The 230,686-nt window shown below is 46.2% G+C and carries 146 protein-coding genes, 1 other RNA gene and 1 pseudogene (2 of these 148 running past the window's edge); 70 read left to right on the top strand and 78 right to left on the bottom strand.

From position 1 onward, the window contains the following. Window positions 1–4,349 carry the start of a T9SS type B sorting domain-containing protein gene (locus tag CPIN_RS18630; protein ID WP_012791391.1) on the bottom strand. Its footprint begins 7,867 nt before the window's first position, so 4,349 of the gene's 12,216 nt are visible here — the first part of the coding sequence; the start codon lies at window positions 4,347–4,349; its stop codon lies off the left edge, out of view. 438 nt (window positions 4,350–4,787) lie between these two features. On the opposite strand from CPIN_RS18630, the gene rpmI reads away from it, so the two are divergent. The 3 genes from rpmI to CPIN_RS18615 all read left to right on the top strand — a co-directional run bounded on the left by rpmI (window position 4,788) and on the right by CPIN_RS18615 (window position 7,706). Beyond that, complete coding sequence (gene rpmI / locus CPIN_RS18625; protein WP_012791390.1) at window positions 4,788–4,985, top strand: 50S ribosomal protein L35; 198 nt, start codon at window positions 4,788–4,790, stop codon at window positions 4,983–4,985. A 55-nt stretch (window positions 4,986–5,040) separates the two neighbouring features. Continuing rightward, on the top strand, window positions 5,041–5,385 hold the full coding sequence (gene rplT / locus CPIN_RS18620; protein ID WP_012791389.1) for a 50S ribosomal protein L20: 345 nt from the start codon (window positions 5,041–5,043) through the stop codon (window positions 5,383–5,385). 401 nt (window positions 5,386–5,786) lie between these two features. Next, window positions 5,787–7,706: a carbohydrate-binding protein gene (locus CPIN_RS18615; protein WP_012791388.1), complete on the top strand. Its 1,920-nt coding sequence runs from the start codon at window positions 5,787–5,789 to the stop codon at window positions 7,704–7,706. A gap of 337 nt (window positions 7,707–8,043) precedes the next feature. Here CPIN_RS18615 and serA read toward each other — a convergent pair whose 3' ends face one another. After that, window positions 8,044–9,282 carry a phosphoglycerate dehydrogenase gene (serA, locus tag CPIN_RS18610; RefSeq protein ID WP_012791387.1) on the bottom strand — a complete coding sequence of 413 codons (1,239 nt, stop codon included), beginning with the start codon at window positions 9,280–9,282 and terminating at the stop codon, window positions 8,044–8,046. A gap of 303 nt (window positions 9,283–9,585) precedes the next feature. Between serA and CPIN_RS18605 the strand changes: the two genes are divergently transcribed. After that, window positions 9,586–10,773 (top strand): serine hydrolase domain-containing protein, encoded by a 1,188-nt coding sequence (locus CPIN_RS18605; RefSeq protein WP_012791386.1) that lies wholly within the window; start codon window positions 9,586–9,588, stop codon window positions 10,771–10,773. On the opposite strand, the gene CPIN_RS18600 is transcribed toward CPIN_RS18605, so the two are convergent. After that, on the bottom strand, window positions 10,774–11,754 hold the full coding sequence (locus CPIN_RS18600) for a cation diffusion facilitator family transporter (RefSeq protein ID WP_012791385.1): 981 nt from the start codon (window positions 11,752–11,754) through the stop codon (window positions 10,774–10,776). A 155-nt stretch (window positions 11,755–11,909) separates the two neighbouring features. Here CPIN_RS18600 and CPIN_RS18595 point away from each other — a divergent pair, with 155 nt between their 5' ends. The 4 genes from CPIN_RS18595 to CPIN_RS36780 are packed head-to-tail and all read left to right on the top strand — an operon-like array spanning window position 11,910 to window position 18,981. Further along, window positions 11,910–15,317: a SusC/RagA family TonB-linked outer membrane protein gene (locus tag CPIN_RS18595; RefSeq protein WP_012791384.1), complete on the top strand. Its 3,408-nt coding sequence runs from the start codon at window positions 11,910–11,912 to the stop codon at window positions 15,315–15,317. A 15-nt stretch (window positions 15,318–15,332) separates the two neighbouring features. Further along, window positions 15,333–16,790, top strand: a complete 1,458-nt coding sequence (locus CPIN_RS18590; RefSeq protein WP_245552010.1) for a RagB/SusD family nutrient uptake outer membrane protein — start codon at window positions 15,333–15,335, stop codon at window positions 16,788–16,790. Window positions 16,791–16,811: 21 nt separating this feature from the next. Then, window positions 16,812–17,660, top strand: coding sequence for a zinc-binding metallopeptidase (locus tag CPIN_RS18585; protein ID WP_012791382.1), 849 nt, complete (start codon window positions 16,812–16,814; stop codon window positions 17,658–17,660). 10 nt (window positions 17,661–17,670) lie between these two features. After that, complete coding sequence (locus tag CPIN_RS36780) at window positions 17,671–18,981, top strand: DUF4302 domain-containing protein (RefSeq protein WP_012791381.1); 1,311 nt, start codon at window positions 17,671–17,673, stop codon at window positions 18,979–18,981. Between the two features lie 80 nt (window positions 18,982–19,061). Here CPIN_RS36780 and CPIN_RS18575 read toward each other — a convergent pair whose 3' ends face one another. The 5 genes from CPIN_RS18575 to CPIN_RS18555 all read right to left on the bottom strand — a co-directional run bounded on the left by CPIN_RS18575 (window position 19,062) and on the right by CPIN_RS18555 (window position 26,284). Further along, window positions 19,062–22,094, bottom strand: a complete 3,033-nt coding sequence (locus CPIN_RS18575; protein WP_012791380.1) for an ATP-binding response regulator — start codon at window positions 22,092–22,094, stop codon at window positions 19,062–19,064. 7 nt (window positions 22,095–22,101) lie between these two features. Further along, window positions 22,102–22,506 (bottom strand): response regulator, encoded by a 405-nt coding sequence (locus CPIN_RS18570; RefSeq protein ID WP_012791379.1) that lies wholly within the window; start codon window positions 22,504–22,506, stop codon window positions 22,102–22,104. Window positions 22,507–22,697: 191 nt separating this feature from the next. Beyond that, window positions 22,698–23,417: a translation initiation factor IF-3 gene (gene infC / locus CPIN_RS18565; RefSeq protein WP_012791378.1), complete on the bottom strand. Its 720-nt coding sequence runs from the start codon at window positions 23,415–23,417 to the stop codon at window positions 22,698–22,700. Window positions 23,418–23,624: 207 nt separating this feature from the next. Beyond that, window positions 23,625–25,565, bottom strand: a complete 1,941-nt coding sequence (gene thrS / locus CPIN_RS18560; RefSeq protein WP_012791377.1) for a threonine--tRNA ligase — start codon at window positions 25,563–25,565, stop codon at window positions 23,625–23,627. Between the two features lie 155 nt (window positions 25,566–25,720). Continuing rightward, window positions 25,721–26,284: a DUF3347 domain-containing protein gene (locus tag CPIN_RS18555; RefSeq protein ID WP_012791376.1), complete on the bottom strand. Its 564-nt coding sequence runs from the start codon at window positions 26,282–26,284 to the stop codon at window positions 25,721–25,723. Window positions 26,285–26,398: 114 nt separating this feature from the next. On the opposite strand from CPIN_RS18555, the gene CPIN_RS18550 reads away from it, so the two are divergent. From CPIN_RS18550 to CPIN_RS18535, 4 genes are all read left to right on the top strand, one after another. Next, window positions 26,399–28,402 carry an ABC-F family ATP-binding cassette domain-containing protein gene (locus CPIN_RS18550; RefSeq protein ID WP_012791375.1) on the top strand — a complete coding sequence of 668 codons (2,004 nt, stop codon included), beginning with the start codon at window positions 26,399–26,401 and terminating at the stop codon, window positions 28,400–28,402. 214 nt (window positions 28,403–28,616) lie between these two features. Beyond that, a complete protein-coding gene (locus tag CPIN_RS18545) occupies window positions 28,617–29,303 on the top strand; it encodes a response regulator transcription factor (protein WP_044221892.1) in 687 nt (228 codons plus the stop codon). Continuing rightward, a complete protein-coding gene (locus CPIN_RS18540; protein WP_012791373.1) occupies window positions 29,300–30,703 on the top strand; it encodes a HAMP domain-containing sensor histidine kinase in 1,404 nt (467 codons plus the stop codon). Before CPIN_RS18545 ends, CPIN_RS18540 begins: the two co-directional genes overlap by 4 nt. Before the next feature lie 97 nt (window positions 30,704–30,800). After that, window positions 30,801–31,466, top strand: coding sequence for an efflux RND transporter periplasmic adaptor subunit (locus CPIN_RS18535; RefSeq protein WP_012791372.1), 666 nt, complete (start codon window positions 30,801–30,803; stop codon window positions 31,464–31,466). A 241-nt stretch (window positions 31,467–31,707) separates the two neighbouring features. Here CPIN_RS18535 and trhO read toward each other — a convergent pair whose 3' ends face one another. From trhO to CPIN_RS18510, 6 genes are all read right to left on the bottom strand, one after another. Next, complete coding sequence (trhO, locus tag CPIN_RS18530; protein WP_012791371.1) at window positions 31,708–32,748, bottom strand: oxygen-dependent tRNA uridine(34) hydroxylase TrhO; 1,041 nt, start codon at window positions 32,746–32,748, stop codon at window positions 31,708–31,710. A 194-nt stretch (window positions 32,749–32,942) separates the two neighbouring features. Beyond that, window positions 32,943–33,149 (bottom strand): hypothetical protein, encoded by a 207-nt coding sequence (locus CPIN_RS38660; RefSeq protein ID WP_012791370.1) that lies wholly within the window; start codon window positions 33,147–33,149, stop codon window positions 32,943–32,945. A gap of 407 nt (window positions 33,150–33,556) precedes the next feature. Next, window positions 33,557–36,106: a DUF5686 family protein gene (locus tag CPIN_RS18525; RefSeq protein WP_012791369.1), complete on the bottom strand. Its 2,550-nt coding sequence runs from the start codon at window positions 36,104–36,106 to the stop codon at window positions 33,557–33,559. Between the two features lie 125 nt (window positions 36,107–36,231). Further along, window positions 36,232–36,597 (bottom strand): hypothetical protein, encoded by a 366-nt coding sequence (locus CPIN_RS18520; RefSeq protein WP_012791368.1) that lies wholly within the window; start codon window positions 36,595–36,597, stop codon window positions 36,232–36,234. Window positions 36,598–36,798: 201 nt separating this feature from the next. Further along, on the bottom strand, window positions 36,799–37,980 hold the full coding sequence (locus CPIN_RS18515; RefSeq protein ID WP_012791367.1) for a trans-sulfuration enzyme family protein: 1,182 nt from the start codon (window positions 37,978–37,980) through the stop codon (window positions 36,799–36,801). Window positions 37,981–38,014: 34 nt separating this feature from the next. Beyond that, window positions 38,015–38,434, bottom strand: coding sequence for an OsmC family protein (locus tag CPIN_RS18510; protein WP_012791366.1), 420 nt, complete (start codon window positions 38,432–38,434; stop codon window positions 38,015–38,017). 125 nt (window positions 38,435–38,559) lie between these two features. Here CPIN_RS18510 and metX point away from each other — a divergent pair, with 125 nt between their 5' ends. The 6 genes from metX to CPIN_RS18480 all read left to right on the top strand — a co-directional run bounded on the left by metX (window position 38,560) and on the right by CPIN_RS18480 (window position 49,131). Beyond that, window positions 38,560–39,576 (top strand): homoserine O-acetyltransferase MetX, encoded by a 1,017-nt coding sequence (gene metX, locus CPIN_RS18505; RefSeq protein WP_044219117.1) that lies wholly within the window; start codon window positions 38,560–38,562, stop codon window positions 39,574–39,576. Between the two features lie 568 nt (window positions 39,577–40,144). Further along, complete coding sequence (locus CPIN_RS18500; RefSeq protein WP_148230592.1) at window positions 40,145–40,516, top strand: hypothetical protein; 372 nt, start codon at window positions 40,145–40,147, stop codon at window positions 40,514–40,516. A 141-nt stretch (window positions 40,517–40,657) separates the two neighbouring features. Next, the gene (locus tag CPIN_RS18495) at window positions 40,658–41,959 is read left to right on the top strand and encodes a TolC family protein (protein WP_012791363.1); all 1,302 of its coding nucleotides are present in this window, start codon (window positions 40,658–40,660) and stop codon (window positions 41,957–41,959) included. A 15-nt stretch (window positions 41,960–41,974) separates the two neighbouring features. Beyond that, complete coding sequence (locus CPIN_RS18490; protein ID WP_012791362.1) at window positions 41,975–43,054, top strand: efflux RND transporter periplasmic adaptor subunit; 1,080 nt, start codon at window positions 41,975–41,977, stop codon at window positions 43,052–43,054. Window positions 43,055–43,068: 14 nt separating this feature from the next. Further along, entirely contained in the window at window positions 43,069–46,191 is a 3,123-nt protein-coding gene (locus tag CPIN_RS18485; protein ID WP_012791361.1) for an efflux RND transporter permease subunit, read from the top strand. Between the two features lie 183 nt (window positions 46,192–46,374). After that, complete coding sequence (locus tag CPIN_RS18480; RefSeq protein WP_012791360.1) at window positions 46,375–49,131, top strand: TonB-dependent receptor; 2,757 nt, start codon at window positions 46,375–46,377, stop codon at window positions 49,129–49,131. Between the two features lie 71 nt (window positions 49,132–49,202). On the opposite strand, the gene CPIN_RS18475 is transcribed toward CPIN_RS18480, so the two are convergent. Beyond that, window positions 49,203–50,510 (bottom strand): glucosidase family protein, encoded by a 1,308-nt coding sequence (locus tag CPIN_RS18475; protein ID WP_044219109.1) that lies wholly within the window; start codon window positions 50,508–50,510, stop codon window positions 49,203–49,205. 105 nt (window positions 50,511–50,615) lie between these two features. Between CPIN_RS18475 and CPIN_RS18470 the strand changes: the two genes are divergently transcribed. After that, entirely contained in the window at window positions 50,616–51,629 is a 1,014-nt protein-coding gene (locus CPIN_RS18470) for a phosphotransferase enzyme family protein (RefSeq protein ID WP_012791358.1), read from the top strand. A 76-nt stretch (window positions 51,630–51,705) separates the two neighbouring features. Here CPIN_RS18470 and ychF read toward each other — a convergent pair whose 3' ends face one another. Beyond that, entirely contained in the window at window positions 51,706–52,809 is a 1,104-nt protein-coding gene (gene ychF / locus CPIN_RS18465) for a redox-regulated ATPase YchF (RefSeq protein WP_012791357.1), read from the bottom strand. Between the two features lie 143 nt (window positions 52,810–52,952). Between ychF and CPIN_RS18460 the strand changes: the two genes are divergently transcribed. The 3 genes from CPIN_RS18460 (at window position 52,953) to CPIN_RS18450 (ending at window position 56,854) form a co-directional block, all read left to right on the top strand. Next, the gene (locus tag CPIN_RS18460) at window positions 52,953–54,191 is read left to right on the top strand and encodes a spore maturation protein (protein WP_044221889.1); all 1,239 of its coding nucleotides are present in this window, start codon (window positions 52,953–52,955) and stop codon (window positions 54,189–54,191) included. Window positions 54,192–54,265: 74 nt separating this feature from the next. Beyond that, window positions 54,266–55,516, top strand: a complete 1,251-nt coding sequence (locus tag CPIN_RS18455) for a YeiH family protein (protein ID WP_012791355.1) — start codon at window positions 54,266–54,268, stop codon at window positions 55,514–55,516. A gap of 75 nt (window positions 55,517–55,591) precedes the next feature. Further along, on the top strand, window positions 55,592–56,854 hold the full coding sequence (locus CPIN_RS18450; protein WP_044219106.1) for a glycosyltransferase family 39 protein: 1,263 nt from the start codon (window positions 55,592–55,594) through the stop codon (window positions 56,852–56,854). 3 nt (window positions 56,855–56,857) lie between these two features. Here CPIN_RS18450 and CPIN_RS18445 read toward each other — a convergent pair whose 3' ends face one another. After that, complete coding sequence (locus CPIN_RS18445; protein ID WP_012791353.1) at window positions 56,858–57,151, bottom strand: thiamine-binding protein; 294 nt, start codon at window positions 57,149–57,151, stop codon at window positions 56,858–56,860. Between the two features lie 14 nt (window positions 57,152–57,165). Further along, complete coding sequence (locus CPIN_RS18440) at window positions 57,166–58,701, bottom strand: bifunctional GNAT family N-acetyltransferase/carbon-nitrogen hydrolase family protein (RefSeq protein ID WP_012791352.1); 1,536 nt, start codon at window positions 58,699–58,701, stop codon at window positions 57,166–57,168. 221 nt (window positions 58,702–58,922) lie between these two features. Here CPIN_RS18440 and CPIN_RS18435 point away from each other — a divergent pair, with 221 nt between their 5' ends. Both CPIN_RS18435 and CPIN_RS18430 read left to right on the top strand, forming a co-directional pair. Beyond that, window positions 58,923–60,038 carry a glycosyltransferase gene (locus CPIN_RS18435; protein ID WP_245552009.1) on the top strand — a complete coding sequence of 372 codons (1,116 nt, stop codon included), beginning with the start codon at window positions 58,923–58,925 and terminating at the stop codon, window positions 60,036–60,038. A 4-nt stretch (window positions 60,039–60,042) separates the two neighbouring features. Further along, window positions 60,043–60,672, top strand: a complete 630-nt coding sequence (locus CPIN_RS18430; RefSeq protein WP_012791350.1) for an acyltransferase — start codon at window positions 60,043–60,045, stop codon at window positions 60,670–60,672. Window positions 60,673–60,810: 138 nt separating this feature from the next. Here CPIN_RS18430 and CPIN_RS18425 read toward each other — a convergent pair whose 3' ends face one another. Next, window positions 60,811–66,126, bottom strand: coding sequence for a PKD domain-containing protein (locus CPIN_RS18425; protein ID WP_012791349.1), 5,316 nt, complete (start codon window positions 66,124–66,126; stop codon window positions 60,811–60,813). A 509-nt stretch (window positions 66,127–66,635) separates the two neighbouring features. On the opposite strand from CPIN_RS18425, the gene CPIN_RS18420 reads away from it, so the two are divergent. After that, a complete protein-coding gene (locus CPIN_RS18420) occupies window positions 66,636–67,973 on the top strand; it encodes a lipopolysaccharide biosynthesis protein (protein WP_012791348.1) in 1,338 nt (445 codons plus the stop codon). Between the two features lie 93 nt (window positions 67,974–68,066). Here the strand turns inward: CPIN_RS18420 and CPIN_RS18415 are convergent, their stop codons facing one another. Genes CPIN_RS18415 through CPIN_RS18385 form a run of 7 tightly spaced genes read right to left on the bottom strand, consistent with a single transcriptional unit; the run spans window position 68,067 to window position 75,603 of the window. Continuing rightward, window positions 68,067–68,801, bottom strand: coding sequence for a class I SAM-dependent methyltransferase (locus CPIN_RS18415; protein WP_012791347.1), 735 nt, complete (start codon window positions 68,799–68,801; stop codon window positions 68,067–68,069). An 18-nt stretch (window positions 68,802–68,819) separates the two neighbouring features. Then, window positions 68,820–69,950, bottom strand: a complete 1,131-nt coding sequence (locus CPIN_RS18410; protein ID WP_012791346.1) for a glycosyltransferase family 4 protein — start codon at window positions 69,948–69,950, stop codon at window positions 68,820–68,822. A 4-nt stretch (window positions 69,951–69,954) separates the two neighbouring features. Continuing rightward, window positions 69,955–71,856, bottom strand: coding sequence for an asparagine synthase (glutamine-hydrolyzing) (gene asnB, locus CPIN_RS18405; RefSeq protein WP_012791345.1), 1,902 nt, complete (start codon window positions 71,854–71,856; stop codon window positions 69,955–69,957). Then, a complete protein-coding gene (locus CPIN_RS18400) occupies window positions 71,844–72,767 on the bottom strand; it encodes a glycosyltransferase family 2 protein (protein ID WP_012791344.1) in 924 nt (307 codons plus the stop codon). The genes asnB and CPIN_RS18400 overlap by 13 nt, the downstream gene beginning before the upstream one ends. Beyond that, on the bottom strand, window positions 72,751–73,962 hold the full coding sequence (locus tag CPIN_RS18395) for a glycosyltransferase family 2 protein (RefSeq protein ID WP_012791343.1): 1,212 nt from the start codon (window positions 73,960–73,962) through the stop codon (window positions 72,751–72,753). The genes CPIN_RS18400 and CPIN_RS18395 overlap by 17 nt, the downstream gene beginning before the upstream one ends. After that, complete coding sequence (locus CPIN_RS18390) at window positions 73,962–75,119, bottom strand: sugar transferase (RefSeq protein WP_012791342.1); 1,158 nt, start codon at window positions 75,117–75,119, stop codon at window positions 73,962–73,964. Before CPIN_RS18390 ends, CPIN_RS18395 begins: the two co-directional genes overlap by 1 nt. 52 nt (window positions 75,120–75,171) lie before the next feature. Continuing rightward, window positions 75,172–75,603, bottom strand: coding sequence for a response regulator (locus tag CPIN_RS18385; RefSeq protein ID WP_012791341.1), 432 nt, complete (start codon window positions 75,601–75,603; stop codon window positions 75,172–75,174). Window positions 75,604–76,043: 440 nt separating this feature from the next. On the opposite strand from CPIN_RS18385, the gene CPIN_RS18380 reads away from it, so the two are divergent. From CPIN_RS18380 to CPIN_RS18330, 11 genes are all read left to right on the top strand, one after another. After that, complete coding sequence (locus CPIN_RS18380; RefSeq protein WP_012791340.1) at window positions 76,044–77,234, top strand: glycosyltransferase family 2 protein; 1,191 nt, start codon at window positions 76,044–76,046, stop codon at window positions 77,232–77,234. A gap of 371 nt (window positions 77,235–77,605) precedes the next feature. Beyond that, window positions 77,606–84,610 carry a fibronectin type III domain-containing protein gene (locus CPIN_RS18375; RefSeq protein WP_012791339.1) on the top strand — a complete coding sequence of 2,335 codons (7,005 nt, stop codon included), beginning with the start codon at window positions 77,606–77,608 and terminating at the stop codon, window positions 84,608–84,610. An 81-nt stretch (window positions 84,611–84,691) separates the two neighbouring features. Then, window positions 84,692–86,881, top strand: coding sequence for an exopolysaccharide transport family protein (locus tag CPIN_RS18370; protein ID WP_012791338.1), 2,190 nt, complete (start codon window positions 84,692–84,694; stop codon window positions 86,879–86,881). An 18-nt stretch (window positions 86,882–86,899) separates the two neighbouring features. Beyond that, window positions 86,900–87,982, top strand: a complete 1,083-nt coding sequence (locus tag CPIN_RS18365) for an acyltransferase family protein (RefSeq protein WP_012791337.1) — start codon at window positions 86,900–86,902, stop codon at window positions 87,980–87,982. A 134-nt stretch (window positions 87,983–88,116) separates the two neighbouring features. Further along, the gene (locus tag CPIN_RS18360; protein ID WP_012791335.1) at window positions 88,117–89,559 is read left to right on the top strand and encodes an O-antigen ligase family protein; all 1,443 of its coding nucleotides are present in this window, start codon (window positions 88,117–88,119) and stop codon (window positions 89,557–89,559) included. Window positions 89,560–89,565: 6 nt separating this feature from the next. Next, window positions 89,566–90,294: a TolC family protein gene (locus tag CPIN_RS18355; protein WP_012791334.1), complete on the top strand. Its 729-nt coding sequence runs from the start codon at window positions 89,566–89,568 to the stop codon at window positions 90,292–90,294. A gap of 15 nt (window positions 90,295–90,309) precedes the next feature. Then, window positions 90,310–91,989 (top strand): DUF8728 domain-containing protein, encoded by a 1,680-nt coding sequence (locus CPIN_RS18350; RefSeq protein ID WP_012791333.1) that lies wholly within the window; start codon window positions 90,310–90,312, stop codon window positions 91,987–91,989. After that, window positions 91,989–93,149 carry an acyltransferase family protein gene (locus CPIN_RS18345; protein WP_012791332.1) on the top strand — a complete coding sequence of 387 codons (1,161 nt, stop codon included), beginning with the start codon at window positions 91,989–91,991 and terminating at the stop codon, window positions 93,147–93,149. Before CPIN_RS18350 ends, CPIN_RS18345 begins: the two co-directional genes overlap by 1 nt. A 3-nt stretch (window positions 93,150–93,152) precedes the next feature. Further along, on the top strand, window positions 93,153–93,935 hold the full coding sequence (locus CPIN_RS18340; protein WP_148230591.1) for an alpha/beta hydrolase family protein: 783 nt from the start codon (window positions 93,153–93,155) through the stop codon (window positions 93,933–93,935). Continuing rightward, window positions 93,932–94,513, top strand: coding sequence for a gluconate 2-dehydrogenase subunit 3 family protein (locus CPIN_RS18335; RefSeq protein ID WP_012791330.1), 582 nt, complete (start codon window positions 93,932–93,934; stop codon window positions 94,511–94,513). Before CPIN_RS18340 ends, CPIN_RS18335 begins: the two co-directional genes overlap by 4 nt. 47 nt (window positions 94,514–94,560) lie before the next feature. Continuing rightward, the gene (locus CPIN_RS18330) at window positions 94,561–96,261 is read left to right on the top strand and encodes a GMC oxidoreductase (protein ID WP_012791329.1); all 1,701 of its coding nucleotides are present in this window, start codon (window positions 94,561–94,563) and stop codon (window positions 96,259–96,261) included. Window positions 96,262–96,342: 81 nt separating this feature from the next. On the opposite strand, the gene CPIN_RS18325 is transcribed toward CPIN_RS18330, so the two are convergent. The 4 genes from CPIN_RS18325 to CPIN_RS18310 form a co-directional block, all read right to left on the bottom strand. Then, the gene (locus CPIN_RS18325; protein ID WP_012791328.1) at window positions 96,343–96,918 is read right to left on the bottom strand and encodes a hypothetical protein; all 576 of its coding nucleotides are present in this window, start codon (window positions 96,916–96,918) and stop codon (window positions 96,343–96,345) included. A 6-nt stretch (window positions 96,919–96,924) separates the two neighbouring features. Next, complete coding sequence (locus tag CPIN_RS18320; protein WP_012791327.1) at window positions 96,925–97,413, bottom strand: lipocalin family protein; 489 nt, start codon at window positions 97,411–97,413, stop codon at window positions 96,925–96,927. A gap of 280 nt (window positions 97,414–97,693) precedes the next feature. Beyond that, window positions 97,694–98,947, bottom strand: coding sequence for a methionine adenosyltransferase (metK, locus tag CPIN_RS18315; protein ID WP_012791326.1), 1,254 nt, complete (start codon window positions 98,945–98,947; stop codon window positions 97,694–97,696). Between the two features lie 182 nt (window positions 98,948–99,129). Next, entirely contained in the window at window positions 99,130–99,948 is an 819-nt protein-coding gene (locus CPIN_RS18310; protein ID WP_012791325.1) for a glycogen/starch synthase, read from the bottom strand. Between the two features lie 109 nt (window positions 99,949–100,057). Here CPIN_RS18310 and panC point away from each other — a divergent pair, with 109 nt between their 5' ends. The 9 genes from panC to amaB all read left to right on the top strand — a co-directional run bounded on the left by panC (window position 100,058) and on the right by amaB (window position 111,285). Continuing rightward, on the top strand, window positions 100,058–100,915 hold the full coding sequence (panC, locus tag CPIN_RS18305) for a pantoate--beta-alanine ligase (protein WP_012791324.1): 858 nt from the start codon (window positions 100,058–100,060) through the stop codon (window positions 100,913–100,915). 136 nt (window positions 100,916–101,051) lie between these two features. Continuing rightward, complete coding sequence (gene panD, locus CPIN_RS18300; RefSeq protein WP_012791323.1) at window positions 101,052–101,396, top strand: aspartate 1-decarboxylase; 345 nt, start codon at window positions 101,052–101,054, stop codon at window positions 101,394–101,396. A gap of 28 nt (window positions 101,397–101,424) precedes the next feature. Beyond that, window positions 101,425–102,450 (top strand): lysylphosphatidylglycerol synthase transmembrane domain-containing protein, encoded by a 1,026-nt coding sequence (locus CPIN_RS18295; protein ID WP_012791322.1) that lies wholly within the window; start codon window positions 101,425–101,427, stop codon window positions 102,448–102,450. 91 nt (window positions 102,451–102,541) lie between these two features. After that, window positions 102,542–103,780, top strand: coding sequence for an IS4 family transposase (locus CPIN_RS18290; RefSeq protein ID WP_012791321.1), 1,239 nt, complete (start codon window positions 102,542–102,544; stop codon window positions 103,778–103,780). An 844-nt stretch (window positions 103,781–104,624) separates the two neighbouring features. Continuing rightward, entirely contained in the window at window positions 104,625–106,781 is a 2,157-nt protein-coding gene (gene ppk1, locus CPIN_RS18285) for a polyphosphate kinase 1 (protein WP_012791320.1), read from the top strand. Between the two features lie 211 nt (window positions 106,782–106,992). Beyond that, complete coding sequence (locus tag CPIN_RS18280) at window positions 106,993–107,874, top strand: Ppx/GppA phosphatase family protein (protein ID WP_012791319.1); 882 nt, start codon at window positions 106,993–106,995, stop codon at window positions 107,872–107,874. Between the two features lie 56 nt (window positions 107,875–107,930). Next, on the top strand, window positions 107,931–108,746 hold the full coding sequence (panB, locus tag CPIN_RS18275; protein WP_012791318.1) for a 3-methyl-2-oxobutanoate hydroxymethyltransferase: 816 nt from the start codon (window positions 107,931–107,933) through the stop codon (window positions 108,744–108,746). Window positions 108,747–108,755: 9 nt separating this feature from the next. Further along, complete coding sequence (locus tag CPIN_RS18270; protein ID WP_012791317.1) at window positions 108,756–109,640, top strand: DUF1338 domain-containing protein; 885 nt, start codon at window positions 108,756–108,758, stop codon at window positions 109,638–109,640. Window positions 109,641–109,755: 115 nt separating this feature from the next. Further along, complete coding sequence (gene amaB / locus CPIN_RS18265) at window positions 109,756–111,285, top strand: L-piperidine-6-carboxylate dehydrogenase (protein ID WP_012791316.1); 1,530 nt, start codon at window positions 109,756–109,758, stop codon at window positions 111,283–111,285. A gap of 550 nt (window positions 111,286–111,835) precedes the next feature. Here the strand turns inward: amaB and CPIN_RS39000 are convergent. Beyond that, window positions 111,836–111,979, bottom strand: a complete 144-nt coding sequence (locus CPIN_RS39000) for a hypothetical protein (RefSeq protein WP_012791314.1) — start codon at window positions 111,977–111,979, stop codon at window positions 111,836–111,838. 64 nt (window positions 111,980–112,043) lie between these two features. On the opposite strand from CPIN_RS39000, the gene CPIN_RS18260 reads away from it, so the two are divergent. After that, complete coding sequence (locus CPIN_RS18260; RefSeq protein ID WP_012791313.1) at window positions 112,044–113,744, top strand: S8 family serine peptidase; 1,701 nt, start codon at window positions 112,044–112,046, stop codon at window positions 113,742–113,744. A gap of 111 nt (window positions 113,745–113,855) precedes the next feature. Here CPIN_RS18260 and CPIN_RS18255 read toward each other — a convergent pair whose 3' ends face one another. The 5 genes from CPIN_RS18255 to CPIN_RS18240 form a co-directional block, all read right to left on the bottom strand. Continuing rightward, window positions 113,856–114,269, bottom strand: coding sequence for a DUF4870 domain-containing protein (locus CPIN_RS18255; protein ID WP_012791312.1), 414 nt, complete (start codon window positions 114,267–114,269; stop codon window positions 113,856–113,858). Between the two features lie 73 nt (window positions 114,270–114,342). After that, window positions 114,343–114,734, bottom strand: an RNA gene (gene rnpB, locus CPIN_RS37380) — RNase P RNA component class A. A gap of 33 nt (window positions 114,735–114,767) precedes the next feature. Further along, window positions 114,768–115,811 (bottom strand): Smr/MutS family protein, encoded by a 1,044-nt coding sequence (locus CPIN_RS18250; RefSeq protein WP_012791311.1) that lies wholly within the window; start codon window positions 115,809–115,811, stop codon window positions 114,768–114,770. A gap of 334 nt (window positions 115,812–116,145) precedes the next feature. Then, window positions 116,146–116,583, bottom strand: a complete 438-nt coding sequence (locus tag CPIN_RS18245; RefSeq protein WP_012791310.1) for a DoxX family protein — start codon at window positions 116,581–116,583, stop codon at window positions 116,146–116,148. A gap of 106 nt (window positions 116,584–116,689) precedes the next feature. Further along, window positions 116,690–118,339, bottom strand: a complete 1,650-nt coding sequence (locus CPIN_RS18240) for an amino acid permease (RefSeq protein WP_012791309.1) — start codon at window positions 118,337–118,339, stop codon at window positions 116,690–116,692. A gap of 184 nt (window positions 118,340–118,523) precedes the next feature. Between CPIN_RS18240 and CPIN_RS18235 the strand changes: the two genes are divergently transcribed. After that, window positions 118,524–118,901 carry a four helix bundle protein gene (locus CPIN_RS18235; RefSeq protein ID WP_012791308.1) on the top strand — a complete coding sequence of 126 codons (378 nt, stop codon included), beginning with the start codon at window positions 118,524–118,526 and terminating at the stop codon, window positions 118,899–118,901. Window positions 118,902–118,936: 35 nt separating this feature from the next. On the opposite strand, the gene CPIN_RS18230 is transcribed toward CPIN_RS18235, so the two are convergent. Genes CPIN_RS18230 through bioD form a run of 5 tightly spaced genes read right to left on the bottom strand, consistent with a single transcriptional unit; the run spans window position 118,937 to window position 124,362 of the window. Continuing rightward, window positions 118,937–119,908, bottom strand: coding sequence for a polyprenyl synthetase family protein (locus CPIN_RS18230; protein ID WP_012791307.1), 972 nt, complete (start codon window positions 119,906–119,908; stop codon window positions 118,937–118,939). 36 nt (window positions 119,909–119,944) lie between these two features. Then, complete coding sequence (gene rnr / locus CPIN_RS18225) at window positions 119,945–122,062, bottom strand: ribonuclease R (RefSeq protein WP_012791306.1); 2,118 nt, start codon at window positions 122,060–122,062, stop codon at window positions 119,945–119,947. A gap of 11 nt (window positions 122,063–122,073) precedes the next feature. Then, on the bottom strand, window positions 122,074–123,141 hold the full coding sequence (gene lpxK, locus CPIN_RS18220) for a tetraacyldisaccharide 4'-kinase (protein ID WP_012791305.1): 1,068 nt from the start codon (window positions 123,139–123,141) through the stop codon (window positions 122,074–122,076). A 1-nt stretch (window position 123,142) separates the two neighbouring features. Continuing rightward, the gene (locus CPIN_RS18215; protein ID WP_012791304.1) at window positions 123,143–123,724 is read right to left on the bottom strand and encodes a 5-formyltetrahydrofolate cyclo-ligase; all 582 of its coding nucleotides are present in this window, start codon (window positions 123,722–123,724) and stop codon (window positions 123,143–123,145) included. Between the two features lie 5 nt (window positions 123,725–123,729). Beyond that, entirely contained in the window at window positions 123,730–124,362 is a 633-nt protein-coding gene (gene bioD, locus CPIN_RS18210) for a dethiobiotin synthase (protein ID WP_012791303.1), read from the bottom strand. 470 nt (window positions 124,363–124,832) lie between these two features. On the opposite strand from bioD, the gene CPIN_RS18205 reads away from it, so the two are divergent. The 8 genes from CPIN_RS18205 to CPIN_RS18170 all read left to right on the top strand — a co-directional run bounded on the left by CPIN_RS18205 (window position 124,833) and on the right by CPIN_RS18170 (window position 132,959). After that, window positions 124,833–126,191: a pyridoxal-phosphate dependent enzyme gene (locus CPIN_RS18205; protein WP_044221871.1), complete on the top strand. Its 1,359-nt coding sequence runs from the start codon at window positions 124,833–124,835 to the stop codon at window positions 126,189–126,191. Window positions 126,192–126,199: 8 nt separating this feature from the next. Beyond that, window positions 126,200–127,006: a helical backbone metal receptor gene (locus tag CPIN_RS18200; RefSeq protein ID WP_044221869.1), complete on the top strand. Its 807-nt coding sequence runs from the start codon at window positions 126,200–126,202 to the stop codon at window positions 127,004–127,006. Between the two features lie 130 nt (window positions 127,007–127,136). After that, a complete protein-coding gene (gene fbaA / locus CPIN_RS18195) occupies window positions 127,137–128,204 on the top strand; it encodes a class II fructose-bisphosphate aldolase (protein ID WP_012791300.1) in 1,068 nt (355 codons plus the stop codon). Between the two features lie 209 nt (window positions 128,205–128,413). After that, a complete protein-coding gene (gene accD / locus CPIN_RS18190) occupies window positions 128,414–129,262 on the top strand; it encodes an acetyl-CoA carboxylase, carboxyltransferase subunit beta (protein WP_012791299.1) in 849 nt (282 codons plus the stop codon). 305 nt (window positions 129,263–129,567) lie between these two features. Next, on the top strand, window positions 129,568–130,005 hold the full coding sequence (gene smpB / locus CPIN_RS18185; RefSeq protein WP_012791298.1) for an SsrA-binding protein SmpB: 438 nt from the start codon (window positions 129,568–129,570) through the stop codon (window positions 130,003–130,005). An 18-nt stretch (window positions 130,006–130,023) separates the two neighbouring features. Then, window positions 130,024–131,160, top strand: coding sequence for a tetratricopeptide repeat protein (locus tag CPIN_RS18180; protein WP_012791297.1), 1,137 nt, complete (start codon window positions 130,024–130,026; stop codon window positions 131,158–131,160). A 113-nt stretch (window positions 131,161–131,273) separates the two neighbouring features. Continuing rightward, a complete protein-coding gene (locus CPIN_RS18175) occupies window positions 131,274–132,353 on the top strand; it encodes a hypothetical protein (RefSeq protein ID WP_148230590.1) in 1,080 nt (359 codons plus the stop codon). 114 nt (window positions 132,354–132,467) lie between these two features. Further along, on the top strand, window positions 132,468–132,959 hold the full coding sequence (locus CPIN_RS18170; protein WP_012791295.1) for a hypothetical protein: 492 nt from the start codon (window positions 132,468–132,470) through the stop codon (window positions 132,957–132,959). 112 nt (window positions 132,960–133,071) lie between these two features. Here CPIN_RS18170 and CPIN_RS18165 read toward each other — a convergent pair whose 3' ends face one another. After that, window positions 133,072–133,710 (bottom strand): START domain-containing protein, encoded by a 639-nt coding sequence (locus CPIN_RS18165; RefSeq protein WP_012791294.1) that lies wholly within the window; start codon window positions 133,708–133,710, stop codon window positions 133,072–133,074. Between the two features lie 184 nt (window positions 133,711–133,894). Here CPIN_RS18165 and CPIN_RS18160 point away from each other — a divergent pair, with 184 nt between their 5' ends. Next, complete coding sequence (locus tag CPIN_RS18160) at window positions 133,895–136,306, top strand: ABC transporter permease (protein ID WP_012791293.1); 2,412 nt, start codon at window positions 133,895–133,897, stop codon at window positions 136,304–136,306. A 43-nt stretch (window positions 136,307–136,349) separates the two neighbouring features. Here CPIN_RS18160 and CPIN_RS18155 read toward each other — a convergent pair whose 3' ends face one another. The 10 genes from CPIN_RS18155 to CPIN_RS18110 all read right to left on the bottom strand — a co-directional run bounded on the left by CPIN_RS18155 (window position 136,350) and on the right by CPIN_RS18110 (window position 147,778). After that, window positions 136,350–137,372: an LLM class flavin-dependent oxidoreductase gene (locus CPIN_RS18155; protein ID WP_012791292.1), complete on the bottom strand. Its 1,023-nt coding sequence runs from the start codon at window positions 137,370–137,372 to the stop codon at window positions 136,350–136,352. 36 nt (window positions 137,373–137,408) lie between these two features. After that, entirely contained in the window at window positions 137,409–137,951 is a 543-nt protein-coding gene (locus tag CPIN_RS18150) for a YceI family protein (protein WP_012791291.1), read from the bottom strand. Window positions 137,952–138,153: 202 nt separating this feature from the next. Next, window positions 138,154–138,609 carry a ribonuclease HI gene (gene rnhA, locus CPIN_RS18145; RefSeq protein WP_012791290.1) on the bottom strand — a complete coding sequence of 152 codons (456 nt, stop codon included), beginning with the start codon at window positions 138,607–138,609 and terminating at the stop codon, window positions 138,154–138,156. Window positions 138,610–138,642: 33 nt separating this feature from the next. Further along, window positions 138,643–140,280: an acyl-CoA carboxylase subunit beta gene (locus tag CPIN_RS18140; protein WP_012791289.1), complete on the bottom strand. Its 1,638-nt coding sequence runs from the start codon at window positions 140,278–140,280 to the stop codon at window positions 138,643–138,645. Between the two features lie 294 nt (window positions 140,281–140,574). Continuing rightward, window positions 140,575–141,273, bottom strand: coding sequence for a C40 family peptidase (locus tag CPIN_RS36770; RefSeq protein WP_012791288.1), 699 nt, complete (start codon window positions 141,271–141,273; stop codon window positions 140,575–140,577). Window positions 141,274–141,287: 14 nt separating this feature from the next. Further along, the gene (locus CPIN_RS18130) at window positions 141,288–142,430 is read right to left on the bottom strand and encodes a CapA family protein (RefSeq protein ID WP_012791287.1); all 1,143 of its coding nucleotides are present in this window, start codon (window positions 142,428–142,430) and stop codon (window positions 141,288–141,290) included. Window positions 142,431–142,655: 225 nt separating this feature from the next. Further along, window positions 142,656–144,497, bottom strand: coding sequence for a glycoside hydrolase family 76 protein (locus CPIN_RS36765; RefSeq protein WP_012791286.1), 1,842 nt, complete (start codon window positions 144,495–144,497; stop codon window positions 142,656–142,658). A 482-nt stretch (window positions 144,498–144,979) separates the two neighbouring features. Further along, window positions 144,980–145,915 (bottom strand): bifunctional helix-turn-helix transcriptional regulator/GNAT family N-acetyltransferase, encoded by a 936-nt coding sequence (locus CPIN_RS18120; RefSeq protein ID WP_012791284.1) that lies wholly within the window; start codon window positions 145,913–145,915, stop codon window positions 144,980–144,982. A 119-nt stretch (window positions 145,916–146,034) separates the two neighbouring features. After that, window positions 146,035–146,478: a c-type cytochrome gene (locus CPIN_RS18115; RefSeq protein WP_012791283.1), complete on the bottom strand. Its 444-nt coding sequence runs from the start codon at window positions 146,476–146,478 to the stop codon at window positions 146,035–146,037. A 1-nt stretch (window position 146,479) separates the two neighbouring features. Then, a complete protein-coding gene (locus CPIN_RS18110; protein ID WP_063715327.1) occupies window positions 146,480–147,778 on the bottom strand; it encodes a PQQ-dependent sugar dehydrogenase in 1,299 nt (432 codons plus the stop codon). 178 nt (window positions 147,779–147,956) lie between these two features. Here CPIN_RS18110 and CPIN_RS18105 point away from each other — a divergent pair, with 178 nt between their 5' ends. Both CPIN_RS18105 and CPIN_RS18100 read left to right on the top strand, forming a co-directional pair. Beyond that, on the top strand, window positions 147,957–148,559 hold the full coding sequence (locus CPIN_RS18105; protein WP_012791281.1) for a Crp/Fnr family transcriptional regulator: 603 nt from the start codon (window positions 147,957–147,959) through the stop codon (window positions 148,557–148,559). Between the two features lie 83 nt (window positions 148,560–148,642). Then, on the top strand, window positions 148,643–149,776 hold the full coding sequence (locus CPIN_RS18100) for an oxidoreductase (RefSeq protein WP_012791280.1): 1,134 nt from the start codon (window positions 148,643–148,645) through the stop codon (window positions 149,774–149,776). Window positions 149,777–149,981: 205 nt separating this feature from the next. On the opposite strand, the gene CPIN_RS18095 is transcribed toward CPIN_RS18100, so the two are convergent. Together CPIN_RS18095 and CPIN_RS18090 are read right to left on the bottom strand one after the other, a co-directional pair. Further along, window positions 149,982–151,829 carry a RagB/SusD family nutrient uptake outer membrane protein gene (locus tag CPIN_RS18095; protein WP_012791279.1) on the bottom strand — a complete coding sequence of 616 codons (1,848 nt, stop codon included), beginning with the start codon at window positions 151,827–151,829 and terminating at the stop codon, window positions 149,982–149,984. Between the two features lie 12 nt (window positions 151,830–151,841). Beyond that, a complete protein-coding gene (locus tag CPIN_RS18090) occupies window positions 151,842–155,102 on the bottom strand; it encodes a SusC/RagA family TonB-linked outer membrane protein (protein ID WP_012791278.1) in 3,261 nt (1,086 codons plus the stop codon). Window positions 155,103–155,525: 423 nt separating this feature from the next. Here CPIN_RS18090 and CPIN_RS36760 point away from each other — a divergent pair, with 423 nt between their 5' ends. Beyond that, window positions 155,526–156,092, top strand: a complete 567-nt coding sequence (locus CPIN_RS36760) for a hypothetical protein (protein ID WP_012791277.1) — start codon at window positions 155,526–155,528, stop codon at window positions 156,090–156,092. Window positions 156,093–156,259: 167 nt separating this feature from the next. Here CPIN_RS36760 and CPIN_RS18080 read toward each other — a convergent pair whose 3' ends face one another. The 10 genes from CPIN_RS18080 to CPIN_RS18030 all read right to left on the bottom strand — a co-directional run bounded on the left by CPIN_RS18080 (window position 156,260) and on the right by CPIN_RS18030 (window position 172,523). Continuing rightward, entirely contained in the window at window positions 156,260–156,688 is a 429-nt protein-coding gene (locus CPIN_RS18080; RefSeq protein WP_186774300.1) for a carbohydrate-binding protein, read from the bottom strand. Between the two features lie 275 nt (window positions 156,689–156,963). Continuing rightward, complete coding sequence (locus CPIN_RS36755; protein ID WP_012791275.1) at window positions 156,964–160,875, bottom strand: CheR family methyltransferase; 3,912 nt, start codon at window positions 160,873–160,875, stop codon at window positions 156,964–156,966. An 85-nt stretch (window positions 160,876–160,960) separates the two neighbouring features. Then, window positions 160,961–161,557, bottom strand: coding sequence for a chemotaxis protein CheB (locus tag CPIN_RS18070; RefSeq protein ID WP_012791274.1), 597 nt, complete (start codon window positions 161,555–161,557; stop codon window positions 160,961–160,963). A gap of 156 nt (window positions 161,558–161,713) precedes the next feature. Next, the gene (locus tag CPIN_RS18065; protein ID WP_012791272.1) at window positions 161,714–162,316 is read right to left on the bottom strand and encodes an LURP-one-related family protein; all 603 of its coding nucleotides are present in this window, start codon (window positions 162,314–162,316) and stop codon (window positions 161,714–161,716) included. A gap of 390 nt (window positions 162,317–162,706) precedes the next feature. Then, a complete protein-coding gene (locus CPIN_RS18055; protein ID WP_012791270.1) occupies window positions 162,707–164,431 on the bottom strand; it encodes a CocE/NonD family hydrolase in 1,725 nt (574 codons plus the stop codon). A 75-nt stretch (window positions 164,432–164,506) separates the two neighbouring features. After that, entirely contained in the window at window positions 164,507–166,039 is a 1,533-nt protein-coding gene (locus tag CPIN_RS18050; RefSeq protein WP_012791269.1) for a RagB/SusD family nutrient uptake outer membrane protein, read from the bottom strand. Window positions 166,040–166,064: 25 nt separating this feature from the next. Next, a complete protein-coding gene (locus tag CPIN_RS18045) occupies window positions 166,065–169,583 on the bottom strand; it encodes a SusC/RagA family TonB-linked outer membrane protein (RefSeq protein WP_012791268.1) in 3,519 nt (1,172 codons plus the stop codon). A 17-nt stretch (window positions 169,584–169,600) separates the two neighbouring features. Continuing rightward, window positions 169,601–170,566 carry a FecR family protein gene (locus CPIN_RS18040; protein ID WP_012791267.1) on the bottom strand — a complete coding sequence of 322 codons (966 nt, stop codon included), beginning with the start codon at window positions 170,564–170,566 and terminating at the stop codon, window positions 169,601–169,603. Window positions 170,567–170,581: 15 nt separating this feature from the next. Beyond that, window positions 170,582–171,187: an RNA polymerase sigma factor gene (locus CPIN_RS18035; protein WP_012791266.1), complete on the bottom strand. Its 606-nt coding sequence runs from the start codon at window positions 171,185–171,187 to the stop codon at window positions 170,582–170,584. A gap of 136 nt (window positions 171,188–171,323) precedes the next feature. Beyond that, window positions 171,324–172,523: a GTP-binding protein gene (locus CPIN_RS18030; protein WP_012791265.1), complete on the bottom strand. Its 1,200-nt coding sequence runs from the start codon at window positions 172,521–172,523 to the stop codon at window positions 171,324–171,326. A gap of 224 nt (window positions 172,524–172,747) precedes the next feature. Between CPIN_RS18030 and CPIN_RS18025 the strand changes: the two genes are divergently transcribed. Continuing rightward, on the top strand, window positions 172,748–174,202 hold the full coding sequence (locus CPIN_RS18025; RefSeq protein ID WP_012791264.1) for a S8 family peptidase: 1,455 nt from the start codon (window positions 172,748–172,750) through the stop codon (window positions 174,200–174,202). Here CPIN_RS18025 and CPIN_RS18020 read toward each other — a convergent pair whose 3' ends face one another. From CPIN_RS18020 to CPIN_RS39645, 6 genes and pseudogenes are all read right to left on the bottom strand, one after another. Then, on the bottom strand, window positions 174,203–174,910 hold the full coding sequence (locus tag CPIN_RS18020; protein WP_012791263.1) for a LytR/AlgR family response regulator transcription factor: 708 nt from the start codon (window positions 174,908–174,910) through the stop codon (window positions 174,203–174,205). Continuing rightward, window positions 174,882–175,970, bottom strand: coding sequence for a sensor histidine kinase (locus CPIN_RS18015; RefSeq protein ID WP_012791262.1), 1,089 nt, complete (start codon window positions 175,968–175,970; stop codon window positions 174,882–174,884). The genes CPIN_RS18020 and CPIN_RS18015 overlap by 29 nt, the downstream gene beginning before the upstream one ends. Before the next feature lie 21 nt (window positions 175,971–175,991). Then, window positions 175,992–177,209 carry an acyltransferase family protein gene (locus tag CPIN_RS18010; RefSeq protein ID WP_012791261.1) on the bottom strand — a complete coding sequence of 406 codons (1,218 nt, stop codon included), beginning with the start codon at window positions 177,207–177,209 and terminating at the stop codon, window positions 175,992–175,994. Between the two features lie 88 nt (window positions 177,210–177,297). Continuing rightward, window positions 177,298–178,713: a PD40 domain-containing protein gene (locus CPIN_RS18005; protein WP_012791260.1), complete on the bottom strand. Its 1,416-nt coding sequence runs from the start codon at window positions 178,711–178,713 to the stop codon at window positions 177,298–177,300. Between the two features lie 11 nt (window positions 178,714–178,724). Then, window positions 178,725–179,651 (bottom strand): PorP/SprF family type IX secretion system membrane protein, encoded by a 927-nt coding sequence (locus tag CPIN_RS18000; RefSeq protein WP_012791259.1) that lies wholly within the window; start codon window positions 179,649–179,651, stop codon window positions 178,725–178,727. 5 nt (window positions 179,652–179,656) lie between these two features. Continuing rightward, window positions 179,657–211,265 (bottom strand): annotated as a pseudogene (locus CPIN_RS39645) (Ig-like domain-containing protein); the annotation flags it as partial. Here CPIN_RS39645 and CPIN_RS39640 point away from each other — a divergent pair. Beyond that, entirely contained in the window at window positions 211,264–211,656 is a 393-nt protein-coding gene (locus CPIN_RS39640) for a hypothetical protein (RefSeq protein WP_369126331.1), read from the top strand. The pseudogene CPIN_RS39645 and the gene CPIN_RS39640 sit on opposite strands and share 2 nt — an antisense overlap. Before the next feature lie 596 nt (window positions 211,657–212,252). On the opposite strand, the gene CPIN_RS17985 is transcribed toward CPIN_RS39640, so the two are convergent. Then, entirely contained in the window at window positions 212,253–212,906 is a 654-nt protein-coding gene (locus CPIN_RS17985) for a hypothetical protein (protein WP_012791256.1), read from the bottom strand. Between the two features lie 122 nt (window positions 212,907–213,028). Between CPIN_RS17985 and CPIN_RS17980 the strand changes: the two genes are divergently transcribed. After that, on the top strand, window positions 213,029–214,378 hold the full coding sequence (locus CPIN_RS17980; RefSeq protein ID WP_012791255.1) for a sigma-54-dependent transcriptional regulator: 1,350 nt from the start codon (window positions 213,029–213,031) through the stop codon (window positions 214,376–214,378). A 242-nt stretch (window positions 214,379–214,620) separates the two neighbouring features. On the opposite strand, the gene CPIN_RS17975 is transcribed toward CPIN_RS17980, so the two are convergent. Next, window positions 214,621–215,070 carry an organic hydroperoxide resistance protein gene (locus CPIN_RS17975; protein WP_012791254.1) on the bottom strand — a complete coding sequence of 150 codons (450 nt, stop codon included), beginning with the start codon at window positions 215,068–215,070 and terminating at the stop codon, window positions 214,621–214,623. 37 nt (window positions 215,071–215,107) lie between these two features. Continuing rightward, entirely contained in the window at window positions 215,108–215,896 is a 789-nt protein-coding gene (locus CPIN_RS17970) for a DUF1223 domain-containing protein (protein ID WP_012791253.1), read from the bottom strand. A gap of 318 nt (window positions 215,897–216,214) precedes the next feature. On the opposite strand from CPIN_RS17970, the gene CPIN_RS17965 reads away from it, so the two are divergent. The 8 genes from CPIN_RS17965 (at window position 216,215) to CPIN_RS17930 (ending at window position 224,782) form a co-directional block, all read left to right on the top strand. Beyond that, the gene (locus tag CPIN_RS17965; RefSeq protein ID WP_012791252.1) at window positions 216,215–216,574 is read left to right on the top strand and encodes a DUF7674 family protein; all 360 of its coding nucleotides are present in this window, start codon (window positions 216,215–216,217) and stop codon (window positions 216,572–216,574) included. A gap of 123 nt (window positions 216,575–216,697) precedes the next feature. After that, window positions 216,698–216,778, top strand: coding sequence for a K(+)-transporting ATPase subunit F (kdpF, locus tag CPIN_RS39635; protein WP_044219073.1), 81 nt, complete (start codon window positions 216,698–216,700; stop codon window positions 216,776–216,778). A 19-nt stretch (window positions 216,779–216,797) separates the two neighbouring features. Continuing rightward, entirely contained in the window at window positions 216,798–218,510 is a 1,713-nt protein-coding gene (kdpA, locus tag CPIN_RS17955; protein WP_012791251.1) for a potassium-transporting ATPase subunit KdpA, read from the top strand. 84 nt (window positions 218,511–218,594) lie between these two features. Next, window positions 218,595–220,652 carry a potassium-transporting ATPase subunit KdpB gene (gene kdpB, locus CPIN_RS17950; RefSeq protein WP_012791250.1) on the top strand — a complete coding sequence of 686 codons (2,058 nt, stop codon included), beginning with the start codon at window positions 218,595–218,597 and terminating at the stop codon, window positions 220,650–220,652. A gap of 21 nt (window positions 220,653–220,673) precedes the next feature. Continuing rightward, complete coding sequence (locus CPIN_RS17945; protein WP_012791249.1) at window positions 220,674–221,237, top strand: K(+)-transporting ATPase subunit C; 564 nt, start codon at window positions 220,674–220,676, stop codon at window positions 221,235–221,237. A gap of 11 nt (window positions 221,238–221,248) precedes the next feature. Next, window positions 221,249–221,842 carry a GNAT family N-acetyltransferase gene (locus CPIN_RS17940; protein WP_012791248.1) on the top strand — a complete coding sequence of 198 codons (594 nt, stop codon included), beginning with the start codon at window positions 221,249–221,251 and terminating at the stop codon, window positions 221,840–221,842. 113 nt (window positions 221,843–221,955) lie between these two features. Continuing rightward, on the top strand, window positions 221,956–223,080 hold the full coding sequence (locus CPIN_RS17935) for a sensor protein KdpD (protein WP_012791247.1): 1,125 nt from the start codon (window positions 221,956–221,958) through the stop codon (window positions 223,078–223,080). A 1-nt stretch (window position 223,081) separates the two neighbouring features. Then, entirely contained in the window at window positions 223,082–224,782 is a 1,701-nt protein-coding gene (locus CPIN_RS17930; RefSeq protein ID WP_012791246.1) for a HAMP domain-containing sensor histidine kinase, read from the top strand. A 150-nt stretch (window positions 224,783–224,932) separates the two neighbouring features. On the opposite strand, the gene CPIN_RS17925 is transcribed toward CPIN_RS17930, so the two are convergent. The 5 genes from CPIN_RS17925 to CPIN_RS17900 form a co-directional block, all read right to left on the bottom strand. Beyond that, window positions 224,933–227,302: an ABC transporter permease gene (locus CPIN_RS17925; RefSeq protein ID WP_012791245.1), complete on the bottom strand. Its 2,370-nt coding sequence runs from the start codon at window positions 227,300–227,302 to the stop codon at window positions 224,933–224,935. Between the two features lie 209 nt (window positions 227,303–227,511). Beyond that, entirely contained in the window at window positions 227,512–227,940 is a 429-nt protein-coding gene (locus CPIN_RS17920; RefSeq protein ID WP_012791244.1) for a thioesterase family protein, read from the bottom strand. Between the two features lie 126 nt (window positions 227,941–228,066). Next, a complete protein-coding gene (locus CPIN_RS17915) occupies window positions 228,067–229,434 on the bottom strand; it encodes a porin (protein ID WP_012791243.1) in 1,368 nt (455 codons plus the stop codon). A 588-nt stretch (window positions 229,435–230,022) separates the two neighbouring features. Next, on the bottom strand, window positions 230,023–230,295 hold the full coding sequence (locus CPIN_RS17910; protein WP_012791242.1) for a DUF5952 family protein: 273 nt from the start codon (window positions 230,293–230,295) through the stop codon (window positions 230,023–230,025). Between the two features lie 378 nt (window positions 230,296–230,673). Then, window positions 230,674–230,686: the 3' end of a UpxY family transcription antiterminator gene (locus tag CPIN_RS17900; protein ID WP_012791241.1), read on the bottom strand. The gene runs 512 nt beyond the window's last position; 13 of the gene's 525 nt are visible here — the last part of the coding sequence; its start codon lies off the right edge, out of view; its stop codon occupies window positions 230,674–230,676.

Raw genomic sequence — 230,686 nt, 5'->3', positions numbered from 1 at the left:
GTCCAGCGCAGGGTCACCGTTGTACCTACAGGAACAGTGATCGTAGCGGTTGGGTTACTTACGCTTGCAGCAGGGAATGTGAAGCCGGTTGGAGTAGCAGAAACTACGCTCCATGCTCCGGTACCTGTTGTTGGCGTATTAGCGGACAGTGTGAAAGAAGTATTGTTACATTTTGCCTGATCAGGACCGGCAGCAGCTGTTGTTGGCAGCGGTCTGTTGGTCAGGACGACGTCGTCAGTAGATGTACAAAGACCGTTTGTGATGGTCCAGCGCAATGTTACCGTAGTACCCACAGGGATAGTAATAGCAGCGTTGCGGTTGCTCATCTGAGCGGCCGTTAAAGTGAAACCTGCAGGAGCAGAAGAAACTACGCTCCATGCACCGGTACCGGTTGTTGGTGCGTTACCAGCCAGGGTGAAGGCTGAAACGTTACACTGTTCCTGATCCGGACCTGCGTTCGATGTAGTCGGAGGCGCGAAGTTGGTCAGTGTTACAGACGAAGACGCAGTACAACTACCATTTGTTACCGTCCATGTAGCTGTTACAACTACACCGGCAGGAACGTTGATGGTAGTAGCCGGATTGGTTGCGCTGCCAGTGATGGTAGCACCAGTACCGGTTACCGGCGTCAGTGTCCAGGTACCTGTACCCACAGTTGGTGTTGTAGCACCCATTGTGAATGAAGGCGTGTTACATTTAGACTGATTTGAACCAGCGTTAGCAGTTGGCTGCGCATAGTTGGTCAGTGTAACAAATGAAGAAACAGTACAGCTACCATTTGTTACTGTCCATGTAGCTCTTACAACTACACCGGCAGGAACGTTGATGGTAGTAGACGGAGTAGTAGCGCTACCAGTGATAGTAGCACCAGTACCGGTTACCGCTGTCAGTGTCCATGTACCTGAACCCACTGTAGGCGTATTACCTGTTACGGTAAAGCCCGGGGTGTTACATTTAGACTGATCGCTACCCGCGTTAGAAGTTGGCAGTACGTCGTTTCTGAGAACCACGGTGCTGCTGCTTGTACATGTACCATTGGTAATGGTCCATATTGCATTTACTGTTACACCGGCAGGAACGTTGATGGTAGTGGTCGGACTGGACACGCTGCCAGTGATGGTAGCGCCTGTACCAGTTACCGGCACCAGTGTCCATGCACCTGTACCTAATGTTGGTGTATTAGCCGCCATGGTGAAACCAGGCGTATTACATTTTGTCTGGTTAGGACCTGCGTTAGAAGCTGTTGGCTGCTGGTAAACAGTTACCGTACCGCTTGCACAGGTAGTATTACCACAACCACCGACAGTGCTTTCAGCACGTACATAATAAGTAGTGGTAGCAGTGATGTTATTTACGGTGATCGTTGCACCGGTACCGATAGCAGTACCTGTTCCGCAACCACCTGCGTACCATCTCCAGACTGCATTCGGCGTACCATTTGGCTGAGTACCCAGGTTACCGCCTACAACAGTCAGTGTAGTGGAACCGGTTACACAGATACCTGGAGTACCTACAGTTACGGAAGTCGGAGCCGTTGGTGGCGTTGCTACACCTACCGTGAAAGTGATCGTAGAGTCACAACCCGCAGAAGCGCTGTTTTTATAGCTCATGTTGAAGCTATAGTTACCAGCAGGCGTGTTTGCAGGGATGTTGAAAGTCATCGGCCATGCTCTGATAGTATCATTGGTGATAGCCGTGAAGCCTGGCATCGCTGGCGTACCGGTAGTCAGTGTATACACATTCGGATTACCTTTTGTGGAAATTGTATCCAGGGAGAAGGTAGTCGCAGTATTACAAACTACGGGTACTGGTTGCAGTCTGATAACTGGTTTGGTTGTTTTATGCAATACAACCAGATCCGCGTTCGGCGTACAATTGGCTGCATTGGTAATCGTCCATTCCAGTACGATATCCTGCTCATTTACCAGAGAAGTTACTGTAGTATTATATTGATGTATGTTCGCAATGGTCGCGTTACCGCTTACCAGTCTCCAGGTACCTGTCTCCGCATACAATCCTGTCAGCGTAGGGTCAGGTCGGCTGGCCCGCATAGTGAATACATTATTATTACCACAGAGTGTAGTATCCGGACCTGCATCGCTGTAAGACGGATCATACAGGAGAGACAGGGTTACGGTGTCGCTGCTTGCGCAGGAATTGTTCGCTGAGCTTTTTACAGTCCATCTGAATCTTACGCTGGTACCACCTTTTTTCAGGGTTACCCTTGTGTTACGAAGCGTAGGCAGCAGGATGTTTGCATAGTCTTTCAGGTTTACACCTACTGTATCAGGAGGTGCAGCCGGACCCCAGATGGAGTCGATTGTCCATACACCGCTTTCACCAGCATTCAGCAATGCTGCCATGGTGAAGTTACCGGAAGAGTTGGTGCTCGCACAAGCGTATTGTGACGGACCCGCTTCGGCAACAGGTATTGGCGTTACATTAACAACGAATGGTGCGGATTGTACCCGACACACATCACCAGGTGTATTTACGATAACGGTGAATACGCCTTCAGCTGCATTGTTTATCTGCACCTGAGACAGCGTCGTCAGACCATCGTATGCTGGTAAAGGAGTAAGTGTACCACCTGCATTCGGACCCTGATACCATTTAATAATGTTAGTACCATTATTAATGGCGTCATTGATCTTAATATCAACAGAAGATCCTTCACAAATATTCTGTGAAGTAGAAAGTACTTCTACAATTGGTGATTCTACAGAACTGATAAACGCGGTGTTTGAGTCCACACACGTATGTCCGTCCGCATAATCCACATAACCGTACACCATAATAGTGGTGTCGCCGAGTACCTGGATAGTTCGGGTATCGCCCACATATCCAGGAAGGTCTCTCCACGTAAATCGGTCGAAACCACCCGATGCCTGTAACTCAACAAATGCGCCTGCGCAGACCTTGCTCTTCGTCAGGTACAGCTGAGGCATTGGTAGTATCGTCAGTCGGACGAACTCCGAGGGAGCCGCACACGTGACCGAGTTACTCCCGACTTCATAAATACGTACACGGAAACGATAAGAAGTGGGAACGTTCCTGGTACCTTTCAGCTCGCCAGGTCCGATTACCAGTTCTTTCGAAGTATTGGTACCAAATGGAACATTCACATAAGTGAGACCTTCGTCATCACTCATTTCCCATTGGTAAGCCGGATTTGTAAAGTAAGTAGTAGGAGTATAATTGGATGTAAGGGTAATCGGAGCGCCTTCGCAGACTACTTCCGCAAGGTTATCTGTCTTACCTTTAATAGATGCGGTGATGCTTGGGCTACAATATGCGAATTCGATATCGTCAATCGCGATATCGTTACCACAACCACCATCCATGTCGTTCATGATAATTACCTTAACGGAGTCGATATTCGACGGTACCGTAAATGAGCCACCATATTTCTGCCAGCTCGATTTAGCGTTACTGAGGTCCATAGACACGTTATAAGTAGGGAAGTTTGCCAGAATCTGGCTTGGGTTGGCGGCATTCACCACCTGGAAGGTCACACCAGCATATTGATATTTGCTGACGCAACCACTTTCAAAAACGCCGATAGGGTTGATGTTAATCAACCATGCACTAAAGTTGTATACAGAACCGCGACAGAGACCTGTTACTGTTTTCTGATACATTCTTTTCGGGAGATAAGCGGAGTTCGCAACAAGCATCGCACCACGATTGTTACCGGTGTGGTCAGTGTTGTTTACCCAGTCTCCCTTTAACTGGGTCGTGTTGGAGATTGAATAATAGTTATCTGCAAGTTCTCCCGTACCCTGATAGTCGTAGGTTACTACGCCATCAATCGGATATTTTCTGCGGGTGACACCGTTGGCCATGGTACCGAAGTCTTCAAAGAAGCCTGGTTTATCGTTGGCCTCGTTTGATCCACAGATATTAATAGTACAGTCATGCGCTATAATCGTACGGCTGGTGGTATATGTTCTTACCGTTCCATTATTGTACGTATAGGGAATGGAAATGTTCACAGTATAAGTACCTGGCTGCATAAACTGCAAGGTCAGCGACATTGTTTTTTGTAGCTTAGTTGCTTTTGTCGTTGCAGTGGTATTAGCTGTGTACAGAATTTCATAGTCCGCATCGGTCCCCGATGGTCCCGATATCGTCCATGATGCTTTCTCAGAAGTTGGCCGATAGCCATTGCTGTTGAGGTTGTTGGGTATCGAGGCGTTAATACTCAGGTACTTCGCCTGACCGGCAGTGCTACTTGCGGTCGAGATACAAACTTCATTCGGCACATTAATATACGGTGTAGGGTTGTTCTGGGCCATCGCCACGGCACAACACATCATAGTATATAATAGGATTAGAATCTTTTTCATCAGTAGGTGTTTTGTGAAAAAAGTATCAGGTGAGCGACGACTAGACATCGCACCAACTGACGGATTTACAATAGCTTACCGATCGTTCATGACTCCAATCCCTTTCCGGAATGGTTTTTTGAGAAGTGTAAAGTGTTTCCATAGGCTTGATCATTTTTTTACTTGATATGGCTAAGAAATGAGACTATTTTAAAATTAAAATTATAACTAATATAGGAAATATAAAAAATGTGTATATATTCTAAAGCGATAAATGGAAGCAGAATTAGAAATAAGAGGGCGGGGGGAATTTGATTTTCAGTACCTTAGTTGGACGAAAAAAAGTTTGCAGTTGTGGCTAAAAGTTATCCACACTCGCAATACGTTAATAAATATTTTATAACACGTGCTTGTTGTATAAAATATTTACCTACCTTTGCAGACCAAATTTGATGTAAGATGCCCAAAGTAAAGACTCATTCCCGGGCGAAGAAGACCTTCAAGGTTACCGGGAGCGGACAGATTAAGAGGTATAATGCCTTCAAAAGTCACTTGCTGACTAAGAAGTCTAACAAGAGAAAACGCCACCTGAGAGGTAGCACCCTTGTAGATTCGGCTAACCTGAACCTGGTAAAAAGAATGCTTGCTCTCAGATAATGAGAAGTGGTGTTGTTGAGTAATTAATTATTAAACCTGATCAAAAAAGCACTATATGCCTCGTTCAGTAAATGCTGTTGCTTCCAGGGCCCGCAGGAAGAAAATATTAAAGCAGGCCAAAGGCTTCTACGGTAAACGTAAAAATGTCTATACCGTAGCGAAAAACGTATTGGAGAAAGGTCTTACGTATAGCTACGTAGGTCGCAAACTCAAGAAAAGAAATTACCGTCAGCTGTGGATCGCTCGTATCAACGCTGCAGTTCGCGCTGAAGGAATCACTTATTCTGAGTTTATCCATAAATTGTCAGTTAAGAATATCGGCCTGAACAGGAAGGTATTAGCTGATCTGGCAATGAATGAACCAGAAACTTTCAAAAATCTGGTTGCTTCCGTTAAGTAATCTCGCGAAGCTTCGAAAGCATAAAATACCTGATGGCCGGTGTTGTATTCAACACCGGCCGTTTGTTTTTGGACAAATTGTAAGCGCCCGCCTGTCGTAGAGCTACGCTACCTGTAAAGCTCCAGAACCATAAAATACCCAATGGCCGGTGTTGTATTCAACACCTCCCCGCTGCCGCAGAGATACACTAATAGTTTGTATATTGTATAACAGCCGGCTGTTCGCCGGTCTGAAGCCCTTTTGACTATACTCATCTTCCGCTAATGCTCCGCTCCTGACGCAGCATCAACGAAAGATGAGTATAGTCAAAAGGGCTTTTTATTGGTATTCCACATTTTTACCTATCTTGGATCCGATAGGTAACCTATACCACCCTCTTAATAACTGTTAAATTGTCCCTCATGACAATCCACGTCCTCCGTTACAAACGTGTAATGCAAACGTTTGCATTATTCCTTTTGCTGCTGACTGCAGCATTCCATTCACAGGCGCAAACGCCCCGTTTTAAAGTCATTGCATTCTACAATGGCACATGGGACGCCGCACACATTAGCTTTGTACAGGAAGCCAACCGCTGGTTTCCCACCATCGCCGCGCAGTACAATTTCTCCTATGAAGCGACCAACAATTGGAACAACCTGAACGCGAATTTCCTCTCGCAGTACCAGGTAGTCCTCTTCCTGGATGACCTGCCTTCCGGCGCCGCACAACGTGCCGCCTTCCAGCAGTACATGCAGAACGGTGGCGCATGGATGGGCTTTCACGTCTGCGCTTTCACCACCAGCGCCTCCGGCTGGAGCTGGTACCACAACACCTTCCTGGGCAGTGGTAATTTCCGCAACAACACCTGGGGCCCTACCTCCGCTACCCTTAAAGTAGAAGACCGTACGCACGCCAGTACCCTGCGCCTGCCTGCCACCTTCACCTCCGCTGTCAGCGAATGGTATAGCTGGACCAACGACCTGCGCAACAACAGCAACATCAGGATCCTCGCATCCGTAGATCCTGTGAGCTTCCCGCTGGGTACCGATCCGAACCAGTCCTGGACAAGCGGTTATTACCCGATCATGTGGACCAACAACAACTTCAAAATGCTGTACGCCAACTTCGGTCACAACGACATGAACTACAGCAACAACACCCCGAAGTCATCCACTTTCGCCAGTGAAATCCAGAACAGATTTATCATCGACGGATTACTCTGGCTCGGTGGTGTTACACCTGGTGGCCCCGCTCCTGCCCTGCCAATCCCAGGCACCGTACAGGCAGAAAGTTTCACCGGCATGAGCGGTATCCAGACCGAAGCCACTACAGATGCCGGCGGCGGATTAAATGTTGGTTATACCGATGCGGGCGACTGGCTGGATTACAAAGTCAATGTACAGACTGCAGGTACCTACAATGTTCAGTTCAGAGTAGCCAGCGAAACAGCCGGCGGTACAATAGAACTGAGAAAAGATGGCGCCATATTGTCTACCGCTGCTGTGCCTGTTACCGGCGCATGGCAGACATGGACCACTGTCAGCACAACCGCTACATTAGCAGCCGGCGAACAAACCCTGCGTCTCCACATCGCCGCAGGTGGTTTCAATCTCAACTGGGTACAGTTCTCTACAACCAGCAACCCGGGCAACAACATTCCGGTTGGCCAGATCATCACACTCAGAGGTAGCAACAACCTTTATGTCAGCGGAGAAAATGGTACAAAAGCCATGACCTGCGAAAGAACGGCTCCACAAACCTGGGAGCAGTTCTCCGTATGGAATGCCGGTCCGGGCAAAGTAAACCTGCGCAGCATGGGCAAATATGTTTCTTCTGAAAACGGCCTGCAGGCAATCACCTGTAACCGCACCACCGCAGCTTCCTACGAGGCTTTCGACTGGATCTCCAATGCCGACGGTACCGTCTCCCTGAGAGGTAATAACGGTTTGTATGTTTCTTCGGAAAACGGTGCTGCCGCAATGACCTGTACACGGCCTACGATTGATGGTTGGGAGAAATTCAATTTCACGATCGTCGGACCAGCAACTGCCGCCGTTACACTCGCAGCTTCCAGACCGGAAGACACACAGAAAGATGCACAACTGAACGTCTATCCGAATCCATTCGGCAGTCAGCTGAATTATACCGTACCTGCAGCTTATGCTTCTCACGTAGCAACGATCTTTGATCTTAACGGTCGCCAGGTATTACGGTCTGTTGTAAAAGGTAAACAATCTGCCTGTTTCCTGAATACTTCCAACCTGCCACGTGGCTTCTATATTCTGGATATTTCCAGTGGTACCTATCACAAACGTTTTAAAATTCAGAAGGCAGAATAAGACTTGAAAAATTAGGAATTAAGAATTGTTTAGCCTTACATTGATTATTGTCAATTATCGTATATTCAAAACAGTTAGTAATACCCAGATAACAACTCTTCCTTTATGCACTTGATCTTCGCTATTATAAAAAGCGACTTTTCAGAGATTTATTCTTGTTTTCTTACATTAGCGTATATCCTACACAGTTATAAGTAATAAAACAATAATATCTGCTTAAAGCACTTGATCGAGGCTAATTCTTAATTGTTAATTCCTAATTCCTAATTGCAAAAAAGTGAGATAAAAAAAGGCGATCGCTGCACAGCGATCGCCTTTTTTTTATCTCACTTTTTGCCTAGTAAAGTAGTCTTGTTTTAATAGTATGATTCACATCTTTCAGCAATGCAAATGCTTCTTTGGATAACTTACTATCCACGTCCAGCACCACATAACCAATAGCGTCATTCGTTTTCAGATACTGCCCCAGGATGTTGATCTTATTCTGAGATAATACAGTGTTAATCTCTGACAATACACCCGGCACGTTCTCGTGAATATGCAGGATACGGTGTGTATGATCTACAGCCGGTACACTGATCGCCGGAATGGTATGAGAACCAAAGCTCGCCCCTTTCTCCAGGTAGTTCAGCATTTTCGCGCTTACATCCAGACCAATATTATGCTGTGCCTCTTCTGTACTTCCACCGATATGTGGTGTCAGAATCACATTAGATAATTTTTGCAAAGGAGTGGAAAATGCCGCACCATTTTTTTCAGGTTCAACCGGGAACACGTCAATCGCCGCACCTGACAGCTGACCGCTTACCAGCGCCTCTTTCAGGTCATCCAGTTCCACCACTTCGCCACGGGCATAGTTGATGAAAATAGCGCCCTTCTTCGTATGTTTCAGGGTTTCTTTATTGATCATGTTTGCGGTGGTCTTGGTAGACGGAACGTGCAGGGAGATAATATCCGCCTGCGCAAACAGCGCTTCCAGTGAACGTAACTGTACCGCATTACCCAGTGGCAATTTGGTTTCCACATCGTAGTAGAATACGTTCATACCCAGCGCCTCGGCCAGTACGCTAACCTGACTACCGATATTACCATAACCCACGATACCCAGTGATTTACCACGCAGTTCGTAACTGCCTTTTGCTTCCTTCATCCAGATACCGTCATGCGCTGCCGCATTCTTATCCGGAATACGGCGAATCAGCATAATGGACAAACCAATCACCAGTTCCGCTACAGAACGTGTATTGGAATAAGGAGCGTTAAATACAGCCACACCCAGCTCACGGGCACTCTTCAGATCTACCTGATTCGTACCGATACAGAAACAGCCCACCGCCTGTAACTTGGTAGCAGCTTCCAGCACTTTCCTGGTAACCTGCGTCTTCGAACGGATACCCAGCAGATGAACGTCTTTCACTTCACGGATCAGATCTTCCTCGCCTAATGCGCCCGACAATCTTTTTACGTTGGCATACCCCGCCGATGAAAACTCCGCTGCCGCGGCATCGCTGATATTTTCCAACAATAAAATATTGATCTTCTCCTTCGGATAACTTGTCAACTTTTGCTGATCCATTGATTATATTTTATGCGTTACCAATTGCAATAAACAATTGGCTTAATAATTGTAATATGCCAAAACGAAGGCACAAACCTAAAAGATGTTAAGCAATTATCAAACAGTCTGCCCTCCGAATTTGATTTCGTCAAAATTTAAATCGAATTTGGCCCTTTTTTAGGCGTTTTTGTCCTTTAAATCTTAAAATACCTTTAAAATCGTGTTTTGGCGACTGTTTTTTTTGCGTAACAAATCATCCGGGGCTAATTTTGGCGCCTTTACAATTAAGTAAGCAGAAACAGAACCGACTCTAACTAGCAGATGAAAGCAGCTTATATCGTATTAACTATTTCCGGCATGGCCTTGTATGCAATTACAGCCTGTCAGAGCAATGCAGCAAATAATAAAGAAGGCAAAAATAAAGCAGATACTCCGAGGACTGAAGTGTTAAGCGAAACTGCCATGGCAGTACTTAATGCACCCTCCACCAAAGCACAGCAGGTAGAATTAAACAGTTTCTACAGAGACATGGTTCGCGGCGGCTTTAACGGGTCTATGATCGTCGCTAAAAAGGGCGTCATCATTTTCGAACAATATCATGGCCTGGAAAATTACCGGAACAGGAACTCAGCGATCAATGATAGCTCCTCCTTTCAGCTGGCCTCCGTTTCCAAGACTTTTACCGCCATGGGCATCCTTTCCCTGATGGAAAAAGGAAAACTCGGCCTCCAGGACTCCGTACAGAAATATTATCCTCAGTTTCCATATAAGGGTATTACCCTGCAGATGCTGCTCTCTCATCGTAGCGGCCTGCCAAATTACCTTTACTTCTGCGACAGCATCTGGCCGGATAAGGATAAATTCCTGACCAACGAAGATGTCATCCAGCTGATGATAAAACACCGCCCGCGTATCCAGCATACCCCGGGAACACATTTCCAGTATTGTAATACGAACTACATGCTGCTTGGTGCTATTATCGAAAAAGTAAGCGGACAGAAGTACACCGAGTTCATGCAGCAGACCTTCTTCAATCCCCTGGGCATGACCAATACCTTTGTATATGACCCGTCCAGCGCCGTACGCGCTCACCAGACGGCCAGTCATAAATATAACGGTCAACTGGAGCCAGACACTTACTTTGACGGCGTATTTGGCGATAAAGGTATCTACAGCACGGCCAGAGACATGCTCAAATGGGACCAGGCCCTGTACAACGGTCAGCTGTTCTCCGCAGAGACTATCAAGGCAGCTTACACCCCTTACAGTCACGAAAAACCAGGCATACGTAACTATGGCCTCGGCTGGAGACTCATGGTTTACCCTGACAGCAGCGAGATCGTTTACCACAATGGCTGGTGGCACGGCAATAACACCGTGTTCAACCGTATCATAAAAGATACATCCACTATTATCATTCTTGGAAATAAATATAACCGGAATATCTACCGTGCAGTAAAACCGGTAAGTGCCATCTTAGGACATGGCACAGAGGAAGGGGAGGAATAATTACTCCCCATGCTTTCTGTTGGGCAGGACGTTCTCTCTCTTCCATTCAATAAGCCCCGAAAAGGCTTCCTGCCGCACCGGACAGTTTTGCATCTGACAATAATGACAGCAGGACGGAATACAAGGGTCCGTATGTATAAAAAATTCTACTTCTCCGGAGGAAAAAGCATCATTGACCAGCCGCTCAATCGCCTTTAACTCCTCGTGCGCGTCACTCAGTTCCAGGTAATAGGGTAAAGTCAGATGACAGTCAATGTGATAATTATTACCATATTGCTGCACCCGCATATTATGCACATCAATCCAGCGCTCCCCACGATGTGCAGACAACACCTGTATCACCTTATCCACTACACGCATATCCGTTTCGTCCATCAGACCGGATATTGAAGTCCGCAGCAACTGATACCCCTGACGTAAAATCAATACACCCATCAGCGCAGACGCCGCCGGATCTATCCATTTCCAGCCGGTAAAATGTATAATCAGCAAAGCCGCGATCAATCCCAGACTACTATAAACATCCGTCATAATATGCTGACCATTGCCAGTAATAGTCATAGAGTTCAGTTTCTTCCCCTCCCGTGCCAGGAAAAGACCCAGTAACAGATTGGCCAGCGTCGTACCTGCTATCAGCCAGACACCCTTATCCAGTTTATTCAGTTCCGTAGGAATAAAGAAGTATTGCCCTGCCTTGAAAAGAATAAGACAACCGGCAATAAAGATCATCGCACCTTCAAAACCAATAGAAAAAAACTCCACCTTCCCATGCCCGTAAGGATGATTTTCATCTTTCGGTTTCCTGGTAAGATAAATACTGTAACAGGCAAAAGCCCCGGCCACAACATTGATAATGGACTCCAGCGCATCAGACAGGATGGCAACAGAATGGGTCAGGAACCAGGCAGCAAACTTGGTCCCCGTTAAAACAAAACTGACGATCAGTGAAATTAATATAACGCGTAAGTCTCTTCTCTGCAAAACGTGACGGATTGATTCACAAAGAAAAGGAAAATATTGCGTAAGTTAGTAGAGGGGTTCGTAACAGAACGCTGTATGTAGAAACCTTGCAATTATCCTGATATCATATAAATGTTTTCCTTTTAACCCTTCGAAGGGTAACCAAAATCTGTAGTATGTACATTCCAAACCCGAAAGCAAAGTGGCTATGCCTGCTTCTGTGCAGTGCATTCAGCCAGGTGCATGTAAATGCTGCCCCTGTCATTGCAAAAAGCGTTTCGCCCGGCGCCTATGGATTATTTCAACAGCCTGTTACTGAAACAGTTACCGGTATTGTAAGAATCTATGGAAAAAACGGTCGCCCCGAAGCCATCCCCGGTATTAACGTAATAGAAAAAGGTACTGTCAACGGGACTGTCACAGATGCCGCAGGCGCCTATACGTTAAAGGTAAAAAAGGGTGCTACGCTCACCTTCTCCATGATCGGGTATAAATCCCGCGAAATGAAAGCGTCGTCTGCAGAACCACTCAACGTCATCCTGGATGAAGATGTGAGCGCACTGAAAGAAGTCGTTGTAACCGGTTACCAGACGATCGACCGTAAACTTTTCACCGGTGCTGCCGCCAATGTAAAAGCATCCGACATCAAACGTGACGGTATCACCGATGTCAGCCGTATGCTGGAAGGCCAGGTAGCCGGTGTCAGCGTACAGAACGTATCCGGTACCTTCGGTGCGGCGCCTAAAATACGTGTACGCGGCGCCACCTCCATCACCGGCGATAATAAACCACTCTGGGTAGTGGACGGTGTCGTACTGGAAGACGTCATCAACGTATCCAACGAACAGCTCTCCACCGGTAACCCTTCTACCCTGCTCGGTTCCTCTGTAGCGGGCCTGAACCCGGACGATATCGAAAGCTTTCAGATCCTGAAAGATGCTGCCGCCACCGCCCTCTATGGTGCGCGTGCGATGAACGGCGTGGTAGTCGTAACGACGAAAAAAGGTAAGGTCGGTCAACCCGTAATTTCCTATACCGGCAACTTCTCCACCTACCTGAAACCTACTTACGATCAGTTCGACATCATGAAGTCGGATGATCAGATGGCTTTCTATAACGAACTGTCCCTGAAAGGATGGTTAAACCATTCTGATGCTACACGTGCCGAAAATGGCGGCGTCTACACCAAAATGTATAATCTGATCGATAAATACAACGCCACCAACGGCTCCTTCGGTCTGTATAACAGCCCTGAAAGCAAACGCCAGTTCCTTGAGCGTTACGCCAAAGCGAATACCGACTGGTTTGATGTATTGTTCCGCAACTCCTTTATGCAGGAACACTCGCTCAGCGTATCCTCCGGTACCGATAAATCTCAACTCTACGTCTCCACCAGCTTCCTGCAGGACCAGGGCTGGACAATGGCCGATAAAGTAAAACGCTTCACCGGTAACGTAAGAGCCAACTACAATATCAACGATAAAGTCTCCTTCGGTTTTATCACCCAGGGTGTCGTACGTGACCAGCGGGTACCTGGTACGCTGAACAGGAACAGTAATGCGGTAAGCGGACAATTCGACCGCGACTTTGACATCAATCCCTATAGTTACGCACTCAATACCAGCCGCGCCTTGACTGCCTACGATGAAAAAGGTAACCTGGAATACTTCACCCGCAACTTCGCTCCTTTCAATATCGTCAATGAAATGAGCAACAACTACATCGACCTGACCCAGCTCGATATCAAGTTGCAGGGCGACTTCTCCTATAAGATCCTGAAGAACCTGAAGTATACCTTCCTCGGTAACCTCCGCTATGTGAAATCCAGCCAGGATCACAAGATCAAGGAGAACTCCAATATGCCGCAGGCATACCGTGCAGCAGGCGATGCCACCATCCGCTCCCGTAACCGCTTCCTCTACCGCAACCCGGATGATCCGGAAGCAGAACCGGTAGTAGTGCTGCCCTACGGTGGTATCTATACAACGGAAGATGACTACCTGGTCAGCTACTATTTCCGTAACATGATCGAATGGAATAAAAACTGGAATGATAAACATATGGTGAACTTCCTCGGATCGCAGGAATTGCGCTATGCGAACCGTCAGAACAGGCAGTTTGACGGATATGGCTATCAGTTCGACAAAGGTGGCGTGCCCTTCATCGATCCGAATATCATCAAGCAGAACGTAGAAAACAACTTCAACTACTACAGCATCTCACAGAACTATGACCGCTACCTGGCCTACCTAGCCAATGCGGCTTACTCCTACAAAGGAAAGTATAACTTCAACGCCAGCATCCGCTACGATGGTTCCAACCTCCTCGGTGAATCCCGTACCGCACGCTGGTTACCTACCTGGAACGTCAGCGGTTCCTGGAACGTAGATACGGAAGACTTTATGCGCAGACAGGAAACCGTCAACCGACTGACACTCCGTGCCACTTACGGCCTGACGGGCAGTATGGGTAATGCCCGTAATTCCAGTGTCGTATTGCAGAACCGTAGCGCCAAACGCCCTTATCTTTCCGAAATAGAATCTGTTATTTATATCCAGAGCCTCGAAAACTCTGAATTAACCTGGGAGAAACAATACGAGACCAACGTTGGTATCGATGCGGGCCTGTTCCAGGACAGACTGACCTTCACCATCGACGGTTACCTGCGTAAAGGATTTGATCTGATCGGTCCGATCCGTACCTCCGGTATCGGTGGAGAAAGCGTAAAAATTGCCAACTACGGCGATATGAAATCTCATGGTGTGGAAGCTACTGCTGCCTACAAGATTGTCGATAACAAGACATGGGGGCTCCGGACGCAACTGACCGTTGGTTACAACAAAGGAAAAATTACCAAACTGGAAAATCTGCCGATTATATGGGATCTGGTAGTTGCAGATGGTGGCGCGACTGTTGGTCACCCGGTACGCGGACTGTACTCCATTCCGTTTGAAGGGCTGAACCCGAAAGATGGTACGCCTTTATTCACCAACCAGGACGGACAAAAAAGTGGTAACGTATACCTGCAAAGCGATAAGGTAAACAACCTGGTATACAATGGTCCGGTAGATCCTACCCTGACCGGCGGCTGGTTCAATACCCTCCGTTACAGCAACTTCTCCCTGTCAGCCCTGGTAACCTACAGCACGGGTAATAAGATCCGTCTGAACCCAGGTTTCAAACAGCAGTACACCGATCTGGATGCCAGTTCCAATGACTTCCTGAACCGCTGGACACTGCCGGGAGATGAAACCCGTACCGACGTACCTTCCGTACTGGATAAACTGGGCAACTCACTGCTGGACGGCGCATATCCGTACAACAACTACAACTACTCCACTGCTCGCGTAGCCAATGGCGATTTTGTAAGACTGAAACAGGTATCCGTCGCTTACAATCTTCCGCCAAAAATGATCCGCAGGGCAGGATTTAATAACCTGTCTGTCAGCCTGGTAGCCAATAACGTATGGCTGATCTATGCGGACGACCGTCTCAACGGACAGGATCCTGAATTCTTCAATTCCGGAGGTGTTGCACTGCCGATCCCAAGACAGTTCACCCTTTCCCTGAAAGCAGGTTTATAACCTAAAACCCATGTAATGATGAAAAAGATAACTTACTATATAATTGCTGCAACACTGATCACGGCCGCCGGTTGTAAGAAATACCTGGAGCAGTCGCCCGACCAGCGTACACAGCTTAATTCGGTGGAGAAAGTAGCCGAGTTGTTAGCTACTGCTTATCCGCAGGCAGACTATGCCACCTTCACCGAAGCGGCGTCTGATAATGCAGCCGACAAAGGCACCGGTGGTTTCCTTACAGAACAGATCAATACCAATCCTTACTTCTTCCGGGATGTGACAGAACGGGAACAAGGCTCTCCTACCAACTACTGGAATGCCTGTTACCAGTCTATCGCAGCCTGTAATCAGGCGCTGGAAGCGATTGCTAAAGCAGACAATCCGGAAGATTATAACGCACAGAAAGGCGAAGCATTGGTGGCCCGTGCATACAACCACTTTATGCTGGTGACCCTGTTCTCCAAAGTATACAATGCCACAACAGCAGCACAGGATCCCGGTATTCCTTATGTGACCACACCTGAGAAAATTGTCAATGCGAAATATGAAAGGAAGACCGTCGCCTTTGTATATGAGCAGATCGAAAAAGACCTGTTAACGGGTTTACCGCTGCTGGACAATACTGCTTATAAGGTACCAAAATACCATTTCAACAAAGCCGCAGCCAATGCCTTCGCTGCCCGTTTCTACCTGTTCAAAAAGGATTATCAGAAAGTGATCACCTATTCGAACAATGTATTCCCCGGCGGAAACTTCAAAACCAATCTGCGTCCCTGGGTAACGGTATACAGTCAGCTGACCGGTACAGAAATGGAGGCCATCTATACCAAAGCATCTGAAACAGCCAACCTCCTGCTGGTAGAAGCGCCTTCCAACTGGGCCCGTTCTGTAGCCAGCTATCGCTATGGTTTGAGAACAGACCTGGTATATGGATTATATGGTGACCCGAATGTAACGACAGGCAGCTGGGTACAGCCGCTTTACTACCGGGGCAGTACCGAAAACTGGCTAATTCTGAAATTCCGTGAACATTTCGTACGCTCCAGCGCCAATGCTGATATCGGGGTACCATATACCATTTTCCCACTCTTCACAGCGGAAGAAGCATTGTTTAACCGGGCAGAGGCCAATATTCACCTGGGCAACAACACGGCTGCCAAAAAGGACCTGGATGATTACGCCAGCATGCGTATAGAAAACTATAACAGTGACTTCAGGATCACAGACACGAAGTTGAGGACCTTCTACAAAACCTCCGATATAAAAACAGCGCTGATTAATGCATTACTCGACTTCAAACGGGCAGAGTTCATGCAGGAAGGTACCCGCTGGTTTGACATCTTACGCTATGACCTACCTGTTACACATACCAGTGTAACCGGGGAATCAGCTACTCTGACCGCCAATGATCCACGTCGTCTCTTCCAGTTACCACAGGAAGTTGTACTGGCCGGCATTCAACAGAACCCCCGTTAACACGGTAAAACTAATTTGACTATGAAACAAATGCAGATAAAATTGCTCATGGTATTTATCTTCCTCGGTAGCATCATGGCTTGTTCAAAGGATGATAAAATAGATAGTGTGAACATCCCCGGCCTCGGAGGTGAAACCTGGGTAAAAGGACCGCTGGATTTCTGGCTGGATTCCGTATTCACAAAGCCCTTTAATATCGAAGTCAAATACCGCTTCGAACGCTATGAACTGACCCTGGATAAAACACTGGTACCAGTCATGGAAAGTAAAGTGCAACCGGTTATGAGCACTATCCAGAAAACCTGGATCGCGCCTTATATCGCAGAAGCCGGCGAGACTTTCTTCAAAACCTATTGTCAGAAACAGTTTGTCCTGGTAGGTAGTCCGCAGTTCAACTCTAACAATACCATCACACTCGGTACAGCAGAAGGCGGTCGTAAGATCGTATTATTCTGGCTGAATGATTTTTTACTGACTGACAAGCCTTTTGTAAAGGAAATGCTGCATACCATTCACCACGAATTTGCGCATATTCTGCATCAGACCATTATGTACCCTGTAGAATACAAACGCATCTCTACCGGCTATACCGGTAGCTGGAATGACTATACACTGGAAGAAGCGCTGGATAGAGGATTTATTACACAGTATGCCCGCAGCGCACCGGATGAAGACTTTGTAGAAATGATCTCCACCATGCTGGTAGAAGGTAAAGATGGTTATGAAGCCATTATTGCCGAAGCCCCGGATGATGCACAGGCGAAGTTCCGTCAGAAGGAAGAAATCGTTGTGCGCTACTTTATGGAGAATTACAACATCGACTTCTACCGTCTCCAGACCCGCGTACAGGATGCAATTGATAACTTGTAAAACAGGAAACATGCTTTATAACAGACTATATATTATACTGCTGGCATTCCTCTTTGCCGCATGTTCGAAGGATAAAACCGAATCGCTTTTCGGAGAGAAACCGGAAGAACGTTTGGAGGAAGCCATGAAAGAATACAAGGCCACATTAACAGGAAGTGCCTACGGATGGAAAACAGGTGTCTATCCTGCCGCCGGTGGCGGATACGCCTTCTATTTTAAGTTCGGCGCCAATGACCGGGTCACCATGTACAGTGACGTTACACCGGATGCAGCCAGTCAGGGACTGGAAAGTACGTACCGCCTGAAAGCAGTTCAGCGTCCATCCCTACTATTTGATACCTATTCCTACCTGCACCTGCTCTCCGATCCTGATCCGAATGTCTACGGCGGAGCAACCGGACAGGGTTATGCGATCGATTTTGAGTACAGTATAGATGCCGTTTCTGCGGATACCATCAAACTGACGGGTATCGCCAACAACACCAGAATGGTGATGGTAAAAGCGACACAGGCGGAAGCAGAAGCGTATGCAGCAGGTGACTTCGTTTCGCTGATTGACAACATGCAAAGCTACATGGCGCAAAATCCGTGGTTGTATCTCGAATTCAGCGATGGGCGCAAATTACAGGTAAGTGTGAACTCCTTTGCCAAAAACTTTACCCTGATCTACATCGATGATGCCGGGCAGGTACAGCTGTTATCCACCGGATACTATTATACATTAAACGGACTCTATCTGAAGAACCCGATCACGTACAACGGCAATACATTCCATGAACTCTTCTGGGATCCGGTGAAAGAAGTCTTCTATGTTACTGTAAATGGTCAACGGGTAGAAGTAAAAGTCTCTCCCAGCTCTGTCGTGCCGGCACACAGGTTACTGGGCATTGACTTTGCTTCCCTGATCGTTCCGCCACAGGCATTACCGGGATGGTCGGCCGACTTCACGACGATCTATACCACTGCGGCGAATGCTATTCGTACAGGCCCTTACCGCCTGACTCTGTATTATACAGAGTTTGCCTTTGACGTGACACAGGGTATCATGAACGTGGATGTCTACGTCATTCAGAACAACAACTTGTACCTGGCACAGTATCCGTTCACCTATACGAAGACAAATGCCGGGGTATTCAAATTCACCGGACAAACCTTCAGGGGCAATGCCGGCCTGATTGCCACGGAGATGAAACCTTTGCTGGACTATATCCGGAATGACCGCTTTACCATGGATTTCCTGGTAGACAGTCAGGAAGGTAAACTGGCCCAGTTAAAAAGTGTAGAGCATCCTACCTTCTTTTTCTCGGGATATCCGCAATAACGATCACCATAACTTGTTGCAAAAATAAAAGAGGAACTGACTGCTCAGTTCCTCTTTTATTTTGATGTTTTGCCGGTATATTAAGCAGGTAGTATCACTGTAAATGTAGCGCCTTCATTCAGCTTTCCATTCGCCCTGATGATCCCATGATGATTCTCTACGATCTTCTTACAGAGTGCCAGCCCGATACCCGTACCGGCATATACCTTCCGTTCATTCAATCGCTGGAAGATGGCAAATATCCTTTCGGCAAACTGCTGTTCAAAACCGATTCCGTTATCAGAAAACTCCAGTTTTACATAAGAAATATCCTCCTGTAAGCCCGGATAAAACGGTATTTCCGGCGCCGGTAGTGGTGATGCGAAAATACTTATAAGTGGCTGATTTTCACAGAATTTGAGCGAGTTACCTATTAAGTTGGTAAAGAGCTGCTGAAGCTGTAAAGGAATACCTTTGACCACCGGCAGCGTATTGCTTTTTATAGTCGCCTGTTTCTGCTCTATCAGCAGGTCAAAATCGCCTTTTACCTGTTGTAATATCGTGTTCAGATCGATCGGAACAAACTTCTCTTCCGTGTTGGAGAGACGGGAATAATCCAGCACGTCTTTGATCAGTTGCGTCATCCTTTCTGCGGATGACTGGATCTTATCAAAGTAATTATTAACGGGATTCCCTTTCTGCAGACTTTTCTGCAACAACTCAGAGAAGGTTCTGATCTTACGTAGTGGTTCCTGCAAATCATGACTGGCGATATAGGCAAACTGCTCCAGTTCCGAGTTTTTTCGTAATAGCTCAGAAGTACGTGCTTCTACCTTCTTTTCCAGTTCCTCTGCACTATGTTGTAAGATGTCCAGCGCATGTCGGTGCAGCCGGGATACCCTGATCTGTGCACGTACCCTTGCCTGTAATTCTTTGGCGGAAAATGGTTTTGTCAGGTAATCATCCGCACCAATATCATAGCCTTCAATAGTCGCTTCCTCACCTGCCCTGGCAGACACCAGGATCACTGGTAATGACTCCGTTGCAGGGTTATGTTTTACATGATGCAACAGTTCGATACCATCCATTTCCGGCATCATCACATCACTGATGATCAGTTCAGGCTGATGTGTTGCTATCTTTTCCAGCGCCAGTTTTCCGTTGGCGGCTGTTTCGATGTAATATTGTTTTTCAAGCAGGCGTTGCAGATAGTCGCGCATATCAGCATTATCATCCACGATCAGGACACGCGCTCTTTCTTCTCCTTCTTCAATCCTATCGATATCGATGCCATTGCTATCCTGCTGGCGGTTGAAATACATGGCCTCATTGACATAAGCGGCACTAAGTCCGGGTGTCTGGTTAGTACCTGCACCTGCATTTTCTACCACCTGCTCTTCCGGCAAATGCGCTCTTCCCAGCGGTATCTTTACGGCAAACGTACTGCCTTTCCCTTCCTCGCTCTCCACACTGATATCGCCGTTGTGCAGTTGTACCAGCTCCCGCACGAGTGAAAGACCGATACCAGTTCCTTCAAAGGAGCGGCCTTTACTTTGTTTTACCCGATGGAAACGCTCAAACATGTTAGGCAGTTCCGACACCGGAATACCTACGCCAGTATCACGTACAAGCAATATGGCGTGTTGATCGCTTTCCTCCAGGATCACACTGATGCTCCCCTGTAAGGTATATTTAAAGGCGTTGGATAAGAGATTCAGGATAACCTTCTCCCACATATCGCGGTCAACATAAGCAGCCATAGAGAGGTCCTTACACGTCACATTGAATTCCAATCCTGCATGTTCCACTGCTGCTCTGAACGTACTGGCGATATCCGTCGTCACGTCGCTGAGGTTTACCGGAAAATACTGTGCCCTGACTTTATCCGCTTCAATACGGCTGAAATCGAGCAGCGTATTTACCAGTCGCAGCAAGCGCATAGCATTACGGTGAGTAGCGGTGACATTGGCTTCCTGCTGCTTAGTCAGTACACCATCCTGTTGAGACAACAATTCCTCCAGTGGCCCCAGCATCAGCGTCAATGGTGTGCGGAACTCGTGACTGATATTACTGAAAAAGGCGGTTTTTGCCCGGTCTATTTCCAGCAGCGCTTCCGCCCTTTTTCGGGCTTCTTCTACTGTATGCACATTTACAATACTACCCGCGATCTGATCGGCGACCAGCTGAAAAAAACTGGTGTATTTTTCATCCAGTTGCCGGTGCGGATTAATACCTACGATGAGCAATGCAAAAGGACAATCCTGTCCGTTTTGCATCACAGGAATCACGAGTGCCTGGTCCGGACTGATCGTCCAGCAACCAGAAGGCAGTTGTCCATATTTCGCCTGAAGCTCCTCGATCCTGGCCGCACGGTTATGCGTTATCACGTAGGGAAACTGCCAGTCGTCAGCAATCGTACTCTCCAGGATAAGCTCTTGCGGCAGGATATCTGTGGACAACAGTTCATCTGTTTTCGCCGTCATGTTCAGGGTGCCGGTCTGTATACTGAGTTCGTAAAAACAGGCAAAAGGGAAATCTGCCGGGTTTTCTTTTAATATTTCTACAGCGCGGTTATATACATCTGCATCATCTTTTGCTTCCGCCAGGTATCTACCCAGATCTTTCAACGTACGTAATTGTCTTTCACCAAGGATACGTTGTGTATCGTCAGTATTGGCGCAGATAATACCGCTGGTGCCGCCTTCATCTCCAGGCACCGGACTATATGAAAACGTGTAGTAGGTTTCTTCAGGATACCCATTCCGCTCCATCAGTAGCAGCAATGATTCATCATATGTGCCAACATTCTGCTGCATACACACTTCTGCCCTGGGACCTACCTGGTCCCATATTTCCGTCCATACCTCACTGGCAGGACTTCCCAGCACGGCAGGGTGTTTTCCGCCGAGAATACTTCTATATGCATCGTTATACAGGTTAATCAGGTCGCCGCCCCACCATACAAACATGGGTTGCCGTGAAGTAAGCATAATACGCACACAGGTCTTCAAACTTTGAGGCCACGCTTCAACAGGTCCTAATGGCGTTTTAGACCAATCCCTGGAGCGAATCAATTCCCCCATTTCACCGCCGCCGGTGAGGAATTCAGGGGTTACGGTCTTGGTTAGTTCCATAAAGTATCTAAATCGTCTGAATTCTACCTCTCAAAACTTGCTCCAATCTTTTAACAAGTTCGGAGATGCTGGGGGGTTTCACGATATAATCATTGGCCCCTAACGATTTTGTTTCGGTGATATCTTTCTGCTCTGAGGAAGTGGAGTATATAATGACGGGAGTCTTTTTCAGACGTGGCAGTTTCCGTATCTCGGTCAGGCATTCCCTCCCGTTCATCCGCACCATGTTCAGGTCCAGGAAAATAAAATCAGGAATAAAGTCGCTGTCAATATTAAGTTTGTTCAGCGCTTCGATTCCGTCATTTGCGGTGATGCAAGTAATATCCGGGTCTATCGTATCAAGTGCCAGGGCAAAAATTTCCTGGTCATCGTCGTCGTCGTCAATTAAAAAACAAATGATCTTTTCCTGCATATTGTGTCAAAACTTACCCAATATAATAAATTTGGGTATCCGGTTGTTTAGAATTTAAACATAAGTATTTCTTATCTGAGACTACATGGAGGAAGATAGTAAGGAGGACTGCAAACAAAAAAACCCGGAACACAGGTCCCGGGTTCATTCGATATAATTGCACCAAGTAAATAAAGCGGATTAAGTTCCTATTACTCAGGTTTGCCTTCAGATGGAGTCGGTGCTGGACGCGGCTCTCTCGGCTGCTGCGGGCGATCTTCCCTCGGACGATCATCCTTTGGACGATCCTCTTTCGGACGATCTTCTTTACCGCCGTCAGATTTCTTCTTAGCACTCTTAGGTGCGAAGATCGCGATCATGCGTTTACCTTCCATTGTCGGCATACCTTCCAGGGCGCCTACTTCAGCCAGCCTTTCAGCGAACTTCAGCAGAATCAGCTCACCACGTTCTTTAAACATGATCGCACGACCCTTGAACTGTACATATGTTTTTACTTTGTTACCATCCTTCAGGAATTTCTCAGCATGTTTCGCCTTGAAATCGAAGTCATGGTCATCTGTATTTGGCGTGAAACGAATTTCCTTCACCTCGCTCTTATGAGCTTTCGCCTTCATCTCCTTTTCCTTCTTCTTCTTCTCGTAGAGGAATTTGTTATAGTCGATGATGCGGCATACCGGAGGTACGGCATTAGGGGAAATCTCAACCAGATCCAGCCCCTGCTCTTCTGCCATGCGCAGGGCTTCCTCTGTACGATATACCCCAACCTCAATGTTTTCACCTACCAATCGCACTTCAGGCACGCGAATCATTCTGTTCGTGCGGTGCTCTTGCTGTTGTTCTCTGCGAAAGTTAGGATTTCTACCCCTGTTGGGATTGTTACTGTTAAAACTTGGTCTGGGTCCTTGTGGCATTAAAAAAAATAAAGTTACTAATTAATAATTGTCAGTATGTGGTCCATAGTCCACGAACAGCGTCTTAGAGATTGGTCGCCCGGCGGGTGATCTGAATCCGCAGACAGTCATCTGTAATCTATGGACTATAAAGCAATTAACGTACCCGAAAATACAAAAGTTCAATTAGTTAAAAATATATTTTATGATCTTTTGTATAGAATTGAATTATTCGAACGGTTTTCTGCTAACTACTTCCTCTTTTACGAGTGCAATGAATTGATCAATGTCCATCGCGCCGAGGTCGCCTTTTGCTTGTCTGCGTACCGCGACTTTGCTTTCAGCAGCTTCCTTCTCACCGATCACGAGCATGTAAGGTATCTTTGCAAGTTCAGTTTCCCTGATCTTTTTACCTATCTTCTCGCTACGGTCATCAATTTCTGCGCGAATTTCAACATTTTTCAGCAATTCTGCTACTTTTTCTGCATATTCCTGGTTCTTGTCACTGATCGGCAGGATCTTTACCTGGGTTGGTGTCAGCCACAGCGGGAATTTACCACCACAGTGTTCGATCAGTACCGCAATGAAACGCTCCAGTGAACCGAATGGTGCACGGTGGATCATCACCGGGCGATGTTTCTGGTTATCAGCACCTACATACTCCAGTTCAAAACGCTCCGGCAGGTTATAATCCACCTGGATGGTACCCAGCTGCCATTTACGGCCGAGGGCGTCTTTCACCATGAAGTCCAGTTTTGGTCCGTAAAACGCGGCCTCACCGTATTCTACGACTGTTTTCAAACCTTTCTCCGCTGCTGATTCAATAATTGCCTGTTCAGCGAGGTTCCAGTTTTCATCGCTACCGATGTATTTAGCCCTGTCTTCCTGATCACGCAGGGAAATCTGAGCAGTATAATCGGTGAAATTCAGACTTTGGAACACATACAGTACCAGGTCGATTACTTTACAGAACTCTTCTTTTACCTGGTCAGGACGACAGAAAAGGTGCGCATCATCCTGAGTAAATCCACGTACACGGGTCAGGCCATGGAGTTCACCATGCTGCTCGTAACGGTATACGGTACCGAATTCTGCAAAACGAACCGGCAGGTCTTTATAGCTCTTCGGACTGGATTTATAAATCTCACAGTGGTGCGGACAGTTCATCGGCTTCAGCATGAACTCCTCGCCTTCTTCCGGCGTATGGATCGGCTGGAAGCTGTCTTTACCATATTTCTCGTAGTGACCGGAAGTGATGTACAGATTCTTGTTACCGATATGCGGCGTTACCACCGGCATATAACCACTTTCGATCTGTGCTTTCTGCAGGAAGCTCTGTAAGCGTTCACGCAGCATAGCGCCTTTTGGCAACCATAAAGGCAGACCAAGACCTACTTTTTCAGAGAAAGTGAACAGTTCCAGTTCCTTACCCAGTTTACGGTGGTCACGTTTTTTTGCCTCTTCCACCAGGTGCAGGTATTCATCCAGCTCCTTCTGTGTAGGGAAAGTGATACCGTAAATACGGGTCAGCATCTTATTTTTCTCATTACCACGCCAGTAAGCGCCGGCAATGTTAGTCAGCTTGATAGCTTTGATGAAACCGGTGTTCGGGATGTGTGGTCCGCGACACAGGTCCGTAAAGTTACCTTGTGTATAGAAAGTGATGGAACCATCCTTCAGATCCCTGATCAGTTCCAGTTTATACTCGTCGTTCTTTTCGGTGAAGTATTTTTCTGCGTCGGCTTTGCTGACTTCACGGCGCTCGTAGACGCTGTTGTTCTTTGCCAGTTCAGCCATCTTGTCGCCGATCTTCTGCAGATCCTCTTCAGAAATACTGCGCCCTCCCAGGTCAATATCGTAATAGAACCCGTTTTCAATAGCAGGTCCGATACCCAGTTTCACCCCGGGATACAACGCTTCCAGTGCTTCTGCCATCAGGTGAGCAGAAGAGTGCCACATGGTAGATTTACCGTCCGTATCGTTCCATGTCAATAGCTGAAGCGTGCCATCCGTGGTAATGGGGCGGGACGCATCCGTCACCTCGCCATTAAATTTAGCGGCCAAAACTTTTCTTGCCAATCCTTCGCTGATGGACTTGGCAACATCCATGGCAGTTACTCCTGCTTCATACTGACGAACTGCGCCATCCGGTAATGTAATGTTGATCATACGATTTGAGCTGTTATTCTACAGCTGATTGCTGTTTGCTTTTATGTTGATTTTAAATAGCCTATAAAATCGGCTTGCGAAGTTAAGAAAAATGACGGCATTTTTGTATATCAAATGTAATGGCCCTCACTGCATTCTTACCTCATGTGTAAAGTTTAATAACTTAAACTGTCCGTAACCTCCACACAACCCAACATTCCGTTACCGAAAAAGGGATTCTGTAATTTACTGCTTTTACTCATCCAATACGCACCCCGGTCGTTAAATGCCATCGGACAATACTGCCTGTACACCGTACTTCCTTTCAACCCCGTCGCCTGGATAATATCATACAACATGTCTGACACCATGCCGAAACCGGCCCTTTTCTCTTCAATATCCTGCTCTCCCAGTACGCCCGTCAGTTCAGCGCTGATACTGCCGGTTGCACTCCGGATCGCGGCCAGTTTTACAGCATCCATCTGTAATGCCTGTAAGGGTAAACTGTCAACATGTTGTTTCAGCTGCGCCGCCCATTTATTAACATAAGTCGCATTGCCCTGAGAAAAACCGTCGGTCAGGTCATAATATGCGTCCATCGTTACCTGCAGAGAATCATAGAATTGCGCAGCATACGGCGCCTTCAGGTGCTCCTGTGGGGCGGTTCCCGCAGGCTCTTTTTTAACAGATTCGTTACAGGCTAAGAACGCGATGATAACCAGAAATATAGCTGACCTCATGTTTTATTTCACTTTTGCCGCCAAAGATAATCGAATCAGTCGATAGAAGTGCCTCACCCCCTAGGGACTCTCCCTGAAAAGCACTAACTTTGCACCTCTCAATTAAATTTTCACATGCTGATAGCACTACAGGATATCACTTTTGAGTTTGGCGCAAGGGCCATTGTTGAAGATGCTTCATGGCACATTGTACCGGGAGACCGCGTAGGTCTGATCGGATTGAACGGAACCGGAAAATCTACCCTTCTGCGTGTCATCAATGGTGAATACACCGTTTCAAAAGGTAGCGTAAACAAGATCAAAAACCTTTCACTCGGATTCTTTAACCAGGATCTCCTCAGTTTTGAATCGGATGAATCTATCCTGAATGTGGGCATGACAGCTTTTGAGGCCGCCCTCAAACTGGAAAAAGATATTGAGCGTATCACCCTCGAACTGGAAACCAATGAGGCGGAGGCCCTGCTCATGGAATATGCCGACAAACTCCATGAGTTTGAAGCCCTCGACGGTTATAATATGCGGCACAAAACCGCCCAGGTACTCGAAGGTCTCGGGTTTTCCACCGCTGACCTCGAACGTCCCTACAGCCAGTTCTCCGGAGGTTGGCGTATGCGTGTACTCCTGGCTAAACTAATCCTTCAGCAGCCGGATGTACTCATGCTCGATGAACCGACGAACCACCTTGACCTCCCTTCTATCGAATGGCTGGAGAAATACCTCCTGGGGTATAATGGCGCCGTAATCATCGTATCGCACGACCGTTTCTTCCTGGACAGAATGGTGAATAAAATCGTAGAACTTTATCAGCAGCAGTTACACCACTATGCCGGTAACTACGAAGACTATGAACAGGAAAAAGACCTGCGCCGCGAAATGCAGCAACGCGCTTATGAAAACCAGCAGGATTATATCCGTCAGCAGGAACGTTTCATCGAGCGCTTTAAAGCAAAAGCATCCAAAGCAGCACAGGCACAGAGTATTGCCAAACGCCTCGACAGACTCGAAAGAGTAGAACAGGTTGACAACGGTCCTTCCAAGATCCGTATCAACTTTACCCCTGATAAAATGCCTGGTAAGATCATTACCACACTCAATAACGTTACAAAACGCTTTGGTAATCTGACGATTCTCCAAAATGCCAGCGCAGAGATCAACCGCGGTGATAAAATCGCCCTGATCGGTGCAAACGGTAAAGGTAAATCTACCCTGCTGCGTGTAATAGCCGGCGTTGAACCAATGGAAGGTGAACGTATCGGTGGGCACAACGTCGTACAAAGCTTCTACGCACAGCACCAGCTGGAAAGCCTGGACCTGAACAGCGAAATCCTCGACGAACTGAAAAACTTCGGTAGCGGTCGTACGGAAGTAGAACTCCGCGCCCTCCTGGGTTGCTTCCTCTTCACCGGCGATGATGTATATAAAAGGATCAAAATCCTGTCCGGAGGTGAAAAAGCACGTGTGGCCCTGGCCAAAACGATCATCAGCCAGGCGAACTTCCTCCTGCTCGATGAACCGACGAACCACCTGGATATGAACTCCGTACAGATGCTGATTGACGCACTGGCACAATACGATGGAACCTATGTGCTCGTATCGCACGACCGTTACTTCGTAAGCCAGACCGCCAACAAAATCTGGGAAATCGTTGACGGTGAGATCAAAGAATTCAAAGGCACTTACGCTGAATGGGAAGAATTCAAAAAACGTCAGGCAGATGCTGCAAAACTGGCTGCCGGCGATAAAAATGCCAGCGAGTCAAAAAAAAAAGAAGTAAAGACAGAGCGACCAGCGAATAACAATAATAATAACAACAATTCCGGTAATAAGAACAACGCCAAGGTCGAAACGCCGCAGAAAAATGTCCCTTTTGACAAGGAAAAACAAAAGGAACTGCAGAAGTACAAACGCCAGTTCCAGCAACTGGAAGAGCAACTGGCCAAACTGAATGAGAAAAAAGCGACCATCGAAACTGCCATGAACAACCCTGACGTATATGCCGACAGGAAAAAGTTTCAGCAACTGGAAGCCGAATACAATCAGTTGGGTAAAGAACTGAAACAGGCAACGGAAGAGTATGAAAAAGTGTTCGAAATACTGATGGAACTGGAAAACAATTAGGAACTAACAATTAGGAATTAGGAATTATATTATTATAGTTTCACCCGATACCTTAGGATGATCTTTGAATTTGAGCCAAATTGAAAATTTGGTTGATGATATGAAGCAATTCCTAATTCCTAATTCTTTAAAAGGGACAGCTTTTACGATAGCCCCTACAACCGATACTGAAAGCAAACTCGTATCTTCAGGCCGGAGAAATATATATAATATTATGCAGCGCATACTCGTAGTTGAAGACGAAATCAAAGTGGCTAATACCGTAAAAAAGGGATTGGAAGAGAATGGCTTTGAAGTAGACGTCGCCTATGACGGCCGCATGGGTAAAAGCCTGGCTGCCAGCAATAACTACGACCTGGTCATCCTGGACCTCAACCTCCCCCATGCTAACGGATACGAAGTATGCGAAGTGATCCGCCGTAAAAATAATGCGATCCCCATCATCATGCTTACCGCCCTGGGTGGTATGGATGATAAGATGCAGGCATTCGAACTGGGCGCTGACGATTACCTGGTAAAACCTTTCGACTTCAGAGAACTCATGGCCCGTATTAGGGTGTTCCTCAAACGCGCCGGTTCCGAAGTACAGGAAAACAACCAGTATAAGATCGTTATCGGCGACCTGGAAATTGACCGTGAGAAGAAAGAAGTAACGCGTGGTGGCAAAAAGATCGCCCTCACCGCCAAAGAATATCAGCTGCTGGAATTCCTGGCACTCCATAAAGGAAAGGTGATCTCCAAACTGGTCATTGCCGAAAAAGTATGGGACATCGACTTCGATACCGGTACCAACGTCATCGAAGTATATATGAACTTCCTCCGGAAGAAGATCGACAAAGATTTTGATAATAAGCTCCTGCATACAAAAACAGGAATGGGATATTACCTGGCCGAAGAGTGAAGATTAAATACAAAATAGCGCTCTCCTATTCTGTTTCAGCATTCGTACTGCTGAACACCTTTGCTATTCTGGCCTATTATTTCTCTGCGCAATCCCGCAAAGCGGAATACCTGGAACGTCTGGAATACCGTGCCCGCTCCATCGCCAACGTCATCATCGAAGATGACCGCGTCAAGGTAGACCTCCTGCGTAAACTGGATAAAACCACTTTTCAGGACCTTTACAAGGAAACCATCCTCGTATACAATCCATCCTACGATCTTGTCTATTCTAATGTAAAGGATACGGCTATCCGTACCCCCCGCCGCCTGCTGGATTACATTAAAAAGAACGGAGAATATAGTCATGAACGTGATAACGGCGAACTGGTAGGTGTTTACTACACCGAAGGCTCCGTATCCCTCATTGTACTGGTCACCTCCTTTGATAAATACGGGTTTCAGAACCTGCAGAACCTCCGCCAGATCCTCATTATCGAGATCATCGTCGCCATCATACTGCTGGTCATTATCGGTTATTTCTTTGCCGGGCGGATGGTACAGCCGATTGACAAACTCGTGGAACAGGTACAGACCATCAACGCTAACAACCTGCAAGGCATGACGGTAGATGCCAAAGGCAAAGACGAAATCGCACAGCTGGGCGCCAACTTTAACACCATGCTGATTCGGCTCAGTAATGCCTTTGACCTGCAAAAGAGCTTCGTGAGTAATGCCTCCCACGAACTGAGAACGCCGCTTGCCTCCATTATCAGCCAGCTACAGGTGGCCCTATCCAAAGAAAGAGAGAAAGAAATATATGTCGACGTACTCAATTCCGTACTGGAAGATGCCCAGCACCTCTCCGACCTGAGTAATGGTCTGCTCCAGCTGGCACAGTCCGGACTGGATGAAAGGCAGTTTGTCTTTTCTGAAGTAAGGATCGACGAACTGATGCTGGATATGGGGAACCTGATCAAACTCAAACATGCCCCGGCTACTCCCGGCGCTGAGCCACAGAAGTCTCCCCGCATAGACATCAGCTTCCTTAAAGTACCCGAACAGGATACGGAACTGACCTGCGAAGGCAATGAAAGTTTGCTGAAAGTATTGTTCCTGAACCTGCTGGACAATGCCCTTAAATTCTCCAAAGACAATACCGTCTCCGTTACCATCGACTTCAATGACAGCGCCATACAGGTGCAGGTCATAGATAATGGTATCGGTATCCCGACCGGCGAACTGGCCAAAGTCTTCGAACCTTTCTATCGTGGGTCTAATTCCCACCAGGTACGCGGTCATGGCCTGGGTCTTTCTATCTGCAAAAGAATCGCGCTCCTGCACAAAGGGCAGCTTGCTGCCAGCTCTATACTGGGTGAAGGCACCACATTTACAGTGGAACTGCCGCATAAACACCAGTAAATCCCCACCCACCTCTACATTTTAAGCTCATTTTAATTGTCTTTAAAGCCTCCTTTAAGTGAGATTGCGGAGCTTTGCTGTAATTCTGAAATACGTCATGAAACGCAACACGCTACTCGTCATCTTATTCGCTGCAGGTATTAGCCTGTCAGCCTGTAAGCATCCCGAGCTGGAAGAAGGAGTGACCAACAAGACGTTTGTATTGAGCGATACCATGCTCAAAACAATCAGAATTGATACCGCCAGTCTTAAACCTGTCGAAAAGGAATTACAGTTACCGGGCAAAGTCGTACTGAACAATAGCAATATGCGGAAAACGGATGTACTGATAGATGTGGCCCAGGCAGATCTGAGAAATGTGAAAGAAGGTTATGAAGCAGAGATCATCTCCGAAAACCTGCCAGAGAAAGTCTTCTATGGAAAAGTGGAAACTGTATATCTCCCGAAAGATGCGGCTGCCGGACGCCTGAACATTGTACTGAACGATCCGGAAGCCATACTCAAACCGGATATGAAAGCAGCTGTGATCGTGCATTGTGATGAAGGAGATGATATGATTGCCATTCCCGAGACAGCAGTCATTGCCGACCACAGTAAGAATTTTGTACTGGTTTTCAAAGACAAATACAATATCCAGGTCAGAGAGGTGGAAACGTATACGACAGCAGGAGATATTATATATATACTCCGTGGCCTGGAAGCTGGTGAAAACGTGATATCCGCCCATCAACGGCAGATTTTCGACGCACTAAGCGATAATTAAAGTTGATCATCAAGGTTTTAGTTCGCATATAGGTTGATAGAATGGACATGCAAACAGGACTCTACAGGTGTTTACATTTGTTAGATAAGACTGTTCTACATGCTCAATTACTCCGCCCCGCCGCAGAAGATACAACGCGGGGCGGTTTTTTTTTAAGGCGTTTGATTTATATTAAATAGAAAGAGGCGGCCCGGGATTTCCTGGGCCGCCTCCATTTTTATAGACGCTCACTAATGTTGCATCAATCGTTTTCGCGTTCCAGTCTTGGACGCAGGCGTTGTTTCGATTTGTTGAAGATCATCTGTCCCTTGTCAACTCCTCTCCTCAGTTCATCGCGCTCCTCTTCCGGCATATGCAGCACACTCTTACAATCAGTGCTACAGGTACCTTCATAAGCCGCTGCACATTCCTCACATTGTATAAATAACAGGTGACAGGCATCATTTGCACAGTTGGTATGCGTATCTGAAGGTTTACCACACTGGTGACACTTACTGATCACTTCATCGGTTATACGTTCTCCCAGGCGATCGTCAAACACGAAGTTCTTTCCTTTGAACTTCAGCGGTAATCCCTGTTCTTTGGCCTTATTGGTATATTCAATAATACCTCCTTCCAGGTGAAACACATTCTTGAAACCGTTATGCAGCATATAGGCAGACGCCTTCTCACAGCGGATACCACCTGTACAGTACATCACGATATTCTTGTCTTTCTGGTCTTTCAGCATGTCAACAGCCATCGGCAGCTGCTCACGGAAAGTATCAGAAGGTACTTCTATCGCATTCTGAAAATGCCCTACTTCATATTCGTAGTGATTACGCATATCCACCACAATGGTATCAGGATCCTCCGTCAGCTCGTTAAAGCCTTTAGCGTCCAGGTATTTACCCCTGTTCGTGATATCGAAAGTCGGATCCTCAATACCATCGGCTACGATCTTTTCACGCACCTTAATTTTGAGTACCCAGAAAGACTTCCCGTCATCATCAACAGCGATGTTCAGGCGGATACCATTCAGGAAAGAATAAGAATAAAGCACATCTCTGAAAGCGTCAACATTGTATTCGGGAACGCTGATCTGTGCATTGATACCCTCATGGGCGACGTAGATACGACCGAATACGCCTAAAGTAAAAAGACGTTCGTACAATTCATTACGGAAGGCGGTGGGATCTTCGATCTTTGCGTACTGATAAAAGGAGATAGTAGTGCGGCGAAATGTTTCAGCCGCCAGCCGAACCTTCAGTTCAGCCGCAGAAACTCTGTTGTGTAATGCCATTTTTGTCGTTGAGAAATTTTAAGAACACTTGCCTTGTGAGCAAAATTTCATTTTTTGCCTCACCGGTATTGATCTTCAGACGCTCACTTCCAATAATATGTCTGAAAGTCTGTTTGATTTTTTCCGGTTCAGCCCCGCAAAGATAGCAAAACTTGCACTATGAATAAATGACTGCCGTCAGTCTGATAGCTGACTCAGCCCTGCCATACCTCCGTCTCCCTGGACCAGTCGTACAGGATAGCCGTCATGTAATAAGCCGCTGCACTGATAATCAGTACATAACCGGCAAAACCAATGGTCATAAATTCAGGAGAAGCCGTCCACTCGTTCAATTCCGCTACATACGCCACTGTGGCCATTAAAATTCCTAATATGAAAGCGATTAGCGCAATTCTCTTCATAAGGGGATAGTTTCGTTAAAGATTCACATGAAAGTGTTAGACGATATACTGGTAAACTGGCTCAAAATGTGTTTACTCACTATAATAACAGATCGCATAGTGAAATTGTTCAGGTAGGTTTAACATATCCTAACCTTTGTAACTATTTGATTATTATCGTATATAAATAAACTCTAAGACTTGGCATCCTTTTTGAAATTAAGGTATCGGACAAGCAAATTCGAGTTTAACCCAAAAATGTTAATTATGAGTACAGTTTTTCTCTACATTTTTTACCTGATAGTCGGTTTATGGATATACCGTCTTCTGGCTTACTTCTACGATCGTGATCCCAAAGAAAGCTACAAGGCAAGAAAACAAAGAGTTTAAGGCAAGCAGGGAAAGTCAATAAAAGGGCTTTCCCTTTTTTATTGCACGGTTTCATCCTGTTGTGGTCTTACAAAACTTCCGAATAGTCCCCCGAAGCCGACTCTTACACCTATTCTGGTATCATCCTTACTCTGGTAGCCGGCTATCACATCAACGCGCAGCACCTTCAGAATATTTTCCAGTCCGGCAAAAACTTCCACATAATTATTATCGCGGTTGATATAGAACGCATTAGATCCTGCTACCAGGTTCCATTTCAGGCGGTTAAACAGCGGAATCTTGTTCGTCAGCAGGCCGTTGAAATGATGTTCCACATTCGCAGTACCAAAAAGCGAAGCCGTATTACTGTAACGGTAATAAGGCGCCAGCTGGAAACTATTTAGATATTTGATATTATAAAACATCTGATTTCCATTAAAATGCTGGAAGTCAGGAATGTCTACACTTTTACTATTGAGGAATCCGCCCGCCCCAAAACGATACTGAAATTCCCCGAAAAGGCGGAGGTTGATATTATCCCGGATCTCAAAATTCCATTTGTCAAAATTTGCATCACTGCCCGCAATGTCCGGAATACCTTTACTATAGGCTACCCTAAAGATGGGGTATTTCGAACCGATGGCCACTTTCCTGTCCGGCAACTCTATAAAACGTTGTCCCGGCTGGAAGGAAAATGCCAGGTTCAATACCAGCGCCTGATTCCTCTCAAAAGGGATCCCTGCCAGTTCATAAGGATGATTGGGCAGGAAGTGTTTACCGGTGTCTTTCCTGAAACTATAGTCCGTCGTATTCTGCACCGGGATCCTGTCCTCATAAGAGATACCGGCCGAGATGGTGGCACTGCTCTGGAATCTTCTCCGGAACCGCAATTCACCAAACCAGTTCTCATACAGCTTCATATAGTTGTCCTTAAATAATAAGGTATAGAAGATATTAGCGATCGGTGACACCGGATTATCCCTGTTAAACTGGGACACCTGTTTACCTCCCCCTACCGTCCACGTATTGTAGCCAAAACGGCCACCCAGTTTTGCTTCCTTTCGCCATGACACGAACGTGTAAGCATTCAGATGGGTATTGCTGAATCCATACCTGATCCGGGGAATAATACGGAGCTGCTGGTTACGCGGCAAGTCCAGATCCAGTTCCGGTTCCACATTCAGGGAGATTCCCTCCACAGTATTATACTCCACCTGCGTCAATAAAGACTTCATACTGAAGTCATGAGAGTAGATCCCCGTATCCCGGCGGAAGTAAAATTTATGTTCCGCACCGCCCATACTGTACAGGAGCTGTGACACTTTAATGGGGGGTTGGTGTGCCTTCAGGGTATCCAGTCGCCATTGTGACCGGCTGCTGTCTCTCCTGGCACGTGCCGTACTGTCTTTTTTGCGGAAATCTGTCACTTCTTCAGGTTCCAGGGGCACCGGACGAATACTATCCCAATAAGCCAGTTGTTTGCTATCGAAGGCCGTATCATAGCGCATGATGGTACGATCGAAGTATTTTTTCGTAAAATTCGGCTGCAGGTTGTAATTGGAGTAGACGTTCACAAAACTACCTGCCACATTAAAACCAAACTGTTTGATGGTCAGATTGATGACCTGGTCTTTGGTACGCCATACTTCATTATTCACGGGTACATGGATCTGTGTGATGTGCAGGGTATCCATGATTTCCAGCTGGTATTCCTGTGTCACCATCAGGTCTACACTATGTATGCGCCAGTCATTATCCGTGATAAAGATGTAACCTGAAAACAGGGGCTCGTATTTTCGTCGGGGAATGACTTTAATCTTGTTAACAGTCTTCCCGTCATCCTGGAATACACCTTCCAGTCTGTATTTATAATACAATAATGCGTTTTCAGAGATCGGCGAGATATACCCTCTTTTACTGAATTGCGATACCATTGCCGTTACATTGTTTTCATAAAAATCAATGAAGGCGGGAAAGCTGAATCCAAATCCACCACCACTCTGACGGGCCGATAAAACTTCCACTTTAACGTCGTCCGGTCTTTTTACCGCCACCTTGGTAACAGATTCTGAAAGGAACAGTACCCCTTTCCTGGTAGAGTCCAGGCCCATGTCTTCCACGTCCTCCGCCCCTATCTTCTTGCCAAAGAAGCTGCCGGGCATATCTCTCATTTTGAAGACGCCTTTAATATAGTCGTTACAGGTATATTCCTTTACCTGGTCCAGGTAGTAGCCACGTTTTTTGATTGCCTGGCGGATAATAGCGTAAGCAGGATCTTCTCCACCTGATTTTACAATTACCTCTTTGATCTGCAAACTCAATGGCGACAGGGTAAAATTCAGTGTCTGCTCCGCGTCGGTGACTGTTATTTGTTGCTCTCCTTTTTTATACCCCATATACTGACACACCAGTATATAATTACCAGCCGGCACATCCAGGTGATACTGACCAGCCGCATTGGTAGTCGTACCGTTGGTAGTACCTTTTATAAATACAGATGCAAATGGCAAGGTTTCATTCTTGTCATTTGTTACCTTGCCCCTTATCATACCCGCCTGGGTATAATAAAAGCTGGTCAGCAGAATAAGGCTTAGTAAAAATTTGGGCATAATTGACAATTATGATATTTCCTACTATCCGCAAAGCAGGTCCTATCAAATAAATATAACGTTTAAGGGTAAGATGCGGGTATGTTGCGGTGCTTTTATGTGAAATTTAACAGGCACCCCGGCGGCTATGAGACAATAGGCGCAGGTTTCTTTTTGTAGCGCAGATAACTGCCCGTCAGTCCGCCGAAACCAGCGGTAAGTCCGCCGATAAACGCACTGATCACACCTATCAGTATAGGGTTTCTGGCCTTTACGATCAGTTCACTCATCCGGTTGGCGAGGATATGGTCATTCTGGATATCTTTAAAAAACGCCAGCGCCAGCCATAAAAGGAAGACGGCGATAAATCCGTTCAGGAATGATCTTAATGGCGGCAAAGGGATCAGTACCGCAACAAGAAATGCAGCTACAGCTACTGTCCACCAGGTGAAAAAGTAACCACCCAGGTAACTGAGCGCAATAATCAATATAAAACGAGGAACGGATTTCATATGTGTAAGATACGAAATATGCGACAAAGTGACCTCCGTATATCTACGCAATATTTCCGTAATAAAGTAAATGGGATCCGGGGGCGATTACCTTTACTGGCCTGCATATGGCGCTATTCAAGGAACAGAACGGGGGCTAACGGTGAGCGGTATATTATCTGAAAAAACCGGAAGCCTGTTCAGGGCCCCCGGTGGCTATAACTATTTACTTTGTTCAAGTGCCTGCAGGATATCCTCCAGGATGTCCTGTGCGTTTTCCAGTCCGACAGAAATACGGATCATACCCGGTGTAATACCCACCTGTGCACGCTCCGCATCGGTCAGTTTCGCATGTGTCGTGCTGGCCGGATGGGAAGCAATACTTCTGCTGTCGCCCAGATTGGCGGTCAGCGTCAGCATCTTCAATGCATCGAGGAAACGGGTACCGCTTTGCAGACCGCCTTTCAGTTCGAAACATACGATACCGCCACCTGCGCTCATTTGTTTTTTAGCGATCGCGTGCTGTGGATGACTTTCCAGCATCGGGTATTTCACCCAGCTGATATGCGGATTGTTTTCCAATGCTTTAGCCAGTATCAGTGCGCTTTCAGAATGACGCGCCATACGGATGTGCAGGGTTTCCAGGCTTTTGCTGAGTACCCATGCGTTGAACGGCGACATGGCTGGTCCGGTGCTGCGGCAGAAGGTATGTACTTCTTTGATAAGGTCTTTACGACCTACCACAACGCCTCCCAGTACGCGGCCCTGTCCGTCCATCCATTTGGTAGCGGAGTGGGTCACGATATGGGCGCCCGTTTCAATAGGACGTTGCAGTACCGGTGTTGCGAAACAGTTGTCCACGTTCAGGATGACGTTGTGCTTGTTGGCAATAGCTGCCAGCACACTCAGGTCAACGATTTCCAGCCCCGGGTTAGAAGGCGTTTCCACGAAGATCATCTTTGTATTCGGCTTGATCAGCGCTTCAACGGTCTCCGGTTTGTTGATATCAAAATAGCTATGTTCGATACCCCATTTAGGGAGAAACTTCGTGATAATGGTATGTGTGGAACCAAAAATAGAACTGGCTGACACCAGGTGATCGCCGGCGTTCATCAGGGCCATAAAGCTGGCAAATACCGCACTCATACCAGAGGCAGTAGCGAATCCGGCTTCTGCACCTTCCAGGGCGCATACTTTCTGTACGAATTCATCTACGTTCGGATTGCTGAAACGGGTATAGATATTATTATCCGTTTCATCTGCGAAGGTAGCACGCATCTCTTCCGCGCTGTCATAAGTAAAGCTGGAAGTAAGGAACAAAGGCGTGGAGTGTTCCATCTGCCACGTCTTTTCTGTCTGGATCCTTACTGCATTGGTCTCCGGCCGGTATTGGTCTTTCTCCATCGGTATATACTGAATATAATGGTATGTAAATAAATTAACCGTTCACCCTTGTTTCCCAGGTGAGGTCTCCACCTGCCCTGCGCAGGGTTTCCGCTACAGAACAGTATTTCGTCATGGACAGTTCCACTGCGCGGGCAGCTTTATCAGGATCGATGTCTCCGCTGAGATGAAATATTATGTGCACCTTTTCCCAGATAGAAGGCTCTTTGCCTTTTTCTCTTTCCCCGTCAATCTCGATACGGAAATCAGTAAGTTCCTGGCGTTGCTTCTTCAGGATCATGGCAACGTCAATAGCGGAACAACCTCCGAGGCCCATCAGGAGCATCTGCATAGGTCTTACGCCATTATTTTTGCCTCCATTTTCCACGGAAGAATCCATCTGCACTATGTGTCCGCCTTCATCAACCGCTTCCATATTGAACGCATCATCTAATCTCTTGAGTGATATCTTCATTGTATCTGAATTATATCTCCAAAGATAACTAGTAAGCAGGCAAATCCCAAATGCCCCTTTGTACCAAAGTCATTATGCATTAAGCATTTTTTAACTTAGCTTTGCCCCCAAATTTTTCAGGGGCATTGACAGCAAAGAACTTCTATAGCAACCAGGCGTTTACCTTGGAATCCGGTGCAGTATTGCCGGAGCTCCACATTGCTTATCATACTTATGGTACCCTCAACAGTACGGGAGATAACGTAGTTTGGATCTGTCACGCCCTGACAGCCAACTCTGACGTGATGGACTGGTGGAAGGGCCTGATTGCAGAAGGGCATGCCATTGATCCGGAGCGCGATTTTATCGTGTGCGCCAATATTCTTGGCTCCTGTTATGGCACTTCCGGACCGCTGTCCAATAACCCTGTCAGCAGCCAGCCTTACTTCCACTCCTTCCCCCAGATCACTATCCGGGATATGGTCGGTGCGCACATCAAACTGCGTGAGCACCTGGGTATCCGGCAGATAAGACTGCTCGTAGGTGGCTCTATGGGGGGGTATCAGACCCTGGAATGGGCTTTACTGGAGCCCACCGTTATCCAACGTCTCTGTCTGCTTTGCACCGGCGCTTCGGAAAGCGCCTGGAGCATCGCCATCCATACCGCACAACGTCTCGCCATACAGGCGGACCAGACCTGGCAGGATGATTCCTATGCCGCTGGGGCACAGGGGCTTAAAGCGGCCCGCGCCATCGGTATGCTGACCTACCGTAACTACCAGACCTTTGTAAGGGCACAGACCGATCCTGACAATGAAAAAACCGACCATTTCCGGGCTTCTTCCTATATCGAATACCAGGGCGATAAACTGGTAAAGCGTTTTAATGCACAGTCCTACTGGCTGCTCAGTAAAGCGATGGACAGCCACAATATTTCCCGTGGCCGCAATACCGACCTTGCCGGTGCGCTGACGCTTATCTCCCAGCCTGCCCTCATCATCGGTATCACCAGCGATATATTATGTCCGCCGGAAGAACAGCTATTCCTCTCACAACACATCCCACAAGCCACCTATCACGAAATAGACTCTACCTATGGTCATGACGGTTTTCTGATCGAATTCGAAAAGATCAATAAACTGATGATCACCTGGAGCGAGTAGAATTAGGAATTACGAATTAGGAATTAGGAATTGAGACGGTCACTATTTAGAGGCCGCATATTTATCTATTGGCTAATGATGCAATTTTACTTGTTTGCCTTGTGTTCCTAATTCCTAATTCCTAATTCCTAATTCCTAATTCCTAATTCCTAATTCCTAATTCCTAATTCCTTTGATCAGTTTGCCATACCTAAAACGATCTTTTCTGAAAATGGCCTTCCAAAATCCTTAGCAGACTTACATTCAGGCATCATCTCTTCGATTAAACCGTCTTAATCCCTTTACTACGCCGTTAGTAGTCCGTTCATGAACGAAGCGCTAACGGCGTAATAAGGGCATAATGACCTTGTAATACGGAACACCAAGCGAATCTCCACAAACCTCTCTCATCGGACGAAAACTTAATACAAAAACCTTCTAAAAGCCCACCCGGCGCATATCAGATGCATCCCTGACACTTATATTGTATAGCCTTCTGAAGCGTTAAAATCCCATTAAAATGGGCTTAAAGTTCCTTAAGACAATAACTATTATACATAGGCCAATCTATATTTGTATTGTTAATACTATGACAAGGTTTTTTGCATACATATTACTCTTCATTCACGTCAACACGACGATGTTCGTTCCGGTAACGGACGAAAAAGACGTATATGATGCCTGCGGCCGTCAGATCAATGATATTAACACCTTCCTCGGACTGATCGACCAGATCATCCTCGGAAATACAGAAATTACCACACAAGACGAAGATGATGACCTTGCACACTATTTCACCGGCAGTTCCGGCGTAACCTGTTACGTCTCCAATATCCAGGAAATAGTTTTGACAAGAGATGAGCCTACCACGGCAGATCTTGCAGTCGCTTACCCCCCGTCAGAAGTGCAGAAGGTCAGCTCTATCGCCTACGATATCCTCACTCCGCCTCCCGAGGCCTGATCTACATACCATTCTACAGATCTCTCATTATGCGAGCACGTTAGACAACTGTAACCGGTTGACTGACAGAACCTTTTTTGTGCCTGTATTGTTGATCTTTTCACGTACCCTCTTTTGTAAAATATTATTTAAACGAATCAAATGTCTAGTAAGGACGCGCGCATAGCCATGTTCTGCCGGATACTTCTCTGCTGTGTCCTGTTATTGACCATAAAATCGTCAGTACAGGCCCAGGATACCCTGCACATTACCCTCCAGGACGCAGAAAAACAGTTTCTTGAAAAGAACCTGCAACTGCTGGCGGAGAAATACAATGTATCCATCGCACAGGCGGAAATTATCCAGGCGAAACTTTATAACAATCCTAATCTTACCCTCAGCGGTAACCTTTACAATCCGGATAGAAAGAAATTCTTCGATGTCAGTAACCAGTACGGCCAGTACGAAGTGGGCATCCAGCAGCTGATATCGCTCGCCGGTAAAAGAAATAAACAGGTGCAGCTGGCACGTACCGACGCCAGCATGGCGGAAAACGCCTTTTTCGATCTGCTGCGCACCCTGCGTTTCACGCTCCGCAGTAATTTCTACCAGGCCTACTATCTGCAAAACTCCATGAAAGCCTATGAAGAACAGATCTCTTCCCTGGCAAAAATGGACGCTACTTATAAAGACCTGCAACAGAAAGGACTCGTGACGCTGAAAGACGCCGTAAGACTACGCTCTTTATTATACAGTCTGCGGGCCGACCGTACCAGTATGCAGAACCAGCTCAATGACCTGCAATCGGAAATACAACTGCTGCTGCAAAACAACCACGCATGGTTTGTATTAGATATGCCGGAAGATGCCATAACAGGTATTCCGGAGATCAGGCAGACCAGCCTGCAGAGCCTTGTAGATAGCGCTTATGCCAACAGGCAGGACCTGCAACTCGCACAGAACAACCTTCGTTATAACCAGCAGAACTATAACCTGCAAAAAGCCATGGCAGTACCCGATCTCACACTGGGCGCCAACTTTGATAAACGCGGTAGCTTCGTGGACAATGCAACCTTCCTGAATGTCGGTATCGACCTTCCTTTCTTCAACCGTAACCAGGTCAATATCAAGGCTGCCAGATACAGCATGGACCAGACCAAACTACTGGTACAACAACAGACACAGGCTGTAGAAAATGAAGTGCAGACGGCATATGCGAAAGCCATCAATACAGATAAAATGCTGGAAACAGTCGATCCGGAATTCCGTGGTCAGTTTGAGCAATTACTGCAGGCCATCACAGATAATTTCCTAAAAAAGAATATCAGTCTGCTTGAACTGACTGACTTTTACGATTCCTATAAGGAAAATATGCTCCAGCTCAACCAGCTGCAGAATGCCCGGATGCAGGCAATAGAAACGCTCAACTTCGCAGTGGGCAAAACCTTGTTCAATAACAAATAATAATTGAAACCAGTCATGAAATCTTTCGCAATATATCTTCTGCCACTCGCCTTTGCAGGTATGCTGTCTGCCTGCGGCGCTCATCACACAGAGAGCAAAAAAGACGAACCGGCCGTATCTGATAGTCTGATTAAAAACGTGGAAACAGCCGCGGCAAAAATGGAAGAACCTTCAGAGTCTATTAAACTGAACGGTAAAATCCAACCGGATGAAAGCAAACAGTCAAAAGTGTTTGCACTCGTCAGTGGTAAAATAAAAAGTGTACAGGTAGAACTGGGCGACTATGTAAAACAGGGTCAGGTACTGGCCGTATTACAGAGTGCAGAAGTAGCCGGTATCACCAACGATGTATCGATCGCAGAATCCAGTCTGGAGATGGCGAAAAAGAACGTCGAAACACAAAAGTCCCTCTTTGAAGGAAACCTCGCTACACAACAGGATTATCTCTCTGCACAGATAGAATACAAAAAAGCACAGTCAGAACTGAACAGGGCCCATCAGGTAGCCAGCATCAGCGGTGGCAACAGCGCGGCTTATACGCTGAAAGCACCGATCAGCGGTTATGTGATCGAGAAAAACATCACCGGCAACTCTGAAGTACGTCAGGATAACAGCAACAGTCTCTTCACTGTTGCAGATCTGTCTACCGTATGGATCATTGCAAATGTATATGAGTCTGATATTGCTAATATCCGTTTAGGCGATGAAGTGAGAGTAAAAACGCTGGCAAATCCGGAGAAAGAATACCTGGGTAAAATAGATAAAGTATACAACGTACTGGACCCGGCCAATCGTACCATGCAGGTACGTATCAGTATGCCGAATGCGAACGGCGAACTGAAACCGGAGATGTTTGCGACTGTTAAAGTAAGCGCCAAACCTACCGGCGCTGTGCTCAGCATTCCTGCAAAGGCCATCGTGATGGACAACAGCAAACAGTATGTAGTAGTAAGGAAAACAAACAAGCTGGAGATAAAGCAAATCAGCCTGTTGCGTAGAATTGAAGATCGTGCATTCATTTCCGGTCTGGAAGAAGGCGACCAGGTGGTTACCTCCGCACAGGTCTTTATCTACGATGCTCTTAACATTAAATAATCAGGCAGAATCTTATGCAGAAGCTAATAAAGTCAGTCATTGCCTTTTCTCTGAAGAATCGGCTCTTCATAGGTTTTGCCACACTCCTGCTCATTATATGGGGTGTGATCGCATTTAGAAATATTCCTATTGAAGCATTCCCGGATGTAACAAATACACAGATCACTATTATCACCCAATGGCCCGGCAGAAGCGCCGAAGAGGTGGAAAAATTTGTAACGGCGCCTATCGAGATAGCCATGAACCCGGTACAGAAAAAGACCTCTGTACGTTCAACCACGGTGTTCGGACTATCTGTTGTGAAAGTGATCTTTGATGATAATGTCGATGATGCATTCGCGCGTCAGCAGGTAAATAACCTCTTACGTGATATCGAACTGCCGGATGGCGCAGACCCTGACGTACAGCCGCCTACCGGTCCGACGGGTGAAATCTTCAGGTATACGCTGGACAGCAAAACAAAGACGGTAAAAGAACTGAAAACATTGCAGGACTGGGTTATCGAACGCCGCCTGTTAAATGTACCTGGTGTCGGTGACGTCGTGAGTTTTGGCGGTGAAGTGAAGACCTATGAGATCACCGTAAATCCGCAGAAACTGGCGTCTTATGATATCACGCCACTTGATGTGTACAACGCTATTTCAAAGAGTAATATCAATGTGGGCGGCGATGTGATCGTCGACAATTCACAGGCATATGTGGTACGTGGTATCGGCTTGCTGAACAACGCAGAAGAAATCGGTAATATCATTGTTGATAATATCAATAACACGCCGATCCTGGTAAAAGATATCGCACAGGTAGAGGTATCTGCCCTTCCGCGACTCGGACAGGTAGGCCGTGACAAACAGAACGACGTTGTAGAAGGGATCATCGTAATGCGTAAGGGAGAAAACCCGAGCGAGGTGATCAAACGTGTAGAAGACCGCATTAATTATCTGAATGAAAAGGTATTGCCTGCAGATGTGAAAATCAACACGTTCTACAACCGTAACAACCTGATCGAATTCGCTACACATACCGTACTGCATAACATGCTGGAAGGTATCATCTTCGTAACGGTGATCGTCTTCATCTTTATGGCGGATTGGCGTACTACCGTAATCGTAGCGATCGTAATACCATTGGCACTCTTATTTGCATTCATCTGTCTGACGCTGAAAGGCATGTCAGCCAACCTGCTGTCGATGGGGGCGATAGATTTCGGTATCATCATTGATGGCGCCGTCGTGATGGTCGAGGGGATCTTTGTACTGCTCGATCATAAGCAACATCAGATGGGCATGGAACGGTTTAACAAACTGTCCAAACTGGGCCTGATCAAACAGACAGGCGGAGAACTCGGTAAAGCGATCTTCTTCTCCAAACTGATCATCATTGCCGGTTTACTGCCGATCTTCTCTTTTGAAAAAGTAGAAGGTAAAATGTTCTCTCCGCTGGCCTGGACATTAGGTTTTGCGTTACTGGGCGCACTGCTGCTGACACTGACGCTGATACCGCTGCTGAGTAGCCTCCTGCTGAAGAAGAACGTACGTGAGAAACACAACGTATTCGTGGAAGCCATCACCAATGGCGTCATGAAAATGTTCTCCCGCACTTACCGTCACAAACGTATGACGCTGCTTGTCTCAACGGCACTTGTAGTAGTTGGGTTATTCAGCTTTAAATTTCTGGGATCTGAGTTCCTTCCGGAACTGGATGAAGGAGCGATTTATATCCGTGCGACTTGTCCGCTGAGTGTATCGCTGGACGAATCAAAAACACTGGCGAATAAAATGCGCCGTATCATCCTGGCTTTCCCGGAAGTGAAACAGGTGATGTCGCAAACCGGCCGTCCAAACGACGGAACAGATGCTACCGGATTCTATAACATTGAATTCCACGTAGATATTTATCCGAAGAGTGAATGGAAGAGCGGGTTGACAAAAGAGGAACTGATTGATAAGATGCAGGAACAGCTGGCCGTCTACCCTGGGGTAAACCTGAACTTCTCACAGCCGATCATGGATAACGTGGAAGAAGCCGTATCCGGGGTAAAAGGATCGCTTTGCGTGAAGATCTATGGCGACAGCCTGACCTACACAGAAGCCCGCGCAAACGAGGTCTATGACATCATGAAGGACATTCCGGGTGTCACTGACCTGGGCGTGATCAAAAATATCGGGCAGCCTGAGATGAGAATTGACCTTGATGAAAATAAAATGGCCCTTTATGGCGTTACTACTGCAGACGCGAATGCGATCATAGAAATGGCGATCGGGGGTAAGGCCATTACACAGATATATGAAGGAGAGCGTAAATTCCAGTTACGGCTACGCTATGAAGAGAAATACCGCAACACAGCAGAAGTAATCAGTAATCTGATGGTTCCTACCCTTCGCGGTGCACGGGTGCCGATTAAGAACATCGCCACTATCCGTACACTGACCGGTCCGAGTATTATTTTCCGCGACGACAACAGGCGTTATACTGCCGTTAAGTTCTCCATCCGTGGCCGTGACATGGGTAGCGTGATAGCAGAGGCACAAGATAAGGTAGATAAAACGGTAAAGCTGGATAAAGGCTATGAGATGCAATGGGCGGGCGACTTTGAAAATCAGCAACGTGCCACCAAACGGCTGACGCAGGTAGTACCTATCAGTCTGATGATTATCTTCCTGATCCTGTTTGTGATGTTCGGTAATGTGAAGGACGCCGGTCTGGTATTGATCAACGTACCATTTGCCATTATCGGGGGCATTGCCGCCCTGCTTATATCGGGGACTAACTTCAGCATATCGGCAGGTATCGGTTTTATCGCATTGTTCGGTATCTGTATACAGAATGGGGTGATCCTGATATCGGTATTTAAGAATAATATGCAGTCGGTCAAACGACATGAATTTAATAAACATACACTGGAAATAGCCATAAGAGACGGGGTACGTACGAGAATACGTCCGGTGGTAATGACGGCATTGATGGCTGCAATAGGACTCTTACCAGCAGCACTGTCCAAGGGAATTGGTTCTGAGACTTCCAAACCATTGGCCATCGTAGTAATTGGCGGCTTGATCACTGCCACTATACTCACGCTGCTGGTATTCCCACTGTTCTTCTACCTGGGTTACAGGAAAATGGGACAGAAACTGGATTAGTCAATTATATTTATCCTGCACAAAAGGGTTCGCCAATGGCGGACCCTTTTTTATTTAGAACTTAATCCCTTCCCGGTTGTTATCTATAAAGCCGGCTGTGCCGACTATTCAACTATTTTCCTTACATTCATTAAAACAACAAAACAGAACCGTAATCCCAAGATCATCCTAAATCGCCACTGTATGAAGAACTACTTACAACTCGCCTGTTTGTGCGCCCTTTTGTTGCTGATGAACTTATCTTCTGTCGTCTATGGACAACAACAGCAGACCATTACAGGTACGGTAACAGACAAAACAACAGGTAATCCCTTACCAGGCGTCACGGTCAGTGTAAAAGGCTCTCTGGCCGGTACTATTACTGACGGAAGCGGTAATTTCCGGTACAACACCAGCAAGTCGTTTCCGCTGACGCTTATTTTCTCCTCCGTTGGTTATACGAATAATTCAGTGGTGGTTAACAGTGCCGGTAATATTACGGTACAACTCACATCAACAGAGATCCTGGGAGAAGAGATCGTTGTAGCAGCCAGCCGCGTTTCTCAAAGTATACTGGAATCGCCGGTATCTATTGAGAAGCTGAACGCCACGGCTATACGCGAGTCCCCTACCCCTAGTTTCTATGACGCCTTACCGTCCCTGAAAGGGGTAGAATCCAGCGTACAGAGTCTCACTTTCCGTACCATTACCACCAGGGGTTTCAATACCAATGGTAACACCCGCTTTAATCAGCTGATGGATGGTATGGACAACCAGGCCCCCGGTCTCAACTTCTCTGTAGGTAACATCGTAGGTATTTCCGAACTGGACGTAGCCAGCGTAGAATTACTGCCCGGCGCTTCCTCTGCCCTCTATGGTGCAGGCGGTATGAACGGTACCCTGCTGATGACCAGCAAAAGTCCTTTCGAATACCAGGGACTGAGCCTGAAACTCCAGGGCGGTATCAACCATGTCGGTAAAAAACAGCAGAACTACATAGGATTCATTCCTGATGTCACGGCCCGTTATGCAAAGGCTTTCGGAAAGTTTGCCTTTAAACTGAACTTTGGTTATATGCAGGCTGACGACTGGCAGGCTATTGACTCTACCAATTTCAGCAGACTGAACCTGACCACAAAACCAGGCTTCTCGCACGCACAGGATCCTAATTACGACGGTGTCAACATTTATGGTGACGAGATCACCAATACCTTTGGTGCAACCGGCGGATTACTCAACGGACAGGCCGTTTCCCGTACCGGTTACAAGGAAAGAGACCTGGTGGATTATGGTACGCACAGTTTAAAAACAGGCGCTGCCTTCCATTACAAAGTCACTGACAATACAGAGGTGATCCTGCAAGGTAACTGGGGAACCGGTACAACGGTTTACACAGGTTCTGACCGTTACTCCCTGCGCAAATTCAACCTGGGACAATACAAACTGGAAGTACGCGGCAAACGCTTCTTCGTTCGTGGTTATACCACTCAGGAACGCTCAGGAGAAGCCTATAACGCAACAGCGCTGGGTACCATCCTGAATGAAGCGTACAATCCAAGCGTTACAAGAGATGCCAATGGTAATATCAACGGTGGATGGTTTGCGGAATATGCAACCGTTTATAACCAGGCAAGAGCCGGTGTTCTTCCAGGTAATCCGGGTGCAAAGACCAATGAAGAAGCGCACTCCCTTGCAAGACGATTTGCTGACAGAAACCGTTTAGCCCCTGGTTCCGCTGCCTTTAATCAGGCAAAAGAAACCATCACCAGCAATTATATTGGTTTCGGGGCCGGCAGAAACGGTGCGAAATTCAACGATAAAACAAACCTCTATCACTACGAAGGATTCTATGACTTCAGCGATCATATCAAAGTACTGGAAGTACAGGCAGGAGCGTCTTTACGCCGCTATTCCCTGAACTCCGACGGTACTATCTTTGACGATGCAGACGGCCGTATCAAGATTGATGAATATGGGGCCTATCTGCAGGTCGGCAAAAAACTGGTGAACGACAGGATCAAACTTACCGGATCTATCCGTTATGACAAGAATGAGAATTTTGACGGCCGCTTTACGCCACGTTTATCAGGTGTATTCACCGTAGCGCCACGTCATAATATCCGTCTGTCCTTCCAGACAGCCTACCGCAATCCTACCAATCAGGATCAGTACATCGATCTGCCTATCCGTGCCAATACACGTCTGATAGGTGGTTTACCAGAACTGCTGAATAAGTATGACCTGTATAACAACAAAGGTTATACGCAAGCCAGCGTACAGCGTTATGCAGCAACCGGCGATCCAAGTCAGTTACAGCAATATACTTTCAATAAATTCAGACCAGAGAGCGTAAGCGCTTATGAAATCGGTTATAAGGGGCTTATCAAAAACCGCTTATTGATCGACGCTTATTATTACTACAGCGCTTATAAAAACTTCCTCTCTTACGTAGCGCTGATACAGCCTACACAGCCACTGACACAGGATCCGGCACTGAACAGCGCGAGAATTTTCGCTACTTATGTAAACAATCCTGAAACAGTGAAAGCACAGGGCGGCGCTATCGGACTGGACTACCTGATCAACAGCTGGACCTTATCCGGTAACTTCTCTTATAATGATCTCACCAACAATGAAAGCGATCTTGATAACAACTTTAATACGCCGAAGTATCGCTTCAACATAGGTGTGGCCAATAAGAACATTTACAAAAACTTAGGCTTTAATGTTATGTACCGCTGGCAGGATGCCTTCACCTGGAGCTCCAGCTTCGTGAGAGGTGATGTATCTGCCTATGGCACCATTGATGCACAGGTTAACTACAGAATTCCGAAGATCAAAGGAACAATCAAAGTGGGTGGTTCCAACGTGACCAATCACTACTTCCAGACTTCCTTCGGTAACCCGAAAGCTGGTGGTATCTACTATGTAGCAATCCTGTTTGATGATCTGCTGAGATAATACGGTCAATCAGAAAATAAAGCAAGGGCTCCGCCGTAGGCGAGCCCTTGCTTATGATAGCAGACTATCTATTACTTTGTCGTCTTTGCGGCCCATTCGCGCAGGGTTACAATCACATCAAACAACACACCGGCTTCTCCTCTGAAATCACCGGATCCTTTTGGTTCGCCTGTACGCACATCATACCATTCGTAGAAACCTTTCTTCGCCAATACTCTTTCTATAATCGGATCCAACTCCGCTACCGCTTCTTTCACTAAACCATGTTCTGCCAGGGTTTGTATCATTCTGCCGCCAAACCAGGTCCAGTCACCGCCATTCTGATATACATAAGGATGCATGTTCGGATATAATTCAGCAGGATAAGGCGGATATACTGTAATACCGATAGTGGCATGTTTTTCTTTTGCGGCTGCCGCTACCATTTGTTTATTAATGGTGATGATCTCTTTAGGTGTATTAAATCCGGCCATAATTGCACAGGCAGATCCGCCGGTATAAAGGATCTCTTTTTCGTTGAATGACACAGGGAAAGGACTGCCATCCAGATACAGATGCGGAATATATTTCTGCGCGTCTGTCATCCACAGGTGCTTTCTTACATTCGTTTTAATAGTAGCCGCTGTAGCAGCCCAATTTCTGGAAGTTTTATACGTTGCAGGTTTGATAAACAGGAAATCCCGGATAGCAATAACATACATGGCGTTATCGTAAATATCTACAGACCATTTTGTTTTATCATTGATCGCAACACCCCAGCCGGTCTCCGGTTGTACATCTCCCCAGTCCACCGTCGTAGCCCCTTTTACAAGACCATATTGCTCCGCCCATCTGTCTTTCAGGATATATTCTAAAGCGGCTTCCAGTCTGTTGAACACACGCTTACCCCCTATCTCTTCTTCCAGTATACTACGATCACCCGTTACATCGATATATTTCCTGATGGCCTGTATAAGGGAAGATTCCTGGTCTGTTTCAACCGTATTCTTATGAGCAGCCCATTCAGGAGCCAATGGAGAATAACGGTATGCATAACCGACACCCGCTTTTTTACTATCTATGACACCATCCACGATATTACCGTCTTCTCCCTGCATCTTCAGGAACAACAACAGCATAGACCGGACTTCTTCTTTTGTACGGACTTTCAGCGATCCTTTAATAAAGGTATTGAAGTCGCGGATCCACACCTCTCCATAAGAGGTGCCGGCATTGAAACTTGTCAGGAGTGCCAATGCACGTCGCTGCACGGTATCAAGACGATGATCCTGCAAAATCCCAAGCGCAAGGGCCTTTTTATCCGTTTTCTGTGCAGATGCAGGCATATAAAAAGCCAGCATAGATAAGGTCATGATCAGGTAAGCTGAACGTAAATGCATATCGTGGTTTGTTCTATTTACGAGATAAATGTACGAACATGTATTCAAATGTACAAACATAATAGTTTACCCAGTAGGGAGCCGGATTTCAATTATATTTGTCACATGCAACCCATATTCCCCACTACTTATTCGACCCTTAGCCCAGACGCCCTTGCCACTTATGTCAGCCAGCATTACGCATTGGAAAACGTTCAATGTCAGTTCATTGTCCGTGGCGTTGGCGACACTTATCTGATTACGACAGATAAAGACCGATTTATTCTGCGCATTTACCGGGCATCCCACCGGACACTGGGCCATATTCAGTCAGAAGTGACACTGCTGAATACTTTAAGAGACGCAGGTATTTCTGTTTCCTATGCCATAGCAGACAAAAATGGGAAACAGATACAGGCGCTGTCTGCTGCAGAAGGTACCCGACATGCGGTATTATTCTCTTATGCAGAAGGCCGTTCACATGTACTGCTTTCTGACAACCAGCTACGTAATCTGGGCCTGGAAATGGCCCGTTTCCACAACGTTTCGGCGACTATCCGCCTGGAAGATCCCCGCTGGACATTCGACCTGGATACCACTTTATTCCAGCCGCTTGTGGCAGCCAAGCCTTATTTCAGGGAAGATCCGGTGACATATGAATGGATGGTGGCGGCGGCAGAGAGAGTCAAGCTGGCGCTGGATGGTATCCATACGGACAGGATCATCACCGGCTATTGTCATTTTGATTTTCTGCCGAAGAACTTCCATTTTGACAAGAATGATAAGATTACCCTGTTTGACTTTGACTTCTTTGGCCGCGGATGGCTGATCTATGATATCATGACTTTCCGCCAGCAGTTATTACTGGATAAGCTGATGAACAGGTTGACGGATGAAGAGATGGAAGCGGCATTTACGACGTTCCTGAATGCGTACCGTTCGGAGAGACCGTTGAATGAAGAGGAACTGGCGGCTATTCCCTGGTTGGGACTTGGATTCTGGTTCTATTACATGAATTTTCATTTCACGCATGATCAGTTTTATCCGGTGACCTTGCTGTATGCGTTGCAAGGCAGAATGGGGATGTTGAAGAAACTCCTGGAGGAAGAGTGGAGAAAAGCGATAGCAGTAATGTCCTGAAATAGGCGACGTCCCAGGGAGGCCCGGGACGTCTGTGATTTGTTGTACCCTTCGTGGGAAAACCCAGAAGTATCTTTTAAACGTTGAAACGGAAGTGCATTACATCACCATCGCTCACAACGTATTCTTTACCTTCTATACGTAAACGGCCGTTATCGCGGCAGGCTGATTCTGAACCATATTTTACATAGTCCGAATAAGCGATCACCTCAGCTTTGATAAAACCTTTTTCGAAATCAGTGTGGATCACACTTGCAGCCTGTGGCGCTTTCCAACCTGTGTGGATGGTCCATGCTCTCACTTCCTGTACACCAGCGGTGAAATAAGTGATCAGGTTCAGCAGGCTATAAGCAGAACGGATCAGGCGGTTAAGACCTGGTTCTGTCAGATTATATTCGGAGAGGAACAGTTCTTTATCAGCTGCGTCTTCCATTTCGGAGATCTGGGCTTCGATACTGTTGTTCATCACTACAACCGTTGCGTTTTCTGCTTTTACAGATTCCTGCAGCTGTACAGAGAATTTGTTACCGGTCAGCATAGATGCTTCATCCACATTGGCCACATACAGTACTGGTTTTTCTGTCAGCAGGAACAGATCCGCGATGGCTACGCGCTCTTCTTTGCTCAGACCCAGTTCGCGAACATTTTTACCCTGTTCCAGATGCGCCTGACATCTCTTCAGGATTTCGAATTCTACTTTTGCTTTCGGATCACCACCTGTTTTAGCCATTTTCTCGGTACGCGCGATTTTCTTTTCAACGCTCTCCAGGTCTTTCAGCTGCAATTCAGTATCGATGATCTCTTTATCGCCGACAGGATTGATGGCACCTTCTTCTCTCAGGATGTTTTCATCCTCGAAACAACGGATCACATGCACGATGGCGTCTACCTCACGGATATTAGCGAGGAACTTGTTACCAAGACCTTCGCCCTTGCTCGCACCTTTTACAAGGCCTGCGATATCTACGAATTCAATAGTAGTAGGAACTACGCGTTCCGGTTTTACAAGTTCTTCCAGCTTTGCCAGACGCTCGTCCGGTACGTCTACAAGTCCTACGTTAGGTTCAATTGTGCAAAAACGATAATTGCTCGCCTGCGCTTTTGCGCTGTTGCTCACCGCATTAAATAATGTCGACTTTCCCACATTTGGTAATCCAACAATTCCTACTTGTAACGCCATTTTAGAAAAAATTTGCGCGAAGATAATGCTTTTTTAGCTATCAACCCACTGTCTCTCAGAGTGAGTCTGACGACATAACACAGATTTCTCCTTTTAATATTAAATTTTTGCCATTAGATTTGATGTTCAATCATTTCACATATATGGCATTAAACTATGTTTGGCTTGGCTTCTTCCTGATTTCTTTTGTTGTGGCTGTTTGCCGCCTCATATTCCTCCAGGACACAGCCGTATTCTCCACCGTGATGAATGGCATGTTTGAAAGTGCCAAAACAGGGGCGGAAATCTCCCTGGGGCTGGCAGGTATTATGACCTTCTGGCTTGGAATCATGAAAGTAGGAGAACAAGGTGGAATGATCGCTATCCTGGCCCGCTGGGTAGACCCTTTCTTTTCGAAACTATTCCCGGGTATACCGAAAAAGCACCCGGCAATGGGATCCGTGCTTATGAATTTCAGTGCCAATGCACTGGGCTTGGACAATGCAGCCACCCCCGTAGGCTTAAAAGCCATGAAACAATTACAGGAACTGAACCCTGAACCGGAAGTGGCCACCAATGCCCAGATCATGTTCCTCGTACTGAATACGGCCGGTATCACCCTGATCCCGACCTCCGTGATCGCTTTACGTATTGCCGCCGGTAGTTCGAATGCCGCAGATATCTTCATCCCGACCCTGATCGGTACCCTGATCTCTTTTATCTCGGGTATGCTGGCAGTAGCCCTGTACCAGCGGATTAATCTGCTGAAAGCGCCCATCCTGCTCACCTTTGCTGTATTTGGTGTCTTGCTGGCGGGCCTGTATTATGCCGTACAGGTATTACCTCCTGATAAAATTGCTGCTTATACAGCATTCGTAGGCGGATTTGTGATATTCGCCGTTGTGGTAGCCTTCCTCGGACTGGCAGCCGTGAAAAAGATTAATGTTTATGACGTATTTATAGAAGGCGCGAAAGAAGGGTTCCAGGTATCCATTACTATCATCCCTTACCTGGTGACTATGCTGGTAGCCATCAGCGCCTTCAGAAACACCGGTTGTATGGATTATGTACTGGACGGACTGAAGGCATTATTTGCCGGTCTTGGAGTCAATACGGCCTTTGTAGACGCATTGCCGGTAGGGCTGATGAAACCACTGAGCGGCGGCGCAGCCCGTGCACTCATGGTAGATATTCTGAAAACCCATGGTCCGGATTCATTCGTAGGCAGACTGGCCAGTATTATCCAGGGTTCTACAGAAACGACTTTCTATGTACTGGCGGTTTACTTTGGCTCTGTAAATATCAAGAAGACGAAATATGCGCTGACCTGCGGACTTATTGCCGACGTGGTAGGTATTGTGGCAGCTATTATTCTCGCTTATATATTCTTTCCCGTTGCTTAAATTCTTTTTATTATCTTGGCCGGCACCACCAACAAATCTGCTTCCACCGAGGGGAAAAACTTAACTTTTTTGTCATGCCTAAGAAAACGCTGCACGAAGATTGGATTGCTGTAATTATTGCATTTCTGACTATTGGCCTGGTGCTATTCGGCCTCAAACCCGTCCTTCCGAAAATTGCGGTATGGAACGACGCTTCATTTATTACCGCACAGTTTGCGGGTGTTGAAATCTGGAAACAAACCGGTATTTTATTCCTGTGGGTATTGGGCAGTTTACTGCTGGCCAAATCTTTCACCGGCAAGGTAGAGGTAACAAAACTCTTCCTATCTCTCCTGTTCATCATCTTTGTGACATTGCTGGCACAGTTTATCGCCAGTTATAAAACACTGAAGGATTTCGGGATAGAAGTGGTATTATTCAGCCTTATCCTCGGATTGCTGATCAGCAACCTGGTGGGAGTACCTGCGATACTGAAACCCGCTATTCAGACAGAATTATATATAAAAATCGGACTGGTGTTGCTGGGCGCCAATGTCTTGTTTGACGATATTATTAAAGCCGGCGGACTAGGTATCCTGCAGTCCGTAGCAGTTGTATTTACCGTCTGGTACTTCAGTTTCTGGGTCTGCCGGAAGCTTAAACTGGATGATGAATTCAGAATGATGATATCCAGCGCAGTATCTATCTGCGGAGTATCAGCGGCCATCGCCACCGCAGGTGCGATTGAAGGAGACAATAAGAAACTCTCACACGTCATTTCCCTGGTACTGATCGTAGCTATCCCGATGATGCTGTTCATGCCGTATATCGCCACCTGGGCACATATGCCGCCGGCAGTAGCAGGCGCCTGGCTCGGAGGCACGATCGATACTTCCGGCGCAGTAGTGGCCGCGGGTACGATGCTGGGAGAAGAAGCCCTGAAATATGCGACGCTGGTGAAGTTCTCACAGAACGTATTACTCGGACTCGCCGCTTTCTTTATTTCCCTTTACTGGTCGTACAGCCGTAAAGAAGCTGGTTATGAAAAGCCTACCCTGCGTACCATCTGGGAGCGTTTCCCGAAGTTTGTACTCGGATTTATAGGCGCATCCCTCCTGTTTTCCTTCCTTCTCCCGGCGGAATCTGTAGCTGCTGCGAAAGGTCCTTTAAAAGAATTGCAAACATATTGGTTCGCAATAGCGTTTACCTGTATAGGACTGGAGACTAAATTCACCGATATCTTTAAGATGGAGAATGGTCGTCCCGCAATGGCCTTTATCATTGCCCAGGCCTTTAACATCATATTTACACTGGTGATAGCCTACCTGGTATTCGGAAGATCATAAGACAAAGACCGTTCGCAGATACCGGCAGATATAACGCCAGTCACTGTGAACGGTCTTTTTCTTTATCTGTTTACCATGCGACACCCCAGATCACAGGAACGTATATTGATCATCAGCGGCATAGCCGGATATATACTATTGTTTGTCATCACGCTGTTGCATCAACAGCCGCCACTCTTTGATGAACCCTTATTCATTCCCAACGTCTATCTCCTTGAGCAATATGGCTTGAGCAAAACCTTCCTCCTGCATATCGATAACCAGGCTCCTGGTCCCTTATACCAGTTTGTACATTATGCTTTAAAACCAATCACCCACTTGCAGCCACCGGGCATACGGCTGGTGAATACCTTCATGCTATTGCTGATCATGCTACTGCTGGCAGCCATTATCCGTAAAATGCAGCGCAGATTGAAACGCAATACCTGGCTGCCGGCCTTACATATCATGACCATCCCGATGGTATGGCAGGTAGCGGGCATGGCCCTGACGGAAATACCGCCTATGTTATTTGCTACACTCTCCATCTGGTTGCTGCAACTTGCGCTGGAACGTACCACTAAACGCTGGTGGCGGGGATGGTCATTAAGTATACTGGCAGGATTAAGTCTGGGACTGGCCATACTGGGCCGTTCACCTTTTGTGGTCATTGTACCTGCTGCCTTATTGCTTTTATTGCAAACGGCCGGAGAATCGCGGAAATGGGTAATCGTGTGTATTTATATGGGAGTGGCACTCGCCTGTTGTATGCCGGTATTTATTATCTGGGGAGGATTGATGCCGCCGAAACAGGCGATCATCAGTGCAGGCGGATTAATGCCCTGGCACGGAATACTGGCATTTGCCTATGGGGCGCTGATCGCGTTGATCATTGCACCAGCCTGGTTTCTCTATAACCGGTACACCTTACTGGTATTGATACTACTCTATGTCTTGTTACTACCGGCTAATTATTACTGGCTGCATTATGAATATGCCCCTTTAAATGAAGCCCTGAAGAAGATCTTCCCGGCAGCCCTTATGCGGATCTATCCCTATCTGATATCGCCATTACTGGCCACCATTGCACTCTATTTTCTATACTGCGCTTTCTGGCGGGGAATGGAGCGCCGCACGGAACCATTTTTTCTGTTCATCCTGTTTGCCACACTGCTTATGTTGGCTACCAGCTTTAAAGTAACACATCTTTTCAGTTCGCGTTATGTGGCACAGGCAGCGCCATTATTTATGATCCTGCTCGCTCCCTATATCCGTATCAGTTATGGGCAGTGCATACGTTTTGCTGCCGGAATGATCATTGGATTGTTGTCACTGGAAACTTATTTCCAGTTCAGATAAAAATCAGTCGTATTTACCTGTTTTATCTTCTATGCTGACATCAGCATCTTTTTTGATCTGCATTTTCACATATACCAGCAGCTGAGAAGCGCCTGCTTTAAAGCAGACTTCCTGCGCTTTTCTGACCACTTCCATACATTCATCGTAAGTGCCTTCTATGACTGTTTCAAAAGGACAAACCCTGTATTTCAGACCGGATGCCTGTATCACTGCTATTGCTTCATCCACTACCGCGTATACCTGGTCGCTAGGAACAGAAGGAAGGATCTGCAAGGCTAAATTGATCTTGTGTGCCATAATTTTTATACTGTTTAACGTTTCTTCCACTTAACTTCATAAAGATCCCTTCTCATGTCCTTCTTCGTCTGTACGCTGCCAAAAGCACTCAATTCTTTCAACAGTACCAGGTCAACATCGGCGATGACCACCATTTCTGTATTGGCAGTAGCATCTGCTTTAACGCCGGTTACCGGAAAGGCAAAGTCAGAAGGCGTCAGCACGGCACTCTGTGCATACTGCAGGTCCATGTTATTGACCTTGGGTAAATTGCCCACACAACCGGCCATTGCTACATAGCACTCATTTTCAATCGCCCTGGCCTGTGCGCAGAAGCGCACCCGATTGAAGGCATGTTGGGTATCTGTCAGGAAAGGTACAAACAATATTTGCATTCCCTGCTCTGCCAGTATACGTGAAGGCTCGGGAAATTCCACATCATAACAGATCTGAATACCGATTTTGCCACAATCTGTATCAAAGATCTTCAGCTGATCTCCGCCTTTAATCCCCCAGGCATATACTTCACTTGGCGTCGGATGCATTTTGATATAGTAGTCGTGTGTACCGTCCCGGCGGCAGAGATAACAGATATTATACAGCGAATCTCCGATGATGATCGGCATACTGCCGGAAATGATATTCACGTTGTAGGACACTGCGTGTTTGATAAACTGGTCCCGTAGTTGCTCCGTATACTGGGCTACTCCCCTGATTGCAGCTGCACCATCCATCTGATTGAATTCCGCCATTAAAGGGGCATTGAACAGTTCGGGGAATACGACGAAATCAGATCCGTAATCGCTGACGGCGTCGATAAAATATTCCACCTGCTGCAGGAAGCCATCCAGTCCGCCATAATCCCGCATCTGCCATTGCACGAGTCCGATACGCACGGTAGATTTGTTGTATCTGATCGTATCCTGATCCTTCTCGTAATAGATATTATACCATTGCAGCAGCGTGGCAAAGCCCATGGAAGACTCGTCATGCGGCAGGTAGTTCTTAAGGATCTTTTTTACCTGGAAATCGTTGGAGAACTGAAAGGTGAGTGTAGGATCATAGATCTCTTTGTCACGTACCTTTTCGATATAGTCCCTGGGCGACATTTCTTCTGCATACCTGAGGTAGTTAGGAATACGTCCACCTGCCACGATACCACGCAGATTAAGGCGTTCACAGAGGGTCTTGCGGGCATCATATAAGCGGCGGGCCAGTCTCCTGCCACGATAATCAGGATGCACAAACACTTCTATGCCATATAGTACGTCACCTTTACGATCGTGTGTACTGAACGTGTAATATCCAGTGATCTGTTCGTAGGTATGTTCGTCGCCAAATTTTCCATAATCAACGATAATAGAAAGCGCACAGCCAACCACTTTATCATTCACGGTAACGGCAATCTGTCCTTCCGGGAACAGCTCTACCAGTCTGCGGATAGTAGGCTCCCGCCAGTAGCTGCCTTCCATATCTGCATAAGCCGATACCATGGATTCTTTCAGGTCGAGATAGTCTTCGGGAGTCAGTTGCCTGATGTCAATTGTTTCGGGAATGTGTTTTGAAGTCATAACATTAAAGTTCTCTTTATCTTTTACTGCTGCTTTTCTATAATGTAAAAAAAGTAGCTATATTTGACTTGTTTTTAGCCATTCTCCCATGTAGACCTCGATAAGCAATTATATCACCATAATTCTTAACTGCAGTGTCACTTATCAGGAATCGGGATATAGTTATCATTGGATTACAACAGTGGTATACCCCAATAGGAAGTAATTGTAAGAATATAGCTTTGCAATTTGCGCGCCATAACCGCGTGTTATATGTAAACACTCCACTCGACAGAAATACCATCCTGCAACAGAAGGATGATCCCAACGTCGCTTATCACCTTAAGACTATACAGAAAAAAGAGCCTTCGATCGTACCTGTACGGGAAAATCTATGGAGCTATTATCCTTCTGCAGTCCTTGAATCGATCAACTGGTTACCGGCGCCTGCCTCGCCTGTCTTCTCCTGGTTAAACAAACGGAACAACAGGAAGTTTGCAGCGAGCATTAAAGAAGCGATGGATGAACTGGGGTTCAAAGATGTTATCCTCTTCAATGATAACGATATTTTCCGTGGTTTTTACATGAAAGAGCTGCTGAAACCTGCTACTTACATCTACTACAGCAGGGACTACCTGCTGGGCGTGGATTACTGGAAGAAGCACGGCGAAAAGATCGAACCTTTGCATATTGCCAAGGCGGATGTAGCGGTAGCGAACTCTAATTACCTCGCAGATATTCTTAAAAAATATAATCCGAACAGTTATTACGTCGGACAGGGCTGCGACCTAAGTCTGTTTGACGTCACGCAGGGATATGCCATTCCCGAAGATGTGAAGGGCATTAAAGGCCCTGTTATTGGCTATGTAGGCGCCCTGAATGCCCACAGGTTAGACCCGGGTATTATTGAACATATTGCACGGGAAAAGAAGGACTGGTCGATTGTACTGGTAGGTCCGGAAGACGAGACTTTCCAGAAATCTGTGTTGCACGAGCTCCCCAACGTACACTTCCTTGGCAGAAAAGAACTGAAAGAACTACCGGCCTATATTAAGGCATTTGATATATGTATCAATCCACAGCAGGTGAATGTACTGACTGTCGGCAATTATCCGTTAAAAATAGACGAATACCTGGCTTTAGGAAAGCCGGTTGTGGCCACAGCCACCAGAACGATGGAATTCTTCGATTCTCACACTTATCTTGCCCGGAATGCAAATGAGTATGTTACGCTGATCAGTAAGGCCCTGGCAGAAGACAATATGACGCTGCAGGAACAACGGATCGCCTTTGCCAGATCCCATAGCTGGGAAAACTCCGTAACTGCTATTTATGAGGCAATATTAAATACCGCTTGACCAGATGAGCACACTTACAAGTCTGAAAACAAGGATTAAAAGCAATCCTAACCTCAAACAGTTTGCGCACCGTATGATTATGCCTAAAAACCAGGCAAAACCCCGGTTGTGGATCCGCTGGATAGTGAACCCTTTTATACATAAAAGAGGGAAAGGCGCTATTGTACGCCGTTATACCCGGTTGGACGTCTTTCCTTTTAATCCGTTCTCCCTGGGAGCCGGATCCATTATTGAAGACTTTGCCACTGTCAATAACGGGATGGGCGCTGTGACCATTGGTGATCGTGTGCAGGTAGGTATGGGTAATGTGATCATCGGACCGGTAACCATCGCCGACAATGTCATTATCGCGCAGAATGTGGTCATGTCGGGACTGAACCATGGCTACCAGGATATCAGTATGCCTATCGGATTACAACCCTGCTCTACCAGTGAGATCTATATAGGTGAAGATAGCTGGATCGGCGCCAATGCCGTTATTACGGCTGGTGTCAGGATAGGTGAACATGCCGTGGTAGCTGCCGGAAGCGTAGTCACCAAAGACGTACCTGCTTACAGCGTAGTGGGCGGTAATCCGGCCAAAGTACTTAAACAATACAATCCCGAAACGAAATTATGGGAAAGGGTACGCTAAGCGGAAGCAGCGTATAAACTCCCGGGTAGCTGTTTCTCCGTCAGCTCCCAAAAAACAAAGAGGCTGGACTTATTAAAAGTCCAGCCTCTGTTTTTTAGCGCTTATTGCGCACTATAATTGGCTGAGGTGAGGACCCGTTTATTCGCTCTTTACAAACTTGGTGCTCCACTTGTAATTGTTGTTTTTGTATATCACCTGCAGTATGTAAGTACCGATCGGCAGCGTAGACACATCAAGGGTTTGCTGTATGTTCTCTCCGGCTGGCAGGTTGTAGCTCTTCATCGCTTTACCGGCTATGTTGAAGATCGTAATCGTACCCTGACTGGAGTTCTTCATACGCTGTTTGAAGGTAAGCGCGGTAACAACCGGATTCGGATATGTCGTGATTTCAGGAACAAAAGCATCTCCACCTGGTTCGAGTACAGTCACTTCGAAGGTAGCACGGCTGCTCTGTTTCTTATCATCTGTCACCGTCAGTTCGAATACATAGCTACCCGGGAAGTTCATACCGGAGATATCCGTTGCTTTAGCAGATGGTGCTGCGATTGTTGCCTGCAGCGGACCATACACCTGTTTCCATGCGTAGCTGCTGATATTAGTGCCATTCGCATAAGACCTGCTGCCATCCGCCTTCATACTTGCATTTGGCAATCTGAGGGTCAGGTCACCTTGCGTCAGCACAACAGGTGGCTTACCATCGCTGTTTTCAGCTGCCAGCACCGTGATGGTGAGTCTGTCACTGGCTTTGGCATTCTTATTATCGGTTACCTGCAGTTCGATCACATATGTACCTGGCGTCAGACCAGATACTACGTTGATAATACCTGTTGCATTCGAGAAGTGTACATCTTTACCGGAGATCTTCAGCCACTGGTAGTTGGTTACAATACCATCAGGATCAGAAGAGGCTGCACCATTCAGGATCACACTATTTACCGGCAGTCTTACCGTGATATCGTTTCCTGCTCTTGCTACCGGCGGAGCATTTACCGCAGGTGGCGCTGCCTTTACTACCAGTTTCATGGTATCGATATCTGTTGCGCCGGAGTTGTCTGTTACCTGCAGGGCCAACAGATAAGTACCTTCAATCAGTAACTGTGCATTAGTGATAGCTGCATCTTTCACTTTGATGGTACCACCATTCGGACCACTTATTTTATACCATTCGTATTTCGCAATCTTACCATCAGGATCCATTGACAGGGAGCCATCCAGCAGTGCGGAGTTTTCAGGCAGTGTGATGGTTACATCCGGACCTGCATTTGCTATAGGTTTCTTATTGGCTGCCGGAGCCGCTTTCACAGTGATGGTCACATTTGCAGTAGCAGATGCACCGTCATTATCAGTTACTGTCAGCGCATATACATAAGTACCTGCTGTAAGACCTGTGATTGTAGTTTTCACAGCAGCAGGTGTTGTAATAGCACCGCCGTTCGGACCGCTTACTTTCTTCCAGGCATATTTGGCAATCGAGCCATCTGCATCGCTGGAAGCCTTACCATCCAGGGTGACAGTGCTGGTTGGCAATGTGATAGTTACTGCACTGCCTGCATTCGCAACAGGCGCTTTATTTGGCGCAGGGTTGACTGTCACGGTTACGTTTGACGTAGCAACAGCACCGCTGTTATCAGTTACAGTCAATGAGAAGACATAAGTGCCCGCTGTCAATCCGGTAATCGCTGTTTTCACAGTAGCCGGCGTCGCAATCGTACCTGTCGCAGGGCCGCTTACTTTCTTCCATTCGTATTTAGCAATGGAGCCATCTGCATCACTGGAAGCTTTACCATCCAGGGTCACCGTATTGGTTGGCAGGGTGATCGTCTGTGCGCTACCTGCATTGGCTACAGGCGCTTTATTTGGCGCAGGATTTACTTTCACCGTCACATTCGCTGTGCTGGTTGCCTGCCTGTTGTCAGTTACTGTCAGTGAGAATACATAAGTACCAGCTGTCAGTCCGGTAATAGCTGTCTTCACAGTAGCAGGCGTCGCAATTGTACCACTTGCAGGACCACTTACTTTCTTCCATTCATATTTGCTGATAGATCCATCTGCATCACTGGAAGCTTTACCGTCCAGGGTGACCACATTGGTCGGCAGGGTGATCGTCTGTGCGCTGCCTGCATTTGCTACAGGCGCTTTATTAGCAGCTGGATTTACAGTAATGGTGATATTCGCAGCAGCAACAGCACCATCGTCATCTGCCACACTCAGCGAGAATACATAAGTACCTGCGATCATACCGGAGATGGTCGTCTTCGCAGCTGACGCATTACTGAACGTCACATCATTCGGACCGCTCATGCGCTGCCACAGGTATTTGGTGATCTTACCATCAGGGTCGTAAGAAGCCTGACCATCTACTGTTACACTGTTGGTTGGCAGGGTAATAGTCTGCGCATTGCCCGGAACCGCTACAGGTAATTTATTAGTGGCAGGATTTACAGTTACTGTTACTGTCGCAGTATTGGAAGTCTGTTTGTCATCCGTTACGGTCAGCGAGAATACATAGGTACCTGCGGTCAGACCAGTAATAGTCGTCTTAACAGCTGCCGGTGTAGTGATCGTTCCGGTCGCAGGACCGCTTACTTTCTTCCATTCATATTTACTGATCTTACCATCAGTATCACTGGAAGCACTGCCATCCAGCGTTGCATTGTTTGTTGGCAAGGTAATGTTCACTGCCTTACCGGCATTCGCAACCGGCGCTTTGTTAGCGGCAGGATTCACCGTTACACTTACAGTTGATGTATTGGCAGACTGTTTATCATCTGTTACTGTCAGCGAGAAGACATATGCACCTGCTGTCAGACCCGTAATAGTGGTCTTCACAGCCGCCGGCGTAGTGATTGTACCAGCAGCAGGGCCGCTTACTTTCTTCCATTCATATTTATTGATCTTACCATCGCCATCAGCAGAACCAGCACCATCCAGTGTCACTGTATTGGTTGGCAGTGTGATGATAACCGCGCTGCCCGGATTAGATACCGGAGGCTTGTTCGCTGCAGCTGCATTAACTTTCACTGTTACGCTGTCAATATCAGTTGCCGACTTATCATCAGTCACCGTCAGGGTGAAGATGTAAGTACCCGCTGTCAGACCGGTCACACTGGTGCTTGCAGTCGCATTGTTGGTGATAGTACCACCAGCAGGACCGCTTTGTTTTGTCCAGAGATATTTGCTGATTTTACCGTCGGTATCGGTAGAACCGGTACCATCCAGCGTGACAGTATTGGTAGGTAATGTAATCGTAAGGTCTTTGCCTGCGTTGGCTGTAGGTTTAACATTACCGGTAGAAGGAGCTTTTGGTAACTGATATTCATAGGCGCCCACATCATACCCGCTATTCACCGGACGTTTCAGATCGTCCATATCAGTGATCAGTCCGAGGTCTGCCACACTCTTACCCGCATCTACAGCTGTAGATGCGGTAGTCAGGTGAAAATCAGCGCCATTGACATTGGTCACCACTTTACCTGCATTGGCAGTAGTAGAGAACATATTGTTACCGTAGTCAAACTTGATATTCTGTGCACCTCTGATATAAAGACCATCCGTTGGATAACTACCACCTGCAGCCTTTTCGATCACAAGGTTGTTGTATACTTTGTGACCGATGGTGGTCAGGTAAGCGTATATTTTAATACCGGTATTGCCGGTGTTGTAGATCGTGTTATTGTAGATATAACCGGTTACAGGCTCCAGTATCAGTTTATCTGATACGTTGATACCTTCCCCGTTTTCAACGTTGGAGATAACGTTATTGTATACATAGGAGATACCGGAACCAAACAATGCGATACCCGGCAGATAACCGTTGTCAACCACGTTGTTGTACAGTTTCACACGGGAACCGCCACCCATCAGCATACCATAGCTCTGTGCGTCCAGTTTGGTGGTACCATAGTTGCGTACGATATTGTGGTGGATCTTATTTTCACCCAGGTCACACATAGAGATCTGGATGCCATCCTGGCCCATGTACTGCAGATCGTTGTCATACACTTCCAGGTCCTGAATATGGTGAGATTTGATACCCTGACAAAGCAGGTAATCCATCACATAATGCGTGTTACCGATATAGAAACCTTCGTAATCGGAATAACGGCCTTTGATATGGTGGATCTTTACATTCTTCATGACATATTTGCCTTCCCAGAACTGTGGATTAGTACATTCCTGTGTGGTTTTCGCGACCATGAAGGAGCCTACGTCATGCACGTAGAAGTTATGTATATCGATGTCAGAACTACCCGAACCAAGATAAATACCCTGCATTTTTATACCGAGCAGGTTGCGGCCATTGATATCAAAACCATACTCTACCCCAGGCGTACCGGAACCCGTAATGTGCAGGAACTTGCCGCCCATGATATTGAAAGACACATCCGTTTTCAGCGTTCTGATACCTGTTCTTACCACACCGCCGCAGTTGGTGATCACAATCGGTTTAGCAGCCGTACCTACCAGACTACCGAGCTGAATAAACTCGTAATCACCCGCAGGAATACAGAGTGTATCACCAGGCGTCAGACCAAATGCGGTCATCGCATCCGGGTAGTACATACCATTACCGATGTTGGGTTTGGCATTGACTCTCTTATTGCCCGGGTTCGGTTTGGAAGGCGTTGATACCTTTCCGCCTTTCTCGTATTGGAGCATCCATTCGTAGACGTTCAGGCCATCTTCTTTATAAGAAGGATCATAGGCCTTGGACCAGGCGTCGTGACCGGAAGCGTTGAAAATGGTGAGTTTAGGCTGAGGCGTAGGACTGGGTTTGTAGGAATCCATCATAGAGGTCCAGTCCTTTGAGTACTGGGAAGGAACAACCGGGTCATTCTCGTTATGCAGGAACCATACCGGCACATCGTTCTTCGCCATTACTTTTGGTGCATTGGTGATCTGCAGCGGATTCATATTACCAGCAACAGCTACAACGGCAGCAGGGATCTGTGCATAGGAATCATTAGCGCTCGCGAAATCTTCCGTAGCGCCGCCACCCATACTCAATCCCGTTACATATATACGTTTACTATCAATTCTGAATTTACCCTTCAGATAATTCACAAGACTCAGCACGTCCATCGGGCTGGGAATGTTCCTAAACTGAGGGGAAGCAACGATAAATGAAAACGATTTACCACCTACTTTGAAAGAGGCGGGAAACAGTCCTTTATCAATAAGTTTAGGTACGCCATTTCTGAGTACCGCGGGCAGGTTGCTTGTACCGTTACCCAGTTCTCCTATCCCATGAATAAAGATCAGTAAAGGAAAAGAATCCTTACTGGCAGCATAGGATGGTGGAACATATTCATAATAACCGCCGGAGTTTGTAACCTTTGTTCCGGCTAAGGATACCGCAGTTTGTTGTGCGGCGACTGTTAGAGTTGTGAACAGCGTAACTGCAAGGCAGGCAGCTAACTTTCTGAACATAGCAATAGTGTACAAATGTTTCATCAGTCAGGTTTTTCAAATTATATGGTGTGCTTGCAGGGGCCTATCCCCCGTACCTAAAAAAATGACAAAGCAATCAGTTGAAAGAGGCTAAGGCACGCTGGATGTAATCGTGTACGTTGTCCCGAAAAAAAGGTAGTCTTCAAAGTCGTAGCTTTCTACACAAGTCAGTTTATAAGGGCGTCTGTCTGATTATTTCTTTACTGGTGAGTTCCAATCATCTGATAATCTTCTACTTCTTTAGTATTTTTCAAGATCCGACGGCAAAGTACAATATTTTTATTTGTCAAATAAAATATTTTTAATATGTAATTAAAGTTAATTATAAAGCATTAAAAAAACTAATATATAATGTCATAAAAAATATTATATTGATGGGACTGTCGGAAATTAAATTTTGCCAAACTTTTGCATTATGGTAATATTGTATCCAAGGAACATACTCCCCAAATAACCTTATCCTGTTAAAAAGACCGCAGAAAATTTCAATTCACTGGTTTTATATCATATACATGGGATTTAAATTATTATCGGTAATTAACAACAGGCATTTTCACTCCTTATTAGGTAACCTCGTCTCTGCTTTTCTTAACGTATTATCCTTTGCGATTCTCGTTCGTTTACTGTCTCTTTCTGCTTTTGGGGAATGGGTTTTATTCATCGGGACATATACTGTGCTGGACCAGATCCGTACCGCTTTATTACAATCCGGCATTATTAAATTCTATACCGGCTCGGATGAGAAGACTGGTAAGGAAGTGGCCGGAAGTGCCTGGTACCTTGTGCTTATACTGACCGGCATTTATCTGCTCCTCAATCTGATCGTAGGTGTCGCGTTATACGGACAATTTGATGAAACATGGCGCTTTTTTATACGCTGGCTGGGTGTCATGATGGTCGTATCAGTACCCTTTAACGTTGCCAGCTGGTTCCTCCAGGCAGAACATCGCTTTGATAAGATATTACAGGTCCGTTTCTGGCAGAACGGCGGCTTCCTGGTATTAATACTCGCCTTCCACTTCTTCAGTACGGTTACGCTGCCGCATGTACTTTTCGCCTATATGGCCGGACTAGCGGCTACCAGCTGTTTTACCCTGATAAAAGGCTGGACGAAAGTCCGCCAGGTAGTACACAGCACTAAAAAACAAGTACTCGTACTCGTGAAATACGGATGGCTGATCGTTGGTAGTATGATCTCATCGGGTTTCCTTAACTATTCTGATAACTTCCTCATCCGTACGATGATCAGTCCTGCTGCCGTAGCCATCTACAGCATCCCGCAGAAGTTCATGGAAGTGATAGAAATTATCCTCCGCAGCTTTGTCGCCACTGCACAGCCTACATTGTCAGGCGCGGCCAACAGAAACGACTGGGCGGGTGTATCAAGGGCATTCTCCCGCTATACCGGTGTGGTAAGTATCGTGATCATTCCTTTTATTATTGGTCTGATCATTTTTACCAAACCGCTGATTATTATCCTGGCAGATAAAGCTTATCTTCCTGCCACGGATGTAGTAAGAATATTCCTGCTTTGCGCCATCCTCTACCCTATTGACCGCTTTATAGGCGTAGCACTGGATATGATCAACCGTCCGCTGACCAACTTCTATAAAAACTTCCTGAAACTGGTGCTTAACGTCATCGGTGATATCGTCTTCATCCTGTTGTTCCATGATGTACGTTGGGTGGCGTTTGGTTCGCTGTTGAATATGATCATCTGCGTGATCGTCGGTTACTATATGCTGAAGAAATATGTACCGTTCACGCTGAACGATATTGTGAAACTCGGATGGGCAGAATGCCAGATCCTGCTGGAAAAGGTGACCGGAAAACTGAAGCTGGTCAAGTAGCAGACCGCCCTGCAAATAAAACAGATCTTATAAAATAAAGAAGCCCCCGGAATAATCCGGGGGCTTCGCTCCTTTAAAACAATCCTGTTTATACTAAACTCTTTTCAGCACTTTTGAGCGGATAATACTTCTGCAGATATCTGTGAATGCACGGGTGGCTTCTGCCAGTTCTTTACCCAGCGAACGCTGTGGGAAATAATGCAGCACCATTTCACGGGTCCATGGCTCTTCAAAGTATTTAAGGATATCCTTATCATCCGGATTCACGATGAAGTCAAAACTACCTTCCCATTCCACGCGCATCGTATGCAGATTCGGATGCGTTCTTTCCATGATTTTGTAACCGATAGACGCCTTCGGCAGATATTCCAGGAACAGGTCGCCAAAGTCGAAACTGGTCGGGAAAGAGATCCTTTCCTTGTCTACCATTACCACCTTATTATCTACTTCCAGCAGCACCCATTTATGCGATTTCTTTGGATAGAGGTGTTCACCCAGCAGAGAAGGGGTTTCCATATACCCTCTCTTTGCTACGCGGAATTGTTCCTTGAGAAATGAATGCGGATTTTCTACGTGTTCCAGTACATGATTACAGATCACATAATCAAACTCTTTGTCCTTGAATGGCAGGTTTTCACCATCAGCATTCATGAACTGCTGGTTCTTCAGCACTTTTATATCTCCACTACGATGTGTATTGTCATCTACATACTTGTCTACCACAACATTCGACCTTGGGTGCGGATTGTGGCCGCCTCCAACCTCAAGTACCCTGTCCGTCTTTTTAATGTCCAGGTCAAAACGGGATTGGGGATTTCTGATTTTCATGCGTAAAGTTTAAGAATATTACAATGGCGCCAGCACCTGCTGGTACACCGTTTCAATTTTATGGGTCATATCCCGTACATCAAAGTTTGCTTTCACACACTTGCCGGCATTCTCCTGCAATTGTGTACGCAGTGTCCTGTCCTGTATCAGTCGTTCCAGGGCAGTAGCCAGGGCAGCTTCATTTTTAGGCGGTACCAGCAGTCCGGTTACCTCATGTTCTACCGCTTCCCGCGTGCCATCTACATCAGAAGCAACAACTGCCTTAGACATGGCCATCGCTTCCAGTACACCGATAGGGAAACCTTCCCAGAGTGACGGCAGGCAGTAGATATCTACCGCTTTCAGCACAGCAGGCACATCCTGACGGAAATTGTCGAAAACGACCCTGTCTGTAATCCCCAATTCCTCTGCCAGATTCACGGCATCGGCTTTCAGGTCGCCCTCTCCTATCATTAACAAGGTAAGATCCGGAAAGTTGGCGCAGACCTTCGCATAGGCACGCAGCATACCGAGTGGGTCTTTCTGCTCTGTAATACGCACAATATAACCAATTACCAGGTGATGTGCAGGGATGCCATAAGCAGCCTTTATATCGGGATAAGTGCCGTTATTGTTGAACTTGTCCAGGTTAACGCCATTTTTCACTACAGTGGACTTAAAACGGCCAAATTCCTTTACGCCGGTCTGATGATTGGAATCAGACACTGTAATATTGAGCCTGGTATGCTGCGTAATGAACTTTTCAGCCATGATACGCGCCTTTCTGTTCCAGGTTGGCAAACTGTCATGAAAAGACCATCCATGAATGGTATAGATCACCGGCAGTCCCAGGGACCGGGCTGCCCAGAGTACATTTGTATTGGCACGGGTACCGTGTACATGCACTATATCCATCCTTTGCTCTTTCAGGAATTGTTTTACTTTTTTCCAGACGCCGATATCAAAAGCGCGTTCAGTATGAATGACATGAGCGGGCACTCCCATCTGGGTAAGGGATGTGATCATCGGACCGTCCGTAAAGGACAGCACTACCGGCTCAAACAGACTTTTATCAAGATAATGTACGAGGTCCAGCACATGACTTTCACCTCCTCCGATCTTACCCTGGCGGATGGTTTGTAAAACCCTGATCTTTTTAGTCGCTTCCATCTCTTTACAATTGTTCCATCCATCTGCTGTACCATAACTGGAATACGAGGATGTTCCAGAGTTTCTGGTGGCTCACCTTTCCGCCGTTAAAGTAGTTCTGCTTCAGTGTTTCGATATGTGAGGGATCAAAGATGCCGGTCTGTTTCAGTTTAGCCGGAGACAGATAGTATTCCATCTGTTCTTTCAGCTCGTCTTTAAACCAATGCGTCAGCGGAGCGATAAACGGACGTTTGGGACGGTCCATTAAAGTTTTAGGGATATACTGGTGTACAATCTCCTTCAGAATATACTTGTTGATCTTATTCTTCACTTTAATATGCGCAGGCACTTTCGCCAGGAACTCCACCAGTCTGTGATCCAGCATCGGCTCGCGGCCTTCAATGCTGACAGACATGGTCGCCCTGTCTACCTTTACCAGGTTATTGTCAACCAGGAATGTCTTGTAGTCTACAGACAGTAAGCGGTTCAGCGGATCATTGATACTATTCAGTTCCCCGTTCATATCAAAGTTCGTCTTGTAAGTGGAATGCGCTCCACCCAGATAACTGGCTGCTTCTGACTCTGTAATATACTGGCTGATATATTTTAATGCCTGCTGTGATTTACCGGATTTCCATATGAGCTTCATCTTCTCATAACGGCTGGCAAAGTTGTATTGTTTATTGAAATAAGGGATGCTGGCAGGATCTACCATATTCATCACCTTACTGACCATTCCCTGTATGGATTTAGGGAAACGTTCTGTATACTGCAGGGACTGATTGAACTTGTTATAGCCTGCAAAGAGTTCGTCGCCACCATCAGCAGAAAGTACCACTTTCACCTGCTGCGCAGCCAGTTTGCTGACCAGCGTGGTAGGTACGGTAGAGTTATCTGCGAATGGTTCATCGTAGATCTCCGGCAGGTGTTCCAGGATGTTCTTTGCGTCAGAAGGACCTACGATCCATTCTGTATGGTCAGTACCCAGATGCTGTGCAATTCTGCGTGCCTCTTTAGATTCATCGAATGCGGCTTCTTTGTAACCGATCGTGAAGGTCTTCAGCCGGCTGCCGGAGGATGCCTGTAAAATAGCCGCCACACTGGAGCTATCATAACCGCCACTCAGGAATACACCGACAGGTACATCAGCTACCATTCTGTAACGGTAAGCGCTTTCCATCAGTTCTTTGGTATGACGGATGATGTCGCCTTCATACATGTCTGTCAGCGGCTGGCGGTAAGCATCCAGTACGCTCCAGTACTCGGAAGTCGTCAGTGCTTTATTGGTAAGGGACAAATGCATGTAATGTCCCGGTTTCAGTTTATGCGTATGTTCGAAAACCGTGTAAGGCGCCGGAATATAGCTGTATTGCAGAAACAGCGATACCGCGTTCACGTCGATCTTCTTTTCAAAAGCAGGGAAACGGCTGAAACTTTTCAGTTCTGAAGCAAACAGCAGCACGTTGTTGTGCCAGTAATAGTAAAGTGGTTTTACACCCGCTCTGTCACGACAGAAAATCACCTGTTGCTCTTCCTTGTCATAGATCACAAAAGCAAACATACCGATACAACGGTCTACGATCTTTTCTTTCCAGCAATCGTATCCTTTGATCAGTACTTCCGTATCACTGGTGGAAGTAAAGTGATAACCGTTCTGTTCCAGTTCATGACGGATCTCTTTGAAATTATACACCTCGCCATTAAAGATCATGGTGTATTGTTTATAGTGCATGGGCTGATGGCCACCACTGGAAAGGTCAAGAATAGACAGTCGGCGCTGGCCCAGTCCGATCACTGCATTGGGGTGTTCATACACTTCATAACCACCGTCATCCGGACCGCGATGCAATAATGCATCTGTCATGTCTTTCAGTACGGGGAGACTGGCTTTTTTGGAGAAATCAATAAACCCTGCTATCCCACACATGGTATTAGATTTAATTGACGATGTTTTACGTTCCACATAATGCCTTTCCAGAAAGCCTTTAAGTGTTCCTTCTCCCGTTTGAGCAGGAATTGTAACGTATTCTTCGGAATGGTAAACAAGGTCAGGTACAGTAAAAAGATGATTCGGTTCGGTAATGCCACATTTCTACGCATGAACAGGATTCTGTTCCTGGTGAGGTAATAGGTCTTTAATGGACTGTTCTTACCGGTGGACATTGATTCTTTATGATAGATAAGTGACTTATACTGGTAGTAGATTTTATAGCCTTTGCGTTTAAACTGCTCGCACCAGTCAAATTCTTCGTAGTAGAGGAAATAGACTTCCGGCATGAGGCCCACTTCTTTCAGTACGGCAGCAGTGGTCATCATACCGCCACCATGTGCGTAGTTGGTTGCAGAGAGCTGATCGTACTGGCCCTGATCGGCTTCTTTACAGCCGATCATGCTGTTACGGCCGGTGAATACATCTACTGACTGATAGCCGGCATATTCGATCGTACCTTTATGAAAGTAGTAGTGAAATTTGGGGCTTACCATACCTGCGTCGGGATGGGACTGAAATACTTCCTGCAGACCTTCTATCAGGCCATCTGTGAATTCGGTGTCGTTATTCACCAGGAAGATATACTCGCCGGTAGCGGCTACGATACCGAGGTTATTACCACCGGCAAATCCTTTATTGGTCGCACTTCTGATCACTTTAACAGCAGGATATGCAGCCTGCAGTGCGGCAGTAGGATCTTCCTTGGATGCATTATCCACGACGATCACTTCCACATTGCGGTAACTGTTGCCGTTGATGGAATGCAACAATTCACAGGTAACGGCGGTGGTATTATAGTTGACCGTTACGATGGAAACCAGCGGTGCTATGTTATTTTCCTGCGACATTGACCAGGGGGTTATCGATACTTGTTTTGGAATGTTTTGTATGAATGAAGGTCTTGTTAGCGCCTTTGAGTTTAAACACCAGCGCCAGCATGATACCCACTACACGTGGCAGATTCAGTATAACGGTGAGCAGGTATTTCGAATAGAACTTACCTGGTAATGGTAACAGCATACTGACAATAAACGCGCCGGCCGTAATTGCCCAGGCATAAAAAGGAACGGTCAGATAGTGTCCCAGTATCAGGTAAATAAACGTCATAAAGAATACACCTGCCAGCAACAGCATACGTGGCAGCAGCATGTTCTGTCCTACGGCCATGTAGAAGTAATCTATACGGCCTTTGAGCAGTGCGCGGAAGCCTCTCAGGAAGTACTGACGCAGGTATACCAGCTGACTGGACAACCAGCGTTTACGCTGATTTTCAAAAGCAGCCGCGTTTTCTACTTTTTCATCAAACATCAGTGCTGACTCAAGGTAGTGGATCTTGTATCCTTTATCTACCAGCAATTGCTGGAGCACTTTATCGAAACCGCCTGTTGCTTCCGTCTCCTTCAGCGCCTGTTTTATCAGCTGGTATTCGAATGCGATACCAGAACCGATGATGGAGGCAGAAAGCCCGAGGGCGTTAGCCCCTTTGCGGTTGATGTGATTAGCGATCATTTCATTGGCCGCGTCCAGGATAGCGAACGGCGTATCCAGATTCTTCGCTACACGTTGTGCCTGGATGGCGTGATGCCCCTCCTGGAAGGCGATATTCACTCTCTTCAGAAAATCTTTGGCAGGGATATTATCCGCATCAGCGATCACGGCCATATCATATTTATCATCGTGCAGCTGTGCAAAGGCAGCGTTCAGCGACTTCGCCTTTGTGCTTTTATTGAATGATACAGGTATTACGGTAATACCTTCAGCGCGTAAGGTAACAATCGTTGCAGGCTGCAGAGAGTCTGCTATAACGATCACCTCGTATTTGTCAGCCGGATAGTCCAGCGCTTCATAACTCTGAGCAACGGAAAGGATGACTTCATCCTCTTTGTAAGCAGGCACCAGGATGGCGATCCTGCTATGTGACAGTGTATCGGCTGCTGTTTTGTCTTTCTTTGGGAACAGGCGTCCTGCTACAGCAAACAGGAAATTATAAAACACGCAAGCCCCCAGATAAATCAGTATAACAAGTTCAATCGTAAAAAGCATTACACGTTATCTTTTTGTATTAAGGCTTTGGGGGTATTGGCCATAATCCACATGTCATACTTAAAGCTGTGCTGGTTGGAATAATTAATATCCAGCGCGATCCTTTCTTCAGCTGACATTTCTTTCTTTCCCCGCTTGCTGATCTGCCACAGTCCGGTGATACCGGCCGGAGCAAGGAATCGTTGTGCCCACTCGTCAGTAGTCAGTGTTGATGCCTCATATAATGGTAAAGGTCGGTTACCTACCAGAGACATATCTCCTTTTAATACATTAAAAAGTTGCGGGAGTTCATCAAGACTTGAGTTTCTCAGAAAGGAGCCGAAACGCGTTACGCGCGGATCATTGGACACTTTGTAAAAAACGGGACCGTCACCGCCTTTGTACTGGTTCATGTGCTGCAGCTGTTGCAATTTCTTGTCAGCGTCAGCTACCATTGTTCTGAATTTATAAAATTTGAACACCTGGTAATTTTTACCTGCGCGTCGTGCAGCATAAAAGATGGGGCCTCTGGATTCAAACTTAATAATCGCAGCAATAACGAATAAGACAGGGCTTATCGCAATAAGCGCGGCGCCCGCAACAATAATATCAAAAGCTCTTTTCAGTACAGCATTGATAGTGCGCTTATGATTCTTTCTTTGCGCAGTACCACCTACAACTGTCAGCGGTGGAAATGCATTCAGTTGTTTGAATTTATTGATAAAGGTTATTTTCGAAGCTAATTTCGGCAAACACTTGTCAGTGATAATTTCATCGATGAAAGAATACTGCTTGGCAGCTGCTTTCATCTCGGGGCTTACATGATCCGTATAAAGGAGGAACGGGATGCTGGCACAACTACTCTCCTGCTGGAAAAATTGTTTCCAGGCATTCAGTCCTTTGTGATTGTCAGTATGAGACCGGTAGATGATCACACCAGGCTTTCTGCGAAAGACGGCCTGTAGCTGTTCGATCGTTACGATGGCGGTATCATAATCCTGTGCAAAAAAACACTTGTAGCCCTGATCCTCCAGTTCGGGAGTCTCAATATGTTGCCCTACGAACAGTACGATATGACTGTCTGCAACAATCTGGCGGGGCAGTGTTTGTTCACGTTCTTCAAACTGTTTTGGGGCCGCATTCTTCAATACGCTCAGTTCAGGTGTAAATGTATTCATGCTAACAAAGGAATTAATGGTTACATACTGATTATAACAATATAATTATATGCTAAGAGAAAGCAGGGACATGCTGCGCTTTCAATACATGATCAATTGTATCCAGTAAGATAACCGGATCAAAAGGCTTTTTGATAATCGTTTTGATATTTCCGGGGCGGATGTTTGCAAAAGATTCTTTAGTGTCGTGTACACCGGAAAGCACCATTAAAGGTATATGCTGGTACAGATTGCTCTCTGTCATGAACTCTATGAGTTCCCATCCGTTGATGTTTGGCATCTGGAGGTCTGTGATAACGAGATCGGGGATGTTGCCATTCTTGAGCCAAGCCATTGCAGCCAGACCGTCGCAAGCTGATACGACGTTGTATGTTCTGTTTAGCATTACCTCAAGTAAATATCGGATGGGTAAACTATCATCTATTATTAAAACTGTTTTTTTCACCTTTAACCAATTTAATATTACTAATCGATCCAATACCATTTCAGGGTATCAGAAATTTATCTTCGTTGGCTTTAAATTGGATAAGGTTTTATGGAACTAAAAACAGTTTCTCAGGGGATATGAAAGAAATGACTCAAATATGGTTTCTCAAAATACTTACACTAAAGTACAAAAGTAATTGATAAAGTGCAAGCGGTAAAATTTTCTTAATTGCTTGTTTATACAACAACGATGTAAAAATATAATACTTTATTCATTTCGCCATATGTTTTTCGTAAACGGTGGCTTTTATTGGGTGAATGCGCTATAAATTATCGTGAACGGATATTCTTGCAGGTCAGGGGATTATTTTTTTTAAATGTAGCATGCACTGCTGAGAAATACTGCACAATTATTCTACTTTTGCTCCGGATACCCATGTGGGATTGTTATGTAAACACGCTACAGGCGCTCCGAGTACCCCTTAACTACATTGATCTATGACTGTGATCTCACTGATTTTCTGGTGCAGTATTTTTCTTGTTTGCTATAGCTATGTAGGCTATGGACTGTTACTATATATAGTAATTAAGATACGTCGTTATTTCGTAAAAATCCAACATATTGGAGACGATGCACCTTATACCCCGGAAGTAACATTTATGGTGGCTGCTTATAATGAAGCCGCATTTATAAAAGAAAAGATCCTGAATACACTTTCATTGAATTATCCGGAAGACAAAATGCAGATCATCTTTGTGACAGACGGGTCTTCCGATGATACCAATAATATAATAAGGAGTTACCCGCGTATTACCCTGCTCTACGAACCAGAGCGTAAAGGGAAGACCATGGCGGTTAACCGCGCCATGAAACACGTAAAGACCCCCTTCGTTGTTTTCTCTGACGCCAACACCTTATTAAATAACGATGTAGCACTTTGCCTGATGCGTCATTTTAAAGATGAAACTACCGGTGCGGTAGCAGGCGAGAAAAAGATACTCGTGGCTGACCAGGCAGAAGCCGAAGGCGCCGGAGAAGGAATGTACTGGAAATACGAATCCCTGCTGAAAAAATGGGATGCAGAATTGTATAGTGTAATGGGGGCTGCCGGCGAACTGTTTGCCGTGCGTACCGCTTTATATGAGGATATTCCGGCGGATACCATCCTGGATGACTTTATGATCTCCTTTGGTATTAATAAGAAAGGATACCGGGTGGCTTACGCCCCTGACGCCTATGCCCAGGAAACGCCTTCTGCCTCGCTGGAAGATGAATATAAACGTAAAGTGCGTATTGCAGCCGGCGGTTTTCAGTCCATGAGCCGTTTAATGGACCTGCTGAATTTCTTCCGTTATCCAAAAATCACCTGGCAATATGTGTCGCACCGGGTATCACGCTGGACGGCCGCTCCCCTATGCCTGTTGTTAGCACTACTTACTAATATCATCCTCTGTGTTACCGGAGCTCCTTTCGTATATTGGTTGTTTCTTGCAGCACAAATTGTTTTTTATGGCATGGCTTTAGTAGGATATGTGCTGGCCAAACGGCAGGTAAAAAGTAAATTATTCTATATCCCTTTTTACTTTGTCTTTATGAATGTAGCTGTGTATCAGGGTTTTGGCCGTTTTCTGAGAAAAAAACAATCTGCCGTATGGGACCGTTCGCAACGGCAGCTGACAGTAGGCTGACGTGTAACTTTTACACTTACTGTTGAGTTTTTTTGTTTCACGAACGTATTTATATCATTCACCGTCAAAAAACAGATTTTCACTAAAAAGTATTTCAACTGTAAAAATATACACTTACTTTTGGAACTTGAACCGAGTACACTAGGCTTATTCCTTATCTATCGACGTAAGAGAGCTTCATAGTGTGATATAATTCCTAACCTCATCCTACATAAAAGCCAATCTTGAGAGTTGATCGATTTCTCGTCTGCTCCATTCTAGTTTTACCATCTCCTCTGATCTGACCTGCACGAAGTGCTTTGGGTTATTATTTTCTATTTCGGCTAATTACCGGGTTAAATCCCCGATTGTCCAAAATTTATAATTCTTTTATGAAAAGAACTGTACACTTACTTATCGGCATTCTGATGCTCTTTGCAGGTACGGCTCATGCGCAGCAAGCCTTGAACCCTGCAGACCCCATTGTTGTGTACAACTCAGCCTCACCCCCAACAGCGCCTGCTTTCGGCCGCATCGGGAAGTGGGTTAAAACCACCCGTATGGGCTGGAATACCTCCGATTTCAAATGCTATATTTACAAGGGACTTAACTTCCGTCTCAAATTTCCTAAGACCTATCAACATAATGTTGCTGACGGAAAAAAGTACCCTATTTTCGTTTTCCTTCATGGCCGTGGTGAAGGTGGTACCGTTTACGACAACGAATACCAGCTCCTGCACGGTGGCCAAAACTTCGAAACCCAGACGGACAATGGCAACTTTGACGGATTCCTCTTTTATGGACAAACTGCTGATGGAAACTGGGGCAATGGCCAGTTTGACATCATTAAAGAATTACTGGACAGCCTCTCCATCCAGGTAAAAGGTGACCTGAACAGAGTGATCGTAAACGGTCTCTCTGCCGGTGGTTACGGGTCCTGGGCTTTCTCAGAACGCTATCCACAATACTTCGCTGCTGTAATGCCAATGAGTGGTATTGCCAATGGCGACGCCACAACCGACAACATTAATAAACTCAAATTTACCTCCTTATGGTACTTCCAGGGAGGTTTGGACAATGCACCCGCTCCTTACACCGCAAACACAGTTGTTACGGCCTATCAAAACGCCGGAGCAGATCTTAAATACACCCTTTATCCCAATCTTGGACATGGTACCTGGAACACAGCCTGGGCGGAACCAGACTTTGTGCCATTCATGAACAGGGCAAACGCACTGAATCCATGGCCGCTGACAGGTCGTTCTGAATTCTGTCCCGGTGAAACCTTTAGCCTGGTAATTGGTATCCCGCCAGGTTTCTCCGCATACGAATGGCAGAAAGACGGCAACACCATCCCTAACGCTACCGGAAACAGTATTACCGTTAATTCACTCGGTACTTACGCTGTAAGGGTAAAAAGGACTGCTAACGGTGCATGGTCAGAGTTCTCCCCTACCCCACTCGTTATTAAAACAAAGACGGCTACAGTAACGCCGCCTATCTCTATAGACAGTCTTGCCACCAATATACTGCCAGCTCCGGATGGCAGCACCACCGTTACACTGCAGCTGCCTGCTGGTTATGCCTCTTACGAATGGCGTACAGTAGGTGGTACCACCAGCCTGGGTAATACCAACACCCTGACGGTTGGCGTAGGTCAGTATATCGCACGTGTGACAGAACAATTTGGTTGCGCAAGCAGCTTCTCCAGCCCTTACAAAGTAATTGCTGCAGCTGGTACGAACCTGCCGGATGCAGTAGGCGGCGCTACTGTGACTTCTGTTTCACAGACACAGCTGACCCTCAACTGGACAGACAAAGCAAATCCTCAGAACAATGAAACTGGTTTTGAAATCTATCGCACTACTACTCCTGGCAACAACTATAAGCTGGTAGGAAAAGTAGCCGCCGATATATTGGCGTTCAACGACAATGGATTAGCCTCCAACACAAAATATTATTATGTTATCCGTCCTGTAAATGCCAACGGCGCAGGTCCGGTTTCTACGGAAGCATCTGGTACTACCCAGACCGACGGTGTGAAACCAACTGCTCCGCAAAACCTGTTAGTGACCAACACTACCACCAGCTCGGTTTCACTTAGCTGGACTGCCGCTACTGACGATGTAGGCATTGCCGGATATGATATCTATGTAAATAATGCCAAAGCTTATTCTGTTGATGGTACACAGCTCACCATGGTGACCTACGGTCTGACCGACAGAAAAGTGTATAACTTCTATGTAGTAGCCAAAGATGCGGCGGGGAACCTCTCCGCTCCTAGCAACCAGGTAACTGCTGCTACCGTGAATAAAGGTCTTGCCTACAAATATTACGAAGGCACTTATTCCACTCTGCCTAACTTCAACAACCTGACACCGCTTGAAACAGGCAGATCTGCCAATACCGATATTACAGTAAGAAACAGGGAAACCAACTACGCGATCATGTGGACTGGTTTCATCACCATCCCTGTTTCCGGTACTTACTACTTCGGCACCAACTCTGACGACGGTAGTAAACTTTGGGTAAACATCCCTTACAGCTACAGCGGTACTTCTACTGTAAACAACGACGGTGCACACGGTACCACGCAGGTGAGCAGTGCTGCGATCAACCTGAATGCAGGTGTATATCCGATCACTGCCGCTTACTTCCAGGGCACCGGCGGCCAGGCAATGAACATCCGCTGGAGATCAACAGCTCTGAACATTAATAGCCTTACCAATATTCCTGATCAGTATCTGGGCGATACCCTGACTATGCCAGGCAACGCACCTACTGCACCGGTAATATTCGGCGCTACCGCTCCTGCTTTCAACAAAGTAAATCTGAGCTGGACTGACAACAGCAACAACGAAACAGGCTTCGAACTGTATCGCAGCGCTACTGCTACCGGTACTTATTCCGTAATAGGAAAAACGAATGCCAATGCAACCTCCCTGGTTGATAATACGGTTGCTGCCAATACCCGCTACTATTATAAAGTACGCGCAATAGGTCAATTCGGTGAATCTGCACAGTCCACCGGTTATCCATGGCTGGCAGTATATCCCTTCAACAATGCCGTATCTGATATCTCCATCAATGCAAATAATGGTACTGCGAATGCAATGACCTACACGACCACTGATGAAATAGAAGGTACACATGCAGCGGTATTTAATGGTACCAGCGCTTATGTTACCATCGGCGGTAGCTCCAGCGGCTTCCTGCACGACGCATTCAGCGGTCGCACAGTGTCGATGTGGATCAAACCGACAGTAACAGACAATAACCGCATCCTCCTGGATATGGGTGGCAGCGACAACGGTCTGGCACTGCGTATCAATGCCAATAAACTCGAAGCAGGTATCGCTAACAATAGCGTCCGTACCCTGATATCCACTGCCTTCACCAGCACCAACTGGACACATGTGGCACTGGTATTCTCCGGAAGCGGCAGCACCGGTGTACTCCGCATGTATCTGAACGGTGATCTGGCAGGTACCCTGAACACGAACTACAGTTCGGTAGGTACAACGACCAACAACTCCCGCCTGGGTTCAAACAATGGTACCAACGCATTTAACTCTACAGGTACCTTCTACAGGGGTAACATGGATAATGTGGCCATTATCGGTCAGGCACTGACACAGGCTGAAATCAGCCAGTTGGCCGCCCAGAATCTGCCATTCTACAGTGTGGTAACACCAACACTGCCTGCAGCTCCTGCGGCTCCTTCAAATGTCGCTGCCAATGCAGCCTCTCCATCCAGTATCATACTGAGCTGGACCAATACCAATAACGACGTAAATACCAAAGGCTTCGACATTCAGCGTTCCTTCGGTACCAGCAATACTTTCGTAACTGTTAAGAGCCTCGATACCGTAGTTGCCGGCACTAATAACTATACGGATACAGCGCTGTATGCAAACCAGCAGTATGTATACCGTGTACGTGCGAAAGGCGACGGTGGTACCTCCGCTTACTCTTCCAACGCCACAGCGACTACCGGTAATAATCGTCCGGTAATCCAGGATATCGCTAACCAGTCAGCCCGCTATGATGTGGAAACACGTATCCCGGTTGTGGCAACTGATCCGGATGAAGATGCGATCACCCTGTCCGGCGCTAACCTGCCTTCTTTTGTAACACTTGCTTCCGACGCACAGGGTTCCTTCCTGAAAGTAACACCGAATGTTGGTCTGCAGGGTAGCTACCCTAACCTGGCAGTGATCGCGACAGACGCATTTGGCGGTAAGGACACGGTTACCTTCAACCTCACCATCAATGACAATTACAGCCCTATCATAACCTCAATTGCCAACGTTTCCTTGAATGAGGGCGACGTTCAGCAGCTATCGCTTGCAGCTGCTGATCAGAATGCATCAGACGCGCTCACATGGTCTGGTGTATCTCTGCCCTCATTCATTTCTATCTCCGGTAACAACCGTTCTGCTACCCTGAACATCAATCCTGGTTACGCAGATGCAGGTGTGTACAACGTGAAAGTGGCCATCGTAGACGGTAATGGCGGTACTGACAACAAAACATTCACCGTTACCATTGCTGATAAGGATCCGAACTACAAGTTCTTCGTTCGCTTCAAACATCAGACAGACGCACCGGCTCCATGGAACAACATCACCACGGTGTCAACCAGCAACCTGAAAAATGATAAAGGCGAAACTACCAATGTTGGTCTGCAGTTACTGACGGGCAACTGGTACTCCTGGAACGAAGGTGCTGTTACCGGTAACAACAGCGGTGTCTACCCTGACGTAGTACTGAGAGAATACTACTTCTTCGGTTCTTACCCTGGTATCTTCAATTCTGATAATTCAATCAACGGTAAACTGACTGGTCTCGACGCCACCAGGAAATACTCTTTCAAATTCTTCGCAGGTAGTTCCTGGTCTGTACAGGCAAACAACGGTACTACAATATTCACCATGAATGGCGTAAGCAAACCGATCGATGTACAGGGTAATACCACTGTCACTGCAAACTTTGATAACATCGCGCCTAATGCACAGGGTGAAATCAACTTTAACATGGCAGTTGCCAATGGTACACAGGTAGGTTACCTGGGCGCTATCGAGGTGAATGCCATCCTGGACGACGGTACGGTACCTGCTGCGCCTAAAGACCTTACCGCTGCAGAAGCAAATGGTAATGTATCCCTGAGCTGGACAAACATCGCTTACAATGCTACCGGCTACAGAGTACACCGTGCTACAGACAGCCTTGGCACCTACAGCCTGCTGGGCAGCCTGAATAGCGCAACTGCTAATGCTTATGTGGACAGCACCGTGCATGGTAATACTCACTATTACTACAAGATCAGTGCTTCCAACTCTGCTGGCGTATCTACTGGCTACAGCAACATCGCAGGTGTGAATGTTCCGGTTAAACCGCCACATATCAATGATATCGCTGACATTAAACTGAAAGCTGATGCATCCGCACAGTTCAATGTACAGGCACAGGGCGATCTGGGTAACACCGTAACGCTGACTGTAAGCGGCCTGCCTGCCTTCGGTAACTTTACCGACAATGGTAATGGCGCCGGTACCTTCAGCTTCAACCCGACCGCTAACAACCTGGGTAGCTATGCAGTAACCCTGACAGCTACAGACAACCAGGGCGCAGCGTCCAGCAGTACCTTTAACGTGCTTGTTTCAGACAAGAATACCAAGAGCATCTACTTCAACTTCTCATCCAGCAATCCGGCTGCTACTCCATGGAACAATGTGGCAGGATTCCCTTACGCTGGTACAAGATTTACCAACGCACTGGATGAATCAGGTTTTGCGACCGGTATCAACATGACATTTGTTGAAAACTGGGAAAATGATGCTACCGCTGCCGGTATGAGCACTTATGACAACTCCGGTATCTATCCGGATAACGTAATGCGCTCTGCGGTATATGACAGCAGAAACATTACCCATACAGTAAGACTGTCCGGTTTGAACAATGCGAAACGTTATAATGTTGTGTTCTTTAGTAGTCTGAACTTCGGTGTGGCTGCCAAGGCGAGATTCACCATCGGCACTGACAGTGTGGTAATTGATCCGTCATACAATACCTCTCTGACTAAACAGATCAATGGTGTGACGCCAAATGCCAACGGTGAGATCAACATCCTGGTGAACAAAACCCAGGCCGGCTACTACATGTATATGAACACACTGGTACTGGAAGAATACGACGCCCTTCAGACACCGGTTGTGAATCCGCTGAACCTCCGTGCAGGAGCGACCGGCGCGAAATCAATCAAACTGGATTGGGCTGACAGAGCAAACAACGAAACAGGTTATCAGGTATGGCGCGCCATTTCCGGTGGCAGCTACAGTCTGGTAACTACACTCGCAGCAAATACCGTAACTTACACCGACAACAACCTGAGCGTAAACCAGAAATACTACTATAAAGTACGCGCTACAAGTCTGCTCGGTAACTCCGATTACAGCAACGCAGCTGCGGCGACTACTCCTGGTTTCAGCGTACAGGTGAACTTCAGTGAACTGCTGGTAGCTCCTGCCCCATGGAACAACACAGGTATGCGTCCACAGTCCGGTACAGTGATCAGCAACATGAAGGACGGACAGAGCAACACAACCGGCATCGGCATCACCATCCTGGAAAACTTCGATGGTATGTACTCCGCAGGTGTGAACACCGGCAATAACAGTGGTGTTTATCCTGATAACGTAATGGTTGAAAACTACGGTCTGTTCCCTGGTAACCACGCAGACTTCAACATCACCGGACTGAACCAGACACTGAAATATGACCTGGTATTCTTCGGTAGCTCAACTGAGTGGGAAGACATCACCGGTAAATACACTGTAAACGGTACACGGATGGCATTACTGAATGCTTCTATGAACAAGAGCGGTGTAGTAACCATCAGAGATATCTCTCCTGATGCAAATGGTAAGATTCACATCGATGTTGATCCAGGTACTGCTACATCCCGTTACGGTCTGATCGCTGCCCTGACTATCAGAGGCCATATCGATCCGGCTACACAAAATGAAGATGGTCCGGTTGATCCGCAGGAACTGGGTGCAAGACTCACACTCGGCGATAATACAGTAGCAGTTTCCGCTCCTGCTGTAGCCCTGATCAACAAGACCGCTGACTTCGGAGACACTAAGGTTTATCCGAATCCATTTGACAATCAATTTAACGTTGATATAGTACTGAAAGCTGAAACAGCAGTAAGAATAGAGATCTTCGACATGGCTGGCCGACTGATGTACTCAGATTATAAGGGCTCCGTTCCTGCAGGTAACAGTACCCTGCGCATTAATACCGGTTCACGGATTAGTGCTCCTGGTCTCTACTTGCTCCGCATTAGCGGTAAGAACGGGGAAACCAAGATGGTTAAACTGGTAAAGCATTAAGCTTTACCAGTTTTCTCCCAAAAAGATCCGGGTAAACCGGATTTTTTTGCACGCTACAGATGTTAAATAATTACAATTAATATGGATATAATATATTTCGTTAAAGCCCTGCTGAAAAAGAAATGGTGGATCATCGTAAGTACCATCATCGCCATTGTTGCCGCGTTTGTTTTTACCCTCGGCAAACCCCGTATGTATGCCTCAGTAACCCAGATAGCAACCGGATTTACCGTTAATGACCAGGTGAAACTCCGTGACGAGAATGTGAACATATTTGAAGCAGACGTAAAATTTGACAACGCGATCGAAACCATCAACTCACCGGTGGTGATCGGAATGCTGTCTTATAACCTGTTACTCCATGATCTGACTACGACCAAACCATACGTACAGCTTGAGGCGAACGACCTGAAATCAGAAGCCTATCGTAAGGTAGACAAACAGGCGGCAGTGACCATCCTGCGTAACAAGCTGGATTCATTGCAGGTGCTCTCCTCTTATAACCCGGTAGAACGCGATATCCTGGGATATCTGAAACTATACGGATATGACTACGAAGCCATCCGCAAACACCTGAATGCAGGTCGTGTACAACGTACCGATTACCTGGAGATCGTGTATACTGCGGAAAATCCTGAGCAGGCAGCTTATACTGTAAATACCGTTTACCGCGAGTTTATCCGCTATTACAGAAGCATGCGCTCAGAAAGATCTGTTGAAAGTGTTGAATCTTTCGATCAGCTGGCTGTTCAGAAGAAAGCCGAACTCGATAAGAAAGTAGAAGCACTGCGTGCCTATAAAGCATCTGAAGGACTGCTGAACGTTGAAACAGCCAGTGGTAACGAACTGGACCTGATCAAACAGTTTGAAAAAGGACTGTCTGATGAACAGGCGAATTATAATACCATTACCTCTTCCCTGGAAAGTGTAAATGGTCGCCTTGCCAGTGCCAATGCGGGGAAAACTGTTTATACCAATGCTAACAGTGAGATCATCGAATTACGCAAACAGATCAATGATCTGAATGACGACCTGACTCAGAAAGGAGGTAATGATGATGCCATGCGCACTAAACTGGCTGGCCTTCGTTCCCAACTGCAAAAGAAACTGGGCGCTGCTACCTCCGGCACACAGAGCGCTACCACCAAAGATGCGCTCATTCAGGAGAAAGCCAACCTGGAAGCACAACAGAACGCTTCCCGGCTGAACATGAAAAATCTCCAGAGCCAGATCTATAAACTAAGAGGTTCTGTAGGTTCCTATGCCAATAAAGAAGCAACTGTAAGTAGCTTACAGTCTGAAGTGGACATGGCACAGGAAGAGTACAATAAACTCAAGGAAAAACTGAATGCGGCACAGGACAACCAGACTACACCTGACCTGAACTTCAAACAGGTACTGAAAGGTCAGCCGGCATTTAAACCGGAGTCTTCCAAACGCGTAATCATTATGGGTATGGCAGGTATTTCCGTATTCCTGCTGACGTCCTTTATTGTATTGCTGCTGGAATTCCTGGACGGTTCCCTGAAGTCTCCTTCCGTATTTGAGAAACACCTGGACCTTCGTCTGATCAGCAGTGTCAACCATGCTGACCTCAATAAATACAGCATCCTGGAAGTATTACAGCGCACCACGTTGCCTGATAAAACAACCAAACAACGTCAGAACACTTTCCGTGAACTGCTGCGTAAACTGCGCTATGAAGTAGAAAGCAGCGGTAAGAAGTCATTCCTTATCACGAGTACGGAATCCCGCCAGGGTAAGACCACGCTGACACAGGCCCTTGCCTACAGTTTAAGTCTGAGCAACAAGAATGTACTGGTGATAGATACCAACTTCTGTAACAACGATATCACGGTACAGATGGAAGCTGCGCCAACACTGGAATCATTCTCTGTACCGCCAACTGAGTTGAGTATAGACAAGGTGAAGGAAATCGTAACAACCTATGCAGTATCTGGTATTGAAGTAATCGGTTGTAAGGGTGGCGACTATACCCCATCTGAAATACTGCCGAAAAATAATCTCTTAAATTACCTCCCCTTCCTCACACATCATTATGATTTCATACTGCTGGAAGGCGCTCCGCTCAACGACTATACCGACAGTAAAGAGCTGGCGCAATACGTAGATGGCGTAATCGCTGTGTTTTCGTCCAAGTTGTCCCTTACCCAGATAGATCGTGAATCCACACAGTTTTTTGAGACACTTGGTGATAAATTCGTGGGAGCCGTACTTAATAACGTACAGGAAGAATACCTCGAATTATAACCAAAAGTTTACCCAAAAATGCAAAGCTTCACTCTTAAGGAATTATTCAACTTTAAACCTCCCGAAGCCAACCGGCTGGGGTGGATTGACTATGCCAAGGGCATAGCCATCATCCTGGTCGTATACAGGCATGTTATCTTCGGACTGAAGAGCAGCGGTGTTATTGTCCCTCAATGGCTCATTGACGGCAATAACATGTTCTACAGTTTCCGTATGCCACTGTTTTTCTTTCTCTCCGGGCTGTTCTTCGAAAGAAGCATAGCCCGGAAAGGAGAAACCGGCTTTTTTGTTACCCGTGTCAATACATTGTTGTATCCCTATCTGCTGTGGGCGTTCATCCAGATCTCCCTGCAAATACTTTTCTCATCAGTTGTTAACGCCCATCGTACAGGCGCCGATTACCTGAATATTCTGATACAACCCCGCCATCTTGACCAGTTATGGTATTTATTCGCATTATTTAATGTAACCTTACTGTATCTGCTGGTAGCAAAACTTTTCCGCTACGACAAATTCGCCCAGGTGCTTGTTTCCCTGGCGTTGCTGGCCATTGCCCCTCTTGTAAACAGTATCAGCACACTATATGATATTGCCTTACATTACATCTTTTTCTGTATTGGTAACCTTACGGCAAGTTATTTTTTCGCTGAAAAAACACAGGATAAACTGTCTTCGGCATACGGATTGCTTATACTGCTCCCCGTTTTTGCAGTGTGCCAGTATTATTTCCTGCATCACCAGCAAATGAACCTGTTCCTGTATACAGGAATAGCGCTGGTAGGGAGTCTTTTTACGATCATGCTGTCTTTTCAGTTATCGAAGTATAAAGCAATGCCTATTCTGAAGACATTCGGGCATTACTCATTATATATCTATCTGCTGCACGTGCCGATTGTTTCGGTGATCAGGTACTTTATGATCGCCACCCCTTTGAGGCAGCATATAGTGATTACCTTGTTACTATTGATCTTTATCGCAATCTTTTTTTCCATCATCGTTTACAGGTTATGTATGCGGCTCAGACTGGGATTCCTGTTCACAGGTCCCTTCACTGCGCCTCCTTCTAATCCGCAGACGGTGGCAACACCGAAAACGCCTTAATCAATGGCTGTAAAAAAGAAATACAAACCGGGTATCAGTAACGCGTTTCACGAGTCCATGCTGCTGCTTTTCGTAGCGCTCACGATGATATTGCTATTCCTGAAGATCATGTTTTTTTAAAGTGTTCAATTATTATGTACAGTCAGCAGGCTAAAAGAAATACCGTAATATACCTGTTCATCCTGTTATGGGTGATCGCCGTACCGGCTATTGCCTATATCTCCTCCATGGATGCGAAATTCAGCATTGCGCTGTTTGGCGCCATCATTGGTTTGGGCTTTGCAGTAGTAAGTGCGATCAATTTCCGTCTCGGTTATTATTTCTATATCGTCGTCTCCTTTATCATACACGTACCGGAAAGAATGGCTAAAACGACTATGCCGGTGGGCGTGGTAATGGACCTCTTCCTGTTGCTGGTATTGGCGGGCGCTATCTTCGATAAAAAGAATAAAGAGAAATCAAACGTAGAGTTTTTCAAGGATCCGCTCTTATTGGTACTATACGTGTATACCGCGTATATGCTGATACAGTGCTTCAATCCGAACATGTTCTCCATCCAGGGCTGGTTCATCTTTATCAGGGTATACATCCGAAATTTCATCTTCCTGTTCATTACACTGAAAGTATTGAATGGCTGGAATGATATCTATAAGTTCTTTAAATTCTGGCTGGCGCTGACAACAGCCGCCGCACTGTATGGCTGTCTGCAACAGGCAGTAGGGCTACTACCCTTCGAAAGAGCCTATATCGCGATGAACCCTGACAAGTTCAAAACGGTGATGATTCAGGGCCGTGCAAGGATATTTTCCTTTATGGCTGATCCTGCAGCTTTCGGTGTACTGATGGCCTGTAGTACCATAATCTGTATTGTATTGCTGACCGCTAAACAGGCCGTTATCGGTATCCCTAAAAAGCTGATCCTGATTTTCATGATCATTGTACACCTGCTGGCACTGGGATATTCCGGTACACGTACCGCCTATGTGATGCTGCCTGTCGGATTACTGCTTTTCTTCCTGGTAAACCTGCACAACAGGAATACCCTGATCGCAGCCGCCCTCTTCACATTCGGTATGCTGGCACTGCTGTTCGGACCGTTCTACAGCAACCCGACCATCATCCGCTTCCGTACGGCCTTCATGGGTAGTCAGGACGAATCACTGAACCTTCGTGATGTGAACAGACACGGGATACAGCCTTATATGTACTCCCACCCTATTGGTGGAGGTGTGATGACTGTAGGTAATGATGGTGTTACTTATAACCCCGGACACCGTCTTGCGGGATTACAGCCGGACAGTGGTTATCTGCGAGCGGTACTCGAACTGGGATGGATAGGATTAATCATCGTGTGTCTCTATACATATATGGGTGTCCACTATGCCGTGAAGAATTACTTCAGGGAGGAACATGAACTCAATAAGCTATTGTTAATAGGCATCGCTGCGGTACTGTATGCTATCCTTGTTGCGCAATATGCGCAGGAAGCAGCCGGCCTGGTTGAATCCTCAATATTTCTCAATGCCATTCTCGGCATATCAATTAAAGTAAAGTATAATCTTTCAAAATCTAAATAACAAAGTATGAAAAAGGGACTTTTCATTATTATTGGCTTGCTTGGCTGTCTGTTCGCAAACGCGCAGAGAAAAGAAACAAGCCTTTATATCCCTCTGATCGATTCCCCCGAAGTAGCACAACTGAAAGTCGTATTGGTGGAGCTTGCCATGCAGAACCCCGCGCTGAAAGTACACGATGCAAAACTGAAAGTGAATAAGTACGAGACGAACAAAGCAAAAGCAGGATGGCTCAACATGTTACAGGCATCCGGTAACCTCAACGAGTACACACTGAAGAACAACAGTAACAACGCCACCTTCTTTCCGAGGTACAACTTCTCACTGACGGTGCCTATCGGCAATCTGATCACCATCCCTAATGATGTAAAGATCGCGAAGGCAGAAAAGAAAGTGATCATCGCTATGAAGGAGGAAGAACAGCTGAAAATAAAAGCAGACGTATTGAATGCATACGAACTGTACGCTGCCAACAAAAAAATGATGGAGCTGGAAGTACCGCTGCTGGAAGACGTGTACAATCACTACAAACAGACGGAAGAAAAATTCTCCAGCGGAGATAAAGATGTATCCGTAGAAACACTGAACATCGCTTACAGAAGCTATAATGAGGAAATGGTGAGAAAAGTGATGCTGGAAAGAGATATCAGACAGGCTAAAATCGAACTGGAAAGACTGATCGGTGTAAGCTTTGAAGAAGCTGTATTACAGTCACAGGCACGCACCATGAGTAAATAAGCGTAATTTCTGATAATGAGATATTATTTTCAAAAACACTACCCGGTTATTGCCACACTACTGTTTCTTACAGTAGTGCTGGCGCTTGCCTGCCGTCAGGTACTGGCACACACGGGTGGCCATTTCTGTTACCCGCTGGACGATACTTTCATTCACATGGCAATCGCAAAGAATTTTGCTTTGCATGGCGTATGGGGTATCAATGCGCAGGAGTTCAGCGCAGCCAGCTCCTCCCCTTTGTACACCCTGATACTCGCTGCTTGTTTTAAAGCTGGTATCAACAGCATCTGGATGCCTTTTTACATCAACGTATGTTTTGCATTCCTGCTGGTATATATGACAGACCTCTTATTACAGCGCTTCAGTCTTAGTGCGCCCGTAAGATGCATTACCCTGCTCGCCCTCGTTATACTGGTACCTGTACCCGTGATGGTGGCGAGTGGTATGGAACATATGCTACATGCCTTTCTGGCCGTGTGGATGTTATATCTGTCTGTTCCGTTTCTGCAACCTGATAATACCACGCGTAACCAGGTACTGTTGCTTTCACTGGTATCCGGACTGGCAATACTCGCCCGCTTCGAATCTTTATTCCTGCTCGCAGGTGTAGTAGTAGCCGGTATTTATAACAGGCGCTGGCAACAGACAGGCGTAGTGCTTGTATTGTCGCTGGTACCCCTGATCGTCTTCGGATATATTTCTGTACAGCATGGCGGTTATTTCCTGCCTAACTCCGTACTGCTGAAAGCCAGCAAGCTGACAGGCGGAGGCTCCCAGCTAATGAGCAGTATACAGGAGATCCTGATTTATAAACTGCTTTACGGTAATAATACCATGGTCAACATCTTTACGAACCGTTATTATCCGGAAGGCTCGTCTTCTCTTTCCGGTACGACGGTAATAAGGTTGTTGCTGATCATCCCTGCTTTGATACTGGTACTCCGTCCGAATGCAGACAATGTCAATACAATCAGTAAAGTGAAACAGCTGGCTTGTATTCCGCTGGTGAACACTTTCCTGCATATGGCCCTGGCAGCAGTCGGCTGGCTGTTCCGCTATGAGGCTTATCTTGTAGCGCTGGACCTGACAGTGGTGGCGATCCTGTTGTATTACTTCGTATTACAGCTGAAGAACGCAGCAAGGACCTATTCTCTGCTGGAAAAAGCAGTCGGCGCCTTCCTGTTACTGTTCTTGTGTGCGCCCTTGCCTTTCAGGGCCCTGGGCGCGTTTCATAATCTGCCGGCAGCAGCAGGTAACATCTATGAACAGCAGTTCCAGATGGGTACCTTCCTGCATAGCAGTTATCAGCATACAGCAATTGCAGCGAATGACGTAGGCGCAGTAAGTTATCTATCCAATAATAAAATACTGGACCTCTGGGGTCTGGGAAATAATGAAGTAGCCGCCGGAAAACTGCATGGACAGTATTCTCCGGAGTTCTTACAACAATTCAGCGAAAAGGAAAAAGTGAAGATAGCGGTCGTATACGATACCTGGTTTGACAGCAAACTGCTGCAGCAATGGAAGAAAGTCGCCTCCTGGAAGATTACAAACAATGTGATCTGTGGCGGAGATGAAGTATTCTTTTATGCAGTAGACCCTGCGGAGGCCACTTCGTTATACAACAAACTGGCAGCATATAAACCATTGCTGCCACCTAACGTAACAGTCACCTATTATCCCATTCAGCAATAATGCAAACACAGCCAAATTATATTAAAAGTCTGGACGGCATCCGCGCCATCGCCATCTTACTGGTAATGGCCTTCCATTTCGGTATTATCCGCTTTGGCTGGATGGGTGTGCAGCTTTTCTTTGTGCTGTCGGGATTTCTTATCAGCAGTATCTTACTGAAGGAGAAAGAAAAACCGGCCTCATTACCCCAACGCCTCAAAAAATTCTGGATCAGGAGAAGCCTGCGCATCTTCCCGCTGTATTACATCTATCTGACGGTATTTGTAATCATCTGTCTCTTTACGGCTTTTCCTCCCGGATATTTCCATGACCTGCCCTATTTATATTCCTATACCTTCAATCTGACCAGGATCACGAACAGCTGGCATGAAAGCCCTGTATACACGCATTTCTGGTCTTTATGCGTAGAAGAGCAGTTTTACCTGTTCTTCCCGTTTGTCATCTTCCTGCTGTCCCGGTCTTCACTACGCGCCCTGTTGGTAGCAGTGCTGATCGCAGGCCCGGTTTTTCGCTGGTCATTCGGCAATTACCTGGCACAAAGCGGTAAGACGACTTTTGAGATTTTCGACGTCATTTACTGGTTTCCCTTCAGTCATCTGGATGCCTTCTTTACCGGAATGGCGATTCCCTTATTAAGTCTGAAAGACCGTATCAAACGTCCGGAATGGCTGTTTGTACTGAGTGGTGCCCTTGCCCTGTTTGCCGGACTGACTAACTACTTTACTGAAAGTCACGGTCATTCCCTGCCTACGTCCATGGGTTACAATTTTGGTGACATCAACAGCTATCAGCATGTATGGTATTATACGGTGCTGAATCTCTGTGCTGCCTCACTGATCCTGCTGCTGGTTTCCAGCTATAGCAGCTTCGCCGGCAATTTTATAAAAAGGATATTGGAGAATAACATCCTGGTTTCCATCGGGAAGGTCTCCTACGGTATGTACATTTTGCATTGGGTCATACAAACGCAGCTGGTAGAAAGATGGATCCCTGTCAGCGAAAGCAACAAATACTGGTTATTCCTCCTGGATATTCCCATCGTATATGCTTTTGCGCTACTCAGCTTTCACCTGATAGAACAACGATTTATTCAACTTAAAGACAGGTTCACTACCGGCAACACACCGGTAAAGGCAAGCACACTGAGTACAAAACACTAAATGATGAAACGAGTATTAATCCTGGCCCTGTTGATTGTCCTGACAATGGCAGGCGCCCCTGGTCCCCTGGGCGATTTCAGGGAGATCACCGTCCCGACCGATGAATGGCACAAAGTGCCGGCTTTACTGCACGTTCCGCAGGGAAGTGCAAAGGAAAAGTATCCACTGATTATCTGCTTTCATGGCAGAAGTATTGCAGGTCACGACATTTCCAAACTCTTCCGGGAAGGTATTCCCCGTCAGATCAAGGAAGGCCGTAAAATTCAGGCGGTTAATAAAACAGACGGTAAGCTGTACAAATTTGTCGTACTGGCACCGCTGGCTGAAAGCTGGGGTATCAATCCGCCACAGCTGGAATTTATTCTGAATGATGTACTGAAGAAGTATCCCATCGATTCTTCGCGCATTTACCTGACAGGTTACAGCGCAGGCGGATGGTGTACGCTGATGTCCATGACAGATACCAAACACCTGACATCCCGTATCGCAGCCACTGTACCTATGTCTCCGGCCCCGATGTATCCGGAAAATTACGGTAAGTTCAAACTGGTCACTGATGCAGGTCTACACGCATGGTACTTTGCAGGCACTGCGGAGCCTCAATTTCTCGAAAATAGCCTCCGCTGCATAGATAGTACCAACCACTATCAGAAAGGGCTGGTAAAGCTTACAAAACACGATAAAGGACATACAGGCTGGCATGAGTTTTATGACCCTGCTTACAGGGACAGTATTGACAACATGAGCATCTATGAATGGATGCTGCAATTCAAGCGTAAAAAATGAACAGAAGAAAAGCCATCGGTGGTCTGCTGCTGCTCTCCGGAGCCGGTGCTGCCGCCTGGGCCGGTATCAGATTTCGCAGCCTTTACGGCACGCCTGCACTGGACAAATTGCAGCAGGATGCTTACCGCGAACTGATCACTGAACTGGCGGAAACGATTATCCCTGCGACGGATACTCCCGGAGCAAAAGCCGCAGGTGTTACGCCCTTTATTATCAGGATGGTCAAAGACTGTACACCAAAAAAAGAACAGAACAGATTTATCGAAGGGCTGGAAGAAGTCGATGCATACGCAAGACAACATTATAAACTGGCATTCACGCGTTGTACAACAGCACAACAGGAAGCGGTAGCCGCTCATTTTGAAAAAAGGGACAGGCCCTATAAGGGCATTGCAGGAAAGATCTCTCACAAAGTACTGGGAGATTCCTTCTTCGTTATCATGAAAAAGTATACGGTCATCGGTTATTGTACTTCTATGGAAGGCGCCACACATGGCCTTGCCTATGATTATGTACCGGGCCATTATACAGGATCAGTCGTACTTAGACCCGGCCAGAAAGCCTGGGCAACTGAATAACAAGGAATTTCAAATTGTAATTATCCCTACCGGTAAACACCACGGTCATGAACCTGAATACGAAAAGCGCACAGCTGCGTACGTATGATGCCATTGTCATAGGATCCGGCATCAGCGGCGGCTGGGCGGCTAAAGAACTATGCCAGCAGGGGTTAAAAACCCTCGTACTTGAAAGAGGTCGCAACGTAGAACATGTAAAGGACTACCCGACTACCTTGAAAATGCCCTGGGAATTTACCCACGGCGGCATGAATACAGAAAAAGACCGCGAAGAGGATCCGATCCAGAGCGCGGAGTATGACGAAGGAAACAGGCATTTTTTTGTACGCGATAAGGACCATCCTTATGTACAGGAAAAGCCCTTCCACTGGATCAGAGGCTATCAGGTAGGTGGACGTTCCCTTACCTGGGGACGTCAGAGTTACCGGCTGAGCGACCTTGATTTTGAGGCCAACAGCAAAGACGGTCACGGCATCGACTGGCCGATCCGTTATAAGGATCTGGCGCCCTGGTACAGTTATGTGGAGCAGTTTGCCGGCATCAGCGGACAAGCCGAAGGGCTTTCGCAGTTGCCGGACGGAGACTTCCTCCCTCCCATGGAAATGAATATCCTGGAGAAACATTTCCGGGAACAGGTAAAGCAACGTTTTGACGGACGTTGTGTGACTATCGGACGCGTCGCCAATCTTACAAGAGGCTGGAATGGACGTACCCCTTGTCAGTACCGTAACCTGTGCAGCCGGGGATGTCCTTACGGCGGATATTTCAGCAGTAATGCGTCTACCCTGCCGGCAGCTGCTGCTACAGGCAACATGACGCTGCGCCCCTTTTCCATCGTGGCAGAAATACTGTACGATAAAGAAAAAGGACGCGCCAACGGTGTGAGAGTGATCGATTCAGAAACAAAAGAAGTGATTGATTTTTATGCGAAGATCATCTTCCTGAACGCCTCTACCATCGGATCGGCATCTATACTGCTGCAATCTACCTCCGCTGAGTTCCCCCAGGGATTAGGCAATAACAATGATCTGGTAGGCAGACACCTCATGGATCATCACTTCAAGGTAGGCGCTATGGGCGATTATCATGGAATGGAAGACCGCTATTATGAAGGAAGAAGACCTACCGGTATTTATATACCCCGCTTCCGTAATCTGGACGCAACATCGTCTAAAAGCGATTACGTACGCGGTTTTGGTTACCAGGGATATGGAGAACGTGAAGGCTGGATGTATACAGGTCTTACAGAAGATGGATTCGGAAAGTCCTTCAAAGAGAAATTCACCCGTCCGGGTAAATGGGCATTCTGGCTGGGCGCATGGGGAGAAACACTTCCTTATGCGGACAACAGGGTGACACTGGATCCGGCACTGAAAGATAAATGGGGATTACCACAGGCGAAGATCGCATTCAGTATCCGCGACAATGAAAAAGCCATGCGGAAGGATATGCAGACCAGTGCCATGGAAATGCTGGAGGCAAGTGGATTCTCCAATGTGTCAGGGTTTGACTATAACTATGTCGGAGGGGAATGCGTACACGAGATGGGGACAGCACGCATGGGGCATGATCCGAAGACATCTGTACTCAACGGAAACAACCAGCTGCATGACGTAAAGAATGTCTTTATCACAGATGGTAGCTGTATGACTTCTTCCGCTTGTCAGAACCCTTCGCTGACCTACATGGCATTGACAGCAAGAGCCTGTGATTTTGCCGTGAAAGCATTAAAAGCAGGAGATATTTAAGAACAGAACTACTTATTGATAAACCGCCCACAAGCAAAACAAATGAAGGTGTATCTTACTGATACACCTTCTGCTTTTATACTAATTACGATCTTTACCTTGTCTGATCCAGTCGATATACCAGTCCTCACCGATATGCGTAGCGGCGATCTTCATATCATAACCAGCTTTGGTGAAGGTGGACTTAAACACACAGTGACCGCCTCTCTTGATACCGCCGAAATAGCGGGCAAAATAGTAGCCTGCAACGTTCTTACGTAACTTCAGTTCTTCTTTCACAGCATCAGGATTTTCTCCGTAGTATTTATCCTCGATCTTTTCCAGGCTGAAGCCATTCTTCGTAATATCCTTACGGATACCATTGAACCATTTCTTTTCTGCGTTCAGATAATCTTCAGAAAAGACGTCAATGGATTTGATGTAAGCCATATAAGCATCTGCTTCAGCATCTTTGACACTTTTAATAGTGTCTCCGCTCATTACGAAACATCCTTTGTAACTGTACATTTTTTCTGCTGTCGGCTTTACTTCCAGCAATTTGTACATCTTCTCCATCTTGTCGGTATCCTGTTTGTATTTTCCTTGTCCAAAGCTACAGGTAGCGGCGCCCATAGAAAGGAAAAGCAGGGCCGCTTTCGGGAAATTCAGTCTGATCATGGTGTATTAAGGTTTTTTCTTCTTTAATTCAAGTACAGCGGATGCGGTGGAGTCAGATCCGTCTCTGAACTCACCACGGATTACCAGGGCATTTTTTGCCTGTTTAACGATCTCAAACGGCGTCGGATCAAAGCCATCGGCATCACTGATCACCAGGTAGGTTTTTCCGGCGCCTGGGCCTCCTGCTTTGCCATTTCTGATCTTCCATTTGATCGTTCTCTCCTGTTTGTTTTTACAGTCTTTTTCCTGCTGCCCTACGGTGTATTTACCAGTACCATCGGCATTAAGTTCGTACACCATGTCGATGGCGCAGGCATTTACCTCGTCGGCAAATTCTCTGGATGATTTACCATCCCTGTTAATATCCACAGGATCATCAAAAGTCAGCGATTTGAAAATGTAATATCCGGGAACAGCTTCTTTGTCAACCGATTGCGCCATACATGGCAGGGAAAGCAGTCCGCACAGGACTGTTAAGGGGATCAGGTATTTCATGATATAGGGTATGTATTGTCCTTTCTTTGCCTGGGATTAGTTAAACTATAGTTATCCTTCGTTAGTGCTCCGTTGCTGCACGAAGCATGAACGAAGCGTAACTATATGCAAAGCCTTATCAGGTAAAGGCATTGCAAGATAACAGATATATATCATATATCCGAAATATAACCAATATACAGTAAGTACTTATACTCAACCACATCTGCCTGCCATAAAACAGAAAGGTCGTTCACCAGCTGGCGAACGACCTTTCCTATAACTTATGCATGATGACTGATTACAGTCCGAATGCAGCTTTTACTTTTTCTACGTAGTCGAGTTTCTCCCAGGTAAACAGTTCTACTTCTACTTTCTTTTCGTTCTTTTTACCCTTGTTAAACACTTTGCTGACTACTTTGCTGTCGCGGCCCATGTGACCGTAAGCTGCTGTATCGCTATAGATAGGATTACGCAGTTTCAGACGCTGTTCGATAGCATATGGACGCAGGTCGAAGATCTCTTCTACTTTTCTTGCAATTTCACCGTCGGTCATTTTAACTTTAGCGGTACCGCGGGTATCGATGAACAGACCACATGGTTTAGCCACACCGATCGCGTAAGAAACCTGTACCAGTACTTCATCGCAAAGACCGGCAGCTACCAGGTTTTTAGCGATGTGACGGGTAGCGTAGGCTGCGGAGCGGTCTACTTTGGAAGGATCTTTACCGGAGAATGCACCACCACCGTGCGCACCTTTACCACCGTAGGTATCAACGATGATCTTACGGCCGGTCAGACCGGTATCACCGTGAGGACCACCGATTACGAATTTACCGGTCGGGTTGATGTGGTAAGTGATCTGATCATTGAAGAGCGCCTGTAATTCAGGTTTCAGCTGTGCTTTAACGCGTGGGATCAGGATATTGATCATATCTTCCTTGATCTTCGCCAGCATGGTACCTTCTGCATCGAAATCATCGTGTTGGGTAGAGATAACGATCGTATCTATGCGAACAGGTTTGTTATCGTCAGAGTACTCGATGGTTACCTGTGATTTAGCATCCGGACGCAGGTAAGCGATTTCTTTGTTCTCGCGGCGTACGGCTGCGAGTTCGATCAGGAGTTTATGTGCCAGATCGAGTGCCAGTGGCATATAGTTTTCAGTTTCGCGGGTAGCGTAACCGAACATCATACCCTGGTCGCCTGCACCCTGCTCTTCCGGGTTTTTACGCTCAACACCCTGGTTGATATCCGGAGACTGCTCATGAATAGCAGAGAAGATACCACAGGAGTTAGCTTCGAACATATATTCACTCTTCGTATAGCCGATCTTACGGATTACCTCACGAGCAATTTCCTGCACATCCAGGTAAGCTTCAGATTTAACTTCACCGGCCAATACCACCTGACCAGTTGTTACCAATGTTTCACAAGCTACTTTCGAAGTTGCGTCATAGGCAAGGAAATGATCTATTAATGCATCTGATATCTGATCGGCCACTTTATCCGGATGGCCTTCGGAAACGGATTCTGAGGTAAATAAATAAGGCATAAACTTTTTGAATTTCGGCTTTTAGATTAGTATTGATTCAGTACAATTTACCATTTTTTTGCCGTTTGGTGGTAAGCTTAATGGTAAACTGCGCCAAAAATAGGAAAAAACTTTGAAAATGAGTTTTCCGTCAATAAAAAAAGCCTCGCTTTTAACGAGGCTTTATCATTTGATGGTCAATGTTATTTTCCGAGTAGTTGTGTATACAGCTGCAGGTAGTCTGCCAGATCCTCGTTATCCTTTTTGTAAGGAAGGATGATCTTGCCTTTCTCCGCCTTCAGTTCATCTACAACTTTCTTTTCAGTTTTTTCTCCGGCCAGTATCACTGCATCGGCGTATTTACCTGCGCCTCTGTTCAGTGCACTGTTGGTACCTTCTTTATACAGTTCCAGGTCTTTTTCTTTGATCTGGGTGCTGATGGTTGCCTTTTTAACGAAGCCGGCGCCGAGTTTTTCCTTAAAGCTGTTCGGCTCCATGGAGTAAACCACTTTAGAGTGGGCAAATACCGGTTCTTTCTTGTAGGCAGTCTTCAGATATAAAGGGATCAACGAAGTCATCCATCCGCTGCAGTGAATAATGTCAGGCGGCCAGCCGAACTTCTTCACCGTTTCCAATGCTCCTTTACAGAAAAATACTGCACGGGCTGCATTATCGTCGTAGAATTGCTCGTTTTCATCCGTAAATAAGGTTTTACGCTTGAAATAGTCCTCGTTATCCAGGAAATACACCTGTAAACGGGCGTTCGGCAAAGAAGCTACTTTGATAATCAATGGATAATCGTCACCCTCAATCACAATGTTAATGCCAGACAGTCTTACCACCTCGTGTAACCGGTGCCTTCTCTCGTTGATAATGCCAAACCGGGGCATGATCACCCGCACTTCCAGACCGGACTCATTGGACTTAATTGCCATTTTATTGACCATGTTCGCATAATCTGTTAATTCCAGATATGGCGACATTTCCTGAGCAATAAAAAGAATTCGTTTCTTTGTGGACATCTAATGCTGATATTAATGCAGTAATTTTTAATTTGGTTTGCAAAATTACGGATTTTTAACGGAAGAAAAGACAAATTGGCACTTTTAACATCCTTTTAAGCAATAAATTATGTATCTGTTCAAGCGGAAAGACGATCTCGGAAGGCTTTTATCAACAGCCAGGAAAGAAGGCAAACGTATTGGTTTTGTGCCTACTATGGGGGCATTACACGAAGGGCACCTGTCCCTTATCGCCGCGGCAAAAGAAAATAGCGATCTGGTAGTTTGCAGCATATTTGTCAATCCTACACAGTTTAATGATCCGGCCGACTTTGAAAAATACCCTATCACTATAGATCAGGACGTTACCCTGCTTACTGCCGCCGGTAATGATGTACTGTTCCTGCCATCTGTGCAGGAAATGTACCCTAACGGACTGGCGCCCGAGATGCACTATGACTTCGGACCACTTGAAACTATACTCGAAGGGGCACACCGTCCGGGCCATTTCCAGGGTGTCGGGCAGGTAGTGCATAAACTACTGGGCCTGGTACAACCTGACAAACTCTTCATGGGACAGAAAGATTTTCAGCAATGCCTGATTATCAACCGCTTGATCAAAGTACTCCAGCTGGATGTAGAACTGGTCATCTGCCCTACTAAGCGAGAGGAAGACGGATTGGCCATGAGCAGCCGTAATCTTCGCCTCAATCCGGCCGAAAGACAAAACGCCCTCCACATCTCCCGGGCACTGAATGGTATCAAGGCGCATATCCACGACGCTCCTTTGAAGGAACTCTCGGCGCAGGGTATCGGCGAACTGGAAAGCAATGGTTTCGATGTAGACTACCTGGAAATGGTGTCTATACAACCGGATGGAAACATCAGCTTCCCTGCAACCCCTGGTACCGACCCTTTATATGCAGTTGTCGCCGCAAAGGAAACAAGCAGCGGTGTCAGACTGATAGATAACATGCAGGTCAACTGATCCATGCGAAATTAATACAGTATACCGTCTCAAACAGGCCACAGTCCATGTGTCTGTTGGGACCGAAGCACTGTATTATATTTTTTCCCTAATTTTGCTGACACACTAGAACCCACAGGAGTGGGATATATTTAACATGCATATTGAAGTACTGAAAAGTAAGATCCACCGCGCAGTAATCACTGAAGCAAACCTGCAATACGTAGGAAGCATTACTATTGATGAAGATCTCATGGACGCTGCGAACGTTATTGAATACGAAAAAGTACAGGTAGTTAACGTGAACAATGGAGAACGCCTGGAAACCTATATCATAAAAGGCAAACGCGGTTCAGGCGTTGTCTGTATGAATGGCCCCGCTGCCCGCCTCTGTGCGGTTGGCGATATAGTGATCATTATCTCTTATGCGTCTATGGACTTTGAGGAGGCTAAAAAACATACTCCTATTGCCATATTCCCGAAAGAAAATAATAAATTGTAAGCGCTGATCCCAAAAAATTACTATTACTATGCCCAAATTTTTGAAGTTTATCTGCTTTTTAGCCATTGGGCTGGGATTAGTTTGGCTCGTTACACATAATCTTACAGATAAGGAAAAGGATGATATCTTCAGTTCACTGGAGCGCGCCAATTACTGGCTGCTGATTCCCGTGATCATCGTCGGTATTGCCAGCCACTGGTACAGAGCTGTACGCTGGAAACTGATTATGGAGCCGCTGGGTTATCATCCCAGTACCCTGAATACCTTCTTTGCCGTCATGGTAGGTTACCTGGCCAATCTGGCTGTACCCCGTCTGGGCGAAGTGACCCGTTGCGGTATCGTAGCGCGGTATGAAAAGATACCGGTTGACAAACTCGTAGGTACCATGATCGCTGAACGTGCAGTGGATATGCTGTTGCTGCTGATCCTGATGGTCATCACCGTTGTTATCCAGATAGACGTCATAGGCGGTCTGTTTCTTAACGAGATATGGATTCCTATTGAAAACAAGCTGGGTGCCGCCGGCAGTTCCCGCTCGCTTATCCTTGCAGGAATAGCGGTTGGCGTAATCCTGCTGGGCATTATCGGCTTCCGCCTGATCTCCCGTTCCAGTATCGGTATCAAGATCCGTGCACTGGCCCACGGCGTATGGGACGGTATCCGCTCCATCGGTAAAATGGAAAAGAAAGGCTGGTTCATCTTCTACTCTATATTAATCTGGGCGATGTACTTCGCCATGATGTACCTGGGCTTCTATTGTATGGAAGAAACCCGCTACCTCGGCTTAAAAGCTGCCCTGGCAGTACTGATCATCGGTAGCGTAGGTATGATCGTTACTCCAGGTGGTACCGGTGCTTATCAGTTCCTGGTACAACGCACACTAATGGTATATGGCGTACTCGATACTTCCGCCTACGCCTTCGGCTGGATCGTATGGTCTGCCCAAACCTTACTGGTACTGATCGTAGGACTAGGTAGTCTGATTGCACTTCCCTTGTTGAATAAGTCACAGGAAGCAAGCGGTAGTAAAGAATTAGGAATTAAGAATCTATAGTGTCCGGTAAAAATATGGGATTAAGTCATAAAAAAAGGAGGCCGAGGCCTCCTTTTTCAGTAAGTTTAAGTTACCACACTAGAACTTACTTATGAGCAAAAGTAAATTTTTTTCCGGACAGCCGATTTTTAATCAACTACTTTCTTTTATACCAACCACGTTGATAGATAAAGTCTGTAGAGAGACAAACGCAGATTACTATTATAAGCATTTTAAGGCTTTTGACCATTTGGTAACAATGCTATTTAGTAGTTTTCATCAGTGTACTTCATTACGAGAGCTTCATACAGGATTGTTAGCCAACCAGCATCGGCTTCACCATTTGGGCATTAAACATACCCCGCGTCGAAGCACTATTTCCGATGCTAACAGGACGCGTCCGGTGGCGTTTTTTGAAAAGCTCTATCATCGTCTATATAACCATCATTATCAAGCGTTTTCCCCGGACAGCCGAAAGAGAAAATCGTTGGTTGACCGGTTATTCATAGTGGACTCGACGACGGTCAGCCTATTTTCTAATGTAATGAAGGGGGCAGGTGTAATTAGAATGGACGGCAGAAAGAAGGGAGGAATAAAGGCGCACGTATTGATGACGGCCAAAACAGAACTACCAAGCTTTACTATTCTGACGGAAGCTGCCAAAAATGATAGAATCATTATGCCACAGTTAGAGCTCTTGCCAGGTTCTATAATAGCCATGGATAGAGCTTATGTGAACTATAAACTCATGAAGGAATGGACTGAAAAAGAGATCACGTGGGTAACTCGTGTAACCAAGAGTATGAAAATAAAATTATTGACACGAAACAGATTAAAAATACTCCATAAAAGAAAAGGTATCCTAAAAGATTGGGTTATTCAACTAGGTAACCCTCTAACAGAGGAGAAAAGTCCTGTACAGACGGCGCGTGTAATCAGCATTTACGATAGAAATACAAAAAAGAAAATACATCTGTTAACAAACAATTTTACTTATACGCCGACAACGATCAGGAAATTGTATCAAAAGCGATGGGCAATCGAAATGCTTTTTAAAAGAATTAAGCAGAACTCTCAATTAAACAATTTTTTAGGTGAAAACAAGAATGCTATAAGTATACAGCTCTGGTGCACGCTAATAAAGGATTTACTGACAAAGATCGTAAAAGACAAGCTGACAGAGAAAGGGAGTAAAAAATGGTCTTTTAGTAACCTAACTGGCTTTCTAAGGTTACATCTTTACACTTATATCCACCTAATGAATTTTCTGGCAGAACCCGAGTATGCACTTTTACAGCATAATAAGGGGCCAGATCAGATAAACCTGCAATTGAAATTATTCTCCTTTTAAAAAAAGAGGGGGGCTTACTTTTATAATAGCAGTAAGCCCCTCCCATCTATATTGAGTTTGAAAGGAATAAAGGGGTAATCCCAATTTTAACCGGACACTATAGAATTAAGAATTAAGAATTGACGATACGGATGTTCTGTCAGGTTTATAGCCAGGTATTCTCAAAAACGTCAATTTGATTATTCTTTAATCAAGGTAATATATAAGGTGCTGGTCAATGATCAGCACCTTTTTATTTTCAGCATTAGAGCAATAGCTATTATTGAGCACAGTGACAGTCTCTTCACAGCGGAGGTTTTCAGATGGAGACCCTGGCCTTAGGTCTTTGAAGTATGCCTATCCGCCTTCCATAACCTCAATAGACATTCCCAAGCCCAACACGACCTACCCAGGCCCCATGCATAAACTTCAAAGACCGTCAGCCAGAGCTCCCATCTGAAAACGCAGCATAAGACCCAACACTAAGTATACACATCCCAAAGCCCAACGCGCCCTTCCCAAACCTAATCCGCCAGAGATTACCCTTACAGCACTGTATTAACAATAGACAATTATGAAGAAACCACAGCCTAAGACCAAGACCTAAAAATGCCCCGCAATATCGCTCCCAGGAAGGCCCTAACGCGTCTCCTCTCCCAGAAACAACACACCTCTCCCGCATAAACAAATGATTTATACATCATAACAGAGAAATATGGCATGGATTTCCCTGTGTTAATTATTGAGACACGCATCGGAATTCCTTATCTTTAAGAAAAGACATCAGAAATTTAACATACGATGTTATCCAAAATATGTATTGTTGCGACTAGCAGTGTAATCACAACCGTTAATCAGCTTTCCGATGCGATTGTCCAATAGTGAGCATATAGATACTAATTTTCAAGATCCTGTGATGGAAAAGAAAAGCAATAGCAAAAAATCAGCGCCAGTAGCTAAGAAACCAAAGATTATTGCCAGGGATATCAGCTGGCTGGCCTTTAACGCAAGGGTCTTGCAGGAAGCATCCGACAAGAGCGTCCCCCTCCTTGAGCGCATCCGCTTCCTCGGTATTTTTTCCAACAACCTGGACGAATTTTTCCGCGTACGTGTCGCTACCCTGAAAAGAATGCTGCTGGTAGGCAAGTCTACCCGTATGCACCTGGAAGAGAACCCCGACGAGATCCTGGACGGTATCCAGGACAAAGTAATTGACCAGCAACGGGAGTTTGACCGTATCTGGGAAGGAATCGAAGATGAACTGAAAGAACAGAAGATCTTCATCCGTACAGAAAAACACCTGAATAAAGAACAGCAGAAGTTTGTCCTGAACTACTTCAACGAAGAAGTGCGCACCAATATCATCCCGCTGATGATAGAAAGTATCCAGCACTTCCCGTTCCTGCGTGATAAATCCATCTATCTGGCTGTAGTACTGGCCAGACAGGATAACTCCGTAAGACAGAAGTTTGCCCTGATCGAGATTCCTACTTCTATCCTGCCACGATTTATCATTCTGCCATCCAAAGAAGGCGAAGAAGATATTATGCTGCTGGAAGACGTGATCCGTTTCAGTCTGCCGCATATCTTCTCTTACTTTGGCTTCGACAAATTCTCTGCACATATCATCAAAGTGACCAGAGACGCGGAACTTGATATCGATAATGATATCTCTACCAGTCTCATTCACCAGATTGAAAAAGGACTCAAAGATCGTCGTAAAGGGAAACCTGTACGATTCGTTTATGATAAAGATATAGACCCGCTGCTGTTGGAATACCTGATGCGCAGACTGGGGCTTTCCGGAAAAGATAACCTCATTCCCGGCGCCCGTATCCATAACTTCAAGGACTTTATGGATTTCCCGTCCGGCGTTTTCAAAGAAAGGGCACATCCGCAGCGAAAAAGCTTTATACATCCGCTTTTCGCGAATGCGTCCAGTGTGATGCACGTGATCCAGCTACAGGATGTAATGCTGCATTTCCCTTACCACTCTTTCGATACGATTATCGACCTGTTAAGGGAAGCCGCGATTGATCCGAATGTGACCAGTATCAAGATCACTGCTTACCGCCTTGCCAGAAATTCCAAGATCGTCAATGCGCTGGTCAATGCCGTGCGTAACGGTAAACAGGTGACAGTAGCGCTGGAATTGCGTGCACGCTTCAATGAGGCGGACAACCTGGAATGGAAGACGCGTCTGGAAGACGAAGGGGTGAAAGTATTGATTGGTATACCCGGACTGAAAATACACGCCAAACTGTGTGTGATCAAAAAGCGTATCGGTACTAAGACTGTTCAGTGTGGCTTTGTGAGCACGGGTAATATGAATGAGAAGACGGCCAGGGTATATGGTGACCACTGTCTGCTGACAGCCAACCGGAATATCCTCGCTGATATCAACCGCATATTCAGTTACCTGGAAAACAGCAAACATGATATCAAGTTGCTGGAGGCCTGCAATACGCTGCCGGTAAGTCCTTACAGTATGCGTCCGTTTTTCCTGCGCATGATCGACAAAGAGATCAAGAATGCACGTCATAAGAAAGGCGGTTCGATGATCATCAAAATGAACTCCCTCTCCGATCCTGAAATGATCAGCAAACTATACGAAGCTGCGAAAGAAGGCGTTGATGTAAGTATGATCATCAGAGGTATCTGTTGCGCATATACGGAAAATAAAAAATGGAAGAAAGATATCACGGCTGTCAGCATCGTAGATGAATACCTGGAACATGCCCGCGTATTCTCTTTTGGTAAAGAGAACCAGGAGAAAGTATATATCGCTTCCTGTGACTGGATGCTGCGTAATCTTGACCATCGTGTGGAAGTAGCCATTCCGATCTTTGATCCGGCCATACAGCAGGAGCTGAAGGACATTCTTGCTATACAGCTGAGTGGTAACGTGAAAGCGAGGATCCTGGACAACGAACAGAAGAATGAGTATAAGCGCGATAACGGGAAAAAGATCAGATCACAGATAGAGATCTTTAAATATTTACATGAGAAACAGTATAGCTAATCTGAATTAAGAATTAAAAATTAAGGATTAAAAATTGGCCTTAATAAGTGACGCTAATGGCCAACGTAAGGCTAAAGTGTATATCTGGGTATCGTTAGCCATACCAAACACAGTATTTAGCTTTTTGTCATTTCGGTATAAATGTCAGCCAGTTTGATCCAATTCTTAATTTTTAATTCTTAATTCCTAATTGATCTTTATTTTTGCGCCCATGAAGCTTGCTGCCATTGATATCGGGTCTAACGCTGCAAGGCTGCTTATTTCAGAAGCATCGCCTAACAGCCAGGGCCGGATGGATTTTACTAAAGTCAACCTTATCAGGGTACCGTTGCGTCTGGGTCTTGATGTATTCAGCGAAGGTGCGATTTCTGAGAAAAGAGCTACCCACCTGCTCAATACCATTAAAGCCTACAAACTTTTGCTGGAAGTATACGAGGTGAAATACCTGAAAGCATGTGCTACCTCAGCTATGCGTGATGCTTCCAATGCAGCAGAAATTCTACAGAACGTCAGACAGCACACCGGTATCGACATCAAAGTTATCTCAGGACAGGAGGAAGCTTCTTTCCTCTATGAGAGTCACATCGCAGAGAACCTGGATAAAACCCGCTCCTACATGTATGTGGATGTGGGCGGCGGTAGTACGGAAGTCACCATCTTCAGCAATAACAGCCTACGTTATAAAGAGTCTTTCAATATCGGCACTATCCGCCTGATGCAACACCAGGTAAAGGACGATCAGTGGCAGTATATGAAAGACACGATTAAATCGCGCATCAAAGGGCTTGGTCCGATAACGGCCATTGGTTCCGGCGGTAATATCAACAAGATCTTCTCTCTGTCCAAACGTAAGGAGGGTAAGCCCCTTACACTGGAAGTACTGAAAGATTACTATAAAGAATTCAACGGTTTCAGCGTTGAAGAACGCATTCATCTCTACAATCTCCGGGAAGACCGTGCCGACGTCATTGTTCCCGCGCTGCAGATCTATATCAATATTATGCGCTGGGCGGACGCCGAAGAGATCTTTGTGCCTAAAATCGGATTGGCAGATGGCCTGATCCAGTCTCTGTATGCCGAGATTAGCCAGTAATTGATAAATAATGGTTACCTTACCGCCCATTTTCTCATCAATAATCTGTCATTCAGATGTCAACGCACAAAGAAGTTAAACGGATCACAACGCACATATTACAGAAAATGAAAAATGATGGAGAGAAGATCTCCATGCTGACAGCTTATGATTATTCCATGGCGCGCATCTTTGACGATGCCGGTATGGACATCCTGCTGGTAGGCGATTCTGCCGCCAACGTAATGGCCGGTTATGAAACCACTCTCCCTATCACACTGGACCACATGATCTATCATGCAGCTTCTGTAGTAAGAGGAATCAAGCGGAGTTTTGTTGTCGTAGACCTGCCTTTCGGCACTTACCAGGGCAATTCTAAAGAAGCCCTTGCCTCTACCGTGCGTATTATGAAGGAAACCAGCGCACATGGTATCAAGATCGAAGGCGGTGAAGAAATCATCGAATCAGTAAAACGTATCATTTCTGCGGGTGTACCGGTAATGGGCCACCTCGGACTGACACCTCAATCCATCAATAAATTCGGCACTTACAGCGTAAGGGCTACCGAAGAAGCGGAAGCGCAGAAACTCCTGAAAGACGCCCTCCTTTTACAGGAAGCAGGCTGTTTTGCCCTGGTACTGGAAAAGATCCCCGCTATGCTGGCAAAACAGGTGGCTGAAAGCCTCCAGATTCCGGTTATCGGTATCGGCGCCGGCAAACACGTAGACGGTCAGGTACTGGTCATGCACGATATGTTAGGTATCAACAAAGATTTTAAACCCCGCTTCCTGCGCCGTTATCTCAATTTATATGACGAAATTTACAAGGCGTCACAGCAATATATCCACGACGTGAAAGCAAAAGACTTTCCGAACGATAACGAACAATACTAAAATCGTTTTATGTTAGACTATGTTCTTAGCGGTCTGATGCAACGCTATCAGGAGCGTGTTCCTGACGTTGCCGCTATTATTGCCGCCATGATCACTGAGAATCTGATCCAGGTTCCGGAAGACATTGAGAATGACCATATTGCCTTCCGTACAATAGGGGTACCCGAACTCGGGATACAGTCACTGGAAAAGATCTTCCTCCACTACGGTTACACCAGAAGAGATGCGTATCACTTTAAAGCAAAGAAGCTGGACGCATACTGGTATGCGCCGCCTGCGCCTCACTTCCCCCGCATTTTCATCAGTGAATTACGGGTGAAGGATCTCAGTCCGGAAGCACAGCAGATCATTACCAGCTACACCAAAGAAGTACTGGTAGACCCTGTCAGCAACCTGGACCTGAACGACGGACCGGCAGTAGATACTTTTCTGCACAGTTCCCTCTGGCGTACGCCTACCCTGGAAGACTATCAGACACTGGCAGCGGAGAGTGAATATGCGGCATGGGTGATCTATAACCGTTATTACCTGAACCATTTCACCATCAGTTTACAGAACCTGCCGCCAGGTTATAATACGGTAGCAGATTTCAATAAATTCCTGGAGAAGGAAGGGTTTACACTCAATGACTCCGGTGGCAAGATCAAGGAAAGTCCGGATCACCTGTTACTGCAAAGCAGTACGGTCGCCAAAATGATTCCGGCTACCTTCGCCAACAACGAGGTGCAGAAGATCGCCGGTTCCTATGTGGAATTTGCCGAACGCAGGGTACTGCCGCAGTTCGCCCATCTTCCGGCAGATCAGGTCACCCGCGAGCAACGCAGGGAAGGATTTGAAGCAGGCAATGCAGACCGCATTTTCGAAAGTACATACAGCTCACAAACGAATAAATAATCAGATAAGGCCGGTCATTGCTATGTCCGGCCTTATTATTTTGTTAATCTTATATCATTCATTATCAATAGCGGGGCCTATTGGTGCGCATCAAAACAATAAAAACAGCATACGCATGATCCAGGATATTCTGCAACAGTTACATATCGGGAATGTAAATAGAGGCGTCAGCACAGGTATCAACTGGCTGGATGCGAAAGGCGCCGTGATTGACGCATCTTCTCCTGTCGACGGACAACACATTGCTACCGTAAAAACGGCCAGCCGGGAAGATTACGATACAGTCATCGCTACCGCACAGGCAGCTTTCAGAGAATGGCGTTTATGGCCGGCTCCCCGCAGAGGCGAAGTAGTACGCCAGATCGGCGAAGCGCTACGTCAAAACAAAGAAGCACTTGGCAAACTGGTCTCCTATGAAATGGGTAAAAGCCTGCAGGAAGGATATGGTGAAGTACAGGAAATGATCGACATCTGTGACTTCGCGGTGGGTCTCTCCCGTCAGTTACACGGTCTGACGATGCATTCCGAACGTCCTGGTCACAGGATGTATGAGCAATGGCATCCATTGGGCATTACAGGCATTATTTCGGCCTTTAACTTCCCGGTTGCAGTATGGAGCTGGAACGCGATGCTTGCCTGGATATGCGGCGATGTGTGCGTATGGAAGCCATCCGAGAAAACGCCTTTGTCCGCTATAGCGTGTCAGCATATTGTACAGGATGTACTCAAAGCGAATAAGGTACCGGAAGGCGTTTGCTGTCTTGTGACAGGTGGTCGTGATACCGGTGAATGGATTGCCGCGGACACCCGTGTGCCATTGGTATCTGCTACCGGATCTACCCGCATGGGTAAAGCCGTAGGAAGTGTGGTAGGCGCCCGTCTGGGTCGTTCCCTGCTGGAACTGGGTGGTAACAACGCCATCATCATCACGGCAGATGCAGACCTCAATATGTCCCTGATCGGTTGTGTATTCGGCGCGGTAGGTACGGCAGGACAACGTTGTACCAGTACCCGCAGACTCATCATCCATGAAAGTGTTTATGAGACATTTACAAAGAAACTGGCCAAAGCCTACCAGCAACTACGTATCGGTAATCCGCTGGATGAGCACAATCATGTTGGTCCGCTGATCGATAAAGACGCTGTCAATCTCTATCTCGACTCCATCGAAAAAGTAAAAGCTCAGGGCGGTAGCTTCCTGGTAGAAGGTGGCGTATTATCCGGCGATGCGTATAGCTCCGGATGTTATGTAAAACCTTGCATTGCAGCCGTTGAGAACGCCTATCCGATTGTGCAGCATGAGACCTTCGCTCCTATCCTGTATGTCATGAAATACAGCAGGATTGAAGAGGCGATTGCGATGCAAAACAATGTACCGCAGGGGCTGTCTTCTGCCATCATGACCCTCAATCTGCGTGAGGCGGAATTGTTCCTTTCCCAGGCGGGTTCTGACTGTGGTATCGCTAACGTCAACATTGGTACTTCCGGTGCGGAAATAGGCGGTGCATTCGGGGGTGAAAAAGAAACCGGCGGTGGCAGGGAAAGTGGCTCTGATGCCTGGAGAGCATATATGCGCAGACAGACGAATACGATCAATTATTCAACACATTTGCCATTGGCGCAGGGGATTAAATTTGATCTGTAATCAGTTGTGATAAGTATTGATTTAACTAGTATCATCTGTTAAACAAATTATAAAAAGAGAGGGCGTCCACTAAAAAGGACGCCCTCTCTTTTTATATAAGGTTCAATTAGTCAACCACTTATCTGGCCAGCATATCCACCTCACAGTATTCACCTCTCATTTTCGATGAGCAATTCCTATCAGCTACACAATTTCCTCATTACTCTTCCGTTTAATATGCAGATAACTTTTAAACTAATATTATTTAGCATATTCACAATTGCATGTGAGTGACAACGTAGATCAAAAGAATAGCGAGGTTAGAGAACCTCGCTTTTTCGTTAAACGGAAACCATGCTTATGAGAATAGTCTTGATAGAAAGTTATCAAGTACTCTTCCAGCTCTAAATATTACACTTTTTTCCGGAAATTCATATTCTACTTTTGTGGTATTTGCAAATTTTTTTTGACGAACGGTAATATGATTTACTGATTTCAATGTAGTAGCGACCTTCGTGACAACACACATTCTCCTTACCGGCAAAAAATTTCTCTCATATTCCTTTAATTGTTAAATTAACAGTAAATGGTGACTGACTTGAGTTACAGGTACTTCCAGGCTGTTGCCATACATACGCAGACGACTATCCCGGTAATTAGCTGTTGGCACATTGTTTCTGTCGTTCATCATATTACGTAATCCGATCCCTGACATTTTGCATACCTTTAACCTAATTTGGTTTTTGATTTGTAAAGTTTATTGAGAAAAAAACAGACTGATGAAATCTAATAAAGCTATGGCAGTCATGGCTGGTGTTGTGTTGATGGCTGCTCTAACCGCTAACCCGACTTATGCCCAAACCACAGCGATTCCGAGAAACTGGCACTTGCTGAATTATGCACAGGATAGTGTATACGGTACCGGCGTTGAGAAGGCCTACAACGAGTTACTAAAAGGAAGAAAAAGCACCCCTGTACTGGTAGCGGTGATCGATTCAGGTATTGACACCCTGCATGAAGATCTTAAACCCATCCTTTGGGTAAATCCGAAAGAGATCCCTGGCAATGGTATTGACGACGACAAAAACGGCTATGTGGACGACGTTCATGGCTGGAATTTCCTCGGCGGCAAAGATGGTCGTAGCGTAAAGGAAGACTCTGACGAGGCAACCCGCGAATACTACCGCTATAAGAACCTGTACGGTAACCCGGATTCCGCACTGGACAAACAGTCCAAGGAATACCTTTACTGGCAGAAATTGCAGGGTAAAGTAGTGAAACCTTCCGCTAACGAAGCGAAAGTCACTTACAAAACCATGCTGAAATTGCAGGAAAGTCTGCGCAAATGCGAAACGCTGCTCACAGGATACCTGAAACAAAATGACTTCACTGCCGCAAAACTGGACAGCATCCAGACGGCTGATGCAGACGTAATGGTCGCCAAGAAGTTCATGCAGCGTATCTTCCAGAACACCGGCGAAGAAAATATCAGCTACTCTGACCTGAAATCTGAGTTTGATGAATACCTCGCCGACCTGAAACGTAAAGCGGAAGCTGCTGAAAGTGACGGTCCTTCTGATAAACGCGCAGACATCATCGGTGATAACATCAACGATATCAATGATAAATACTACGGTAACGCTGATGTAATGGGACAATTCGGTTTCCATGGCACTCACGTTTCCGGTATCATCGCCGCTGTAAGAGGCAATGGCGTTGGTATGGACGGTATCAATGACAACGTACGCATCATGATGGTGAAAGCCGTTCCTGATGGTGACGAACGTGATAAAGACGTCGCCCTCGCTATCCGTTATGCGGTAGACAACGGCGCACGTGTGGTGAATATGAGTTTTGGTAAAGGCTTCTCCCCTCACAAAGACTGGGTAGACGCAGCGGTTAAATATGCAGAAGAAAAAGGCGTATTGCTGATTCATGCCGCGGGTAACGATGGTAGTGACAACGACGTGGTAGACAACTTCCCGAATCCTGATTTCGCAGATCATTCTCCAAGAGCAAACAACTACATCACCGTTGGCGCCAGCAGCAATGGCAGAGGCTCCAAAGTAGCCAGCTTCTCCAACTACGGTAAAAAGAACGTAGACGTCTTCGCACCCGGTGTACAGATCTACTCTACTGTTCCCGGCGGTAATAAATACGGTAGCGCCAGCGGAACAAGTATGGCCGCTCCTGTTGTTGCCGGTGTAGCAGCACTGGTACTGGCTTACCATCCCAACCTGACCGCACAGCAGCTGAAATATATCCTCGTGAAATCATCCACCCCATTACCGGATGGTACGACCGAAGTAAATAAACCAGGTGCAGGCGATACCAAAGTGCCTTTCGCAGATCTGTCTATCTCCGGTGGCTTAGTAAATGCTTACGAAGCACTGAAACTGGCGGATACGATCGATACCGAAAAAGGTACAAATCCAAAGAAAAAGAAAAAAGCAAAGATGGAGTCTATTAAGAAAGGCTAATCATATCGTTATCGGCTATATGAATATTCGTTATTAAATAGAACGAAATGATAAACAAAGAAGGGCGACCGTTGAATAGCGGTCGCCCTTCTTTGTTTATCAAAAAAACCTTTATTTCACCAATCTCCAACTCAGCGGATACTTATAAAATATTCCGTTACTCGCCTTCGACGCCGCAATAGCCGAAAACACAATATTCACCACCATCACAATCCCTCTCGTACCATGAAACAGTGAGAAGTGCCTTAAATCCCAGTAATAATAGTTAAATCCTGGTCTGCCCCAGCTCCACTCCCAGTGGTTAAGCATCCCTATTAAATTAAGCCCTACATTGATAATACTCAGAGTAATCTGAAAGTTCAGCGCTTCTTTACCGGTTTCATTCAGAAACTCGGATTCATTACGTTTAATCAGCCACAATACCAGTGCTGCAATGATATTACCTGCAGGTGGAATGAACAGCATACCGGCGATACCAGCCAGGTGCATGGCGAGCGCCCAGTTTCTTTCTTCTTGTTGTTTCATAAAGGGTATATAATTCGGGTTATGTCTTTAGGGATGTTGCCTTTGGTTGATAAGCACACAATGTATAAAAAACAAAAACTACAAACCTATAAGCCGGATTCTGTTCTCCTTTGCAGGAGACGCTATCATTTATCTTCGATACCGTTCACACGATACCTGTATCTGCCTACCCTCGGTCATCGGACGAGTAGCCCTAAGCGACCGTATACATGGCATTTCAACACGCAAGGTTTACCCTCCCAATATGTTGCCATACCAGAACGTGGGCTCTTACCCCACATTTTCACCCTTACCTGCGCTGCTTGCGCAGACAGCAGGCGGTAATTTTCTGTGGCACTGTCTGTACCGCTCAGCCCTCTTTTGAGAGAGAGCAAAGCAGCCCCACCCGTTAGGTGGTGCGTTACTCTATGTTGTCCGGACTTTCCTCATCTGCCTTTCGGCGGAAGCGATAGCACGGTTTGTAGTTTCTGCAAATGTAATAGAAAACCTGGCATATGCCTAGTGCCGGAAAAATATCTCAGTAGCACCATAGCCATAGCGGGGATGATATTCGTTAACAAACCTTTCTACCCCAGGAGTATCCCTGAGAATGGCATGTATTTCATCCTTCAGTTTGCCTTTTCCGACCCCGTGAATAACGATCATACTGTGCTGGTGATGTGCGATCGCCAGTTCCATGTAATGAACAAATTCGTTCAGCTGTATCGCCAGAATCTCAATATTCTTCAGTCCTTTCCACTCTTTCACCAGTTGCTCGATATGCAGGTCCAGTTCGTATTTAGGCTGCTGAGGCGCCTCAGGCTGTACCTGTACGGCAGGTCCGCTGCCTGCATTGCCTGCAGCAAAGGCGCCAACGCTGGAAGGATCGAAGTAAGGCTTGTCATTCTTACTCTTTTCCGGATACTTTTCGAAAAGCACCTGGGTAAGCGTAGCATCTCTTCTTGCCTGTAACTCGGATAACTGTAAGAACAGCTGTTTCGCCTTGGGCTTCCATGTTTTCGGGAAAGAAGGCGCCAGTTTATCGTTCTTCTCTTTCGGGAAAAAGACAAATTCGAGCCGCGGACTATCATTCAGCGACTCAAACATCAGATCGGAGAGATAAAAATTACTGAAGGGCTGGATCTCATTGCGGATCTCCATTTCCATGCTATTGCGCAGCCATACCTGAAAATTAAAACGGTATGCCTCGCTCGTTTCGTTGAGCAGGTGAAACTTCAGGGATTGTACATGCTCTTCATAGGCATCCAGCCGGAATACCGGCAGGATGGACAGGAACATACCTCTGCTCATACGGATATTATCTTCGTATTTCTTCTTTTCCGGCTTAATATCATAGCCCTGGATCCGCTGTTGTGGTGGAGGCGGAGCCGGCTTCGGATTCGTAAAGCGATGAAAATACGGGAAATCGATCTGGTCCAGGTATACAGGAAAAGTTACCTTTCCCACTTCTACCATCACCATATCATTATTAATAATGTCTACGACTGTCCCCTCCTCTTTGGAATGCAGGAGTAATATCTTATCGCCAATCTCAAACTTCATACTTGCAATGCCGCGATGGTCATACAAATTTTATGGAACTGTTATGAAAAAGCAGTCCACATCGCGAATAGCAAAGATAACTATCAATTAGGAATTACGAATTAGGAATTAGGAATTGAAGAAAAAGTTCTGACCATTCATTTACTGGCAGACGTATTAGTGAGCTTAAGAAACTGATCAGCAATAAATGCGAGGCCTAATCAATGGCTACTAAATGACAACATCAAATGCATAGAATAGCACAATGCAATACCCCATGCTTGCATAGTGTGAAATTTAACCCACCACAAACACGTTGACTATTTAATTGATAATTCCTAATTCCTAATTAAACTCATGCCGGGTGACGGCGCATATATTCGTCAAACGAAATGGGGCCGCTGCCCTCCACAAGGAAGAAGACAAGTAACAGCAGAACAAGGATAGAAAGGCCGGCTTCACCATGTACATTAAATAACCCTGTAGAGGTATGTACAAAAAAGATGGCGCCGATTAAGATGGGAATGTTGGCAAGAATAGCCACGCGTGTAAGTAAGCCGAAAATAATAAGTACTCCACCAGCCAGATGAGCAAAGACAATGTAGTGAGCAAGCCAGAACGACATTACTGTGAGGACCGGATTTTCGTTGATCACAGATTTAAGAACATCGATATTTTGTATGAAAACCACCCCTTTGTAGAATAAAAAGACTCCCAGGAGTACACGTATAGCATCCAGCCAACGCGGATGATGCGTCTCACCCCAACGGTCTATTCGTTGTAGTAGATTCATAAAACATGATTTTAGGATCAAAGAGCTAACCGAATATACGAAATAAAGTTGACTAAATCAATAGTCTGTATGACGGAAGCAACTATCTCCTAAAATATTGATATGCTTATGCTTGTGCCAGCTTACTCCTGCTGTAGCTGTAGCCAAAATAGATCACCAGACCGATCAGCAGCCAGATGGAAAACACTACCCAGTTCCTGAAACCAATCTCAGTCATCAGATAAAAACAGCTCAGCAGTCCTAAAACAGGAATCAGTGACAATTTGTGGCGGAAAGAAAGAAACGTAAATACTAACGCGGCCACCGCAAAAAAGAAGAAAGGAATATTATGTTTCCATACATCCCAGCCACCGGCAAAAGAGAAACGCTGCGGCAGTTCGTTGCGGAAGATGTAGGCAAAAATGATAATGATCGCCGGTACGATAAACTGACCATTGATATATGGCAGACTGAAACGTTTTGAATGCGGATCCTTCTCCTGTTTAGGTAACAACAGCACGCCACCACATACAAGGATAAAGGCGAATAATGTACCGATACTGGTCAGGTCAGTCACCACCGTCAGATTCAGAAACAATGCAGGAACCCCCACCAGGAAACCCGTCACAATCGTTGCAAAGGAAGGCGTTTTGAACTTAGGATGAATAATACTGAAACGCTTTGGTAACAGACCATCACGACTCATACTCATCCAGATACGTGGCTGCCCGATCTGGAATACCAGCAATACGCTGGTCGTCGCAATTACAGCACTCACGGAAATCAGGAAACTCACCTTAGGCAGGTTTACCGCGTTAAACACAAATGCCAGCGGATCATCCACTTTCAGCTGTGAGTAAGACACCATACCCGTCAGTACAAAGGCAATCAGAATATACAACACGGTACAGATTACCAGCGAGTAGATCATCCCTTTCGGCAGATCGCGTTGCGGATTCGCACATTCCTCGGCAGTCGTACTGATCGCATCAAAACCAATGTAAGCAAAGAACACCGCAGATACGCCCTTCAGTACCCCCGAAAAGCCATTCGGCATAAACGGTGTCCAGTTGTCTGTATTTACAAAGAAAGCACCTACAACAATCACAAAGAGTATCACCAGTATCTTCAATCCCACCATAAAATTGGCGCTGCGCTTGCTCTCCCTGATACCTACAAAAGCCAGGTAAGTCACCAGCACCACAATAATAAATGCAGGCAGGTTCAGGATCACCGGCAACCCAAATATATGCGGCGCAGCAGCATACAGTTCAGGCGACGCACTATCGTAATTGCTGGTCAGCCATTCCGGAAACGACAGATTTATACCTAATCCTTTTCCAATCCCAGCCAGCAGATTGTTAAAGTAACCACTCCAGGAAATCGCCACAGCAATATTCCCGATGGCATATTCAAGGATCAATGCCCAACCTATGATCCAGGCGGCTATCTCTCCGAATGTGACATAAGAATAAGTATATGCACTGCCCGATACCGGTACACGGGATGCAAATTCTGCATAGCAGAGCGCCGAAAATCCGCAGGTAACGGCTGTAATAATAAATAATAAGGAAACACCAGGACCACCATGAAAAGACGCCTCACCGATCGTAGAGAAGATACCTGCACCGATAACAGCGGCAATGCCCAGTGCAGTCAGGTCCTTTACCTTTAATACCTTGTTGAGTTCTCCCCCTCCATGCGCATCCGTTAAACCATCTTGAGCATCTTTGAGTATACTGATAATAGATTTCTTACGAAAAAGCGATTTGGACATCAGGTAATTAGGTTCAGGTTTAGCGTTAGTCTAATGCAATTGCGCGCAATATAGAAAAAATTAATTAAGAATTAAGAATTAAGGATTAAGAATTGGGGGCGCGATTCGATAGAAGAAGAAGTTGAACTTTGGGATAAAATAAAATCCTTATATTTCTTGAATAAATTCTAAATCCATTGTTTGTATGAAAAGAGAAAATGTTCTCCAGGAGAAAAGCTATGCTTTTAGTTTAAGAATACTAAAGTTATCGAAACACCTAAGAAATAACGGTGAATATCCGCTTGCCAATCAGATTATGCGTAGCGGTACTTCAATCGGAGCTAACATCGAAGAGGCACTTGGTGGCTCTTCTTACAGAGATTTTTGTTCCAAACTCCAAATTGCCTACAAAGAAGCCCGGGAAACAAAATATTGGTTGAGGCTATTAAAAGACGGAGAAATCCTCGACAAAAAGCTATCATATTCACTCCTAGCAGATTGCGAGGAAATCTTACGTCTTATTGTTTCAATACTCAATACTGTTAAACAGAATCTTCAAAAGAAGTCAGCCGCTAATGGCTAATTCTTAATTTTTAATTCTTAATTTTTAATTTTTCACTAGTGTTCCCTGTTCAATAAGAAATTCGCCAGCTCAACCAACGGCGCCTTCCTCGAAGAAAGCACCGCAATGCTCTCCAGGTGTTCAAACGCCAGCTGCTGAAAACGGTCTTTTTCCTTTTCCGCCCAGGCATCTACTTTACAGTCATGAAACAACTCCAGTACCTGATTCACCTTGTCATCCGGACTGGTCGCCAGTAACTCTTTCAGTTTCTGATGCTGCGCCGGATTACAGAGTTCCAGCGCTTTCAGCAACAGGAATGTCTTTTTATTCACCAGGATATCTCCCCCTTGCTGCTTACCGAATTTCTCCGGATCGCCAAAGGCATCCAGGTAGTCATCCTGGATCTGAAAGGCAATACCGATATTCTTCCCAAACTCGTAAATATGCTGTTGATTGTAGTCGCTACCGCCACCGATGATGGCGCCCATCTGCAGACTCGCAGCCAACAATACGGACGTTTTCAGTGCGATCATCTTTACATAGTCATCGTATTTCACCTGTTCAGGCTCCATGTCTTCGAAGTCCATATCGATCTGCTGTCCTTCACACACTTCAATAGCGGCTTTGTTAAACGCCGTGATCAGCTTCTGCTTATAATGTGGCTGCACCTTGTTCAGGTACTCATATACTTTAATCAGCATCACATCACCGGCCAGGATAGCAGCCGTATCGCCATACAGCGTATGCACGGTTGGCTGATTACGACGCAGCGGCGCTTTATCCATGATATCGTCATGCACCAGGGTAAAGTTATGGAACAGTTCAACGGCGGTACCGACATGAAAAGCATCCGGGTGGATGTCGTCAAACAGTTCATTACCCATAATAGACAATATCGGTCTTATACGCTTGCCTCCTATATTTAATATATGACTGGCGGCGTCATAGAGTTTCTTTGGCTCTTTCGGGAAATGTTCCTTGCTGAAATGTTCTCCAAACTGAATGGTTAAATCTTTGAATGAATGCATGGTGTGATATCTATAAACGGCTCTAAGTTATATAAATTATGACTTTTTACGGGAAGAGGAACCTGGCTTCTTTCCGGAAGCAGGTTTCTTCTTCGAACTGGTTTCTTTCTTTTTGTCTTTCGGCGCTCTGGAGGTTTTCTTGTCGGTAGCAGGTTTACGTGCTGATCTTCCTCTTCCGCCGGCGAATATATCGGGAGCACTGCCTTCCGGCTCTACCAGGTCATAGTCCAGCTGGCGTTTTACCAGGTTGGCAGCTACTACCTGTATTCTCACTTTATCACCTATACGGATCTTTCTGCCGGTGAACGAACCCACCAGGGAATATTCCTGCTCATCGTAGACAAACTCGTCTTTGGTGCTCATGCTATGGATACTTACCAATCCTTCGCATTTGGTATCTACCGTTTCCACCCAGAAACCGAAGTGCGCTACACCGCTTACCACACCGTCGAATTCCTCTCCGATGTACTGCTGCATGTATTCCACCTGCTTGTATTTGTTAGCCGCTCTTTCCGCTTCCATGGCTTTACGTTCCATTTCGGAAGAGTGCTTACATTTCTTTTCCATCTGTTTGTCCGGATGGATATCGTGGGACAGGCATTGCTGTAATACACGATGTACCAGTACGTCCGGATAACGACGGATCGGTGAAGTAAAGTGACAATAGTGTTCGAAGCCCAGTCCGTAGTGACCGATATCATCTGTCGTATAAGCCGCTTTCGCCATTGTACGGATACCCAGGGTTTCCAGCACATGCTGTTCCGGTTTACCGTGCGCCAGCTGCAACATTTCGTTGAAGGAGCGCGCCAGTTTCTCCAGGTTATCGACTTCCAGCTTATGACCGAACTTACGGGCAAAAGCGGAGAACATTTTCAGTTTTTCCTCGTCCGGTGTATCGTGTACACGGTATGGGAATGGCACATGCTGATTAGTACCGATACGGATATTATATACATATTCCGCAACGGTTCTGTTAGCCAGCAACATCAGTTCCTCGATCAGCTGATGCGCTTCCTTGCTTTCCTTGATCACGATGCCTATCGGCTTCGCGTTTTCATCCAGCTGGAAACGAACCTCCTGGGAGGAGAAGTTGATCGCACCATTCTCAAAACGCACCTTACGCAGTGTCTGGGAGATCTTATTCAGCAACAGTACCTCGTCTTTATAAGGACCCTCTCCTGTTTCAATCACCTCCTGCACCTGTTCGTAAGTGAAACGGTGATCGGAATGAATCACGGTACGGCCGATCCAGTTTTCCTTGATCTCTCCTTTGTCATTCATCTTGAACACAGCAGAGAAAGTCAGTTTATCTTCATGCGGACGCAGGGAACAGAGCTCATTGGAGATCTTTTCCGGCAGCATCGGCAATACGCGGTCCGGCAGGTAAACAGAGGTAGCACGTTTATCGGCCTCTTTATCGAGAGCGGTATCCGGCTGCACATAATGGCTGACGTCAGCGATATGCACTCCTACTTCGTACCAGTTACCACGCAGTTTGCGGATGGAAATGGCATCATCGAAATCCTTCGCATCCACCGGGTCAATGGTGAAGGTGAGGGTCTTACGAAAATCCTTACGTTTCTTTACTTCTTCCGCATCAATGTTCTCCTGGATCTCATTCAGTTCTTTCAACACTTCGTCCGGGAAACTGAGCGGGAATCCGCTTTCAATCAGGATCTCTTTCATAGCCAGGTCGTTGGTATTGCTGGCATCCAGCACTTCCACGACTTCCCCTACCGGCTTGCGGGTCTTTTCGCCCCAGGCTACTACACGCACCACAGCCTTATCGCCGTTTTTCGCATCCTTCAGGGAATTGGCAGGAATATATATATCAGGCATGAACAGCCCTTTCTCAGGTATCAGGAAGGCAAAGCCTTTGTTGACCTGCAGACTACCGGTGAATTCGATCTTTTTGCGTTTAATGATCTCCGTTATCACACCTTCCATACGGCCTTCGTTCTTGCCCTGTTTGATGACATCGACAAGCACTTCATCCCCGTCAAGCGCGGTGTTGAGATTTTTCTGGCGGACCATTACATCCTTCTCCTGTCCTTCGATAATTACAAAGGACATCCCGGAGCGGGTTATCTGAACAGTACCCCTGAAGGTTTTCTTCTGGCTACTGTGTTTTTGAGGTTTTTTCTTTTTTGTCATTCTCGTAACGTTTAATCATGGTTACTTCCAAACTGATCCACGTAAGTAAAAATATAATTATTAAATGAATCTCCTTCCCCGAAGAGGAAAGATATTTCCACCGGCATAACGGCGATGGGTAAATTCAAAGGACGCAGCTGTTCTGACAGCAGTTGTAGTCTGACGGCGTCTTTTTCAGTTGTTACCACCAGTTTATTACTCCCGGGCAGATTCTCCAGTTCCCGGTGTATTTTCTCCAGATCAGGGACGGAATAGTAATAGTGATCCGGGAAAGAGAGTAGAAACACACTTTTATAGCTTTCCTTTAATCGCTGTAAAAGCGGCTCTGGTCTTGCGATACCGCACACAAGCAGTACGGTGGTATCGGCAGGTGCTGCTACCGGTGTGCCGCTGAACATATCGTATAAGTCGCCATAGGTCAGAGAAGTAAAAAACAGTTGCTGATGCGGCAGAGGAGCAATCTCCTGCCGGATGGCGGCTTTCTCGGTATCAGACAGTTGCGGCGGGCACTTGGACACAATGATACAATTAGCCCTTTCATAGCCCTTACGGCCTTCGCGCAGGCGACCGAAAGGTACTACGTGGTCTTTGGTGAAACGGCGTCCGTATTCGGTGATCAGGATGTTCTGACCCGGTTTTACAGAACGGTGCTGGAAAGCATCGTCCAGCAATATAACCTGCGTTTCGGGCCGTTCACCCAGCAGCTGAGGTATGGCCAGCATGCGTTCTTCCCCTACGCAGACAGCTATTTCGGGAAATTTCTGATGGAACTGCATCGGTTCGTCTCCCAGCTGGGCGGCGGTACTGGTTGTATCGGCCAACAGGTAACCGCTGGTACGCCGGTTGTATCCCCGGCTGAGGGTGGCTACCTGGTGATTATCTTTCAGGAGCTTAATGAGGTACTCCACATGAGGCGTCTTACCGGTCCCCCCTACGGACAGGTTGCCCACTGCTATCACAGGCAGGTCAAACTCCACCGCCGTCAGCATGTTACTGTCGTACAGGCGGTTACGTACCCACATTACCAGACCATACAGCAGTGAAAAGGGGTATAATAAGACTTTCAGGTGTTTCAGCATTTTAGCTCTTTTTGAAATAGTAAATTGTTTGCGGCGTCACGACCATATCTAGTGGTACGTCGTTTTCGCCGGCATCGGCTATCGCTTCCACCGGTTCGAATAGCGACAGTCCGATAGTAGTCACCGTTGGCGAACATTGTTTCAGGAAACGGTCATACATCCCTTTTCCGTATCCGACCCGCTGTCCTTTTTTATCGAAAGCGAGCATAGGAACGAATACCAGGTCCATTTCGGCAGGCGGCAGTGTAACGCCTCCGGCGGGTTCGGGTATCCCGTAAGCGTTCTTTACCAGCACGGTATCCGGTTTCCAGAGGAAGTGCTCCATCGTTGCATTACGCATATCCGACCTGGACAATGCCCATTGCAAAGCAGGATAAGCCTCCCTGGCCCAGTCCACCAGTGCGTGTGTGTCCGCTTCTTTCTTTTCAGTGATGGGAAGAAAAATGTGTGCCATGTTAAAATTGCTGTAATCCAGCAGCCTGCATTGTTGCAGTAACTCCCTGTTAAGGGTGGCAATCACATCGTCCGGAAGGTTCAAACGTTTTTCCAGGTATTCCTTTCGTATATCCTTTTTTGTTAACAAGTGGATCAGAATTGCCCCAAAGATAACTTTTCTGCCTGTTCCTTCACAAATGCCCTGTCTATCAGTGCAGTGTGAGGGATCCTTCCCAATTGCGGATAACCGCTCCAAGCTACCACTTCCGTCTCATTGGTATGATAATCTCCGCTGAAAATCCACCCTAACACAGGGATGCCACGTTGTTTTAGTACCTGTGCCGTCAGTAATGCGTGATTGATACTCCCCAGATAATTCTGGCTCACGATAATGATGCTGGCTTTTAGTTGCGCTATAAAGTCAATAGTAAAGATCTGCTCTGTCAACGGTACCATCAGTCCGCCGGCGCCTTCAATCACCAAAGGTCGTCCGGAAGGCTGCATTCCCCCTACCTGTGCCACCACCTTATCCACGTCGATCTGAATGTTTTCCATTCTCGCCGCCAGGTGTGGCGAAGCCGGGGCTTCCAGGCGATATGCTTCCGGGTGACAAACCGTCACAGGATTGGATATCAGACTTTTCACCGTATCGGTATCCGTCCCTTCTGATAACCCACTCTGTATTGGTTTCCAGTAATCTGCCTGTAGCGCTTCCACTACGCAGGCGGCCGTCACTGTTTTCCCCACCCCGGTCCCTATACCGGTAATAAATATCCGCTGACTCATGACATGCAAAGATAGTATAATAGGTATTAGGTTGTTCCTCTGTCAGAAACCTTCTGGGATTGTTCCGGTTTTGGGCCTTCGGCTATTAATACCGATTGTGTATAAAAGGTAACCCATAGATAATTCGTAGATGACCCATAGATAACCCGTATATATCCCATTCTAATAGGTACGGGTTATATACGGGTTATATACGGGTTATCTATGGGTCATCTATAGCTTATATATTGGTTATCAATACGATAAAGCAGATTCCAAATCATAAAAGGGATAGTCCTGACTGGTCAGGAGGCAGGTAATTGCGGCGGTCCCCCTGTTCCCCGAAAAAATGTTTCGACATGACGCATACAGGGCGTATATACGACGCATATACGGGACATCTCCGCCGGAGCGATCCATTTATAAGGATGCCCCGTACGATCCCGAAAAAGGGAAATTCCTTACATTCGCTACTGTCCAACAAGATCTATATGAAATTTTGCAACAGCATCCTCGAAACGATCGGCAACACTCCACTTGTGAAACTGCACCGCGTAACAGCCGGCCTCCCATGCCCGGTATTCGCGAAAGTTGAGTTCTTTAACCCCGGCAACTCTATTAAAGACCGCATGGCCGTAAAAATGGTAGAAGAAGCAGAAAAGCAAGGCCTGCTGAAACCCGGCGGTACCATTATAGAAGGCACCTCCGGTAATACCGGTATGGGTCTCGCACTGGCAGCCGTGATAAAAGGGTACAAATGTATTTTTACGACAACAGATAAACAGTCGAAGGAAAAAGTAGACATCCTGAAAGCTGTTGGCGCTGAAGTGATCGTTTGTCCGACGAATGTGGAACCGGATGATCCGCGTTCTTATTATTCTGTGTCCCGCAGACTGTCCACCGAGATTCCGAATTCATTTTATGTGAATCAGTATGACAACCTGGCCAACCGTGATGCGCACTATGAGCAGACCGGCCCGGAGATCTGGGATCAGACAGATGGGAAAATCACCCACCTGGTCGTAGCTACCGGTACGGGTGGCACTATTACCGGTGCGGGCAAATTCCTGAAAGAGAAAAATCCGGATATACAGGTATGGGCCATCGATAGTTATGGTTCCCTGCTGAAGAAATACCACGAAACCGGCGAACTCGATATGAGCGAGGTATACCCTTATATTACGGAGGGTATCGGGGAAGATTTCGTGCCGCAGAACTATGACATGAGCCTGATCGATCATTTTGAAAAGGTGACCGATAAAGATGGCGCTGTTATGGCCCGCCGTATTACAAAAGAAGAAGGCATCTTCGTTGGTTACTCTGCCGGTTCTGCCTTGTCAGGACTGATACAGCTGAAAAGCCGCCTGAAACCTACGGATGTGGTAGTGGTGATCTTCCATGACCATGGCAGCCGTTACGTAGGCAAGGTATATAATGACCAATGGATGATGGAGCGCGGCTTCCTGGATGTGAAAACAGTGAAGGATGTGGTAAACAGCCGTCGTAATCAGCCGTTGGTGACGATCAGTCAGGAGGAGAAAGTGAGCGATGCGATCATCAAGATGAAGAAATTTGATATCGAACATCTGCCGGTGTTACATAATAACGAGATCGTTGGCGCGATTTCAGAAGGTGGTCTTTTTAACCGCCTGATCGATGATGCGAACCTGAAGGATGCGCAGATCAAGCAGGTGATGCAGGCCGCTTTTCCGGAAGTGAGTATGGATATGCCGATAGAGAAACTATCTGCTTACATCAATAAGGAAAACGGCGCGGTGATCAGCAAAGACGAAAGTGGCAAAGCGCATATCGTTACGAAGTACGATATCATCCAGGCATTAGGCAGCTGATGCAGGAGATGCATACATACACAGACCAGCTGGGGCGGGAAGTGGGAATACCCTTCCCGCCTCGTCGTATTATATCGGTGGTGCCTTCGCAGACGGAACTGTTGTATGACCTCGGACTGGAAAAGGAGGTGGTGGGTATCACAAAATTCTGTGTACATCCGGAGCAATGGTTCCGGAAAAAGCAGCGGATTGGCGGTACCAAACAGCTGCATCTGGACGAAATCCTGGCGCTCAAACCTGACCTGGTGATTGCCAATAAGGAGGAAAATACGGCCGCTGATATTCAATACCTCATGGAACGGGTACCCGTCTGGGTCAGCGATATTCATACCCTGGAGGATGCACTGAAGATGATAGCACAGGTAGGAGAAATCACCGGAAGACATGAACAGGCTTTGCAAATAACGAATGATATCACACTCAGATTCAGCGATTTACAGAAAATTTTACATTCGGGCCACAAACTGCGGACGGCCTATTTTATCTGGCGGGATCCCTGGATGGTTGCCGGAGGAGATACCTTTATACATCATATGATGACGGATTATTGCGGATTGGAAAATGTATTTGGGGGAAGTGCGCGGTATCCTGAAGTGGATGCCGGAAAAATATTATCATCCGATTGTCAGGTGATATTATTGTCATCGGAGCCCTATCCTTTTAAAGAGAAACATATGGCGGAACTGGCAGCGATAGCGCCGGGGGCACGTATCCAGCTGGTGGATGGAGAAATGTTTTCCTGGTACGGCAGCCGGCTGGGAAAAGCCGCAGGATATCTGCAGGAATTATGGAAACTATTGTATAATTGTCAATAAATAATAAAAAATTACGAGAAAAATGCCATTTTAATTCGTAATTCGTTATTGATAATTCGTAATTGTGCTATAATAGTTAATCTTTAGTACTTATATTTGCCATCCTTAAATGTAAAACAATCCGAAAGCTATGGGAAAATACAGAGCTGGCGTGTTATTCGGCGAAGAGCTGGAAGCGCTGTACAATGATGCCAAGACTAATGCATTCGCAATGCCTGCTGTTAACGTGGTGGGTACCAATTCCGTAAACGCAGTACTGGAAACCGCTGCCAAAGTAAATTCACCTGTTATTATTCAGTTCTCTAATGGCGGTGCACAGTTCTTTGCCGGTAAGGGAATGCCGAATGACAAGCTGCAGGCAAATATTGCAGGCGCAATCTCTGGTGCAAAACACGTACACGAAGTAGCTAAATACTACGGCGTACCAGTAGTGCTGCACACTGACCACGCTGCTAAAAAATGGTTACCATGGATCGACGGTTTGCTGGATGCAGGTGAAGTATTCATGAAACAGACTGGTCAGCCACTGTTCAGTTCCCACATGCTGGACCTCTCCGAAGAGCCAATTCACGAGAATATCGAGACTTCCGTTAAATATTTCGAAAGAATGAACAAACTGGGTATGTCCATCGAAATCGAACTGGGCGTAACCGGTGGTGAAGAAGATGGTGTTGACAACTCAGGTGTTGAGAACGACAAACTGTACACTCAGCCGGAAGAAGTGTTCTATGCTTACGAAAACCTGTCTAAAGTAGGTAGCCGTTTCACTGTAGCAGCAGCTTTCGGTAACGTACACGGTGTTTATAGCCCGGGTAACGTTGAGCTGCGTCCTGTGATCCTGCACAACAGCCAGGAATTTGTACAGCAGAAACTCGGTACTGCTCCAAAACCAATCTACTATGTATTCCATGGTGGTTCCGGTTCTCCAAAACACCAGATCGCTGAATCCCTGGGTTATGGTGTAATCAAAATGAACCTCGATACAGATATGCAGTGGGCATTCTGGGAAGGTATCCATGATTTCTACGAAGCGAAGAAAGATTATCTGCAGGCTCAGCTGGGTAACCCGGAAGGTGCGGATAAGCCAAACAAAAAATACTATGATCCGCGCGTTTGGCTGCGTAAAGGTGAAGAAACCTTCGTTAAGCGCCTGGAAGAAGCTTTCGCTGACCTGAATTGCGTAAACAGAAACGCATAATTCCGGAAGCGGGACAAATTATGAATCCTCAGGAAGTCATTCCTGAGGATTTTTTTGTAATTGTATTTTTATTATAGCAGTTATATATATATCTTTCCTATCAAATTATTGGTAGCCAGATACTTTAATTATAATTCTACCTTTCGCATACTTTGGAAGTTAATATAATTTGTATCTTGCACAACTATTTTGTAACCTAATAGCACAATATGTCAAGCTGGTTTAAGCGCATTAAACAAGGCATTCAAACGTCTACAAGTGAGAAGAAAGAAGCGCCGGATGGGTTGTGGCACAAATGTCCTAGCTGCAAAAAAACCTCTACAGTAAAAGATCTGAAAGAGCACTTTTATGTATGCGACAAGTGTAATTACCACAATCGCATCAATTCGGCAGAGTATTTCGAAATTCTATTTGACAACAACGAATTCGAAGAGCTGTTTGATAATATCTATCCGAAAGACTTCCTCGGATTCAAGGATCTGAAACCTTACGGTGCAAGACTCGTTGAGGCTCAGAAGAAATCCGGTCTGAAAGATGCCATGCGTGTAGGTGCAGGTCAGGTATTGGGTAACAACCTGGTAGTGGCTTGTATGGACTTCGCCTTCATCGGTGGTTCCATGGGTTCAGTGGTAGGTGAAAAGATCGCCCGCTCCATTGATTACTGTATCGCGAACAAGATGCCGCTGATGGTCATCTCCAAATCAGGTGGCGCCCGTATGATGGAAAGCGCCTTCTCCCTGATGCAGATGGCTAAAACTTCCGCAAAACTGACGCAGCTGGCAGAAGCTAAGCTGCCTTATATCTCCCTGATGACAGATCCAACCACAGGTGGTGTAACAGCTTCCTTTGCAATGCTGGGTGATCTGAACATTGCGGAGCCAAAAGCACTGATCGGTTTCGCCGGTCCGCGCGTTATTAAAGAAACTATCAAGAAAGACCTGCCTGAAGGTTTCCAGAGCGCTGAGTTCCTGCTGGAACACGGTTTCCTGGATCTGATCATCGACCGTAAGGAGATGAAACAGCGTCTGGCAGTACTTTTGGAGTTATTTAAAAACTAAGCACCAGGAATTTCAATTAGGAATTAGGAATTAAGAATTAAGAATTGTTGCTGAGGCAAATTTCTTAACACTTGATTCTTAATTCCTAATTTTATAAGTATAAATTCATTCATTATTAACCACAAAAACAGAATTATGAAAATGTAGGATATATCAATTGAGGTAATTCACACCGCTCAATTCTTAATCCTTAATTTTTAATTCTTAATTTTTTCCTGACTTAGGAACACCGGAATCTACCAATCGGGCCCATTCAAACAGCCCAATTCTTAATTCTTAATTCCTAATTCCTAATTTTTCATACGATGGCAGAACTCAAGAACAGATCGGCATATTTCGAGTACGCAATAGAGGATAAGTATATTGCCGGCATGGTGTTGACAGGAACGGAAATTAAATCAATCCGTGGTAGCCGCGTGAGCTTCAACGATTCATTCTGCTATTTTTCCAAAGGAGAGTTGTTTGTTAAAAGCCTGCATATATCTGAATATACACACGGCACATATTCTAATCATGATCCCCTTCGTGAACGTAAGTTACTGCTGACCAAGCGGGAACTTAGAAAACTTGAGAACAAGATCAAGGAAAGAGGCTACAGCATCATTCCCCTGCGCATCTTTATTACCGATAAAAGCCTGGCTAAGATCGAAATCGGACTGGGTAAAGGTAAAAAGCTGCATGACAAACGAGATAGTATCAAGCAACGCGAAACGGACAGGGAGATCAGAAGATTCCTGAAATAAAAATACACTACAGATTATATGCAAAACCGTTTCTGGTGGCTGATAGCACCTATCCTATTTATCCTCTCCTGTAAAAACGGGGAGAAATTGTACAATAAAGGACGGTATGATGAAGCCGTTCTTGTATTTGTAAAAAAACTGCAGAAAAAACCTACAAACACCACCTCATTACAACTGCTTCCGGATGCCTATGCACAGGCCAGACGCCTTCATGAAGATAAAGTCACCGGTTTCCTGAGCTCCAACGACCAGCTGAAATGGGAGTATGTACGCAACGAATACCGCAGCCTCCAGCGCTTATACGATGCGATACAGGCTTGCCCTGCGGCACTGGCCATCGTTAAACCTAAAGATTATCGCAATGCTATTACCGGCGCCCAGGAAAATGCGGCACAGGTAAGATATGACCGTGGCGCCTCCCTCCTCGATCAGGGAGATAAAGCCGCCGCCAGACAAGCATTTGACGAGTTTCAGGCAGCCCTGACCCTCATTCCGAATTACCGCAATGCGGCACAACTCAGAGACGAAGCCTTCGCAAGAGGCACCGTTAATGTAGTCATCAGACAGATCGATGTACGCTCTCCTTACTATCAGTTCAGCGCTGACCAGTTCAGAGAAATACTGATCAAAAACCTCCAGCAACGTAATATCAACCGCTTCGTACAATTTACCGACGAGCGTATCGCCAAATCCAACAGGATACAACCTGACCAGTTCCTGGAAATGCGTTTTTATGACTTCGTAGTTGGGCAGACTTACGTAGACCGCTCCGAAAGAGAGGTTTCCAAAGAGATCGTCGTATCTACCGTGAAAGACAGTACTGGTAAAGAAACGATCAAACGTTACGCTACCGTAAAGGCAAAAGTATACGTCAATAAAGCGACCGTTATCTCTAAAGGTGTGCTGGACTATCAGCTGCTGGACGCAGTAAACGGTAATATCATCCGTACTGACAGACTACCTGGTAGCTTTACCTGGGTGAATCAGTGGGGATTTTATAAAGGTGATGAACGCGCACTCAGCGACCAGGATAAAAGCCTGATGGGCGGCGAAGACATTGCCCCTCCCCCGCCACAAGAACTCTTTATGCAGTTCACGAAGCCGATCTATGATCAGATGACGAGTGAGATGCAGCAGTTGTATAACAATATGTAATTAAAAAGGCTTTCATTCTGAAAGCCTTTTTAATTACATACACCTGAGACAACATCGGGGATGGCATTATTATGAAAATTCCCCCGAAGATCAATTCCTATAAAAGCAACGCTGTGCAAATCCTCCAAAAACATATTGATACCCTGAATGACGTCCGTGCTGGTAAGATTCCATTGAAAACGTTCTTTTTCAAGCGATCGAAAAATGAAAAGGACTGTGACCTGCATCGTCAGAAAAGATCAAAATTGCTTACAGCAATTAAGCACGCCCCTCTTCCTACCGATGAACCGATATTACAAGATTTATTCCGGCAGGAAATCAAGCTGGCAGAAAGCGATCCTTTCCAGGGTATCGAAGAAACCCTGCTGTTGAACGCTGCCCTGTTGACCCGGTTTAAAAATCCGGAGAATGCCTGGCTGTTCACCGCTGCTAAAAGAGCCAATTTTGATACTTCTTGCAGCTTCGATGACGAATTCCTGGTATCCGCAGGTATTGCTGCTACATACGATATGGTGGACAATGCCAAAAACTCAAAACTGAAAAAGATATTTTACGCTATTGCCGGCGATTCCAGGGAAGCCTGTCATATCACTCCGGAAGCCCTGCTGAACTGGGAAAAGTTCGTTCAACGCAGGCTCGATAACTCACTCGACACGCTTGAGAAAAAAATAGATGTGGCTATCAAACTGGATGAAAAAGAGGTGCTACGGGAGTTTGTAGACCAATGGAAAGCAGAACAAACCCAATGGACCACTGAGGATGCTAATGAACTGCTGTATTATGAAGAATTGTTAAAAAACCTGTCCGGGGAGATCTATGCCTATCAGCTCATCGCACAACTGGATACCCGTATTTCCAGGAGAACATATGCACAGGAAATGCTGTGTCGCCTGTATCTTAAAAACGGAGAGCCGTTAAAAGCCTGGGAAACCCTGCAACTCGTATTAGCGGCCTCTCGTGACATGGGACGGTTTGGAGGTGATACGGTCACCATGATCTATCATCTGGCACTCGCTTTTGACAAACAACATCCTATCGCCACAGCCTCCTTCTCCCTGGCTATGCAGGAAATCACCTTATTACCACCGGCCCAGCTCCGCTTAGATCTGGCCGAGGCAGCAAGGAAAGCAGCCATACACATGGAAGATGCAGCTGCAGCGGCCGAAATCGAGGACATCTTCGCCCCTGAATAAAGCTATATCCATAGCATGTTTGTAAACCGGCCTCCTTTATATTAAATAAAACGATATATTTGCAGCGCAAAACTTGTCTGTCAGCTAAAAACAGACGTAAAACCATATATACCTATGAAAAAACTCGCTGTATTACTGTTCGCTGTTACCACTATCCTGGTAGCTTGTAAAAAAGACGATAAGAATGATACCAATCCTGCTGCTATCGGTGGTTCCTATACCATTGAGGGGAAAACTTATGCGGCCGATTACGCCTACTGGACAGGCAGGGATGGTCTCGTGATAACAAATAAGCCACAGGCGCCGGAGTATGTTGAGAACTCCGTACAGATATCTGTGGATAGCCTGTATTTTTCAGAGACTTATACTTACATGGTACGCGCTAACATCAACTATGACAAAAAGAAGAACTTCTTCGGATCATATGTAAGATATACACCCAGCGGCATCTATGGCGAAGGAACGGAGATCACCGGCGTTACAGCAGGCACACTGAATGTGACCAGAGAGAAAGAGATCTACACGATTAAATTCAATATCACGGTAGCAGGCAGACCAATACAGGGTACTTATGTAGGCGCTGTTGAAGGAAAGAAATTCGAGTAATATTATTACCATAAAAAAGGAAAGGGGAAGCAATATTGATTCCCCTTTCCTTTTATTACTTAACCAGCCCTTCCGCCATCAGCGAAAGCCCCTTTCAATACCTTATTCGTCCTTAGTTCTTAATGAACGCATACTGTACTTTTTTGTACTGTGGTTTGTTCACCTGCTCTTTCAGTTTCTTAAAAGACTCCATCGGGCCTTTCGTCACAAACAGGTTTACCAGCCATGCAGGAAGGTTACCACCGGGGTTTGCTTCCAATGTATACTCGATATCTACATTACCGCCATTAGGGGTAATAATCCATTTACCGGAGGACTGTGTCACACGCACGATCCCGTTTTTAGCGGGCATATAATCAGGCACTACCGGTCCGTCGATGGTCACCACCCTGGTATGCGGATCCTGGCTGGCATGTAAGTGACAGATAAAATCCCTGTTATTAAGTGGCCATGGCAGGCTGACCTCGGAATAATAGTATACTTCCGCCGGAGATACCTGTTTCAGCAGCGTACTTGATTTAGTAGCATACAACCACTCTCCTGCGGTGTTGACATCCATAATGACAGCGGTAAACTGGGTCAAAGTAGCTGGCAATGAACATTTTACTTTGATGCCCTTGTAATCGGAATTCTCTATCGTTTTAGTATAGATCTTAATTCCGTCTTTATCGTGTTTAAGCGTCCAGGTATTCTGGCTATAGCTCATCAGGCTAAATAACAGAGCCAGTCCGGTTATCAATAAGTTCTTCATGTTCGTCTATAGGTTGAAATCCGTCACAAAACTACCGAACTACATCGAGATTTTATAAAAGTGAACGGATATTGTACTAAAAACGGACATTTTGGTTCTTCCGGAAAACATTAAACTGCTAGTTATGAGCCACTTAATATTCCGGCATTTACTTAGCTGAGGTATAGTATATTCATTGTGGCATATGTTTAAAAGTTACCTTAAAATAGCGCTGAGAAACCTTTGGAAGCATAAGCTTTTCTCTGTCATTAATATCACCGGACTAGCCCTGGGTGTGGCCTGCGCCCTGCTGATCATATTTCATGTAAGGCAGGAACTCAGTTATGATAAGGGGTTTGCCAAAGCGGACCGTATTTATCGTGTGACCCAGACCGGTAAGGGCGACAATGCCCGTAGCTGGGCAGCAACCGCTCCTACTACAGCGGATGCCTTCAAACAGTTTTTCCCTCAGGTAGAAAACACCGTCAGCTTCCACAGACCCTACCCCTTCCAGGTGCTGAGCTACACCGATGCTGGTGGTAATCAGGTAAAATTCGAAGAGAAAGGTGGTTTCTTTGCCGACCCGGCCGCTACAGCTGTATTCGACATTGATTTTCTGGCCGGCGATAAGAACAGCGCATTAAATACCCCTGGATCCATCATTCTCACGGACAAAATGGCCCGCAAATACTTTGGTGAGGCTGACCCGCTGGGAAAGATTCTACAGGATGATGTCAACAATATTCCGCTGAAAGTCACCGGTGTGATCCGTGAATACAATTTCCCGACACACCTCCGGTTTGACTATCTGCTGTCTATGTCCACCATCCATCATTTCCTGGATGAACGCTCTTTATCTAACAAAACATGGAACGGTTTCTATAACTATGTCCTGCTGGATAAAGCCAGTTCAGCAAAGCAGGTGGAAGCAGGTCTTAAAGACTTTACCGCAAAATTTTATGAAGAAAGTAATACTACCCGTGAAGAGATACTGGCCGACCGAGAGATAAACATCCAGCCGATTACAAGCATTCACCTGCACTCACGTCTGGAAAAAGAAATGTATCCGAACAGCGATGTCGCCTATGTAAAGATATTCTCGCTGGCCGCATTGTTCATCCTCTTAGTGGCAGCTGTCAATTTTATCAACCTGTATACAGCGCAGGCATTCGGCCGGATGCGGGAAATAGGTATGCGTAAAGTAATCGGCGCTACTTACCGTCAGGTAATCGCACAATTCCTGGGCGAATCACTACTCACGACCTTACTCGCTACCGTACTGGCATTTCTATTGTTTAAAGCAGCAATTCCCTTCTATAACAGTATTGCGGAACGCCCCTTTTATCTGCATCAGGCCCTCACGCCTGCCGGACTTGGCATCACACTCTTACTGATCATATTTATTGCGTTGCTGGCAGGAGGATATCCGGCATGGCATGTGGCCCATTTCCATCCTGTAAAAGCATTGCGGAGTAAAAACATGCCCGGTACACAGGTGGATAATGTGAGAAAAGGAATGGTCATTTTTCAGTTCGTGGTATCTGTTTTTATGATCATCAGCACCATGATTATCTATCGTCAGATCAGGTTCTTTCATAACAAAGACCTTGGTTTTGACAGGGAACAGGTAGCGGGTATTACGATATATGGGCCGATGTGGCAACGCTTTGGCTCACTGATCGATGATATCAAACGCTCACCCGATATTGCTGATTTCTCTATCGTATCCACACTGCCGGGAGACAGGTTCAGTTCGCAGCCATTTCAGCCATTATCGGCTACCGACAAAGAGGAATTTGACAACAGCCGTATTATGTGGTCAGATGAACGCCTGTTATCGACCCTTCAGATCCCTTTGATAGAAGGCAGGAATTTCTATAATCAGATGCCGGATATCAAACAGAAAGAGTTTATCATCAATGAGTCGGCGGTAAAGGCATATCATCTTACGTCTCCCGTAGGACATCAGTTTATCGCAGATGGAGATACAGGTACTGTAGTCGGCGTGGTGAAGAATTTCAACTTTGCATCCTTGCATACACCGGTAGATCCTTTGGTGATAAAATATGATCCTTATCGTGCGAACTACCTGCTGTTGAAGATAAAACCGGGGCATATACCTGCGGCGCTGACATATATGAAAGAACGTATTACAGCATTGACGCCGGGAGGCACATTTACCTATACTTTTATTGATGACAAACTGAACCGGCTGTATGCTTCCGAGAATCAGATGAGTAGCATCTTTAAGACCTTTGCGGCATTTGCCATCTTCATTTCCTGTATGGGTTTGTTTGGACTGTCAGCCTATAGTGCGCAACTAAGAAAGAAGGAGATCAGTATCCGAAAAGTGTTGGGGGCTTCGTCTGCTTATATAGCATTGTTATTATCGCGCGATTTCATCAAGCTGGTGCTGATTGCGATACTGGTGTCTTGTCCGCTGGCCTGGTGGGCGATGGATAAATGGTTAAGTGGTTTTGCTTATCATATTCCTGTAAGCGGTTGGATGTTTGCAATTGCGGGACTCTTTGCATTGGTTGCCGCTTTTCTGACGGTGAGTTATCAGGCAGTGAGGGCTGCACTTAGTAATCCGGTAAAACATCTGAAAGCAGAATAAAAATAAAAGAGGCGTTCGCTTGTGGCGGACGCCTCTTCTGGCATTATGCGTTTACCAAAGGCTTGACTTTGTTACCTATCAGATCAATTGCGTTCATCAGTTTGTCATGTGGTACTTCCGCGGAATCCATCTGGAAGGTCAGTCTTGAGACGCCTCCCAATGCGTTCGCGTGACGCACTATCTTCTCTGCTACTTCTTCTGCACTTCCTACCAGCAGGGCGCCCGTAGGGCCATTCTGGGCAATGAAATGTTGTTTTGTTACCGGTGGCCATCCTCTTTCTTTACCTACTTTCGTCATACTGGCAGCGTAACCCGGATAAAAATCTTCTATTGCTTTTTCTGTTGTTTCTGCAACGTATCCAAGCGAGTGTAAACCAACGGTGAGTGTTTCAGGCGCATGTCCTGCACGTTTTCCGGCTTCGCGATAGAGATCGATCAGCGGACGGAAACGATGTGTTTCCCCTCCAATGATCGCTACCATCAGTGGTAGACCTAATGCGCCGGCGCGTACGAAAGACTGTGGCGTACCGCCTACCCCGAGCCATATAGGAAGTTTTTCCTGCAATGGGCGTGGGTATACGGGTTGATTCTTCATCGCGGGTCTGAACTTACCTGACCAGGTTACGAATTCCTTATCGCGGATCTCCAGTAACAAGTCCAGTTTCTCCGAAAACAGGTCATCATAATCGTTCAGGTTGAATCCGAATAACGGGAAAGCATCTGTGAACGAGCCACGTCCTACGACCATTTCTGCACGACCGTCGGAGATCAGATCAAGGGTGGCAAAGTTCTGAAATGCACGTACCGGATCCATTGCGCTCAGTACTGTCACAGCACTGGCAAGTTTAATCTTTTTAGTCCGGGAGGCTGCTGCCGCAAGAATATGCGTAGGCGCCGAGTCCAGGAAGCCCTTACGGTGATGTTCACCGATGCCAAATACGTCAAGGTCCGATTTGTCTGCGTGTTCCATTCGCTCAAGTAACTGGAGCATAGCATCCCTGTCACTCAATGCAGCGGCCGCATTATCACTGAACCTCGCCGCAAAGCTGTCAATTCCAATTTCCATATATCAATGAAGGGTTTACTGTCCGGGGGCAGCTGCTCATGCCAATACAGGCACAGATTCTTTTACCAGCTGCACTTCCATCAGCAGTTTTACTTCATCGCTCAGTACGATGCTACCTGCTTCTGTAGCTGCATTCCAACGCAGTCCGTAGTCTGCGCGGTGCAGGCGGCCTTTGATGGAAAAGCCTTCTTTCTCCTGTCCGTATGGATCTGTCACAACACCATTGCGTAAAACATCGAGTTCGATACTATGCGTATGACCTTTGATCGTCAGATCGCCGATCAGTTTATATTCTTCTTCTGTTACTTTTTTAATCTTTTTAGATACGAAAGAGATTTTAGGATGATGCTCTGTATCGAAGAACTCACCACCTTTCAGGTGCTCGTCTCTCTGTTTGTTGTTGGTAGTGATGCTCGCTGTTGTTGCTTCAAAAGTGATCGTCGCATCGTGAAAATCCGCGCTTTCAGTCTTAACACTTCCTGTAAACTCCGTAAAGTAACCGCTTACGTTTGTGATCATCAGGTGTTTTACTTTGAATCCAATTTCGCTGTGTGATTCATCGATCTTCCAGTGTGTCATAATCTTTTCCTTTTAGACAGTTGAAATAATAATGATGTAAATGTAATATGTATTCTAATTATAACGAGTGGATAAATTATAGATAATGGTGGACAAATTTCAATTTTTCATTAAATAAATGTTAAAGTGCCTGAGATAGATGCATGAAAAAGGGCTGTCCGCCTTCGCGCAACAGCCCTTTTTAAAATATTGGTATTTGTATCTATTCTCCTTCGAAGCCGACATCATCCAGCCAGTTGCCGCTATCGGCAGCCTGTGTGGCCAGTTCGTCGCAACGGTTGTTCAAAGGATTAGTGGAGTGTCCTTTTACCCAATTGAACTTCACCTGGTGTTTTTTAAAAGCAGGAATAAAACGCTGCCAGAGGTCCTTATTCTTTTTGTCTTTAAAACCGGTCTTAACCCAGCCCCAGAGCCAGCCTTTTTCAACGCTGTTGACTACATACTGGCTATCTGTAAAGATCTTGACCTGGAGTCCGTCTCTCTTCAATGCTTCGAGGGCTACGATAACTGCCATCAGTTCCATACGGTTGTTGGTGGTGAGGCGATATCCCTGTGATAATTCCTTGCGGACACTGTTCCACATCAGCACAACACCATAGCCACCTGGGCCTGGGTTACCGCGGGAGGAACCGTCCGTGTAAATAATAACTTCTGACATAGCGGGCAAAGATAAGGATTAAGCGCTATGCTTTTACACCTGGAATACACCGAGGCTAAAGCTATCTTCTACGGGCGCATTATTCGCAGCCGCAATGCTTTCAGACAGTATTTTACGTGTATCCTGCGGATCTATGATCTCATCTACCCATAAACGCGCAGCAGCATAATACGGTGTCGTCTGACTGTTATAGCGTTCAGTGATTTCATTCAGCAAACGGCTTTCTTCTTCCGGAGAGATCTCCTCTCCTTTTGCTTTCAGCGAAGCCACCTGTATCTGAAGCAATGTTTTAGCTGCCTGTTCTCCACCCATCACTGCGATCTTGGCATTAGGCCATGCATAGATAAAACGCGGATCATATGCTTTACCGCACATGGCATAGTTGCCTGCACCATAAGAGTTACCTACGATAACAGTGAATTTAGGCACTACCGAATTGGCTACGGCATTCACCAGTTTAGCGCCATCCTTGATGATGCCGGCATGTTCACTGCGACTGCCAACCATAAAACCAGTGACGTCCTGAAGGAATACCAGCGGAATTTTTTTCTGGTTACAGTTCATGATAAAACGGGCTGCCTTGTCTGCGCTGTCGTTGTAAATAACACCGCCCATCTGCATCTCTCCTTTTTTGCTTTTCACCATCTTCCGCTGATTGGCAACAATCCCTACCGCCCAGCCATCAATGCGGGCATATCCGCAGAGAATTGTCTTGCCATAGTCTTCTTTATATTGATCAAACTCAGAACGGTCTACTAAGCGGTGAATCACCTCCAGCATATCATAAGGACGGGTACTATCTTCCGGAATGACGCTGTACAGGGTAGCAGGATCTTTCTCCGGAAGCGCAGGCACTGCCCGGTTAAAGCCGGCACTTGCAGGATCTCCTATTTTGCTGACGATCTTTTTAATCTGATCAAGGCATTCTTCATCGCTGTCAAATTTATAATCGGCGATACCGGAGATCTCAGTATGGGTAACGGCTCCGCCTAATGTTTCCGCATCCACGGTTTCACCGATAGCTGCTTTTACGAGGTAAGGTCCGGCCAGGAAAATGGAACCATTCCCATTCACCATGAGTACTTCATCACTCATAATCGGCAGGTATGCGCCACCCGCTACACAACTACCCATAACGGCAGCGATCTGGGTAATACCCATAGCGCTCATGCGGGCATTGTTGCGGAAGATGCGGCCAAAATGTTCTTTATCCGGGAATATTTCATCCTGCATCGGCAGGTAGACGCCTGCACTGTCAACCAGGTAGATCACAGGCAGTCTGTTTTCCATGGCAATCTCCTGCAGGCGCAGGTTCTTTTTGCCTGTCAGCGGAAACCAGGCGCCGGCTTTCACGGTCATATCATTGGCGACGATCATACACTGACGGCCGCTGATATAGCCAATACCACCGACAGTACCTGCTGCAGGACAACCACCATGCTCAGCGTACATGTCATAAGCGGCAAAGGCGCCGATTTCTGTAAAAGGGGTGTCTTTGTCCAGCAGATAAGCAATTCTTTCTCTCGGGGTCAACTTTCCTCTCTGCCGCACTTTTTCGAGGTTCTTTTTACCTCCTCCCTGTTCGATGACGGAGAGACGTTGTCTGAGCGTGCTAAGAGATTTGCGCATCGCATCTTCGTTCCGGTTCATGTCCAGTTGCTGTGCATCCATATGATTGTTTTTGGTTCAGGGCTATTTTATGGCCACAACTAAAAATAAGGAAGAATTAGGAATTAAGAATTAGGAATTACGAATTGGGGGGTAAGCATCTGAAGCAGATCATTCGCAGATTCTTTTATATCAAGGCAGTAGTATTTGCGCTGAGACATTCCACGCAACAGCGTATATAAACAGGGAAATATCTTCAATAACAATGCCTTTAAAACACCTTCTGCAAGGCCGTTTTAAAGGCAATATGATATACTTGACCACTATGATCAAATAAAACAATTAAAATCAGGAGAATTAATAATCTGTAAGATTCCCTTCCTTCATCGGTATTACTGTATTGGTAGAATCTACTTCAATAACCCTTTTCGCAGCGATAAAACGCTTCTTATAGTACTCACTGTTCGTGATATCTACAATGTTCACGCCCTGGTTGCTGGAATGGATCATCAGCACCTTCCCATTGTCTACTTTGTACACACAACCTACGTGTGCGACTCTTTTTACTTTGGATTTGGTACTACGTCCGGTGAAGAACAGCAGATCGCCGGGGGTGAAGTCCGATACGGTGATGAGGTTACCCAGGTTGCTCATTTCAGCTGCTGTACGTGGCAGGGTCATACCGATAAAGGAGAAACCAAACTTGATCAGACCGCTGCAATCAAAGGCCATAGGACCGATAGCGCCACGGATGTATGGTTTACCCAGTTCTGACTCCAGTACGGCGAACAGTTGCTTGATGTTGTTACGCAAGCCTGAGGTATCGTATGTATTGACGGTGATATCTGAGTTTGGGAAATACAAACTGTCAGGCATCGGTGGTGGTGTCACGACCTTATGATGGACAACCGCTTTGGACTTATGGGTCGTCGCTTTCTTATGGTAAGCAGTTGTATGTTTCTTCGCTGGTGCGTGTTTAACTGGCTTTTTCTTTATTTGTGCCGCAACAGTGGTAATGCTGGCAACTGATATGATTATCGGCAATAACTTCTTCACAGTAACATGATGTTTTAGTCAAAGACCCCTTCTTCGACCGCCTGATAACTAAAGTCCTCGGCAGATAAAGTTCGGATCATTTTGAAAGCTTTCGATGTTGTATCCGGTTTAGGTATGCCTTCCCCCTCTTGCAGGAAAGAAAACACTTTATGCTCGACAAGGTTTCCCTCGCTGGTGATTTTTACCCGCAGCAAAGGTGCAATATTATTGGGATATTTTAAATTGAATTGATGATAAGTTGCAAAATTTCCTAAACTATAAGCCACTAATTTACCTTTATAACGCTCCATACCCCTTACTACGTGGGGGCCTGAGCCGATTACGAGATCTGCTCCTTCATTGATACACATATGAGCGAAATGTCTAACATCACCCCTGTTCTGCCCCAAAAAGAACTCCCTTCCCTTCGGCGTATGGGTACGGGCAGCGCCTTCGCCACCGCCATGGAAGAAAACAACCAGCAACTGACAAAGCGGACGTACCTCAGCAATCGTAGCCCTTACCAGGGAGTCGTCATTCATGTCCAGACAACCTGTATGGGGTGCAAATGAGACAAAACCAATCCTGGTATTCCTGACGGTCAGGGTATCAAATACCCGTTGTGGCACTCCACTGGTCTTGATATTCACACTGTCCAGGAAACCCAGGGTATGTGTTACTCCTTTCTGACCGAAGTCATAAGAGTGGTTATTGGCCAGGTTCAGGTACTCAAACCCTGCTTCCTTATACCACATAGCCTGTTTGTAGGGGGTACGGAAAGCGAAACACTGAGTAGAGTTTCCGCAATTCTTAAACACCTTTGCGCTGTCAGATACCGCACTCTCCAGGTTGCCGATACGCAAATCGGTCTCCTGCAATAAAGGCATCGCATATTGTAAGATATTTCCCTCCTCCTCTGTCGGTAAAAAGGCTTTAGCCGGATAAGATGAACCCACCATCAGATCGCCCACAATGGAAAAACTGATCGTATCAGGCAAGGTATCTACTACCGGGTAGAAGGTTGTATCCTGACGCAATGCCAGACTATCCGTATATCTGATCTCAGCATATACAGGAGACTTGTCGCCCTTTACGCCGGAAAGCGAATGGGAGAAAAACAATAAAAAAACAATGTTAAAAGAAAACAAAGGAATACTCCTTGCAGCAACTTTCAGCATACAGCAATCTAATATATTAAAATGATATTCAGTCTATTATAGCGTATAAACGTCATTCCGGGGGTACAATAAGATAATCATAACAACACTTTGACATTCACGAACCGTCCCTTGAGGTATTATGCCCACAAATATACATGAATCCGGTGGGATTTTGCAACAGGAAGGCCAGCCCTCCCGAAGGAAGACCGGCCTTTAAAGTATAGAGGATTCTGTTACAATCAGTTATTTCACGAAAGAAATTGTACTTTTTTTACCATCTTTCACAATCGTGATCCAATATACGCCGCTGCCTAAACGCGATACGTTCAGATTGTTGGCTGTCAGGCGATTGCGGAGAACGACCCTTCCCGACATATCCACTACCGTTACGTCTGCACCCAGCAGGTCCGCACCTGACTTCAGGTACAACGTATTACCTGCAGGGTTAGGATATAAGGTCACGCCTTTCAGCAGGCTTTTTTCGATCGTATTCACCCTTGCTGTAGTCACCGCTGCCGGTGCTGCACCTGTAGCGGTAATACGGATTGAAGTGGCTTTATCATTGAAGTTCTGTGCCACCAGACAACTGTTATCAGCAGTCGCTGTGACAGATGTACCAGCAAAGTTGTCGTTCTCATAAAGGATCACCTGGTAACCACTGCTGACACGGAAAGAAGAGATATCATCATTCAGAATACCAATGGCCTGTAGCTGCGCAAGGGTATAGTCACCTGCCGGCAAACTCACCACTGCACCAGTGTAATTACAGTCTTTGAAGAAAGATGCACCTGCGGTATAGCTGATGATAATAGAAGAGGTACTATCATTCCAGGGAGCGCCAATCCAGGCGCTGTTGCCTGTCACTACCAGACTGCCACCGGTGAAGTTATCATTCTTGTAAAGGGTCGCCTGATAACCTGCAGGGATTGCAAAAGCGGTGACATCATTGTTGGCAATACCTTTTGCCACCAGTGCAGCCGTATTGTAACTACCAACGCTCAATCCCCAGTAACTGCCGCCATAGTTGACATCTTTAAAGAAGAAAGACTGATCCAGTAAGGCTGCTGCTTCAATCAGCATCACACCGCTCAGCTGTGTAGCATAATCGGTAGAACCTGATGGCTGTTGTGACCAGTTAGCGCCTACCAGGTTGGTAGAAGGATTGATACCATTCGTTTTCAGTGTCTGTGCATTGAAGCGGATCGCCTCATTATAGGCCGCCCGCTTAGTGGCAGAAATGTTACCTTCTCTTGCCAGTTCTGTGAGATAACGCATGAAGATGCCTTTGAATAATCCACCATCACCATTACCGGTTTCGTTCGCGAAAAACATACCATTGGTACGTCTGGAATTCATGGCATAATCTGCTGTTTTTACTGCTTCATTCAGATAGTAAGTATCGCCGGTAATCTTGTACAGCTCCCAGCCTGCGCCGATGAATGTACCTACGTTGTAAGAGAAGATCCAATCCTTGTTGGTAACGCCGGTGCTCAGGTTGATATTATCCCATACAGCGCCGGTAGTCGGGTCTACCAGGTTAGCCTTCATAAAAGTGAAAATGTCCTTGATCAGCTGCAGATCAGTTGCTGAATTGTTAATCCGGTACATCCTTGCACCCAGGATGATGGCAGGTGCATTGGCACAGGAATTCTTACAACCGACACAGCCTTTGTTCCAGTCGATCGCGCCATTACTGAAACCGCCCTTGATGTCGGTCCACAGCTGACTGGCCACATTGTAATAATCCACGTCGCCGGTTTCATCCCAGGCGCGTAGTGTAGCAATACCCATCCAATCCATGTCATCATAGAAATAATTGATGTAGGTGTTGCCATTTGATGCCTTTGTGTTCAGTAAAAGGGCTTTCATACGTGTCTTGTAAGTTTCGGAACGGGTACGGGTATAACCGTCCAGTAACGCATGTACACCATTGGCGCACCACCAGTAGTTGTTGTTAGGGGTACCAAAAGTGTTGTACATACTTGTTTGCAGGGCCTCAGCCGTGGAATTGAAATTAGCGAGCTGGCCGAATGAACTGAACTGCATACACAGCAACAGTACGGCCACTTGTAGAAGTGATTTCATGTTTGAAACGGTTTTGAAGGATCAGTATTTAGTGAGTAATAAAACATTAAAGAATTAGGAATTAGGAATTAAGAATCAAGAATTAAGAATTAAGAATTGTAATGCAGCGGAGATCGGGTTTGTTTAGGTTTGATGATGCTTATCTGGATCAGGTTAAGGACTGTCCGGACCTGTTCGGACTGGTCTGACCCTGGGCATAGGATCAACTTATGGGTTTTCAACTCACAGCACAAAACGACGGAATATACCAATGCCGGTGGGTTATATAACCAGCATTAAACAGAACAATGCCTCCCGTCTTAAAACGACGGCTTATGAAAAGTATGTAAATGGAAGAGAGATAATGAAGGATGAACGGATTCTTCATTTCAAAAGGGTTTATGTATGATAACTACATTTTACCCTGGATAGAACTACAGCGAAATAAAAATATCTAATTATTTTAAATAAAGCAAGGGGGGTTAACAATAAATGTCGCCTGCTTAAATCAGGTCAATCTCATAACGTTCTTCCGTCAGCTGTAAGCCCCACATTGGCATGTGTTTCTCTCCTGACTTACGGAAACCGTTCTTTTTAAACAAGGAGGTAGCTGCTACCTGCTGACTCGTCGTAATGAGATAGATTTTCTGGAACAACTTCTCTTTAGCCGCATTGATCGCTTCCGTCAGCAGTCGCTGACCAATACCGATACCACGGTAATCCGGATGAACCAGGAACCAGCGCATCTGCGTAGCGTAACGGGAATGTCCCAGTACCGCGATAGAACCGATGATCTGATTGCCGTGCATCGCCAGGAATACCTGATCCTTGGAAGAATTGTAGGCTTCCAGGAACTCATAGAAGGTCTTACAGGTATGCGTTTCGAATTCCAGGTTGTAACCTGCTTCCTTCGCATAAAGCGACCCGTGCATGTGCATGATAAAACCAGCATCTCCCGGTTGCAGATCACGTCTGTAGGTGATATCTTCCGGAGAGATCTTCGCGTCGTCAGAAAGGATGTGACGCACGGTTTTCATTGCGCCTGCCAATGCCAGCTGCTGCTCTGCCGGTACCGGCTCAAGCAGTTTCCCGATCTGTTCTGCTGAACCCTGTTCCAGGGTTTCAAGCAATTTAGACCCTTTTGTGGTCAGTTGCAGATACCAGGTACGGCCATCCAGGTTGGATTTACGTTTGGCAATAAGCTGATTTGATTCAAAGGATTTAAGTATACGACTCAGGTAACCGCCGTCAATACCCAGATTGGCAATCAGTTTTCCCGCCGTGCATTGTTCTTCCTCTTCCCTCAGCTTTATCAGTACACGGAGTGCTGATAAAGAAAGATTATTGTCCGCTAAGTGCCTGTTTAATAACTCCGCCAGGCTATTGTAATAATTATTGAATTCACTAACCTCCCGCACCACTTCTGGATTCACTGACATGTCCCTAAAATTTTCCGCAAATGTTAGAAATCTGTTTGACAAAAGCAATTAAAAAACAGCGACATTTACCCACATTGGGTGCATGTCGCTGTTAAGATATTCAGATTCTTTGTGTTATATTACTTTTTGGCTCCCCGTACCTGCGTTACTTCTGTTGCTGAAACGGTACTTGCCTTGTTGCCAAAGCTGTTTCTGACATAAGAAAGGATGTCGGCAATCTCCTGGTCCTTCAGTGCTGCCTGTGAAGGCATCGGATTAGAATAGTAATCACCGTTAATCTCTACGTCTTCGTTGAACCCGTTCAGTAAGATGCCGATCAGCCTTGGCTTATCGCCCAATACATATTCCGTTTTAATCAACGGTGGGTTCATACGGGGTACGCCGCTGCCATTCTCCTGGTGACAGGAGATACAGTACTGCCGGTATAAGGCCTTTCCCCTTGCGATAGTTGCTGCAGATGCGGCTACCGGTTTTGCCGCAGATTTGGCTGGTTTCTTCACCTGCGCGCTCACGTATAATCCCGCTATTAACAATGGCATTGCTGCCAGTATCCATTTGCCCATACTATTTTGTCTTATAAACGATCCTGTAAACTGTTCCTTTCGCATCATCTGTTACATACAGTGAACCATCAGGGCCCTGTGCCAGTCCGCAGGGACGGTGTTGCGCATCTCCTGGTGACTTCACCGGACCAGGTCCTGCAAATCCATCTGCGAATACTTCCCATTTACCGGATGGTTTACCATCTTTAAACGGTACAAATACCACATAATATCCCGCCTGGTTTTCCGGAGAACGGTTCCAGGAACCATGGAAAGCGATAAAAGCACCATTACGGTATTTCTCGGGGAACTGGGTGCCGGTATAGAACAGCAGTCCGTCAGGCGCCATATGTGCCGGGAATGCTACTACAGGATCTTCCGCTGTCTCACCTCCTGTCTTTTTGCCATCGCCACCATATTCAGGCGCCAGCATTTTCTTGCTGGTGAACGGATCGTAGTAGATGTAAGGCCATCCGCAGTCAGATCCCTGTTTCAACGCATACATACATTCTGCCGGTAAGTCCGCAGACTGTTTCTCTGTATACAAAGACGGGAACAGATCATGTAACTGATCACGGCCATGCTGCATGACGAAAAGCTGGTTTTGTTTTTTGTTCCAATCCAGTCCGACAACGTTTCTCAGACCGGTTGCATAACGTACGCCATCGCCATATGCCTGGTTCAGTTTATCTGCTTTGAACTGCCAGATACCACCGGCAGAGTCCAGCACCGGACAAGGCTGCATCCCCAAAGAACCCTGTGTTCTGTCCTGGGTCTGGCAAGAGTTGGAATAAGCCCCCACATTCACATAAATGTTGCCGGCATCATCGAGTACGATCGACTTGGACTCATGCTGACGACGGTCCAGTAGACCGCTTACCACTGTTTCCGGATGCGCCGGATCAGTTACCTGCTGCTGTGCATCCAGCTTATAGCGGTAGATGTTTTCATTGGAAGTAGCGTACAGGTAATCGCCTTTCACATAGATACCTGTTCCGCCATAGTTACCGAAACCGGACTGCTTATCGACCTTGCCGTCACCATTGGTGTCCTGCAGGAACAGGATACCATTGTTGTTCTTTGCCCTGTCCAGTTTAACATAGATACTGCCGTTGTCAGTCACAGCAATGTGGCGGGTACGGCCCAGGCCATCGGCTACTTTGAGTGCGCCAAAGCCCGCAGGCAGTTTCAGTCCTGCATTGTCTGCATCAGGTTTAACGACAGCGGCGCCTGGCTTATCAGGTCCGCCTGCGAATACGGAGGAAGTGATAGTCGTCATCGCAATGACAGACATCAGTAATACCTTGCTTGTTGTTTGCATCGGCATATGGTATTGAATTAATTAAGAATAAAGCCGGGGGAAAATTACGAAAACTAAAAGGGAAAACTTCCGGAAACAGCAGGAAAGACAGATCCATCGCCTACTATTTTTCGGGATATCCGTTGAATGGTCCCGCCTGTTGTGCGGAATCGGCTATATTTGTCCGAAACCAGCGCTTATGCGAGCGACGCCAGCATTAACGGACCTTCACCAACAGATTATCGGCCATGTACAACAGCGTATCCGCCTCAGCGCAGCGGAACAGGAACGTTTTGTAAGTCTGCTGACCTTCCGCAGCCTACTCCCCAGGCAGTATCTCCTCCAACAGGGAGACGTATGCCGGTATGAGAACTACGTCTGCTCAGGCTTCCTCCGCTCCTTCTATACTGACAAGGCAGGAAATGATCACACCCTGCACTTCGCCATGGAAGACTGGTGGATCTCCGACTCTACCAGCTTTATATCGCAGAAACCCTCCCGTATCAATATCGTTGCACTGGAACCCTGTGCAATCTTACAGATAGATAAAACAGGGCTGGACCAGCTGTTTGATGATGTACCCGTATTCGAAAGATTCTGGCGGATATTGAATCAGCAATCCCTGATTTCACAGGATCAGCGGATCCTGAATAACATCTCCATGAGCGGTGCAGAACGCTATGAAGCACTGATCACCAAATATCCTGACCTGGAACAAAGACTCCCCCAGAAATTCATCGCTTCCTTCCTGGGAATCACACCCGTATTCCTCAGCCAGATCAGGAAAAACTATAAACGTTAAACTATTATAAGATCCGAAATTAAATTAGTTATACGTCCGGTAGGCGCCTCCTGACTGACCTTTGTATTCTAAAACAAAGGTTTATGACTAAGCAGCAGCAGATATTATTTCAGCCCTTAACACTGGGAAAAAGATACAGCAGAAACAGGTTTGCCCTGGCCCCCATGACCAGGAGGAGCGCAACTGCCACAGGCGTACCTACTGATGAAATGGCCGCCTATTATGCCGCATTTGCGGCCGGGGGCTTCGGTACGATCATTACAGAAGGTACCTATACAGATACATTATTCAGTCAGACAGATGCCCATCAACCCGGACTCGTCAACGAAGCACAACTCGCAGGATGGAAAACTGTCGTAGATAAAGTCCATGAGGAGGGACGGGATGCCAATGGTAATACCGCCCTTATCATCCTGCAACTCATGCACGGTGGCGCCCTCGTACAACATACTGACAACACCATCGCTCCTTCCGCCGTACAACCTGTTGGTATCAGAAATACAGAAGCCAATGGACTCAAAGGGCCATTTCCGTTGCCTGCCGTTATGACCACGGCTACCTTAGCCACCGCTAAAGCGGGTTTTGTTGCCACCGCTCTGAGGGCAGTAGCCGCAGGATTTGACGGCGTAGAGATACATGCCGCCAATGGTTACCTGCTTGACCAGTTCATTACTCCTCATACCAATATCAGAGAGGATGCGTATGGGGGTAATTATCGGAACAGATTACGTTTTCTGATGGAAGTATACCAGGAGATCAAAGCCGCTGTACCGGCTGATTTCATTGTTGGGATGCGTCTCTCTGAAAGTAAGGTAAACGATCTTTCTTACAGATGGCCGGAAGGCGCAGCTGCTGCTACGGCTATCTTCAAAGTCCTAAAAGAACTGGAAGCAGATTATATCCATATCGCTGCCGAAGGTGGTAACTGGGGAAGAGAATCCTTATACAGTGACGGACGATCCTCGAATGGTATCGCCAGGAAAATAACCGGCCGGCCTGTCATTGTGAATGGAGGAATGCATGATATGACATTGGCTACAGAACTGCTAAATGCGGCGCAGGCAGATATGGTGTCTATAGGAAAGGCTGCTATCAGCAACCCTGATCTGCCTAATAAAATAGCCAGAGGGGAAGCCCTGATCGCATTTTCTAAGACCCTGATCAAGGATAGTCTGACGATTTCAAACGTTGGAAAACAATTAGGAATTAGGAATTAAGAATTAGGAATTTCTTGCGATTAGTGTGTGTTGAAAGGATAAATGGGCTAGATTTTAAAACGCTGGCTAAGAATTAAGAATTAAGAATTAAGAATTAAGAATTAAGAATTAAGAATTAAGAATTAAGAATTAAGAATTAAGAATTACCGCGAAGATCTCCGCTGCATTTCAATTCTTAATTCTTAATTCCTAATTCCTAATTGAATTAATAGCCTGGATTCTGTACCAGCTTATTATTCCTGTTCATCTCATCTCTTTGCAGCGGCATGAAATACATCTTGTCCAGCCAGATCCTGTTTTCATTGACCAGGGTCACCGCTGTATAGGTGTAATCATAATTGGTTTCATTACGCTGATATAAGGTCACCTTTACATTTGGTTTCAGCTTACCTACTACGTTGATGCCACGTAATGCACGACCTACTGTAGCAGGTGCAATCATCCAGCGGCGTACATCGAAGAAACGCTGTTCTTCAAACACCATTTCGATCTCTTTTTCTCTTTGAAAGCGTGCTTTCAGGGCAGCACCGGATTCTGTAAAAGCCGGCATACCTGCACGGGTTCTGATCTTATTCAGGTAATCCCGTGCTTCTCCATCTTCACCCAGTTCGATACAGGCTTCTGCATAGTTGAACAGTATCTCTGTATAACGGAATACCGGATAAGGCACCTCCTGACGGAAGTATTGCGCATCCACATTCGGATCGATGAATTTCTTCATGTAGTAGCCGGTGAAGCTACCGTTCCAGTTCTCAACAGGTCCCTGACGGGTGTCCAGTCCGGGAGAATTAATGATGCGCTGCTGCTCAGGGTCCCATACTTCATAGACGCCGGTCTGCGCCTGATTAGCCGGGTCTTTGGATGCAACGTCGGTAGGACGCTGACGCCAGTTGGCTCCATCATACAGGATACTTGCATAAAAACGCGGATCACGGTTGCGGTAAGGATTCGCCTTATGACTGGCTTCTCCCCAGTTGAAAAGCGTACCATCACTCATTTCATAATCATCGATGAGTAACTGTGTAGGCGTGTTACCTGACCAGTTGTGATAACCATTCAGACCATTGTAAAGGCCGATCTGTCCGCCGGCTTCTGATTTTGTATTCAGGAAATAACGGGAGAAGATGCTTTCTGTATTATCCGCCAGGAACAACTGCTGATAATTCGTGCTGGCTTCTTCCGGTGTAGCTGGTGAGGGGAATGCCAGTGAATAACGACCGAGGTCCATCACTGCTTTAGCCGCAGCCTTTGCACGTTGCCAGCGCTCTGTACGACTACCGCTGGTATAAGCCAGTACTTCCGGTTTCTGGGCAGCTGCTACCACAGTTGATTTCGCCTTTGCGGTAGGGAAATCATGCAGATCGCTCGCCGCATAAATCAGGATACGTGACTTCAATGCCATTGCGGCTCCTTCTGTGGCACGGCCTTTAATAATACTGGCGTCTTTGGCGTGCAGATAGAATACGGCTGAATCACAGTCTTTCACGATATGCTCCACACAATCAGAAAAACTGGCACGATCAATCGTATAATCTTTATCATCCAATGTATATACCACATCTACCAGTGGCACACCGCCATAAGCGCGTACCAGCTGATGATAGTAATAAGCACGCAGGAAATAGACTTCTCCTTTCAGACGTTCTCCGGTAGCCGTTTTATCAAAAGGCACCTTCTGTATATTCTGGAAGAATACGTTACAGGCGCGGATACGTTTGTACATCTCTCCCCACTGGAAGGTACCCCTGGTATTGACATATTCCGCATCCGTCGGACTGATCGTCGCTTCTCCCATGTTCTTCATACCATAGTTATGTGTAAACATGGTTTCATCGGTAGCAGAGGACAGCATCGTTTCCAGGAAACCACCGCTGCTCAGTCCATTGTATATTTCATTGACAAAGGCTTCTGCCAGTGCAGGATCCTGCCATACATCATCTTTTGTTGCTTCGCCCAATGGCTTTGTATTCAGGAAATCAGTATTACAGGAAGCGACGGTAAAGGCGCCCGCAATACCAATGCTGATATATATTTTCTTCAATAACTGCTTCATGAGACTGATAATTTAAAAGGTTAAATTGAAACCGGCATTCAATACCCTTGATTGCGGATAATACTGGCCATTTCCGTTCACTGACTCCGGATCAAGGATCTTCAGGTTGTCAATGGTGAACAGGTTTAAACAGTTGGCGTAAATCCTCAGATTTGTGATACCTGCTTTCTTCTTCAGAAACTCAGGAATGCTGTAGCCGATCTCCAGATTTTTCAGACGCACGTAGTTAGTGCTGCGTACCCAGTAAGTATTACCGGTAGCCCAATAAGTGTCGTTACGGTCGTTTACACGGGGATCAACGCTGCTTGGATTGTCCGGACTCCAGCGATGATCGAAATAGTCCTGTGTAAAGTTGCCGATCTCACCGGATTCTGTATTGATATGCAATGCACCGCCGGTAGCACCTTGTACGAGCAAGGCGAAGTCGAAGTTGCTGTATTGCAGATTCACGTTCAGACCGCCGGTGAATGTAGGCTGGGAACTTTTATTATAACGGATCTTATCATCACCATCAATCTTACCGTTACCATCGATATCTTTGAACTTCATATCACCCGGGCGGAGATTGTTTGTGAGTGCAGAGTAGTTAATGGTGTTCTTATCGATCTCTGCATAATCTTTAAATACGCCGTCATATTCATAATAGAGCGCCGTATTCATTGGCATACCGGTGGAACGTTGCCATACCGGTGCACCAGGTGCTTCATCCCAGAATACGATCTTATTTTTAGAGTACCCGCCATTCACACTCACATCATAGCGGAATTTAGTACCTACGGTACTGTTGTATCCGATGCGGAATTCGAAACCTTTATTATCTACTTTACCGATATTTTCTGCTGGCAGCGTCATACCGGTTGTTTGCGGAACAGAAGCATTTCTTCTTACCAGGATACCGGAACGTTTGTTCATGAACGCGTCCAGTTCGAAGTAGATCTTACCGTCGAGTAAAGCTCCATCCAGACCAACGTTGTAGTTGTTAGCCACCTCCCAGGAGATATACGGATTCGGAATTCGCGCCTCATACAATGATTTGAGGACGTTACCACCCAGGATGTAACTGCTGAATCCATATGTAGAATAGTACTGATATTCCTGTAAGGTAAGCGTACCGTCATTGTTGTCATCGAAGTATACCTGGTCATTACCCAGTTTACCCCAGGATGCGCGCAGTTTCAGGTAATTCATGAACTTCACGTTGTCCTTCCAGAAACTCTCTTCTGACACGCGCCAGCCGAGCATCAGACCCGGGAAGAATCCGAAACGGGAAGTAGACGGGAACATGTAGGAACCATCATTACGCCATACAAACTCAGCGAGGTATTTCTCTTTGTAGTTGTAAGCCACACGACCAAAATAGTTCAGACGTGCACGGTCCCACGCAGAGCCCCCATTGTCTTTTTCTGCATCGCCACCAGCAAACATCTGGTCGATCAATGGAGAAATAAAGTATTTGCGGAGTGCGTTGAAATTATCAGAGTGTACAGTTTCTCTTTCAATACCAAACACAAAGTTCAGTGTATGATTTTTGTTAAAGGTGCGGTCGTAAGTCAATAAACCACGCAGCAATACGTTGCTCTGATCTTCATCACCCTGGTTGAGTGTCGCCTGATCAGTACCACGTTTACTTCTCACCAGCTGCGGCGTCGTACCATCCTGTTCATACGTTTTCTTATCCCATGTATAGAGGTACCATGGTGTCATCCATCTCTTCGTACGTTTCAGGTATTTATCAAATGCCACGTTACCGCTCAGTTTCAATCCTTCTACGCCAGGTACAAGGATGTCGAGACGGGCATTGGTCTGTACGTAATAACGTTTGTCTTTATCGTAGCCGGTCTGGTCGGTGGTGATGACTACCGGGTTGTTTCCATATTCGATATCCGGACCAGGCAGGCCGTTCGGCCAGAAAGCAGGTTCTGTCGGCTTACCACGCATGAGCATACGGAAGATATCGCTGGCGCTACGGGTAGGGTAATTACGTTCTTCCTGACGACCTAACATGTCTACGCTCACGTTGACATATTTATTGATTTTGGCGTCGAGGTTAACCCGCAGACTATACTGGTCATAACCGGTCGCTGATTTCTTATAATAAGCGTCCTGTGACTGATAACCGAAGGACGTCAGATAGCGCATGTTCTCGTTGCCGCCGGAGACCTGTACACTATGGTTTGACTGTGGCGCCCATGTTTTAAATGTAGACTTGTACCAGTCTGTATTAGGATACAACCATGGATCAGTGCTGTTGCGGAACTTGTCAATTTCGGAAGGACCGAAAGCGACATCCCATTTTTTATTGGTAGTAGGTGAAGTATAAGCCCCCCCCTGTTTGTATACGGACCATGCATCTGACCATTCCTTGCCGGGAACATCACGGTAGAGGCTCAGTTCATCACGCACCTGTGCATATTCAGCTGCGTCTGACATTTCCGGGATATGCGTCGGCTGAGACCATCCCTGGTTAAAGGAATAATTCAGCTGCGGCTTACCACTTTTACCACGTTTGGTGGTCACGAGGATAACGCCATTTGCTGCACGTGCACCATAGATGGCCGCAGAAGCATCTTTCAATACGGAGATGCTTTCAATATCCTGCGGATTCAGGCGTTCCAGTCCACCGGTACGACCTGCCACACCATCGATAACCACAAGTGGGTCATTATTACCCAGGGTATTGGATCCACGGATACGCAGAGAGGAACCGTCTGCACCAGGTTCACCACTGTTTTGCATAGCGGTCACACCGGGCATACGACCAGCGATGGAGTTGGATAAGTTAGTAGCGGGGGATTTCACCAGGTCAGCACCTTTTACAGTCGCGATAGAACCCGATACGGCTTCTCTTTTCTGTGCGCCGTAACCTACCACGACTACTTCACTAAGACCTTTCGTGTCGGCATCGAGGGTAATAGTGAGCGGCCCATTTCCATTTACAGTGAGCGTTTGCGGTAGGAAACCGATTGCAGAAACAGTGATTTGAGCGCCATTCGCGACGTTTAAAGTAAAAGTCCCGTCCGGAAGCGTAGTGGTACCTTTGGAAGTGCCTACCACTTTGACAGTAGCACCGATTACAGGTTCTTTATTTTTATCAACGATCTTTCCCTTTAAAGTGACATCCTGTTGTACAGAGAATAAGGTGTGATAACCATCTGCCGCCGCTACAAGCGGATACAGGGCAGGTAAAAAAAGCAGCAAGGTAAATTTCACGCGCAATAGTGCTGACTGCCAGGCATAACGATGCCTGACCTTCAACAGGTCTACATTTTTCATACGTTTGATTTGTGTGGTTAATAAAGGCTGATTACAAATCGCTGGATTTTGGCTGTAAAAAGAGATGCGGCAACATCTTCATTTCAGACGCTATTAGTGGTTGTCATCATCAAATGCGGTTTATACATGTTAAAGAATACAAGGTAGCGGGTCAATAGCACAACTACATAGGTTTTATCACATAGAGTGCAGCCTAGTTTTCATAACGATAAATTTCTCAACGTGTCATTTTCACACCTAAAATAGAAAAAATAATCAACTTTTATATTTCTTTTAACATACTGCGGCGATAGTATAGTGAAAATATGTATGCTCAGCAGTAAGATTGACCTCAAAAAAAGCCCGTTTTACCGCTAAGTCCCGCTCCCATAGCCGCCGGAACAGCGTATTACGCTAAATTAGTTTTTCTTAAAAACCGGAACAATGGAAAAAGCACTGATCAGACTCTCCTACCGTCAGATTATCGATGCCGCAGCGCAGACGACTTTCGAAAAAGAGGTATTTAATGAGAGTTATAATGAATTTCTCCTACAGGTACAGGCATACAACCGGGACCAGCAATTCAGTACCCTGGAAGAGGTACGTAAGGCCAATCCTAAGGCGGCCTCCCTGCATTATAAAGTAGGTTTTTCCGTAGGACTGTTTATCCGGTCACTGCAGCAGCGTATTCCCGGACTGACAGACAACCAGGACAGACCGCTGCTGTTTACTGGTCACCAGTTTGAGATCATCGCTTCCGACATCAGCGATAAGCGGGCGCATAAGGTGGCTATTACCTATACAACCGATGCGCTTACACTATTAGGAATTGCCGGTGACTACCTGGTGCTTTCAACAGGCAATCAGTTACAACAGATCACCCAACAACCTGTGCAGACATTCCTGGTGAAATTACAGGCGCAATTGTCTATAGCTGATTATATGTCAGCAGAAAATATATCAGGCAATGAGGTGAGAAATGCAGTAAATAATGTTTCCTTTGGTGTATAATCTTCTTTCTGATAATAGTCAGCCTATAGTTATCCTTCGTTAATCCTTCGTTGCGTGAACGAAGGATTAACGAAAGGTGACCCTTATCTAAGCGATATCTGCCCGATGACAACACATAAAAAAGGCCGGAAGTATTCCTCCCGGCCTGATATTGAAAAAGATATTATTTAATAATCCTGTACAAACGTAATCGAGGTGATACTGAAGGGATTTCCTTTCGCCACGAGATAGAGGTCATGGATCCCATTCGAATACTTGGGATTTCCGACCAGTTTCAGGGCATAGGTGGTATCACCGGTGTAAGGTATCTGCAGGGTACCGATACGCCTGCTTTTCTTCCCTTTTGGACGGTCTATACGGAATTCCAGTCTACCGCTCTTCTTTTCCTTGTTCTGACAAAATACGACCACTTTAAAGCCAATTTCACCCATACCGAGGTTAACCTGACCAAAGCCCAGGTAACTACCCGATTTCATCTTAAATTCTGTTTCAAAATTGCCTTTCTTTAACGGTGCAGCAGGTACAGTTGTACCGGCAGGTGGCGGCGTAGCGGACGGCGGTGTTGGAGCCGTTTGTCCCCGGACAATCAATTGCACAATCAAGAAAAAAAGACATAGGATAGGCCTCATAGCGATTCAATCAGTCAGGTGTCTTTTAGGCAACCTGACCAGTGTCCAAAATACTAATTAGGTCGAAAAATTACGCAAATTTATATTAAAAATTCCAATAATAATACAGACTGATTCCCAGTGGTTTAAACCGGTACTGTTTGCATAATACTAGAAACAGTAAATGGCTCCCCGCAGAGAGCCATTCATTGTATACTTCTATTACGCTGATACCGGCTTTTTATTGTGCCGGCCATACTATGTTATTGTTGTGTTTCCGGAATAATAATATGAAAGGCTGCACCCTGTTGTTCTACTCCAAATGCCTGAATATCACCGTTATGAATATCCATGATCTTACGGCAGAGGGCCAGACCGATACCGGTTCCTTCGAATTTTTCCTTCTGATTCAGTCGCTGGAAGATAACAAAGAGCTTGTCCGCATAGGTCTGATTAAACCCGATACCATTATCCGCCACAATGATCCGGTAATAGCCCGGACCTTTTGGCAGCAGCGGCAGGTCATTCAGTTCTGAATCGGATATTTTATTGGCTGTGATGGTAATGCGGCACTCTCCGTTCGGAATGGAGAACTTCAAGGCATTACCGATCAGGTTATAAAATAACTGGTTCATCTGCAAAGGTACCGCGTCTATAACCGGCAGTTCCGTGATATCTATTTTCGCATTTTTATCGCGGATCAGCAGTTCGAAGTCTTCAATTACATTGACGACGATCTGGTTCAGGTCCACCGGCAGGAAGGCATTCTCACCCAGTTCCAGGCGGGAATAGGCGATCAGGTCCCTGATCAGGTCAGACATTCTGATAGCAGACTGTTTTACCTTTCTCAGGTACTGGGCGGTATCTATTTTGGTCGGTGTTCCAGGTTTTACGCTCTCCAGCATATCGGCAAAGAGGCGGATCTTCCGGAGTGGTTCCTGTAAATCGTGCGAGGTGATAAATACAAACTGTTCCAGTTCGTGATTTCGTTTGGACAGATTCGCATTGGCGTCTTCCAGGGCTATGGTTCTTTCCCGCACTTTTCTTTCCAGTGCATCTTCCACCATCTTCTGATCATCAATATCTGTACAGGCGCCGATAAATCCAACAAATTCGTCCTGTGAATTAAACCGCGGGATACCTGAACAGGCCAGCCAGTGATAGGTACCGTCATGGCGTTTCAGGCGGAACTCTGAGTAGAAGTTCTTTCTGTCACGGGAGGAACGGCTGAAGTTGATCTTCCATTTGTCGGTATCTTCCGGATGCATGATATCGTACCAGCCATTGTCTTTATTCTGATCAAGGGAGCGGCCGGTATATTTCTGCCAGGCTTTATTAAAGAAGGAGAAGGATCCATCTTTTTCGGCGATCCAGATCATCGCCGGTGCGGTATCTGCAATCATCCTGAAATAGGCTTCACTTTGCTGCAGGTGTAACTGTGCCAGCTTTCTTTCGGTGATATCCATTGTGACACCGATCATTTTCTTCACAGAACCATCCTCCTCATATACACCCTGACCGGTAGCTGCGATCCAGTGTACAGAACTGTCCGTCCAGCGGATACGATACTCTTCCACATACAGCATACGGTTACTCAGGGCATGTTGCAGGGCTTCTTCCGCACGACGTACATCTTCCGGCAGGATCATCGCCAGCAGCTTTTCATACGTGAAGCCGGCCTGTGACGCCAGTCCGTAATTACTTTTGAATTGCTCGTTTCCATGTATCACACCTGAGGTGAGATCGAGTTCCCAGGAACCGAGACGGCCGGTCTGTAAAGCAAAATTCAGGCGGTCATTGACCTCCTGTAAATGTTTTTCAAACTGTTTGCTTTCTGTAACGTCCGTGACTACGCCTAATACGCGCACGGCAGTGTTATGGTCATCGAAAAACACCTGCGCCTTGCAGGAGATCCAGTTCACTTTTTCTTCGGAGATATTGATACGGAAATCGACGTTGATCTGTCCATTATCTTTTCCTGCCAGCGCTGCATAGATACGGCCCTGTGCAGCGGCTGCATCTGCGGGATGGATCACTTTGAGGAAGCTGTCAAAGTCCAGTGGCATTAACGCAGTAATACCGAAAAGCTCCCGGCTTCTGTCAGACAATACCAGTTCTTTGGACAGCGGATTGAAGTCCCATGTACCGGTACGAGTTCCTTCCAGTGCAAGCCGCAGTCGCTCTTCATTATTACGAACCACTTCCTGTTTCCGGGCGATGCGTTCCCTGGCCTCTCTTACTTCTGTAATATCTTCTATGGCAATGAGGATCAGTTCTTCTTTCAGGTCCTGAGAAGTGATCAGCTGCCCGTTCATCATGATGGTACGGGTACCGTTGCCGGTGGATTTATAGGTCAGTTCGTAGTTAGCGAACGGCGTGCGGGAAGTCAGGAGGTTTTCCATCAATGACCGCAGATCCGAAGTATTCCACTGTTTATTTCCCAGTTCGTAGAGCAGTTTACCTTCAGTCTCCTTACGTTCCATTTTAAAGGATCGGTAGAAGGAAGCATTGGCACTGACTACCCGGATATTGGTATCTAGGATCAACAGGGATTCATGCACGGTATTGACGATAGACTCGGCATACAGGCGCGCATTATTCAGCTGGTTGTTCCTTTCCAGCAGATCATTGTTACGGGTGCTGAGTTCATCATTGATGACCTGTAATTCCTCCTGGGAAACTTCCAGTTCTTCATTCAGACTTTTCAGTTCTTCGTTGGCAGACTGTAGTTCTTCGTTTGTCGCCTCATAGGCTTCGGCCACGGCGCGCAGTTCTTCTTTATAACGCTGTACTTCTCTTTCCAGCTGGAAAATACGCAGGTTCTGTTCATCCGCAGTTTCTGTAACGTCTACCCTTTTCGCAGCTATTTCGTTACCGACAAGATCGTTCTGCTGATTATTGAAAATAACGAGGAAGTAGTTTTCGTGCAGGTTACTGATCGGTACGATCTCAAAGGAAACATTGAGTGTACCGGAGGCAGTGGTGATGGTCAGCCCATCCTTACGGACATTCCTTTTGGTAGACTGCGCCTGACTGAGCGCGCTACGCAGGCTGTGCACGAGGTCTCTATGCGCCAGTTTCAGGATATTAAGACTCGCTTTACCGGGACCGTGCTCAAAAAACTGCATGGTAACACCTCTGAACTCTACGATGTCCAGTTTTTCATTAAGCAGGACTGCCGACGGTGCATACATGGAAAGTATTATACTGTCGGCCGCTTTCTGAGCATCTACATTTTCATCCCTCTCCTGATCAAAGCTTGGTGTCATATGCTTTATTTTTTTATTAGTCGGGAACGCACTTCTCAGCGTCCATTTATCTACATTCTTTTTAAGATAAATCTTCGTTTTCTTGGAAGGCATCTCAAAGAGGTCCGGAGACCGGTTTGTTTCTGACTTTCCGAGCCAGAGAAAACCACGGTCCTTGAGGGCATAGTTGAATATGCTCAGCATTTTCTTTTGCAATACGGGCTGCATATAAATGAGCACGTTACGGCAACTGATAAGGTTCAGCTTCGCAAATGGCGGATCTGTTAGCATGTTGTGGCAGGCAAACACACAGGCATCCCTGATGACGCCTGATATCTCATATCCCTGATCCACTTCTACAAAAAAACGCTCCAGGCGCTCGGGGGATACACCGGCGACCTGTGATGCAGTATAGAAAGCCTTACGGGCAGTAGCGATGACTGCTTCCGAAAGGTCTGTGGCGAAAATCTTTACGTTGCTGGCAAAATGGTCATCTCCCATCAGTTCGTAGAGACACATGGCAATGGAGTAGGCTTCTTCGCCGGTCGCACATCCGGCGACCCATATACGCACCTGTTCTTCCTTTTCGCGAGCCGACCTGACTACCTGGGGAAGTATGAACCTGAGCAGGTATTCAAAACTCCCTTCGTCCCTGAAAAATGATGATACGTGGATCAGCAGGTCTGCGTAGACAATGTTCTGCTCGTTCTCATTATCCTTTATAAACGTAAGATATTCCTCAAATCGCTGAATATTCACAAGCGACATTCTTCGCTGAAGCCTTCTGGTGATGGTGGATATCTTGTATTGCAGAAAATCTACCCCGGAAAATTCAGAAAGGATCGCTAATATGCTTTTTAAGGCAGCATTGGGTACCGAACCAGATCGCCTTCTGTTCAACTCCCCTTCAGAATGTGTATCTGGCATACAAACAGCTTTAGTTTGTGTCTGGTTTTTTTATGTTCCCATACTATTAGGACTGCTAAAGATAATATATAAAAATTAAATCAACTCAGGTCAAACTGTTATATGCGCCCAGGTGCCTGAGCAGAAAACGGGCGATATCTGCCGGGGGCAATATCGCATGCGGATCATCCTTATTGATCGCCGTCTGCGGCAGGACATTGAATTCCGTCGTGTCCGGATCCTGTACTACGACCAGTCCGTGATAATCTTCTATCGTTTTAATTCCTTCTATCCCATCAGTCCCCATGCCTGACAGGATCACGCCTATCGCATTTTCCTGAAATGACCTGGCCATGGATTTAAAAAATATATCGATGGATTTATTGATCACTTCCCGGTGATAACGTCTCCTGACCTTGAGATAGCCATCCTCCGTGATCATCATCTTGTCCTCCGTTAATACATACACATGGTCAGGCTCAAGCCTGGTATCATTCTCCACCCTATGCACCGGCATATCGGTAAATCTGCGTAAGATTTTACTGAACCGGCTGGGATATTCCCTGGTCAGATGCGGTACGATGACATAAGCGGCCCCGGTTTTTTCCACGACCTGTTGAAAAAAGTCACATACTGATTCCAATCCTCCCGCAGAACATCCTATTCCGATGCAGAAAAGTGGTTGTTGCCTGGTGATTTCCATATGTTGTGCGTTTTAAGGGACAATAACATGGTCTCTAAAAAGCAACCTCGTCAAATATCAGGCCATGAGGAATAAGCAGCACATAGAAGAGGATTTCCGGTAAATAAAAAAGGGATGGCACATGTGTATGTGCCATCCCTTTACTCATATCTTTTGTTATTTGGACTCTTTCAATACCATATCAATGGTGATAGCACCCGCTACGATAGCCATTTTATTGATATCTTCCGGACATTCTTCGGCAATGGTCACACGGTATTTATCCGCAGTAGTGAACACTTCCTTAAATGCACCTGCCCATTTCTTGGTGATCGCACCCAGTTCTTTTTCATTTTTGTCCACGATCTTGAAGTTCCAGGCTTTCCAGTCGCCTTTGATCTCTGCCAGCACTTCTCCGTTAGCATCCAGGATATGAAACAGGGGCTTCATGAATTTGAATTTCTGTTTAATACCACCAACAGGTACACCATTCATATCACGGATTTCGATCTTGGACATCCAGAAAGTCCATCCACGATGTATAGAAGCCACTACCTGTTCATTGGCATCGGCAATATTCAATGTAAAGGGAAACATGGCTTTACTCAGAAATAGGCGGAGGAATTTGTGGAGCAGGGGTACTTCCTGGCGGATATTTCCGATCTGCTGTCCATCCTGATTAAATACTTTATAAGCGTTCGCAAATTTCAGCAGACCAACTTTTTCATCAATAAAGAAATCATCATACTGAAAGAATTCGGGTAATTTCGTCTGTCCCATGAGGTTTATCAAGTTCTGGTTATAGAATGCCGCAAATATATACAAAAAAGGATGAATATCAGCGGATTTAAGTATTCAAGCTGTATCCTGATTTTTATACAAACATTACAATCCTTAAATTGCAGTAAGCAGTATTGAGTTATGGAAAAACGCCCGGCCCCTGACAGAAGCGACTTTATCAAGTGGATTAAACGTATAGGCTTCTGGGGATTTATCTTCTTTCTGGTCAAAGGCCTTTTGTGGCTGGCGGTAGGATACTTTCTTATAAAGTAATAGTGTCAAAAGATAACGAATTAAGAATTAGGAATTAACAATTAAGAATTGGAATGCAGCGGAGATCTTCGCGATAATTCTTAATTGTTAATTGTTAATTCTTAATTCTTAATTTCTTCACATCACGGGAATGCTTATATGCGATTCCGGGTAGAAGTGTATTTCATGCATTAAAGCGTCCAGTAAGGTCTGCTGACTGACATCCTTTGCGGCGCCATAGTTCTTTTGCCAGTAAAGATTAGCGGCCGGACTGATCGTCATTACGATACGGCTGCCTTTTTTTAACTGTTTACACATCCAGGCCGGGTTCTCCAGACTGATATGCCGGGTCTCATTTTCCTTCCAGAATACCGGTTTGGCCTTATCAATACTTAATGAGAGTCGTTGGGCCGTATTCGCCAGCGGCCATCGTTTACCTTCGCTGTCTACTTCCCACCAGCTAAACATCAGGTCTGCATCAGGCGTACCGGACGATAGCCAGAGGTCAGCCGTAATACTTCCGTTCAGTATCATATCATGATCCAGTGGCGGCGTAGTGAGTGTCAACAGGTATTTCTTTTTAAATACAGCTTCTGATACCAGGGAGCTGGTTCCATCGTAAATGATAAGCGTATCGTCAACAGTATCTGCTGCATCAAAAGACAATACCAGCGGCTTCTTCCCTCCTCTCTTCCGTATACTCATGGCCTCTTCCTGCCTGGAAGGCAGATAGTAGGTCAGTGTGTCCCTGTTCATTTTTTCAAGTGAGGGGAAATAATGCCATTTATTTTCTCCCATAGCAAATACCGAGATCCTGTCCTGTAAAAAAGCCGGTTTAGGCCCATCCTTAAGGGTATAATTGAACCAATCCAGCACCAGTTGCTTCTGATCTACCATGGCTACCGTATCAATTTCGTAGGGAGGTATCGGATTTCTGCGTTTGCCTCCTTGCCCCCCGGCATGGTCAAAAGGACCGATAAACAGATAATGTTCTTTCACACCAGCTGCGGGACCATATTTATTATGCATGTTATAGTAATAGATAGCCCCCCGCTGATCATCATCAAAATAACCCGTTGTAGTGAGGATCGGGATATTAATACGGGAGAACTCTTCCTGTGTGGGCGTCATCTGTTGCCAGTATTCATCATTTCCCGGATGCTGGATCCAGCGCTGAAAGATGGTATCCATGCCGCTTCCTTCCAGATTATCCAATTCACTGAAAGGCATTCCCCGTAACAGGTAATCAGTGTTCAGCTGCTTCCATTTCTTTTCATCAAGAAAAGTTGCGTCATCGAGATAATGGTTATTACGGACGTATTTCAGCCATTGCAGCATGTAAGTAAGAAAGATGCCGCCAGGATTGGGATAATCGATACCAGGGCCTACAGCGACCTGCGGAACGATGGTTTTAAGGGCAGGATGTATCTTTTTAACCGTTGCCCATTGTGCGAAGCCCAGATAAGAACCACCGTACATAGCGATCTTTCCGTTACACCAGGACTGTTTACTGATCCAGTCGATAGCCGCGTAGTTGTCGGCAGCATCATTTTCCATAGGATAAAAACTACCGCTGGAACGGGACTTCCCCCGGTTATAGACAAAAACGCCTGCATAACCGCTATCTGCTACATACTGGGCTCTCAGTGTATCATATTTAGAGGGATAACAGTTGGCACGCAATACGACCGGTAAGGGCAATTTAGCCCCTTCCTGGTACAATAACATACAACTCAGCACGGTCCCATCTTTCAATGGAATTTCCAGTGTACTGTCTATCACATATCGCTTTTGTTGTGCGGAGAGCAGGCTGCCATATAGCAGGAAACAGGTTACAATCAGCAGAGCAGGTTTCAGTCGCATGGTGTTCATTTGGGTGAAGGGAAACCCAATATAATAAAAAAAGGAGAAGCATTACGCTTCTCCTTTTAACTGCTCTTAATATCCCGGATTCTGATACATCTTTTCAGGATTCAGCTTATATTCATCGAACGGGATCGGGTAATAACGGTCCTTCTTAGAGAAGTTTGCCACTTTAGCAATGCCGAAGTAAGTCTGGTCTTTCGCATGGAAGTAAGTCACAAGTTCATCTGTTGAGAACGTACGCAACAGATCGTACCAGCGGTGATTTTCGAAAGCCAGTTCAATGCGGCGCTCATGCAGGATCGCGAGTTTCAGCGAAGAGAACCTGCTGCTGTACGCGGTATTCTGCATAGATGTATTGTAATCAGGCATACCGGCTCTTGCACGTACCATATCCAGGTACTGAATTGCAGTGCCGTTGTCGCCAAGATACATGTTTACTTCCGCCAGCATCAGGATAATATCTGCATAGCGCATCAGGATAAAGTCATTACCACCATAACCATTTTTACCGGCGGCGTCGCTGGCGTCACGGAATTTAGTGATGAACCAGTCTTTTACGATATCAGCATTAGCATATTTGATAGAGAAATCTTTACGGAGATCGTTTGCCTCATATTCATTCACCAGATCGCCGGTTACGTTACCACCTACACCGGTCGCTACTTTCTGAGAGTTCACGGTTTCACCTTTTGCCTGGTTGTTGGCAGCGATGCTGGAAGAATAAGTCGCATCACCCTGTTTGTACACGATCTGGAAGATCAGTTCAGGGCAGGAGGATTTCTTCTCTACGCTGAATACGTCTGAATAAGGGATTTCTTTCAGCTGACCGAACTTACGCATATTGTAACAAGCGTCCAGGTATTGTTTTGCTTTGGTCAGGTTTTCAGTTTTCTTACCATTGTCAATCGTCAGGGCCATTGTCAGGTATACCTGTCCCAGTAACCCGTTGCCAGCAGCTTTGGATACTCTGCCTACGCTTGCGCCGGTCTGGAAATCAGGCAGCGGGCTGTTCACCACATCCAGCAGGTCATTTACGATCTGGCTGTATACAGCGGTATCTTTTGCACGGAAAGTAGCACCATCTACTTCTTCGAGCGTAGTCAGCTGTTTTGTTACCAAAGGAACATCTCCCCATTTACGCACCATATGAAAATAGATCAGTGCACGGAGGAATTTCGCTTCCGCAGCAAAGCCCTTCTTTGTGTTCTCGTTTGCGAAAGATACTTTATCGATATTAGTCAGTACCAGGTTCGCCCGGGAAATACACTTATACATATCTACCCAATGCGACTTGAGGTAGGTGTTACTTGACAGTAAAGAAAAATCTCCGAACTGAAAAGGTTCACCGGCGTTGGACTGGCTATCGTTACGACCGGTATTGTCAGAGCGCTCTTCCGTAAAGAGTCCGCTGCTTTCACCGATTGCATTGCTGCTTCTCAGTGACTGATATATACCATTTACCGCCAGTTGTACATCGTTTTCTGTCTGGAAGTATTCTGATACCGGCTGATTATTCGGATCAATCTGATTCAGGAAATCTTTATTACAGGCGGATGTTGCCAGCACAGTAGCAAAACCCAGTATTATTGCGAATCTATTCTTCATTTTTCAATGTTTAATCGTAAACGGATTAAAAGGCCAATTTAACACCAGCATTATAAGCACGTACCAGTGGGTACATACCGTAGTCTACACCCGGAGCAATGTTGCTACCGTTACCATAGTCTACTTCCGGATTGTAACCTTTGTATTTAGTGATGGTGAAGGCGTTGTCTACGCTTGCAAACAGGGTAGCTTTTGATACGCCCAGTTTCTGTTGCAGTGCATGGAATCTGAAATTATATCCCAGCATGATGTTCGTACATCTGAAGTAAGATCCATCCTGGAGATAGAAAGTAGACAGACGGGTGCTGTTGCTCTGCGTACCTGCACGGGAAGCACGGTATACGCTACCAGCGCCTGGCTGTGCATTGGAACGGAAACGTTGTGCTACGTCAGCATATTGGTTACCGGAACCTTCCATGTTATACAGGTAGTAATCCTGGCCATCCAGTACCTGATTGCCATAAGAACCGTTAAAGGAAGAAGAGAAATAGAAATCTTTGTAAGTAGCGGACAGGTTAAAGCCATAAGTGAACTTAGGATAAGGGCTGCCGATTACATCTTTATCTGCATCATTTACGACACCGTCGTCATTCTTATCATAGAAATACAGGTCGCCAGGGTGCATTGGGTTGGTGCTGGAAGCAGAGGGAGCCACTTTTTTGTAGTTTTCTTCTGTAGCAACGCCCAGTACTCTGAAACCGTAGAACATACCTACCGGCTGACCAGTCTGGATGATGTGTGTCAGGTAAGAACGCTCAGCACCTGCTTTGAAGATGGTATTCGCACCACCCATATCCAGTACCTTGTTACGATTTACAGAGATGTTACCGGTTAAGTTCAGGTTGAATTCTTTCGTCTGAATAACACGGCCATCGATCTGCAGGTCAATACCTCTGTTACGGATCTTGGAATCACGCAGGTTGGTGGTTACGGTGGTCGCGCCGGAGATAGCTGACACTGGTCTGTCAAACAGCAGGTTGTAAGAATAGCTCACATAGTAGTTGGCAATCACATTCAGACGGCCGTTGAGTAAACCCAGGTCCAGACCAGCATTGTACTGGGAAGTAGATTCCCATCCAATTTTCGGGTCTTTGATACCGTTTGCGAAAGTACCGGTATTGATAGTACCGTTGCCGAACGGCACACCAGCGGGCGTACCCATTACGGTAGCGGAGTTGTAGTTACCGATGTTGTTGTTACCACTCAGACCCCAGCTTGCACGCAGTTTCAGTGTAGAGTGCTGTCCCAGCCAGTCATTGTAGAATGATTCATTAGAGATATTCCAGCCGGCAGCTACTGAAGGGAAATTACCCCAACGGTTCTGCGGACCAAAACGGGAAGAAGCATCTGTACGGAAAGAGGCCGTCAGGTAATAACGGCTATCGTAGTTATAATTGATACGACCCAGGTAAGATACCAGTGTGTATACATATTTAGAAGCAGTAGTCAGTTTGAATAAGGCTGCATCAGCACCTTTCGCACTTACTTCCTGGATACGGTCATCCTGGAAACCTTCTGCTCTTATTTCAAGGATATCGCCAGTTGTTTTCTGTATGGTATAACCACCCAGTACATCCAGTTTATGTTTGTTGAATTGTTTGCTATAAGCAGCAGTGAACTCACCTAACTGATCCAGTTTATTAGTATTTTTTGCTCTTGCATTTGCCGCAGCTTTTGCCGCATCAGAATAGGGAGCGTTTACACCACTACTGAGACTGGTCGGATAATAGTAGTCATATTTCTCTGCATAGCTGGACATACCCAGGTTTGCTTTCAATGACAGTTCAGGTAATACCTGGTACACAGCATAACCATTATAGGTAGCGCGGTTACCATTACGACGGATATTGATTTCCTTCGCGATAGCCAGCGGGTTTTCAAAGCTATTATAACCATAGGTAGATGACAGTGCAGCTACTTCATTCTTTACAATGTTGCCATTATCATCATATGCACGGTAAGTAGGCAGCATCAGCAGCGCAGCCATGATCGGGTTGTGGTCCCAACGGCCTTCTTCTGTTTCCCTATTCTGGTTATTGGTATACGAAACGTTCATACCAGCTTTCAGTTTAGGGTTGATCTGTCCGTCCACATTTGCACGGAAGTTGATCTTTTTCAGACCGGTATTTAAGATAATACCATCCTGGTTCTGGTAACCACCGCTGATATAGTATTTTACTTCTTTGCTGCCACCGGAGAATGACAGGTTATGACGGCTGAACATCGCGTTACGGTAGAGCAGGTCCTGCCAATCCGTGTTATACTGAGGCTTGATCACTTTCTGGTTAGCGAAGTCGTAGAACTTAGGATCAACACTCACTGCGTTTGCGTTACCTACTTTAGCGATACGTGTAGCATTATCATCAGAATACATCGCATCATTCCATTCTTTACCACCGTTCACCACGAAGTCATGATAAGAGTTATTTCTACCATCGATCATCAGCTGTGCAAACTCTTCTGAGTTCAGCAGTTTCACTTTTTTACCCAGCTGGTTGATACCGGTTTGCAGGTCATACTGGAACTTACCTTTCCCTTCTTTACCACGTTTGGTAGTGATCAGTACCACACCACCCGAAGCACGGGAACCGTAGATCGCAGCAGAAGCCGCATCTTTCAGGATGTCGATAGACTCAATATCTTCCGGGTTAATGAACACGTCATTGTCCATCGGAAAACCATCCACCACATACAGCGGATCGGAGCTTGCGTTGATGGAACCCACACCACGTACACGGATCTTGGTGCTGGCGTAAGGAGCGCCGCTTACCTGGGAGATCTGTACACCAGCTACTTTACCTACCAGGGCCTGTCCTACGGAAGGGCTGGTCAGGTTCAGTTCACTTGCTTTCACACTGGAGATTGCACCAGTCACGTCGCTTTTTCTAACAGACTGGTAACCGATTGCTACGATCTCTTTCAACTGGCTGTTCTGTACTTTCAGCTGTACGTTCATCAGGGCTTTGTCACCTACAGTCACTTCCTGTGGCGCATAACCGATGAAGTTGTAGACCAGTACATCGCCGGTATTAACGGCAATAGAATAACGGCCATTTACATCAGTGGTGGTATTCCTCTTACTTATTTTTTCATGAATGCTGACACCAGGTACCGGCTGATTGTTTTCATCCGTTACAGTACCGGTAATGGTGATAGGCGTTGCAGCAGCAGCAATGATAGGCGCCACCGCTTGTTCAATGATCCTTCTTTTTTCCAGTTTCAGGAAGATGTGGTTTTCATCTACCTGTTTTACGGTACCCTGATAATTCTTCAGCAATACCTGAAATACGGTTGCCAGCGTTACATCGTCGGCTTTGTAGTTAACAGTCTCCATGCCATTTACTGCACTGGCGTTATAATTTACGGAGAGACCTGTTTTTTGTTCTATCAGCACGAACACATTCTTTAGTGGCTGATCTTTAACATTCAGACTGATACGCGCGTTACGCACGGCAACAGTGATGTACTCATGATTCAGATCGTTGGCGAAACTGATCAGGTGAGTGAAAAGAAATAAGACAAGAAGGCGTAATTGCTTCTTCATTGTTGGCGCATTACATTTTATTCGCATGACGCAATGTTGATTTTAATTTCATTGTTGTTTACCTGGTAAGAGATTCCTGACAGCTGCTCTAATAGTAGCAGGGCCTTGTTTAATGGTTCATTCTTTAACTGTAATGTGTAGCGGCATTGTCTCCTGGCCGTACCTGTGAGCATGATGTGTATATTGTATTGTCTTTCGAGTACCTGAGCGATTTCCGCGATAGTTGCCTGATCGAAGAACAGCTTATTTTGTTGCCATCCGGCAATATCTTCTGCGTTACATGGCTTCAGTTCATGTTTGCCTGTACCAGCATTATAGGTCAGCAACTGGTCTTTTTCTATACCAGTAGCGAGTATCTCTGTATGTTGCTGTTGTTGCTTTTCGACACGCACCTTTCCGCTGAGTACCGCTACCTGTAAAGCGGCATCCCCGGGATATGCCTTTATGTCAAATACGGTACCCAGCACCACTGTGCGAAGGCTTCCGGTATGCACTATAAAAGGCTGTTTAATATTCTGTCTGATATCGAAAGTGCCCTGACCCGACAAGGTCAGTTCTCTGCGTTCCTGGCCGAAATCGGAAGGAATGATAACAGAAGAAGCTGCATTCAGCGTCAGCTGACTTCCATCCGGCAGTGTTACGTTTTTCCGTTCTCCTTTACCGGTGGAGATGGCAGCATAGGTTACCGCAACCGGTGTTTTTGTATTGAAACGGAACAGGAATAGCAGACCGGTAAGTGCCAGTACCACCAATGCTGCCGCAGCATATAAGATATATCTGAGTTTGCCTTTCGGCGGGAAGAGCGAATGCATGACGTTCACTACGACTTCATTGGCGGCGGCTGTCATGGCGTCATTATCGGGCAGCTCTTCAAAACTGTCGAGCCATGCTTCTACCTGAGCAATCTCCTCCGGTGTGCATTGACCGGCTCTGTATTTTTTTAAAAGCGCGAATAGTTCTGCTTTGTCTGATGATGTTCCCATTCATCAGTATAGTCCTCAGAAGTAAAAAGTGGTACCGTTAAGGAATTGTAAACTCAATGTTAACAGAATGTAAACTAAAGTAAAGAAGTACGCAGCCAGGCGAAGACGGATACGTTTAAGTGCCATCGAGAGATTATTTTTCACTGTTTGCTCGGAGAGGCCGTATTCCTGGGCGATTTCGGGTATTGACTTGGATTCCCATCTGCTGGACACGAAGATCTTACGCATGGTCTCGTTCATCTTTGAGATCTCTGTTTCTACTTCTTCTTTTATTTCCAGCGATATGAGTTGATTCTCTACAGGATACGTGGTTGGTTCGTCTTTTTCTTCAAGTGTAGTATTACGGGCCAGGGCTTTTTTATTACCGACCTGCCAGTCTATGATCGCATAGTGAACAGAGCGTTTCAGGTATGCGGCGATATTATTAATCGTATGACGGTTCTTCCAGCAGGAAATAAATATCTCCTGCAAAAGATCTTTTGCATCATGTTCATTGCGGATGCGTGTATATATGTATTTATACAGCTGTACATTGTATCTATACATGATCGCCTCAAATGCTTTCTCGTCGTCAGTTTGCGCGAGTGATAGTAATTCGGCGTCTGTCAGATTCTCCATCATAAAAGTTGGCTGAAGTGCAGCGCGAAATTAAAAAGCAAGGCTTTAGTTGCATGTTATGTTTACGTTAACTGGGCGCAAACACAGTGTGGGCCGGCCAAAAGACCAGCCCAGTCCTTCATCATCTCTGTCAGGTTGCCTATAGCGGGAACTCGTCCCGGAAAGTCCCTCCTATTTCCATTTTTGCGATCTCATTGTCATCACAAAGACAATCTTCGAGCTCTTTTACAATAGCGTCTCTGTCAAGTGTGCGTCCGATGATTACAAGTTCATTCTGGCGATCACCGAAACGTTTATCCCATCGTTTTTCAATTTCCTGTTGGTTATCAAGGAAGGAAACATATCGTATCCTGTCTTTATAAGGCATACTATCCCACCATACACCGGCACGTTCTGCCCGCAGACTCCCACCTGCCTGACTCCAGTTCAGGGCTTCATCCCTGCGGGAAGCCAGCCAGAAAAGTCCTTTACTGCGAATGATATTGGAATGCCACTCCTGGTTTAAGTAAGTCCAGAAGCGTTCCGGATGAAAAGGACGGCGGCTGCGGTACACAAAACTACTGATACCGTATTCTTCTGTCTCTGGTGTATGCGCAGGTTTGTGGAGTTCTTCTATCCATCCTGCCTGCTGACTGGTTTCTTCGAAATCAAACAGACTGGTATTTAAAATACTATGCAGGTCTACTTTTCCAAATGAAGCGTCGACAATATGTGCGCCGGCATTCATTTTTTTGATCACCGCGTGCAGCATACCCAATTCTTCTGCTGTGACAAGATCTGTTTTGTTCAGGATGATCACATTGGCGAATTCGATCTGATCAGTGAGCAGATTGACAATTGTCCTGTAATCGCCTTCCATATCGGTAATCTGTCGGTCCTGTAAGGTTTCGATGCTGCTGAAATCGCGGATGAAATTAAACGCATCGACCACTGTTACCAATGTGTCCAGCCTTGACAACCTGCTCAGATCAGTACCTGTTGTTTCATCCTGGTAGGTAAATGTCTGCGCGACAGGTAATGGCTCGCTGATACCAGAACTTTCGATCAGGAGATAATCGAAACGGCCTTCTTTTGCCAGTCTTTCCACTTCTATCAGCAGGTCTTCCCGCAACGTACAACAGATACAACCGTTACTCATCTCTACCAGTTTTTCTTCCGTTCTATGTAATGTCTGCTCGTTCCTTACGAGTTGGGCATCTACATTCACTTCGCTCATGTCATTGACGATGACAGCCACTTTCATCCCCTGTTTATTATGCAGGACATGATTGAGCAAAGTAGTCTTACCAGCACCGAGAAAGCCACTCAGCACAGTAACAGGTAATCTGTTCGTTGTCATATTATGTGTAGTTATTAATAAGATTCCTCACCAGATGAAGACATCCGGCAGTAGCTGAATGGTAGTTATATGACCATTCTTATAATTGCATCATTGTTGCAAATGTAGAGTTTTTATTCATAAAACCAAATCTTAAAAATGATTTTGCCACCCTCGATAAAAAGGCGTAAATTCTAATAACCACGTTAGAGAGTCAGGATTGTTAACTAATAAAAACCGAACATATGAGGACCCCTTATTTTATGATGGTGGGCGTAGCGTTCGTACTTTTTACGTCTTGCCGTAAAACAGATACTCCTTATACTGTGCCACCTGCACAGGAAAATCCAGAGGAGGTCATTTCAAAATCAGCTATCAATGCGTTTGTGCATCAGCAACTGGAAACCTATGGTTATTTCGACTGGAAGATGGCTAGTGATACGATGGTATGGAGTGCGTTATTACATGGAGATAGTATATTATCGGTGGGTTATACAACAAATAGTAACGCTGATGAAGTATTACAGCTGACAGGTCAGCAGATGGCTTTACTACGGCCCGTGCGGACAGCTACGAGTGACAAATTACATTTTATGCAACTGCATGTCAGCAGTTATGCGACAGTGAAAGCGCTGCGTTCATCTGCGAAGATCCGTTACGCGGAACCGGTCGGATATGGTAATTACATGCGGGATGTGAATCCGAGGGACGCGGCAGCAGCCTCTGATATTCTGACCTCTGGATGCGGCTATAATAACGCTAAAACGGACCTTGTTGCCGGTACGGATTATACGGTCATCTCCCCCGCTGCAAAGCTATCCTGGAACTATGGTTACCATCGCATTGAACAGGCATGGCAGCGATCAACCGGACAACGCATAAAGGTCATGATCATTGATACAGGTGTCAGTCCGCAGCAGGAAAATCTCGGCAGCGCCTTTAATCAGGGACTATCCACGGGGAGAACCATTCAAAAACTAGGTACCTACAACAGCAGTCCCGATGATCCCTGTGGACATGGCACCAGTATGGCGGGTGTACTGGCAGGACCAAGGGGTACCGACGGCAATACAGCAGGTATTGCGTACAACTGCGACCTGGCGATCGTACATGCAGCAGAAAACGTGGTACTGCTGTCTACGGCCGCCATTAACGGTGTTACGTATGCCTATGTGCAGGGAGCGGATGACCCAGCAGTGAAAATTATCAGCATGAGTATGGGTACGCTTTTCAGTTCGGGGCAGATCAAAGACGCCCTGGTCTATGCTTATAGTAAGCAGAAACTGATGTTCTGTGCGGCGGGTACGTCTACTTCTTTCTTTGCCGGCTTTGTCGGTGTTATATTCCCGGCCAATCAGCCACAGGTAGTGGCAGTCACCGGTATGAAAGACAACCTGAAAGACAGGTGTGATAATTGCCATACCGGCAGCAAAGTGGATTTTGCCATTGTCATGCAGAAATCATCCGGCAGGAATCCGCTCAGTATTGCGATGAACGGAGATGCACCGTCTACTGTCGGCGGTTCATCCGTAGCGACTGCAAGTTGTGCTGCCATTGCCGCATTGGTATGGAGTAAATATCCCTCCTATCCGAGGGATAGCATTATTGCCAGGATGGCGAGAGCTTCCGGATTTGCCAACAGCAGAAGCAGTAAATTCGGTTGGGGTATTATCAATGCCGATGCAGCTGTAGGTTATTGATCATCTTTTAAGGATCCTGTTCTGCAGGATCCTTTCCATGATCTCTTCCTTCTGATAACGGGACACTGGCACCTGATACCCGCCCAGTAGCAATACATTACCTTCTATGGCGTCTATTTTGTCAATGGCTGCTATATAAGACTTATGCGGTTGTATAAACTTATCTGCCGGCAGGTGTTCCTGCAGCATCTTCAGGGTCAGGTGCGTTATCATCTTTTTCTGCTTCGTATGGATGGTAATATAATTTTCCATGCCTTCGGCAAATAAGATGTCTTCTACCAGGACCTTTTCCAGCTTACTGTCTACTTTGATAAAAAAGTAGTCCTCCCGTGGTTTCACCTGCTCCTGCAGATTGAAATAATCAAAGGCTTTATTGGCTGCCCGGAGAAAGCGGTCCAGCGAAATAGGCTTCAACAGGTAATCCAATACTTCCAGTTCATATCCCTGCATCGCATATTTCTCATATGCGGTGGTAAATATTACTTTCGGTGGATGAGCCAGCGTTTTCAACAACTCTATTCCGGACAGATAAGGCATTTCTATATCGAGAAATAAGAGATCCACTTGTTCTTTTTTAAGAAAAGTGTTCAGTTCGACGGCGCTTTCGCATACCGCTACTAATTCCAGGAAATCTATCTGACTGATATAGCCTTGTAGTCCTTTTCTTGCATAGGGTTCATCATCTGTGATGACGCATCTGATCTTCATCTTCTTCCATTGTTACAGTTTGATAAGCAACCGCTTCCGGTTGTATGGACAATGCAGCTTTAAATGTACGTTCCGTTTTGCTGATATCAAAGGTATGTTTACCTGGATACAACAGCTGTAAACGTCTTTTGAGATTTTCTAATCCGATTCCACCCGCGCGGGTTGACATTGCTATTTTGGGTATGGCATTTTCGACGATAAAGTGAATAGTCTCTTTCTTCAACGTAGCAGTAATGTTGATCCAGTACTCCCCTCCTACATATTTAAACGCGTTTTCTACCAGGGGAAACAGCAGCAAGGGGTACACTTCCTGGTCATATAACTCCGGATCGAATTGTACGTTCAGCACCAACTTATCAGAAGCCCTCACTTTCTGGAGATTGATAAAACTATGCAGGTATTGTATTTCGTGGCGGATAGAAACGGTTTGCTGCTGATCGTAGAGCTGATAGCGCAACAGTTCGGAGAACTGTTCAACACTCTTTTTAGCGGCACTTACATCTTCATCCATCTGGAAATAGATTGTATTCAGTGCATTAAAAATAAAATGCGGATGCAGCTGTGATTTGAGGAATTTAAGCTCTGCCTGTAACTGATCATTCATGACTTCCTGTAGTTTGACTTTATTGCTGACATAAGCCTGCAGGAAATAGTTGGTTCTGCTTACACCGTAATAAATAAGAGAATACAGCAACGGAATCAGGTTGATATCAGCCACGTCATACCACTGCAAACCATCATCTGTGAGCGCAGCCCAGGGCATTAATGTAATGTTTTGAAATATAAGCGTCGCCACTGAAATGATCAGCAGTTCTTTCAGCATCCGCCTGCGGTAATTGTTTTCATTACTCCAGTGTTTATCAAAATACCTGTACAGGCGATGATGTATGGCGAGCAACAGATACCCGGACAGGAAGGAAAGTGAGAACTCCCATCCGTTTAGAAAAAACGGACGTTCCCAGAACTTCATCCCTGTCACAGTATCCAGCAATAGCCGGATACTGAGATAGTTGATCACTCCATAAAGACCGGGGAAAATATATTTGCGGAAAGTATTCATCAGTTTATTTCGGTTGAAAGATCAGGAAGCTGACAATAATGCCTGTTCATTTTGTATCACTAACTCATATTTTTGCTGTGTGTTCTTCTTTACAGGCTTCATACCAAACAGAAAGCGGGTAATATTATACGGGCGGATCAACAGATGATAAATGCTCATTGACGATATAAAGGTCGTAATTACGATGAATATATACTTCGCGCCGATGGTATCTGTTGTTTTTACTACATAAAATGCCAGTATGACGATGATTGTCTGATGCAATATATAAAAAGGATAGACAGCCTGGTTAATATAGTTCAGTGATGAATGCTGTTTGTTCAGGTATTTTTTACCATAACCGACCAGTGCGAATACCCATGCCCATCCGCAGAAAGCCCTCAGCGCCAGGAACGCATAAGTACGTGGATCCTGTTTCCAGCTGTTGAGCACATCCCATGGCTGCAGATCATTCCAACGGAAATAATTGATTGTAACAATGGAAAGAAACGCCATCAGGAGTGCGAAATGCCTGTTTCTCTCCAGACTATCCATCAAAGCGGGTTGTGTAATGCAGATAAACCCTGGAATCAGAAAGCAGAGCCAGTAGAAGAAATAACACCAGTCATGCACCAGGTCGTTTGTTTCCGGGAATTGCAGGGTCAGGGAGGCATATATGATCATCCCCGGTAAGGCGAGCAGATAGACACGTTTGCCTTTGGCCAGCCATAACAGTCTGTCGCGAAAGTGATGTGCCCTGGGGGAGATGATCCAGACGAACAATGGTGCGCAGATAATATCATATATCAGCAGGTAAGCGACGAACCACAGATGATGCCAGCTGAGGTTTCCTTTGGGATAGGCGCCGGATGTGAACATTTCCCTGTAAAACTGCCAGAAGTTGCCGGTATAACCTTGTGTCACCCTTTCCAGGTAGACCTGCGGCGGTACGACCACCAATATGGCCAGTAAGACAGGGATCAGCAGTCTCCTGGTACGCAATGCTACAAAGCCCCCACCCGATCTGTTCTGCAACATGAAATAGCTGACCGTACCGGAAATAAAAAACAACAGGGGCATACGGAAAAGGTGCATAAAGAACACGAGTTCCAGGAAGAGATTGCTGGTTTCTTTATTACGGATATGCCATTCCAGTTCTGCGCCGAAGGGCATGGAGGAATGGAAAATAAGTACGCCAAAGATGGCCAGGATACGTAGCCAATCAAGATATGCCTGTCTGGAGGAAGCGATTGTTTGCATAGCAGGGAATTTTTATGCTAAAATATCCCTGCCGGGAAAGGCGTTCAATTTTCTTTGACCTATGGCACAGATTTGCGGGTCAATAGCATTATTGACGTCCCATAGAGGGGTATATCCTCCAGAAAATGTAGATATCGTCATTTCCCCGTCTGTCTGAGCTGAAATAGCCCTTATTACCATTAGCCTCCATCAACATCCCAAAATCATTTTTAGAGCTGTTAAAGGGCACTCCTTCGTTCCTGGGGGCAGACAAGGGCTTATATGCGGAATCCAGGGTTACACTGAAGATATCCAGTCCGCCTAATCCCGGCCATTTATCCGAAGAGAAATAGAGGCGTCCTGCGGGGTCTATGTAAGGAAACATCTCGTTGCCACTGGTATTGATCAACGGACCGGCATTCATGGGTGGCCCCCAGCTGTTACCGGATTTACGGCAATAATAAATATCCTTCCCTCCGACGCCACCAGGCATATCCGAAGTGAAGAAAAGTACGTCTCCGTTAGGATGCAGGGCAGGTTGTCCGACGTTATAGTCTTTATTGTTATGGGGAAATGCGGGTTGTGGGATCCAATCTCCATAACGCATGACGTAAGTCTGCAGACGTAATCTGGATATATCCCCTTTCCCTTTGGAAGGCTCATTATATGTCACAATAATACTATCCCAGTTACGGCTGAAACTCACCGGACCTTCATGATAGCGTTTATTCAGTTTTGTATTAAAGGGCGTGATCATTTCCCGCGATAACTGGTTAGGGACGGCTACAAAGGTCGCCTGTGGGTTAGTGGATACCTTTTTACTGTCCCAGCTGCTTTCCGTACGACTGTCTACATTCCGGAGATCTTTAGAGGCGTAGCTGAGCACCTGTTCGAGTTCTTTGGTACGCAGACCGGCATCTTTTACCCTGGCGGTATCTACGACACGATATAAGGTCAGGAAGTCTCCGCCTGTCCAGGCGTTTGTTTGCCGGAATACTTTATTACGAGGTCTGTCGGATACGAATACCAGGCCAGCGCCATAGGTTACCGGGCAAAAATCAGCATAGCCACTGTTGATGTTCAACAGGGCTGTTTGCCAGTTGACAGAATCAGCTAACAGCGCATTGAGTCCGCCTTCATACAAACCAACTGTACTTTCCAGCTGCGGGTCCGGTTTGACGCTGTTTACCCATTTAAACTGGGTGGCAGCCGCTTTATACTGGCCATCCATTGCGAGCAACTGACCATAGCGGTAGCGGTAAGCAGTGTCAGCTACACGGGTGGTCAGCAGTTTATCGTACCAGTATAATGCTTTGGTGTATTGTTGCGTCTTATCATAACTGTCTGCCAGTTTAGCAATAGACGCTGCTGACAGTGAATCTCTCTTCATACTTTCCTGGTAATAGCCGATTGCTTCCGTGTAACGCATACCATCGTAGGCCCGTTCAGCATTCTTCAACTGACCATACCCTTTGAAAAATATCAAGCTAAGAAACAAAACTGTCAGCAAACGCATATATCTCATTCTGTTGTTTTTTAAAAATAGCGGGGAGATAGTACGCGACCTTTTTCCCATCCGAATTCATAACGTAACATGATCTCGTGCGTACCCTGGTTGTACTTCACCAACTTGGAGATGGTATGATCATATGCATAACCCAATCTGAACTGATCGTTGATCTGTACTTCCGCCATACCACAGATGGCATCACCCGTACGGTACGAAGCACCGACAGATATCACATCTCTGATCCAGAGGTTTGCATTGATATCCCATTGTACAGGCGCGCCTCTTACCGCTTTCACGAGTGTGGAAGGTTTAAGTTTGAGGTCTTCATTGAGATCAAACACATATCCGGCGATGAAAAAGAAGTGCATATACTTTTTGGCGACAACGTCTGCGCGGTAGTAAACGGCATCTTTCCGCAGGTAGCTTTTCACCAGATTGGGAATAGAGAACCCGGCATAAAACCTGTCAGAGTTATAGTAGATACCGGCGCCAAAGCAAGGCAGTAAGACGTTGATGTTCTGGGAAAAAGCCTGATCATCTTCATCGATCAGGTCTACTTTAGTGAGATCAGCCCTGAAATTGCTAAGACCACCCTGCAGACCAATAGCCAGGGACCCTTCATTTTCAAAACGGATGCGGTATGCGTAAGTAGCATAGAAGCCGGTGGTACGCATGATCCCTATTTTGTCATTAAATGCCTGTATACCCAATCCGACCTTATTATCGCGGGTAGCCATATCGAAGGAAAACGTGGAAGTTTCCGGTGCACCTTCAATTCCTACCCACTGACGCCGATAGAGCGCTGTAGCACTCAATACGCCACGACTGCCGGCATAGGCCGGGTTTACCCCCATCATATTGAACATATACTGGGAATACATCGCATCCTGTTGTGCCCTGACATCAGCAAGGCCCAGGATGAGACACGTTATTACGGCAAGAACTTGTTTCATAACTAACGTATTACTGTGATATAATTAACAAACCGCTCGGAATCATTCACAATGACAATGATATAGTAAGTTCCATCCGGTATATTCTCTCCGAAGTGCAGACCGTAGTTGCAGCGGCCATCCCACTCATTGTTATAGTTTGCGTTTTTGTAGACCACATTACCCCAACGGTTATATACTTCAAGGTTGATCCTGTCATTGCCTGCGTTACCGATCACAAACCTGTCGTTCTTACCATCGCCATTTGGAGAGAAGCCTTGTGGTATGCGAATCTTAGTTGGATTCAGCGTTATCGGTGTTGCTTCATTTTCAGAAGGATCTGCGTTGCCGTCAGGATCTGCGTTGAGACCGTTAGTTGATACATCCGTCACCTCGGTGCTGGTTCCTGCGGATGTTGCAGTGGCTGTTGCGCTGTTATTGAATGTACCGAACTGTTTATGCGTGTTTACATTCACGCTGAATCTGATTGTATCGCTTGCGCCTATCGCCAGGGTGCTGTTATCACCGAGCAATGTACTGATGGTACTACCGTTGTATTGGTTATTTGGTCTCAGACTACCTGTAGTCACTACATCACCGGAGATTGTAAATGTATGCGGCGATGGGAATGTATTCAACAGGTTATCTTCTACCTGTACGCTGTTCAGTATTTCATTACCCAGGTTAGTCACTACGAATGTGTAGGTCACGGTGTAATTACCATTGAGTTCCAGTACAGGTTCAGCTGCTGCTTTCGCTATACCAATCACCGGTCTGTCGTTCGGACCGGACACATTGAAGATCCCTATACCGGTGTCACAGAGACTTGGCGTACCGTTATCACAAACTTTGTAGATCAGGCTGTCTGTTCCGGAGAAGTCTGTGTTTGGCGAGTATTCGAAGCTACCATCTGCGTTCAGTGTAATCACACCGTGAGTGGTTGCTCTGATCAGGCTGACAGTCAGCGGATCTCCATCCGGATCACTAATCACAGGTTTCACGCTACCAGCAATAGGTGTATTGATCTCTACTCGGATAATTTCAATATTCGCTACTGGCGGATCATTCTGTGGTATGATGGTAATTCTCAGGACAGCGGTATCACAACGAGATGGACTGCCATTATCACATACCTGGTAGATTACACTGTCTGCACCATTATAGTTCGTGTTTGGTGTGTAAGTGAATCTACCATCTGCGTTGAGAACGATCGTGCCATTTACCGGACCAGTTATAACACTTGCAGTCAGGGCATCACCTTCAGGATCGGTATCGTTGGTCAGTACATTACCTGTAGCTACCTCGTCTTCGTTGATTGTTACTGCATCATCTGTTGCGATTGGTGCTTCGTTACCAGGTATTACGGTGATTCTGATAATAGCGGTATCACAGAGGTTGTCGGTATCACAGATTCTATAAACCATACTATCAGGGCCTTCGTAATCCGGATTTGGCGTGTAAGTAAATGTACCATCGGCGTTGAAGACAACTGTACCATTTACCGGCGCTGTTACCAATGTTGCAGTCAGCTTATCACCATCAGGATCGTAATCATTCGCCAGGGCATTACCATCCGTTGGCGTATCTTCTACTACTGTCAGGTAATCTGCTTCTGCTACCGGTGCGTCGTAACCAGGCACGATGGTGATAATAATCAGTGCTGTATCGCAGAGACTAGGTGTACCGTTATCACATACGCGGTAGGTCACCGTATCCATGCCGTTGTAGTTTGCATTCGGCGTATATGTGAAGCTACCATCTGCGTTGAGGACGATTGTACCATGTGCTGGTCCTGCCACTACACTTGCACTCAGGGCATCATTTTCAGGATCACTGTCATTAGTCAGGACATTACCATTTTGCGGCTGATCTTCTGTTACAGTAATGATGTCATTTACAGCGACAGGCGCATCATTCACAGCAAGGATATTGAACCTTACGACTGCTGTATCACACAATGCAGGTGTACCATTATCACAGATCTTATAGACCATGCTGTCAGCACCATTGAAGTTTGGATTTGGTGTGTAAGTAAAGCTACCGTCTGCATTGAGGACAAATGTACCATTTACCGGTGCTGTTATCAGACTGGCCGTCAGCGGATCTCCATCAGGGTCACTATCGTTTGTCATGACATTACCGGTAGCAGTTTCGTCCTCCATCAGCTCAACAGCATCATCTACGGCGATCGGTTTATCGTTGACAGGTGTCACAGTGATTCTCAGGATCGCGGTGTCACAGAGGCTTGGTGTGCCATTGTCACATACGCGGTATATCACGCTGTCCAGACCATTGTAATTCGCGTTCGGCGTATATGTGAAGCTACCGTCGGCGTTCAGCACGATGGTGCCATTTACCGGGCCAGTTACCACACTTGCACTCAGGGCGTCGCCTTCTGGATCGCTGTCGTTGGTCAGCACGTTACCTGTACCGGTCTGGTCTTCTACGACTGTCAGCGGATCATCTACGGCTGTTGGTGCATCATTTACCGAAGTGACAGTGATTCTCAGTATCGCGGTATCACAGAGGCTTGGTGTACCGTCGTCGCAGATGCGGTATATCAGACTATCCAGACCATTGAAGTTTGAGTTTGGCGTATATGTGAAGCTACCATCGGCGTTCAGCACTATTGTACCATTGACAGGGCCCGTTACCACACTTGCACTCAGGGCGTCGCCGTCCGGGTCGGTGTCATTAGTGAGGACATTACCTGTGCCGGTCTGATCTTCTACAACTGTCATTGCATCATCCACCGCTACTGGTTTATCGTTAGCCGGTGTTACCGTGATTCTCAATATCGCGGTGTCACACAGACTTGGTGTACCATTATCACATACGCGGTATATTACACTATCCAGACCATTGTAATTCGCGTTCGGCGTATATGTGAAGCTACCGTCGGCGTTCAGCACTATGGTACCATTGACAGGGCCAGCTACCACACTTGCACTCAGGACATCTCCTTCCGGATCGGTATCGTTGGTCAATACGTTACCTGTACCGATCTGGTCTTCTACGACTGTCAGCTGATCATCTACGGCTACCGGTGCGTCATTAGCTGGTGTCACGGTGATTCTCAGGACAGCGGTATCACAGAGGCTTGGTGTACCATTATCACATACGCGGTAGATTATGCTATCTAAACCACTGTAGTTTGTATTCGGGGTGTATGTGAAGCTACCGTCGGTGTTCAGCGCTATTGTACCATTTATTGGACCTTTTACTACGCTCGCGCTCAGGGCATCTCCTTCTGGATCACTGTCATTAGTCAATACATTGCCTGTGCCGATCTGGTCTTCTATTACGGTGATGACGTCATCTACCGCTACTGGTTTATCATTAGCCGGTGTTACCGTGATTCTCAATATCGCAGTATCACACAGACTTGGTGTACCGTTATCACATACTTGATATACCATGCTATCAAGACCATTGTAGTTCGCATTTGGTGTATATGTGAAGCTACCATCTGCGTTCAGAACCACTGTACCATTCACCGGAGCAGTTACCAGACTTGCGGTCAGGCTGTTACCTTCTGGATCAGTGTCATTGGTCAATACATTACCTGTACCGATCTGGTCTTCTACAACTGTCAACTGATCATCTGCGGCTACCGGTGCGTCATTAGCTGGTGTTACTGTGATGCGTAAGATCGCTGTGTCACACAGACTTGGTGTACCGTTATCACACACTTGATATACCAGGCTATCAAGACCACTGTAGTTCGCATTTGGTATGTAGGTGAAGCTACCGTCGGAATTCAGTACTACTGTACCGTTTACTGGGGCAGTCACCAGACTAGCCGTCAGGCTGTTGCCTTCTGGATCTGTGTCATTAGCTAATACATTACCTGTACCGATCTGGTCTTCTACAACTGTCAACTGATCATCTACGGCTATTGGTGCGTCGTTAACTGGTGTTACTGTGATGCGTAAGATCGCTGTGTCACACAAACTTGGTGTACCGTTATCACATACGCGGTAGATTATGCTATCCAGACCACTGTAGTTCGCATTTGGTGTATAGGTGAAGCTGCCATCTGCATTCAGTACTACTGTACCGTTTACTGGGGCAGTTACCAGACTTGCCGTCAGGCTGTTGCCCTCTGGATCGGTGTCATTGTTCAATACATTACCTGTGCCGATCTGGTCTTCTATAACTGTCAGCTGATCGTCTACGGCTATTGGTGCATCGTTAGCTGCGGTTACTGTGATGCGTAAGATCGCTGTGTCACAAAGGCTTGGTGTACCGTTATCACATACTTGATATACAAGGCTGTCAAGACCACTGTAGTTCGCATTTGGTGTGTAGGTGAAGCTACCGTCGGCATTCAGTACTACTGTACCGTTTACTGGGGCAGTCACCAGACTTGCCGTCAGGCTGTTGCCTTCTGGATCTGTGTCATTGGTCAATACATTGCCTGTGCCGATCTGGTCTTCTATAACTGTCAGCTGATCGTCTACGGCTATTGGTGCATCGTTAGCTGGTGTTACTGTGATACGCAGGATTGCAGTGTCACACAGACTTGGTGTACCATTGTCACATACTTGATATACAAGGCTGTCAAGACCACTGTAGTTCGCATTTGGTGTGTATGTGAAGCTACCGTCCGCGTTCAGTACTACTGTACCGTTTACTGGAGCAGTCACCAGACTTGCGGTCAGGCTGTTACCTTCTGGATCAGTGTCATTGGTCAATACATTGCCTGTACCGATCTGGTCTTCTACAACTGTCAACTGATCATCTGCGGCTATTGGTGCATCGTTAGCTGGTGTTACTGTGATACGCAGGATTGCGGTATCACACAGACTTGGCGTACCGTTATCACATACCTGGTACACAAGACTATCCGAACCACTGTAGTTCGCATTTGGTGTATAGGTGAAGCTGCCATCTGCCTTGAGCACCACTGTACCATTCACTGGGGCAGTCACCAGACTTGCCGTCAGGCTGTTACCTTCTGGATCTGTGTCATTAGCTAATACATTACCTGTACCGATCTGGTCTTCTACAACTGTCAACTGATCATCTGCGGCTATTGGTGCATCGTTAGCTGGTGTTACTGTGATGCGTAAGATCGCTGTGTCACACAGACTTGGTGTACCGTTATCACATACTTGATATACAAGGCTATCAAGACCACTGTAGTTCGCATTTGGTGTATAGGTGAAGCTACCGTCGGCATTCAGCACTACTGTGCCGTTTACTGGAGCTGTCACCAGAATTGCGGTCAGGCTGTTGCCTTCTGGATCGGTGTCATTGGTCAATACATTGCCTGTGCCGATCTGGTCTTCTATAACTGTCAGCTGATCATCTACGGCTATCGGTGCGTCATTAGCCGCAGTTACTGTGATGCGCAGGATTGCGGTATCACACAGACTTGGCGTACCGTTATCACATACCTGATATACAAGGCTGTCAAGACCACCGTAGTTCGCATTTGGTGTGTAGGTGAAGCTACCGTCTGCGTTGAGCACCACTGTACCATTCACTGGGGCAGTCACCAGACTTGCCGTCAGGCTGTTGCCTTCTGGATCTGTGTCATTAGCCAATACATTGCCTGTACCGATCTGGTCTTCTACAACTGTCAACTGATCATCTGCGGCTATTGGTGCATCGTTAGCTGCGGTTACTGTGATGCGTAAGATCGCTGTGTCACACAGACTTGGTGTACCGTTATCACATACTTGATATACCAGGCTATCAAGACCACTGTAGTTCGCATTTGGTGTGTATGTGAAGCTACCGTCTGCATTCAGTACTACTGTACCGTTTACTGGGGCAGTCACCAGACTTGCCGTCAGGCTGTTACCTTCTGGATCTGTGTCATTGGTCAATACATTACCTGTACCGATCTGGTCTTCTATAACTGTCAGCTGATCATCTACGGCTATTGGTACGTCATTAGCGGCAGTTACTGTGATTCTCAGGATTGCGGTATCACACAGACTTGGTGTACCGTTATCACATACCTGGTACACAAGACTATCCCAACCATTGTAGTTCGCATTTGGTGTGTAGGTAAAGCTGCCATCTGCGTTCAGAACCACTGTACCATTTACCGGAGCAGTTACCAGACTTGCACTCAAAGCATCTCCCTCTGGATCTGTATCATTAGTCAACACATTGCCAGTCGCTGGGACATCTTCGGTTACTGTCTCATTATCATCTACTGCCACCGGTGCGTCGTTAGCCGCAGTTACTGTGATTCTCAGGATTGCGGTATCGCACAGACTTGGCGTACCATTGTCACATACTTGATAAACCAGGCTATCAAGACCATTGTAGTTCGCATTTGGTGTGTAGGTGAAGCTGCCATCTGCGTTCAGTACTACTGTACCGTTTACTGGAGCAGTCACCAAACTTGCACTCAAGGCATCTCCTTCTGGATCGGTATCATTTGTCAACACATTGCCAGTTGCTGGTACATCTTCTGTCACTGTCACATTATCATCTACTGCCACCGGCGCATCGTTAGCCGCAGTTACCGTGATTCTCAGAACTGCGGTATCACACAGACTTGGCGTACCGTTGTCACATACCTGATATACAAGACTATCCAAACCATTGTAGTTCGCATTTGGTGTGTAGGTGAAGCTGCCATCTGCGTTCAGTACTACTGTACCGTTCACCGGAGCTGTCACGAGACTTGCGCTCAAAGCATCTCCCTCTGGATCTGTATCATTAGTCAACACATTGCCAGTCGCTGGGACATCTTCGGTTACTGTCACATTATCATCTACTGCCACCGGTGCGTCGTTAGCCGCAGTTACTGTGATTCTCAGGATTGCGGTATCGCACAGACTTGGCGTACCATTGTCACATACCTGATATACAAGACTATCAAGACCATTGTAGTTCGCATTTGGTGTGTAGGTGAAGCTGCCATCGGCATTCAATACAACTGTACCATTCACCGGAGCAGTTACCAAACTTGCACTAAGGCTGTTACCTTCTGGATCAGTGTCATTGGTCAATACATTACCGCTACCTGTCTGGTCTTCTACAACAGTCAGCTGGTCATCTACGGCTATTGGTACATCGTTAACCGGATTAATAGTAAATCTTGCTACTGCTGTATCACACAGACTTGGCGTACCGTTATCACATACTTGATAAACCAGGCTATCAAGACCATTGTAGTTCGCATTTGGTGTATAGGTGAAGTTACCATCTGCATTCAGCACCACTGTACCGTTCACAGGGGCAGTTACCAGACTTGCGGTCAGGCTGTTGCCTTCTGGATCTGTGTCATTGGTCAATACATTGCCTATACCGATCTGGTCTTCTATAACTGTCAGCTGATCATCTACGGCTATCGGTGCGTCATTAGCGGCAGTTACTGTGATTCTCAGGATTGCGGTATCACACAGACTTGGCGTACCGTTATCACATACCTGGTACACAAGACTATCCGAACCACTGTAGTTCGCATTTGGTGTATAGGTGAAGCTGCCATCTGCGTTGAGCACCACTGTACCATTCACTGGGGCAGTCACCAGACTTGCCGTCAGGCTGTTGCCTTCTGGATCTGTGTCATTAGCCAATACATTGCCTGTACCGATCTGGTCTTCTACAACTGTCAACTGATCATCTGCGGCTATTGGTGCATCGTTAGCTGCGGTTACTGTGATGCGTAAGATCGCTGTGTCACACAGACTTGGTGTACCGTTATCACATACTTGATATACCAGGCTATCAAGACCACTGTAGTTCGCATTTGGTGTGTATGTGAAGCTACCGTCTGCATTCAGTACTACTGTACCGTTTACTGGGGCAGTCACCAGACTTGCCGTCAGGCTGTTGCCTTCTGGATCAGTGTCATTGGTCAATACATTACCGCTACCTGTCTGGTCTTCTACAACAGTCAGCTGGTCATCTACGGCTATTGGCGCATCGTTAACCGGATTAATAGTAAATCTTACTACTGCTGTATCACACAGACTTGGCGTACCGTTATCACATACCTGGTACACAAGACTATCCGAACCACTGTAGTTCGCATTTGGTGTATAGGTGAAGCTGCCATCTGCCTTGAGCACCACTGTACCATTCACTGGGGCAGTCACCAGACTTGCCGTCAGGCTGTTGCCTTCTGGATCAGTGTCATTGGTCAATACATTACCTGTACCGATCTGGTCTTCTATAACTGTCAGCTGATCATCTACGGCTATTGGTACGTCATTAGCGGCAGTTACTGTGATTCTCAGGATTGCGGTATCACACAGACTTGGTGTACCGTTATCACATACCTGGTACACAAGACTATCCCAACCATTGTAGTTCGCATTTGGTGTGTAGGTAAAGCTGCCATCTGCGTTCAGAACCACTGTACCATTTACCGGAGCAGTTACCAGACTTGCACTCAAAGCATCTCCCTCTGGATCTGTATCATTAGTCAATACATTGCCGGTCGCTGGCACATCTTCGGTTACTGTCTCATTATCATCTACTGCCACCGGTGCGTCGTTAGCCGCAGTTACTGTGATTCTCAGGATTGCGGTATCGCACAGACTTGGCGTACCATTGTCACATACTTGATAAACCAGGCTATCAAGACCATTGTAGTTCGCATTTGGTGTGTAGGTGAAGCTGCCATCTGCGTTCAGTACTACTGTACCGTTTACTGGAGCAGTCACCAAACTTGCACTCAAGGCATCTCCTTCTGGATCGGTATCATTTGTCAACACATTGCCAGTTGCTGGTACATCTTCTGTCACTGTCACATTATCATCTACTGCCACCGGCGCATCGTTAGCCGCAGTTACCGTGATTCTCAGAACTGCGGTATCACACAGACTTGGCGTACCGTTGTCACATACCTGATATACAAGACTATCCAAACCATTGTAGTTCGCATTTGGTGTGTAGGTGAAGCTGCCATCTGCGTTCAGTACTACTGTACCGTTCACCGGAGCTGTCACGAGACTTGCGCTCAAAGCATCTCCCTCTGGATCTGTATCATTAGTCAACACATTGCCAGTCGCTGGGACATCTTCGGTTACTGTCACATTATCATCTACTGCCACCGGTGCGTCGTTAGCCGCAGTTACTGTGATTCTCAGGATTGCGGTATCGCACAGACTTGGCGTACCATTGTCACATACCTGATATACAAGACTATCAAGACCATTGTAGTTCGCATTTGGTGTGTAGGTGAAGCTGCCATCGGCATTCAATACAACTGTACCATTCACCGGAGCAGTTACCAAACTTGCACTAAGGCTGTTACCTTCTGGATCAGTGTCATTGGTCAATACATTACCGCTACCTGTCTGGTCTTCTACAACAGTCAGCTGGTCATCTACGGCTATTGGCGCATCGTTAACCGGATTAATAGTAAATCTTGCTACTGCTGTATCACACAGACTTGGCGTACCGTTATCACATACTTGATAAACCAGGCTATCAAGACCATTGTAGTTCGCATTTGGTGTATAGGTGAAGTTACCATCTGCATTCAGCACCACTGTACCGTTCACAGGGGCATTTACCAGACTTGCGGTCAGGCTGTTACCTTCTGGATCGGTGTCATTAGTCAATACATTGCCGGTACCGATCTGGTCTTCTATGACTGTCAGCTGATCATCTACAGCTACCGGTGCGTCATTAGCTGGTGTTACTGTGATTCTCAGGATTGCGGTATCGCACAGACTTGGCGTACCGTTATCACATACCTGATATACAAGACTATCAAGACCATTGTAGTTCGTATTTGGTGTGTAGATGAAGCTACCATCTGCATTCAGTACTACTGTACCGTTCACTGGGGCTGTTACCAGACTTGCACTCAAAGCATCTCCCTCTGGATCTGTATCATTAGTCAACACATTGCCAGTCGCTGGGACATCTTCGGTTACTGTCACATTATCATCTACTGCCACCGGTGCGTCGTTAGCCGCAGTTACTGTGATTCTCAGGATTGCTGTGTCACACAGACTTGGTGTACCGTTATCACATACTTGATATACCAGGCTATCAAGACCACTGTAGTTCGCATTTGGTGTGTATGTGAAGCTACCGTCTGCATTCAGTACTACTGTACCGTTTACTGGAGCAGTCACCAAACTTGCACTCAAAGCATCTCCTTCTGGATCGGTGTCATTGGTTAACACATTACCGCTACCTGTCTGGTCTTCTATGACGGTCAGTTGGTCATCTGCGGCTATTGGCGCATCGTTAACCGGATTAATAGTAAATCTTACTACTGTGGTATCACACAGGCTTGGCGTACCGTTGTCACATACTTGATATATAAGACTATCCAAACCATTGTAGTTCGCATTTGGTGTATAGGTGAAGCTGCCATCGGCGTTCAGTACTACCGTACCGTTCACTGGGGCTGTTACCAGACTTGCGCTCAAAGCATCTCCCTCTGGATCGGTATCATTAGTCAATACATTGCCGGTCGCTGGCACATCTTCGGTTACTGTCTCATTATCATCTACTGCCACCGGTGCGTCGTTAGCGGCAGTTACTGTAATTCTCAATATAGCAGTATCACACAGACTTGGTGTACCGTTATCACATACTTGATAAACCAGGCTATCCAAACCATTGTAGTTCGCATTTGGTGTATAGGTGAAGCTACCATCTGCATTCAGCACCACTGTACCGTTCACAGGGGCAGTTACCAGACTTGCGCTCAAAGCATCTCCTTCTGGATCGTTGTCATTAGTCAATACATTGCCAGTTGCTGGTACATCTTCTGTCACTGTCACATTATCATCTACTGCCACCGGCGCATCGTTAGCCGCAGTTACCGTAATTCTCAGAACTGCGGTATCACACAGACTTGGCGTACCGTTGTCACATACCTGGTACACAAGACTATCCAAACCATTGTAGTTCGCATTTGGTGTGTATGTGAAGCTACCGTCTGCATTCAGTACTACTGTACCGTTCACCGGAGCTGTCACGAGACTTGCGCTCAAAGCATCTCCCTCTGGATCTGTATCATTAGTCAATACATTGCCGGTTGCTGGCACATCTTCGGTCACTGTTACATTATCATCTATTGCCACTGGTGCGTCGTTAGCCGCCGTTACTGTGATTCTCAGGATTGCGGTATCGCACAGACTTGGCGTACCGTTATCACATACCTGATATACAAGACTATCCAAACCATTGTAGTTCGCATTTGGTGTGTAGGTGAAGCTACCATCGGCATTCAGTACTACTGTACCGTTTACTGGAGCAGTCACCAAACTTGCCGTCAAGGCATCTCCTTCTGGATCGGTGTCATTGGTTAACACATTACCGCTACCTGTCTGGTCTTCTATGACGGTCAGCTGGTCATCTGCAGCTATTGGCGCATCGTTAACCGGATTAACAGTAAATCTTACTACTGCGGTATCGCAAAGGCTTGGCGTACCGTTATCACATACCTGATAAACAAGACTATCCAGACCATTGTAGTTCGCATTTGGCGTGTAGGTGAAGCTGCCATCTGCGTTCAGTACTACCGTACCGTTTACTGGAGCAGTCACCAGACTTGCGCTCAAAGCATCTCCCTCTGGATCGGTATCATTAGTCAATACATTGCCGGTCGCTGGCACATCTTCGGTTACTGTCTCATTATCATCTACTGCCACCGGTGCGTCGTTAGCGGCAGTTACTGTAATTCTCAATATAGCAGTATCACACAGACTTGGTGTACCGTTATCACATACTTGATAAACCAGGCTATCCAAACCATTGTAGTTCGCGTTTGGTGTATAGGTGAAGCTACCATCTGCATTCAGCACCACTGTACCGTTCACAGGGGCAGTTACCAGACTTGCGCTCAAAGCATCTCCTTCTGGATCGTTGTCATTAGTCAATACATTGCCGGTCGCTGGAACATCTTCGGTTACTGTCACATTATCATCCACTGCCACCGGTGCGTCGTTAGCGGCAGTTACTGTAATTCTCAATATAGCAGTATCACACAGACTTGGTGTACCGTTATCACATACTTGATAAACCAGGCTATCAAGACCATTGTAGTTCGTATTTGGTGTATAGGTGAAGCTACCATCTGCATTCAGCACCACTGTACCGTTCACTGGGGCTGTTACCAGACTTGCACTCAAAGCATCTCCCTCTGGATCTGTATCATTAGTCAACACATTGCCGGTCGCTGGGACATCTTCGGTTACTGTCACATTATCATCTACTGCCAACGGTGCGTCGTTAGCCGCAGTTAATGTGATTCTCAGGATTGCGGTATCGCACAGACTTGGCGTACCATTGTCACATACTTGATAAACCAGGCTATCAAGACCATTGTAGTTCGCATTTGGTGTGTAGGTGAAGCTGCCATCTGCGTTCAGTACTACTGTACCGTTTACTGGAGCAGTCACCAAACTTGCACTCAAAGCATCTCCTTCTGGATCGGTGTCATTGGTTAACACATTACCGCTACCTGTCTGGTCTTCTATGACGGTCAGTTGGTCATCTGCGGCTATTGGCGCATCGTTAACCGGATTAATAGTAAATCTTACTACTGCGGTATCACACAGGCTTGGCGTACCGTTGTCACATACTTGATATATAAGACTATCCAAACCATTGTAGTTCGCATTTGGTGTGTAGGTGAAGCTGCCATCTGCGTTCAGTACTACTGTACCGTTCACCGGAGCTGTCACGAGACTTGCGCTCAAAGCATCTCCCTCTGGATCGGTGTCATTAGTCAATACATTGCCGGTTGCTGGGATATCTTCGGTTACTGTCACATTATCATCTACTGCCACCGGTGCGTCGTTAGCCGCAGTTACTGTGATTCTCAGGATTGCGGTATCGCACAGACTTGGCGTACCATTGTCACATACTTGATAAACCAGGCTATCAAGACCATTGTAGTTCGCATTTGGTGTGTAGGTGAAGCTGCCATCTGCGTTAAGTACTACTGTACCGTTTACTGGAGCAGTCACCAAACTTGCACTCAAAGCATCTCCTTCTGGATCGGTGTCATTAGTCAACACATTGCCAGTCGCTGGGACATCTTCGGTTACTGTCACATTATCATCTACTGCCACCGGTGCGTCGTTAGCCGCTGTTACCGTGATTCTCAGGATTGCGGTATCGCAAAGGCTTGGCGTACCGTTATCACATACCTGATAAACAAGACTATCCAGACCATTGTAGTTCGCATTTGGCGTGTAGGTGAAGCTACCATCTGCGTTCAGTACTACTGTACCGTTCACTGGGGCTGTTACCAGACTTGCACTCAAAGCATCTCCCTCTGGATCTGTATCATTAGTCAATACATTGCCGGTTGCTGGGATATCTTCGGTTACTGTCACATTATCATCTACTGCCACCGGTGCGTCGTTAGCCGCCGTTACTGTGATTCTCAGGATTGCGGTATCGCACAGACTTGGCGTACCATTGTCACATACCTGATATACAAGACTATCAAGACCATTGTAGTTCGCATTTGGTGTGTAGGTGAAGCTGCCATCGGCATTCAATACAACTGTACCATTCACCGGAGCAGTTACCAAACTTGCACTAAGGCTGTTACCTTCTGGATCAGTGTCATTGGTCAATACATTACCGCTACCTGTCTGGTCTTCTACAACAGTCAGCTGGTCATCTACGGCTATTGGCGCATCGTTAACCGGATTAATAGTAAATCTTACTACTGCTGTATCACACAGACTTGGCGTACCGTTATCACATACTTGATAAACCAGGCTATCAAGACCATTGTAGTTCGCATTTGGTGTATAGGTGAAGTTACCATCTGCATTCAGCACCACTGTACCGTTCACAGGGGCAGTTACCAGACTTGCGGTCAGGCTGTTACCTTCTGGATCGGTGTCATTAGTCAATACATTGCCGGTACCGATCTGGTCTTCTATGACTGTCAGCTGATCATCTACAGCTACCGGTGCGTCATTAGCTGGTGTTACTGTGATTCTCAGGATTGCAGTATCGCACAGACTTGGTGTACCGTTATCACATACCTGGTACACCAGGCTATCCAAACCATTGTAGTTCGCATTTGGTGTATAGGTGAAGCTACCATCTGCATTCAATACAACTGTACCATTCACCGGAGCAGTTACCAAACTTGCGCTCAGACTGTTACCTTCTGGGTCGCTATCATTAGTTAACACATTGCCGCTACCTGTCTGGTCTTCTACAACTGTCAGTTGGTCATCTACAGCTATTGGTGCATCGTTAACCGGATTAATAGTAAATCTTACCACGGCTGTATCGCAAAGGCTTGGCGTACCGTTATCACATACCTGATAAACAAGACTATCAAGACCATTGTAGTTCGCATTTGGTGTATAGGTGAAGCTGCCATCTGCGTTCAGTACTACTGTACCGTTTACTGGGGCAGTTACCAGACTTGCGGTCAGGCTGTTACCTTCTGGATCTGTGTCATTGGTCAATACATTACCTGTACCGATCTGGTCTTCTATAACTGTCAGCTGATCATCTACGGCTATTGGTACGTCATTAGCGGCAGTTACTGTGATTCTAAGGATTGCGGTATCGCACAGACTTGGTGTACCGTTATCACATACCTGATACACAAGACTATCCAAACCATTGTAGTTCGCATTTGGTGTGTAGGTGAAGCTGCCATCTGCATTCAGTGCTACTGTACCGTTTACTGGGGCAGTTACCAAACTTGCACTAAGGCTGTTACCTTCTGGATCAGTGTCATTGGTCAATACATTGCCGGTCGCTGGGACATCTTCGGTTACTGTCACATTATCATCTACTGCCACCGGTGCGTCGTTAGCCGCAGTTACTGTGATTCTCAGGATTGCGGTATCGCACAGACTTGGCGTACCATTGTCACATACCTGATATACAAGACTATCAAGACCATTGTAGTTCGCATTTGGTGTGTAGGTGAAGCTGCCATCGGCATTCAGTACTACTGTACCGTTTACTGGGGCAGTTACCAAACTTGCACTAAGGCTGTTACCTTCTGGATCAGTGTCATTAGTCAATACATTGCCGGTTGCTGGAACATCTTCGGTCACTGTTACATTATCATCCACTGCCACCGGCGCATCGTTAGCCGCCGTTACCGTGATTCTCAGGATTGCGGTATCACACAGACTTGGCGTACCGTTGTCACATACCTGATATACAAGACTATCCAAACCATTGTAGTTCGCATTTGGTGTGTAGGTGAAGCTGCCTTCTGCGTTCAGTACTACCGTACCGTTTACTGGAGCAGTCACCAAACTTGCCGTCAAGGCATCTCCTTCTGGATCGGTGTCATTGGTTAACACATTACCGCTACCTGTCTGGTCTTCTATGACGGTCAGCTGGTCATCTGCGGCTATTGGCGCATCGTTAACCGGATTAACAGTAAATCTTACTACTGCGGTATCGCAAAGGCTGGGCGTACCGTTATCACATACCTGATATACAAGACTATCCAGACCATTGTAGTTCGCATTTGGTGTATAGGTGAAGCTACCATCTGCGTTCAGTACTACCGTACCGTTCACAGGGGCAGTTATCAGACTTGCACTCAAAGCATCTCCCTCTGGATCGGTGTCATTAGTCAATACATTGCCGGTCGCCGGCACATCTTCGGTTACTGTTACATTATCATCCACTGCCACCGGTGCGTCGTTAGCCGCCGTTACCGTGATTCTCAGGATTGCGGTATCGCACAGACTTGGTGTACCGTTATCACATACCTGATAAACCAGGCTATCCAAACCATTATAGTTTGCATTTGGTGCATACGTGAAGCTACCGTCGGCGTTCAGCACGATCGTTCCGTTCACTGGCGCTGTTACCAGCGAAGCCGTCAACGTATTATCCTCTACATCTGTATCATTGGTCAATACATTGCCTGTCGCTGGTACATCTTCGGTTACGGTCACATTATCATCCACAGCTACCGGTGCGTCATTCACCGCATTTACTGTAAATCTTACAACAGCACTATCACAAAGACTAGGTACACCATTGTCACATACCTGGTAAACCAGGCTATCCAAACCATTGTAGTTCGCATTTGGTGTATACGTGAAGCTACCATCGGCGTTAAGTACGATCGTACCATTTACAGGTGCGGTAACCAATGAAGCCGTCAAGGTATTACCTTCTACATCCGTATCATTAGTCAATACATTGCCTGTCGCTGGTACATCCTCTGTCACTGTTACATTATCATCCACAGCTACCGGTGCATCATTCACCGCATTTACTGTAAATCTTACCACAGTACTATCACACAGGCTTGGTACGCCATTGTCACATACCTGGTAAACCAAGCTATCCAAACCATTGTAGTTCGCATTTGGTGTATACGTGAAGCTACCATCGGCGTTAAGTACGATCGTACCATTTACAGGTGCGGTTACCAGTGAAGCCGTCAAGGTATTACCTTCTACATCCGTATCATTAGTTAATACATTGCCTGTCGCTGGTACATCCTCTGCCACTGTTACATTATCATCCACAGCTACCGGTGCGTCATTCACCGCATTTACCGTAAATCTCACTACGGCACTATCACAAAGGCTTGGGAAGCCATTGTCACATACCTGGTAAACCAGGCTATCTAAACCATTATAGTTCGCATTCGGCGTATAGGTGAAGCTACCATCTGCATTCAGCACGATCGTTCCGTTCACTGGTGCTGTTACCAGCGAAGCCGTCAGCGTATTACCCTCTACATCTGTATCATTCGTCAATACATTGCCTGTCGCTGGTACATCCTCGGTTACGGTCACATTATCATCAACTGCTACCGGTGCGTCATTCACCGCATTTACTGTAAATCTTACCACAGCACTATCACAAAGACTAGGTACACCATTGTCACATACCTGGTAAACCAGGCTATCTAAACCATTATAGTTCGCATTCGGCGTATAGGTGAAGCTACCATCTGCATTCAGCACGATCGTTCCGTTCACTGGTGCTGTTACCAGCGAAGCCGTCAGCGTATTACCCTCTACATCTGTATCATTCGTCAATACATTGCCTGTCGCTGGTACATCCTCGGTTACGGTCACATTATCATCAACTGCTACCGGTGCGTCATTCACCGCATTTACTGTAAATCTTACCACAGCACTATCACAAAGACTAGGTACACCATTGTCACATACCTGGTAAACCAAGCTATCCAAACCATTATAGTTTGCATTCGGTGTATACGTGAAGCTACCATCTGCGTTCAGTACGATCGTTCCGTTCACTGGTGCTGTTACCAGCGAAGCCGTCAACGTATTACCCTCTACATCTGTATCATTCGTCAATACATTGCCCTGTCGCTGGTACATCCTCGGTTACTGTCACATTATCATCCACGGCTACCGGTGCGTCATTCACCGCATTTACTGTAAATCTTACTACAGCACTATCACAAAGACTAGGTACACCATTGTCACATACCTGGTAAACCAAGCTATCCAAACCATTGTAGTTCGCATTCGGTGTATACGTGAAGCTACCATCGGCGTTAAGTACGATCGTACCATTTACAGGTGCGGTAACCAGTGAAGCTGTCAAAGTATTACCCTCTACATCCGTATCATTAGTCATTACATTGCCTGTCGCTGGTACATCCTCTGTCACTGTTATATTATCATCCACAGCTACCGGTGCATCATTCACCGCATTCACTGTAAATCTTACTATAGCACTATCACACAGAATAGGTACACCATTGTCACATACCTGGTAAACCAAGCTATCCAAACCATTATAATTTGCATTTGGAGTATACGTGAAGCTACCATCCGCATTCAGTACGATCGTTCCATTCACCGGCGCTGTCACCAATGAAGCCGTCAGGGTATTACCCTCTACATCCGTATCATTCGTCAATACATTGCCTGTCGCTGGTACATCCTCTGTCACTGTTACATTATCATCCACAGCTACCGGTGCATCATTCACCGCATTTACTGTAAATCTTACCACAGCACTATCACAAAGACTAGGTACACCATTGTCACATACCTGATAAACCAGGCTATCCAAACCATTATAGTTTGCATTTGGTGTATACGTGAAGCTACCGTCGGCGTTCAGCACGATCGTTCCGTTCACTGGCGCTGTTACCAGTGAAGCCGTCAACGTATTACCCTCTACATCTGTATCATTGGTCAATACATTGCCTGTCGCTGGTACATCTTCGGTTACGGTCACATTATCATCCACAGCTACCGGTGCGTCATTCACCGCATTTACTGTAAATCTTACAACAGCACTATCACAAAGACTAGGTACACCATTGTCACATACCTGATAAACCAGGCTATCCAAACCATTATAGTTTGCATTTGGTGTATACGTGAAGCTACCGTCGGCGTTCAGCACGATCGTTCCGTTCACTGGCGCTGTTACCAGCGAAGCCGTTAGCGTATTACCCTCTACATCCGTATCATTCGTCAACACATTGCCTGTTGCTGGTACGTCCTCGGTTACGGTCACATTATCGTCCACAGCTACCGGTGCGTCATTCACCGCATTTACTGTGAATCTCACTACAGCACTATCACAAAGGCTTGGCACCCCATTGTCACATACCTGGTAAACAAGGCTATCAAGACCATTATAGTTTGCATTTGGTGCATACGTGAAGCTACCATCTGCATTCAGCACGATCGTACCATTTACAGGTGCGGTAACCAGTGAAGCCGTCAGCGTATTACCCTCTACATCCGTATCATTCGTCAGTACATTACCTGTTGCTGGTAAATCTTCTGTCACTGTTATATTATCATCCACAGCTACCGGTGCATCATTCACCGCATTTACTGTAAATCTTACCACAGCACTATCGCAAAGACTTGGTACACCATTGTCACATACCTGGTAAACCAAGCTATCCAAACCATTGTAGTTCGCATTCGGTGTATACGTGAAGCTACCATCGGCGTTAAGTACGATCGTACCATTTACAGGTGCGGTAACCAGTGAAGCTGTCAAAGTATTACCCTCTACATCCGTATCATTAGTCATTACATTGCCTGTCGCTGGTACATCCTCTGTCACTGTTATATTATCATCCACAGCTACCGGTGCATCATTCACCGCATTCACTGTAAATCTTACTATAGCACTATCACACAGACTAGGTACACCATTGTCACATACCTGGTAAACCAAGCTATCCAGACCATTGTAGTTCGCATTCGGTGTATACGTGAAGCTACCATCGGCATTCAGCACGATCGTTCCGTTCACTGGCGCTGTTACCAGCGAAGCCGTCAACGTATTACCCTCTACATCTGTATCATTCGTCAATACATTGCCTGTCGCTGGTACATCCTCGGTTACGGTCACATTATCATCAACTGCTACCGGTGCGTCATTCACCGCATTTACTGTAAATCTTACCACAGCACTATCACAAAGACTAGGTACACCATTGTCACATACCTGGTAAACCAGGCTATCTAAACCATTATAGTTCGCATTCGGCGTATAGGTGAAGCTACCATCTGCGTTCAGCACGATCGTTCCGTTCACTGGCGCTGTTACCAGCGAAGCCGTCAGCGTATTACCCTCTACATCTGTATCATTGGTCAATACATTGCCTGTCGCTGGTACATCTTCGGTTACGGTCACATTATCATCAACTGCTACTGGTGCGTCATTCACCGCATTCACAACAAATCTTACTACAGCGCTGTCGCAAAGGCTTGGCACACCATTGTCACATACTTGATAAACAAGGCTGTCAAGACCATTATAATTTGCATTTGGAGTATAAGTGAAGCTACCATCCGCATTCAGTACGATCGTTCCATTCACCGGCGCTGTCACCAATGAAGCTGTCAGGCTATTACCTTCTACATCTATATCATTCGTCAACACATTTCCCGTAACCGGAACATCTTCCGTAACCACAACAGTATCCGGAATAGCTACCGGTGCGTCATTCACCGCATTTACTGTAAATCTTACCACAGAACCATCACAAAGGCTTGGCACACCATTATCACATACCTGGTAAACCAGGCTATCCAAACCATTGTAATTCGCATTCGGTGTATACGTGAAGCTACCATCCGCATTCAGTACGATCGTTCCATTCACCGGCGCTGTCACCAATGAAGCTGTCAGGCTATTACCTTCTACATCTATATCATTCGTCAATACATTACCTGTCACCGGCGTATCTTCTATAACATTAACAGTATCCACCACAGCCACCGGTGCATCATTCACCGCCGTAATAGTAAACCTCACAACTGCTGAATCACACAGACTTGGCACCCCATTGTCACATACTTGATAAACAAGGCTATCCAGACCATTATAATTCGCATTCGGTGTATATGTGAAGTTACCATCCGCATTCAGCACAACCGTGCCGTTTACCGGGGCAGTTACCAATGAAGCCGTCAAAGTATTACCCTCTATATCCGTATCATTAGACAGTACATTACCTGTCGCTGGTACATCTTCTGTAACATTCACACTATCATCTACTGCTACAGGTGCATCATTCACCGCCGTAATAGTAAACCTCACAACCGCTGAATCACAAAGACCTGGTACACCATTATCACAAACACGGTATACCAGAATATCCGCACCATTGTAATTCGGATTTGGCGCATAAGTAAAGCTGCCATCTGCATTCAACACTACAATTCCATTCACCGGCGCTGTTATCAGCGACGCTGTCAGAGCGTCCCCCTCCGGATCGCTGTCATTCGTCAACACATTACCGGTCGCAGGTGTATCCTCCGCAACACTGACACTATCATCTACCGCCAACGGCGCATCATTCACAGGTGTTACTATAAATGATAATAATGCCGTATCACAGGCGTCTGCCGGATCGCAGACCCTGTAAACAGCCTGATCCGGACCATTATATCCCGGATCTGGCGTATAAGTAAACGTACCATTCGCATTAAATAATAAAGTACCATTTGTCGTAGTAGAGATCAGTGAAGCCGTCAGCGGATCGCCATCCTGATCTGTATCATTATCCAATACATTACCGGTCATCAGACTATCCTCTGGCAACGCATATATATTGTCCAATGCAACTGGTGCATCATTCACACTATTGACAGTAATGGTTACAAGGGCAGTATCACACAGTCCTCCCGGATCACAGGCCCTGTATATAAATGAATCTATACCATTAAAGTTCGGATCAGGCACATATAGGAATGAGTTATCACCATTCAGCGTCACGCGGCCATGGGATGCCGGCGTCTGGATAGCGATGGATAACTCGTCTCCATCCACATCACTGTCATTCCCTTTCACGCCTGGCGCCGGTACACTCAGTACAATGTCCTCATCTGTCTGATAGAAATCAGGCTGTGCAACTGGTACATCATTAACAGGTGTAATAGTCAGTCTGATATAACCTGTATCACAAGCGCCATATGGATCGCATACTTCATACTGTACACTATCCAGACCATTGAAGTTAAGATCAGGTCTGTATGTATAAGTACCATCAGGATTAGCAGTATAAGAACCATGTATAGGACTACCAATCGGCCGGCCCTGTAATGCATCTCTATCCGGATCATAATCGTTCACGAGGACTACCTGCGGCGTAAAGGTTATAACCGTATCCTCACTTCTCGTAAACTGATCATCAACTGCTACAGGACGGTCATTCACAGGATTAATAATAAAGAGGATCTTAGCCGTATCACAAGCGCCCAAAGGATCGCAGACATTATACACCGCACTATCCCTGCCATTGTAATCCTTATTAGGAATATAAGTAAATCCACCGTTCTGGTTCAGCCGTAACTGACCATGGGCCACCGTAGTAACAATTGTAGCCGTCAGCACGTCGCCGTCTACGTTGAGGTCATTCGCCAGTACGCCTGGTGTACCTATCGCAATAGTACTATCCTCGTCAAATACATAAATATCCGGCTGACCAACAGGTGCGTCATTTACCGGCAATACGCTAATAGTCACCGTACCACTTGCACACTGTGTCGTACCGCCTGATGTATCGCAAACCTGGTACGTAAATCTGTCTATACCATTGAAATCTGCGTTCGGCGTATATGTAAAGCTCCCATCACTATTCATTACCACTGTACCATTGACTGCCTGAGTTTCCAGTGTAGTCACTAACGGGAAGCCATCCGGATCAGTATCATTCGCCAATACACCGGGTGCTACCACAGTCAGCTGGGTATCCTCATTTGTTGTATAAGCGTCATTGCCCGGCAAAGGTGGATCAGCAACTGCCACCACCGAGAAGCGCACAATACCCGTATCACAGGCACCAGAAGGATCACAGACGCTGTATAACAAACTATCCGACCCATTATAATTCGCCGCAGGCGTATACGTAAGACTACCATCCCTGTTGAGTGTCACCGTTCCATGTGCCGGAATAGTGAGCACACTTACAGCCAGCGGATCTCCGTCAACATCTACATCGTTGCTTAATACGCCTGGGGGATTCACTGTCAGACTGCCATCTTCATTCACAGAGAACTGATCATCCTGCGCCACTGGTCTGTCATTAACAGGGGTGATTTCAAGTACGATCACTCCTGTATCGCACAGGCCAGCACCATCGCAAACTTCATACTGAATACTATCCAGTCCGTTGAAGTTCGGCGCCGGTGTATAAGTATATGTTCCATCTGGATTGCCGACATAAGTACCATTCTGGAGATTGCCTATAGGTCTTCCCGTCAGCGGATCGCCGTCCACATCAATATCGTTCGCCAGGATCACAGATGGCGGGAACGTTATAGTCGTATCCTCAGATCTTACAAAATAATCATTTACAGCTATTGGCCTGTCATTTACAGGTACCACCGTAATCCGCACATTCGCCGTATCACACAATCCTCCCAGATCACAGGCCCGATAACTAAATGAGTCAAGTCCGTTGAAGTTCAGATTCGGCCTGTAACTAAATGAACCATCAGAATTCAGCGTCAGCGAACCATTTGCCGGATCTACAATAGTAGATACAAGCGCATCTCCATCCGGATCCGTGTCATTTCTCAGAACACCCGCAGTAGCCGGTATTTGCAACACCACATCTTCCTGTGTTTCATATGCATCCGGATTGGCTACTGGTGGGTCATTTACTGGCGTAATGTTAAGGATAATCACACCGGTGTCACATAATCCCGCGCCGTCACACACTTCATACTGAATACTATCCAAACCGTTAAAGTTTGGCGCCGGTGTATAAGTATACGTACCATCAGGGTTACTTACATAAGAACCATGTTGGAGATTGCCAATAGGTCGGCCCGTCAGTACATCGCCATCTACATCTATATCATTTGCCAGGATAACAGATGGTGGGAATGTGAGCACAGTATCCTCTGACCTTGTGAAATAATCATTTACCGCTATAGGCGCATCGTTCACTGGTGTAACAGTGATCGTCACCGAACCCTGCGCACATGCGCCACTCAGATCACATGCCTGATAGGTAAATCCATCTGTGCCATTGAAGTCACGGTTCGGACGATATACAAATGATCCATCCGGATTCAATGTCAGCGTACCGTTCGTTGTAGTGACCAAGGTAGATACCAATACTTCCCCATCTGCATCACTATCATTGCTCAATACACCTGAAGCGGCCGGTACAGTAAGTGTATTATCTTCTGCTACTGTATAAGCATCGTTTTCCGTAACCGGCGGATCATTCACCGGATTGACAATGATTGTTACGAAGGCCGTATCGCACAACGGACCAGCATCACATACCTGGTACTGGAAGATGTCTGTACCATTGAAATTAGTACCTGGTGTGTAAGTAAACGTACCATTCGCATTCAGTACAAGCGTACCACTGGACGGTCCGGATACCAGGGAGGCTGTCAGTTCATTACCTTCCGGATCAGTATCGTTTGTCAATACATTGCCATTCACAGGTGTATCTTCATCCGTCGTAACCGTATCGCTGACTGCATTAGGTGCGTCGTTCACCGGATTGATTGTAATATTTACAATCGCCGTATCACAGGCCCCATTGGCATCACAGGCGCTATAGGAGAACTGATCCGTACCATTATAATTTGGATTCGGTTTATAAGAGAAACTACCATCCGACCAGATCGTCAATCTACCATTAACCGGGCCATTCACTACAGAAGCATTCAGCTGTGTACCCAGGTCTGGGTCTGTATCATTGGCCAGAATACCCGGAGCAGCAACATTCAATATCTCATCCTCATTCATCGTATAAGCATTCCCATTCGCCACCGGCGGATCATTTTCATCGCCTACATTGAAATAGATACGTGCAGTATCACACGCACCAAACGGATCACATACGCGGTAAATGGCAGAATCAAGTCCTGTTGAATCCAGTGTCGGCGTATAAGTAAATGTACCATTGCTGTTAAATACAATCGTACCTCTTGCAGGCTGCACAAGCAGTGTAAAAGTCAATGGATCTCCGTCCGCATCATCGTCGTTCAATGATACATCTCCGTTAATCACAACATCCTCATCACCATTTAAGATATCATCGCGTGCAATCACGGTGTCATTTACCGGTGTAATAATGATATAAGCGGTATCTGAGGCACAGGCGCCGGAAGGATCACATACATTATATGTAAAGAAATCATTACCGTTATAATCTCTTGCCGGTACGTAGCTGAAGCTGCCATCCTGTGACAATGTCAGCATACCGTGTGTTGTGGTGTTCAGCAGTGTCACCCGCAGACTATCACCATCCACATCCGTATCATTGGACAATACACCGTTGAAGGCATTCACATTCAGCGGCACGTCCTCTGGTGTGGTATATGTCTCTAATGAGGTAACTGGCGCGTCATTCACAGGAGACACCACAATGCGCACAACACCGGTATCACAACCGCCGGCGTTATCGCAAACCCTGTACACAAAGGTATCCAGACCGCGATAGTCTGGATTAGGTGTATATACAAAACCACCATTCGCATTTACCGTAACGGTACCATTCGCCGGATTAAGCACGACTCCCGTTATTGTCAACGGATCGCCATCTGCATCGGTATCATTAAACAGGATACCCGGAGCCGCAATATTCAGCGGAACATCTTCAGGGGTTGTATAGTTGTCATCTGTCGCAACCGGTGCATCGTTATCTCCATTGATCGTGAGTGTCACCACAGCCGTATCGCAAGCGGACGGTATATTGTTGTCGCAGACATTATATACAAACTGATCGGTACCGTTGTAATCTTTTGCAGGAGTGTATGTAAAACTACCATTGGCGTTTACAACCACGGTACCATGGACAGGTTGTCTGAAAATACCGGTTACCTGCAATAGATCGCCATCCGGATCTGTATCATTCGCCAGCAGACCTGGCGCTGCTATCGTCAATGGTACATCTTCCTGTAAAGTATACGCATCGTCAACACCATCGGGTGCATCATTGACCGGTGTCACATTGATCGTTACTGTACCCGTATCACAAAGACTTGGGGTGCCGTTATCACAGGCCAGATAAGTAAATGTAACGGTGCCATTGAAGTTTGGCGCAGGTGTGTAAACAAATCCTCCATTGGCATTTAGTACAACTGTACCGCTGGATGGTGGCGCGAGCAGACTTGCCGCCAACGCATCTCCCTCTTTATCACGATCATTAAATAGTACGCCTGTTGGCGCCACCGTCAGTACATTATCCTCACTGATAGTATATACATCGTTCACTACAAGTGGTGTATCATTCACCGGCGTCACTGTAATAGACACCATTCCCGTATCACAAACGCCACTACCATCACAGGCTCTGTAGGTAAAGCTGTCTACGCCGTTGAAGTCTGGATTCGGTATATATACGAAGGCGCCGTTGCTGTTCAGCGTTACGGAACCATGAACCGGATTACCCAGTATACTTGATGTCAATACATCGCCATCAACATCTGTATCGTTCGCCAATACGCCTGGCGCAGCAATGGTCAGTGTAGTTTCCTCACTGGTGGTATAATTGTCGTCAACCGCTACCGGTCTGTCATTTACCGGCTGTACTGTCAGTATTACTACGCCGGTAGCACAAGCATTGGAAGGATCACATGCCCTGTACAGGAAGCTGTCTATACCATTAAAGTTAGCTGCCGGTGCATAAGTAAAGCTACCATTCGGATTCAGTGTCAGCGTACCATGAGCAGGCGGCGTCTGTAAGACGGCTGTTAATGGATCGCCATCCGGATCTGTATCGTTAAACAATACACCCGGTGCATTTACAGTCAATGGTACATCTTCTGTCACCGTGTAACCGATCTGTCCGATAACCGGTGCATCGTTTACGGCCGCGATGTTAATGGTGACGGCTCCTGTATCGCATCCGCCATTGCCATCACATACCCGATAGGTATAAGTATCAGTACCATTATAATTGCTTCTTGGCGTATAGGTGAAGTTACCATTCGGATTCAATGTCAGGGTACCATTTGCAGGTCCGGCCAGTACAGCTACTGTCAGCGGATCGCCATCCGGATCTGTGTCGTTGGACAATACACCCGGCGCTGCCACTGTCAATGGCGTATCTTCTGTCGCATTATAAGTATCATCACCCGCAACAGGCGCATCATTCTCTGCAGCTACAGAAATGGTTGCGGTGGCCGTATCACACAGCTGTGGTGTACCATTATCACATACACTGAATGTAAAGACGTCTGTTCCATTGAAATTCGGATTTGGTATATAGGTGAAACTACCATTCGGATTTACAGTAATAGTACCATTCGCGGGTTGTGTAACAATAGCTGCTGTCAGGGTACCTCCCTCCTTGTCAGTGCTCGCACCCAATAATCCCGGAGAATTAATAGTCAACGGAATATCTTCTCTTGCAGAGAAGCTCACATCTCCTGCACCTGGTGCGTCATTTACGGCTGTAATAGTCAATGTTACCGTACCGGTAGCACAAGCGCCACTTCCATCGCAGGCTTTATAAGTAAATACATCTGTACCATTGTAGTCTGCCGCCGGCATATACATAAAGCTACCATCTGCATTCACGGTCACAGTACCATGAGCCGGATTTGTCACAATAGATGCAGTCAGCGTATTGCCGTCTACATCCGTATCATTCGCCAGCAGACCAGGCGCTGCTATATTAAGCGGTGTATCTTCATTCAGGGTATAGGTGTCATTGGCGACAACCGGCGTATCATTCACCGGTCTTACTGTAATTGTTACCAACGCGGTATCGCATAACTGAGGTGTACCATTATCACAGGCGCGGTAAATAAAGCTCACCACACCGTTGAAGTCCTGTGCCGGTGTATAAATAAGACGTCCATTCGGATTGAGTGTTACAGTGCCGCTTGCAGGAGTAGTCACCAGACTTACTGTCAATGTATTACCATCAACATCAACATCATTACTTAATACACCAGGCACTACCACATCCAGCACCTTGTCTTCATCAGTAACGTATGCATCATCATTGGCGACAGGTGCATCGTTTACACTATTTACTGCAATTGTTACAGTAGCATTGCTACATGCACCGCTTGCATCACAGGCGGAATATACGAATGAAACAACACCATTAAAGTTAGGTGCCGGTACATAACGGAAAGAACCATTTGAGTTCAGTGTCAGGGTACCACTCGCAGGAGGAGTCACCAGGGTCGCGCTCAAGGCATCATTATCAGCGTCTGTATCATTGGATAAGACACCTGCAGCAGCTACGTCCAGTGGAGTATCTTCATCTACAGTATAGCTATCGTTGACTGCTACCGGCGCATCGTTTTCATTACCTACTTCCAGTCGTACCGTAGCAGTATCACAGGCGCCGGAACCATCACACACACGATATGTGAAAGTAGCAATGCCGTTAAAATTAGCCGGTGGTGTATACGTCAGCGAACCGTTACCATTTAAAACAAGGGTACCAACTGTCACCGGTGTTACGATCACTGCTGTCAGCTGATCGCCATCCGGATCATAGTCATTACCCAGCACACCAGGCGCAGGAATAGTAACGGTTATATCTTCCGTCAGGTTGATATCATCGTCCACCGCTACCGGAGGATCATTCACCGGCGTAATATTAATAGAAACAGTAGCTGTATTGGAAATAGTACCCAGGTTATCTCTTACGGTATAAGTAAATACATCAGTACCATTATAATTAGCATTTGGCGTATAGGTCACTACGCCATTCGCCGCTACGCTTACAGTACCATGTGTAGGTTGATTAACAATGGCTACGCTACCGGTGTTCAATGTACCATCCACATCACTATCATTGCTGAGTACATTGATGTTTACCGCAACATCTTCCGGCGTGGTGACGACATCATTACCAGCAACCGGAGCTGTATTGATGATGATCAGTACATCATCTGTACTTGGGGTACATGGAGGGTTGGTGATTGTCCAGCGGAAAGTATAAGTACCAGCAACCAGTCCGGTAACACTTGTATTATTTGCCGAAGGATTGACAATATTCGCCGTATTAGGACCAGATACCTGTGTCCAGGTACCAGTACCGGTAGCAGGCGCATTGGCTGCCAGCGTTACTGTTGTCGCGTTTAACGGTCCCTGATCAGGTCCGGCATTTGAAACAGTCGTGCTGCCATTCACAGTTACCTGTATCACATTACTCAGACTGGTAGCACAACCATCAGAAGTAACTGTTCTTCTGTACTGGGTAGTCTGTGTCAATGGTGCCGATGGTGTATAATTCTGCAGGTTGCTTGTGCCTGGTGCAGTAGTAAATGCACCACCGCTAACACTCACTTCCCAAAGATAAGTATAAGTACCATTCCCACCTGCTGGTGTACTGCCCGTTAATGCCGCCGGTGTTGAGCCGCTACAGATGGTCTGGGATGCAGCTATAGTATTATTAGACAGAGAAGGATTCACTGTTACAGTCAGCACATTGGAAGTAACATCTGCGCAGGTACCTGAACGGGTAATCCTGCGGAAATAAGTGGTCTGCGACAAAGAAGGCGCATCATATATATTAGCAGTAGCTCCTGCAATATCAGAGAAACCTGCCGTCGTACTGGTTACAGAACTTTGCCACTGATAGCTAAATGTTCCGTTACCACCAGCTGGCGCTGTTGTCTGTGTAAATGCAGCCGGATCTCCACTGGTACAGAAGGTCTGATTACCTGCAATCACACCTGGTGTCAACGCAGCGTTTACCGTTACTGTCAATACATTGCTGATCACATCCGAACAAACACCGGAACGGGTGATTCTTCTGTAATAAGTTGTCTGATTGATAGCGGCGGCATCATAGACTACGGCGGTAGCCCCACTGATATCTGTAAACCCTGTACTTGCACTTGTAACGGAACTTTGCCACTGATAGGTATAAGTACCACTACCACCAGTAGGCGCTGTTGTCTGTGTGAATGCTACCGGATCACCGGATACACAGAACTCCTGACTGGCGGCAATAGCGCCGGCTGTGAGCGCAGCCTGTATTGTGATGGTCACCACATTACTTGTGCTCGCACTGGAACAAGCGCCTGATGTTACCTGACGACGATAGTACGTAGTCGCACTTGTTGCCGGCGGATCATAAGACAATGCAGTAGCTCCCGCTATATTAGTAAATGTGGTATTATCTGTACTGCTCTGCCATTGATAGGTAAACGTACCACTACCACCGGCCGGCGTTGCGCCTGTAATAATAGCGGCATCACCGGTGGAACAGAATGTGGTTGTCGCAGGCGCAGTAATTGTATTATTAGTAATAGCTGACTGAATAGTGACGGTCACCACATTACTTGCACTAGCTGTTGTACATGCACCGGACGTGATCAGTCTGCGGAAATAAGTGGTCGTGCTCTGTACAGGCGGGTCATACGACTGCGCGGTGGCGCCGCTGATATTTGTATAAGTTGTATTATCTGTGGATTGCTGCCACTGATAGGTATACGAACTATTGCCGCCTGTTGGGGTAGAACCGGTAATAATTGCCGGGTCCCCCGATCCACAGAAAGTAGTCGTAGCAGGCGCAGTAATCGTATTGCCCGCTAAAGCTGCCTGGACCGTAATAGACACGTCACTGGTACTTGGCGTACAACTACCATTAGAAATGGTCCAACGGAAAACATATGTACCGGTTACCAGACCTGTCACCGTAGATGTCGGCGAACTGGTATTAGTGATCACAGCTGTTCCGGGTCCGCTGACCTGCGACCATATACCTGTTCCCACAGTAGGCGTATTCGCTGCCAGTGTAGCAGAGGTAGCGGCACACAATGTCTGCGCAGGACCAGCTACTGAAGCAGTCGGCGTCTGTGACACCGTAGTCGCATCTGTTTTGATGTTGTTACATCCTACACCAGAGGGCAGGGCATCACATTCCGACTGTGGATCAGTAGGAACTGCGGCGTCAGGATTCGTTGCATCCGGGTCCGTAACGTCCTGAGGACGCATGATAGCAGATGTTACACTGAGTGTACCACCTGTAGGAAAAGAAGAGATTGTACCAGTGATCGTAAAGGTAACAACTGCTGCATTGTTCATGGATAATGTAGCAGTATATTGTGTTGCAGTAGTAGTACCACCAGTTACCACAGCAACGCCACTTGTCAGTGTTGGCGTTACCGTTACATTAGTCAGATTCGCGGGAAAATTGAACTCATATATGGCCCCCACTACATTATTTGGCCCATTGTTCCTGACAGCCGTCGTATAGGTCACCGTTGCTCCCTGACAAGGAGTAGCATTAGATTTAGTAATACTGACCACCTCGAGGTCCGCTTCGCGTAGTGTAATAATCAACGGTGTGGCTGTCGGTGTACTTGTCAGATAAGACCAGGTATCGATACCATTTTCATTACCGAAGTCAGTACCACTATAAGCAGTGGAACCAAACTTGTGCCCATTGGTTGTACTGGATATACCTGTAGTGGCAGTACTGATAGGATTTGAGGGAGTACCATTGACAGTCAGCTGGGAATCATCCCAGTAGACGATATCACTGGGTGAACCTGATCCGTTTGTACGTGTGATAATAATACCCGTCGGGTTATTCTCCACATCTATAAACGGAAAATGGACCTCGCCTGCAAACAGAACAACACGGCTATTATAGGTATTTGTGCCAGATAATACTTTTACGCCCTGCCCGTTATTACCATCCCAGTAAGCACTATTAGTTCCCACTACCGCACTTCCTGTAAGACGGCGGTCTACTGCATCCGTATAAACACCATTGCCGTTGATGTCAATATCAACGGCGTAGTTTGCAGCATATGTAGCGGTGAAAGTAATATTTCCCCCTGCGGGACTCGTTCCCGCTACCCCCGGGGTCCCCTCTACCCCGGTAAATGTCAGGATAGAGGCAGAGATGACCGGAGGTGTGGTTAAGAGCCACGTTGTGCCCGAGACGCTGGGTGCGCTTGCGGGCAGATCTACAGCAGGTGTATTGAAAAAGATCTTGTGCGTAATATCCGTTTCCGTATCAGCAGTACGGGGATCTTTCAGACGCAGGTTGGTCAGATCGTCTACGCTTTTATAAGAAGGATCACCAGTAGTTGTACGGAAGCCTTTGTTATTAGCGACGAAGGAAAAACCGAAACCGGCCTGACCATTGTTGTTAACGGTATAAATGTAACCATCATTCGTCAGTACTCTTAAAATCGCATTAAAAGTAGCATTGGCAGCGCCAAGGTTGGCAGTGAAAATATTTGTATAAAGACGCCCCGGAACAAACGCCGTATTCGCAGCATTTCTCACACTTACGTCAAATGCGGCGATCATGGAAGTACCGGTAGGCTGTGTCCAGTTGCCGGTAGAGACAATTGCTGTCGGGTTATTCGCTGCCGCTGCATTCGGAGGTACGAAATCAATCTCCCAAACACCCGCCTGTCCGGCGCCTACCGTAAAAATTCCTGGGGTATATCCTGTCGTCAACGTCAATACATTCGGACCATTCACCTCCTGCGTACGGTTACTGATACGTCCTGTCGTGGTGCTCGTACCTGTCGTGTACGTTACACCGTTAGGAGCACGCAGGTTGATGGTGCCACTACCAATACCCTGTGCACTGGATCCGACGAAAATACGCTCGCCTACGTTCACATACACCTTCATCGTTCCCATGGTTGGAAACAGATTATTCACGCTTGTAGCAGAAGCCGAGTTCAGGTAAGCACGATAACCACCACTCTGATTCAATTCTTTACTACCCTCTGCCCTCGCACCAGTGCGCGTGAAGATGATTGCTGTTATTAGCAGACACCAGATTTTCAGCCTCCTGAGAAGGCCACGACAGTAAAATTCTACCATGCAGATGGATATAGGATTATATTATGACGTTTGATTGTTTGCAACGTAGCATGACAACACCGCACGATCTATCGCAATGCACTATTCATATAGGTTGTACTCTGAAGTGGGACGGGTTATGAGAATAAAATAAGGATTCTAACAGGATATTCCTGGTAAAAGAAACTCTTTGGGAAGGCTACGGCTATGAATGGGAGCGGTTATGAAAAGAAAGAAGATTTCCAATGGGTCTACATACAACTTTATCACAACATGGGACATTCTTTCTCTATAAACAATTCAAATATATGTTAAAAGATTCTAAAAATCCAAATTGAATAATTTATCTTTTATTCTCAAATAAAATAAAATACTATCATGATAAAAAATGACCATGACAGTAATGTTTAATTCCTTTGTAGCAGAGATTGGCGCAAACGTATGCCGCTAGGCGTGCGCAACCTGGTTGACTTTTGGTTGCTAAATGTGTGTCGAAAAACGGATAGTTTTGATAATATCGATTGCGTTTGGAACGAAATTTCGGGATAACGAATCCGCTGTATGTTGAATCATTTTGAATTCAAATCTAATCTCCAACCCTCTCACTGCCGTCACCGCATTTAATTCATAAAAAGGACGTTTAATAACAGGAACATAGAAGCGGCTACCTGTTACCGAATACAACCTGTCGTGTACGATAAAGGATGTATCAACCAGTATATTCCCCCCCATCTTTCCTTCTGCAGCTGACTTCATCCGGAAGTATTCGTTGCCTCGACGTATCCAGGCAGTGTCTCCATCTTTTATATCGTTCAGATGTGCAGGATACACGATTGTCAATTGATCTACGGAGTCCTCCGGCATTCCAAAAGGGAAAAAACCATTTTCCTCAAAAATCCTATTCATTTTTAACTGGAAACGACATTTCGTAAGGTCAGAAGGCGAATTGTCAGACCGATGTATCCAGGTAAATGACGTGTCAAACCGATCAGGTATATATAATGTCACCATGCTCAGACTATCCATCAGCCGGGCAACTATCTTTCTTGAATGAGCGGGAACAATCAGCTGCTCTTCCTTTATATTATAACATGCAGGTAAAAATAATATAAGCGTAAGTAGTATAATTCTCATAATGATAGGGATTCGGAAACAAGATCAGCATTTATCCGCATATATCCCAGCCTGCTTACCAAAGCCAACAGTTACCCTGATTAAGATGCCAAAGAATATGTAATTTGCAACCAAATAATTTTATGCCCGGAACTGTCCTTATAATAGATGATGAAGAGAAACTGCGCAGTCTGACCAAAAGGATTATCGCACTGGAAGGTTTTAACGTACTCGAAGCCGGTAATATCAAAAGTGCCCAGAAAATAATCGAAAAAGAAGAAATAGACGTTGTACTCTGTGACGTAAAACTACCGGATGGTAGCGGCGTAGACTATGCCAGAACGATCAAGGAGAAAAATCCATCTATAGAAATCATACTGCTTACTGCATACGGTAATATACCCGATGGCGTTCAGGCTATCAAAAACGGCGCCTTCGACTACCTCACCAAAGGAGATGACAACAACCGTATTATTCCATTGCTTAACAGAGCTTTGGAAAAAGTACAGCTGCAGAAACGTATCGAAAAACTGGAAAGCCAGGTCGGCAAAAAATACAGCTTTGACACCATCCTGGGTACCTCCCGCCCTATCCGGGATGCCATAGAGCAAGCCAGTAAGGTAGCCCCGGCTGATACCACCGTGTTACTCCTGGGTGAAACGGGTACCGGCAAGGAAGTGTTTGCACAGGCCATTCATAATAACAGTAAACGTAACGGTAAGCCGTTCGTCGCCCTGAACTGCAGTGCGTTCAGTCGTGAATTACTGGAAAGCGAACTGTTTGGCTATAAAGCAGGCGCTTTTACCAATGCCAACCGTGATAAAAAAGGCTTGATCGAAGAGGCTAATACCGGTACTATCTTCCTGGACGAAATCGGAGAAATGCCCCTGGACCTCCAGAGTAAATTACTCCGGGTACTGGAAACCGGCGAATTCATCAAAGTAGGCGATACAAAGCCCACTAAAGTAAATGTGAGGATAATTGCGGCAACCAACCGCGACCTCAAGGAAGAGTCTCAAAAGGGCCATTTCCGCGAAGATCTGTACTACCGTCTGAACGTATTCGCTATCACCCTTCCTCCACTCCGGGAACGTAAAAAGGATATCCCCCAGTTGGCAGAGTACTTTGTTGGGATTTTCTCTGCTAAAATCAATCAGCGGAAGCAGAAAGTCACCCCTGCTTTTATCGAAAAGCTCCAGTTGCATGAATGGAAAGGGAATATCCGCGAACTCAAAAATGTGCTGGAAAGGGCCGTTATTATGGCCGGTGGAGACGATCTGGCAGTCGAACACCTGCCTCTGGACCTCCAGATAGCCGATAAAGCCAGTACACCACTCTCCGCTTTCGATTTAGCCAGTGTCGAAAAACTACACATTATCAGGGTCTTATACCATACTAAAAACAATAAAACGGAGGCTGCCCGTCTGCTGAATATCGGCCTGGCCACTCTTTATCGTAAGATAGAGGAATACGGACTCAATCACCAGCAATAAGCACCGGGCTGAAACCCTTTATATATCCGTATTACACCGTCATTATGCCGTTATTTTTCCAGTATTAGCACCATTCTTAGCCGCTTTTGAACGAAGAAACAACGAAGAAATGACGGAAAAATATGGTCATAATGACCCGATAATGTAAAAAGAAAAGACTCCTGCCAAAAGGCAGGAGTCGTCGGTTCACAGCACCAGGGGATATGCCGGTTGATCACAGGCACTCCACTCTAACCCACGATTTAGACCAGGCTGATGTTCACATCAATATTGCCCCTGGACATCTTGGAATATGGACAAGTCTTATGGGCGGCATCTACCAGTAACTGCGCTGTTTCTGTATCCAGACCAGGCAGGTGTATTTTCAAACGGGCCTGTAACTGGAAACCATTGGTATTGGAACCCAGGTCCACTTCTGCATCCACATAACTGCCCTCCGGCAGTTTCATATGTTGCTGTCCTGCTGCCAGTCTCATTGCACCGATAAAACAAGCGGACCAGCCGGCGGCAAACAATTGTTCAGGATTGGTACCAAAGCCAGGGAAACCCGGAGAGGTCAGTTGAATATCCAGTTTACCGTCATCACTACGGGATACCCCATCCCTTCCACCTGTCGTATGAGTTCTACCTGTATACAATACTTTTTCTACCGGCGTGAATACTTTTGTTGTTGTGTTGTTATTCGTTTCCATATATCAGAATTTTTATCTGTTTCGTTGTTTTGAATAATTAGTTATTTGTCTGAAAATCAACTTTTGTTGCTGCGATGATATGCCCATTATTACTGTTCTGTAAAAAGCCGATCAGTTCCCATCCTTGTGTCGAAAAATCAGCCGGCAGATCCAGGGTCACGTCTTTTTTGTCACCGGCAGGTACTTCTTTTAAAGCCCTTACAATCTGTACATGCGAGAGTTTTCTTCCTGCATTCTCACCCGCTCTTACATTACTCTCCCCTTCTTTCTGTACCAGCGCCAGCACAAGCTTTGTGTTTTTCTTTATTGCTGTTTCTTCATGACTAATGGTCAGTTTGCCGCCATCTTTTACGCTATGCAGCGTGAGTGTAGTGGCTGGTGTCTGATCCAGGGCATCTGCAATACCACCTATTACGGAATGCTCGTCGGAACCTATATATTCATTAGCGCCATTGACTACCAATTGTGGTGTATAGACACTGGACAGATTCAGCCAGTTCGCATAAGACTCCTGGCGCTGTGAAAAGGCATGATCGCTGAACTTGTCTTTCCAACCCTGTCTGTCCCAGTAGTCAACATGATAAGTCAGTATATAGATGCTTTCGTTTTTATTGCCTTTTTCAATTCTACCCATCAGTTCATCTGCCGGTGGACAACTTGAACATCCCTCTGAAGTAAAGAGTTCTACCACGGCAAAGCCCTTACTGTCGGTGGTTGTCTGCAAATGCTTGATTACCTTTTCGTTCCGCAGATCGGAGAAAGCTACCATTGCGATAAACATTCCAATAAGTGCTACACTGAAAAAAAACACGCTAACCAGTCTCATATTCATGCTATTTAATATTGTGAGTGTTACAATTAATTACAGTACAAATGGACATCAAAATGGAAAGAAAGAGAAGGAGAAACGGGTAGTTCAGGCAAATTGAACTGTCAACCGGACAAGTGAAGGGACGAAAATCAGCCTCACCCAAATTGATAAAGCACTCTCTCAAAATGAGAGGGTTTTTGATCTGGCACACACGGCAAAAAACAATTGCCGTCTTTTGCAAAAGACTGATAACAAGCAATATATAAGAGCAAACAATCTCAATTTCAGGATCGGGCATGCCATTCGCCTTAACAGGGGCGTAAATCAATTTTTATGAACCAATATGAAGCCGCCGCTCAGATAGCGGATGAAATACCAGCAATACAAAAGGAAATTGTACGTGCCCCTGTATTCGGAAGTGCATATCTCTCTGTAAAAGTATTGGCTAACTATACGGCGAAGATGTTACAACAACATCAGTTACGTCAGGTACAACTTTGTATGCTGCTGGCTGAAAAGATCTACAACCGCGGTAACCAGCTGGTGAAAACAGCCGTTGAAAATGTTTTCATCTTCTCTTTCTCCAGTTTCAGGATGTCCTGCAGCCGTCAGGAATGGCTGGAAATACAGCGTGTAATGCCCGCTGTACTCTTCTCCCTCTACATCCAGCAGGTATTAAAACCAGGCGTTTAACTATTTACTATCAATAAAACACAATTACTATGCTGATCGCAATCTACCTGCTCATTATGCTGGTCTGCTTTTATCTCTTCTATAAATCACTGGATTTCTTCGAAAACATATAAATGAATAGTTATGATGACATTATTGCTGATTATATCCATCCTGGTTTTTATATACCTGGTGTATGTTCTCCTGAAACCTGAAAAATTCTGATCTCAAACCGTTTTAATCAATGAACAGCGAAATAACAGGTGTCATCCTCACCTTTATACTAACACTGGTGATCGCATTCCCGCTCGGAAAATATATCGCAAGAGTTTTCCAGGGTGAACGCACTTTCACAGACTTTCTGAATCCCGTAGAGCGTTTTATATACCGTATCTGCGGTATCGATCCTCATAAAGAGATGAACTGGAAGCAACACATGGCCGCCCTGTTATCCATTAACCTGGTATGGCTCATATATGCCTTCTTTATCTTGTTATTCCAGTCTCATCTCCCACTCAATCCGGATGGTAACCCGGATATGACACCGGATCTGGCCTTCAATACAGCGATCAGTTTCCTTGTAAACTGTAACCTGCAACACTATTCCGGTGAAACCGGCGTTACCTATCTTTCCCAGCTGATCGTAATCACCTTCCTGCAATTCGTGTCCGCAGCAACGGGTGTTGCCGCAGTAGCAGTACTGTTCAGGGCCTTCGCTGATAAGACCACCGAGAAACTGGGTAACTTCTTCGTATTCTTCACCAAAACGATCACCCGTATACTGTTACCTCTCAGTATCATTATGGCGATTACCCTGGCCTTCAATGGTACGCCTGCAAGCTTTGATGGCAAAGACAGTATCGTCACACTGCAGGGTGATTCCGTACAGGTATCAAGAGGTCCTGCTGCCGGCATGATCGCCATCAAACACCTCGGTACTAACGGTGGTGGATGGTTCGGCGCCAACTCGGCACATCCGCTGGAAAATCCCAACTACTTTACCAACGTCGTTGAAATCGTTGCACAGGTAATCCTACCGATGGCGCTGATCTTTGCATTCGGTTTCTTCATCCGCAGAAGGAAACTGGGCTATGTCATCTTTGGCGTCATGACAGCAGGTATGTTGACGCTCATGATACCGAATATGATCTCTGAAATAAGCGGTAACCCTTTACTGCACCACCTGGGTCTGAAAGACATCACGGCCATGGAAGGTAAAGAGGTGCGTCTGGGTGTACCGGCATCGGCTTACTGGCAGGTCATGACGACCATCATCTCTACCGGTTCGATCAACTCTATGCACGACAGCTCTATGCCGCTTTCAGGCGCCATGCAGATGCTGGGTATGATGACCAACTGTTTCTATGGTGGTAAAGGTGTGGGACTGCTGAACTACTTTATATTCCTCATCATTGCGGTATTTATCTCCGGACTGATGGTTGGTCGTACACCAGAATTCATGGGACGTAAAGTAGAAGCCAGGGAAATGAAAATTGCGGCTATCATCGCTTTGTTCCATCCCTTCCTGATACTGGTGGGTACGGCCTTGTCAGCCTACTTTGCAGCACATCACCCACAGATGGTATGGTCCGTTCAACCGGCTAACTGGTTCAACAACCCATCCAATCACGGCTTCTCTGAGATGCTGTATGAATATACTTCTTCCTCTGCCAACAACGGCTCCGGCTTTGAAGGTTTAGCAGACAACAATATCTTCTGGAATATCACAACAGGTATAGTGATGATACTCGGTCGATTTATCCCTATCATCGGACCAGTCGCCATCGCCGGTATACTGGCCAAAAAGAAATATATCCCTGAATCCGCGGGTACCCTGCAGACGGACACCTCCACATTCGGTATCATGACTTACGCAGTCATCATGATCGTTGCGGCACTGGCATTCTTCCCTGCACTGACCCTGGGTCCTATCGCAGAATATTTCCAGTCCTACTGACGCCCTCAGTTATTATCCTATCGCACTATTGAGATTAAAAGTGCCTATCCTATGAAAACCCTGTTTTGTAAAAATTGAATTATCATGTCAGAAAATAATCATAAAACTAAACTCTTAGAACCGGCCCTTGTAAGCGGCGCTCTGAAGCAGGCATTCGTAAAACTGTCTCCGAAGAGCATGTTTCGCAATCCGGTAATGTTCACCGTTGAGATAGGCACCGCTATCATGCTGGCTGTTACGCTGTATACTGCCTTCACCGGCGATACAAAGCAAGGTTCCTTCGGATATAACCTGGCAGTATTTATCATCCTGGTGCTAACCCTTCTTTTTGCCAACTTCGCAGAAGCCATCGCGGAAGCAAGGGGTAAAGCACAGGCAGAAAGTCTGCGTAAAACAAGAGAAGAAACACCTGCTAAAAAAGTACTGGCCGTTGGCGAAGTATATACCAATGAAATCAAGATCGTTCCTTCCTCACAGCTCCGTAAAGGAGATTTCTTTATCTGCGAAGCAGGTGATATGATCCCGATGGATGGAGAGATTATACAGGGATTGGCTACAATCGATGAATCTGCCATCACCGGTGAATCTGCTCCCGTGATCCGTGAGTCAGGTGGTGATAAATCTTCCGTTACCGGTGGTACGAAAGTACTGAGCGACCGTATCAAAGTACGTGTAACTACCGATCCGGGCGAAAGCTTCCTGGATAAAATGATCGCACTGGTAGAAGGCGCCAGCCGTCAGAAAACACCTAACGAAATTGCCCTGACCATCCTGCTGGCAAGTTTTACGCTGGTCTTCACCATCGTTTGCGTAACCTTAAAGCCCTTTGGTGACTATGCCAACACACCTATCACCATCGCAGCTTTTGTTTCACTGTTCGTGTGCTTAATACCTACAACCATCGGCGGACTGCTCAGTGCGATCGGCATCGCGGGAATGGACCGCGCACTGAGAGCCAACGTGATCACAAAGAGTGGTAAAGCGGTTGAGACAGCTGGTGACATTGATACCCTGCTGCTTGACAAAACAGGTACCATCACCATCGGTAACCGTAAGGCGACACACTTCTGGCCGGCTTATGAAGTCGGTAAGAAAGAATTCTTCGAAGCCTGTACGCTGGCTTCCCTCGCGGATGAAACCCCGGAAGGTAAGTCCATTATCGAACTGGCAGCAGAAAAAGGTATTAAAGCCGCTCAGCTAACTAGTGAGAACGCAACCTTCATCGAATTCACCGCAGAAACCCGTAGCAGCGGTATCAACCTCGATGGTGTGCGTATCCGTAAAGGTGCTTTTGATGCCATCCGTAACATCGTTGCTAAAGCAGGTCATACATTCCCCGCGGGGATGGAAGAGAAAGTAAAAGAGATTTCTTCCAATGGTGGTACGCCATTGGTGGTAAGCCGCAACGAACAGGTAATCGGTGTAATCGAACTCCAGGATATCATTAAACCAGGTATCCGTGAACGTTTCGAACGCCTGCGCCGTATGGGTGTAAAAACAGTGATGGTAACGGGTGATAATCCGCTGACTGCAAAATATATCGCTGAAAAAGCAGGTGTAGACGACTTTATCGCAGAGGCTAAACCTGAGGATAAAATGATCTATATCCGCAAAGAACAGGAAGGCGGCAAACTGGTGGCCATGATGGGTGACGGTACCAATGACGCCCCTGCACTGGCACAGGCAGACGTGGGAGTTGCGATGAACAGTGGTACCCAGGCAGCGAAAGAAGCCGGTAACATGGTGGACCTGGACAACGACCCTACCAAACTGATTGAGATCGTGGAAATCGGTAAACAGTTACTGATGACCCGCGGTACACTCACCACCTTCTCTATCGCAAACGACGTGGCAAAATACTTTGCCATTGTACCAGCTCTCTTTGTAACCGCTATTCCTGCATTGCAGGGCCTGAACATTATGCACCTTGCTTCTCCGGAGAGCGCTATTCTTTCTGCCGTCATCTTCAATGCTATCATTATTCCGGCATTGATTCCACTGGCACTGAAAGGCGTCGCCTACAAACCAATCGGTGCGAGCGCATTGTTACGCAGGAACCTCCTGATCTACGGTTTTGGTGGTGTGCTCATACCATTTATCGGTATCAAGATCATCGACCTGTTCCTCTCACTGTTTATGTAAAATAAGTTCAAAACAATTACCATGAAAAAGTATATCTGGCCTTCTGTAAAACTCACCATTTTTATGATACTCGTACTGGCAGTACTGTATCCGTCCCTGATCGCTGCCGTATCCAAAGCAGCACCGGGACAGGGAAAGGGTAGAACCATCTCTGTGAATGGGAAAGTAGTGGGCTACGAAAACGTCGGACAGAAATTCACTGAAGATAAATACTTCAACGGCCGTCCTTCTGCCGTTGACTACAACGCAGGCGGATCCGGAGGCTCCAACAAATCCGCTTCCAACCCCGACTATCAAAAACTGGTGCAGGAACGTATTGATACCTTCCTGATACACAATCCAGGTATCAATAAGGAAGACATCCCTGCTGAACTGGTAACAGCCTCCGGTAGTGGTCTCGATCCCGACATCTCTCCTGCAGCTGCGATGATACAGGTAAAACGCGTGGCAGCTGCACGTCACCTTTCAGAAAACAGGGTAATGACCCTCGTATCTGATCATATCCGCGGCCCATGGCTGGGAATGGCAGGACCAGCAAAAGTAAACGTACTCAAACTCAATATCGCACTCGATACATTAAAATAAACGAACCCGAAATGGACAACGATAGAGTAATAGTCAGAAAGGCGGTGCTCTCCGACTGTAAATATGCCGCTATGATCACGGCTGAAATGGAAGCATCCGCCAAAGCAAGGGGTACCGGTATCAGCAAACGTTCCGTATCCGCTATTATGAAAAAGATCAGAGAAGGAAAAGCCGTTATCGCACTGACAGTAAATAAGATCTGGGTAGGATTCTCTTATATAGAGAGCTGGAGCAACGGAGCATTTGTATCCAACTCAGGTATGATTGTTAATCCGACGTTCCGCGGACAAGGAATTGCCTCCCGCATCAAAAGAAGAATATTCCAGTTGTCACGTGAAAAATATCCGGAGGCAAAACTATTCAGCATTACAAGTGGACTGGCCATTATGCGCATGAACAGCAAATTAGGTTTTTTACCAGTCACCTTTAATGAAATAACCAAAGACCCTGAATTCTGGAAAGGATGTAAGAGTTGTGTTAACTTTAATATCCTGCAAAAGAAAGGGTGCCGGAACTGCCTCTGTACGGCAATGCTTTACACGCCTCCTGCCGTGCAAAAAGAAGAAGAAAAAGAAGGGTTGCTGTCAACAGCAGGCGCTTACTAAACTTCTTACATGATTGATCTCACCTCTTCCGTACCAAGCATCGGGACACTTCTCATAACGAGAAGATCAGCCCGGGCCTGGACGGAAAGTGAGTTTTTGAACACTTACAGCAAATGAGCGACAAAGACAATAATGCCCAGCACTTCCTCGACCTGATCCGCCAATCCAGGAGAGGCAAGTTTAAAATATACATCGGCATGAGCGCCGGTGTAGGCAAGACCTACCGCATGTTGCAGGAGGCCAGGACATTGTTACGCAATGGCGTCGATATCAAGATCGCCTATATCGAAACGCACAACCGTGCGGAAACACATGCCCTGCTCGACGGACTGCCCATCATTCCCCGCAGGGAACTGTTCTACAAAGGCAAAGCACTGGAAGAACTGGATATGCAGGCCGTCCTTAACCTGCACCCGGAAGTGGTCGTTATCGACGAACTGGCCCATACCAATATCGAAGGTAGCAAAAACGAAAAACGCTGGCAGGATGTAATGGAAATACTGGAAGCCGGTATCAATGTCATCAGCGCCGTGAATATCCAGCATATTGAAGGATTACAGGATGAAGTAAAAAACATTACCGGTGTGGACGTCGCCGAACGTATCCCCGACCTCGTACTGCAACAGGCAGACGAAGTCGTGAACATCGACCTGACAGCGGATGAACTGGTCACCCGCCTCAAAGAAGGTAAGATCTACACCCCGGACAAGATTGCCGTAGCCATGAAAAATTTCTTTCAGCCGGAAAGAATATTACAGCTCAGAGAACTGGCCCTGAAGGAAGTCGCCACCCAGGTAGAACGTAAAATTGAATCTTCCCTCCCACGCACCGCACATCCCCGGAATGAACGTTTCCTGGCCTGCGTCAGCAGCAACCATGTGATCGCTAAAAAGGTCATCCGTAAAACCGCCAGACTGGCCGCCTATTACCAGTCCAAATGGTATGTACTCTACGTACAGACACCAAAAGAAGACGGCGACAAGATCGGTCTGGCAGAACAGCGCCACCTGATTAATAACTTCAAACTCGCGATGGAGCTGGGTGGGGAAGTCATAAAAGTAAAAAACAGTAATATTGCTAAAAGTATTATGCAGACTGCCGACGAAAAGAAGGTCACCACGATCTGCCTCGGCAAACCTCATTTGAATGTAATGGGTATGCTGCTGAATACAGCCGTTTTCTCCCAGCTCTTAGGTAAGCTGTCAGAATCGGACATTGACATCATAATTCTTTCCTGACATGCGCCTCAAGACGAAATTAAGTATAGGCATCGGATTCTTATTTATCGCAATTCTTATCTCCGGTATCCTGGGTATCTACTCCATACACCAGCTGAAAAAAGACGCGCGTCTTATACTGGAAGACAACTACGAAACCCTTGTGTACAGCAACAATATGCTGTCCCTCATGGATCGTGTACCTTTTGATTCAGCCGTACTACGTGAGTTCAACGATAACCTGGTAAAACAGGAAGCCAATATCACCGAACGGGGGGAAGCGGCAGCGACTGCCGCCGTCAGGAATATTTACGAACAACTGAAACATCACCCCGATAACGACTCCTTACAAAGTATTATCCGCCGGAAGATATACCAGATCAATACCGCTAACCAGCAGGCCATCTTTCGTAAAAATACCCTGGCAGAAAGTAATGCAAGACGCTTCAGCAATTTCACCATGATCATCTTCGGCTTTCTGGCGCTCATTGCATTTACGCTGGCAGTTAACTTCCCCGGTATTATCAGCGAACCGGTAAAAGCACTTTCTGATGGTATAAAAGCGATCGTAAACAAAGACTATTCTAAAAGGATCCGGATCTCACAGCATGACGAATTCGGAGAACTGGCACAGGCTTTTAACAGTATGGCCGAAAAGCTAGATGAATACGAACATAGTAATCTGGCGAAGATAAAATTTGAGAAGAGCCGTATCGACACCATCATCAACCAGATGAATGACGGTATTATCGGACTGGACGAAAGCAGGAACCTGCTCTTCCTGAATAAAGTCGCAGAGAAACTACTCGGACTCCGGGAAGTGGAGATCATGGGACAATATGCACCGGATATCGCCGTCAATAATGACCTGATGCGGAGTCTCCTGAAAACGGATAGTCCGGTGAAGGAGCTAAAGATCTTTGCCGATCAGAAAGAAAGTTATTTCCACCTCGATATACTCAATGTCACCAATAACGAAAAAGTGATTGGTCAGGTGATCGTATTGCGGAATATCACCCCTTTCCATGAACTGAATGAGGCAAAAACCAACTTCATTGCCACCATTTCACACGAACTGAAAACACCGATCGCTTCTATCAAAATGAGTGCACAGCTGCTGACCGACACCCGTGTGGGAGCTGTCAACAGGGAACAGGAAGAACTGGTGAAGAGCATTGCAGATGATGCCAACCGCCTGTTAAAGATTACCAGTGAATTGCTGAATATCAGTCAGGTGGAAACGGGACATATACAATTGAAAATAGAACCCGTATTCCCCGATATTATCATTGATAATGCCACAAATACCGTCAGCGCACTCGCACAACAGAAGAATATCGCCATACGTATTCACAACAACACCCATGCCCATAAGATCATGACGGACCCGGAGAAAACAGCCTGGGTACTGACGAATTTCCTGACCAATGCCGTGAAGTATTCTCCGGAAGATGGTGAGATTGACCTGACTACCAGCATCCGGAATAACAGCGTCGAGTTTTCTGTGGCAGATCATGGACGGGGTATTGAAGAAAAGTACCTTTCCAGGATTTTCGACCGGTATTTCAAAGTACCGGGTACACCGGAGAAAGTAGGTACAGGACTAGGACTGTCCATCTCCCGTGAGTTTATAGAGGCACAGGGAGGAACGATATGGGTAGACAGTACGCTGGGAGAAGGAAGTACGTTTGGATTTACACTCCCCCTGTTTACCGCGGAATAAAATGGAAAAGCCACCTTTCGGGGGGAAAGATGGCGTTCTGATTCTAAAGCTGGCTGAAGAAATTCGGTTAGTCAGATTGTTTGCACCCCTAATTTAGGCTATTCTGTGTACCAAATTTCCTTTGTGCTATTCCGGACAAATAATATTACCCTATTCTGCTTTCAGGCTCTTTATGGGGCTCATAAGGGCCGCTTTTACGACTTCAACACTAACGGTCAGCAGCGCGATCGCAATAGCCAGCAACCCTGAAAAAGCAAATACAGACCAGCTGATCGTCATCCGGTAGGCAAATTCATCCAGCCATACACTCATCAGCCACCAGGCAAGCAGAGTCGCAATAACAATAGCAACCATTACCAGTTTAAGAAAATCAGCCGTGAGTAAATGCGTAATACTGAGTACAGACGCACCCAACGCTTTACGTACGCCGATCTCTTTTATCCTCGTTTCTGCTACATAGGCAGAAAGCCCCAACAGTCCGAGACAGGAGATAAAAATGGCCAGTATAGCAAATAAGCCTGCCAGTTTCTTCGTCCGTTCCTCCCCATCAAACTTCTGCGCATATTGCTGGTCCGCAAACTGATAATTAAAGGGATAGGCAGGATTGTATTTTTTAAAGATCACTTCTGCTTTCTGGAGATTAACCGACAGGGAGTTAGCAGCCTCAAAACGGATATGCAAGGTATTGAACCAACTGCCAGGGCCCTGGATCACTACCGGAGGTATCCTTTCATAGGAAGATCCAACAACATAATCTTTTACAACGCCAACAACACGCCAGGTCCTGCTGCCTTCTTTTTCACGGAGTACCTGTCCGAGCGGATCTTTGAATCCCATTGTCTTAACGGCCGTTTCATTCAGTACAACGGAAAAACTATCCGCAGGATACCGTTGAATATCAATGTCCCTGCCAGCAACCAACTGCAATCCGGCCGTCTTGACCAGATCAGCATCACTGCTGTATAAGGCAATGGCTTCATCAAAACTGGCCGGTTTACCCTCCCAGATCAATCCCCAGGTATTAGCCGCCCGTTGTGTAATGGCCGACATTGTTTTGGTAACTGCTACCGCGGTACCGGATGAAAGTAACTCCTGTTTGATCAGGGGATATTGCTTTTCTATATCTCCGGAGAAGTCTACATTGATGAGCTGTTGTCTGACATACCCTGTACTTCTCTCCTGCACATACCGGATCTGGTTCCTTATCACTACGGTACAGATAATCAGCACTACAGCAAATGTAAACTGAAACACCACCAGTGTTTTTCTGGGTGATATAGCTCCTTCCCGCTTTTTAAAACCGCCTTTTAACACACTTACCGGTTTAAATGCCGAGAGATAAAACGCAGGGTAGCATCCGGCCAGTAAACCGGTAAGCAGTATAAATGCGACAGCACACAGCCAGAAAATGATGTTTGTATAAGGGATCGCAAGCGAGGTATCGATCAACAGATTAAAATAGGGTAAAGCGCCTTCCACCAGCAACATCGCCAGGCATCCGGCAATCAGGGCCGTCAATAGTGCTTCTGTCATGAACTGGCCAAATAAAAGGCCCTTTCCGGCGCCTGCTACTTTCCTGATGCCGACCTCTCTTGCCCTGCGCTCACTTTTTGCAGTACTCAGGTTCACAAAGTTGATACAGGCGATTAACAGGATCATGATGGCTACAATACCGAATAAACGGACAATGGCAATACGTCCGCCGGTAGCCCGTCCATCTTCAAAAACACTGTACAAACGCCACTTGTCGAGGGGAAAGAGAAAATGTGTCCAGATGTCGTTGCGACCGGAATAGTGTCGGGCAATATCTTTTATCTTTCCTTCTACAACCGCCGCATTTGTATTTGGCTGCAGCAATACGAAGGTAGAAATGTTGTTACTTAACCAGCTGTCATTACCCCAGCCGATCTTATTAAGATAAGTCCAGGGCAGCAGATAATCTATATCAAACCGGGTATTGGAAGGCAGGTCTTTCAGTACGGCTGCTACACGGAAATAGTCCACCGAGTCGATTTTAATCATCTTATTCAGCGCAGGTTCTTTCCCAAAGAGCTTTTGTGCCAGACGTGCCGTAATAACGATTTCATGACTCGCGGTAAGCAGCTGCCGTGAGGATCCCTCCAATACCGGAAAGCTGAACAGGCTAAAGAAACTACTGTCCGTAAAAGCGCCTTTAATGCCGGTGAATGGCGCTGTTCCTGCCGATAGCAACAAACTGCTTACGGCTGCCACACGGGCGGTATTTTGAATTTCAGGATAGTCTTTCTTCAGGGCAGGTCCGAGGGGCTGTTCCGTCTGATTGATAGCGATCGTTTTATGATCGGCAGTCGCTAGTCCATACACCTCATACAGTCTGTCCCTGTTTTCATGAAAGCGGTCAAAACTAAACTCATGCTGTATCCATAACAGGATCAATGCGGCACCAGCCATGCCAATGGCTAATCCGGAGATATTGATAATAGAAAAACGTTTGGTCCTGGTCAAACTGCGCCAGGCAATTTTGATATAGTTTCTCAGCATAGTGGGTATGCCTTATATAAGGCAATCATCTCCCGCCAATGGATATGCCAAAAATAAATCTATTTTAAAACAGACACTTACTTATATAAAATAGTACAATATGTTCAGTTTTAACAAGCTAAGTTGTCCGGTTTCAGAACAGCCGCTATGATGCAAAAAAAATCCGGATAACTATCGTCATCCGGGAATATCAGTTATAATACGAGGTCTTATTTCAGTGTCGCGATATCCAGTTTAGGGGCATCTTTCACTTTCTCCGCCATTTCAGCCGGCAGATAAGGACGGCCACCAGTAGCAGCTACACAGGTACCTGTAAATACGGCGCTTGTCATCACCTTACCGTTCATGATGATAGACTGTTTGAAATGCAGTCTCGGCTGACCGCCGGCATCGGCATGCAGTTCGCAGGTTACGGTGAATTCGTCATCCTTTTTCAGAGAACGTAAAAATTTCAGGGTATACTGAGACAATACCATGTGCACACCTTTTGCAGCTTCCTCCGCAAAATCAAAGCCCAGCACCTCTTTTATATAATCGTGCCTGCACCACTCCATATAAAAGGGATAGTATAAACCATCCATGATACCCTGCACGTCAATATGTTCTTCCTTTACCTTGTAGATTTTTGAATACTCCATGACTTACTACCGTTTTTTTATGTGGCCGCAAATATAAGCTTTAGACAGATTAGTTCGTATCCCCTAATCCGGGCATAAAAAAAGCGCCACGAAAAACCGTAGCGCTTTTTTCCCTAATTGAATTTATTACAATCTGAATAAAGCGGCAAGAATAAATCTAGTTTCAGACTTTACCAGATCAGGACGCCAGTTAGGATCTAATGGAGTCGTTGAATAACCTGTCTGAGAAGTTACCCCACCTTCACCCGCAAAATAAGGCACATCGGAATGTCTATTTACCAGTTCAAAACGGAATGTTATACTCTGGTTGGGCATATAATCAAAGTTAGTAGACATATCCCATCCCTTAAATTTGTCGCCCGGATTAGCACTGAAAGGATATGCACCCTCAGTTTGCGTCGGGTTGTTGGGATTAGGTAAAGGGCTTGCCTGACCTGTAGGATAAAGTACCAGATATCTTCCAGGATTAGTCATCACCCCACCACCAACTGTCCATGCAAATTTGTTATTGTTAAACCAAATACGGTTGTAAAACATTGCACTTGCGAAATACTGAGCGGGACCTTTCACGCTATCATTCTTGAAGCCATTCACGCCACCACCTTTTTCAAAGCCAACATCGGCAGTCAGAGAAAATGCCATACGGCTGATACCTTTTGACTTAGGTCTGTTAAAATATCTTACAAGTAAACTATTGTCCGAATGGAAGCGTTTTCTGTCAGGCAGTCCACCTGCATCAGTACCATAGTAGTCGTTGGTGAGCAATTTCAGATTACTGTTGTCAGGCATCCAGGTAATGTTAAAACCAAGGCCTGGCATTTTATTAAACTTACCATAGCTCTGCCATCCGTTGATAATCCATGGTTCTATCTTCAGGTTCTTTGTAGGATAGATCTGCACACGTACACCATTGAAAAACCAGGGTGTGTTATCAGATGTAAAAGATGCCTGGTATTCCCAGTTTTCCGGCTGATAGTAGGAATTCAACCCGATATAACTCATGAACATCCCCCCATCGATATTAATACCATACCATTTATTAATATGATAACCGACATAAGCTTCACTTAAATAACGATAAACATTTGCCAACTGATACTGGCCACGATAAGGACTAACGTCATTACGTGGCACGACTATAGATCTGGTGCCAAACTGTGTCATTACTCTTGCGCGGGCGCCTTTATAGTAAAAATCACCACCGAAATGCAGTGCCGACAGCTGCACCTCATTATTACGGGCCAATGCAGTAGAACCTACTACTGTATTGTCATTCGGTTTATTAAAGGAATGTGTATAGTTTACATCCATTAAAATACTTGGTGTAAAAAACTTCATGTCTTGAAATACAGAATATTCTCTTCTGTCGCTTCCATTTTGCCAGGTCTGGTCAATACCATCGAACGGAATTTTTTCCGTAACAGAAGTAGTGTCCTGTGCAATTGCGCATACAGCTTTTGTAGCCAGCGCAAATACTAAAATTACCTTTTTCATTTGTTTTGTGATGTTTTGTTCGCCTACCAAACAATCGTTCGTTAGTTTTCACACATATGCCAAAAGACATACCACGCCATCTTTTACCAGCGTAAAAAACATCACAAATCCTTTTACATGCTACATCCTGTCGGTTTCCTCCACTATTAGCAAGACAGGAAAACAAAAAAAAACCTTCTCATGTTGAGAAGGCTTTATCAGAATGGCAGGATTAGCATAGTGCCAACGAATCTATTTTGTAATACCTCACCTGAAGCAACTCCAAGGGACGGATTATTTGACCTGGTTTCTCAAATATATAAGCACCCACTCAAATTGATAAGGCTTTGACAGTTATTATTATTGTCCAAAAAACAAAACAGACTGGCAGCCAATCAATTATCGAAAGCCTAAGAAAAAGGCCCCATATTTGGCAAATCAATCCTGTCAACCAGGGGACGATTTTATATTGCTGTAAATAGTATACAAACGTAGAAACGTAGCGTTTGCTGTTCTTTAAGTGTTAGCTGACCGGCCGGGGTACTTTGTACCTTGGCCTTCCTTCAATTCCCACTTATCACCATATCAGCTTCTATAAACAATATCAGCTCATTCTATCGTAAAACGGGCATAAAAAGCCTCTCTGATGTTATCCAGTTCGTCTACTTCTTCTCCACTACAAATCACCTCAGTACCTGATAAGAGATAGTCGATCACCTGTTGTATACGAATCACGATAGGCTTAAAGTGATGTTTACTGATGAACATATACTTATCCTCTATCTGGGGCTTGGTGAAGGCGTCTGCCTTCAGGGTGTGATTAACAAGGATACCGACTTCATTGATAAATTCACAGTTGATCGTTAATGTGTACTTTTCCATAAACGAACTATTTTAATCATTAAAAAATGGGGGAAACAATCGTTAACTATAGAGTGAAAGTGCCTGTCGTTGTTGTACTAACAGCTTAAGGTCTTTCTATTCCTGTCCGAAGGGGTGCATAATCATATGTCTTGTTGAAGAAGATGCAGGTGAAAGTATTTTGGCAAGCAACTGATTACAGCTGCCCGAAGGACTACAATCCACATAAAAACAGGGACCGCTTGCTTCCAGCTGATTCACTGCGGCGGTAAACCGGACCGGTTCCCGCACAGCTTCCCGGCAATAAGCGGCATCAACGCTGAAAAGCGGTCTGGCCTGCAAACAGAAAAACGGGAGTAGGCATAGTGGGAAATTGGGTACAGTAAAATGTATCTGTTTTTAGTCTATTCTT

The organism is Chitinophaga pinensis DSM 2588 (assembly GCF_000024005.1).
Classification (GTDB): Bacteria; Bacteroidota; Bacteroidia; order Chitinophagales; family Chitinophagaceae; genus Chitinophaga; species Chitinophaga pinensis.
Note: the sequence above shows the minus strand (reverse complement) of the source record. Positions and strands in the feature narration are given on the sequence as shown.

Excerpts from the sequence above, each read along its gene's own strand:
- CPIN_RS18570 (WP_012791379.1), bottom strand. The coding sequence starts at position 22,506 with ATGCAGGAAAAGATCATTTGTTTTTTAATTGACGACGACGACGATGAC.
- CPIN_RS18050 (WP_012791269.1), bottom strand. The coding sequence starts at position 166,039 with ATGAAGAATAGATTCGCAATAATACTGGGTTTTGCTACTGTGCTGGCA.
- panC (WP_012791324.1), top strand. The coding sequence starts at position 100,058 with ATGTATCTGTTCAAGCGGAAAGACGATCTCGGAAGGCTTTTATCAACA.
- CPIN_RS18040 (WP_012791267.1), bottom strand. The coding sequence starts at position 170,566 with ATGGGAACATCATCAGACAAAGCAGAACTATTCGCGCTTTTAAAAAAA.
- CPIN_RS18010 (WP_012791261.1), bottom strand. The coding sequence starts at position 177,209 with ATGCAAACAATCGCTTCCTCCAGACAGGCATATCTTGATTGGCTACGT.
- CPIN_RS18260 (WP_012791313.1), top strand. The coding sequence starts at position 112,044 with ATGAAATCTAATAAAGCTATGGCAGTCATGGCTGGTGTTGTGTTGATG.
- asnB (WP_012791345.1), bottom strand. The coding sequence starts at position 71,856 with ATGTGTGGGATAGCAGGGTTTATTGATTTCTCCAAAAAAGCCAGTCTC.
- CPIN_RS18280 (WP_012791319.1), top strand. The coding sequence starts at position 106,993 with ATGAAGCTTGCTGCCATTGATATCGGGTCTAACGCTGCAAGGCTGCTT.
- CPIN_RS18115 (WP_012791283.1), bottom strand. The coding sequence starts at position 146,478 with ATGGGCAAATGGATACTGGCAGCAATGCCATTGTTAATAGCGGGATTA.
- kdpB (WP_012791250.1), top strand. The coding sequence starts at position 218,595 with ATGTCAGAAAATAATCATAAAACTAAACTCTTAGAACCGGCCCTTGTA.
- CPIN_RS18510 (WP_012791366.1), bottom strand. The coding sequence starts at position 38,434 with ATGAAGATATCACTCAAGAGATTAGATGATGCGTTCAATATGGAAGCG.
- amaB (WP_012791316.1), top strand. The coding sequence starts at position 109,756 with ATGATCCAGGATATTCTGCAACAGTTACATATCGGGAATGTAAATAGA.
- CPIN_RS18165 (WP_012791294.1), bottom strand. The coding sequence starts at position 133,710 with ATGAAGAACTTATTGATAACCGGACTGGCTCTGTTATTTAGCCTGATG.
- CPIN_RS18410 (WP_012791346.1), bottom strand. The coding sequence starts at position 69,950 with ATGGAAGCGACTAAAAAGATCAGGGTTTTACAAACCATCCGCCAGGGT.
- CPIN_RS17975 (WP_012791254.1), bottom strand. The coding sequence starts at position 215,070 with ATGGAAACGAATAACAACACAACAACAAAAGTATTCACGCCGGTAGAA.
- CPIN_RS17915 (WP_012791243.1), bottom strand. The coding sequence starts at position 229,434 with ATGAAAAAGGTAATTTTAGTATTTGCGCTGGCTACAAAAGCTGTATGC.
- CPIN_RS18055 (WP_012791270.1), bottom strand. The coding sequence starts at position 164,431 with ATGCGACTGAAACCTGCTCTGCTGATTGTAACCTGTTTCCTGCTATAT.
- CPIN_RS18345 (WP_012791332.1), top strand. The coding sequence starts at position 91,989 with ATGCAAACACAGCCAAATTATATTAAAAGTCTGGACGGCATCCGCGCC.
- CPIN_RS18375 (WP_012791339.1), top strand. The coding sequence starts at position 77,606 with ATGAAAAGAACTGTACACTTACTTATCGGCATTCTGATGCTCTTTGCA.
- CPIN_RS18545 (WP_044221892.1), top strand. The coding sequence starts at position 28,617 with ATGCAGCGCATACTCGTAGTTGAAGACGAAATCAAAGTGGCTAATACC.
- CPIN_RS18365 (WP_012791337.1), top strand. The coding sequence starts at position 86,900 with ATGCAAAGCTTCACTCTTAAGGAATTATTCAACTTTAAACCTCCCGAA.
- rplT (WP_012791389.1), top strand. The coding sequence starts at position 5,041 with ATGCCTCGTTCAGTAAATGCTGTTGCTTCCAGGGCCCGCAGGAAGAAA.
- lpxK (WP_012791305.1), bottom strand. The coding sequence starts at position 123,141 with ATGCTGAAACACCTGAAAGTCTTATTATACCCCTTTTCACTGCTGTAT.
- CPIN_RS18235 (WP_012791308.1), top strand. The coding sequence starts at position 118,524 with ATGAAAAGAGAAAATGTTCTCCAGGAGAAAAGCTATGCTTTTAGTTTA.
- rnr (WP_012791306.1), bottom strand. The coding sequence starts at position 122,062 with ATGACAAAAAAGAAAAAACCTCAAAAACACAGTAGCCAGAAGAAAACC.
- CPIN_RS18380 (WP_012791340.1), top strand. The coding sequence starts at position 76,044 with ATGACTGTGATCTCACTGATTTTCTGGTGCAGTATTTTTCTTGTTTGC.
- CPIN_RS18585 (WP_012791382.1), top strand. The coding sequence starts at position 16,812 with ATGAAACAAATGCAGATAAAATTGCTCATGGTATTTATCTTCCTCGGT.
- CPIN_RS18140 (WP_012791289.1), bottom strand. The coding sequence starts at position 140,280 with ATGGATGCACAGCAACTGGACATGAACCGGAACGAAGATGCGATGCGC.
- CPIN_RS17910 (WP_012791242.1), bottom strand. The coding sequence starts at position 230,295 with ATGGAAAAGTACACATTAACGATCAACTGTGAATTTATCAATGAAGTC.
- CPIN_RS17970 (WP_012791253.1), bottom strand. The coding sequence starts at position 215,896 with ATGAGACTGGTTAGCGTGTTTTTTTTCAGTGTAGCACTTATTGGAATG.
- CPIN_RS18320 (WP_012791327.1), bottom strand. The coding sequence starts at position 97,413 with ATGAAATACCTGATCCCCTTAACAGTCCTGTGCGGACTGCTTTCCCTG.
- CPIN_RS18495 (WP_012791363.1), top strand. The coding sequence starts at position 40,658 with ATGTCTAGTAAGGACGCGCGCATAGCCATGTTCTGCCGGATACTTCTC.
- CPIN_RS18575 (WP_012791380.1), bottom strand. The coding sequence starts at position 22,094 with ATGGAACTAACCAAGACCGTAACCCCTGAATTCCTCACCGGCGGCGGT.
- CPIN_RS18150 (WP_012791291.1), bottom strand. The coding sequence starts at position 137,951 with ATGACACACTGGAAGATCGATGAATCACACAGCGAAATTGGATTCAAA.
- CPIN_RS18390 (WP_012791342.1), bottom strand. The coding sequence starts at position 75,119 with ATGAATACATTTACACCTGAACTGAGCGTATTGAAGAATGCGGCCCCA.
- CPIN_RS18425 (WP_012791349.1), bottom strand. The coding sequence starts at position 66,126 with ATGAAACATTTGTACACTATTGCTATGTTCAGAAAGTTAGCTGCCTGC.
- CPIN_RS18230 (WP_012791307.1), bottom strand. The coding sequence starts at position 119,908 with ATGCATTCATTCAAAGATTTAACCATTCAGTTTGGAGAACATTTCAGC.
- CPIN_RS18595 (WP_012791384.1), top strand. The coding sequence starts at position 11,910 with ATGTACATTCCAAACCCGAAAGCAAAGTGGCTATGCCTGCTTCTGTGC.
- CPIN_RS18070 (WP_012791274.1), bottom strand. The coding sequence starts at position 161,557 with ATGGAAATCACCAGGCAACAACCACTTTTCTGCATCGGAATAGGATGT.
- CPIN_RS18360 (WP_012791335.1), top strand. The coding sequence starts at position 88,117 with ATGTACAGTCAGCAGGCTAAAAGAAATACCGTAATATACCTGTTCATC.
- CPIN_RS18485 (WP_012791361.1), top strand. The coding sequence starts at position 43,069 with ATGCAGAAGCTAATAAAGTCAGTCATTGCCTTTTCTCTGAAGAATCGG.
- CPIN_RS18155 (WP_012791292.1), bottom strand. The coding sequence starts at position 137,372 with ATGGAAATTGGAATTGACAGCTTTGCGGCGAGGTTCAGTGATAATGCG.
- CPIN_RS18590 (WP_245552010.1), top strand. The coding sequence starts at position 15,333 with ATGATGAAAAAGATAACTTACTATATAATTGCTGCAACACTGATCACG.
- CPIN_RS18370 (WP_012791338.1), top strand. The coding sequence starts at position 84,692 with ATGGATATAATATATTTCGTTAAAGCCCTGCTGAAAAAGAAATGGTGG.
- CPIN_RS38660 (WP_012791370.1), bottom strand. The coding sequence starts at position 33,149 with ATGAAGAGAATTGCGCTAATCGCTTTCATATTAGGAATTTTAATGGCC.
- CPIN_RS18525 (WP_012791369.1), bottom strand. The coding sequence starts at position 36,106 with ATGCCCAAATTTTTACTAAGCCTTATTCTGCTGACCAGCTTTTATTAT.
- bioD (WP_012791303.1), bottom strand. The coding sequence starts at position 124,362 with ATGAGTCAGCGGATATTTATTACCGGTATAGGGACCGGGGTGGGGAAA.
- CPIN_RS18045 (WP_012791268.1), bottom strand. The coding sequence starts at position 169,583 with ATGAAGAAGCAATTACGCCTTCTTGTCTTATTTCTTTTCACTCACCTG.
- CPIN_RS18520 (WP_012791368.1), bottom strand. The coding sequence starts at position 36,597 with ATGAAATCCGTTCCTCGTTTTATATTGATTATTGCGCTCAGTTACCTG.
- kdpA (WP_012791251.1), top strand. The coding sequence starts at position 216,798 with ATGAACAGCGAAATAACAGGTGTCATCCTCACCTTTATACTAACACTG.
- CPIN_RS18350 (WP_012791333.1), top strand. The coding sequence starts at position 90,310 with ATGAGATATTATTTTCAAAAACACTACCCGGTTATTGCCACACTACTG.
- serA (WP_012791387.1), bottom strand. The coding sequence starts at position 9,282 with ATGGATCAGCAAAAGTTGACAAGTTATCCGAAGGAGAAGATCAATATT.
- CPIN_RS18025 (WP_012791264.1), top strand. The coding sequence starts at position 172,748 with ATGAGGACCCCTTATTTTATGATGGTGGGCGTAGCGTTCGTACTTTTT.
- CPIN_RS18250 (WP_012791311.1), bottom strand. The coding sequence starts at position 115,811 with ATGAAGTTTGAGATTGGCGATAAGATATTACTCCTGCATTCCAAAGAG.
- CPIN_RS18035 (WP_012791266.1), bottom strand. The coding sequence starts at position 171,187 with ATGATGGAGAATCTGACAGACGCCGAATTACTATCACTCGCGCAAACT.
- CPIN_RS18065 (WP_012791272.1), bottom strand. The coding sequence starts at position 162,316 with ATGGGACAGACGAAATTACCCGAATTCTTTCAGTATGATGATTTCTTT.
- CPIN_RS18240 (WP_012791309.1), bottom strand. The coding sequence starts at position 118,339 with ATGTCCAAATCGCTTTTTCGTAAGAAATCTATTATCAGTATACTCAAA.
- CPIN_RS36765 (WP_012791286.1), bottom strand. The coding sequence starts at position 144,497 with ATGAAATCACTTCTACAAGTGGCCGTACTGTTGCTGTGTATGCAGTTC.
- CPIN_RS18440 (WP_012791352.1), bottom strand. The coding sequence starts at position 58,701 with ATGACTTCAAAACACATTCCCGAAACAATTGACATCAGGCAACTGACT.
- CPIN_RS18325 (WP_012791328.1), bottom strand. The coding sequence starts at position 96,918 with ATGATCAGACTGAATTTCCCGAAAGCGGCCCTGCTTTTCCTTTCTATG.
- CPIN_RS18000 (WP_012791259.1), bottom strand. The coding sequence starts at position 179,651 with ATGAAACAAGTTCTTGCCGTAATAACGTGTCTCATCCTGGGCCTTGCT.
- CPIN_RS18385 (WP_012791341.1), bottom strand. The coding sequence starts at position 75,603 with ATGGTATTGGATCGATTAGTAATATTAAATTGGTTAAAGGTGAAAAAA.
- CPIN_RS17935 (WP_012791247.1), top strand. The coding sequence starts at position 221,956 with ATGAGCGACAAAGACAATAATGCCCAGCACTTCCTCGACCTGATCCGC.
- CPIN_RS17940 (WP_012791248.1), top strand. The coding sequence starts at position 221,249 with ATGGACAACGATAGAGTAATAGTCAGAAAGGCGGTGCTCTCCGACTGT.
- CPIN_RS17920 (WP_012791244.1), bottom strand. The coding sequence starts at position 227,940 with ATGGAGTATTCAAAAATCTACAAGGTAAAGGAAGAACATATTGACGTG.
- CPIN_RS18550 (WP_012791375.1), top strand. The coding sequence starts at position 26,399 with ATGCTGATAGCACTACAGGATATCACTTTTGAGTTTGGCGCAAGGGCC.
- CPIN_RS18130 (WP_012791287.1), bottom strand. The coding sequence starts at position 142,430 with ATGCTGAAAGTTGCTGCAAGGAGTATTCCTTTGTTTTCTTTTAACATT.
- CPIN_RS18475 (WP_044219109.1), bottom strand. The coding sequence starts at position 50,510 with ATGCATTTACGTTCAGCTTACCTGATCATGACCTTATCTATGCTGGCT.
- CPIN_RS18470 (WP_012791358.1), top strand. The coding sequence starts at position 50,616 with ATGCAACCCATATTCCCCACTACTTATTCGACCCTTAGCCCAGACGCC.
- CPIN_RS17965 (WP_012791252.1), top strand. The coding sequence starts at position 216,215 with ATGAACCAATATGAAGCCGCCGCTCAGATAGCGGATGAAATACCAGCA.
- CPIN_RS18110 (WP_063715327.1), bottom strand. The coding sequence starts at position 147,778 with ATGCAAACAACAAGCAAGGTATTACTGATGTCTGTCATTGCGATGACG.
- CPIN_RS18095 (WP_012791279.1), bottom strand. The coding sequence starts at position 151,829 with ATGAAGCAGTTATTGAAGAAAATATATATCAGCATTGGTATTGCGGGC.
- CPIN_RS18270 (WP_012791317.1), top strand. The coding sequence starts at position 108,756 with ATGTTAGACTATGTTCTTAGCGGTCTGATGCAACGCTATCAGGAGCGT.
- CPIN_RS18400 (WP_012791344.1), bottom strand. The coding sequence starts at position 72,767 with ATGTCGCAGGAAAATAACATAGCACCGCTGGTTTCCATCGTAACGGTC.
- CPIN_RS18445 (WP_012791353.1), bottom strand. The coding sequence starts at position 57,151 with ATGGCACACAAGATCAATTTAGCCTTGCAGATCCTTCCTTCTGTTCCT.
- CPIN_RS18005 (WP_012791260.1), bottom strand. The coding sequence starts at position 178,713 with ATGAGATATATGCGTTTGCTGACAGTTTTGTTTCTTAGCTTGATATTT.
- CPIN_RS18355 (WP_012791334.1), top strand. The coding sequence starts at position 89,566 with ATGAAAAAGGGACTTTTCATTATTATTGGCTTGCTTGGCTGTCTGTTC.
- CPIN_RS36755 (WP_012791275.1), bottom strand. The coding sequence starts at position 160,875 with ATGCCAGATACACATTCTGAAGGGGAGTTGAACAGAAGGCGATCTGGT.
- CPIN_RS18100 (WP_012791280.1), top strand. The coding sequence starts at position 148,643 with ATGACTAAGCAGCAGCAGATATTATTTCAGCCCTTAACACTGGGAAAA.
- CPIN_RS18170 (WP_012791295.1), top strand. The coding sequence starts at position 132,468 with ATGAAAAAACTCGCTGTATTACTGTTCGCTGTTACCACTATCCTGGTA.
- CPIN_RS18020 (WP_012791263.1), bottom strand. The coding sequence starts at position 174,910 with ATGAAGATCAGATGCGTCATCACAGATGATGAACCCTATGCAAGAAAA.
- CPIN_RS36780 (WP_012791381.1), top strand. The coding sequence starts at position 17,671 with ATGCTTTATAACAGACTATATATTATACTGCTGGCATTCCTCTTTGCC.
- CPIN_RS17980 (WP_012791255.1), top strand. The coding sequence starts at position 213,029 with ATGCCCGGAACTGTCCTTATAATAGATGATGAAGAGAAACTGCGCAGT.
- CPIN_RS18430 (WP_012791350.1), top strand. The coding sequence starts at position 60,043 with ATGAGCACACTTACAAGTCTGAAAACAAGGATTAAAAGCAATCCTAAC.
- CPIN_RS18200 (WP_044221869.1), top strand. The coding sequence starts at position 126,200 with ATGCATACATACACAGACCAGCTGGGGCGGGAAGTGGGAATACCCTTC.
- CPIN_RS18395 (WP_012791343.1), bottom strand. The coding sequence starts at position 73,962 with ATGCTTTTTACGATTGAACTTGTTATACTGATTTATCTGGGGGCTTGC.
- smpB (WP_012791298.1), top strand. The coding sequence starts at position 129,568 with ATGGCAGAACTCAAGAACAGATCGGCATATTTCGAGTACGCAATAGAG.
- thrS (WP_012791377.1), bottom strand. The coding sequence starts at position 25,565 with ATGATCAACATTACATTACCGGATGGCGCAGTTCGTCAGTATGAAGCA.
- CPIN_RS18555 (WP_012791376.1), bottom strand. The coding sequence starts at position 26,284 with ATGAGGTCAGCTATATTTCTGGTTATCATCGCGTTCTTAGCCTGTAAC.
- CPIN_RS39640 (WP_369126331.1), top strand. The coding sequence starts at position 211,264 with ATGGAAGTACCGGTAGGCTGTGTCCAGTTGCCGGTAGAGACAATTGCT.
- metK (WP_012791326.1), bottom strand. The coding sequence starts at position 98,947 with ATGCCTTATTTATTTACCTCAGAATCCGTTTCCGAAGGCCATCCGGAT.
- ychF (WP_012791357.1), bottom strand. The coding sequence starts at position 52,809 with ATGGCGTTACAAGTAGGAATTGTTGGATTACCAAATGTGGGAAAGTCG.
- CPIN_RS18120 (WP_012791284.1), bottom strand. The coding sequence starts at position 145,915 with ATGTCAGTGAATCCAGAAGTGGTGCGGGAGGTTAGTGAATTCAATAAT.
- CPIN_RS18515 (WP_012791367.1), bottom strand. The coding sequence starts at position 37,980 with ATGGAGAAAGACCAATACCGGCCGGAGACCAATGCAGTAAGGATCCAG.
- ppk1 (WP_012791320.1), top strand. The coding sequence starts at position 104,625 with ATGCGATTGTCCAATAGTGAGCATATAGATACTAATTTTCAAGATCCT.
- rpmI (WP_012791390.1), top strand. The coding sequence starts at position 4,788 with ATGCCCAAAGTAAAGACTCATTCCCGGGCGAAGAAGACCTTCAAGGTT.
- rnhA (WP_012791290.1), bottom strand. The coding sequence starts at position 138,609 with ATGTCAGAAGTTATTATTTACACGGACGGTTCCTCCCGCGGTAACCCA.
- CPIN_RS18605 (WP_012791386.1), top strand. The coding sequence starts at position 9,586 with ATGAAAGCAGCTTATATCGTATTAACTATTTCCGGCATGGCCTTGTAT.
- CPIN_RS18030 (WP_012791265.1), bottom strand. The coding sequence starts at position 172,523 with ATGACAACGAACAGATTACCTGTTACTGTGCTGAGTGGCTTTCTCGGT.
- CPIN_RS18335 (WP_012791330.1), top strand. The coding sequence starts at position 93,932 with ATGAACAGAAGAAAAGCCATCGGTGGTCTGCTGCTGCTCTCCGGAGCC.
- CPIN_RS18460 (WP_044221889.1), top strand. The coding sequence starts at position 52,953 with ATGGCATTAAACTATGTTTGGCTTGGCTTCTTCCTGATTTCTTTTGTT.
- CPIN_RS17930 (WP_012791246.1), top strand. The coding sequence starts at position 223,082 with ATGCGCCTCAAGACGAAATTAAGTATAGGCATCGGATTCTTATTTATC.
- fbaA (WP_012791300.1), top strand. The coding sequence starts at position 127,137 with ATGGGAAAATACAGAGCTGGCGTGTTATTCGGCGAAGAGCTGGAAGCG.
- CPIN_RS18090 (WP_012791278.1), bottom strand. The coding sequence starts at position 155,102 with ATGAAAAATGTAGACCTGTTGAAGGTCAGGCATCGTTATGCCTGGCAG.
- CPIN_RS18340 (WP_148230591.1), top strand. The coding sequence starts at position 93,153 with ATGAAACGAGTATTAATCCTGGCCCTGTTGATTGTCCTGACAATGGCA.
- accD (WP_012791299.1), top strand. The coding sequence starts at position 128,414 with ATGTCAAGCTGGTTTAAGCGCATTAAACAAGGCATTCAAACGTCTACA.
- CPIN_RS18290 (WP_012791321.1), top strand. The coding sequence starts at position 102,542 with ATGAGCAAAAGTAAATTTTTTTCCGGACAGCCGATTTTTAATCAACTA.
- panD (WP_012791323.1), top strand. The coding sequence starts at position 101,052 with ATGCATATTGAAGTACTGAAAAGTAAGATCCACCGCGCAGTAATCACT.
- CPIN_RS36760 (WP_012791277.1), top strand. The coding sequence starts at position 155,526 with ATGGAAAAAGCACTGATCAGACTCTCCTACCGTCAGATTATCGATGCC.
- CPIN_RS17985 (WP_012791256.1), bottom strand. The coding sequence starts at position 212,906 with ATGAGAATTATACTACTTACGCTTATATTATTTTTACCTGCATGTTAT.
- kdpF (WP_044219073.1), top strand. The coding sequence starts at position 216,698 with ATGATGACATTATTGCTGATTATATCCATCCTGGTTTTTATATACCTG.
- CPIN_RS18180 (WP_012791297.1), top strand. The coding sequence starts at position 130,024 with ATGCAAAACCGTTTCTGGTGGCTGATAGCACCTATCCTATTTATCCTC.
- CPIN_RS18160 (WP_012791293.1), top strand. The coding sequence starts at position 133,895 with ATGTTTAAAAGTTACCTTAAAATAGCGCTGAGAAACCTTTGGAAGCAT.
- CPIN_RS17945 (WP_012791249.1), top strand. The coding sequence starts at position 220,674 with ATGAAAAAGTATATCTGGCCTTCTGTAAAACTCACCATTTTTATGATA.
- infC (WP_012791378.1), bottom strand. The coding sequence starts at position 23,417 with ATGCCACAAGGACCCAGACCAAGTTTTAACAGTAACAATCCCAACAGG.
- CPIN_RS18015 (WP_012791262.1), bottom strand. The coding sequence starts at position 175,970 with ATGAATACTTTCCGCAAATATATTTTCCCCGGTCTTTATGGAGTGATC.
- trhO (WP_012791371.1), bottom strand. The coding sequence starts at position 32,748 with ATGGCATTACACAACAGAGTTTCTGCGGCTGAACTGAAGGTTCGGCTG.
- CPIN_RS18450 (WP_044219106.1), top strand. The coding sequence starts at position 55,592 with ATGCGACACCCCAGATCACAGGAACGTATATTGATCATCAGCGGCATA.
- CPIN_RS18105 (WP_012791281.1), top strand. The coding sequence starts at position 147,957 with ATGCGAGCGACGCCAGCATTAACGGACCTTCACCAACAGATTATCGGC.
- CPIN_RS18255 (WP_012791312.1), bottom strand. The coding sequence starts at position 114,269 with ATGAAACAACAAGAAGAAAGAAACTGGGCGCTCGCCATGCACCTGGCT.
- CPIN_RS18480 (WP_012791360.1), top strand. The coding sequence starts at position 46,375 with ATGAAGAACTACTTACAACTCGCCTGTTTGTGCGCCCTTTTGTTGCTG.
- panB (WP_012791318.1), top strand. The coding sequence starts at position 107,931 with ATGTCAACGCACAAAGAAGTTAAACGGATCACAACGCACATATTACAG.
- CPIN_RS18535 (WP_012791372.1), top strand. The coding sequence starts at position 30,801 with ATGAAACGCAACACGCTACTCGTCATCTTATTCGCTGCAGGTATTAGC.
- CPIN_RS18295 (WP_012791322.1), top strand. The coding sequence starts at position 101,425 with ATGCCCAAATTTTTGAAGTTTATCTGCTTTTTAGCCATTGGGCTGGGA.
- CPIN_RS17925 (WP_012791245.1), bottom strand. The coding sequence starts at position 227,302 with ATGCTGAGAAACTATATCAAAATTGCCTGGCGCAGTTTGACCAGGACC.
- CPIN_RS18205 (WP_044221871.1), top strand. The coding sequence starts at position 124,833 with ATGAAATTTTGCAACAGCATCCTCGAAACGATCGGCAACACTCCACTT.
- CPIN_RS18245 (WP_012791310.1), bottom strand. The coding sequence starts at position 116,583 with ATGAATCTACTACAACGAATAGACCGTTGGGGTGAGACGCATCATCCG.
- CPIN_RS18490 (WP_012791362.1), top strand. The coding sequence starts at position 41,975 with ATGAAATCTTTCGCAATATATCTTCTGCCACTCGCCTTTGCAGGTATG.
- CPIN_RS18330 (WP_012791329.1), top strand. The coding sequence starts at position 94,561 with ATGAACCTGAATACGAAAAGCGCACAGCTGCGTACGTATGATGCCATT.
- CPIN_RS18500 (WP_148230592.1), top strand. The coding sequence starts at position 40,145 with ATGACAAGGTTTTTTGCATACATATTACTCTTCATTCACGTCAACACG.
- CPIN_RS18415 (WP_012791347.1), bottom strand. The coding sequence starts at position 68,801 with ATGAAAATCAGAAATCCCCAATCCCGTTTTGACCTGGACATTAAAAAG.
- CPIN_RS18420 (WP_012791348.1), top strand. The coding sequence starts at position 66,636 with ATGGGATTTAAATTATTATCGGTAATTAACAACAGGCATTTTCACTCC.
- CPIN_RS39000 (WP_012791314.1), bottom strand. The coding sequence starts at position 111,979 with ATGTCAGGGATCGGATTACGTAATATGATGAACGACAGAAACAATGTG.
- CPIN_RS18310 (WP_012791325.1), bottom strand. The coding sequence starts at position 99,948 with ATGTCCACAAAGAAACGAATTCTTTTTATTGCTCAGGAAATGTCGCCA.
- CPIN_RS18455 (WP_012791355.1), top strand. The coding sequence starts at position 54,266 with ATGCCTAAGAAAACGCTGCACGAAGATTGGATTGCTGTAATTATTGCA.
- CPIN_RS18615 (WP_012791388.1), top strand. The coding sequence starts at position 5,787 with ATGACAATCCACGTCCTCCGTTACAAACGTGTAATGCAAACGTTTGCA.